Source organism: Sinorhizobium sp. B11 (assembly GCA_039725955.1).
Classification (GTDB): domain Bacteria; phylum Pseudomonadota; class Alphaproteobacteria; order Rhizobiales; family Rhizobiaceae; genus Rhizobium.
Genome location: CP091034.1, coordinates 2095106 through 2316757, shown reverse-complemented (window position 1 = coordinate 2316757; position 221652 = coordinate 2095106). Strand labels below are relative to the sequence as shown.

The following is a 221652-nucleotide window of genomic DNA, read 5'->3' as shown; positions in this document are numbered from 1 at the left end:
GGCTGATTAACCGCAGCACGCGCGGCATCAGCGCCACGGAGGCCGGGCTCGAATTCAAGGCGCGCTGCGGGCGCATTCTTGCCGAACTCGAGGAGGCGCGGGATGCGGTCGCCACCTATGCCGGCGGCGATGTTACCGGGCGCCTGAGGCTCGCCGCACCGCTTGCCTTCGGGCAGCGCTATCTCGGCCCCATCCTGACCGAGCTTGCCGGCCGCCATCCGCGCCTCGAGATCGATGTCTCCTTCTCCGAGCGCGCCGTCGACCTCATCAACGAACATTACGATGCGGCGATCCGGCTCTTCGAGCTGCGCGATCCCTCGCTGATCGCGCGCCGCATCGCGCCGGTCAGGCCCTTCATCGTCGCCAGCCCCGATTATCTCGCCCGCAACGGTCGCCCCGAGAGGCCCGAAGACCTGCTTTCGCATGACTGCATCATCTATTCCGGGCGCCATATTCCGGAATGGAAGTTCCGTGCCGGCAAGCGCATCGTGTCGATCCGCCCGAATGGACGGCTTCTGACCGATAATGCCGAGGTGCACCTGGGCTGGACGATTGCCGGGCTCGGCGTGGCGGAGCTGCCGTCCTTCATCGTCTCCGACGAGATCCGCAAGGGCACGCTCGTGCCGCTGCTGGTCGAATATTATCTGGACGAGGGCGCGATCTACGTGGTGCGTCCGCCAGGGCCGCATGTGCCGGCCAAGGTGCGGGCGCTGATCGAAATCATGCTGGAGCGGCTCGGCGGGGAGGGCAGTGCCGCCTATCCCCCGGTTCTGCAGGCGGGAGAATAGACCGCCCTCCCGTCCCGGGCGCTGCAGTTTCGGGAATTTCGTTACCGTTATAACACAAGGCGCCGACACAGGTTTTCGGCCAGTTTCATGCAAGCTCCGCTTTCCAGTTTGCGCGCATCAACACGCCAAACAGAAGGATGAGACACCGTGATCGTCGGTTCCGATAATTCAGTCCGCAGCGTTTTCAATGCCATGCCCAGGGTCGCCGTTTCCGTTTTCGGCGAGGAGAAATACGAGAAGACATCAGGGGAAGCGGCGAACGCGCTTCCTGCAAAATCGGACGACCAGTTGCTGGCCGACCTCTACGATCGTACCGCCCAGCAAACGCTCGATGACGCCGACATCGATGGTGACGGGATGATGAGCAAGGACGAATACATGGCCGCGCAAAAGCGGCTTGCCGATGCCGATAACAGGATCTTCGATATCGATGCCGCCGAAGACCGCTGGTCGACCTTCGATCCCGCCGGCAAGGGGGCAATCGACAAGGATGAGATCATCGAGGGGCTGAAGATCCTTTTGCCGCTCAAGGTCGGCCATCTCGATGCCGACATGGTCGAGCGCATCCGGACGCAGGCCCTGGAGGCTTCCAAGGAGACGCTGCAGAATTTCCAGGATGCCATCGACGTAGAAAGCAAGAAGCCGGCAATGGCGGAAACGATCAAGACGACGATCGCCGTGCAGGCCTCGCTGCTCTCGCTTTATGACGAGTTCAAATAACCTGCTGCGGCCGGGTAAGGGAGACAAAAGGGCGAGCGGTCGCTGAACCGCTCGTCCCTTGGCAACAGAAAGGTCTTCCTGCCGTGGTCGACGCCCGTCAGGCGAACAGCAAGTCGCCGGATTGGAGGACATAGGCTCCGTTCAGCATGGCAATGCCGACGGCGCCGTCTCCTCCGGTGCCGTCATCGTCCCAATAGAGCGTGCGGTCGGACGTGTTGAAGTAGAACTGGGCGTCCGTGCCGATCGCGGTCTTGCCGACATGGTAATCCAGGGTGGATGCCGTCATGCCCTGGAAGTCGCTGGACGTGAACGACAGGAAGTCGTCCGCGCCGAAATCGCCGATGAAAACGAAGTTCGATGGGCTCGGTGCGGCAAGGACGAAAGTATCGGCGCCGCCGCCGCCGGCCAGGCCGTCACTGCCGCCGCCGCTGACAATCGTGTTGGCCGCGGCATTGCCTGTTATCTGGTTGTTGCCGGCATCGCCGATCCCGGTCACGGCGCCGGCCTGAAGGATCAGGCTCTCGGCTCCCGTTCCGGCGAGCGAATAGGTCTCGGCGGTGGAATAGATGATATCGGTGAAATACGAGGGGTCGTCGCCGGTGTCGTGGACGACGTCGCCGGCGCTGTCGACCTTGTACTTGTCGTTTCCTGCTCCGCCATCCATGGTGTCGTCGCCGGTGCCACCAGCGAGTATGTCATCGCCGGAGCCGCCGTAGAGCGTGTCATTGCCGGCGCCGCCATCGAGATAGTCGTTGCCGTCGAGACCGGAAAGCGTGTCGTTACCCGCTGCGCCGCCGAGACTATTGTTGCCGCTGTTGCCCGTCATGACGTTGTCGAGCGCGTTGCCGCTTCCGTAGAGATTGCCTTCCGCGACGAAGGCGAGGTTCTCGACATTGGCCCCAAGCGAGTAGCTCACCTGGGCAAGGATCGTGTCGGTACCTTGGCTCGCCAGCTCGATCACCCTGTCGGCAGCGGTATCGACGACGTAGGTGTCGTCGCCGAGGCCGCCCGTCATCCGGTCGTGGCCGTATCCTCCGTCCAGATGGTCGTTGCCGGCAAGGCCTGTCAGCGTGTCATTGCCGGAGCTTGCGTAGATGGCGTCGTCTGCGGGGGTGCCGACCAGGTTCTTGTCGGGATAGGTGCCGTAGATGCGACTGCCGGGAATCTCCACCGCATGGGCGTCGGTATCGAAGCGGACCTGGAAGATGCCGTCATTATATCCGTTGACGTCGTTGTAATCACTGTCGGACGCCCAGCTGACGACCCAACCGCCGTCATCGAGTGCTGCCACCTGGGGCATATCCTTGTAGGTATGGGTCAGCGTGTTGAGGAGCGTCTCGTCGCCGTTTTTCGTCCCGTCGGCATTAAACGCCTGCTGATAGACGTGATAGAAGGTCTCCGAACTGCCGATCACCGTCCAGGTCACCACCCAGCCGCCATCGGAAAGAGCCGTCACCTTCTGGTTCGAGGCATACATGCCGTCGGTATCGACCTGGGTCTCGACGCCTTGTGGCGTCCCGTTCGCATTGTAGGCCTGCTGCATCATGTGGGCGTCGCCCGAGAGCCAGATCACCACCCAGCCGCCGCCGTCCAATGCGGCGGAGGTATGGTAGCCCTGGTTGCCGCCGGTTGTGGTATTGACGCGTGTCTCGGTGCCGAACCGTGTTCCATCGGCATTGTAGGCCTGCTGATAGATCCCGCCGCTCGAACCGTCCTGGCCATTGGATCCCCAGATGACGACCCAGCCGCCGTCACGTGTCACCACCGTCGGGCTGCCCTGATAGGAATCGGTGTAGGTATTGACGGGGGTTTGCCCGCCGTGCGGCGTGCCGTCGGCATTGTAGATCTGCTGGAATATGCCGGTTTGCGAACCGTCCTGCAGGGTCCCAGTAACGACCCAGCCGCCGCCATCGAGCGGCGCCATCGAACTGGCGTTTGTAAGGGTCTCTCCACCGACCTTGGAGCCGTCGGCGGCGTAGGCCTGCTGATAGGTCCCGCCCTGGCCTACCGACAGCCAGCTGACGACCCAGCCTCCGTCAGAAAGCCCCATGACCGACCGTAGCCCCTGTCCCCCGCCTTCATAGGTGTTGACCTGGGTCTCGTTGCCGCGCGGCGTACCATCAGCGTTGAATGCCTGCTGATAGACCCCAGGCGTGGAGATGCCCTGGTCTCCCCAGGTAATGACCCAACCGCCATCGGCAAGGGCGGCGATGGCCGGCATCTCCTGGTTGCCCTCGACGATGGTGTTGACGCGGGTTTCAGGACCGGAGGGGGAGCCTGTGGCGTCGAAGACCTGCTGGTAGACGCCGGTACCGCTGCCATCCTCTAGGGTGGAGGCCCATGTGATCACCCATCCGCCGCCCGGTAGCTGGGTGGTCACAGTACTGTACTGAGAATTGACCGTGAATGTGTTGACCTGAGATTCCGCAAACGGCATTTACCTTCCTCCTCAGACAGATAGTAACCGAATGAATGAATGGGGTGCTGCAGATCCGATCCGTATTGCTACCATACCGTTCTTTTTTGAAGATTACCCGACAGTCCGGATAATTTTCAAAAGAGAACGGCGGCAGCCGGGCGGCGAGCCCATCACCTCGCAACGGCACAGCGGTCTTTTCGGGGGTCTCTTCGGGAAGGCGGTCCGCGCCTAGACGGGCTGAACGCTCCTCACCACGCCCGTCCGGTCAATGACGCAGGCGAACTTGCGGCCGGAGGCATCGAGGTCAACGCTGAAGCCGCCGGCTTCGACCGGACGCGAGCCTGTCGGCAGGATTTTCGCCCTGTCGAGACCGGCCTGCTTGGCGGCGGCATCGGCGCAGAGGAGCTGCAGGTCGGCGGGTGCGGTCTCGACCGCCGTGCGCGACATCTGGTCCGGCGGCGGGGCCGACTGGCAGGCTGCCAATGCCGAGAGCGAGCAAAGGAGCAGGGCCGGAAGCGGCCGGCTCTTCAGGAAAATGCGCATGTTGATCCCCCGTTTGAAACACTCACGCTCTGATGCCATCCACCGTCAGACGCCCTTGTAGAGGGCCGCGCCCTGCATCAGGACGATGACCTTGGCGCCGACCTTGATCCGTGAGTGCAGGTCGATGATGTCGTCATTGTTCATGCGAATGCAGCCCGAGGATACGTCGAGGCCGATCGACCAGGATTCCGGCGTTCCGTGGATGCGGTAGATCGTGTCGGCGTCGCCGGCATAGAGATAGAGGGCGCGGGCGCCGAGCGGGTTGTCCGGGCCGCCTGGCTGGCCGGCCGCCCATTTGGCGGCGTTCGGATCGCGGGCCACCATTTCGGCGGGCGGGGTCCAGGTCGGCCATTCGGCTGTGCGCCCGACGCGCACGATACCGGCCCAGCCGAAGCCTTCGCGCCCGACCCCGATGCCGTAGCGGATCGCCTGGCCGCCGGGCTGCACGAGATAGAGAAAATGCTGGTTGCCGTCGATGATGATCGTGCCCGGCTCCTCCGCCGTGCGGAAGGTCACGACCTGCCGGCGGAAGGCATCCGGAACCTGCTTGTTGCGGGCGAAGTATTTACGGGCCGTGTTCTTGTCGTAATCGACCCATTGCCGGGTCTTGGGATCGTAGATCTGCGTGCCGGCAGCAAGGGCGACACAGGCGGCGAAACCGAGCGCGAGCGCGGCGAGGGCGGCTTTTTGCAATGTCCGGCTCATGGCTTTGCCCATCCCTCAATGCGGGCGGCATTGTCGGCCACCCATTTTTCCGCATAGGCGGCAGGCGGTGTGCGCTCCACCTGCAGCGCGTAGGTCATCATGGTCACTTCCTGCGGCGTCAGGTCGACCTTCTGGAGGAAGGCGGCGACATCGGCATGTTTCTGACCGAAGGATGCCGACCAGGCGATGTGGAATTCCGATGGCGGCCAGGCGACATCGGCCTTCGAATGCTCGATCCAGAGAGGATCGCTGCCGGGTGCGATCTTCCATTCTGCGGGATCATAGGCCGGTTCCTGCAGCCGTATCACCTTGTGCAGCTCGAAGACGTTGTGCGGCGCGTAGCAGGCAAAGACCATCGGCCTGCCGGTGGCGACTGCGGCATCGACGGCGGCCATGCCGACATCCTCTTCCGCTTCCACCAGCGCCAGATTTTTAGCGTAGCCGTAGCTCAGGGCGCGTACCCGCTCGATGCTTGCCGAGGTCCAGGTCGGTGCACCGATCCAAAGCTCGCCGCGGCCATCACCGTCAGTGTCGAGCAGGGCGCCCTTTTCAGGGTCCGAGAGGTCCTTGACGCTCTTGATGCCGGCCTTTTCGGCGTCCTCGGTGGCGCAGAGGCCCTGCCAGGCGGCAACGGCGCGTTTTGCCAGAACTACCGCCTTCTTGTCATCGACATATTTTTCGATCGCCGCATCGAGGTTCGGCCGCCAGACCTCCGGGTGGATGTCGAGCTCGCCGCTCTCGAGACCGGCAAAGGCATTGAGCTCGCCCATCTCGCGCAGGTCGGCCTCAAGGCCGAATGTCTTGCCGATCGCAACCTTGAGAATATTGGCGGTCGCCTGGCCGGACGGCCAGTTGGGCACAGCGATGACGAGATCGGCGGCCTGGACGGCGTGCGCCGAGCCGGAAGCGATGAAGATCGATGCCGTCACGGCAAGCATGGCTCTCGCCCGAAAGCGCTGCCGTTGCGGATTTTCCCTCTGACGATGTCTCAAAGAAACCCTCCGTTTCCGCTCCCCAGCAGGCCCGAGTCCTAAGCACATTGTGCACATGCCGGGGAAGTACGTTACGGTAAACTCCGGCGTAAATTCAGGAGTTGAACTGCGAAGCGGGGAAGGCTTCGGGTCGCCGCTGCGCTCTGCGCAGACTTTCCTCCACCACTGCGGCCTCACACGAAAAACCGGACTTGCCCCGAATCCGCGAATAAGGTTTCGTGGCCGCGTTTCAGCAGGACCCCAGCACGCCCATGTTTGTTTTCGCCAAGATTTTCTGGATCGTTTCCCAGCCGGTGACGATCTTCTTCCTCCTGATGGCGCTCAGCGTGCTTCTGATGTTCTTTTCCTTCCGGCGGTCCGCCATCGCGGCCGGGCTCCTGTCGCTGGTCCTCATCTTCGTGAGCTTTTACACCACATCAGGTGCGCTGATCGTGCAGGAGCTGGAGGATCGTTTTCCGCGGCCGGCCGCACCTGCCGATGTCGCCTGCATCGTCCTGCTTGGCGGCGGGATCGCGACAAAGGTCGACGGCGTGCGCGGCGGCTACAACCTGGATGACGCGGCCGATCGCTACATCGAAACGGTGCGCCTGGCCGGCGTCTATCCCAATGCCAAGGTCATCATGTCCGGCGGCGACGGCAGTCTCCTCGGCGGCTACGTCAAGGAAGCGGACGTCATCCGCAGGATGTTCGACGATTTCCATATCGATCCGGCCCGCGTCGAATATGACACCCAGTCGCGCGATACCTATGAGAACGCCATCAATACAAGGGCGATCCTGCAGCGGCTGAACCTCAACCACTGCCTGCTCGTGACATCGGGTTTCCACATGCCGCGGGCAGTGGCAATCTTCCGCAATCTCGGCATGGACGTCACCCCCTGGGCTGCCGATTACCGCACGACAGGTGAAGAGGGCCTGACGCTGTCCGTCGGCCATCCGATTGACAATGTCGACCTGTTGACGACGGGCATCCGGGAATGGATCGGCATCGTCGCCTATTATTTCGCCGGGCGCGTCTCTACGCTTTATCCGCAGTGAGGGTACGCGGTCTTCGACGGCAAGACTTCCGCCGAATAGCGACCCGGTACGATCGATCAGCGACGAGCTTCCTTGCAGCCGTCTGTGGCGCCGCCACTGTCACCGGCTGGTCATGACTCGCGGTATGGATTCACGGCAAGCAGCCGGACGAGAGCAGCGTTTCCTTCGCTCTCACTTGGCGGCGCCAAGTAGGTAGCCCCCGTCCCAGTGATAGATCTGCTTGTCGTCGACCGTGACCTTGACGACCGCCTGGAACCCGGCAAGCGTACCGCTGCCGGCATGGAACGCGCAGGTTCCCTGCATCGGGCTGGCAGTGTCGTAGGTGACGCAGTACCCGACCGCCGTGTCTCCGTTTCCGACGGCAATAACAGCCGTGCTGCTGCCGAAAAGGGGACTGCCGGTCACCGGCCCATAGTATAGGATCTTTGTGCCTGCCGGGATTGCCGCGAGGTTCGATTCCGTAATGGTGCAGAAGCTCGGGGTCTCGCCGGTGTACTGGCTGCATTCCTTGGAAATCTTTAGCGGTTGCATAGCCGGCGCAGCGGACGCCACGGACGTTAGTGCCAGGATGGCACTGGCTGACAGGATTAACAGTCTGCTCATTGGCCCACTCCCTATGGTCGAATTAACCTCCCGGATTCTACTCGCTATCTCTTCTCCCAGCAATTCGCCCCTTTGGATCTTAGGGGCGATGGGTTGCGGTCTGCCTCACCGCCGGCCTGCCATGAGTCCGGACCCTGGCGAATTCCGCACTTTTGCTCGCATCGGAACATGGCTATATGTTTGCGCGGGGCAGCATCGGGTGCCAGGGAGCTCTCTTGAGAATATTGATCATCAGCAGGAAGGCGGAGGAGGTTCGGCGGAGCTTCCAGATCCGGCAGATGGCCGCACTTGGCCTTTCCTACGAGTTTCTCGACGCATTCGAGGCCGCGGACCTGTCGGACGAGGAATGCCAGACGGCCGCCAGCAACTGGCCGAGCCCGACCCGGCGGCAGGACATCGCCTGCTTCCACTCCCACCGCAAGGCCTGGCAAACAGTGATCGAGCATGGTGCGAAGACACTCATCCTCGAAGACGATGCGGTGCTGTCAGACGATATCGCGGCCGTCCTTGCCAATATCGAAGCGCGCAACGAGGCATGGAACACCGTCTACGACCTCGAATTCGCCCCGCGGCGTCATATCCTCAACCGCAAGCGCGCCTGGCAGGATGAGGCCGGCGGTTTTGGCGCCACCCGCGTCTATCAGAACCGGGTAGGGCTGGCAGGCTATGTCATCGGCCCCGAGGCGGCAAAGCGCATGCTCTCCGAAACCACCACCTATTCGCTGATCGACGCGCATTTCTGGCACTGCTCCTGGCTCGCCGCCTACCAGATCGAGCCGGCGCCGGTCATCCAGCAGCGGTTTCTGGAAACCGAGGCCGAGAGCGCCGATTTCGTGCGCCCGGAAAAGGACCTGGTCTTCCTGCCGCTCAGCAAGATACGCAGGTTCGCGCGCCGGATGGAGCTCGAAGGCATCAAGGCGAGAAACCTCATTGCCGGCCTGTTGTGGGGGAAGAAGCGGGATGTTCTCGTCGATCGCTCACGGTTCAACGAGGCCGTGGTGAAATCGGCCCAGCTGGGGCTGCTGCTGGTGCCGGTGGTCGGGTAGGAGCTGATTGAACTGGTGGCGCAAATGTCCGGCGTTTTGATCGGGGCTTGCCCCGTCAATGCGGCGAGGCATCCTCCGCCAGCGTGTTGATGATCACATTCGTGGCGACGAAAGTGAAGAAGTCGTCATGCTCTTTGTCGAATGTGGGACCCGCCATATCGAGGCAGAAAACACCTTCCCCGAGAGACGGGCAAAGGCAATAGCGCCAAGAGGCGCCGGCGTCGGCCACTGCCACCGCATCGGCGGGAATGGGATCGCTTTTACGTGGGCCGAAGAGCGAAGCATAGGCAGGGGAGTTGTAAAGCTGATAGGATGTATGCTGCTTGACTGACGATGCGGGGTCGGGCTGGTAGACATACATGCCTCTTGCCGTTTCGCCGGTTCCGACTGCACGCAGGAACTCGAGATATTGTTGGGAAATGCCGGGGTGGCGTGCGGCGATTTCCGTGACAACGCTGTCGGGGACAGGATTCAGGGTAGAGAGTTGCTGTTCGGAGTCGAAGTGCAGAAGTTGCGCCAGATCTTTAATCATCGGATTCCAACAGTTTGTGCACTATTCGGCAGCGCGCGGGCTCTGCGGAATAGTGCATAAGTTACGGGATTCTTCCAGCCCGACAGATGCGCGTCGTTCGCGAGCCGGGCATTGTTTCGCCTGCGACCACCCGTGCGCCACCGTTGACACTTCTCCGCATATCCCGTATCTCCCGGCCCATGCCAGTCCTCTGGCCGTAAGCGTTTGACGTCAAGCAACGCACTTATCGATCCTCGCCGGTCGGAGTGCGTTTTTTTGTGCCCGTCGACGAGGGAACAGCCAGGAGGTTTTCATGGCTTTCCGTCTTACCGGTGATCGCGAACAGGCCAGGCTTTATCTGCTGACCGCGATCCTCTTCATCTCCTATCTCTGCGTCGCGATCGCGCTTCCCGTGGTGCCGGTCTTCGTGACGGGTGCGCTCGGCCTGAGCAATGGCTGGGCGGGTCTCGGCGTCGGCATTGCCTTTCTTGCCACCATCCTTACCCGTGGTTATGCCGGCGGGCTGGCGGATAGCAGAGGCGCCAAGGTAGCCGTGCAGCGCGGGCTCGCCTTCTATGTCGCGGGTGCGCTGATCTCGCTTGCCGCGGGGCTGTCGCTGCAGAACCCGGTTGCGGCCTTCGCCATTCTCGTTGCCGGGCGATTGTCGATCGGGCTAGGCGAAAGCCTTGTCGCCGTCGGCGTCATTGCCTGGGGTATCGGGCTTGTCGGGCCGCAGCGCTCCGGCCGGGTGCTGGCGCTCATTGGCGCGGCGATCTATGGCGCACTCGGGCTTGGCGGGCCGCTCGGCCTGCTGCTCCTCGATAATCTCGGCTTTGCCGGGACGATGGCCGTCGGCGCGGCGCTGCCCCTGCTGGGGCTTGCGGCAATCCGCAGCGTTCCGGCCGTCGCCGCCCATCCGGGCAGGGAGCGGCCGCCGCTTGCCGCCGTCATCGGCCGCATCTGGCTGCATGGGCTGATCGTCTGCCTGCAGGGCATGGGCTTTGCGGCGATCGGGTCCTTCTTCACGCTCTATTTCCGCGATCTCGGCTGGGATCATGCCGGCCTCGGGCTGACTGCCTTTGGCTGCGGCTTCGTGCTGGTACGCCTCGTCTTCGGCCATCTGCCGGATCGTTACGGCGGGCTTGCGGTGGCCGTGGTGTCGCTTGCGGTCGAGGCGATGGGGCAGTTGCTGATCTGGACGGCGGCCGATCCCACTGTGGCGCTCATCGGCGCCTTCATGACCGGCCTCGGCTGCTCGATGATCTTTCCCGCCATGGGGCGAGAGGTCGTGCATCTCGTGGCCCCACATCTGCGTGGCACAGCGCTCGGCGGCTTCTCGGCCTTTCAGGATCTCGCATACGGACTGACCGGGCCGCTCGCCGGCGTGCTGGCGGACCGGGCTGGTTATGGCAGCGTGTTTCTGGTCGGCGGAATGACGGCAATCTGCGGGTTTGTCGTCGCTGTGGTGTTGCGGCGAAGCAAGGCGGTCACTGCAGGGTGACGTGGCGGCCTCTCCGTTCATGGAGGCGAGGATGCTTCCTCGCCTCCATCATCTCTTGCCTGTTACGGCTGTTCTTTCCCTGCCGCGCTTTCCGAAGCCGTCGGGCTGCCGGCGATCCTTCGAGCGATCCCATCAAGAAAGAGGTCGATACCGGTCAGGAAGTCGGCGCGGTCGTCGTGGTCAGGCACTTTCGGGGCGATGCTCTGCACGAAGGGGAAATCCTCGGGATCGAGGGCCGATAATCTAAACGCGATCTCGCCGAGGAATGCGTCGCGCTCGAGATGCTGCATTCGCGCCATCTCGGCATTGGCCGCGTTCTGGCCCCCCACGCCGAGCACATAGTTCAGAAGTGCGGCCACAACCGTCCATTCATCGTCATGCGGCACGCCCATCGCCCGAACCTGCCGGCCGAGATGTTCGAGGATGCGGATTGTCGGCATTGATCCCGGTGCCTGCGCCAAGGCCGAGCCGAGCCATGGACGCTCGTCCAGCGCGTCGAACAGGGCGAGGGCGAGGGCGCGGATCTTATCAGCCGGTGATCCGCCGGCGGAACGCGCGGCGATCACGTTGATAACGATCGCATCGGAGGCGGCTACAAGGAGGTCGCTCTTGTTTTCGACATGCCAGTAGATCGCGCCGGCGCCTGTCTTCAGTCTTTTCGCAAGGGCCTGGAAGGTCAGCCCCTTTTCTCCACCCTCGTCGAGGATGGCGATGGACGCATCGACAACGCGCTCCCTCGTGAGTGAATCCTGTCTTCGCTTTCCATCCGGTTTTCTCATGCCTCATCTTGACATGGATGGAACGACATTCCAACTATGGAATGACATTCCATTTTAAGTAATTCCGGAGAACTGACATGCATGTTCCTGTTGCCATCATCGGTGCCGGCCTCGGCGGCCTCGTCCTTGCGCGGGTCCTTCACATCAACGGCATCCGCGCTAAGGTCTATGAAGGCGATGCCTCTCCCGAGGCAAGATCGCAGGGCGGCATGCTCGACATCCACGATTTCAACGGCCAGCTCGGCCTCAAGGATGCAGGCCTTTACGAACAGTTCCTCGACCTTATCCATCCCGGCGGACAGCAATCCCGCTTCTTCGACAAGGACGGGACGCTTCTCATGGACAACCCCGATGACGGGAAGGGCGGGCGCCCCGAAGTGCAGCGAGGCGAACTGAGGCGCATTCTCCTGGAGTCTCTGCCGGAGGATGCGGTGCACTGGGGCTGCAAGCTCTCGTCGGCACGATCCCTTGGCGATGGGCGACACGAACTCATATTCGCCGACGGGCAGCTTGCGACGACCGATCTGCTGATCGGCGCCGACGGCGCCTGGTCGAAAGTGCGGCCGCTCCTGACGGATGCGACGCCGACCTATACCGGGCTGGTTTTCTTCGAGACATGGCTCAACGACGCCGATGTCCGTCACTCCGACAGCGCGCAGGCTGTTGGCGGCGGCTCGATGTTCGCGCTCGCGCCCGGCAAGGGGATCATGGCGCATCGCGAGCCGAACGGGGTGCTGCACGCCTATATCGCCCTGCGAAGGCCGAAGGCGTGGGTCGAGAGCATCGACGTCTCCAACCGGGCAGCTGCCACAAGCCGCATTGCCGCGGAATTCGACGGTTGGGCTCCATCGCTGACGGCGCTGATCACCGGATGCGACGTGGGGCCGGTGCCACGTATCATCCACACGCTGCCGGAGACGCATCGATGGAGCCGGGTTCCCGGCGTGACCCTTCTCGGCGATGCCGCGCATCTGACGGTGCCGTCAGGAGAAGGCGCCAATCTCGCGATCTATGACGGCGCCGAACTCGGCAAGTCCATCGCGACATCGTTTGGCGATATCGAGGCGGCGCTGCTTGCATATGAAAGAGAGCTCTTTGCGCGCAGCACGACAGCGGCAGTGGAGGCTTCCAAGCTCACCATGCTTCTGTTCGGCGAAACGGCCCCCTACGGGCTGGTCGAGGCTTTCGAGCAGGAGCTTCTCGGGATCCCGAATTCCTGAGATCGACGTCCGAGCAGGTTGCCTGCGTGAAAGAGAAACGCCATCGCGGTGAAGGCCATCAATCTTGTCCTGCCGCTGCGATGACCCATCTCCCTGATGGCGACATCGGGGGACACTTCCATGCCAACACAGATCCTCTTCATCCAGGGTGCGGGCGAAACCACGCATGACCAGTGGGACAACAAGCTCGTCGACAGCCTGGCGCGTGAACTCGGCGATGCCTACGCCATCCGCTATCCCCGCATGCCCGATGAGGGCGATCCGCATTACAAAGCCTGGAAAGCGGCCGTCATCGCCGAGTTCCAGACCCTTGAGGATGGCGCCATCCTGATCGGCCATTCCTTCGGCGGCACCGTGCTTCTGCATACGCTTGCCGAGGACTGGCCGGCATTCGAGCCGGGTGCGGTCATCCTCATCGCGCCGCCCTTCATGGGCGAGGGCGGGTGGGAGAGCGATGAGATTGTCGAGTGCGACGACTTTTCCGAGAGCCTGCCGGAGGGCCTGCCCGTGCTCATCTATCACGGCAGCGAGGACGATACCGTGCCCTTTGCCCATATCGAGCTTTACGCCAGGGCGATCCCGGATGCGGTCGTCTGCGCGCTGCCGGGGCGCGACCATCAGCTCGACTGTGATCTCGCCGACGTCGCCAAGGATATAGTCTCGCTGGACGGATAGGCGGCCGCCCCATTCCATCCGACAACCATTGCCATCGCATCTTCCTGCATCGCTGAAATCAAAGCCGATGCAGGAGCTGGCGCATGATGTCTGAGCATTCCGGAACAAGGGATAAGGTGCCGGGGCACCCCGGCCGCCGTCCTCATGCCATCGGCATGATCCAGCCGCTGGCCGGCCTCTTTCTTGCCGCCGGCTTCGTGGTCCTGCTTGCCGGCCGTCATGAGCGCCAGCTCATCCATGCGGAGCGCATCCAGCAGGAGGTCGTCGTTCGATGAACACGTTCTGCCTGCGCTTCGATTTCGACGAACTCGTCATTCCCATTCTCGGCCGCAACGATAACGGCCTGCTGCTCTACGGCTCGGCAGAACTCTCGGGCGATCATGAGGGCTTCAGCGTCGAGGCCATCCATCTTGCCGAGGGCACCATGCTGCGCCCGGCCGGCAATGCCGAATCCGGCAGGCCCGCGCCCTTTGCCGACGAACTCTTCCGGCGCATCGCCGCCGTCATCGGCAATGACAGGACGGTGCTCGGCCGGCACGCGGCAATGGAATGGGCCGAACTTGTGGAACGCCACAGCGAGGCGGCCTGAGCGCTGTAATCTCGGGCGGCGGTGCGGAAGACGGACCTTGCCTTTCTCCACTTTCGCACTTTCCGGATCGCTGAAAAGTGTCCTCCGTCATGGATCGTGAACGATGATAGGAATAATTTCCTTGATTGTTGGCGGCGATGACGGGTACAACTTTATGACGACAGCGAGGTCCAGTGAGGAGAATTTTGCATGCAGGCCTGCCCGCTCCCAGGGGGCGATGATACAGTGCTCGTCCTGCTCTGCGGCGAGTTGCATGAAGCGGCGAGACTTGCGGAACGGCGCCTGGATGCCATGCCCGATTATGCCGATACGGCGCAGGAGGCGGCCGCCATCGAGGAGATCCTGCAGCCGGGAGAGGCGATTGCCGACCGGATGCTGTGTCTGCGGGCGATGACATCCGAAGGCGTCGAGGCGCGGTTACGTGCCGGGCTCTGGAAGCGGGGGGAATATATCGGTGCCTATCGTGCCGGGCGTTAATCGCGAGGAGGCGCTTCGCCATTGTGCGGCAGATTCCGCCGATGGCAGCTTTCGGGCCTTTGCGGACTGCTCCGTTTCGTGCGGCCGATGGCCGAACTGAGAGCTCACGACCCGGTAAAGTCCATTCCTGCCAGCCGGGCAGCCACGGCCGCATCCAGATTCGACTTATGGCAGCGCCCGTAGAAGGCCCGCGTTTCCGTGGGCATGCCGGAAGGAAAAGCGACGAAGTCCTCGATCCCGCAGCCGGCCTGCTCGTTCAACGCATCCTGGACCAAGAGGCCCTCCGGCAATTGTGCGACTGTGTCCCGCAATTTACCGAAATACGCGATGTTGCGCTCGACGATCGACGGGTCGGCGGTTTGGCCATGTGCAAGAATGACGTAACGTGGCTGCAGGTCCCGGATTTTCCTGAGCGACAGGCAAAGGCTGCGAAGATCTTCGGGCGATCGGCTCCAGACTTCTGGAACAGGGTATTCGACTGCATCGACGGCCAGGCAGACCTGAAGTTCCGGTATCCAGACCGCAACATGGTCTGGCGTATGTCCGGGTGTATGCAGCAGTTCCAGCGTCAGATCCCCTCCGTGCAGCGTCATGCTTTCACCTGAGAAGCTGGTCGTCGGCATTATGATTTCAACGTCGTGGAAGCGTGATTCCTGCGATCTCTTGTCGGCAAGCTCTTTCTGTGCGGATGGGTCGCACAGTCTCTCGATTGCTTTGTCGTGGGCAATGATCGGTACATCATTGCCGATGGTCAGGTTGCCCCAGAAATGGTCCCAATCCATGTGGGAATTGATCACGACAAGGGGACGATCATGAATTCGGTCGGCAAGCAGTTCCATCGCACGCGCACAAAGGCTCGGCGTGGCCAGCGTGTCTACGAGAACGTTGAACCGCTCGGTGCGTACGAACACGCAGTCGACCTCATCACCCGCCCGGACCACAACGATGCGCTCATCGAGGCCGGGATAGGTAGTCAGCTCGACATCAATAGCCATCACAATGCCCTGAAACTTGGGAACTCAGGAGAATCTCCTCACGGTCCCGTTGATAGTATCGATGACCGCAATTGACGCAAACCGACTTTTGACCTGATGGCATTTGCGACCGAATTTCCGGGGGCGCCCCCCAACCCCCTCGTCGCGCGGGGCGGCTCCTCAGCGTCAGATCGCCGGCATCATGCCGCCATCGACCCGGAGATTCACGCCCGTAATATAGGCGGCACGCGGGCTGACGAGGAAGGAGACGGCATCGGCAATCTCTTCCAGTGTTCCGACGCGGCCAAGCGGCACTTCGGCGAAAAGCGGTAACACCGCCTGTTCGATCGTCTCCCAGGCGGCATCGGCAGCCACGCCGCGTTCGGCGGCCACCTCGCGGAAGCGGGCGTCGAGGCGGGCGCTGCGGATCGTGCCCGGCGAGATCGTGTTGACGGTCACGCCTTCGGTCGCCACTGCCTTGGCCATGGAAGAGGTCATGGCGTTCATGGCGGCCTTGCAGGCGGAATAATCCGGCCTGCCGGCAGGCGGCATCAGGCCGGCGAGGCTGGAAATGTTGATGACGCGGCCGAAGCCTGCCTTGCGCATCTCGGGCAGCAGCCTTGTGGTGACCCTCACGGCTGCCAGGACATTGCGGTCGTAGGCTTCGGCCCAGGAGGCGGGACGGCTTGCCGCCCAATCCTCCGGCTGGCCGGAACCGCCGGCATTGTTGACGAGGATGTCGATGTGGCCGGCAAGCGCCCGTGCCTCGGCGATCAGTTCCTCCACCTCATCGTCCAGGGTGAGGTCGCCGGTCACCGCATAGGCGCGGCCGCCTTCGGCAATAATCTCACGGGCCACGCGCTGTGTTTCGCCCCTGTCGCGGCCGTGGACGATCACGGTGGCTTTCTCGCGGGCGAGCCCTCGGGCGATCGCTTCGCCTATGCCCTTGCTGCTGCCGGTAACAAGCGCTGTCCTGCCGTCGAGTTTCAAATCCATGGCCGTGTTCCTATCTTGGAGTGGATGCAACACAGAAGAACAGGATGATGCTCGACACAATTACGCACTTAAAAGTGCCCATGGACCAGGAAGAGCGCTCCGCCTGCCTCGGGCCTGACGGCTCCGTTGCGCATGTGGCGCGGGTCATGAAGATGATCAGCGGGCGTTGGAAACTGCCGATCCTGTTCCGGCTCTTTGCCGAGCCCTCGATACGCACCTTGCAGCTGAAGCGGGACATGCCGGGTATTTCACAGAAGATGCTGACCCAGCACCTGCGGGAACTGGAAGAGGACGGGCTGATCGAGCGGCGGGATTTCGGCGAGCAGCCGCCACGCGTGGAATACCGGCTGTCTCAGGCGGGCAGGGCGCTGATGCCGGTGCTCATGGCGGCGCGGGAGTTTTCGCGGGATTATTCTGTTGCAGGGTAGCGGATCGCATTCAGATCACGCGGCTTCATGCGGGTAGTTGAAGACCCCGCCCCAACCCCTCCCCACAAGGGGGAGGGGCTTACCTTGCCGCACCCGCTTTCCGCACGTCAGACGTTTTGGAAGGAGCGCGGCGGCGCCTCGGGTTAGTCCCTCCCCCTTGTGGGGAGGGGTTGGGGAGGGGTCTTTGGAATCCGAACCTCGAACCCGCAAACAAAAACGGCGCCCCTTGCGGAGCGCCGTCGCCTGCCGAAGCAGAAAGACCTGAATCAGATCAGAAGGCCTGGATGTTGACAGCCTTCGGGCCCTTGCCCATGCGATCCGGCTCGGTGTCGAAGGAAACCTGCTGGCCTTCGCGGAGCGACTGGATGCCAGAAGCCTGGAGAGCGGAGATGTGGACGAAAACGTCCTTCGCGCCGCCTTCCGGCGTGATGAAACCAAAACCCTTGTCCTGGTTGAAGAATTTTACGGTGCCCTTGGTGGCCATGGGGGATAGTCCTTTTCCCATTGGTAGTTAGTTTATCCGCACCCCCGGCGGTGGGGAGGCGGACGGCTTTAGCTTTCGCGTTTCGGCCTGGAAGCCGGACGCGAAGGGTCAGTCGAGACGTCACGTACGGGGAAAGAACATCTACGCACATGGGTGTCACCCATGCCGCCCAACCGGAATTGGCGCTCCAGCCAGACATTACCACTTCAGTCCAGTCACCGGCATGCGAAATGCCCGAGTGTCGCAGTTGGTGCCAGCATTTCGGGCAAAAAGCAAGCGGTAATATTGTGGCATGTCTTTCGCGGTTGCGAGAATTGATGATGATTCAAATGGTTGGCAGAGTGTTAGCCTATGCTGACGGATCTGTATCATTGCGGGACGGGGGTCGCATTTGCAACCTAAACGCGGTTCGATACTACTGCTGGCCGAGGTATGCGGCGGGTCGGCCATGGCTTTTTAGGCAGCAGCCGCACAAACTTCGCAACGAGGGGCAGGCCGTGCTGTGGGATCGAGCCTTTCTGCCGGCCACACCAAAGGGAAAACTCGTCGCATTAACCTTTCATCTGTGGGAAAATCGGCGCCGTTCCACAATTTCGTCCCGAGCTGCCGCAAATATGGCAGCGTGTTTCGGGGCTTGATGCGGCGTCTGCCAGCCGGTAGGTCTCGGAGGGACGAAGCAGTGAATGAAGGAAATGCCGGCGTGATCGATCCCTATGCCATGCTCGGACTGGAGCGCGACGCCAGTGGAGAGGCGATCAAGCTTGCCTGGCGCAAGGCCGCCAAGGGCGCGCATCCGGATGCCGGCGGCGATGTCGACAATTTCAACCGGCTGCAGATCGCCTATGAACTGCTGCAGGATCCCGTGCGCCGGCGCGTCTATGACGATACCGGCTACGATCCGCAGCTCGCCGATCCCAGGGATCTCGAAGGCGTCTTGATGCTGGAATCGCTGGTCAACGAGGTGATCCTCGACGAGCGCGAACCCGGCAGCTTCGATCCCGTGGCCGCCATGCGCCGCAAACTCTCCGACGACATCGTCAAGAGCCGCTTCCACATCCTGGAGCTCGAACGCCACCGCGCCCGTGTGCGCAAACACATAGACCGCCTCGGCCGCCGCCCTGAAACCGACGTGCTCGGCTCGATGCTGCGCGCCCGCAGCGAGGCCATCGCCGACGCCATCCGCAAGACGGAAAAGCAGATCGAGACGATCGAGCACACCTATACGATGCTCGAGGGTTACTCGTATGAAGTGGAGGTTCTGGCGCCGCTGGAAGAGGTGGCAGTGGCGGTGGTGGAGCCGCAGCAGGGGGAGGCTGCGGAGTAGGGGTTCACCTCCGCATTTAGCCATTGAACCGTCTCGCATTCGGGGCATGCGCCATGAAGACCTTGAGAATCTATGGCCCTCACGAACGAGCACTTCCTTTCGATTTGCGTGATGTCCTGCAGTGCCTTGTGCCTCGCTCCCTGAAGGCTTCATGGAAAGTGTCGGCGGTCGATGCAGGCTATCCGTGGTTCGATGCCAACGGTCCCGGCGGTGAGCTTCTGCATGCGATGGCGCAGTCTGGCAAGCCCGTGAGCGGTCGGGATCTGGCGGCAGCGGCGCAGGACACGCTTCAGGTCATATGGGGAGAGTTTACCGGATCGCTGCCGGCCGACCCCGACCGGGCCTGGGTCGTCATCCGGGCGATCGACAGTACGTTCTACGAAGTCATCACGGATGATCAGAAGGTTCTGAGGACGATTGAGCGGCGTTTCGCTGATGTGAGGCAAAATGACAGTGCCTGGAAACCGATGGCTCGCGAAGAGGGTGAAGGCTTCTGGTACCCGTGAGGGTGACATCGGCAATACTGTCATTCCTGCGCTGAATGACCACTAGCGGCGAAAGAATAAAGTCTCTCCTGCTCAAGGGCTTGGGCACGCTGGATCTCTGTGCCATCCCTCGTGCTAGCACGAGGAGGAGATGAGGGAAGAGGGCGCACTGCGCCTCTCTGCCGCATCACCTTGACCCTCGCATCACTTCATCCAAGTTGCCGCTGTGGGCTTAAGCCTGTCATCCGGAACGAGGTCATCCCGTGAAGTTCTTCCAGTTCCTCCTCTGTCTCACGGTCTCCCTTTTCATCCTTCCGCAGGCCCAAGCCGACGAACTCGTCCACTTCGACAGTGCCGTCGTGAAGCCGAGCCCGTTTCTGGAGCGCAAGGCGAAAGAGCAGGGCGAGGTGCTGCCGGCGCCGCAGGCGACGCCATTGATCGGTTATCTCACCCGCCCGCAAGGCGACGGGCCGTTTCCGGCTGTCGTGGTGATGCACGGATGCGGGGGCATCCATCCGCATGTGAGAGACGTCTGGCCGGAGCGGCTGGTCTCCTGGGGGTATGTCACGCTCGTGGTCGACAGTTTCACCACGCGCAACATCGAGAACAGCTGCAAGACCTATCTTCCCGATCGGGTTTTCGATGCCTATGGGGCGCTGGACTTCCTGACGAAGAGCGGCTTCGTCGATGGAAAGCGCGTCGCTCTCATGGGCTTCTCGGCGGGTGGGATTGCGACGCTGGAGGCGACGAAGGTCGAGGGAAACGAGCAGCTCATGGATGAGAAATTCAGGGCGGCGGTTGCCTATTATCCCGTCTGTGCGCCACATGAGAGCGATGCGACGGTGCCGACGCTGATCCTGAATGGCGACCTCGATGACTGGAGCCCGGCGGAGCGTTGCCGGCAGCGGATCGCCAATCTCAGCGGCAAGGGGCCGCCGGTCGAATTGCATATCTATCCCGGCGCGCGTCATGATTTCGATGATGAAGCCATGACCAAGCCGAAGACGGTCTTCGGGCATGTGGAGGAATATAATGCTGCCGCGGCGGAACAGTCGATCGCCAGCGTTCAAGCCTTCCTGAAGACATATCTCGGCAAATAGCGCCTGCTCATCGGCGATGACGAAGGCGAGGAGCAGGCCCGCATCGCCCGGCGCTACTGCGCGAGATAGCCGCCGTCGATGTTCAGTTCCGCCCCGGTGATATAGCTTGCCTGGTCGGAGGCGAGGAACAGGCAGCCATAGGCGATCTCTATCGGCTGACCGCCGCGTTTCATCGGGGTCGTGTCGATGACGATCCTGTTCAGGTCCGGGTTCTGGGCGTCGGTCAGCGGCGTGTGGATGAAGCCGGGATGGACGGAATTGACGCGGATTCCTTCGCCGGCATAGGTCATGGCGGCATTCTTCGACATGTTGCGCACCGCGCCCTTGGCGGCATGATAGCTATGGGCGCCCGGGACCGCGGCGCTGCCCCAGATCGAGGAAATATTGACGATCGCGCCTGCCTGCTGCTTGCGCATGACGCGCACCGCCTCGCGCATGCCGAGGAAGACGCCGGTCTGGTCGACGGCGATCATCTTCTGCCAATCCTTCATTTCCAGCTTGTCCAGCGGCTCGTAGGCGATGATGCCGGCATTGTTGATCAGCACGTCGAGACGGCCGTGCTTGCGCACGATGGCGGCGACGGCCGATGCCCATTGTTCCTCGCTGGTCACATCGAGCATGATCGTCTCGACATCGCCGGCATAGGGTTTTTGCGGCGGCTTGATATCGGCGGCGATCACGATGGCGCCTTCGCTGGCGAAGAGGCCGGCCACCGCATGGCCGATGCCGCCTGCCGCTCCCGTGATCAACGCGACCTTGCCCTCAAGTCTCATGTCGCTACTCCCTGATCCGTCGAGGATTGCATCACCGGGCGGTGACGCTGTTTCCTTGCTTGTGGTTTGCGCTATTTGCCCGCGGGTGCGAGCACTTCCATGCGCATCACCTTGACGCCGCCATCGGCGAGATCGGGCAGCTTGGCGAACCAGTCCTTCACGTAGGGCATGGCGTTGTGGGCCTCGAAATCGGCCTGGTTGGCGAAGATCTCGTAGAAGATGAAATGGCCTGGGCTTTCCCGGTTTTCCTGCAGGAAGTAGACGAGATTGGCGGGATCGCCGCGCACGAGATCGATCAGCGGCAGGGTGACGGCGCGAAGCTCGGCCTCCTTGCCGGGCTTGGCGCGCACTTCGGCGACCATCGAATAGGCGCCGTCAGAGATCTTCGCATAGCCGGCGCCCGGTCCGCCCTCGGCGGTGGCGAGGCTTGGAAAGAGGCCCGCCAGCAGCAGGGCCGATGTCTGCAGATAGGCAAGAGTTTTCATGGCATGTCTCCTTGTCCCGCGAAGGCCCGCAACGGAGCCGCGGTCTGGATGTCGAATATTGCGGGGTGGGCTCAAAGCGCGTCGCGCTCTTCCAGAGCCGCTCGCCGCGCTTCAGCTCTTTGCTTTTACGCAGTCGTTATCGCAAAACCGCTGCACAGTTTTGCGCGACATGCTTTAGTTGGCGCTGGCGAGGCGCATATGCGCGTCATGCGCATCGGCGAAGCGCTTCTTCACCGGGCCGAGCGCTTTGACGAATTCCAGCTGTTCGCCTTCCGGGCCCTTGCAGTAGATCAGTTCCCAGCCATCGGAGGGGGCGACCGTCACCTTGTTGGTGTTGGTGTCCTGGGGCGCTGCCTTGCGTTCCTCTTCCGTGGTGACGCGGATGATGCGGTTTGCGCGCACCTGCGTCATGCCGCGCCGGGCGGATTCCGCTTCGAGATCGGTGATGAACTGGTTGAAGTCGACATCATCGCGCACATAGAAGCAGATATGCATCATGCGCGGGAAGGCCGGGCTCATATGCTCCACCGGCTCGGCAAAGGCTTTCGGGCCGCCCATCGGCTGGTTGGCATCGCGATATTGCAGGAGTTCGATCACCACATTGTCGAACTGGATGAAGCGCACGTCGAGGCGCTGGGCACCGCCGCGCAGATCCGGTACGCCGATGGTGCGCGGATTGACGCCGAGCGCATTGGCGATGATCTCCTGGTCGGCCAGCAGCGTGTTCTGCACCGCATCACCCTGGAAATCGCCATGGCGGAAGACTTCCGTGCCGCCGAGAACGGCGGTGTAGAATTCATAGGCGCGCTCCATGTTCTGCACGGTGAGGCCGAAATGCTGGACGCCCTGCAGGCGGGCGCCGAGCGAACCGGGGTCGCGGGCGGCTGCCGGCGCCTGCTGCGCCGAGACCTTGGTGCTGACCGAAAGGGCTGCGGCCATGCCGCCGATCGCAACGCCGCCGGCGGCGCGCAGTACGGTGCGGCGATCCGGGTTTTCGGGCTGGGTTTGGCTCATCTGCTCGTATGACATGCTTTTCTCCTCGGGATAGCGGATGGTTTTGCTGTTCGGGCAATTGGTGGAATTCTAGATCGGCGGCGCTTGCGGCCGGGGTGAAGATCGGGGAAATTCGGTGAAGGCGCATGGGCCGTTTCACCTTTCACCGGGAGGAAGCCGGCCGCTGGGGGCTGGCGCCAGGAGGGGGATGACATGGAGAGAAGGACAGCGTGGCTCGGGCCGGCGGCGATCGTGGTCGGCTCGGGGCTCGGCATGTATTTCAGTATCGGTATCGTGCTGATCTACGGTTTCAGCGTCTTCATCCTGCCGATTGTCGAGGATACCGGCTGGGACCGGACGGCGGTCGCCGCCGTCGTGGCGCCGATCGCTATCGTCAACGGGCTGATGTCGCCCGTCGTCGGCGCGCTGACGGATCGGTTCGGGCCGCGCCGGGTGCTGATCGCATCCTCGATCCTGATGGCCCTCGGCCTGACCGCCGTCGGCATCACATCACACAGCCTGCAAGCCTTCGTCGCCGCCGTCACCATCACGAGCCTGCTCGGTGCTGCGCAGACCGGGGTGCCCTATACCTACGTGATCGTCGGCTGGTTCAGCGCAAGGCGCGGCCTTGCGCTCGGCATCATGCTCTCCTTCGTCGGGCTCGGGATCGCCACGGTCCCGCCGGCACTAGCCTTCATCATTTCGCTCTGGGGATGGCGTTTCGCCTTCGTGGCGGCCGGCATCGCGGCAATGGCGGTCACGCTGCCCGTCGCCTTCTTCGTCATCCGCGATCCGCCGGCGGCAAGCAACTGCACGCAGCGAGGGGCATGATGTGCCGCAGGCGCTGAGGACATCAAGTTTCTGGCTGATGCTGGCGGCCTTCTTCCTCAATTATTTCGCGGCGGCAGCAGGTTCGATCTCGCTACCGGTGCAGCTCGCCGATCGCGGTGCGGCGCCGGCGCAAGCGGCCTTCGTGATGAGCATGGTGGGGCTCTCCTTCATCGTCATGCGCCTCGGCTTCGGGGCGCTGCTCGACAGGTTTTCACCGGTGCCGCTGACGGCGCTCGCCTTCCTCGCGCCCGTTGCCGGCCATCTGATCCTTCTGAATTCGGAGGGGCAGGCGGCGGCTTATGTCAGTGCCGTGTTCTTCGGCCTCGCCACCGGGGCGGAGGGCGATGCGATCGGTTTCCTGCTGGCGCGGCGGTTCGGCATGCGCAGCTTCGGCAAGCTTTTCGGCATCAACTACATGGCGCTGACAATGGGGGCCGGCCTCGGCCCGGCCATGCTGCATTTCCTGGCCCATGGAGGAACGCGCTACGATGAGGCGCTGACGGTCTTTGCCTGTATCGGTGCGATTGCGCCGCTTCTGCTGATGCTCGATCGCGGCATGCGGTCACCCGAGCGCGTCGGGGCGTGACAGGCCCTGGTGCAGCTGGCCGGCAAGGCGGTGTCCGTCGCTTGCGGCCGGCAGTGCATCGAGGAGCAGGCGGGCGCGGAGGAAGTCGCTGGTCTCGCAACCGTCGGCGAAGCGCCGATGGATGGGCGCCAGCAGATCGCTTGCCCTTGCGCCGTGCCCCTGCCAGAACCATTCCTCGGCAAGCGTCGTCGCGATGCGCAATTCCCATGAGAGAGCACCTTGCCGGTGGGCGAGATCGAGCGCCTGCAGATAGAGCGCTTCGCGGTCCTCCACCGTGCGTGCGGCGCTTTCCCGGCGCAGGAGATCGGCCTTGATGCGCAAGAGCTCCGGCATGCACCAGAATTCGCCTGTCGAGGCGGCGCGCGCGATGGCCGTCTCGATGGCCGCAAGCCCGGCCGAGGCATCGCCGTGTTCGCCAAGCCCGGCGGCGTAAATGCCTGCGTAGAAGGGGCAGCGCATGCGGAAGCCCACCTCATCCAGCTCGTCGAGCGCGTCCTTCATCAGAGCAAGCCCGGTGGGATTGCCGCCCTGCAGCAGCCAGTCGGCGCGCAGGCAGCGGCCCATCGCCATCCAGATCGTCATGGCATGTTCGGCCATGTGCATCTCGATGGTGGCGAGCATGGGCTCGGCGCCCGCGAGGTCTCCGGTCCAGAGCGCGATGGGGCAGGTGGTGTGGATGAGCGCATTGCAGAGCGCCAGCGCGTGCTGGGCGGCGCGCGCCTCCTGCAGCTGGCGTTCGGCCATGGCGACGGCCTTTTCCGGATGGCCCTGCAGCCAGAGCACATTGGCAAGCGTGCCACGGGCAGCCGAGCGCGGGTCGAGCTGGAAGCGGGCGATATCCGAACGTGTCACCGGCGGCACGTAACGGGCGATCATGCGTTCGAAATGACGGCGGGCCTTGCCGAGTTCGCCGAGGTAGCGCAGCGCCGTTCCCGTCTGCCGCTCGACATTGGTGCGGGCGGCCAGATCGCCGATGCTATCGGCGAGCTTTCTGATCCTTTCGGCGGTTGAGAGCGTCGTGCGGTGGTCGCCGGTCCAGGTGGCGTAGTCGCAGAGGCCCCAGAGGCAGCTCATCTGGCTTTCGACATCGCCGAGGGCTTCGGCGCAATCGAGCGCCATCGTCCAGGCGGCCTTGACCTCCGGAAGCGGCCCGCACGTGTGAAAGAGCGCCGTGCCGAGCGCCAGATGCAGCTTCATCTCGTCGCGCAGGCTTCTGTGACCGGCAAGGGATTTGCCGAGCGCGCCCTCGACGCGGACGCGGCATTCCTCGACCAGCGACAGATGCTCCCAGAAGGGAATTGCGGCGACCGTCAGCGCCACGGCGAGCGCAGTGGTGCGGCTGCCGGAAAAGGCCCAGCCGAGCGCCAGGCGGATATCATCGACCTTGCTGCCATATTCGGCCAGCCACTGCGCCGTCGGGCGGATTTTCCACTCGGCCTCGGCGCGTTCGGCAAGCGCCAGGAGATGTTCGGCATGGCGCTGGCGCAACGCCTCGTGCTCGCCGCTCTCGGCCAGTTTCTGCAGGGCGTAGCGGCGCGTCATGTCGAGCAGACGGTATTGCGTACCGAGTTCGCCGCGCTCGATGGCGATCAGCGATTTGGCGACGAGATTTGCCACGCCATGCATGCACTGCGCCCGCGCATGGCCCTTGTCGACCGCGACGGCGCAGGCCGATTCCAGGCTGAAGGCGCCGGCGAAAACCGAGAGCCGTCGCAGGAGCATGCGTTCGGGCTCGGCCAGCAGCCCGTAGCTCCAGTCGAGCGTTGCGGCGAGCGTATGGTGGCGGCCGGGGCCGGAGCGCAGGCTGCACAGATGCGACTGTTCGGCGAGAAGATCGAGCAGCTCGCCGGCGCTGAAGGCATCGAGCCGGGGCGCGGTCAGTTCGATCGCCAGCGCCAGCCCATCCAGCTTGCGGCAGATTTCGGCAACGATAGGCGCGTCGGCATCCCTGAGTTCGAAACCGGCAAAGCTCTTGGCGGCGCGCTCGACGAAAAGCTCGACGGCCGGGAAGGCCAGCGCTTCGGCGGCGGAGAGTGCGATACCCTGCGGCGGCGTTTCGAGTGGCGGCAGGCGGTAGAGCTGTTCGGCCGAGATGCGCAGCGGCTCGCGGCTGGTCGCGAGAATGCGCAGCCTTGGTGCTGCTGCAAGCAGCATTTCGGTGCAGGCGGCGGCCGCCTCGATCACATGCTCGCAATTGTCGAGGATCAGAGTGAGTTCGCGATCGGCGGCAAAGGCGGCAAGGGCTGCCTCGATATTGGCCGAATGCACCCTGAGCCCGAGTGCCGCGGCAATAGAGGTCGGCACCAGCGCCGCCTCGCTCACCCGTGCCAGATCGACGAACCAGACGCCGTGTTCACACGCGCCTGTCAGCTCATCGGCGGCGGCAAGCGCCAACCGGGTCTTGCCGATGCCGCCGGGACCGACGATCGTCACAAGGCGGGAATGGGCGAGGACATCCAGCGCCGTCTTCACCGCATCGCTTCTGCCCACCAGCCGCGTCGTGGAAACCGGCAGGTTATGGGCACGCGGCGGCATGGCTGCGGCAGGCACCGGCTTTTCCCCGTCCCAGGAGACCTGCACCGGCGAGACGAAGCGATAGCCGCGACCGCTCACCGTCGCGATATAGCTGATATCGGTGGCGGCATCGCCGAGCGCGCGGCGAATGGCTGAGACGGTGACCTTGAGATTGCTTTCCTCGACATAGGTTTCCGGCCAGGCGCGCGAGACGAGTTCGCTCTTGCCCAGGATTTCGCCGGGGCGTTCCACCAGGGCCGCCAGAATCTCCAGCGCACGGCTGCCGAGGCGCACCGGCCGCTCGTTTTTCACCAGCGACTGCCGCTCAGGAGTGAGGATGTACGGCCCGAAGGAATAGGAACGCAAGGTCGAAGCTCCAGACACCAAGGCCCTGACGGGTCTCCAGGCCGCGATGATAACCGCCGCAAGGCGCAAAAACCATGGCCCTGGATTCTGATCCGGTTGCCTTCCGTTTCAGGCGCGTGCGCGCGGCCTCACGTGGGGTGCCGGTCCATCGCGCGGGCTATCACCCCGCCTTGTCCGCCGCCATCGTCGTGCCTTCCATGGCGCCGATCTGATGCAGATGGGTCTCCAGCGCCAGCCTGTCGATCGAGGCCAGCGGCAGGCTGATGAAGGCCATGATACGGTTTTTGAGGAAACGGGCTGCCTGGGCAAAGGCGCGGCCTTTTTCGACCTCGTCTCCCTGGATGAGACCAGGATCCTCGATGCCCCAATGGGCGCTGACCGGATGGCCGATCCAGACGGGGCAGGCCTCGCCGGCGGCGGTATCGCAGACCGTGAAGATGAAATCCATTTCCGGGGCGCCGGGCTCGGCAAATTCGTCCCAGCTTTTCGAGCGGAAGCCTGCCGTGGGATAACCGCGTGCCGCAAGCTCTTTCAGCGCCATGGGGTTGACGGCGCCGGCGGGTTGGCTTCCGGCCGAGAAGGCTCGGAAGCGGCCCTTGCCTTCGTTGTTGAGAATGGCCTCCACCAGGATCGAACGCGCGGCGTTGCGCGTGCATAAAAACAGCACGTTATAGGCACGGTCTGCAGTCATTGCAGTTCCTCCCTCCCAGGCGTCCTGCCGGCGACGGCCGTTCTCTCACGGGTCTCCCCTGCCATGTCCACGATGCCGGCGTCTCGGTGGGTATCAGCATAGCACAGAAGCGAGGATCGGGCTGGTTTCGGCGCCGTGACGTGGAGCTAGCCCGAAAGGAGTGGCCGGTCTCGACGGGAGAGACGCGATGAACGGTACCGGTGCAGCCTGCAGGCATGGAGGAGGGATGAGGGCGCGCTGCGGCAGCTGCGCCAAGAAAAAGCCCGGCGGGGTTTTCCGGGCTGGAGGTGGTTTTTGGCGGGTGCGGCGGGTCGTTTCCTCCGCGCCTCTTATGCGGCCTGTTTCCCCTCTGGCCGTTCCGAAACGATCGATCATTGGCGATTGAGATCAGAGATGGTGCTTGCTCGAAAATTGAGAAGGGGGCACGGCCCGGGCAGCATGATCAAATTCATGGGAACAATGTCTGCGATCGTCGGTTCCTTAACTACCAGCAACTGATCCCATCAGGAGAATACCGATGCGCACGAAAATTGTCGCAGTAACGCTGCTCGCCCTTGGCATGGCCACATCGGCCTTCGCCCAGTCCAACCCCGCCCCGACAGGCGCCACCATGGACAAGAACACCACTGATTCCGGCGGCGGAGCCGGCGTCAAAACCAAGAAGCCTGTCGCAACGGACAAGATGAAGACCGGCAGCACGAAAATGGGCAGCATGAAGTCGAACAAGGTTCACTGCCCCGACCCTGCAAGCAGCAGCGGTACCGGTCCCGGCAAGCTGCAGACCCAGGGCGGCACCAGCAATGCAACACCGATGGACGAGGCCTGCGCGGCGCACAACAACTGATCCCACACAGCCTGATACGGCGCGGGTCGAGAAGATGCCCGGTCATCATGAGGTGGCCGGGCGTTTTCGTGTCGGATGGGGCGATTAGGCGAGCAGCATCGCAGGCGGTTGAAGGGGCAGTTTGGGCGCCCGTGTTTAGCGCTCCTATGCCAGGCGTGCTCCGCAGAAGGAAGTGCGACGCCACACCCCAAAGCCGATGGCAACGCGCAAATATCCCGCTATGCTCCCCGAACCACCGAAGCAGGAGCATACCGCGCGTGCCGCATATCTACATCGTCACCGATTGCGAATTCGACGGCCCGATACCGGGCAGCCATTCGATGCTGTCCTTCGCCTCCGTCGCCGTTTCCGAGACCGGCCAGACGCTCGGTGAATTCGAAGCCGTGCTGCAGCCGCTGGAGGGCGCTGGACGCGACCCCGTCACCACGGCCTTCTGGCAGGCCCATTCGCAAGCGTTCGCGGCCGCGACTGAAAATGCCGAGCCTGCCGCCGAGGTCATGGCCCGCTTCACCGCCTGGGTGAAGGCCTTCCGGGCCGAGCCGATCTTTGCCGCCCATCCCGTGGCGCTCGACGCTCCCTGGCTCGATCATTACCTGAAGCGCTTCACCGGCCGGCCGCTATTCGAAGGGCCGTGGATCGCCGATCGCCTGTTTCGCCATCCGCCGCTCTGCATCATGTCGCTGGTGGCGGGCGCGACGGGGCGTAGCCCCTGGGAATGCGATATCGCCCATTATCCGCGCGAGTGGCTGGGCAGCGTACCCCACACACACCGCGCCATCGACGATGCCCGCGGCTATGCCAATCTCCTGCATTTCTTCCTGACCCGGCGCGAACCCGGCGGCGGCTACCGGCCGCTGCTGTCTTAAGCCCGGCTCTAGGTCAGCCGTATCAAGCCGGCCTCGGTCGGCCTGAAACCGCAGGCGCGGTAGAAGCCGTGAAGATGCGGCTCGAAATCGACATGCAGCCATTCCGCCCCGCGCTCCCGGGCAACCCGCACGGCCTCGACCACAAGCGCGGTCGCGATACCCTGTCGGCGCAGATCCGGATGGACCGTGGTATCGAGGAGGAAGGCATGGATGCCGCCATCCCAGGCGACATTGACGAAGCCGATCAGCCGCCCGTCATGATAAGCGCCGAGATGGGCAAGGCTGCGCGACAGGATACGGGTGAAATCCGGCGCCTCAGCACCGTCCCAGGCGGCGGGCCAGAGGGCGGCGAATTCTTCAGGCGAGGGGAAAGGGTCGATGCGGATGTCTGGCATAGGCTGTTTCCGGTTGTGGCGGTGGGAGGCGCGAGTCCCAGCATAGCGGAACGCGGCCGTAGCGTATCATCGACCGGACGGCTGGGGCCGGAAGAGGTCGCCCATGTGCGGGGCGATGCTTCCCGCCATTTTCGTGCCCTCGTGCCGATGCGAGGAGGGCATGAGGTCACTGGCGGGCACCCATCCAGGAGCCAACAGCACCCCTACTGCGTTTCACTCAGCAGCGCACTCAGGCTCCACGGCTGCTCGCCCTGCTGGTCGGCAATATCCTCCACCTTCCAGCCGCCACGCTCCTTCACCAGCGTGTAATAGAGCGTCACCTCTTGGCCGTTGCGGAACTGCACCTCCAGCTCGGCCCGGTCGTCCAGCAGGATCGGCTCGCCGATCTCGACATTGCTTGCCTTGCCATCCTGTCCGGCGATGACGGGATCGAAATCGATCGCTCCGACTTCTCCATCCGGCGTGTTGTCGATATCGGCCTGCAGCATTTCGTTCAGATGGTCGGAGAAGAAGGCCGAATAGGGCGAGGGGCCGTCATCGCCAGCTTTGTCCGTGTCGAAGCTGTAGAGGGCGTCAAGCAGCGCTTCCGGGGTCTTGTAGGTCGCGGCGAAACCCGAGGAGGCGATCAGCGCCGACAGGGCGAGGCCGAGGATAAGGGTGGACAGGCGCATGTGCGCTCCTTCTGCTGAGTGAGGATGTGTAGCAGGAGTCGCGGGTGCCGAGGGAGGGTGTTTCGTGAAAAGAAGTGCCGCCGAACGCGCCGTCACAGCGCCCGCGAAAGGCCACGGCTGGCGAGTACATTGCGGGCCGCCGTCACACCCCATTCCTCGTCGAGGTCCTGTCCCTCAAGTTCGGCTTCGGTCAAAGGGGTCACGCGGATCAGCGGCACGGCGCCGAAAGGCAGGCCTTCGATGCGGCCAACGTGATCTCGACAACAACGATCAGTCAAGCTTTCTTTGCCGAATTACTTGCCGCCTTCAAGTGAGGACTATGAATGTAGCGCAATGCTTTTCTTTCGAGATAACTCATCATCATAACTCGTCCGCGAGCATCAGCAAAAACTCGATGTCGAAAATCGGAGGGATGTTTATCTAGCGTCGCTACAAATATCTGCTGGAGATCTTTGAATACAAAATAGGTGTCCGCCACTTCTCTTCTTTGCGCTGTGAGGTTCTGAACTTCGTTTACCAATACAAAAATCGTCATCGCGCCGGCAAACAGGGTTGCCAAGATGATGATTATAATTGTTGCCGTATTAAACGGGAGGTTTTCACCTATTGCATTTCGCAAGCCTAGAGCCTCCAACGGAGCGCCGGTCGTCAGCCCAAGGGCTATTCCAAACCCAAAAATCATACCAAGTATCGATAATCTTCGGCGAGAGGTCTCGAGGCGGTCTATGGCATTGGTAAGGCGGGCGGACCAGAAATCGACCAATGTCCAGAGGCCTTCGACGTCTTCCTCATAGGCAGCTCGTAATCTATCTTTTTCCTTCGAACCGTCCCAGTCAAAGTCACTCATTTACACATTCCATCGATTAATTTTTCAAACTTTTTGAGATGCGCATTCTGGATATTATCATCATACCCAGCAGCCGTTGCAAAAATCTGATGATTATCGACAGTGCGATGATTAAAATGGCCATAACTTACCGACCATGTCTGATGTGTGAAGTTGTTGGTGCCAAGTGTAGCGCGCATCTTGGATATCGCAATCTGGTAGGGATTCTGCGTGTTCTCATAGTAAGACTTAACTGCGGCTCGCTCGGGCCACCACAGATCCTGCTTTGTCACCAATGTTAGAAATGATATTGGCGTATTAAATAGTTCTGTGTGGTCGACAATTTCTTGAAGCGCATCGATTTCAGCTTGGATCCGGTTCTCTCTATACTGACGTATATTATCTTCAGTTATTCCAGTAGCGAATTCCGGAATACTCGCGAGTTCGCTTTTAGCAGGCGAATGCATACCCCAGCAGACTACGTTGATCACTATTGGTGTTCTCTTAGATGCGATAATTTCTCGAAATAACTTCGACCATTCCTTGCGATATATTTCTTGTCCAGGAGGGACCTTAACATTGATAAAGAATCTACCCTTTAGACCATCATCCTCCATCGCAGTTGACAGATTGTAATCTCCAGTCAGTTGATGCGTCTCTATATTTCCTGATAATATTTGTCCGGTTGTTGATTTTCCAGTTCCCCCGCATCCAAATAGAACTATCAAATATTTTCCGTTTTTAACCCTCTCATAAAAATCCTTCCCCCACTGGAGTACTGCACCTCTATTTTCGTAAGCCGCATTTATGGCTACATCAGCAGCCAAGCCACCCATAGATTCTAAGAACATTTAGCCCCCCCTTGTCACGACGATAAATTAAAAGTTGTATAACTCTTTTTCTCTACAATTATCAAGAATATTGTAAGTATATGGACTTCATGTTCCCAGGCTCCAGGGCCCATCGTCTATGCCTTAATGTTTCATCGTTCAGCCTCGCTTATGCTTCTTCAGATCCCCTTAGTTCCCGATCTGGTGGGTCATCTTGTCGACACACTGTGCTACCTTCCGATCCCGCTCCTCGGTCGTATGGCCATCCCGGATCGCGCGCCGTAAGCGCAGACCGCCCAAACCTAGCTGGCCAAATATTGTTTAGGGATTCCATGACACCGTTGCCCCGCAGCACCGTGCTTCGGTGTTGGGGTCCTTGGATCTGCCGCCGTAAGTGTTGTTAATCGCGCTTGTCCACCATTCTTCGGCATCCGGTCCGCAGGCTCTGCATTTACGCCGGATCAGTTTTCGCGGGGATCGAAGAAACGGCCCCCGTCTTCAAAACACGATGTCACTTCATCGGTGCCGGAATAGCGGCCTCAAGATGGGAGACCACCTTGCGGGCGGCTTTAGGGGGTTGGTTGCCAGTACGGATCAGGGGGACGTAGCGCAGGATGATTTCGGGCGTGCTGCTTCCTTTTGGGCTCAAGGGCAGCGATGACAGGCACTGATAGGCACGAAAGGAGAAGCCTATATTACCGCCCCGGCCGCCCCGTCTTGCCCTTCGTCCGCCCCTTGCGCTTCTGCTCGCCCGGATCCTCATAACTCCCGACACCCGTCTTCCCGCGCACCAACGGCCGCGTTCCATCATCCCGCTCCGGCTGGCCCTCCAGCAGCGGCGAAAACCGGTTCGTGCCCTTGGCGGCATCCGGCTTCTCCGGCACGTGCCCGGTCACCGGCTTTTCCGTCCTGCCCACAGTCATCTCGTCCAGCGTGTTGCGGCGGAAGAGGGTCTTGTCGTCGGCGGGGACCGGGCGGGCGTTGCGGCCGCCCATTTCGTCCAGTTCGGGTTTGGCGAAGTAGGAAGGGGAGGTGGGCGTGGCCCCCTCATCCGCCCTGCCGGGCACCTTCCCCCCCGTGGGGGGAAGGGACTCGCTGGTCGCCTTGGCGTTTCGCCTGATGCCTTCCATCGCTTTGGCTTCCTCGCGGGCGAGCGGGTCGTCCATCGCGGCGAGTTCGACGGCCTTGAGGCGTTTGATTTCGTCGCGCAGGCGGGCGGCCTTTTCGAAGTCGAGGTCGGCGGCGGCGTCGCGCATGGATTTTTCCAGCGCGTTGAGATGGGCCTGAAGGTTGTTGCCGACGAGGTTGCCGCCATCGGCAAAACCCTTGCCGGAGGCGCCTGAAATGTCGGCGCGGACGTGGTCGCGCTCGTAGACCGAGTCGAGGATATCGGAGATCTTGGCCTTGACGCTTTCGGGCGTGATGCCGTGCTCTTCGTTATAGGCCACCTGCTTTTCGCGGCGGCGGGCCGTCTCGTCCATGGCGCGCTGCATGGAGCCGGTAATGTTGTCGGCATAGAGGATGACCTTGCCGTCGACGTTACGCGCGGCACGACCAATCGTCTGGATCAGCGAGGTCTCGGAGCGCAGGAAGCCTTCCTTGTCGGCATCGAGAATGGCGACGAAGCCGCATTCGGGAATATCCAGGCCCTCGCGCAGCAGGTTGATGCCGACGAGCACGTCGAATGCGCCGAGGCGCAGGTCGCGGATGATCTCGATGCGCTCCAGCGTGTCGATATCCGAGTGCATGTAGCGCACGCGCACGCCCTGTTCATGCAGGTATTCGGTCAGGTCCTCGGCCATGCGCTTGGTCAGCACGGTGCAGAGGGTACGATAGCCCTTGGCGGCTGTCTCGCGGATCTCGCCGAGCACGTCGTCCACCTGGCTGCGGGCCGAGCGCACCTCGACGGGCGGATCGATGAGGCCGGTGGGGCGGATGACCTGTTCGGCAAAGACGCCGCCGGCCTGTTCCATTTCCCAGCCGCCGGGGGTTGCCGACACGGCGACCGTATCCGGGCGCATGGCGTCCCATTCCTCGAAGCGCAGCGGGCGGTTATCCATGCAGGAGGGCAGGCGGAAGCCATATTCGGCCAGCGTCGCCTTGCGCCTGAAGTCGCCCCGGTACATGCCGCCGATCTGCGGAATGGTGACATGGCTTTCGTCGATGAAGACGATGGCATTGTCGGGCACGTATTCGAACAGCGTCGGCGGCGGGTCGCCGGGGTCGCGGCCGGTGAGGTAGCGCGAATAGTTTTCGATGCCCTGGCAGGAGCCGGTCGCCTCCAGCATCTCTATATCGTAGCGGGTGCGCTGCTCCAGGCGCTGGGCCTCCAGCAGCCGACCGGCCTTTTCCAGCTCCACCAGACGGCCCTTCAGCTCTTCCTTGATGGATTTGATCGCGGCATTCAGCGTCGGGCGCGGCGTCACATAGTGCGAATTGGCGTAGATCTTGACCGATTTCAGGTCGCCGGTCTTCTGGCCGGTGAGCGGGTCGAACTCGGTGATCGCGTCGATCTCGTCGCCGAACATGCTGATGCGCCAGGCGGCATCCTCAAGGTGGGCGGGGAAGATTTCGATCGTGTCGCCGCGCACGCGGAAGGAACCGCGCTGGAAATCCATGTCGCGGCGCTTGTATTGCTGGGCGACGAGATCGGCCAGCAGCTGGCGCTGGTCCAGCCGGTCGCCGACATTCATCTGGAAGGTCATGGCCGTATAGGTTTCGACCGAGCCGATACCGTAGATGCAGGAGACGGAGGCGACGATGATGCAATCGTCGCGTTCGAGCAGAGAGCGCGTGGCCGAGTGGCGCATACGGTCGATCTGCTCGTTGATGGAGCTTTCCTTCTCGATATAGGTGTCGGAGCGCGGCACATAGGCTTCCGGCTGGTAATAATCGTAGTAGGAAACGAAATATTCCACCGCATTGTCGGGGAAGAAATTCTTGAACTCGGAATAGAGCTGGGCGGCCAGCGTCTTGTTCGGCGCCAGGATGAGGGCCGGGCGCTGGGTTTCCTCGATCACCTTGGCCATGGTGAAGGTCTTGCCCGAGCCGGTGACGCCGAGCAGGACCTGGCTGCGCTCGCCGGTCTCCAGCCCGCCCACGAGATCGCGGATCGCCGTCGGCTGGTCGCCGGCGGGGCTGTATTCCGAGGCCATGCGGATCGAGATGCCGCCTTCGGATTTGTCCGGCCGGGCAGGGCGGTGCGGCGTCCAGATCTTGCCGTTCTTATGCAGCGGGTTGCCGCTTTCGATCAGCTTGGAGAGTGCCTCGACCGTGGCGGTGACGCCGCCATTGGCGAGACTGCCGGCATCTTCCAGCGAGATATCGAGACCGGCGACCGGGTTGAGGCCGGCCGCGGCGCGGGTCTTCGGGTCGCTCGAACCGCCGATCGAAACGCCGCGCGCCGTCTTGCTGACGGTGGCCTTCTTGTTGACGCTCACAGCCTCGGTGTGCTTGCGCGCCTCGTTCTCCACCTTCTTGCGGTGCTTGCCCGCCTTGGAGGCGATTTCGCGCTGGCTCTCGACGCCGGCCTGCTCTGCATCCGCCTCGAGCTGCTTCACCCAGTCGGCCACGGAGCCTGAGAGGGGAGCGCCTTCGAAAGACGATTGGGGGGCTTCCTCGAAACCGGTCGAGGCGGGAGATTTCTTCGGAGATTTTGCCATGCGCGGAATATGGCTGTTGTCATGCGGAAATGGAAGGGGTTGAGAGTACAAAAGGGAAACGAATGAATCGTTCGGGATTTTGGAATAGTGGGGGTGCTGCTTCGGCCGCTATCGAGTCAAAGAGATGGGCAAGGTTTGCGCCTGCAGCCCCCTCATCCGCCCTGCGGGCACCTTCTCCCCGCTGGGGAGAAGGGGTGTCTGCCGCAATGCCCGGTGCAACTTCAAGCGTCTCTTGTTGCAAGCGGTGCCGCGTGTTCCCGCCTTCTACCCATTGGGGAGAAGGTGCCCGAAGGGCGGATGAGGGGGCTCCGGGTGATGCCGCCACCCACCCATCACGCCGAGCGCTGATCCGCCGGCCCCTCGGCCCGCGCCAGGTTCAGCGCACTGTTGATCAGCCCGATATGGCTGAACGCCTGCGGAAAATTCCCCAGCATGCGCTTTGACCCCGGATCATATTCCTCCGCCAGCAGCCCGACATCGTTGCAAATCGCCAGCAGCCGCTCGAACAGCTGCAGCGCATCCTCCTGCCGCCCGATCATGTAGTAGGCGTCGACGAGCCAGAAGCTGCAGGCGAGGAAGGCGCCTTCGCCGGGTGGAAGGCCGTCATCCACTTCCTGCGTCTCGTAGCGCAGGAGCAGGCCGTCGCGCAGCAGCTTGCGCTCCACCGCCTCGACGGTCGCCACATAGCGCGGATCATCCGGCGCGATGAAGCCGACCATGCCGAGATGCAGCAGGCTCGCATCCATCGCGCTCGAGCCGTAGGCCTGGGTGAAGCAGCCGAGTTCGGCGTTGAAAGCCTTTTCGCAGACCTCGGCATGGATGCGGTCGGCGATCGCGCGCCAGCGGGCGGCTTCTTCGGGCTCGCCGTCCGCCTCGGCGATCTGGACGGCGCGGTCGAAGGCCACCCAGGCCATGACCTTGGAATAGGTGAAATGCTGGCGTTCACCGCGCACTTCCCATATGCCCTCGTCGGGCTGCACCCAGACCTTTTCCAGGAAGGGCAGGATGGCGATGGCCAGTTCGCGGCCGCGGTGATGCGGCGGCAGGCCGCCCTTGCGCGCCTGCAGCAAGGCATCTGCCACCTCGCCATAGACATCGAGCTGCACCTGCTCGGCGGCGGCATTGCCGATGCGCACCGGCGCGGAGCCTTCGTAGCCCTTCAGCCAGGGCACCTGCCATTCCAGCAGGTTGCGCTCGCCGGCGACGCCATACATGATCTGCATCTGTGCCGGCGCACCGGCAACGGCGCGCAGCAGCCAGCTGCGCCAGGCGCTCGCCTCCTCGTAGTAGCCGAGCTTCATCAGGGCGAGCAGGGTCAGCGTCGCGTCGCGCAGCCAGCAATAGCGGTAATCCCAGTTGCGCGGGCCGCCGATCTTTTCAGGCAGGGAGGTCGTGGCCGCGGCGACAATGCCACCCGTCGGCATGTAGGTGAGCGCCTTCAGCGTGATCAGCGAGCGCTTCACCTGCTCCGTCCACTTGCCTACCTTGGGGCATTTCGCGGCAAAGGACTGCCAGAATTCCTCGGTATCCGGCAGTGCATATTCCACCTGCCGCTGGGCCGGCTGCGGCAGGTGCGAGGGGGACCAGGTCAGCGTGAAGATCTGCTGTTCGCCGGTCGCGACCTCAAAAGAGCCGACCGTGCTCAGCCCGCGGCCTTCCAGCGGCACGGCGCAGTTCAGCGTGAGCCTGTCCGGGCCGGCAATGGCGGTGATGCCGCCATCCTCGCCATGCGTGACCCAGGGAACGGTGCGACCGTAATCGAAGCGGAGATTGAGCTCCATGTCGAAGGCGACGGTGCCGCTCTTGCCCTCGACAATGCGCATCAGGTCGCTGGTGCCATCGCGCAACGGCATGAAGTCGGTGACGACAGCGGTGCCGGTCTCGGTCTGGAATTCGGTTTCGAGAATGAGCGTGTCTTCGCGGTAGCGGCGCGTGGTGCTGTATTTGCCGCCCGAAGGCGAGAGCGACCAGAAACCGTTCTCCTCCGTGCCGAGCAGGGCGGCGAAACAGGCGGGAGAGTCGAAGCGCGGAAAACACAGCCAGTCGATCGAGCCGTTTCTGGAGACGAGTGCTGCGGTCTCGCAATCGCCGATAAGCGCGTAATCCTCGATAAGTGCCGTCACCATAACCTCCTCAGCATGTCAGCCGGGCTTTAGGTAGGGCTTGTACGCGGAGGTCAACCGCGACGGGTTTCCGGCCGGCGACGAGCCACGACGTTTTGATGGATGGTGAGGACAACTCCAACCTCCGGTGCCCAAAGTGAGGTGGAGCGCAGTTGGCGCGCAGCATTGTGGAACATCCGCCGCCTAGATCATCCGCCCGCCGTCATCTCCACCAGCCTCCTGTACCGCGGGTGATCGCGGATCGTGTCGAGGTCCGGATCGCTGGTCCACCAGTGGCGGTGCACGGAGGCGATCGGGAGGACCTTTTCCAGGAGGTCGAGCGCCGCATCCTGGTCTCCCATGTTCAGATAGGCGCAGGCGATATTGTACATGGCGTTGAGATCATCGGGGTCGATGGCGAGCGTGCGGGCCGCCCATTCCCTGGCGCGGTCGCATTCGCCGAGATAGGCCAGCATCAAGGCTCCGAGCTGGGCAGGGCTCGAATTCTCGGGATGCTGGCTGAGTTCGCGTTCGGCCCGCTCCAGGCCCAGCCGGCCGGCCCGCTGCATGTCGGCGTGGCGGCCGAGCTTGAGATAGATGCAGGCCAGGAGCGCGGCGGAGCGGTAGTCGTCGAACCGCAGCCGGGTGGCGCGTTCGAACAGGGTGGCAGCTCGTTCGAAATCGCCATTTTCGAAGAAGAAGCGCGCGAAGAAATAGTTTGCCTCATGCAGATCCGGATCGAGCGTGAGCGCCAGCTCGAATTCGGCGGCTGCTTCATCGCGCTGGCCGCCATATTGCAGGGCGAGGCCGCGCGAGGCATGGGCGTCGGCGAGATCGGGATCGAGTTCCAGCGCCCTGGCGCTCGTCGCGAGGATGCCCTCGATGGAGATATCGGCATATTGCCAGGAGTGGAGAACGGAATCGCAGAGCGCGATGCCGGCATAGGCGCGCGCATAATCAGGATCGATCTCGGCCGCCTTCGAGAACATGCGCCGCGCCAGCAGCATGTAGGATCTCGAGCACATGTGCAGGAATTGCCGGCCCCGGAGGTAATAGGTGTAGGCCTTGACATCCTCCGTCGGCGTGGCGTCGATCGCCGCTTTCTCATCCGGCAGCAGCCTGACCTTCAGCTGCTCGATGATGGCGTGGGCGATCTCGTCCTGTATGGCGAAGATATCGGTCAGTTCGCGGTCGTAGCGCTCCGCCCAGAGATGGCTGCCATCCCGGCCGTCGACGAGCTGCCCGGTAATGCGGACTCGGGCGCCGGCCTTGCGCACGCTGCCTTCCAGCAGGAAGCCGACGCCGAGTTCGCGGGCCACCTGCTCGATCTTCACGGCCCGGCCCTTGTAGGTGAAGCTCGTGTTGCGGGCGATGACATGCAGGCCGGAGATTTTCGCGAGGTCGGTGATGATGTCTTCGGTAATGCCGTCGGAGAAATATTCCTGCTCCGGGTCGCCGCTCATGTTGCTGAAGGGCAGGACGGCGATCGAGATCCTTTTCGGCACTCGCGGCCCGGTGCGGGAAGACATGCCCTGATCGAACTTCACGCGGTAGCAGGCGATCGGCTCGGCAATGTTCTTGACCCGCTGCTCGCCCATCGGCTCGAAGGCAAAGGCGAGCTTGCCGGAAACCTCACTCGAAACCTTGCCCGAAACACAGATGCCGCCGGGCTCGGCAAGGGCCTGCAGGCGGGCGGCGATGTTGACGCCCTCGCCATAACGATCCTCGCCCTCGACGATGACCTCGCCGAGATTGATGCCAATCCGTATTTCCAGCGGGGTGCTTTCCGCAGCACCGGCATTGCGCCTGATCATGCCGCGCTGCAGGGCGGCGGCGCATTCCACCGCATCGACGACACTGCCGAATTCGGCCAGCAACCCATCACCCATCAGCTTGAAGATGCGGCCATTATGCTGGCGGATTTCCGGCTCCAGCAGCTCCTTGTGATCTGCCCTCAGCCGCTGGAACGTACCGGCCTCATCCTGCTCCATCAGCGCCGAATAGCCGGCGACATCAGCGGCGAGAATGGCTGCGAGCTTGCGTTCCATGCCGGTCCCCTCGATGAGCATGCTCTCGAGTGGGAGTGTAGCATAGGCGCGAAAGCCAGTCTGCTTCGCTGCAGAGATCGGGGCTGGGCCGGGACATTACGCAGGGGCGGCCGACGGGTAGGGGTGCCCTAGGCAGATATCCTGCGCAATGCGCCGTCTTCCACCTACAGCAACAGCCGCTCCAGGCTGCCCTGGTCCTTCACGCCATGCTGATAGAAATGCAGGATCTGGATCGCCAGTTCCTCGCGTTCGCCGTCCGTGGCGATATGCCGTGCCGCACAGATATGGTCATAGACGCTCTGGCAAAGAGCGACATCTTCTTCCTGCATCGGCGTCTGACTCGCCGACATTTTCTCTCTTATCATCGACATTCCCTCAAACGTCCCCCCGAACGTTCTAGGGCGCAGATTGTGTTCTTCAATAAAAAGTAGATCACGTCCTCGTGCAGCCCCGTCCGCCCTGGGGATTTCTTCAATGCCTGTTCACGATGTTACGCATGTAATAGCAACAGATCCGCGCTTGCGGTAAAGGAAGGAGAAGGGCCGCCCGGTTCAACAGGTTGGGCAACCCTTCTCCACTGGGTTTGCAGCATCCAGCGTGGAACATTGTAGGCCTGAATAATGGAACCGCAATTTCACTTTTTAAATCGCGGCGAAATTATTTCAGCTGTTGCTTAATAAATACCCGGCGGAGCTTTCCGCCGGGTATTTGTTTAATTTTTGCACAGTTAAAACGGAGACTTGGCAGTCTTTTTGACTTGTCAGACCGCCACAGCCATCTGCGCCTCATCCATCTGGGCGAGGCACCTCGCCTGATCGAGTGGCCGGCCGAGTTCCTCATAGCGGGCGGCGGCCTCGGCGAAGGCGGCGACGGCGCGGATTCTGTTGGCCTGGGCTTGGCGCTGGACGCCGCGGGCCTCCCATAGAGCAGCCGCCCAGGGGCCGCCCTGCCACATGCCGGCAATGCGTTCGGCCTCGTTCAGGCGGCGATCGACCTGGTCGAGATTGCCGGCCTGGGCGAGCGCGATCGCGGACGCCGTGCGCAGGCCCATGGAGCAGGGCTGGCAGGCGCCCGGGGTCAACAGCCGGTCGCCGGTGAGGATGGCTTCGGCGACCTTTTCCTTGCTGGTGGCGGAGCGCACGGCGAGCGCCTGCAGGCGCAAGAGCAGGTGGCCTGACAGCCAGGATGCCTGCGCATCGGCAAATGCCTTCTGGATGAAGCGGGCGGCGCGCCATTTCTGGCCGCGGGCAAGCGCGATCTCGGCCAGCCGCTCCAGCACCAGCACCCGGCCGGATATGGCATTGGCTTCCACATGCAGGCGCTCGGCCTCAACAAGCAGGCGTTCGGCCTCATCGAGATTGCCGGCGCAGCGGGCGATTTCGCCGAGGATAAGGCAGGCGAGGCCGCGGCCGGCCACGGATTTCGCCTCGTCGGCGACACCAAGCAGCTCTTCGGCGCTCTCATGGATGAGGCCGTGGCCGCGGGCGTCACACAGGCAGAATTCCGCAAGGCAGAGATGGCCATCGAAGACGGCGGGCACGAAGGCGCTGCGCTTCCTTACCCATTCGGTGAATTCGCTGCGGAAAAGCTCTCGCCACTGGCCCTGCATATGGGCCGTGAGCCCAAGGATGGCGCCTGCTTCGCCGACCTCGCGGCCGAGGCCGGCATCCAGCGCCTCGGCGCGGGTCTGGCGGGCGAGATCGGCAGCTTTTGCGAATTCGCCGCTCTGCAGATGCACGAGCGCCCAGGCAAGGGCAGCGCGGATGCGCTCCACCGGCGCTGCCGGTTGCGCGCCCGATAGAGCCAGCGCCCGCTCGTAAAGCTCGATTGCCGGGCGGCTGGGGCCGACGCCGAGCTCGGCGTGCAGCTTTTCGCGCAGCTGGTCGAACTGGCGGATCGCCTCCGTGCGGTTGCCGGCATCGAGCGCTGCCTGCATGAGGGCGCATTGCGCCTCCTCGTCGGTCGGGTCGAGCGCGATCAGCCGGCGCCACAGTTTGCCAGCGCGCAGCGTCTCCACATAGAGCTGCTGCAGGCGCTGGCGGGGTGCGTCCAGCCATTCGAGGAAGCGGTCGTCCGGCAGCAGCGCGCCGCCATAGAGATCGGCCGCGGCCTCGCATTCGGCCGCGCCCCTGCTGCGCAGCGCAGCCTTTGCAGCGGTCTCGAACCTGATGACATCGGTCTCGATTTCCACGTCGGGCAGGAAGGCGACGATTTCCTTGGTTATGCCGATCGCATCAGGCGCATCCAGCGCCTTGCGGGCGAAATGCAGCGCCTTGCGCAGGTTGGCGCCGGCGGCTTCCGCATCCAGATCCGGCCAGAAGGCCTCCATCGCCTGTTCGCGGTGGATGCGATGCTCGGGCGAGAGCGCCAGCAGCTTGATGATGGCGGCGGCGCGGTCTCGCTTCCAGGCGGCGGCCGGGATTTCGGCACCATCGACGCGGACCGCAAAGCGGCCGAGCAGATCCAGAGAAATTTTCACATTATGCCCCTGTCAGATCAGGCCCGATCGCGGCCCGGAATGTCTCGAAAATGCCATGTCGAAAAAATGTCCCTGCCGGCGTTCCCGCCCGCCGCAGCGAAAGCTGGCTCGGGGAACGCTGGAGGAACGGCCGGTACGTAATGTCGCCATCGTACATCCGGCGCTGGCGATGGCAACACACCCAAGGCAGCGCAGAGAGGATCAACCCAGATTTCGCGACCCCGGCCAAGGCGGCCGGCAAACCAAGAGGACCAAGACCATGTCACTGCGCATCAACGACATCGCCCCCGATTTCACCGCCGAGACCACCGACGGCATGATCAGCTTCCACGAATGGCTGGGCAAGGACTGGGGCATCCTGTTTTCCCACCCGAAGGACTTTACGCCGGTCTGCACCACGGAGCTCGGCTACATGGCGCGCCTGAAGCCGGAATTCGACAAGCGCGGCGTCAAGATCATCGGCCTCTCGGTCGATCCGGTCGACAGGCATTCCGGCTGGGCGATGGATATTGCCGAGACGCAGGGGATGGCGCCGAACTTCCCGATGATCGGCGATCCCACGCTTGCCGTCTCCAAACTCTACGACATGCTGCCGGCTGCATCAGGCGAGACATCCGAGGGACGCACGGCTGCCGACAACCAGACGGTGCGCAATGTCTATGTCATCGGCCCGGACAAGAAGATCAAGCTCGTCATCTCCTACCCGATGACGACGGGGCGCAATTTCGACGAGATCCTGCGCGTGATCGACAGCCTGCAGCTGACAGCCAAGCATCGCCTGGCAACGCCCGTGAACTGGAAGCCGGGCGACGATGTGATCATCGCCGGGTCGGTTTCCAACGATGAGGCGAAGCAGCTCTATCCGCAGGGCTGGAAGGAGCCGAAGCCCTATATCCGCATCGTGCCGCAGCCGATCCTGACCTGAAAGGTGCTGCCTCCCGTAAGGGAATGAATAGCTTGCCCTCAGGGAAGGTCATCCGAAGAGGCGAGGGCGGTAGTGTGCATCCGTCCTCGTCCCATATTCCGCTTTTTTCCATGCAAGCGTATCATCGGCTGCAGCATCGGCCCGAAAATCGGATTCGATTTTGGGAAAGCCTGATGCGGAGATCGAAAAGACAGAGCGTCCCTTGTGCGTCCGAACGGCCGCACGGCGCCCTGGAGCCGGTATCCGTTCGCTTGGCTAGATCGAGATGAGCACATCACGGAGACGACCATGATTTTCCGACAGCTTTTCGACAGTGTTTCCGGCACCTATACCTATCTCATCGCCTCCAGGCGCGGCGGCGAGGCGCTGATCATCGACCCCGTGCTGGAAAAGGTGGATCGCTACATGCAGCTCGTGCGCGAGCTGGACCTGAAGCTGGTCAAGGCGGTCGACACACACCTCCATGCCGACCACATTACCGGCCTCGGCGCACTGCGCGACCAGACCCATTGCATCACCGTGATGGGCGAGCAGACCAAGGCGGATGTCGTCGCCATGCGCGTTGCCGAAGGCGACCGGGTGACGATCGAGGGCATGAGCCTCGACGTGCTCTATACGCCCGGCCATACGGACGATTCCTATTCCTACCTGATGGGCGACCGCATCTTCACCGGCGACACGCTGCTCATCCGCGGCACCGGCCGCACCGATTTCCAGAACGGCGACCCGCGCGCCCAATATGACTCGATCTTCAACAAGCTCCTGCGCCTGCCGGAGGAAACGCTGCTCTTTCCCGCGCATGACTACAAGGGCGACACGGTCTCCACCATCGGCGAGGAAAAACGCTTCAACCCGCGCCTGCAGGTCAAATCGATCGACGAATATGTGGACCTGATGAACAACCTGCACCTGCCCAACCCCAAGATGATGGACGTCGCCGTGCCCGCCAACATCCACATCGGGCTGCATCAGGAGGAGATTGCGCGGAAGGGCTGGGCGGTGAGCGCGAAGGACGCGCTTACGCTCCGCGGGCGCAGCGATGTCGTCATCGTCGACCTGAGGGAGAAGAACGAACGGGAACGGCATGGGGCGATCCCCGGCGCGCTGCATGCGCCCTATGCGGATCTGCAGGAGAATCTGTCAGCGGGCGGGATGCTGCATGAGCTGGCTGCCGCGACGGGGAAGAGGGTGGTGTTTTACTGCGCGTTTGGGGAGCGGTCGGCGATGGCGGTGCAGGCTGCGCAGGATGCGGGGGTGGGGACGGCGTGTCATATTGAGGGTGGGATTGATGCTTGGAAGAAGGCTGGGGGTGTGGTGGGGGTGTGAGGGGTGGCAGGGGTAAGGGCAAGGCTGCTTGAATGCCCGCGGATTGCATAAGACGAGTTGGAGCAATAGGAGATTCGGAGTGTTGAATCACGGCATTTCCGGCCACGCGCTACTTTTCATGCTGCAGTGTCCCTGCGATCCGCTATAAATCTTCTTGGCGATTGATTGTGATGCAGGGAGTTCAGAGAGTTCGTTGGTGCTCGGCTTTCCTTGGGCAATGTCAAGATCTCCATCCCACATTGATCGGCCGTGCGCCTTCATATCCAAGTTTTTGATGAGGACCGCGTACTCGCTGCCCATCTTAGTGAACCAGCGGTCGCACGTATGCGAGGATATGTCAGATCTACAACTTTTCACCGCTGTAATGTCACGAGGCTTTCTTGATGCAAGGATCCAGTTGCAGGCTAAAATGTGGTAAGATTGGCTCAAGCCAATTCGGCTAAAGGGGGTCTACAATTGTTCGGCGATGGTGCTAACATGGCATATCGATTAGCTTCATCTTATATTATGGGTTTTTATTATGGTCGAAATCGCTGTTGAGCCCCAACGCCCGGCAACGTTTCGCGATTGGACAAGAGGTCGCGCAGTTCAAGCTATAGGAACTAACTGGGGTTCTGATGAGTTGCCGTTTCAAAACTGGCGCCGTTTCAAAGAGGCGTTTGCTCCAGAATTAATTGAGCAAGCCGTAAACGAAACAGCTTACTCGCTAGGTCGTGCAGTCAAAACAATATTGGATCCGTTCGGCGGTTCAGGTACCACTGCCCTGGCGTCACAGTTTCTTGGCGTATGTCCCACCACTATTGAGGTAAACCCATTTCTCGCAGACCTCATCGAGGCGAAGGTAGCTTCGTATGACCTCGATAGGGCGGCAAAACTGTACGGTGTCGTGGTGGAAGAGGTCCTAACGGCCGGCCCCGTACGTGAAATGTGGCCGGACGCTCCATCGACGTTTGTCGAGCCGGGCAAGGACGGCAGGTACATATTTTCTCGCGATGTGGCCGAGCGGATTCAAAAATATGTAAATGCAATAAGCAAGATCTCGGATCGTTCCATATCAAGGCTTTTTCGAGTTCTCCTCGGTGGAATAATTATTCCTGTAAGCAACGTTTTGGTCAGCGGTAAGGGACGGCGCTATCGGAACAAACCAAATATGGTTTCCGCTAGCGATGTTGACGAGTTATTCAAAGAAAGAGTTCTTACCGCTCTGTACGATTTGAGGAAGTTTCAGCATCGTCCGTGCGCCGATTATACATTGATGCGAGGAGATGCACGTAAACTTGCTGGATACGGAGAAAAAGTAGACCTTTCTGTCTTTTCTCCTCCTTATCCAAATTCTTTTGACTATACCGATGTCTACAATGTGGAGCTCTGGGTTCTCGGGTACCTGAACGGGGCCGGGAGCAATCGTGCTTTACGCCAAGCAACTCTTCGAAGTCACGTGCAGATCCGCCGCGATATGACGTCAAGTCGGCCTGCTGGCTTGCTGTTGTCGGAAACCGTGGCGGCCCTCAAAGCAAAGCGCGACGATCTTTGGAATGCAAGCTTGCCGGAGATGATCGAGGGGTACGTTGATGACATGTGCACTGTGCTTGAGGGCGTGAAAAGCCGATTAAATACTGGTGGACGAGTTTACATGGTCGTTGGCGATGACCTTGCCCCCAAGTTTTATCCAGTTTTGAGTTCGCTCCAACGGTTTTGGGTTGCTGTATTCGGGGCGGTAGCGGCGGGTTGCGGTGCGGAGCCATTTCGGCTGCGCAGCACCGCATCACGTCGCGGGTTGATTGTCTGAGCGAACTCGGCAGGTGTCATCCAGCCGAGGCCGGAATGCGGTCGGTGATCGTTGTAATCGCTGCGCCAGTTTGAAAGCGCTGATCGAGCTTGGGTCAGTGACGAGAAGAGAGTTTCATTCAAGAACTCGTCTCGCAGCCGCCCATTGAAGCTTTCGATGAAGGCGTTCTGGATCGGCTTGCCCGGCGCGATGTAGTGCCATTCCACCTTGGTCCGATCCGTCCAATTCAGGATCGCATTGCTGGTGAACTCGCTGCCATTGTCGCTGACGATCATCTTTGGCTTGCCACGCCCCTCGATGATCCGGTCAAGCTCGCGTGCAACCCGCAGACCGGAAAGTGATGTATCGGCGACGAGTGCCAGGCATTCCCTGGTGCAATCGTCGACGACCGTCAGCACCCGGAACCTGCGACCGTCGGTGAGTTGATCCGATACGAAGTCCAGCGACCAACGATCATTGGCTGCCATCGGGACAAGCATCGGTGCTCGCGTGCCAATCGCTCGCTTGCGACCGCCGCGCTTGCGCACCGTCAGCTTCTCTTCCCGATAGAGCCGGAAGAGCCTCTTGTGGTTCACAATGTGGCCCTCGCGCCTGAGCAGCACGTGAATGCGTCGATATCCGAAGCGGCGACGTCCATGCGCCAACGCCTTCATTCGCTCGCGAAGGTCATGATCGTCGCTGCGGCTCGTTTCATAACGGATCGTCATCCGGCAAACGCCGATGGCTTTACACGCCCGCCGTTCACTCATCTGATGGTGGCTCATCAGATGCTTGACAGCGTTCCGCTTTGCTGCGGGCGTCACCACTTCTTTCCCAAAAGGTCTTTCAAAGCAGCATTGTCGAGCATGGCATCCGCCAGGAGCCGCTTCAGCTTCGTGTTCTCGTCCTCCAGGGTCTTCAACCGCTTGGCCTCGGACACGTCCATGCCGCCGAACTTGGCTTTCCACTTATAAATACTGGCATCGCTGACGCCGTGCTTGCGGCAAAGCTCCGCGACTGGCGTGCCCGCCTCGTGCTCCTTCAGAATGCCGATGATCTGTTCGTCTGTAAAACGCTTGCGCTTCATTCCCTGGTCCTCTCAATGGGCCAGAGCTTACTTCAAAATGGATTATTTCAACGGGGCAAGGTCAAACTGCGCGAATTGAAGTATGCCGCTTTGCCCGCGTTAAAGATGTTTATACCTACCGCTCGGTGAATGGTGCTACCGCTGTTTTGGGCCTTGGTCACCTCAGCATATGGGTGTTGCGAAGGTGTCGGTGATGCCAACGCGGCAGCCTTGGTGAGTGTCACGAGATTGAGTAGCCACCGGGCTCCGAGGTCTGCTCGGTGGCTAATTTGCTCAGGCTTGGCCCCGCACTGCCCAGGCAATACTCTCAAACCCACGCGGCCCATCCTCTGACCTGCCATCCAGATAAGCCACTCTCAGTGCCTCCCGCAGCCGCTCCCGTCTTGCCTCCGACAATGCCTCGAAGAACGCCGAAAACCGTCCCTGCCCATAGACCTTCGGCAGGTAGAAATCCTCGAAACAGGCGTAGTTCATCGTGATCGTCAGCCTTGCCTCGGTGACATCGGCAAAGCCGGCATTCGCAAAGAGCGCTCGCAGTTCGCCCTCCGCCGTCATCGGCCTCGGGCCGGAGGGGATGCCGTTGCCTTCGGCTTCGGGTTCGACGGCGCGGATCGTGTTCCAGAAGAGACGCCAGCTCGGCATGCCGTCATGGGTCCAGACGGCGGCTGCGGCGGTGGCGTCCGGTTTCAGGACGCGGCGCATTTCGGCGATGGCCTTGTCGGCGTCGGAGACGAAATGCAGGACGAGCAGGGAATAGGCGGCGTCGAAGCTCTTGTCTTCATAGGGCAGGGCGCAGACGTCGCCCTGGCGGGCCGATATCTTCGGGTCATCCGTGCGGGCGCTGAGGGCCGCGACGAAGTTTTCCTCGAAATCCAGGGCTTCGATGGCGGTCACTTCGGGATGGGTTGCGAGCGCCAGCGTCAGGCTGCCGGTGCCGCAGCCGGCGTCGAGGACGCGGCCGTGCGAGGGCACGCCGGCAAAGGCGAGGAAGGGGTCTGCTAGCTTGCGGCTCCAGCGGCCCATGCTGGCTTCATAGGCGTCGGCGCCCTTGGCGATGAAGGTGGATGGCATGGGCGCTCCCAGCAATGGTGCCTTTGCGGGGCGGATATAGGGCGGGCTGGATGCTGCGTCTATCGGAGGGCCGGGGTTTATTCGGTTGCGCCGTAGACACACGCTCTGGCCTCCTGCCATCGACCCATGACGTGGCCTCTGACGACCTTCACGCCGCCGGTTTTCATGGTGGTTCCTGCGGCAGCTGAGAAGAAACCCCTTGGCGATGTTTCCACGCAATACCGACCGCTGGTTTGCCTCTTGATTAATGCTTGCTGATTATGTTCTTATAGTTGAATTATAGGTGACTCATGCAAGCCAGACGGTATCGCGTCATCACGCTGGGCATAGTGCTTGCTGTCGTCGGGGCGGTCGCGCCGCTGGCGGTCATGGCCTATGCCTCATGGCAGATTGCCATCGGCAAGGAACTGTCGGGCCTTCTGCGACAGGCCGAAGACGCTGTCGAGCGGGCAAGTTTCACCTTTTCCGATGCGCGCACGGCACTTGCCGAAGTGAATGCCGCAAATGTCACTCCCTGCTCGCCGCAGCATATCGCGCTCATGCGTGTGCTGACCATAAATACGGCGTCTGTGGAGGAGATCGGTTATTTCGAAGATGGCAAGCTAAAGTGCACGTCATGGGGCGTCACGGAAGCCGATATTGCGAGACCGCGTGTGGATTACACCACCGCTGACGGCGTGGAGGTATCTCTTCGCATTCTGCCTATTGTAAGCCGAGGGAAACATATGACGGCGCTGCACCTGGGCAATCACAATGTCCTTGTGACGCCTTCAAGGTTTGTCGATGTCGAGCTTGGCCGCGGCATATCGCTTGCGCTTTTCAACAATAGCGGGCTGCTGATCGATGGCCGCAACGATCCGGATATTTCGTTCGTCCGGCCCGATGCCGCTTGTGCCGCCGGTGACGATTACGACTTTGTTCTCGAACTTCTTGGTCATTGCCTTGCTCCTTGTTTGCGGCCGGTTGCCGTTGAGAAGGAACATGTCAGTAGAACGCTGGTGCCAGTAGCTAGCAAATGTGTTACCCAGCGTTCTGAATGGAGAACGATGATGCGGACCGACCTGAACGATCTGGTTTATTTTGCCGAAGTCGTGGCGCATGGCGGTTTTGCCGCGGCGGGCCGCCAGCATATCGACAGTAAGGTCACGGGCATCGACGGCGAGAGGATGTTTGCGTCGGTATCCGGCGGTGGTGTCGTCGCTGTGACTTCGGAGCAGACAAGCATGGTGTACGGCCAGCTTCGCCGGGAGCTGACCTTGTTTCTTCCGGTCGGCCTTTTCATCGCCGCGTTCATCGTGGCTATGGTCGTGGTGTTTTCCAGGGGAAAGCTGTCGCCGCGGGCCGAACTGGAGTTTGCGATCCATAGACGGCAGTTCATCGTGCATTACCAGCCTATCATCGAGTTGGCGACGGGTGTCTGCGTGGGCGCCGAGGCGCTGGTGCGATGGCGGCAACGGGATGGCAGCATGGTCCGCCCCGATCTCTTCATCCCCCTTGCGGAGGAAACGGGGCTGATTATGCCGATCACCGATCAGGTGGTCGAGGCGGTCGTAAAGGATATGTCGGCGGTTCTCGCCAGCGACAGGGGGCTGCATATCGCGATCAATCTCTGCGCGGCCGATATCAAATCGGGCCGCTTCATCGACATGATCGCCGAAAAGCTTCAGAACACGGATATTCACAACGAGCAGATCTGGCTGGAGGCGACAGAGAGGGGCTTCATGGACGTCGAAGCCGCGCGGACGAATCTGGAGAGGGCACGAAAAGCCGGCCACTCGGTTGCCATCGACGATTTCGGGACGGGCTATTCCAGCCTCCAATATCTCCAGGGTCTGCCTGTGGATGCGCTGAAGATCGACAAATCCTTCATCGACATGATTGGGCGGGCCACAGCGACGAGTTCCGTAACCCTGCATATCATCGAGATGGCGCAGGAGCTTGGACTGTTCGCCGTTGCGGAAGGTGTCGAAACGGAAGAGCAGGCCGCCTATTTGCGCGAGCACGGCGTCTCGTTCGGCCAGGGCTGGCTTTTCTCAAAGGCGCTTCCGGCGCAGGACTTCCTGGATTTTCGCAAGACCTCGATCGCCAAATTCGGACCGGCGCCGGCGATCATTCGGCTCGTCAAGTCGGTTTGATCCGGAAAATCGAAATTTCCGACAACGCTATCGGGCACGTGGCCCGCCCTCCGACCTGCTATTCGTGGGGAGGATTGGGGCTCGCGTTCGGCCCCATGTGGCGCATTGCTGTAGATCGGGCTTCGAAACTGCCTCCCAGGCCCTCAAGGGAGCCCGGGAGGCATGACGCACCGGCCGCTGCGGTCAGGGGTGGACGGTCGGGGCGTTTTGGCGGGGTTTCCTGTGGTGCGGGCGTTTCCTGCTCAGTGACCGGTCGCTTCGTCCTCATCAGCTTCAGCACGAAGACGAAGAAGGCCGGGACGAAGAAGATCGCCAAAACCGTCGCCGAGATCATGCCGCCCAGCACGCCGGTGCCGATGGCGTTCTGGCTTGCCGCACTCGGGCCGGTCGCGATCGCGAGCGGCACGACGCCGAGGGTGAAGGCGAGTGAGGTCATGATGATCGGGCGGAAGCGGACGCGGGCGGCTTCGATCGCGGAATCCAGCAGGGATTTGCCTTCGGCGTAATAATCCTTGGCGAATTCCACGATCAGGATGGCGTTCTTGGCGGAGAGGCCGATGATCGCGATGAGGCCCACCTTGAAGTAGATGTCGTTGGGCATATCGCGCAGCATCACCGCCGCCACCGCGCCGATGACGCCGAGGGGCACGACCAGCATGACCGAGAGCGGGATCGACCAGCTTTCGTAGAGACCTGCCAGAAGCAGGAAGACAAAGAGGATCGACAGGCTGAAGAGGATCGGCGCCTGGCTGCCTGACGTGATTTCTTCCGCCGACTGGCCAGACCATTCGAAGCCGAAACCTTCCGGCAGCTGTGAGGCCAGACGCTCCATTTCGGCGATTGCCGCGCCCGAGGACTGGCCGGGGGCCGGCGCACCTGAGATACGCACGGTCGGATAGCCGTTATAACCGACGATCTGCGGCGCGCCCTTCTGCCATTGGGCAATGGCGAAGGAAGAGAGCGGCACCATGCCGCCGCTCGCATTGCGAACGTTGATCTTCATCACGTCGTCGATCTGCAGGCGGGCGCGGTCATCCGCCTGGACGATGACGCGCTGCATGCGGCCGGTATTCGGATAGTCGTTGATATAGGACGAGCCGAGATTGGCGGTGATGGCGTTGTTGATATCGGCAAACGAAATCCCGAAGGTGTTGGCCTTTTCGCGGTCGATCACCATCAGCACCTGGGCTGCGTCAGGCATGCCTTCGACGCGCATGCCCGTCAGGACCGGGCTCTTGCCCGCCATCTGCATCAGCTGGCCGGCCGCCTCGACAAGAGCGGTCTGGCCCTTGCCGCCGCGGTCCTGCAGACGGAAGGAGAAGCCGCCGGTGGCGCCGAAGCCTTCGATCGGCGGCGGCGAGAGCGCGAAGGTGGTGGCATCCTTCAGGGCGAAGAGCTGGCCGTTCACGCGGTTGGCGATTTCCTGCACGGTATTGCCGGGGCCGCGGTCGGCCCAGTCCTTCAGCGTCACGAAGGCGAGGGCGGCATTGGCGCCGTTGCCCGAGAAGGAGAAGCCCTGGATCGCGACGATATTTTCGACGGCGGATTCGGTGCGGAAGATCTTTTCCACCTGCTTGATGGATTCGATCGTGCGGTTGGCGCTCGCTTCCGGCGGGCCCTGGATATCGACGATCATGAAGCCCTGGTCTTCATCCGGCACGAAGGCGGTCGGCAGGTTGATGAAGAGATAGCCGAGGCCGACGACGAGGGCGAGATAGACGATCATCATGCGCCCGGCGCGGCGCGCCATGCCTGTCACCGTCGTCGAATAACCCGCGGTGATGCGCTCGAAATTGCGGTTGAACCAGCCGCCGATGCCGCGTTTGCCATGATGGCCCTGCTTGATCGGTTTCAGGAAGGTGGCGCAAAGGGCCGGCGTCAGCGACAGCGCCAGGAAGGCCGAGAACAGGATCGAGACGACCATGGTCAGCGAGAACTGGCGGTAGATGATGCCGGTCGAGCCGGGGAAGAAGGCCATGGGAATGAAGACGCAGGAGAGAACCAGCGTGATGCCGAGGATGGCGCCGGTGATCTGGCTCATCGCCTTCTGGGCGGCCGCCTTTGGCGACAGCCCTTCCTCGGCCATGATGCGCTCGACATTTTCGACGACAACGATCGCGTCATCGACGAGGATGCCGATCGCCAGGACCATGGCGAACATGGTGAGCACGTTGATGGAAAAGCCGGTCGCATACATGACCGCGCAGGTGCCGAGCAGCGCCACCGGCACGACGAGCGTCGGGATGACCGTGTAGCGGAAATTCTGCAGGAAGATGAACATGACCACGAAGACGAGGGCCACAGCCTCGATCAGCGTGTGGATGACCTTCTCGATCGAAGCCGAGACGAAGGGGCTGGTATCGTAGGGAACGGAATATTCGATGCCCGACGGGAAGAAGCGCGAGAGCTCCTTCATCTTCGCGTTGACGGCGTTGGAGACGGCAACGGCGTTACCGGTCGACGAGAGCTGGATGGCGATCGCCGCGCTCGGCTGGCCGTTCAGGCGGCTCGTAAAGTTATAGGATTCCGCACCCTGCTCGACGCGGGCGACATCCTTGAGGCGCACGGTGGAGCCATCGGGATTGGCGCGCAGGATGATTTCGCCGAATTGCTGCGGCGTCTGCAGCTGACCCTGAACGAGCACGGTTGCCGTCAGGTCCTGGGTGACCGGGTTCGGTGCGGCACCGATCTGGCCGGCGGCGACCTGGGCGTTCTGGGCGGTGATGGCGTTGTTGATGTCGTCGGTCGTCAGGTTCAGGCCGACCATCTTGTCCGGATCGATCCAGACGCGCAGCGCCCGCTGGGCGGCAAAGAGCTGGGCGCGGCCGACGCCATCGATGCGGCGCAGCTCGCCGATGATGTTGCGGGTGATGTAGTCGCCGAGCGCCACTTCATCGCGGGTGCCGTCCGTCGAGGTCAGCGCAATGAACATCAGGAAGCCGGAGCTTGCCTCTTCCACGTTGATGCCCTGCGAACGCACGGTCGCGGGCAGGCGGGCTTCGACGCGGCGGATGGCGTTCTGCACGTCGACCGAGGCCTGGTCGATATCGGTGCCGGCGCGGAAGGTGGCGTTGATGCTGACCGAGCCTGAATTATCAGAGGTCGATTCGAAATACATCAGGCCTTCGACGCCGTTCAGCTCATCCTCGATCTGGCGGGTGACGCCCTGATAGATTTCCTGCGGTGAGGCACCTGGATAGGAGGTGGAGATCGAAAGCTGCGGCGGAGCGACCTTCGGATATTGCGAGACCGGCAGGAAGGGGATTGCGATGATGCCCGCAATCGAAATGAACAATGCGAAGACCCAGGCCAGGATCGGCCTGCGGATGAAGAATTGTGCCATGAGCTCTTACTCCGCCGTCTTTGCCGGAGCAGGGGCACTCGCGGAAGCATCCGCTGGTGCGGCGGAAGTGTCCGCCGGGGCGTCCGGCTTCCAGGGTTCGGGCGCGACAGTCGCGCCGGGCTGCACCTTCTGCACGCCATCGGCAATCACGGTTTCGCCGGGCTTCAGGCCTGTCTCGACGACCCATTCGGAGCCGAGAACCTGGCCGAGCGTGACGGGGCGAAGCTCCGCCTTGTTGCCTTCGGCGAGCACATAGACCTGCGCCTGGCCGGCTTCGTTTCGCGTGACAGCCCGCTGCGGCACGGTCAGCGCATCCTGGCGCACGGCCTGTTCGATGCGCACGCGCACATACATGCCGGGCAGGAGATCGCCATGCTTGTTGGGGAATTCGGCGCGCAGCGTCACCTGTCCGGTATTGGGGTCGACATTGGCGCTGGCAAACAGCAGCCGGCCGGGCTCGGCATAGAGGCTGCCATCGTCGAAGACGAGTTCGACGCGGGCCTCACCGGGTGCCGTGCTTGCAAGCTTGCCGTCGGCCACTGCGCGCTTGAGGTTCAGGAGATCCTGGGCCGACTGGGTGAAGTCGGCATAGACGGGGTCGACCTGCTGGATGAGCGCCAGATTGGAGGTGCCGTCGGCGGTCACGAGCGCGCCCTCGGTCACCAGCGCGCCGCCGATGATGCCTGAAATCGGCGCGCGGACCTCGGTGTAATCGAGATTGATCTTGGCCTCATCGAGGCCGGCTTCGGCGCTTGCCACATCGGCATCGGCCTGGGCGACGGCGACGGCGGCCGTATCGTAATCGATGCCGGTCGCGATATTGCGCTCCTTCAGGTTCTGCTGGCGCTGCAGCTGCAGGCGCGCATTCTGCTGCGTCGCCTTGGCGCGCTGCAATGTGGCTTCAGCAGAGGCAACCCGCACGCGGAAGATGCGCGGATCGATGCGGTAGAGCACGTCGCCCTGCTTGACCAATGTGCCTTGCTCGAAGACGCGTTCCTGCAGGATGCCGGAGACGCGGGCGCGCACTTCCGAAACACGGGTGGCGGCAATGCGGCCCGGCAGCTCGTTGACCACAGGCACGGCATGGGCCTTCAGCTCGACGACGCCGACGGCCGCCGGCGGCATCTGCATGCCTTCCTGCGCGAACGTCTCGCCAGCGGTGAATGCGAGGAGGGCGGTGGCTGCCATGATCGCCTTGAGGCGCGGCAGTCTGGTCTTGCGCAACATCAGTCTTTTCCCTTTTTGGCCGCCCCCCGGGCGGCTTGTTCAGGTCATTTTTCCCAAGCAGTTCCCATCGGAAAGACCGCTCAACGGCATTCCCGGAACCGGTTTGGAGTTTAACTAGGGTCAGCTCTTCGTTTCAGGAGGCTCGCGAAACGTTGTGTAGACGTTACGGATATCCTCGAGCAGCTGCTGGCGCTCGCCACCGCTCCAGCGGTGGAAATCGAAAAGTTCGGTACAATAGAAGCCGGTCAGCGCCAGATAGGCCATCAGGGCTGCTCGCGGCTTCGGCCCGGCGGCCATGGCCGCCAGATCGCTCACCACCCATTTGCGGATGATCTGCTGCAGGTTTTCCTCGCTCGACATGGAGGCGCTGATCGCCATAGCCACGGCGCGGTCGGTATCGTCGAGCGTCTTGTCGGCAGCGGCAATGCGGCCGTAAAGCTCCGGGTGAGGGGTATCCGTCGCGGCGTCAACGCATTCCTGCATATGGGCGACATCTGCCCCGACACGGCGATCGACCAGCGCTTCCAGAAGCGCGCTCTTGGTCTTGTGGTCATAGACGACGCGCGACTTGCTGACGCCGGCTTCCTTTGCGACCGCATCGATCGAAAGCCCGGCCGCGCCAGCGCGCACGACCACGCGCTCTGCAGCATCGAGAATATCGTCAGTGGTGATCTTGCGCGTTCGCGTCACAGATATGGGCCCCGGTTTTCATGGATAAAAATACGAACGTTCGGATTTAAATGCAAGCGCTTTTGTGTTTTTGCCCGGCCGCGCCTGCGATTGCGCCTTTGTCGCCTGGTTGACCACGCCGCCGATCGCGGTGAAATTGCTGCGGAAGCTGGAGAATTCTCCGATCTGTATGCCGGCGCCGATGTCGAGCGGCTGGCCGGCGATGTTGTGGCGAAGGCAAAACTCCGTCACAAGGACCAGGGGCCGCTGTGCCGCCGGTTGAACGACGGGAAGAGTATCAATGACGTTCAGATCGAAAATCCTGGTCCTCGCTGTCGGCCCCCTGATCGTGGTTACGCTGGCGGTCACCATGCTGCTCACCTGGCAGTCGGCCAAGCTTGCACGCAGCAATTCGGCCGCGTTCGAGGAGGCGATGCTGCGCTCGAAGGAAGGGGAGATCGCCAATCTCGTCGGTGTGGCAATGTCATCCATCCAGTCGACCTATGACGGCGCGGGGGTGGATGACGACGCCGCCAAGGAGCGCGTCGCCGCGATCCTGAATTCGCTCGACTACGGCAAGGACGGATATTTCTTCGTCTACGACTATGCCGGCAACAATGTCGTCCATCCCCGGCAGGCGTTCCGCAACGGCAGGAACTGGATGACGCTGGTGGACCCTGACGGCGACCGGGTCATCCGCGAGCTTGTCGCTGCCGCCAGAAGCGGCGGCGGCTATCACCGCTACAAGTGGCAGAAACCCTCCACCGAAGCCGTCGCCGACAAGATCTCCTATGTGGTGGCACTTCCCAAATGGGGCTGGGTGCTGGGTACGGGCGCCTATCTGGACGATGTCGCGGTCCAGACCTCGGCGGCCAACGCGGCGCTGCGCGAGCGCACGCGGCAGAGTTTCATCATCGTCGCGCTATTTGCCGTTCCGGCGGTGGTGATCGTCTTTTCGACCTGTCTCTATCTGACGCTCGACGAGCGCCGGATGGCAGACGGGGCGCTGAAGCAGCTGACGCAGCGCGTGATCGACACGCAGGAATCCGAACGGGCGAGGCTAGCGCGGGAGCTGCACGACGGCATCTCGCAGGACATGCTCGGCGTACGCTTCGCGATGGAGCTTGCGGGGCGACATGCGGAAACGACGGAGCTGAAAGAGGCGATCGACGAAAGCGTCAAGGGGCTCAATGCCACGATCCGCGAGATCCGCGAAATCTCGCATGACCTGCGGCCGCGCGTCCTTGACGATATGGGGCTGGCTGCCGCCATCAAGAACCTGGCGGAGAAATTCTCGCTGCGCACCGGGCTGGCGCTGACGATGGACATGGAGAGCTTCGTGGACGATCTCTCGCCCGACGCGCGCACGGCTCTTTTTCGCGTCACCCAGGAGGCGCTGAACAATGTGGAGCGGCATTCGAAGGCCACGGCGCTGGAAATCAGGCTGTGGAGCGAGAACGGGCGCGCCAGGATGCAGATCGCCGATAACGGCCTCGGCCTGCCGTCCGGCTTCATCAGGCAGAACGAAGGGCTCGGTCTGCAGAACATCCGCGAGCGTGTTGCGCATTTCGGCGGGATGGTGATTATCGGCGGAACGGAAAAAGGCACGAAATTGCAGGTGATGCTGCCGCGATCGGCAGCACGAGCGGACGCTGCGACAAAAGCAGCATGAGATGGCCGCTTGAAGCGGTCGTGTGAAAGGGGCGGACGACGATGACGCCGATCACCGTATTCCTGGTCGACAACCATCCCGTCGTGGTCGACGGGCTGAGGAAGGTTCTCGACACCTACGACAGCGTCAGCGTCGTTGGCGGCGCAAACGACGTGGCCGAGGCGCTGCCGCTCCTGCGGGCACTGCGCCCGCGCGTCGTGCTCCTCGATATCAACATGCCGAAGACCAGCGGCATCGACGCCATAACGCTGATCAAGGCCGAGAGCCCGGAAAGCCGTATCGTCATGCTGTCGATGCACGACAGCCGCGAGTATATTTCGTCTTCGATCATGCGCGGTGCTGCGGGCTACGTGCTCAAGGAGGTACCGACGTCAGAGGTCGTGGAGGCGATCGTGACGGTGGCGGGCGGGCAGACCTATTTTTCCAGCGGCGTGAGGGATCTGCTGCTCAACACCGGTCCGCTGCCGACAGGCGAACGCCTGACCCGGCGCGAACACGAGGTGGCGCGGCTGGTGGCTGCGGGCAAGAGCAATCGCGAGATCGGCGACGAACTCGGAATCAGCGAGGCGACCGTCGAGACGCACCGCAAGCATCTCAAGCGCAAGCTCGGCGTCTCCACGACCGCTGATCTCGTGCGCTTCGTCCTGGAGCATCCCGATGCGCTGGCGGAGCTACCCACCAGTGGGTAGTCCGGCGCCAACATCCCCGCCGCGCGTCTTGAGGCGCGTGCGCTGCCTGTTCTAGCAAGGCTTGCGCACAGCGGAGGATCTGTGCCCAGGGGAGAAAAATCCGCCAGCCATACGACCCGCCGCGGCTTTGTCGCGGGGTCGGCCCAAGATCTTTCTCCGTCTGGCCGGGCAGGCGCCCGGGCGCTCAGGACGAGAGGATATCATCGTGAATCAGAAATCCACCGGGAAGGCGGCGCTCTGGCTGCTGCTCATTCCCTATATCGGCCTCCTTTGGGTGCCGTTCTACAATTTCCGCGAACCGGAACTCTTCGGCTTCCCCTTCTTCTACTGGTATCAGCTGCTCTGGGTGCCGATCACCGCAGCCCTGATCTGGGTCGCCTACAGGAGCACGCGCGATGGGGAGTGACATCAACGTAACGGCGCTCTCCGTCTTCATCTTCTTCTTCGTCCTGGTCACGATCATGGGCTTCGTCGCCGCCCGCTGGCGCAAGCCCGAAACGCTTGCCCATATCGACGAATGGGGTCTCGGCGGCCGCTCGTTCGGCACCTGGATCACCTGGTTCCTCGTCGGCGGCGATTTCTACACCGCCTACACGGTCATCGCCGTGCCGGCACTCGTCTATACGGTCGGCGCCTACGGTTTCTTCGCGCTGCCCTATACGATCATCGTCTATCCCTTCGTCTTCATGGTCATGCCGGTGCTGTGGAAGCGGGCGAAGGAGTTCGGCTATGTCACCGCTGCCGACGTCGTGCACGGCCAGTACGGTTCACGCGGGCTGGAACTGGCGGTCGCCGCCACCGGCGTCATCGCCACCATGCCCTATATCGCCCTGCAGCTCGTCGGCATGACGGCAGTGCTCAAGGCGCTCGGCCTGCATGGCGAACTGCCGCTCGCCATCGCCTTCATCGTGCTGGCGCTCTACACCTATTCCGCAGGCCTGCGCGCACCGGCGCTGATCGCCTTCGTCAAGGACATCATGATCTATATCGTGGTGATTGCCGCCGTGGCACTGATCCCCTCGAAGCTCGGCGGCTACGCCAATGTCTTCAATGCCGCCGATGCCGCCTTCCAGGCCAAGGGCTCGGGAAGCCTGCTGCTCGCCTCCAACCAGTATGTCGCCTATGCGACGCTGGCGCTGGGCTCGGCTCTCGCCGCCTTCATGTATCCGCATACGCTGACCGGCATCTTCGCCTCCAACAGCGGCAACACGATCCGCAAGAATGCGGTGCTGCTGCCGGCCTATACGCTGCTGCTCGGCCTGCTGGCGCTGCTCGGCTACATGGGCCATGCCGCGCATCTGCAGCTGGACAGCGCCAACGACGTCGTTCCCGCGCTGTTCAAGACCCTGTTCTCCAGCTGGTTTGCAGGCTTTTCCTTCGCGGCTATCGCCATCGGCGCGCTGGTGCCGGCTGCGGTCATGAGCATCGGCGCGGCCAATCTCTTCACCCGCAATTTCTGGAAGGCTTACGTCGATCCCGCCGTGTCTCCGGCGGGAGAGGCCAAGGTCGCGAAGATCACGTCGCTCATCGTCAAGATCGGTGCGCTGCTCGTGATCCTCTTCCTGCCGACACAGTTTGCCCTCGACCTGCAATTGCTTGGCGGCATCTGGATCCTGCAGACGCTGCCGGCCCTGGTCTTCGGCCTCTATACCGGCTGGTTCCGCGCACCCGGCCTGCTCGCTGGCTGGTTCGTCGGCTTCTTCGGCGGCACCTATCTCGTCTGGGACGCGGGCTGGAAGCCGCTGCATGCGGTGACCATCGGAGGCGCGAGCTTCACCGTCTATACCGGGCTTCTGGCCCTTGCGGCGAACATCGTCGTCGCGGCGGTTCTTAGCGCGGCGCTGGCGAAATCCACACGGCCACAGACCCAGCAATGATCCTTACCGGTGGCGACCGCGCGGTCGCCGCCAACGCCCGGCCGCCCCGCTTGAGGGCGGCTGGACAGTCCCGATACGGGGGAGGCATCCGCGCTCAATCCGCCTGTAAGATCCGCGCCTCCACCGGCTGCTCGAAGCCCTTCAGCGAGAGCATCCGCACCTCGCTCCCGGTCATGAGCGCCGGCGCCTGGCGGGCCGCTTCGGCCGAAACCACGATCTCGCCCGGCTGTGCCTGCGATTCCAGTCTTGCGGCCTGGTTGACCACGCCGCCGATCGCGGTGAAATCGCTGTGGAAGCTAGAGAATTCGCCGATCTGGACATCGCCCGTATGGATGCCGACACCGATGCCGAGCGGCTCGCTGATATCGATGCCGGCGAGCGCTTCGCCGCAGAGGCGCTGGATATCCCTGCCGGCCCGGATTGCGGCTGCGGCATGGTCTTCGCGCTTGATGGGAAAGTTGAAGATCGCCATCAGCCCATCGCCCATCTGCTTGTTGACGATGCCGTCGTTTGCCCAGATCGCCTCGGCCGCACGCGTCTGGAACAGGCTGACGATCTGGCTGAGTTCGACCGCGCCGATGCGCTCCGACAGGCCGGTATAGCCCCTGATATCGGCAAACAGGATCGTTGCGCCCGAGGTGATGTGGCGCTGCTTCTTCACATATTGGAAGGAGCGCTCGCAGATCGTGCAGATATCGGGGTTCATCTTGCTTCTGGTGATGCCGAAGGCGCGCAGCGGCAGCGAGAGCGGGCCACCGATCGGGATCGGCATATGCATCTGGTCCCAGCAGCCGCGGCAGATGCCGGCGCTGCCGGGTTTTGCATGATGTCCTGTGATGGCTGCTGTCGTCATGCCTGCCGTTACTCCCGTGTCATGGCAGCTTCCGCCAGTCCGGCGCATTTGGCAACAGCGTGTGTCCGGGCGCTAGGAGACCGGTAGGATATTCTGCGCGTCGGCCTGATGCAGCCGCTTTTCGGCGAGTTCGATGAAGGCGCGGACCAGCGGCGAGAGGTGCTTGCTGCTGGGATAGACGACATGCAATCCGCCCGACGCCGTCCTATAGCCGTCGAGCACGCGCTGCAGACGCCCGTCGGCGATGCAGCCGAAGGCGACGCCGTAGGGCAGCTGCGCGATGCCGTAGCCGGCGACGGCGGCTTCCTTGACCGCCTGCATTTCATTGGCGGCGAAGCGCCCCGATACCGAAACCGCTTCCTGTCCGTGCGGTCCTTCCAGAAGCCATTGGACATGGCTGGCCGATGGCCCTGCGATGACGCAGTCATGGCTAGCGAGATCGGCCGGCGTCGCCGGTATGCCTGAACGGGCGAGATAGGCGGGGCTGGCGCAGAGCAAGCGGTAGGTGGTGCCGAGCCGCCGGGCAATCAGCGTGGAATCTTCGAGCTGTCCGGTGCGGAAGGCGAGGTCTATGCCGTTGTCGATCAGGTTCAGCCGCTCGTCGGTCAGCCGCAGCTCGACGCTCGCCTTGGCATAGGTCGCCAGAAAATCGAAGATCGCCTCCTGCAGGAAGTGGCTGCTGAAGCCGACCGGCGCCGATATGCGGATCGTGCCCGCAGGCTCGGCGCGCGCTTCGGCCAGCCGCAGGTTGGCATCCTCGATCCGCCGTAGCGCCTGGCTGCTTTCCGAGTAATAGAGCCGCCCTGCATCGGTCATGTTGAGGCTGCGGGTCGTGCGCTGCAACAGCCGCACGCCAAGCTCGCGCTCCAGGGCGGCGATGCGGCGGCTCACCGTCGTCTTCGGCATGCCAAGCAGCCGGGCGGCCGCCGTGAAGCTGCCGGCCTCGATGACGCGGGCAAAGATCGCTATGTCGTTGAGATCGATCATTGGTGCCTGCGATGGGACGATGTTTTGCATTTGTAGGCCATTATGGCTCAATGCGACAATGCCTAACTTTGCTTCATCAGCAACGACAGGTGGGCACACGGGTCCCACCTCGATCAAGGAGCAAGCGATGAGCAATATCAGAACCATTCTCGTATCGGGTGCGACCGGACAACAGGGCGGCGCCGTCGCCCGCGCGCTCGCTGCACGCGGCCACCGCGTCAAGGGCCTGACCCGCAAGCCGGACAGCGATGCCGCCCGGCAACTGGCCGCGACAGGCGTCGAAGTGGTCGCAGGCAATCTCGATGACAAGGCTTCGGTCGTGCAGGCGGCAAAGGGCGTCGATACCATGTACCTGATGGGCAACAGCTATGAGGCCGGCATCGAAGCGGAGACCCGACAGGGTATCATTGCTGCCGACGCGGCAAGGGAAGCCGGTATCGGCCATCTCATTTACGGCTCCGTCGGCGATGCCGACAGGAAGACCGGCATTCCGCATTTCGACAGCAAATATCTGGTCGAGCAGCATGTGGCCGGGCTCGGCATTCCCTATACGATCTCGGCTCCGGTCGCCTTCATGGAAAATACCGTGGCGCCCTGGTCGATCGGCGGCCTGAAACAGGGCGTCTATGCCGCAGCCCTGCCGCCGGCCCGCAAGCTGCAGCAGATCGCCATCGACGATATCGGTCATTTCGTCGCCGCCCTTGCCGAGCGCCGCGAACAGGTCTTCGGAGAACGGTTCGATATTGCCGGTGACGAACTCTCCGGCGAGGAGCAGGCGAAGGTTCTGACCGAGGCAATCGGCCGGCCGATCCGCTTCCAGGAACTGCCGATTGCGGCCATGCGCCAGCAGAGCGAAGATGCGGCGCTGATGTTCGAATGGTTCCACCGCACGGGCTATTCCGCCGATATCGCGGCCTTGCGCCGGGATTTTCCCGAGGTCGGCTGGCACAGCTATGCCGACTGGGCGAAGGGCTTTGACTGGAGTGTTCTCGACGGGAAATGATCTGCAGGAGGCTATACCCCGCGAAGCGGACCGGCGCGAAGCCGGTCCGCTTCGTACCGGTTCACCCCTGCGCCGTCGGCCGTATGACGATATCGCCGACATCGACATCGTCGGGCTGCTCGATGGCAAAGGCGATGGCACGGCCGATCGCATCGGGCGAAATCGCCATCTCCTCCATGCTTTTGGTGATACCGGCTTTCACGGCCGGGCTGGTCAGGGAGTCTGCGAAATTGGTCCTGATGAAGCCCGGCGAGATATTGGTGACGCGCAGGTTCGGGCCGGCCTCCTGGCGCAGGCCCTCGGCAATGGTGCGCATCGCATTCTTCGTGCCGGCATAGACGGCCATGGTCGGCTTGATGGTGATGCCCGCCGTCGACAGCGTGTTGACGAAATGGCCGAAACCCTGGCGGCGGAAGACGGGCAGGGCGGCGGCGATGCCATAGAGCGGCCCCCTGATATTGACGTCGATCATTTCCTCCCAGTCCTCGACACGCAATTCGTCCATTGGCGAGATCGGTCCAATGCCGGCATTGTTGATCAGCACGTCGAGCTTTCCGTAGGTGTCGCAGGCAAGTGCCACGAGAGCTTCGAGATCCGTGCGCTTCCTGACATCGGTGACGCGATGGATGGCCTTGCCGCCGGCGGCGATGATGCGCTCGACCAGCGCTTCCAGCTTTTCGTTGCGCCTTGCACCGAGCACCACCCTGGCGCCGCGCTCGGCCAATATCAACGCGGTCGCTTCGCCGATGCCGCTGCTGGCGCCGGTGATGGCTATAACCTTGTCCTTGATCGGTGACATCTTCGTTCTCCTTGGTCCGTTAGCCAAGGATTGCAGCGACAGGTTGGAGAATCTATGCTGCGATCTCCGTCATTTCGTCGAGATCGTCCAGAAATCATGATCGATCCACTGTCCGATATGTTTTCGCTCGTCGATATCGAGAGCGCCCGCTGCACGCGCTTCGAGGTGGGCGGCCAATGGGCCTTCCGCTTTCCGCCGAAGCCGGCATTGAAATTCGTCGCCGTCCTCAGGGGAGGCTGCTGGATCATCCTGCAGGGCGAGCGGCCTTTTGCTCTTCGGGCCGGCGATACATTCCTGCTCGCCAATGCGCCGGCCTATGTCATCGCCAATGACCTCGCGAGCGAGCCGGAGGATGGCATTGCCTTCTTCGACTGGGAGCATTCCGACATTGCCCGGCATGGCGGCGACGAGACGGCGCTGATCGGCGGCAGTTTCACGCTCTCCGGCGGCAATGCGCAACTGCTCATCGATGCGCTGCCGCCCTTCATCCATATCCCGGCCGACGATCGTGCGGCCGGCATTCTGCGCGCCACGCTCGCAACCCTCGACGAGGAGCTCGGCGCCGGCGACATGGGCTCGACACTGATGACGCGACGCATGGGCGATATCCTGCTGGTGCAGGCGCTGCGCGCTCATGTCTCGCGCGTCGGGCCTGAAAATGCCGGCTGGATCGGCGCGCTCGGCAATCCGCAGATCGGCAAGGCGATCAGCCTTGTTCATAACGACCCCGGATATCGCTGGACGGTGGGCGAGCTTGCAAGCCGCATCGGCATGTCGCGCTCCGCCTTTGCCGAACGCTTCCGGGCGCAGGTCGGCATCGCACCACTCGATTACGTCACCCGCTGGCGGATGCATCGCGCCCGGGAAGCGCTCCGGCGTGGGCATGCGACAGTGGCGGGCCTTGCGGCCGATCTCGGCTATTCCTCCGAAAGTGCCTTCGGCAATGCTTTCAAGCGCGTCTTCGGCCGCGCGCCGAAACGCTACTGGCAGGATGCCTGACAGAGCAGACCTGCGACGCTTCCAGAGGGCAGGCGGACGGCCGGGCTTCGAATTGAGCTCATGCCTTGAAATCCAGAGCTCCCGCCTTCACCAGCGACGCATAATTCACTTCCGTCCATTCCTGCCTGGCGATGAGGTTCTGGATGCAGACTTCGTTGGCGGTGGCGATGGTCGTGCCGGGCTGCACCTTCGACAGATAGCCCCTGGTCTGCGCGATATTGCCGCTGACGACCGTCGCCACGGCATCGATCCTCAATGTCAGCTTCGGGGCGTCGGGGAATATGCCCTGGACGAACCAGACACCGCCGCCCTTGGATTTCACCGCGCTGCCGATTGCGCCGCGGCGTACGGTATAGCCGGCGCCGTTGTGGACGATCGCGCAGCCCGAATTGATCATCACGCTGACGGCGCGAACGCCGAAGACTTCAACCATGATGGCAGTCCACAAATCAGGGATGCCGGCGAGCATGCCTTCGGTGTCCGCCTGATAGGCGAAACCGCCGCCTGCATGATCGCTGCACACGTTCGAATCCGTGCCGATCGCCGCGGCAGCCGGCCCGAGGCGAGTGTCCTTGATCACCAGATCAACGTTGCGGGCCGACATGCCGCCGCCTCCCGCCACCAGCTTGCCCGAGGGGTCGTTGACTTCGGCGGTGTTTCCGAGCAGTTCGCAGCCGCTGACATTTGCCGCCGAGCCCATGGAGAAGCGCAGGCCGCCGCCGCTACTGTCGGCGGTGTTCTGCAGCACCTTGCTCTTGGAAATGTCGACCCGCGACAGGACCGAGGCATAGAGCCCGCCGCCGTCGTCCGCGCACCAGTTCTTTGACAGCGTGCTGTCGGAAATGCTGACCGCAGTCGTCTGCGCACGCTTGATTTCATCGGCGTTCCACGCGTCCCACTTGTTGAGGCTGAGCGCCGAGGTGGAGGCGAAATAGAAGAGGTGGTCCAGCGCTTCGGACCAGCGCGCGTTGATGAGGTCGAGGATCACGGCCTTGATGCCGCGCACCGGCGGGCTCGGGGCTGCGGGATTGGCCAGCCATTTGGCATAGTTGATGATGTCCCAGACGCTGATGTAGGACAGCGGCGAGCCGATGATCGCCTTCACCGCCGCCAGTTTCGAGGTCAGGAACTTCACCATGTCGATCTCCGACAGGTTGCGCGGCAGCTTGCCGGGAAGGGCCACCTCGCAGCCGACGCCGCCGCCATCGCGACGCCCCACATTTCCCGACCGGTTGCCGTCGATCACGCAGGCGTCGAGCGTCGGCCATCCATAGCCGACCACGGCGATGCCTGCGCCGCGGCCTTCGGCACTGTTGCCGCGAAACAGGCAGCGGCGGAAGGTGGGGCTTGCCCAGACGGTTGCCGCGCCGCCGCCGAAGGCCTGTCCGGCGAGCCAGTGGTTCGGCCGGCCCGATCCGAGTTTTGCGTCAAAGGCCTTGCCGACCTCCGTGAGGATCGTGGCGCGGCTGACATGCGCAAGCTTCGGATAACCGGCAAGGACGAGGGCGAAGTTGGCGGTGTCGATGAGCGTGTTGATGAAGGACTCGACCGTCGGCGTGAAGATCGCGCCCACCAGATCGACCACCGCGTCGCGAAAGGCCGTGCGGTCGGCTTCCGGCCAGGAGCCGATCGGCGCGGTCTCGGTCTGATTGTCGGTGAAGACACAACGCTCGATCGTGACATTGTCGATATCGACCACCGCTATGCCGCCGCCGGCGCCCTGTGCTGGTTCGGTGCTCGTGTGCAGGGACCGGCCGCCGCGGATACGCAACCCCTTGATCACGACCGGTCCGGCGCTCGCGCGTGTGGCGGGCGTGCCGGTAATGCGCAGGACGCGCGCACGCGTGCCCGACTTGATCGTCAGCTCAGGCAATTTCTTTGGATCGAACCCGGCCGCGGTCGGATCGGCCGAGGGATTGGCCAGAAGGAAACTGCTGACGAGAGTGAGCGGCTTGTCGATCACCAGCTCACCTTCCTTGTAGCTCTCGGCATCCTGGATCACGATCGTGTCGCCGGCGATGGCAACCTTGAGTGCGGCCGTGATGCTGCGCGCCGGGGTCAAGGCCGTGTCGAACTTGCCGCCGGTCTTGCCCGTCTTGGCATTGACATAGCGGGTCGTCACACCTGCCGTCCTGTCTTGGGATCGTATTTCACTTCCACCGGCACGACCTGGTCGGTCGGCAGGATCTCCAGCCACTGGTCGAACACTTCATAATTGCCGGTGACGTTGGCGCGGAAACCGTCCTTGAGCGGATAGAAGCCGTGCTCGTAGACGCGATCGATCGGCGTCGAGGTCACCACATTATCCTCATCGACCAGCGTCGGATCGGCGATCTCGCTTTCCTTCGGGTATTGGCCGTTTTCGACGCCTTCGGCGTGTTTGCGGCGGATCTTCTTCGCCAGGTCGAGGATCACGTCGATCACCTTCTGGCCGTTGAGCGGATTGCCGTTGATATCCTTCTCGTCGGGATTGTTGGTCTGGTAGATGTCTGCGTCGCCGATGCCGTTGAACCCTTCGACGCCCTTCAGCCAGTTGATTGCCGCTTCCTCCTTGCCGGGACGGATCGGGATGACCGCCTTGACCCAGGGGGCGTTGAGGAAGGCGTTGCGCATGTCGTCGCCGTCGAGTTGCAGCAGCCAGCCGAGGGAGCTGCCGAACCTCGCGGGCTCGGAATCCTCGGTTATGTAGTAGTTGTCGCGGAGCGGATCGTCGATGCCGCCCCAACCGATGGTGCTGGGGGCAAGCTTGGCGGACTGCTGGCTGGCGTTGAAGGAATACATGGTCTTGGCAACCGCCTTCGTAACCGTGCTGAACGCGGAGGAGACGGACGCGGAGGAGGCGAGAAAGTTGTTCGGCGCCGCCTTGGTTTCGCCGAGCTGCTGGGTGTAAACGCGCAGCCGCGGCCGCCACCATTCGGGCGCGACGAAGTACAGCATCTTGTCGATGTCGAAGATCGAGTTGATCAGCTCGGCCACGACATGCCGGGTGCGGTCGTCCGGCATGGTGATGCCGTGCATCAGCATGTCCTGGATGAGCTTGCGATAGACGACGATGCGCTCTTCCTCACGCAGGTCTTCGCTCGGCCGCGGCTTGATCTGGTGCGTGAGCTTGATGCGGTCCTTGGCGTTCTGGACGAAGGCCTTCTGATACTCGGCCTGCTCCTTGGCCTTGAAAGCCTCGACGTTTTCCTTGTTCTTCTTGACAGCCTCGTCGTTGGCGCCGTCGGTCGGCGTCCAGTGCAGCAGGAGCTTCACCTGTACGCTGTTCTGGCCCTGGAAATCGGCGCTGTCGAGATGGAGCGTGAATTTCGCCTTGTCGGCGTTGTTGACGATATCGCCCTTGCGCGAGGCCGCCACCGGCTTGCCCTGGCCGTCGAACTCGACGCCGGTCAGCGCGTAATTGCCCTTGGGGCAGATACATTCGATCGGGAAGTCGGCCTGGATCTTTTCGAGGTTGCCGAATGCCTCGGAATCGTCGACCTCGATGCCGTCCTTGTAGACCTCGCCCTCATTGTCCGCGTCGGTATCCTCTACCGAGATGAAGGGGATCGTTACCATCTTGTTCTCGCTGAAGGGCTGTAGCATCGGGATCTCGTCCGGCGCGTGCAGGCCGTCCAGCTCCGCCGGCTTGGCGATGTGCATGAGGTCGGCAATTCCTAACGATTCACCGGGGCGATCGACGTAGGTCTGCCAGCAGAGATAGGTGCCGACGTCCTGCACCTGCACGGCCACCTGGCGCATCTTCCGGCGCAGCTCGTAATTGATCAGCGCCTGCGTCGAGTTCGTGAGCAGGTAACGCTTGCTGGACGTGTCGGTTGTCTCGGTTACGGTTCGGAAGGTGGTCTTGTAGTTCTTGCGTATCTCGGTGGAGAGCTTCTCCGTCTGCTGGCGCATGCGCTTGTGCGACTCCTCGCGTGCGGTCTGCTGCGAGGTGGAATAGTCGAAGCTGGATGTGGCCGTGACGGAGGCGTATGAGGCAGTCACGCTCGCGCCGAACTTGATGTCCTGCTTGTTGTCCTCCTTGACCGCCTCGCTGATCTCGTCCTGCTCGGTCTTTTCGCTTTCCGTCTTGGTGACGGTTTCGGTAAACGTCTCCAGGCTCTTTTCGACCAGCACGCGCCGCGTCTGCACCTCGATCAGCTCGACGGTGGAACCGGGGCTCATCCAGACGTGACTGACCGGCGAGCCGAGGAAGGAATCCAGCTCGAAGAAATACTGGCGGAACAGGTGCACGACGCTGATCGGCGACAGCGCCACGCGACGAATGTCCTCCTGGTCCTGCGGGTTCAGGTTGTCGATGCTCAGATAGCCGTCGACGAGTTCGAGCGCGCCCAGGATGGCGGAGAGGTTGGCGGCCTGCAGCGCGTTGTTCTTCAGGCTGTAGAAGATCTGTTCGAGCTGGGCATGGTGATTATGCTCAGTGAGGTAGAGCAGTGCGCCCGCCTGCGAGGACTCGTTGCGCAGCTGGCTCTCGAACGCCTTCAGGTACAGCACCCGCTGACTGTCGACATCGCCCCTGTCGGCCTTCATTGCGAGACGCACCGGCGTGGTGTTGCTGCGGCAATGCTCGGTGTAGAGCCGGCTGTATTGCGGGATCACCACCTGCGTGAAGATCGATTCGATGGTGTCGCGGCTGATGATGTCGCGCCAGATGTCCGGCTTGTACTGCTCGTGCGGCGGCAGTTTCTTGGCCACGGTTTCAAGCACGACGCTGTCGAAGGTGCGCGGCTCGCCGAGCTCCAGGGCCCCAGGCTTTATGTCGATGCCGACCTGGCAGCCTTCGCGATAGTTGATGCTGACCTGCGGATTGAACTGGGTTCTCAGCCGGTTCAGCAGCGACTGCTTGTCCTGCTTGAAACCGTCGTTGAACCGGTGTTCCAGCCGCTTCGACTTCCAGCCGAGCAGCGGCTGGTAGATGCCGAACAGTTCGCTGGCATAGGGTCGGACGGTCGTGTAGTCGATGAGCTCCTGCAAGGTCTTGTTTGACGGCATATTCGCCTCCGCTGGTGAATGAAATTCGCAGTGGTATCGGCACGAGATATGGCGAGAAATTTTTGCGTGCCCCGATCTTTGGCCGGGGTTGCTCACATTGCATCTGGAAGCAGATTGGCGAATTGTAGCCTAACTCAGCGGCCTTGCGTAGGCGCTCCCGGCATCTCCAACGCGATCAGGTGAACAAATCCCTGCGGTAGTGTGCGAGTCTGGTACGCTGCTCCGTCAGTGCGAAAGCGCCTTCGGGATGAGCGTCAAGCGCGTTTGCGGTGCGCACTCCAGCGTTATTGATCGAGACGCTCAGCGAGCGGGAAACCGGCAGCCGAGCAAGACGCTCTTGACGGCGGGCCGCCGGGCGCCAGTTTCAACCGTCACTCACGCGGGGGTTCTGTTGCACCGGTTCGATCACTATCTCGTCTTCATTCTGCTCACGCTCGGCGGCGGGCTTCTCATCGGTCTCATCAATCTGCCGGATGAATGGTACCAGTCGCTCGCCAAGCCCTGGTTCACGCCGCCGGACTGGCTGTTCGGCCCGGCCTGGACGATCCTCTATATCCTCATCGGCATCGCGGGCGCCCGCACCTATGCGCGTAGCAGGCGGTCACCCGTCATGACCTGCTGGATCGCCCAGCTCGTCCTGAATTTTGCCTGGTCGCCCGCTTTCTTCGGCCTCAGATCTCCGAGCCTGGGGCTGATGATCATCATTCCGCTGCTTTTGCTGATCCTTGCCTTCATCGGCCTGTCCTGGAAGCGGGACCGGATATCGTCAGTCCTGTTCATGCCCTACGCGGTCTGGGTGGCTTATGCGACGGCGCTCAATGCCGCCATCGCTTCGATGAACTAGGCGGGAAACCGGAAAGCGCGGTCAGTGGAATTTCCCGTTCGCCTTGTCGGCAATAGCAGCGCCCGAGATCAGGCGGTTGCGGTCGGAGGCCCAGGCGGCGACGAATTCCTTGCGCACCGCATCTGGAAAAGCCGTGCCCGCAAGTGCGGACTCGCTCGGAGCGCCGGGGGCGAGCGCCAGCTCGGCCCGGGTGGTAGACGCGATCCGGCCATAGGTGAAGGCGCGGGTGATCGGATCATTTTCCGCAGATTGCGGAGCGCATTTGCCGCCTTGTGGCGGGCGTGACGTCACCGCGGCCGTCCTTACCGTGACGCCGTCGCGGAACAGAAAACAGTAAGCCCTGTCTGCCGGGCCACCAATCACGGACTGCGGCTCGATCACATAGCCGCGCACCGGAAACTGGGCATTCGAAGCCGACCATATACGCTTCTCGATGTGGCGCGCGCAGGCCCTCATGTCGGTCGCTGCTGCGTCGCGGCAGGCGGAGACTGTCCAGCGCGCCAGCTGTGCGGCGCTCGGCAAGGCGAGGGTCACCGTCGCCTCGGTGTTCAGTTCCCTGTAGGTGCAGCGCTGGAGTTCGACACCCGGCCAGTCGTCCGCCGTCGTCGGCGAGCACGATGATCTCATATACTGGCCGCCGCTGATGCGCGTCTCGAAGCGGTGTTCCATTTCGGCCGTCAGCGACGCCAGGTCGGTTTCTGCCGCCTGCGTGATACGCGTGGCGCAGGCAGCGAGCAGAATGGCAAGCCCGACGTTTCTCGAGGTCATAAGAAGCAGCCGCCGCATTTTACCGTCCTTGCGAGATTTTTGGAGGAAATACTTTCAACCTGGGGAGACAAAGTTGTTTTTATTGTCGTTAATATTGCACAATCCAAGATTAAATGAAATAGTGACTTGGGTCGTTCACGTTGCACCGAAGCCGAGCAGAGGAGCCGCAGACCATGTCTCTCTACATGCTTCAACTATCCCGCGTTTTAGTAACGCTTGGCATTGCAGTGCTTGCCTTTCACGCTTACGCCGCCGAACCGCCGACAAGCTCGGCCGACGTCCTCAAGGCCGTTGAATTCTCCGCGGCGACGCCGTTCGACGAGTCCTACCGGGGAGAGTTCGTCGGTTGCGACGGCGCGGCCGGAGCGAGCAGGAAGGACAAGTTTCTCGGTTTCAACCTGAGGCTTCCTGGTGTCGCGGAATCGAAACAGTACTATCTGTGCAGTCGCGACCCCAGCAATGTGAAGGCGTTGCTGCGCCTAAAGGACGGCGCGATCTACTGGCGCAGCAAGATGGCGCTCGACGTCGACGGATCCTGGGCGGCATGGAACGGTCTGCCCGGTGCTACCGATCTGAAGGAGACGTCGTACAAGTGGCCGGGCTCCTCCAATCCTTCCGCGCAGTCCGCACAAATCGATCCGGACCGCATTCCCTTCATCGTGATGCCGACGGCCGGCCTATCCAGGATAACCGGCAACAAGAGCGGTGAAATGGGCCGCATGTTCGCTGAGAAGACCGGGCTGCGGCTCGGCGATATGGGCGTCGTCGTCTACAAGGACCGGTGGACGCCGGTTCTGATCGCGGATGGTGGTCCTTTCATGCGGCTCGGCGAGGGATCGAGCAGGGTGTTCGAGGCAATCGGCGAAAGCCGTTGCAAGAAGTGGAACAGCGATCAAACGGCCTGCGTCGGGCCGGGACACGTTTACCCCTACAAGAATTTCGGTCTCGGCCATGACGTGATCTTTATCGTCTACCCGGGCAGCCGGGACACCGGTCTCAAGCCGGAGAACGCCGTCTCGAAAATGTGTGCCTTTGCCAAGGAGAAGCTCAACCTGACGGGCGGCGCAATGTGCCCGTGATGTTCCCACGCAAGCAGGAGAGGAGTTTGCGATGCGTTACCTTTTGCCATTGAGCATTCTGATACTTGCCGGCGCGACCGGCCAGCTCAGCGCGGCGACCTTTGGAAAATGCAAGTTCAATACAGAGACCATGGCCTTTGCGGGAAGCCCCAGCGAACAGGCATCCTGTCTGCTGCGCAAGGTGAAGATACTGGGAAATGTCGACGCCACGCCCGCGCAGCTGCCGTCCAATCTCGCAGGCTTCATCGGCCAGCCGGTCACCATCTCCAAGACGAAGCTGCGGCAGGCACTTTCCGGCCAGGGACTGACCGAGGCCGGGCTCGGAGGCAGTCTCGACGCGCCTTTGTCCCGCGGCAACACGAACAATCCGCAGGCACCGATGGCGCGCTACTTCGTCATTCACGATACGAGTTCGCCGAATTTCGGGAACGTGGCGCAGTTTCCCGCTGACATCGATACCAGCAACCAGGTCAATCGGCTCGACGGTTTCAAGAGCCCGTCGAACGCCAAGGCGCACATATTCCTCAACCGCCGGGGCGAGATCTATGTCGGCCATGATTTTGGCGTGCCGTGGCGCGCAACCAAGCTGGAGCAGCAGATCGGCACTTTGTCGCGCGGCATGTTCCTGCACATCGAGAACGTGCAGCCGCGCCGTAAGCACCCGAGCCAGCCTGATGGCAACGCGCCAACGCCCGGTTTCTCGACAACCCAGTATGACCGGCTCGCGCTGCTTTACCTCATGGCAAGCATGCGCGCCCAAACCGGGCTCGTTCCGGCATTTCATGCGGCAATAGACCAGGGCCTGAGCGACGGGCATGACGACCCGCAGAATTTCAGCCTGGAGGATTTCGACGCCGCACTTGGACGCCTTCTCGCCACTGTGAGCTAGAATATCGCTCTCGACTAAGGCGTGGCGTAAACTGAAGTCGCTGGTTCCTTTTGGGTAGCGACTTCCGTTACGGGTGCTGCTGGAAGCATCGACGGTAAACCGTTGAATATCGAGGGAAAGGCGAGCGCTCGAAGCTGAGGAACCATTCCGGCAAAACGGCACCGCGGTTTTGTGGGCGCAATTGCGTGGAAACAAGAAGAGCCGATTTGCTTGCCGCGCAGCTCGCTCAGTCCTAATGTCGAAGTGGACATTGTCCCGTTTTGAGGGAGAAGCGCGATGCCGTCGAGTTTCAATGTCGAAAGTGCCGATGGTTACGAGCAGCTGATGGGGCGCTGGAGCAAGAAGCTCGCGCCCGGGTTCGTCGATTTCGCCGGGCTTGCGGATGGGGAAAGCATTCTCGATGTCGGCTGCGGCACGGGAAGCCTCACCTTCACGCTGGCGAAAAATCCCCGCCTGAAGGCGATCTCAGCCATCGATTTTTCACCCGTCTTCGTGGAGGCGGCAAACCGGCGCAATACGGACCCGCGCATCGCTATTCGCGAGGCGGATGCCTGCGCGCTGCCCTTCGAGGATAATAGTTTCGATCGGGCGCTATCGCTGCTCGTGCTGCATTTCGTGCCGGAGGCCGGCAAGGCTGTGGCCGAGATGCGGCGCGTCGTGCGTCCTGGCGGTGTCGTTGCCGCCGCCGTCTGGGATCACTATGGCGGCATGTCCGGCATGCGCATGATGTGGGATACGGTGGCGATGATCGACGCAAATGCGCGGGCAATGCGCCATCGCTATTGCTTCCAGCCGATGACGCAGCCGGGAAAAATGAAGGCGAGCTTTGTCGGCAATGGTCTTGTCGATGTCGAGGAGACCTCGCTGACGATCCGCATGGATTACGGCTCGTTTGCCGACTTTTGGGATCCGATCGCCTCGGGCGAAGGTCCGCTCGGCAAATATGTGGCTGGCCTGGATGCGGAGATGCGCAGGCGGGTCGATGCCTCGGTGAGGGATGCCTACGAGGCTGGAGAGCCGGACGGGCCGCGGTCGTTTGCCTCGGTCGCCTGGGCGTGCCGGGGCAGGGTGCCGGGATAGCCGCGGCAACCTTTGTTTCCATACCGCCATGCACTTGTGCCGGAGCCGCTTTAGATCCCGGACCTCCGGCGATCGCGATAGAAGCCGATGCTGATCACATTCGGTCCAAGGTCCCTTTTCTGCGGCAGTATCTCGGCCGACTCAGTGGAGGCTTCGGCAGGCTGTTCCGCTCCGGCGGGCTGTTCCATTGTCTGGGGAATGTCTGCCCGTTGGGCCTCGACCAGCGCCCTCAGGTCCCGCACATTGCCGTAGAGCTGCGCCACCAGCTTGCGATAATAATCGACGACCTGCTGATGCTCCTCGCGTGAAACGTAGCGTTCCCGAAACCACTGAACCATGTCATTTCCACCTGCTTGCTTACGGCAGGGAAACTTCCCGCCATGGGAAGCGGTTCCGAAATGGTCCGGTTATAGTTAAGGTTTCGTTGTCGTGGCGGGCTGGCCGGGCAGAGAGAGGGAAGCGCCCGATCGCGTTCCCTCATTCCGCTTTCGTCACTTGCCCTGCTTGCGAAGCGCTTGGAGCAGCACGCTCGCCGTCGGGCCCGACGAGGCGGGATTCTGGCCGGTGATCAGCTGGCCGTCGACAACGGTGTGAACACCCCAGTCCTTCACCTTGGAGAAGGTGGCGCCGAGGTTCAGGAGTTCGTCCTCGACGAGGAAGGGCACGACCTTGGTCAGGCCGACGGCTTCCTCTTCGCCGTTGGTGAAGCCGGTGACCGTGCGGCCGGCGACGAACGGCGTGCCATCGGGCTTCTTCGCACGATGCAGGGTGCCCGGCGCATGGCAGACGAGGGCGATGGTCTTGCCGGCGGCGATGAAGCTCTCGATCAGCTTGACGGAATTCGGGTCTTCTGCGAGATCCCACATCGGCCCGTGACCGCCGGGATAGAAGACCGTGTCGAAATCGGCCTGATTGACACTGTCGAGGCGAACCGTCCTGGCGAGCTGCGCCTTGGCGGGTTCGTCGGCATTGAAGCGGCGCGTCAGTTCGGTCTGGAACATCGGCTCGTCGCTCTTGGGATCGAGCGGCGGCTGGCCGCCCTTGGGAGACGCGAGCGTTATCTCGGCGCCGGCTTCCTTGAAGACGTAAAAGGGTGCGGCAAGCTCTTCGAGCCAGAAACCGGTCTTCTTGCCGGTGTTGCCGAGCTGGTCATGCGAAGTCAAAACCATGAGGACTTTCATGCTGCTTCTCCCTGTTGGCGTGGTTGATTGGCATGCGCTGAAAACTGGGGATTTCGAATGCCGGGGCAAGCCCCGGCGCGTCGCAATGTCAGGCCTCTCAGGGCTGCGCCGGCATTCAGCCCAGCCTTGCCAGCACCTCGGCTGCGGCCTTCAGATCCGGCGTGTCCCTGCCTTCCGTGAAACTCTCGTAGACAGGCCGCAGCAGCGCCTTCGCATCTCCGACGCGCTCGCTACCGGCCCAGTGGGTGGCGAGGTCCGTGGCGGTGCGGATTTCCCAGGCTTTGGCGCCCTGTGTGCGGGCGAGTTGCAGCGATTGGGTGAAATATTCCTCGGCCGACATGTTGCTCAGTTCGGGAGCCGAAAGCAGGATGGCGCCGCGCAGGCGCAAGAGTTCGGGCAGGTAGGAAGTATAGCCCTTCTCCTCGATCCCCTGGCTGGTTTCCTCGGCAAGCGACCAGGCTTCGGCAAAGTCGCCGCTTTCGGCAAGCGCCGTGGCGATGACGATGTTGAAGCGGATGGAGAAGAGCTCGAAGCGGGCGGCGTGGAGTTTCTCGAGGTGGCGCTGCAAGGTGGCGACACCGGTTTCGACATCACCGCGGCGTATGGAAAGCTCGGCCTTGAAGGCGTTGCCCATATGGAGATAGGGGCCGGTCGAATGGGTTTCGGCACGCGCGACGAACCAGTCCAGATGTTCTTCGGCGAGATCGAGATCGCCGACCCAGAGAAGAGCTGCCACTGCATTGATGACGATTGCGAAAGCGACGGGATGGCGCATGGCTTCCGCTTCCCCGACGGCCTCGTCGATCGCGTCGCGCATCTGTGCCGTATGACCCTGCAGCCAGAGGGCCGTGACCCAGCCGATGCCGGCCCAGCTGTAATGGTCGAAGCCGTAATGAATCTGGCGGCTGGCAGGCGGATTGTCGGGTTCTAGAACGGTTTCCAACTCCACTCGCGCGTTGGCCAGCCCTCCCATGACGCAGAGCGAGACGCCCATCAGCGTGTGGGAAAGTGCGGTTGCCGCCGGGTCTCCAAGCGTCGCTGCAATTTCGGCACAGCGTTTTGCCTGGAGCAGGCATTGCCTCTGTTCGCCGCTGCGCAGGTGATAGAAATAGATGGGTCCGATGAGGCGCACGGCATTGAGATAATCGCCGCGCATCTGTGCGATCTCGAAGCTTCTGTTCAATGCGGCAACGGTCGATTCATGGTGGCCGCGCGTGAACATCATGGAGACGCCGAGCGAGGCCTGCAGCTGCATTTCCTCGCTGCCGCCACGCGTCGTCTCGTCCAGCGCCTGCAGCGCGCGTTCGGTCCAGCGGTGGCATTCCGGCAGCAGCCCCATGGCGCGCGAGACGGGGGCGGCCGCAGCGGCAAGGCCGATGCCGATCTGCCTGTCGCCAGTGTCGCCGAAACACCAGTCGAGAGCGGCGCGCACATTGTTGATCGCTGCAAAATGCGGGGCGCGCTCGTTGGCGGTCGACAATGTCGACCATTCGCTGCCGTTCTGTTCCAGCCAGCGTCGGAAATAGGCGGCATGGCGGCCGGAGAGCTCCGTCCATTCGGCCGTATCGGTGCAGAGGTCGATCGCATAGGCGCGGGTGGTGTCCAGCAGCCGGTAACGCATCATGGCGCCGAGCGGGCGGGCGGCCACCATGGATTTTTCCACCAGGCTGTCGATTGCGGCAAAGACGGCAGCGCGGTCGAGCGTGTCGTTCGTGACCACCTCAAGAGCGGCATCCAGCGTGAAATGGCCGACGAAGACGGCGAGCCGCCTCAGCACCGCGCGCTCGAGATCCGAGAGCAGGCTGTAGCTCCAGTCAAGCGTGGCCTGCAACGTCTGCTGGCGCGGCGGCGCCGTCCGCAGGCCATGCCACAGAAGCGTCAGGCGCTGGTCGAGAAGGGCTGCCGTCTGTTCCAGCCCATAGGCCTCGACACGGCGGGCGGCAAGCTCGATTGCGAGCGCCACGCCATCGAGCTTGCGGCAGATATCGCTGACAATGGCGGCTTCCGCATCGCTGACATCGAGATGCGCGCCGTTTGCCATGGCGCGCTCGATGAAGAGTTGCGTTGCCGGAAACTGCTCGATCGCGCTGACGGAAAAGCCGGGAGTCTCCGGCGGATAGGCCAATGCGTCCAGCCGGTAGATACGCTCGCCCTCGATGCGCAATGCCTCGCGGCTGGTGGCGAGTACGTGCACTTCGGGCGCGGCCTCCAGGATGGTCTCGACCAGGGCGGCGATCGCCTCGACGAGGTGTTCGCAGGTATCGAGCACCAGCAGGAAGCGCTTGTCTCTCAGGAAACGGATCAGATCCGGCGTCGGGTCCTCGGCCTGCACCGATAGGCCCAGCATGGAAGCGATGGTGGTGGCCGCCAGTCCGGGATCCGTGATCACGCTGAAATCGACGAAGAGCACATGGCCGGCGAAATCCTCCGCCACCTGATGGGCGGCTGATATCGCGACCGTCGTCTTGCCGACGCCGCCGGGGCCGACGATGGTGACGAAACGGGAATCCGTCAGCTGTGCCGCGAGCTTCATCACGTCGACGTCGCGGCCGATCATCCGGCCAAGGCGCGGGGGTAGATTGGCATGCGGAAAATGCGGTGTGGCAGCGGATGGGCCGTTCCGTTCTGCAGGCGCCAGCGAAACGGGCGCGACGAAGCAATAGCCGCGCCCGGGAACCGTCGTGATGTAGCGCGCTCCGGCCTGGCCGTCGCCGAGCGCCTTGCGCAGGCCGGTCATGTGAAAGCGAAGGCTGCCTTCCTCGACCAGGGCATCGGGCCAGACCTGCGCCATCAGGTCCTTCTTGGAGATGATCTCGTTGGGGGCGGTCACGAGTGCGATGAGGATGTCGAGCGCGCGTCCGCCGAGCTCTATGGGAGCGCCGTCTTTCGTCAGCAGCCGTTCGCTGACGGCCAGCCGGAACGGGCCGAAGCGAAATCCGCCGATATCCTCGTCCACCCCATTCGCCACGGCGTTTCTTCCCCGCCAGCCCCTTGCGGGGCGAACTTTAGAGCAAGTATCTGGCCTGCGCCATACGGCAATCGCCTTGTTTCGCCCTCGCGGTCCCGAGCTTTGCGACCTCTGATAAGTGCTTGCGCAATGAGTGCCCGTTTAGCGGATCTCCGCGCGCGGCTTGCAAGAGCTAACAGCCTCTAACAAGCCCTAACGGGCTATGCGCCGCCTTCTCCCGTAGGTTCCTGCCAGCACAAAAGTGCAGCCGGAACATTCCCGAATTCAAGGAGATCGCCATGCATACCGATGTCGAAGAGATCGATCAGGACCGCCGCATGCTGCTGGGCGCTGCAACGCTTGGACTTGCCGCCGCCGGTACGATGGCGCTGATGCCGTCAGCTCTGGCAGCTGCGGCCGACCCCGAGGCCATCCGTCCCTTCCATGTGAAGTTCAAGGACGAGCAGCTGAAGGATCTGCACCGGCGCGTTGCCGCGACCCGCTGGCCGGATCGTGAGACGGTCTCCGACGATACGCAGGGCGTGCGGCTCGATACGATCCAGAAAGTCGCCAAATACTGGCGAGCGCATGACTGGCGCAAGGTCGAGGCACGGCTGAACTCCTTCCCGCAGTTCATGACCGAGATCGACGGGCTGGACATTCACTTCATCCATGTGAAGTCCAAGCATGAAAAGGCGTTGCCCATCATCATCACGCATGGCTGGCCGGGTTCGATTATCGAGCAGTTGAAGATCATCAAGCCGCCGACCGACCCTACCGCCTTTGGCGGCACCGAGGCCGATGCCTTTGATGTCGTCATTCCCTCGCTGCCGGGCTACGGCTTCTCGGGCAAGCCGAAGGAAGCGGGCTGGAACCCGCCACGCATCGCCAAGGCCTGGGCCGTGCTGATGCAGCGTCTCGGTTATACCAAATACGTCGCCCAGGGCGGCGACTGGGGCAATGCGGTGACCGAGCTCATGGCGGTGCAGGAGCCTGCCGGCCTCATCGGCATCCATACCAACATGGCAGCCACCGTGCCTGCCGACATCGCCAAGCTGCTGTCAGCAGGGGCGCCGGCGCCGGCAGATCTGACGGCCGATGAAAAACGCGCCTATGAACAGCTCGACGATTTCTACAAGAACGGGCTCGGTTATGCGATCGAGATGAACAACCGGCCGCAGACGCTTTACGGCATCGTGGATTCGCCTGTTGGCCTCGCCTCCTGGATGCTCGACCACGACATCAGAAGCTACCGGATGATCGCACGATCCTTCAACGGAGAAAAGGAAGGTCTGACGCCTGACGATGTCCTCGACAATGTCACGCTTTACTGGCTGACCAACACGGCGATCTCGTCTGCGCGGCTCTATTGGGACAATGCGCATTTCCCCTCCGGCGGCTTCTTCGATCCGCGCGGCATCAAGATCCCGGTGGCCGTCAGCGCCTTCCCGGACGAGATCTACCAGGCGCCGCAGAGCTGGGCGGAAAAGGCCTATCCGAAGCTCATCCACTACAACAGGCCGGCCAAGGGCGGGCATTTCGCCGCCTGGGAACAGCCGGAGCTGTTTACCGACGAGCTGCGCGCCTCCTTCAAGTCGCTGCGCGACCAGATCTGAGAGGAGCCCGCGGCGCGGCAGCCCGCGCCGCTTTCCCGAGAGACCAACCCCGTTTTCCCAAAGGAAAGAGATCATGAGCGACAACCAGATCGTCGATTCCAGCTTTAGCGCCATCATCAATGCGCCGATCGAGAAGATCGATATTCCTCGATGGTGCTTCACGCTGCCGGAGAAGGAATACCAGTCCTGCTCGCCCGCCCATATCGCCGCCGGCTTTACGACGGGGCCGGACGGCACGCGCATGTCGATCAATGTCGAGACGATCGGCGGCAGCCTGATGGTGCAGCATTATGTCGAAACGCTTGCCGAGAAGGATCACCTGATCCTCGATTCCGACTCCGACGTCTTCACCCCGACCGGCCGCCTCACCATCCATGTAACCTGGGAACTCAGAGTCAAGGCGATCGACGGCGGCAGATGCGAGTTCACCAACCGGGTGCAGTCCTTCGCGACCGACGAAATGATGGCCTTCCTCGACCGGCAGGGCATTCCCTTCGAGGTGTTCCGCACGCAGCGCCAGCCGATGTCGATTGCCCACAACAAGGGCGAGACGCCGCTCTTTGCCGCCAGCATCGAGCGTTTCGCGCTGCGAAGCCAGCCATCCAAAGCGGCATGAGCCCAGGGAGAGCAGGATGATAGACCTTTCCTATGAGCGCGACATTACCGGCCTTCTGGTGGTCGATCCCTATAACGACTTCATCTCCGAAGGCGGCAAGATCTGGCCGCGCATCCAGGCCGTGGCCGAGGCCAACAACTGCGTGCCGCATATGCTCGAGGTGCTGACGGCAGCACGCGAGGCAAAGCTTCCGGTATTCTTCGCCATGCACCACCGCTATCGCGAGGGCGATTATGAAAACTGGAAATACATCGCCCCCATCCAGAAGCTCGCCTGGAAACGCCGCACGTTCGAATTCGGCACCTGGGGTGGCGAGTTCAAGGCTGAATTCGTGCCGGCGTCAGGTGAAGTCGTGGCCTCGGAACATTGGTGCTCCAGCGGTTTTGCCAATACCGACCTCGACAACCAGCTCCGGCGGCGAGGCATTCACCGGCTGATCGTCATCGGCCTGATCGCCCATACCTGCATCGAGGCAACGGTCCGTTTCGCCGCCGAGCTCGGCTACGACGTGACGGTCGTGAAGGACGCCATCGCCGACTATTCCGACGAGATGATGCATGCCGCACTCGTCATCAACATGCCGAACTATGCAAGCGCCATCGTGACGACGGAACAGGTGGTCGCCGCGATCAAGGCAGCGCGGAGCACCGAGCCCGCGTGAGCGGGCGGGGCGCCTTGCGCCCTTTTCGGCAGTCGCAGTTTCAATCAAACTTTCAAAGGAGCAAATCCATGGATCAGCATTCGAAGGTGCTCTACACGGCCAAGACCCATACGAGTGGCGGGCGGGAAAACGGCGTTGCGCGCAGCTCCGACGGCCGCCTCGACCTGCGCCTCTCCGTGCCCGGCTCGGCGCGGATCGGCACCAACCCCGAACAGCTCTTCGCCGCCGGCTGGTCGGCCTGCTTCGAAAGCGCAATCGGCATCATTGTGCAGAAGAGGAAGATCGCATTGTCAGGCGATGTCACGATCGATGCGGAAGTCGATCTCAATGTTTCCGATGCCGGCTATTTCCTGACGGCACGGCTCAATGTCGGCATTCCAGGCGTGGAGCGCGACGTGGGTCAGTCACTGATCGAGGAGGCGCATCAGATCTGCCCCTATTCGAAGGCGACGCGAGGGAATACCGACGTGACGATCCGGCTGGTTTGATTGGGGCAGGTCTGAAGGGAGGGTGTCTTGGCAGTGGCGCCCGTTCAACTCCAAGGCAGCCTGCCACCCGAAACCTTACCGGGGCCGCCTGATCGCCCGCACCTTGCCGCTGCCGCCTCCACCTGCGTAGAAGACATCGGCCCCATCGGATTCCAGCCCGGAAACACCGGTGCCCTCGGGCATCTCCAGCCGTTCCAGCACGTCGCCGGTCTTGGGGTCGATGCGGCGCAGGTCGCTCTTGTCGTCCTGCCAGGTGGCGTGCCAAAGCTCGCCGTCTACCCAGGTGACACCGGTGACATGGCGCTTGGATTCGATGGTGCGCAGGATCTTGCCGGTCTCCGGGTCTATCTGGTGGATGCAGTTTTCGCGGTACTGGCCGACCCAGAGGCTGCCTTCGCACCAGGCCATGCCGGAATCGGCGCCTTTGCCGGGGGCAGGGATGGTCGCGACCACTGCGCCGGTCTCCGGATCGATCTTGCGGATCTTGTCTTCGGCGATCTGGAAGATGTAGCGCCCGTCAAAGGCGGTGCCGGCATGGGCGGCGACATCGATCGCACGCAGCTCGGCGCCGCTCTCAGGGTCCAGCGCCCGCAGGTTTTCTCCCGCCGCAAACCAGACCTTGCTGCCGTCATAGGTGACGCCGCCGATGTTGCGCGTGCCCTCGAAGGGTCCGTATTCCCTGATGATCTCTGCCTGTGATGTCTTCATGGCGCTCCATCCCCTTTCTCGCCGGCTCTTTGCCTGGAGCCATTCCGGTCGCAAAACCGCTGCGCACTTTGCCGGAACTACTTTTAATCGCTGGGCAGCGGCCCCGGGAGTAACAATGTTGTCGGGAAGCCGACGACCGGCGGCATCATCCAGCGCCGCGCCCTGCCATTGCCGAAATACTGCACCTTGCCGGCGTCCTGCAGCGCTTCCAGCGCCCGCTGCACCGTGCGTGGGCTCAGGCTCAGGGCAATTGCCAGAGCCGTGCTCGACCAGGATTCTCCATCGGCGAGAAGCGCCAGCAGCGAAGCGTGCTCCTCCTCGACCGGCGGGGCAAGCACGACGACTTTGCGCCCGTCCTGCGGCAGCAGCATGAAGCCGTGGCTCGTCGCCTTGACCTCGGCAAGCTCGGCAAGTGCTGCGCGCAGCCGGCCGATCTCGACGCGCAGCCGCGCCCGGTGGGATTCATCGGCGTGGCGGGCGCGGAAGGCGCGGGCGAGAAGAACCGAGCGCAGGACATCTGACGGTGCGGCCTCGGCGAGCGTGCGGGCGAGCGCAAACAGCACAGGGCGGCTTGCGAGCGGCACGATCGCGCTGCCGGCGCGCACCACGTTGCGGCAGGCATCGATGACGAGCGTATCGGAGGCAAGCAGCGCTTCGACCTCCTGAAGCTGCAACAGGCGCTGCGTGCCGCCATCGATCAGGCGGGCGGCCGGCGCCTCCAGGGCTTTTGCGACTTCTCCCACCTCGACGACAAGCGCCGGTATGCCGGCTTTTTGCGCCGCGTCAGCCGCCTGGGCCAGCGCCTGGCGCGCGGGCTCCGTGCGTAGCCGGCGGATTGCGACACCGGCGACGGCAAGTTCATGGCCGGCGCGGGCAGCCGGCGGCAGCGGCGAGGGGTCGAGATCGGCGAGCAGCTTTTCGGCAGCATCGAGATGGCCGATCAGAAGGAGGCGGCGGATCTGCAGGTTGCGGGCGTGTGCCGCGTTGACGCGGTCGCCGCGTCTTTCGAGCGTGAGGCGCGCACCTTCCAGCGCCTTTTCCGGCCAGGCGAGATCGCGCGAGACCAGAGCGATTTCGGCTTCGGCCACGATGCAGCGGGCGCGCGCCACGGCCTCGCGCGGGCCGAAGGCATGGGCAGCGCTCTTCAGGAGTGCCTTGGCGCGGGCGAGATCGCCGAGCTGGGCCATGGCGATGCCCCGAAGGGCGAGCGCCGGCGGGTCGTCGCGCAGCGCCACGCGCTTCATCGCCCCCAGTGCATCGCCCACCGCCAGCGCCTGTGCGGCAGCTGTAATCAGCGAGTCCATTTGAATCCCGTCACACTTGTAACTCCCACCCCTCGGCAACAAGACCTAGTTTATTCCCCATCGGCAGGCAACGGCCCGCCGTCGGATACGTTTCAACGCAATGAGAGGAGAAGACCCATGATGATGCACAAGACCGGAACACGGGCGGAATGGCTGCAGGCGCGAATTGCGCTCCTGGAACAGGAAAAGGAACTGACGCGCCGCAGTGACGAGATCGCTGCAAAGCGCCAGGAACTGCCCTGGGTGAAGATCGACAAGGAATACAAGCTGGAGACCGAAGCCGGCATCGTGCCGCTTGCCGACCTCTTCAAAGGCCGCTCGCAACTGCTCGTCTATCACTTCATGTTCGGCCCAGATTACACGGCCGGCTGCCCGTCCTGCTCGTCGATCGCCGATGGCTTTAACGGCGTCACCGTTCACCTCGAAAACCACGATGTCGCCTTCAGCGCCGTTTCCCGCGCGCCGCTCGACAAGCTTCTCGGGTTCAAGAAGCGCATGGGCTGGACCTTCGACTGGGCCTCGTCATCAACAAGCGATTTCAATCGCGACTTCAATGTCTGGTTCACGCCGGAGGAACAACAGAGCGGCGGCATCGAATATAACTTCCGCCGCGAACCGCCGATCCCGGCCGTGCTGCAGCAACAGAAGCCAGGTGGTGAGCAAAGCCCGGACGACCTCATCTCCTCGATGACCGGCACCGATATCAACACCTTCGCCCGTGAGCGGCCGGGCCTCAGCGCCTTCGTAATGCAGGGCGGCGATATCTACCACACCTATTCCTCCTATGCCCGAGGGGTGGATGGCGTGTGGGCCATGTACCAGTGGCTCGATCGCGCGCCGCTGGGCCGCAACGAGGAAGGCGTCTGGTGGCGCCACCACGACCGCTACGAGGCAGCGTAATGCGCCCGTCAGTCTCCACAGGAGCCGGCAATTCCGCCGGCTCCATCCTGTTATCCGGCATTGCGCGCGGGCTAACTTTTGCGGCGGCGCCGACATTTGCGGTCATGGCCGCACTTTCGGCAAGCGAGCCGGCGGCCGACATGATCTGCTCGATGGCTGGCATGCAGATGGATGGGTCACCGCTCTTCAGCGGCATGGTGCCGATGTATCTGCTGATGGCACTGTTTCATGTCGGGCCCTGGCTCAGATGGATGGGCGGCGAGGGAAGTTTCCGCCGCCCGTGAGACGGCACGAATTCGGTTTCCTTTACGGAAACCAGGACATAACGGCGTCTCGCTCTCAGGATCTCCCTGATCGAGTTCTCTGCGACGGTGGCTGCGGTCTCGTTTTTTATTGGTGTTTTTCAAAGGCTTGACCGCCGCCAAGGCTGTCGAACCTGTTCCTGCTGTTCGGTCAAGGAGACAGGGTGTATATTAGTCGATCGTAATTTTCGGCAAGGAACAGCAAGATGCGCGGGCTCGTGGCAAGCGTGTTCATCTATCTGATCGTTCTTACGAGTTCCCATGCTGGTCCGCTTCACGACGCGGTCAGCAAGGGCGACCTGGCTGCGATCGCGGCAGCCCTTGATGCGGGGGCTGACATCGAGGAGCAGGACAAGGGAGCCACTCCGCTATTTCTAGCCGTTCGCAGCGATCATCCGCAGGCAGCAGAATTACTGATCGAGCGCGGGGCGAATGTGAACCACGAGTCGGCGATTGGCCTGCCGATCACCGGTGCCGTCCTCAAGGGCTCCCCCGACCTCATCCGGATCCTGTTGGCGCACGGTGCCGATGCCAATGCGGCAGCGCGGGGCGAGCGCATGCTGCATTTCGCAGTCGCGAGCGGGTGTCTGGACTGCGTCAAGCTCCTGGTTGAAGCCGGTGCCGACGTCAACGCCATATGGGTCCGTGGCGATCCCGCGCGCCTGCCAAGCATCATCACTGCCTATCACCTTGCAAGGCACGACGATCATGCCGATATCGCCGACTACCTGTTGGCCCACGGCGTCATCATAAAGAAGCCCGAGCCGATTTCCGCAAAGCTGGCAAATGGCGACCCGGCGAAGGGTGCAACATTCTTCGCATCCAATTGCGCCGGCTGTCATGTCAAACGTCCGCAGGATGTGCCCAACAAGGGGCCGAACCTGTGGAACGTCGTGGGACGGGACAAAGCCTCGACGAAATTCCCAGGCTATTCCCGAATCCTGTCGAGCTGGGAGGGGGTCTGGACCTACGAGGACCTCAACATCTTCATCGCCGGGCCCTCTCTCACGACGCCAGGCGTGAATATGGACGTTCGCGGCGCGCCCGAAGAAGCCGATCGCGTCAACGTCATCGCTTATCTGAGAACACTCAGCGACAATCCTGTCCCGCTGCCCTGAACACTTCAAGGGCAGGTTATGACGAACCCGTTTAATTCCCCAATCGCGCCAACGTGATGGAACCCGGTCAGCTATCCTGACGTTTCCGCCTCGCTGTCTCCCGGCAGCATGCCCACCCCGACACCCCTTCCGACGGCATCCGGAATTGCCCGCTCGCCGCCGCTTTCGGACGGAGGAAATACATATGTCCGCATTGGCAAGCCTGCGCGCGCTCACCCCGCAGCAGCGCAATACCGTGATCGCCAGCTATCTCGGCTGGATGCTTGACGCCTTCGATTTCTTCATTCTCGTTTTCGTTCTCAAATATATCGCAGAGGAGTTTCATACCGATGTTCCCGCGGTGTCCGTGGCGATCTTCCTGACCCTTGCCATGCGGGCGCTCGGCGCCCTGATCTTCGGGCTTGCGGCAGACCGTTACGGGCGGCGCATCACACTGATGGTGGATGTGATGCTCTATTCGCTCTTCGACTTCCTCACCGGTTTTTCGACGGGGCTCACCATGTTCCTGGTTTTGCGTGCCCTCTATGGCATCGCCATGGGCGGGGAGTGGGGTGTCGGTGCCTCACTCGTCATGGAGACAGTGCCGGAGGAGAGCCGCGGCATTGTTTCTGGCATCCTGCAGGCAGGTTATCCGTCCGGATATCTGCTGGCTTCGCTGCTGTTCTTCCTGCTCTTCCCGGTGATCGGCTGGCGCGGCATGTTTTTCGTCGGCGTCGCTCCGGCGCTGCTCGTGCTCTATATCCGCCGCAACGTTCAGGAGAGCCCGGCTTTCGTGAAGCGACAACAGCAGGGGCGCCGGCCGTTTCTCACCGTGCTGCGCGAAAACATTCCGCTCTTCATCTGGGCGGTGCTGCTGATGACCGCTTTCAACTTCTTCAGCCACGGCACGCAGGATATCTACCCGACCTTCCTCGAAAGCCAGCGCAACTATTCAAGCTATACGGTCGGCGCGATCGCCATCGTCTACAATATCGGCGCCATTCTTGGCGGGCTGTTCTTCGGCGCGCTGTCGCAGCGTATCGGCCGCAAGCGGGCGATCGTCATCGCCGCACTGATTGCCGTGCCCGTCGCGCCGCTCTGGGCCTATGCACCGGGGCCGGTGCTGCTCGCGCTCGGCGCCTTCCTGATGCAGTTCTTCGTCCAGGGCGCCTGGGGCATCGTGCCTGTACATCTCAACGAGCTTTCGCCAGACGAGGTACGCGGCACATTCCCCGGCTTCGCCTACCAGCTCGGCAATCTGCTGGCCTCGGGCAACGCCACGATGCAGGCGGACCTCGCCGCCCATTGGAACGGCGACTACGCTTATGCGTTGGTCATAGTGGCGGTGATCGTTGCCATCGTCGTCGCCGCGCTTTCGGGCCTGGGATACGAGAAGAAGGATGTCCGCTTCGGCACGGAGGAGGCCGAGGAGCCGCATGGCGCGATGCGAGTTTAGCGCTGCCTGTGGCTGTGAAGGCCGGCGGCCAGGGCTGCCGGCCTTTCCTTGTGAGCCAGGTCACGGGCAGGCTATGCGCCAGGCGATGCCTAGTTCTTCCAGGTATTTCTGATCCCGCCCGGTTTTTCCTTTTTTAAGATCATTGTCCTACCTTTTGCCTGCGCCGGTTCTATATTGCGTACCGCCGCGAGGGTTCATGGATAGTAATTTCGCCTTCCTGCTGCCGGTCATGATGCTGATTTTCGGCTGCACCTTTCTGATCGTCGGCCGGTTCGGGTCGCGGGAAGCGAAGTTGTGGGGGCCGGGTTATCTTTTTGCGTCGGCAGCCTTCTCCGTTCCGCTTTTCGACAGCCTGCTGCAGGAGCGCGTTGCATCCGCCATCGCCGATGCTTTGTTCCTTCTCGCGTTCGTCTTCTATTCCGGCGCCATGCTCGCCCGATTCAAGCGGCCTTCCTATCTCCAGCCGCGCCTTGCCTTTGCCGGTGTGACCTACGCGGGCATGCTCTATGCGGGGCTGGTGGCCGGCAATGTTCCGGCGGAGTTTCTGCTGAACGATCTCGCCTGTGCGGCGCTGCTCGGCTTTGCCGTCACCGTCAGCCTGCGGCACATGCGCCATACGGCCGACAAGCTGCTGCTTGTCGTCTCCAGCCTCGTCATTGCCGATACCATTATCCGCAATGTGATCTTCGTCTTCGTCGCACCATCCTATGGCGGCCACGGGGATTTCATCTCTTCGCAATATGCTTTCGCCATGCAGGCGTCGACATCCATCCTGGCGCTGATGTTTGCGCTTTCGGCCCTTGCTGCAACCACGGTCGACACCATTGCAATGCACCGCGATATCGCCGAGCGCGATCCGATGACCGGCATGCTGAATCGGCGCGGCTTCGACCGCATGGTGGCAGAGCGCGGCCGGGCCGAAGGCTCCGTCATCATCTGCGACATCGACAATTTCAAATGGGTCAACGATACGCTCGGCCACGGACCGGGCGACGAGGTGATCCGCGCCTTTGCTGAAATGCTGCTGGCGCGGATGCCGGAGGGCGGTTTCGCGGCGCGGTTCGGCGGGGAGGAATTCGTGATCTTCCTGCCGGCAATGCCGCTGGCCGCAGGCGCCGATTTCGCCAACCGGGTGCGGCTTGCCTTTGCGGCCGTCGACCGCAAGGCGAGCGGCTTCGACGGCAAGATTACCGCCAGCTTCGGTGTCGCCGGCGCCGATGCCGCCGATCATTCCCTCTACGAGCAGATCGCCCGCGCCGACAAGGCGCTCTATGCGGCCAAGGAAGCCGGGCGCAACAAGGTGATGGTCGAAGGCGAGCCGCCGCGCGACATGTCCAGCCCGCGGGTGGTGTCGGTCAACAGGGGCTGCTGAGCGACTGTTCCAACGATTTCAATAGATTACAAATCGTCCATGTCGGAAAATCGCCGCATTTACTACACCTTGCCGTCGCAATTGGCTGAGACCCTGTCACGATCTGGTGATGAGGAGGTGAATGGTCATGAGCCTGTCTTTTCCGACGATGGCAGCGATCCGGTTCGGTTACGGGCGACGACCGGGCGAGGCTCTGCCGCAGACGAAGGATGATCTGATCGGGCAGGTGACGCGCGGCGCGAACAGCGTGCCGGTCTTTCCCGTCGGCGGTATCGAGGCGCGGCATACGCAGATCCTCGATCTGCAGGACAGGCTGAAACAGATCCGGCAGGCCGATGGCGACGATCTCGACCGGCGGCAGCAGCGGCGACTATTGCAGCGCCGCGCGCAGGTGCTTTTCCAGATGGATGCCAATGCGCGGTTGATGCAGGCCGTCCTTTCTCCCGATGGTTTCAACGAGCGGCTGGCCACGTTCTGGACCAATCATTTTTCCACCAGTGCCGCCAAGAGCCTGCCGATGCGGCTGATCGTGCCGCTCTACGAGACAGAGGCGATCCGGCCCTATATGGGGGCCAGGTTTTCGACGCTGTTGCGCAGCGCAACCGAGCATCCTTCGATGCTGATCTATCTCGATCAGGCGCAGTCGCTGGGGCCGGAATCCAAGGGCGGCATGCGGCGCAACAAGTGGCTGAACGAAAATCTCGGCCGCGAGCTTCTGGAGTTGCACACGCTCGGCGCCGGCAGCGGTTATACGCAGGCCGACGTTCGCTCTGCAGCCATGGTGCTGACGGGACTCACTGTCGACCAGCAGGCGATGGAGACGGCTTTCCGGCCGCAGATATCCGAGCCCGGCGAACATCAAGTGCTCGGTGTCAGCTATGGCGGGATCAAGCGCTCGCGCGGGGATTACCTTGCCATGCTCGAGGATCTCGCGGTCCATCCGAAGACGGCTGCGCATATCAGCCGCAAGCTCGCAGTGCATTTCATCTCTGACCAGCCGCCGGAGGAGATGATCCAGGCCATGAGCGAAGCGTGGAAGAAGACGGATGGGGATCTGCCTGCCGTCTACCGCGCCATGCTCGACCATCCGGCAGCGTGGCGGGATCAAGGTGCCAAGGCGCGCCAGCCGTTCGATTATATCGTCACCGGCTTGCGGGCGCTGAATAGCGGTTCTGGCGCGGGCGATGTCGCGGCCTTCATGCAGGCCTATCAGCAGGACGATGATGACAGTGACGAGATGATGGCGATGCCCAAGAAGGATGCAGCGCCCGCCGCCCGCGACCAGGCCATGATGCAGACGCCGCCAAGCCCCGAGGACGAGGCGCTCGTCAAGCGGCGCAAGGCCTTCCAGATGGCGCGTGCGCTCGGGCAGGGCGCTCTGCGCCGCATGGGCCAGCCGACATGGCTGCCACCAAGCCCCGCCGGCTTCGAGGAGAGTTTTTCCGCCTGGATCACCGCGAGCCAGCTGTCCGAGCGTTTGTCCTGGGCGCGGCGCGCCAGTGCCCAGTTCGGCAAGGATGTCGATCCGCGCGACTTCCTGAAGGCAACCCTTGCCGATGCCGCCCGCGACGAGACGATCCGCGTCGTCTCGCAGGCGCCGAACAGGGTGAGCGGACTGACGCTGGTTCTTGCGTCCCCCGAATTCAACCGTCGATAGGAGCCCGTCATGACAGAGTTTATGCTTTCACGCCGTGGTTTTCTGACATCGGCTTGCTGCCTTGCCGCAGCCCCCATTTTTACGCCGGTGACCTTCGCGGCGATGCCCGGCGACAAGCGCTTCGTGACGATCGTGTTGCGCGGGGCGATGGACGGGCTCGATCTGGTGCAGCCCTATGGCGATGCCGGCCTTGCGGCCCTGCGGCCAACGCTGTCGCTGACGCCGGACAAGGGGCTTCTCGATCTCGACGGTCATTTCGGGCTCAATCCGGCGGCGGCCGAGCTGATGCCGCTGTGGAACAGCAAGGAGCTTGCCTTCGTGCATGCGGTTTCCACGCCCTATCGCGACCAGCGCAGCCATTTCGACGGGCAGGACATGCTGGAATCCGGCGGCGAGCATGTGGCCGAGGAAAAGACCGGCTGGCTCAATCGGGCGCTTGCCGTGATCCCGCGTTCGGATGCGCGCAAGGCGATCGACGTCAACACCTCGACCGAGCTGATCCTGACCGGGCCGAACAATGTCGATGTCTGGGCCTCGGATTCCAATCTCGGGCCGGCCAGGGACGAAATGCAGTTCCTCATGCGGCTCTATGCCGGCGACCCGGCGTTTGCGAAAGCAATGGATGAAGCGATGCGCGCCAACAGCGCTTCGATGATGGCGGAACCATCGGCCCAGCGCGGCGAGAAGATCACCGATGTGGCTGTTCTTGCCGGCAAAATGCTGAAGGGCGACTACCGCATCGCCAGCTTCTCGATTACCGGCTGGGACACGCATGTCGGCCAGCTGAACCAGTTCAAGCGGCCGGTGCAGGATCTGGCGCAGGCGATCACGACGCTGAAAGCCACGATGGGGCCGGATCTGTGGTCGAAGACGGTCGTGCTCGCCATGACCGAGTTCGGCCGCACGGTGCGTGAGAATGGTTCCGGCGGAACGGATCACGGTACGGGAGGCTGCGCGGTATTGGCGGGCGGGGCGATCGATGGTGGGCGCATACTCGGCAAGTGGCCGGGGGTTGGGGACGCTGCGCTGCTCGACGATCGCGACCTGATGCCGACGGCGGATGTGCGCGAGCTGGCGGCGGCGATGCTCTACCGACAGTTCGATGTGTCGGCTGACGATCTGACGGGGAAGATTTTTCCGGGGTTGAGTTTCGACAAGGGATCACAGTTCCTGCGGGCTTGAGGCGAGGATTTTCCTAATCTCCCTCTATCATTCCTAGATTGTCGCAGGACGGGAAGAGAGACCTCAAATCAAATCATACAGCCTGAAAATCCAGGTGATCTGATAGAGCAGGCCCGCACTTACGAATACAGCATGAAACCGCCGGTTCGCCGTCCAGGCCGCCACGATGCACAGCGCGATGAACACCGCATTCCTCGCCGGGTATTCCCAGCCGAGTGCTGCCAGATACGCCTTGCCCTTGAGCAGCGTATCGAGAAAATCCACCACATAGGTCACGGCCAGCATGCCGAAGAACCAGCGCCGCCGCGAGATGAAATATTCCTCGTAGCCGCCGTAATCCTCGATCGTCGTCGGGAAGATCAGCACGCAGAGGAAGAAGAACAGGCAGCAGAAGCTGATAAGGAAGAGGTAGACGCCGAAGGAGATGACGGCGAGCGACTGCAGGCGATATTCCCACCACCAGAAATGGATGATGAACAGGAACATCGAGGCGACCCAGCCGAGATGCACCCAGTAGACCCGGAATTTGCCGGGTGATTGCACGATGCCGCCGAGGCCGGTCAGCAGGCGGGCGAGCGAGAGGCCGATCACCATCGACATCACTGTGCGGATGTAGACATAGACCTCCGGTGTCGCGGCCGCCTGCATCATCTCACTCCTGGGGAACGACCTTGGGTTTGCCGTCCTCGTCGAGCGCCACCATGATGAAGGTGCCGGCGGTGACCTTTTCCTGCTGGTTATAACGCGAGCGATGCGCCCAAGCTTCCACCCGCAGCGTGATGGAGGTGCGCCCGACGCGCTCCACATGAGTATAGATGGAGAGCGTATCGCCGATCTTGACCGGAAGTTCGAAGGCCATTTCCTTGACTGCCGCCGTCACCACACGACCCCTTGCGCGCTCGGCGGCGCGGATGCCGCTTGCAAGGTCCATCTGCGCCATGACCCAGCCGCCGAAAATATCGCCGGCCGGATTGGCGTCTCCGGGCATGGCAAGCGTACGCAAGGTAAGTTCGCCTGTCGGCTTGGCATCGGTCATCAAGGGCTCCCATCTCGCCGGTGATTCATCTGGAATCACCCTAATGCAAAGGCCAAGTGGTGCGGAAGCCCGTAAAAATGCCGGATTCCGAAATGCCCCCTAAAAAATGGTGGCTCGTCGCGGAAAAATCATGACCATCGAAATTTCATTTTGATTCAGATACTTGAAGCTCCAATGCGTGTCGCGTCCAATTACCTCACGTAACGTTATTTCATCAAGATCTAATCAAGTTTTACCGTCCGGTAAGCGGCTCATATCAGTATCTGCTGATTGTCACACATGAGAGCTGCCGGAACCCCATGCGCAACATCAGGATTTCAACCCGCCTTTACGGACTCGTCGCCTTCGCGCTTGTCGTGCTTGCCGCGACGATGATCTTCTTCCTCAACTATTCCTATCGGGAGCTGGAAGCCGAGCGAAAAGCCGGCCTGGCACAGATGGATGCTACGGCGCTCGCCATCTTCGACAAATATTACAAGCTTGAGCAGGCCGGCACGATGACCCGCGAGCAGGCGCAGGAGGCCGCCAAGGAAGTGATCGCTTCCATGCGCTACGGCGGCGGCACCGGCTATTTCTGGATCAACGACATTCATCCGACGATGGTGATGCATCCGGTCAAGCCCGAGCTCAACGGCACGGATCTGACGCAGAACAAGGATCCGAACGGCAAATTCCTGTTCGTCGAATTCGTCAATACGGTGAAGGCAAGCGGGCAGGGCTTCGTGGATTACTACTGGCCGAAGCCGGGTGCCGATCAGCCGGTCCTCAAATATTCGCATGTGGCGGGCTTCCAGCCCTGGGGCTGGGTCGTCGGCACCGGCGTCTATGCGGACGACCTTGCAGCGCTCTATCGCCAGAACGCCACCTGGACGGCGGTAGTCGGCCTTATCGGCGCCCTCGTTACCCTTGCCTTCGCCTATGCGATCGTGCGCAGCGTGACGGCCCCGGTCGCCCGCCTGAAAGAGGCGATGAACGCGATTGCCGATGAAAATGCGAGCGTCGACATCACTGATGCCGATCGTCGCGACGAGATCGGCCAGATGGCGAAATCGCTGATCGTGCTGCGCGACTCCGTTGCCGAGCGCGCCGAACTGCGCGTTCGCGAAGATGAGCGCCAGCGGGAGATCGAAGGCGAGCGGCGCGGCAACGAGGCGAGCCTGCGTTCGTCCTCCGAGCGCCAGACGGCGGCGATGCGCGCGCTCGGCGCCGGGCTGGAGCGGCTTGCGGCCGGCGACCTGACGGTTTCGATCGACGATATCGGCCAGGATTATGCGAAGCTCCGTTCCGACTTCAACGCAGCAGTCGACGCACTGAACAGTGTCATCAACGCGATCGCGGAATCGAGCCACATCGTCAATGACAGCGCCCGCGATATCAGCGACGCGACCAACAACCTCTCCAAGCGCACCGAGCAGCAAGCCGCGGCGCTGGAAGAAACGGCAGCGGCGCTCGACGAGATCACCGCGACGGTCCGCACGGCTTCCGAGCGCGCCAACGAGGCACGCAGCATGGTGGCGGAAACGAAGACGAGCGCCGGCAAATCCGGCGAGATCGTCCGCAATGCGGTCTCGGCCATGAGCCGCATCGAGGATAGTTCGAGCCGCATCAACCAGATCATCGGCGTCATCGACGAGATCGCCTTCCAGACCAACCTCCTGGCGCTGAACGCCGGCGTGGAAGCAGCGCGTGCGGGCGAAGCTGGTCGCGGCTTTGCTGTCGTGGCGCAGGAAGTGCGCGAACTGGCGCAGCGCTCGGCCAATGCGGCCAAGGAGATCAAGGCGCTGATCTCAAGCTCGGCAACCGAGGTCGAAGGCGGCGTGGCGCTGGTGCGCTCCACCGGTGACGCGCTGGTCGAGATCGAGGCGCTCGTCAACCGGGTCAACGCCCATGTCGACTCGATTGCGACCGCCGCCCGCGAACAGGCGACCGGGTTGCAGGAGATCAACACATCGGTCAACCACATGGACCAGATGACCCAGCAGAATGCGGCGATGGTCGAAGAAACCACGGCCGCCAGCCAGACCCTGGCGGAGGAAAGCCAGCAGCTGCGGTCGCTGTTGTCGAAGTTCCAGCTGCGCGGTCAGGCGGGGCAGGGCGCGCGATACGGCCGGGCTGCCTGATAGCGGGTGGCGATCTGACGAGAACGGGCCGCGGCATTGCGCGGCCCTTTCTTTTATTCCAAGGCAGATCAAAGGAAGGCGTCAGCCGATACCGTGCTGTTTCAGGAGTGCCTGCTCGTCGCCCGAAACCCAGCCGAAGACTTTCGCTTCTCCATCCAGAACCTGCACGAGATAGTGGACATCGAAGTCGATTATCGTGTCCGGTTGGCTCCCACGGACATAAGTCGCCCTCCAGGCGACATGCGCCACACAATGGCTCTCATCGATCGATGAGAGATGGACATGGCGAAGCATCATATCCTTGGTGCCAATGGCGCGATAACGCTCATACCCCTTCGCCATCATGCGCTTGAGCTCATCGTCGTTCTTGCCGGACATGACCCCGGAAGGCGAGGCGGCGATGACATCCGAGGCATAGAGGGAGGCGACCTCACCCATATCGGCTTTGCCCGCGAGCCCCTGGCGGAACAGGTGTTCATACCGCTCGAACAGTTTCCTTACTGCTGCTTCCATAGGCTGGTTTCCTGATGGACCGGGCTCATGATGCAGTAGCTATGGTGCTGGCCGGGAATACCAATAGGGCTCGAAGCAGGATCAGCATTGGCCGGGTCGGCCCGCCCTTGGTGCAGGAGCACATGATCCCACGGTGCGGAGATACCTCTCTAGCGAGTGCAAGCGCTCGGGATCAGCCAATCTCCACACGTAAAGCTTTCATTCACCGTTTTTAACTAAATTTGAATCGAGGTTTTCAGATCACAGGCCGCATGCGGAAGCGATAAGTATGGCGTTTCTTTCCCTTCTCCAGCGTACCGCCTTGCCACTCCTGCTTTCTGCGGCATTGACGACCTGTTCGATCAGCGACGGGCTGGTGCCGCCCGAGAATGTCGATAGCAGCACGCGCGTCAGTTCCATCACGCCGCCGCGGGGTGGGGCCTTGCGCATGGCGCCGGTCCAGAGCCAGCAACCTTATCCCGCAGCCAGCGCGCCGGTCGGCAATACGCAGGGTCAAATCGATTATCTCGATACGCCGAACCTCGCCGGCACGAGCCAACAGATGCGCGCCCCCGGACAACAGTCGGCCCCGATGGCCGCGCCGCAACAGGGGCAGCGGCGCCTGCCCATGATCGATAGCGACGAGGCGCTCGCGCAGCAGGGCCAGCCGCAACAGGCGCCGAATGGCAACTGGGGCGGCGTGAAGCCGCTCGCCATCCCCCAGGGTGGCGTCAACATGGATTCGGAACTTGGTGCCGGGCAGGGCAATGAGCAGGTCGTCGGGCTGGCGCAGGACGAGCAGCAGCAGATCGCCGAGGGCAATGCCACCGAACCTGTTGTCGACGGTATCGGCACCGATAACCCGACACAGCTCAACCAGGGTCGCCTGCCGCAGCCGGTTGCCGCCGCGCAGATGAGCCGCGCGCCGATGCGCGCTGCCGGCAATCGCGCCCAGACCTGGAGCGACGGCAGCCCGGTGCTGGCGCCGACGCGCGTGCCGGAAGAGGATGAGCCGGAGGAGGTCGCCATGCTGCGGCCGAACAATCCGATGATGAGCGAACCTGCCGCACCGATCGACCCCGGCGTCATGCCGGCCTCGGAGCTTTCCTGCCGGCGCGAATTGAAGCGCATGGGTGTGATCTTCGATGACCGCCCGCCGATTTCCAACGGGCCGGCCTGCCAGGTGCCCTATCCTGTGTCGCTGAAGGGCCTTTCAGGCAATATCGGCGTCAAGCCGGCGGTAACGCTGAATTGCCAGGTGACGCTTGCCTTCGCCAAATGGGTGAAGAACGAACTCGCGCCTTCGGCCCGCTTTCGTTACTGGACCGGCATTCAGACGATCGTCCCGCTTGGCGGCTATTCCTGCCGGCGCATGAACAACAGCCGCCAGCGATACAATCCGATTTCGGAACATGCGAAGGGCAACGCCATCGATGTCGGCAAGTTCGTACTGAAGAACGGTCATGAGATCGACGTGCGCAAGAAGGGCCTGTTCTCCTTCCGCGAAGGGCGGCTTCTGAAAGCCGTGCGCACCGACAGCTGCAATTACTTCACGACGGTGCTCGGCCCCGGCTACAATCCCGAACACTACAACCATTTCCACTTCGATCTCATGTCGCGCAGGGGCGGAAGATCCGTCTGCAAGTAGGTTGATATCACGGGAAGGTCTGCGTCACCTCGATCACGCCGACGATGGCTGCGTTGAAGCTGTCCATTTCCTCGGCGGGTATCCAGTATTCGAGATGTGCCCGACCGCCGGCTTCCTGTACCGCGTACCCGTCGAGATAGTCCTTTCGGACCTCGAATCTCGTAACGAATCCTGCGCCGCTACGAGGCACGTTCCAGTCACGGGCGATCTTGACGGCATAGTCCTGAGAAAGCACCGGATAGAAGATCGGCTGGTCGGGCAGGCGGGGCGGAAATCCGCGCATGCCAAGATCGCGGATGAGCGCTAGTTCCTCTGGACCAACCGGACGCCAGAGGGTGATTGTTTCGATGGCGTCGCTCATGTCCTGTCCTCGTTGGTCGTCTCTTCGGTCAAGGTCTTTGCCGGCAATGCTGCGGTGTCGCAGATCGCCTTTTCGAGGGTCGAGATCAATACGGTGCCGAGATCGCTGACCGACTGGATGATCTGTGCATTTTCATAGTAACCGGTCGTATCGTGGCCGATGCCGAGCCCGTAAAGCCTGATGTCGTCGGCGGCTTCTACGCGTCCGATTACCTCGCGCAGGTGACGGTCGAGAATGGTGTCCTCGTTGTGGAAGAGCGTTGCATCATCGACAGGTGCACCATCAGAGAGGACAATCAGCGCCTTTCTCTTCTTCTTGATTGCTGCCAGCCGATCCACCGCCCATTCGAGCGCTTCACCGTCGATATTCTCTTTGAGCAGATCCGGGCGAAGCATGGGTTCCAACGCACGACCTCCGCCTGACCAGTGGGGTGCGGCCGCGGATTTATAAATGATATGCAGAGTATCGTTCAAGCGTCCAGGCAATCGCGGCCTGCCCCTGCTTCGCCAGAGTTGGCGAGATTTGCCGCCCTTCCACCGGACGGTCGTAAAGCCGAGCAGTTCAGTAGCGATGCCCAGATTCTTGAGGAAATCCAGCGCAATGTCGCAGGCTGCTACCGTGAGCAATATGTTCTGTCCCTTCATCGAACCCGATTGATCGACGAGAAGGGTGATTGCCATCTCCGACAACTCCTCAGCGGTCTTTGCCGCACGAATGCGGTCCGATGCCGCCAGTGCCTTGACGGTCGCGCCGGTTCGCCAGTCCGTCAGCGCATAATTGAACGTTCGGCAGGCACCCAGATATTGGATCTGGTCGGCGCCTTCCAATTTGCCGAGAACCGTATGCAGCTTGTCTGCATCGATGACGATATCGAATTGCCGGGTGTAGATGCGATAGGCGTCCGCGTCGGGGTGCCCTTCGGGCGCCGCGACGGAACTGGCTCTGGTCATTTTCGTCTGGCTTTTAAAACAGGATTTAAGGCGTTGCAGAGCGCGAAACATGGATAAAACTTTTGGAGCGGCGGTACGACCGCTAGATGGCATGGAGAATTTGCCGAAGTCTACAACTTACTGTCGTGACAGCGGCATGTCGCATACTTCTGCCGTGCCGGCAGGCGGGTCCCGGATATCCTCGCATCCAGCCGGAAACCATTAAGGCACTTCGCAGTTAGGAATACTCGGCCTGATCCCGGGGGATGAGGCGACTGCGGGGAAGGATGGAGATCGGCGATCTCGGGCTCATGGCGGGAAAGCATCTGCTCATTGTCGAGAGCGGCGATCTGGTCGCCGACGAAGTGCGGCTTGCGCTGACGCAGGCCGGCGTCGTCATCGTTGGGCCTGCCGCCTCCGTCGAAATCGGCCTTGCGCTGCTCGACATCGTCAGGATCGATGGCGCCATCCTGGATATACGCATCGAAGGCGAAACCGCATTCCCGCTCGCCGAGCGTCTGCAGGACGCAAGAATATCTTTTGTTTTCGCGATGTTTCATGCCGATGCGGATATTGCACCAGAATATGGCGGCTACCGGCTCAACGAGAGCCCCGCCGCACTTGCCGAGATCGGCGAGGCTCTCTTTGCGCCGCGCGCAAACTGCGGCTGAAATCCGGCCAGGCTCGCAGCGGCATCCCATTGTGCGGTAGCGTACAAAGTGGCCCGCTGGCGGAACGAACAGCAGGTTGCCTCCCTTCTCCAGAATAAGAGCCCGCGGGTTCACATCCGGGGCCAGGGAGCCAGGACATGCAAGATTCCCACGAAATGCTTCAACAAGAGATGGTCGCCCATATTCCGGCGCTGAGAGCATTTGCCCGCACCTTTTACCGATCGTCCGGGGATGCCGACGATCTCGTACAGGAAACGCTCGTCAGGGCGCTTGGCAGCATCGGCCAGTTCAAACAGGGCACCAAGATGAAATCCTGGCTGTTCACGATCATGCGCAACGCCTTCTGCACGCGCTTTCGCGTCAGGCAGCGCGAGACGCTGGGCTCGGAAGAATGCGCCTCCTCGCAAGGCAGCGTGCCGGCCGACCAGGAATGGCACCTGCGTGGCCACGAACTGGAGGCTGCCTGTGGACACCTGCCGGAGCCTTATCGCGCCGCCTTCGCCTTCGTCTTCGTGGACGGGCGCTCCTATGAAGAAGCCGCGGACCATTTCCATTGCCCGATCGGTACTATCAAGAGCCGGGTGAACCGCGCCCGCCGACGCATTGCGCATGATATCGGCTATTATCAATAGGCCTGATTATCGCCGGCCCGGACTTTCGCGAGAGCCTGCGGCTGTCTGAGTTCGCCGATCAGCCGGCGATATTCCTGCTCGGCGCGGCCGTAGGAATCGCCGGCGAACTCCTCGAGACCCGTCCGGTCGCGGACGGTAACCAAGCTGCGCTCCGACCAGATCAGCTGCCTGCCTTCCAGATCATGCAGGGCGGTGGTTATGCTGGCGCGCCTGACGGACAGCATGAGAGCCAGGAATTCGTGCGTGAGGCCGATGTGGTCGCCGTCGATACGGTCGTGGCACATCAGTATCCAGCGCGCCAACCGCGCCTCGATGGAATGATTGGCGTTGGCAAGCGAAGTGAAAGCCGCCTGTACAATGAATGTCTGGACATAACGGTTCAGGAGCCTGCGCAGCGATGGCACAGCCCTCAGGGCCTCCTGCAGCGGCTCCACGGCGATGCGCGAACCATGGCCTTCCACCTGCACGAAAATGTCGAAGGTCGCGTGCGTGCTGTCGAGGATCGGCGCCAGCGGCACGATGCCTTCGCGCCCGACGATGCCGACCTCGCTTGATCGTTCGGCCACTGATCGCGCGACGATCGACGCGATGCCGTCCTCGATGAAATAGCAATGTTTCAGCTGATGGCCCGAAGTCGAAAGCGCATAGCCACGCGGCAGGGCAAGCGGTTCCAGGTAAGGGGTGAGATGCCGTGTCGCCTCCTCGTCCATTCTTCCGCGCAATATATTATCGCCGGCTGCATAGATGGCCCTGTCCATGATCTTCCCCTTCGTCGTGCACCAGACTCGATACGACGGCCGAAGTTCCCGATTAGCGCCGATTTTTGCAGGAGTTGTGTCGGCAGTCGAGCTCCATGCAGCCTATGCGCACCGATGTTTCAGGCTTGTCACCAAATGGTGATCTTTCCTGGAATGCCGGGGCGGGAACTTTATTCGGGTCGCCGTGTTGGGCGCGAACGATCGATCCGGGGCAGCGCCGCTATTCACATGTCAGACTGGACCACACCCCTTTATGTCCGGCTTCCGGACCAGGAGAGCCTTATCACCGTTCGCGGCACGGGCCATGCGGCAGCGCTTCTTGCCGACAAATGGCCTGTCACCCACGGTCCGGCCTTCGAGCACGCGCTGGCCTCCTTCGCGGCGGTCTCGGAAGGCCATCTGTTGCCCGACGAGGCGCGGGAAGCCTTCGTCGAAGCGGCGGATGCTGCCGGCGTCGGCTGGCTGAACTATGACGAAGCCTGATATCACGTGTCGCGACGCAAGCGTTGTGGCAAGAGCAGGGCTGCTGAGACAAAGAGAAAGCCAAAAGCCTTCAGCGCCGCCACCACCATATGACCGATTTCCCAGCGATGACGCACCGCTTCGAAATCCGCCGGCAGCGGCCCGGCCGCCCAGAGCGCCAGGACGGCATTCATGGGCGCAACGAGGATGAACCACGCCGCAAGCGCGGCAATGAAAAGAGCCGCCCCGACGAGAGCGAGTGCGACGGACGGCCGTCTGCCGTGCAGAAGGAAGGCAAGCAGGACGGTACAGACAATCGCCGCGAGATCGACCGGCGCACCGACGACGGCGAAATACTCGAACTGGCCGTTGAAGACAGTTGTTTCCCGCCAGAGTTCGGGCGACCAGATGGCGAGCCGCGGGCCTGCCTCAAGAACGTGGGCGTAGGACGGGCCGAGGCTGAGGGCGGCGAGAAAGAGCGTCGCAACGCCGAGACCGGGGATGAACCGTTCCACACCGCGTCCGCGTGTGCGAGTTTGTTGTCGAGATTCATGTAAGCGCATGGACGACCAGCCCGAGCAGGACGCAGCCGGCGAGGCCGGCGATGAAGATCACGCGCCTCGTTTTCGTGCGCAGGATGATTTCTCCGCCCCGCGCATCCTCGGCGGAAAAGATTCTCGCCTTGGCACCGTCATCGACAGATCCGGATTCTTTCGCTGTCATGGTCATGCCTTTCCTTTCCTGACGTTTGCCGAACATCCGAGCCAGCAACAGGTTCCCGTCCGCCGCGTCCATCCGTCGCCCGGGCCGGAACTGCGGCGCCGATTGACTTGTTCCCGCGAAGGATTAAGCTTTGAGGCATCGCAACCACCATCCGCGCGAATGCCAGCGGAGGGTGCGAGTGGCGGGGCAACCTTGAGGAGGATGAGGTTTGCCGTGGATTACCGTGTTATTCTGCTGATCTGTGCATCCGTGATTGCCCTTTCGCCCGGCAGCGCCGGGGCGCAGGAGGGCGATGCGACAGCGGGTGCCGTTGTTTTCAAGAAATGCGCGACCTGTCATATCGTCGATTCCGATACGAACAAGGTCGGCCCGTCGCTCAACAAATTGTTCGGCCGACCGGCCGGAACGCATCCCAATTTCGCCTATTCGCCTTCGATGAAGGCCGCCGGTGAGGGCGGTCTCGTCTGGGACGAGGCGACCCTGCGCGACTACCTGCACAATCCGAAAGCAAAGGTGAAGGGCACGAAAATGGCCTTTGTCGGCGTCAAGGACGACCAGGAGATCACCAATCTCATCGCTTATCTCAAGCAATATTCCCAGTGACGGATCATAATCCAATTGCCGGGTGGTGGCTGACGGCACATGCCTAAATTGCCGTAATTGCAGATATTTTCCAGTTATGCGATAATAAATACGGACTTTTGCGGAATACGGTTTCACGGTCGACTGCTCAGGGAGGAGCGGAAATGGCTGTTGTGCTGATCCTTGTCCTTGTTGTCGTCGGCTCCGTGCTGTTCCATGTGCTGAGCCCGTGGTGGTGGACGCCGATCGCGTCCAACTGGAGCTATATCGACAGCACGCTCGTCATCACCTTCTGGATCACCGGCATCGTCTTCGTCGCGGTCATTTCGTTCATGGCCTATTGCGTCTTCCGCTTCCGGCACAAGCCGGGCAACCGGGCGCATTACGAGCCCGAGAACCGCAGGCTGGAAGTACTGCTTGCCTCGGGAACGGCTGTCGGGGTCGCCGCGATGCTGGCGCCCGGCCTGATCGTCTGGAAACAGTTCATCACCGTGCCGCCCGATGCCGCATCGGTGGAAGTGGTCAGCCAGCAATGGCTGTGGAGCTTCCGGCTGCCTGGCGCGGACGGGAAGCTCGGCCGCGCCGAGACGCGTGACGTGACCCCCGAAAACCCGCTCGGCCTCGACAAGAACGATGCAAGCGGCCTCGACGACATCATCATCGAGGGCGGCGAGCTGCATCTGCCCATCGGCAAGCCGGTGCACATATTGCTGCGCTCGGTCGATGTGCTCCACGATTTCTATGTGCCGGAATTCCGCGCCAAGATGGACATGATCCCCGGCATGGTCACCTATTTCTGGCTCACGCCAACGCGCACGGGAACCTTCGAGATTCTCTGTGCCGAACTCTGCGGCGTCGGCCATCCGCAGATGCGCGGAACCGTCATCGTCGACAGTGACGCGGACTACCAGACCTGGCTTGGGCAGCAGCAGACGTTCACCCAGCTTACCGCATCGTCGGGAGAACCGCCGCCATCAAACTGAGGCGGCGGATGACGGCCGGAGGCCGCATCGGGAAAGGAAGGGAAGAGAGATCATGGTCGAGATTCCATCCGGCAGCATCCCATCCGCCGAAGTCGAGGATGTCGAGCTTTATCATCCGCACAGCTGGTGGACGAAATATGTGTTCAGCCAGGATGCGAAGATCATAGCCGTGCAATATTCGGTGACCGCCATCTCGATCGGCATGGTGGCGCTGGTGCTCTCCTGGCTGATGCGGATCCAGCTCGCCTTTCCCGGCGCTCTCTCCTTCATCGATGCCGATCATTATTACCAGTTCATCACCATGCACGGTATGATCATGGTGATCTATCTGCTCACTGCGCTCTTCCTCGGCGGCTTCGGCAATTACCTCATTCCGCTGATGGTCGGCGCGCGCGACATGGTATTTCCATACGCGAACATGCTGAGCTACTGGATCTATCTGCTTGCGGTGCTGATCCTGGTCGCCGGTTTCTTCGCACCCGGCGGCCCGACGGGGGCGGGCTGGACGCTTTATCCGCCGCAATCCGTCCTGTCGGGCACGCCCGGCGGCAAGGACTGGGGCATCCTCTTGATGCTCAGCTCGCTGATCGTCTTCATCATCGGCTTCACCATGGGTGGCCTGAACTATGTGGTGACGGTGCTGCAGGGGCGGGCACGCGGCATGACGCTGATGCGCATGCCGCTCACCGTCTGGGGCATCTTCACCGCGACGGTGATGGCGCTCCTGGCCTTTCCGGCCCTCTTCGTCGCCTGCGTGATGATGATGTTCGACCGCGTGCTCGGCACCAGCTTCTTCATGCCCGCCATCGTCGAGATGGGCGAGCAGCTGAAGCATGGCGGCGGAAGCCCGATCCTGTTCCAGCACCTGTTCTGGTTCTTCGGGCATCCGGAGGTCTATATCGTCGCGCTGCCGGCCTTCGGCATCGTTTCGGACCTGATCAGCACGCATGCGCGCAAGAACATATTCGGCTACCGCATGATGGTCTGGGCGATCGTCATCATCGGAGCCTTGAGCTTCGTCGTCTGGGCGCACCACATGTATGTCAGCGGCATGAACCCGGCCTTTGGCTTCTTCTTCGCCACGACGACGCTGATCATCGCCGTTCCGACGGCGATCAAGGTCTATAACTGGGTGCTGACGCTCTGGCGCGGCGACATTCACCTGACGCTGCCGATGCTCTTTGCGCTCGCCTTCATCGTTACCTTCGTCAATGGCGGCCTGACGGGCCTTTTCCTCGGCAATGTCGTCGTCGACGTACCGCTGTCGGATACGATGTTCGTCGTCGCGCATTTCCACATGGTCATGGGTGTTGCGCCGATCCTCGTCATCTTCGGGGCGATCTATCACTGGTATCCGAAGGTGACGGGACGCATGCTGGACGAGACGCTCGGCCGGATCCATTTCTGGATCACCTTCCTCGGCACCTATGCGATCTTTTTCCCGATGCATTATCTCGGCCTGCTCGGCGTGCCGCGCCGCTATTTCGAAATGGGGGAGACGGCCTTCGTTCCACCCTCGGCCCATACGCTGAACGTCTTCATAACGGTGATGGCGCTGATCGTCGGGGCGGCACAGATCGTCTTCCTGTTCAACCTGGTCTGGAGCCTTTTCCGGGGCAGGGAGGCGGGTGGCAATCCGTGGCGGGCGACGACGCTCGAATGGCAGACGCCGCAGACCCCGCCGGCGCATGGCAACTGGGGCAAGGAACTGCCTGTCGTCTATCGCTGGGCCTATGATTACAGCGTGCCGGGAGCGGCGGAGGATTTCATTCCGCAGAATGTGCCGGCAAGCGGCGGCGTCACACGGGAGGTTCCGGCATGAACGTCATGCTGATCTTCCTTGCCGCGGTGGCCGTCATCATCATCTGGTGGCTCTCCGGGCAGCGGCTGACCTCGAAGCCATGGCTCGAAACGGGGTCTGTGCAGCTGCCGGCGCATGACGATACCGTCAGGCAGCAGTCACCGGTGCCGGCGGTCAAGCTCGGCCTCTTCGTGTTCCTCGGCGTCGTCGGCGCGCTCTTCAGTCTCGCCGTCAGCGCCTATTTCATGCGCATGGCGTCGGCCGACTGGTGGGGAATGCCGGTTCCGCGGCTGCTCTGGATCAATACCGCAGCGCTCGCGCTCAGCAGTGCGGCGCTCCAATGGGCCAGACGCGAAGCGCAGCATGGGCGCATGGAAAGCCTGCGGCCGGCGCTCGTGACCGGGCTTGCGCTTGCCGTCTTCTTTCTGATCGGGCAGATCCAGGCTTGGCGGGAGCTGACCGAAGCCGGCTATGTGCTGGCCGACAATCCCGCCAACAGCTTCTTCTACATGCTGACCGGCCTGCACGGCCTGCATATTCTCGGCGGGCTTGCCGTGCTCGCACATACGACGGTCAGGGCATTTTCGGCCAACGTTCAACCCGACAGGCTGCAGCTCAGCGTCGATCTCTCGGCCATCTATTCGCATTTCATGCTCGCCGTCTGGCTTTTGCTTTTCGCGCTCTTTGCCGGCTGGGCGAATGACTTCGTCGATCTCTGCCGCACATTGCTTAACTAGAACCAGGGGCTGCTCAGGAGGCGCAGATGGCACAGACTATCGGGACACACGACGAAACAAGCCTCAGGCCAGCAGGCCTGCGGGGCGTCGCGGCCGATTTCAGCTCGGACCAGCGCGCCTTCAAGACCGCCTCCTGGGGCAAGGCGATGATGTGGATCTTTCTGCTCAGCGACACCTTCGTCTTCGGCTGTTTCCTGATCGCCTATATGACCGCCCGCATGTCGACGCCGGTCCCGTGGCCCAATCCAAGCGAGGTCTTCGCGCTGCATATCGGCGGCGAGGACGTTCCGCTGATCCTGATCGCGATCATGACCTTCGTGCTGATCTCGAGCAGCGGCACCATGGCGATGGCGGTCAATTTCGGCTACCGCCGCGAACGCGGGAGGACGGCGGCGCTGATGCTGCTGACGGCGCTTCTCGGGGCAACCTTCGTCGGCATGCAGGCCTTCGAATGGACGAAGCTGATCACCGAAGGTGTGCGCCCCTGGGAAAACCCATGGGGGGCGGCGCAGTTCGGCTCGACCTTCTTCATGATTACGGGCTTTCACGGCACCCATGTCACCATCGGCGTCATCTTCCTCCTCATCATTGCCCGCAAGGTCTGGCGGGGTGATTTCGATGTGGAGCGGCGCGGTTTCTTCACCAGCCGGAAAGGCCGCTACGAGGCCGTCGAGATCATGGGCCTCTACTGGCACTTCGTCGACCTGGTCTGGGTCTTCATCTTCGCGTTTTTCTATCTGTGGTGAGGTCGTCATGAGCGAGACAACGGCACATGCGCAAAGCCCGACGGTACAGGCACAGGAACACGGACAGCAGCACCCGATCCGGCTCTATCTGGTGGTCTGGGGCCTGCTTTTCGTGCTCAGCGCCTTTTCCTACATGGTCGATTATCTCGGCATCCAGGGCCATCTCAGGTGGACGCTGATCCTGCTCTTCATGATGCTGAAGGCGGGGCTCATCGTCGCCGTCTTCATGCACATGGCCTGGGAACGGTTGGCTCTGGTCTACGCCATCCTGCTGCCGCCGCTGCTGGTGCTTGTCTTCGTGGCGCTGATGGTTTCGGAAGCGGACTATACGATCTTCACCCGGCTCGCCTTCTTTGGCGCCGGGCCGTAGAGGGCCAGGGAAAGGAAAACGCAGAAAGTTTCAAGGCGTTTGTTTTTCCTTCCGAGGCGCCTGCGGGCTGGCTTGCAGGCCGTGATTCCGGCCCTGCGGAGCGGTCTCGAGGAATATTTTTGCGTCCTGTTTTTTGTGTGGAACTCTCTGCCACCTCGTGCGTTTGGCAGCATCTTTATGGAGCGATCGGGAGGAGATCATGCAACCGAAGATCGGAACGGATGCCCCTGCGGACCGCTGGATCGGTGCCGTGGAGCTTGCGATCGTGCAGAAGGCTTTCGACAGACTTTGCGCGGAACGCGGCTTGTCGCGCGACTGCACAGAGGCACGTGAACTCGCGCGTGTGACAATCGACCTTTACCGGCAGGGTGCCGACAGCGAATACAAGCTGCACACCTCGCTGTCAGGCTCCGATTTCAAGACACCGGCCCTGTGAGCGGCCGATGAGCAATGTCGTGACATTCCCGCGCCGGAACCTCAGGTCGCACCACCCATACTATGTCGGCTCGGCGAGGCAGGTGGAAGGGCGGATCGCGATATTGGAGACGATCGCGAAGATCACCGTGCGCGACAGCGCGTTCACGCCCTATGAACAGGCGGCCCTGCTGGCGAAGCTGAGGACCGCCATCCGCGCGGAATGCGTCGCGCACAAGCTGTCGCCGGACGAGCAGTTCGAAACGATGCGTTATGCCGAGCGTCTTCTCGACGATATCCTCGACAGCATCCACGACTGAGGCATCTGCCGTCACGTTTTCTTGTTCCGCCGCAGCCCTGCAGGCACCATGCCGCAGTTGCGGAGCATCATCTGCTCATGCCAACATCCGGCCATGTTGATCCGACCTGCCAGAGCGGAAGACCGCAGCGCTATATGGACGATCCTGGAACCTGTCATCCGGGCAGGCGAAACCTATACGCTCGACCGCGACATGAGCGAGGCCGATGCGCTCGACTACTGGCTCGACCCCGGCAAGGAAACCTTCGTCGCCGATGACGGCGGCAGCATTATCGGCACCTATTACATCAGGGCCAATCAAGCGGGCGGCGGCAACCATGTCTGTAACTGCGGATATATGACGGCACCCGCGGCGGCGGGGCAGGGTGTGGCGCGCATCATGCACCAGCATTCGCTTGCCCATGCGCGCCAGCGCGGCTTCCGGGCCATGCAGTTCAATTTCGTCGTCAGTTCCAACGAGCGGGCGGTGCGGCTGTGGCAGTCGCTCGACTTTCAGGTGGTCGGCCGGCTGCCCGGGGCGTTCCGGCATCCGACCCTTGGCTTTGTCGACGCGCTCGTCATGTACCGGGATCTTTGACGACGCGAGCCTCACGCAGGAATGCCGTAGACCGGTATTTCGCCGCTGAGCCCCCGTAGAAAAGCGGTTGTGCCGTGCAGGCTGCGACCACGCGCGGCAAGCAACGTGCGCGCTTCCTCATCCTCGACCACAGGTGTCGTTGCAAAGATCATGTCCGGGGTGGCGATCGTCTGGAGGCGCGAGGCAAGATTGACCGTCTGACCGAAATAATCCTGCCGCTCGTTCATCAGCACGGCAAGGCATGGGCCGCTGTGCAGGCCGACCTTCAGGAACAGGTCGTCGCGACTGTCGCGCCGGTTGAGTTCATCGATCACCTTGCGGATGTCGAGTGCGGCGGCCACGCCCTGCGCCGGGGTCGGAAAGGTTGCCATGATCGCATCGCCGATGGTCTTGACCACCGCGCCGCCATGGGCGGAGACGACCTGATGCATGAGCTGGAAATGCGAGCGTACCAGATCGAAAGCGGCAAGGTCGCCGATCCGCTCATAGAGTTCGGTCGATCCCTTCAGGTCGGTGAACAGGAAGGTCAGGCTGGTGATCCTGAAGCGCTGGTTGAGATCGAGAACATTGGTACGGTAGATATCCCGGAAAGTCTGGTGCGTGAGCAGCCGCTTGGCGGTCAGGACTGGCACACGCCGCGTCAGGATCGCTTCCAGCGTCTTGCCGGCGATCCAGAGGATCGGCATTGTCCTCCGGTTCGTCCGGTTTTCGAGATCGAGCATCAGAAGGCCCGGTGCCACATGCAGCGTTTCGCCGGCCTGGTGCGCATCGTCGAGCTCGATCGACAGGCGCTGGCCCTCGTCCGGTTCGCCGCTCACTTCCAGGAATCGCGAGCTGTGCGTCACGGGATCGAAGAGGATCGCCACGCCCTCGCGCATCTGAAGCTGGCGGCCCATGCGCGCACCCGGCGCAATCTCGAACGCGTCTAGGACGACCTCGCTGACGATGGGCGCAAGATGCTCGGGCAGATCGCTGCCTGAACTCCAGAAAATCTGCCGCGTATAGTCCCAGAGCGGCAGGCTGTCGGGATCGTGGGCGGCGATGTGGCGGATGCGCGGGTCGACCGTGAAGGTGATCTCCACGGTTTCGTCGAGCGTCGGTTCGCAATCGAGCGCACAGAAGGAACAATTATAGTGATGCTGGTCGATGCCCTGCAGCGACTCCGCCTGATAAAGCACGCCGCCGCAGCTTTGGCAGACGACGTTCCAGGAGAGTTCGAAAAGGCCGTGCTGGGTGGCATGCAGGAAGGCGGCGATGCTCTCCTGCTCGTCGAGCCCGTTCGTGCGCGCAAAGGCCAACGGATTGACGCGGTTCAGGCCAAAATCCGGCGCTTCCTCAATAAGACGCGCCATCGCGGCGGCAACGGTTTCGTCGACATGCTGGCGCACGGCCATGACGCGGTTGGCTATATCAGGCATCGCTCATCCTATCAGAATGCGGCCCGAAAAGCGGGGCCGAGAAGAACAACAATAGGTCGGCAATGGCAGGCAGGCGACCCGTTTATTTTTCGCCTTAAAGTAACCTTTCGTGCGCCGGAGCGAAACAACGTGGGCCGGAGACATTGTTTCTCGTCTGCTGAAAAAAAAGAAAGCCGGCCTAAGGCCGGCTTAGACGAACGCGGCTAAACAGGGGATACTGAGCCGGTTCCTTGCATTTCGTGACTGACAATAAATTTCACTGCAATGCCGAGGGCAGCAGAAGGCGTAACGAGATCGCCATGAGGGCGGCTCCGCAAAGGGGTGGGCGGCGGGCGGAGACCGGTGCTGTCCTCGGGCTTCCTTATGAAGGACGAACATCACCGCTTGATGACATGGGCATCCGGCAGACGATTTTCTTTTCTTCGTGCGATCTGCGCTGTGGATGGGCGTCCCGGCATTGTCGGCGGATAGGCTGATGGTGTGAATTCAGTGTTCGGCCCGCCCGGGATGTCAAACTTTCACAAAGGGGCTATATAGCGGCCGAAATCGCACGAAATCCGCAAAGAGCCCCGATGGCACCGATCATTTCCGTCCAAAATCTCACCAAAACCTATGCAAATGGCTTCCAGGCGCTAAAGGGCATCAATCTCGAAATCGAGCGCGGAGAAATCCTGGCGCTGCTTGGGCCGAATGGGGCGGGCAAGACGACGCTGATCTCGATCATCTGCGGCATCGCCAATCCGAGCGGCGGCACGGTCGTGGTCGACGGACATGATGTGGTCAAGGATTTCCGCGCCACGCGCACCCTGATCGGCCTGGTGCCGCAGGAGCTGACCACCGACCAGTTCGAGACGGTGTGGAATACGGTCAGCTTTTCGCGCGGGCTGCACGGCAAGAAGGCCAATCCGGCCCATATCGAGAAGGTGCTGCGCGACCTGTCCCTCTGGGACAAGAAGGACAATACGCTGCGCCAGCTCTCGGGTGGCATGAAGCGGCGCGTGCTGATCGCCAAGGCGCTGTCGCACGAGCCCTCCATCCTCTTCCTCGACGAGCCAACGGCGGGCGTCGACGTGACGCTGCGCAAGGACATGTGGCATGTCGTCGAGCAGTTGCGCGCCTCGGGCGTCACCATCATCCTCACGACCCACTATATCGAAGAGGCCGAGGAGATTGCCGATCGCGTCGGCGTCATCAATGGCGGCGAGTTGCTGCTCGTGGAAGACAAGCAGGCGCTGATGGCCAAGCTTGGCCGCAAGCAGCTCATCCTCGAACTCAACGACCCGCTTGAGAAACTCCCCGATTGCTTTGCCGGCAACGGCTTGTCGATCGAGGCCGAGGGCAATCGCCTCGTCTACGAGTTCGACACCCGCAACGAGCACGAGAGCGTGGCGTCGCTTCTGACGCGGCTTGGCCAGAACAACATCCATTTCCGGGATCTCTCGACGCGGCAAAGCTCGCTCGAAGACATATTCGTATCGCTGGTAGGAGCCGCAAAATGAACTTCGAGGCGATCAAGTCGATCTATTATTTCGAGATGTCGCGCACGCGGCGCACGCTGCTGCAGAGCGTCATTTCGCCCGTCATTTCCACCTCGCTCTATTTCATCGTCTTCGGCGCTGCCGTGGGTTCGCGCATCCAGGAGGTTGAGGGCGTCTCCTACGGTGCCTTCATCACGCCCGGCCTCATCATGCTGACGCTGCTCGGCCAGTGCATCGGCAACGGCTCATTCGGCATCTATTTCCCGAAATTCACCGGTACGATCTACGAGATTCTCTCGGCGCCCGTCGCAATGACGGAAATATTGATCGGCTATGTCGGGGCGGCGGCGACCAAGGGCCTGATCATCGGCGTCATCATCCTCTTGACCGCCAATCTCTTCGTCGATGTCCGCATCGAGCACCCGTTCATGATGGTGCTGTTCTTCCTACTGACGGCAATCAGTTTCAGCCTGTTCGGCTTCATGATCGGCATCTGGGCGACGAATTTCGAGCAGCTTAACCTCATCCCCATGCTGGTCGTGCCACCGCTGACCTTCCTCGGCGGCAGCTTCTACTCGATCAACATGCTGCCGCCCTTCTGGCAGGCGGTGAGCCATTTCAACCCGGTGCTCTACCTGGTCAGTGGCTTCAGATGGAGTTTTTACGGGATTGCGGATGTGAACCCGCTGGTCAGCCTCGGGATGATCTCGCTGTTTCTGGTGGTTTGCCTGAGCACGCTCGGGTGGATCTTCAAGACCGGGTACAGGCTGCGGAACTGACGGGGGACCGCCACCGGCAAAATCCGTACAGGCGGCACAAAGTTGTTCACATTTTGTTCGCGACTGTTAGTCTGACCCCGCTGTTACAGGCGGAGGAGGAGAGTCGTGGCGGAGCAACAGACGAAGTTCGAGCGGTTCAAGGCGCTGCATCATCGGGATGAGACATTTGTCATTCCGAACCCATGGGATGCCGGCTCGGCGCGGATCCTGGCAGGCCTTGGTTTCGAGGCCCTGGCGACGACCAGCGCTGGCTATGCCTTTTCGAAGGGCAAGCGGGATTCCTTTGCGAGCCTGACACGCGGCGAGATCCTCGACAATGCCGCAGAGATCGTCGGGGCGAGCGATCTTCCCGTATCCGCCGATCTCGAGGACGGGTTCGGCGCAGAACCTGAGATCTGCGCCGAAACGATCCGGCTGGCCGCTGCGGCGGGGCTGGTCGGTGGGTCTATCGAAGATGCGACAGGCGATCCGGCAAGGCCGATCTACGATCTCTCGCACGCCGTCGAGCGGGTCCAGGCGGCGGCAGAAGCGGCGCGGAAACTGCCTTTCCTGCTGACGGCGAGGGCAGAGAATTTTCTATGGGAGCGGCCCGATCTCGACGACACGATCAAGCGGCTGCAGGCCTTTTCGGCAGCCGGCGCCGATGTGCTCTATGCACCCGGCCTGCCTGATATCGACGCCATCCGAACCGTCTGCGCTGCCGTGGACAAGCCCGTCAATGTGGTCATGGGGCTGAAGGGGCCGCGCTATAGCGTTGCCGAACTCTCGGCGGCGGGCGTGCGCCGCGTGAGCGTGGGCGGATCCTTTGCTCGCGCGGCGCTCGGCGCACTGCTGCGGGCGGCCGAGGAGGTGAGATCATCCGGGACCTTTGGCTATGCGGCCGATGCAATCCCGGCGGCCACGCTCAGCCGGCTCATGTCGCAGGAAAAGCGGGGCGACCGTGAGTAGGGCTGGATCGGTGGCATCTCATTGCGGATCGATAAGGGCTGACAAAATCCCGATGTCTGCCAGTCAGCCCTTCTTCTTGCCGTACCGCGGGCGGAAATCGACAAGCAAAGACTTCAGTTCGAGTTCGCGCACGCGTCGGGCCGCTTCATCCGGGCTCACCCAGTCCAGCACGCGCTGGCCGACCTCGCGGAACTGCCCCTGCGTGCGGTCTACCTCGATCTGGAAGATATCGACGATGCAGGGAACAACGTCGCCGTCGTCCAGTTCCTTGAGATAGGTGTAGCGGCCGACCGGCTTTTTGCTGACCGTCCCGCGGACGCCGGCTTCCTCCCAGGCCTCGATGGCGGCCGCCTCATGCGGCTTCTTCTTTTTCATCGGCCAGCCCTTGGGAATGATCCAGCGGCCGCTGTCGCGGGTGGTGACCACGAGGACTTCGATTTCGCGATGATCGCTTTCGGGATCGTTGTTTCGATAACGGAAGCAGAGAGCGCCATATTGCTGGCGAAAGGCGCCGGAGAAAAGCTTCTCGGGCCTTTCGGCAAGTTGCTTCAGTAGCGGCTTTGGGGTGGCGGCGCGAGGTTTTGCGCCTTTTTTGCTGGATTTCATGACATCAAGCATTGTCAATTTCTGCATTTTCGATCAATTGCCTGCGACGTTTTATGACAGATTTGTGACAGTCTCTTGTGACTGCCGTATCCGCTTCAGGAAGGATCGCCCGAGATGATGAGCGTGTTTCGCAAGATGATGCCGCGGGAGGACCGCTTCTTCGAGATGTTCTGCCGGCATTCGGAAACGGTCGTCGCTGCCGCCCATGCGATGGAAAGGCTGCTGAAAGGCGAGGCGGTTCAGGAAAATTGCGATCGGATCATCGCGCTCGAGGACCAGGCCGACGACATCACCCGCGAAGTGCTTGTGGCCGTCAGGCGCAGCTTCATCACACCCTTCGATCGCGGCGATATCAAGGACCTGATCCAGTCGATGGACGATGCGATCGACATGATGCACAAGACGGTGAAGATAATTCGCCTGTTCGAGCGGACGAGTTTCGACCCGCTGATGCAGGACATGGGCGGGGAGATCGTCAAGGCGGCGGCCCTGATGGCGGAGGCGATCCCGCTTCTCAACAAGATGGGCGCCAATGCGCAGCGGCTTGCCGTCATCGCCGAGGAGATCACTCGGGTCGAGGGGCGTTCCGACGAGTTGCATGACGAGGGGCTGAAAGACCTCTATCGCCGGCATGGGGCCAGCGGCAATGCCATGGCCTACATGATCGGCAGCGAGATCTATTCCAATCTGGAAAAGATCGTGGACCGGTTCGAGGACGTGGCCAATGAAATCAGCGGCGTCGTTATCGAGAACGTCTGATGGAAGCCTCTCTCTCCCTTCCGCTGCTGATCGGGTTGATCGGTGTCGCGCTGTTCTTCGATTTCCTGAACGGGTTGCATGATGCGGCAAACTCGATTGCGACCATCGTCTCCACCCGGGTCCTCAGGCCGCAATATGCCGTCGGCTGGGCGGCTTTCTTCAATTTCATCGCCTTCCTGTTCTTCGGCCTTCATGTCGCCGAAACGCTGGGCACCGGCATCATCGATCCGGCCATCGTTTCCCCTCAAGTGATCTTTGCGGCGCTGATGGGGGCGATCGTCTGGAACATCGTCACCTGGCTGTTCGGCATTCCCTCTTCCTCCTCGCATGCGCTGGTCGGCGGGCTCGTCGGGGCAGGGTGGGCGAAGGTCGGCTTCAGCTCCATCGTCTGGAGCGGCCTGCTGAAGACGGTTGGCGCGATCTTCATGTCGCCGGCGATCGGCTTCCTGCTGGCGCTGTTCTTCGTCCTCGTCGTCTCCTGGCTCTTCGTGCGCCAGACACCGTTTGCCGTCGATCGCACTTTCCGCTTCATGCAGTTTGTCTCGGCATCGCTCTATTCGCTCGGCCATGGCGGCAACGATGCGCAGAAGACGATGGGCATCATCGCCGTTCTTCTCTTCAGCCAAGGTCAGCTTGGCCCGAGCTTTCATGTGCCGCTCTGGGTCGTCATTTCCTGCCAGTCGGCGATGGCGCTCGGCACGCTCTTCGGCGGCTGGCGGATCGTGCATACGATGGGCTCGAAGATCACGAGGCTCAATCCGATGCAGGGTTTCTGCGCCGAGACCGGCGGCGCGCTGACGCTGTTTGCGGCGACCTGGCTCGGGATTCCCGTGTCGACGACGCATACGATCACCGGCGCGATCATCGGAGTGGGAGCAGCGCGGCGCCTTTCGGCCGTGCGCTGGGGTGTGGCCGGCAATATCGTCATCGCCTGGGTCATCACAATGCCGGCTGCCGCTGCCATCGCCGCCGCCTGCTATGGAATTGCAAGCCTGTTTGCCTGAGGTCAACGGCCGCCGGATGCACCGGATACCTTAATTTTAGGGGCTGCTATTTTCGATCCGATGTTGCGCTCTATTCTCCATGCAAGGAGAAGGCGACGACGAGCGAAAGATGCATCCATACAGGCATTTATCGGAATTGAATGTGGAAACTCCGGCAAGGACAGGCCGCCGCGGGGTCGACCAGTGCGGTGTCATCTGCTGCCGCGTGGAAAGGGGCGGGAGGCTGAGCGTCCTGCTCATCACCAGCCGCGATACCGGACGATGGGTGATCCCGAAAGGCTATCTCCAGAAGAAGGAAAAGCCCTATCGCTGCGCCCAGCGCGAAGCATCCGAAGAGGCCGGCGTCAGGGGCAAGGTCAGGAAGAAGCCGCTCGGCTATTACAGCTATCTGAAGGACCAGGAGCAGCCGCTGACGGTTTCGGTGCATCTGCTGCGACTGGAGAGCGAAACCACGCATTTCCGCGAATATGGGGAGAGGCAGAAGATCTGGATTTCGCCGGCGGACGCGGCCTCTCTCGTCGATGAGCCCGAACTGCAGGAGATCTTCCGCGCAATCGATGCGGACAATCCGCTGACGTCGCAGGACCGGCTGAAACCCCATCGCATCCATGGACGGCGACCGCGGGCCGATGCAGCCGTGTCGCTCGCCGCATTGCCCGGATTGACCTGATTGCCGCCGCCCTGGCGGGCAGGCACAGTTGCAAAGGCCCGCCATTGCGGGCCTTTGCGTTAAGAGACTAGCGGGGACTGCCGGTTGCAAGAGGTCCCCAAGAGAGCTCACGGTCAGGGACGGCTGAAAGGTCGACCATCACCTCGACGCCGGTCCTGATGCGGCGCCGCAAGAGGCCGGCGCGATCCGGATGCGCCCGGAGCAGGCCTTTCTCGTGGAGCGCCTGCAGCCGCGTGCGCGACATCTCCAGCCCGGAGGCCAGCAGGCGGTCGAGGCGTATGCCGTCAGGCAACGGCACAGCCAACTCGATCTCCAGTCGCGTCCAGCCGGCAGTCTCGCGCAGCACCTCCCTGACGAGGTCGAATTCCGGGAATTCGTCGATGCGCTCGGTCTTGCGTTTCAGGGCTTCGATGTTGAAGCTCTCCGTCCGGATCCAATCCGGATCGTTGGACTGCAGCGCGTGCAGAACGGCCGGATCGATATCGCGGACATTCTGACGCTCGAAGAGCGGCCGGTTCCAGGTCTTGTCGCAGGCCAGGCATTTGTAGATGAGCCAGGCATCCAGCCGGCGGCCATTGGCATTGAGCCGGATCTTGTCGCTGGATCGAAAGGCTCTCAATCCGCCGCATCCGCCACAGGCAATCCAGGGCTGGGGAGCGGTTTTCGGCGTTACGGTCCATCGGACCCGTAGGGTATCGCACATAAGTCTTGGTCTTCCGTTCGGAAGTTCACCAAGATGGCGCGAGAGAAAGCCCTGTCGGGCGCGGCGTGGCGATGCTTTCGGGTGGCTGAAGAGCAGAGACAGCGGGGCTGTTACTGGCGATCGGAACAATGCCAAACCGGTCTCTTGCCGCCACCCGATGAACGTATTCATACGCCGGCAGCCATCGCCGCCAGGCCGTACGGGTGAAACTGGGTTGAGACCGGTTCTTACTTAGGCAAAGTCTACCTCGATGCGCCAATGCTCTTCGAGCGGATCAATAGCAAACAATCGCCGGGAGAGGGAGACTTACGACGCATGGCAGAGACGAAGGCTGCCCCATGCGGCATTTCTGCAACTTCCCGCTGAAGCTCTATCAAAGCTCCTGCGCCGTCGGGCGGAAGAGGATTTCGTTGATATCCACCTCCTCGGGCTGCGAGATCGCGAAGGCGACGACCCGCGCGAAACTGTCGGCCGGGATGGCATAGCGTTCATAGAAATCGGCGATGCCGGCCGCGACATCGGCCTCGGTAATGCTCTGCGGCAGTTCCGACTCTACCGCACCGGGCGAGACGATCGTCGTGCGGATATTATAGGGCTTCACCTCCTGGCGCAGGCCCTCGGAGATGACACGCACGGCTGTCTTGGTCGCCGCATAGACCGCGCTTCCGGGGCGGACCTTGTGTCCCGCGACCGACGAGACGTTGATGATATGGCCGCTCTTCTGCGCCGTCATGTGCGGAAGGGCGGCGGCAATGCCATAGAGCACGCCCTTGAGGTTCACGTCGATCATCCGGTCCCAATCGTCGATCTTGCCGCGCTCCAGAGGCGAGTGCGGCATCAGGCCGGCATTGTTGACGATCACGTCTATCCGCCCGTGCAGCCGCACGGCCTGATCGACGAGATGTTTGACCTGCCCGGCCTCGGTCACGTCGGTTTCGATGGCGGAGCCTTCGGGGAGGCCGAGTTCACTGGAGAGCGCCTTCAGGCGGTCGATCCGGCGGGCGCCGAGCACCACCTTGGCGCCGGCATTGGCGAGGTGACGGGCGGTCGCTTCGCCGAGGCCGCTGCTGGCGCCGGTGATGACGACCGTCTTTCCCTTGATATTGTCAGTCATGGTAATTCCTTTCAGTGCTGGCAGCCTATCGGCCGATGCGGGCCTGCAGGTGGGCCGGGTAGCGATCTCCCTGCACGGTGACACCAGACAATGCGGTCTCTATTTCCTGCAGATCCTGTGGCGTGAGTTTGATCGCTGCGCCGCCGATATTCTCCTCCAGCCGGTGCAGCTTGGTGGTGCCGGGGATCGGCACGATCCATGGCTTACGGGCGAGCAGCCAGGCGAGCGCGATCTGCGCCGGTGTCGCCTGCCTGGCGGCGGCGATCCCACTCAGCACCGCAACGAGGCCCTGATTGGCCTTGCGGTTCTCTTCCGAAAAGCGCGGCACGACATTACGGAAATCCGTCTTGTCGAAACTGGTGCTCTCGCTGATTGCGCCCGTAAGAAAACCCTTGCCGAGGGGGCTGAAGGGCACGAAACCGATGCCGAGTTCTTCGAGCAGCGGCAGGATCTCCTTTTCGGGCAAGCGCCACCAGAGAGAATATTCGCTCTGCAGGGCGGCGACCGGCTGGACGGCATGGGCCCGGCGGATCGAATCCACCCCCGCTTCCGACATGCCGAAATGCTTGACCTTGCCGGCAGCGATCAGCTCCTTCACCGCGCCGGCAACCTCTTCCATCGGCACTTCGGGATCGACGCGATGCTGGTAGAAGAGATCGATCCTGTCAGTACGCAATCGCTTCAGGGCGGCATCCGCCACCTGCCGAATGCGCTCGGGGCGGCTGTCCTGACCCTTGCTGGAATCGCCGTCCCGAAAGCCGAATTTCGTGGCGATCACCACCTCTCCGCGGAACGGTTCGAGTGCTTCGCCGAGCAATTCTTCATTGGCTCCCTGGGCATAGGCTTCCGCCGTATCGAAAAAGGTGACGCCATGCTCGAAGGCAGTGCGTATCAGAGCAATCGCCGCATGCCTTTCCGTTGCCGGGCCGTAACCGAAGCTCAGGCCCATGCAACCAAGGCCGAGGGCCGAGACTTCGGGACCATGCGTTCCGAGTTTGCGTTTCTGCATCATCGTGTCTCCATCCGGTGATATTCGTCGTCCGTGACCTTTTCCATCCAGTCGACCGGACTGCCGTTGAGCTTTTCGGCAATGGCGATATGGCTCATGGCCGTTGTTGCAGTGGCGCCGTGCCAATGCTTTTCGCCTGGTGCGAACCAGACGATGTCGCCCGGCCGGATTTCTTCGATCGGGCCGCCGTCACGCTGTGCCCAGCCGAGGCCGGAGACGACGATCAGCGTCTGGCCGAGCGGATGGGTGTGCCAGGCGGTGCGTGCGCCCGGCTCGAAGGTCACGGTGGCACCGCCGACCCGGTCGGGATCGTCGCTGTCGAAACGGGCGTCGAGACGCACAGTGCCGGTGAAAAAGGCTTCCGGACCCGGAACCGAGGGTGCGAAGCCGCTGCGCTTGATCTGCATGGGCGTATCCTTTCCTGCCGATCTTCATTTAGCGGCTACGCAGTTCTGCGATTAGAAGCTAAAATCCGCATGAACCTATTAGGGCAGCTTATGAATGACCCGGACCAATCTCGACGATATCTCCGCTTTCCTGACCGTCGCGCGCGAGGGCAGCTTCACGCGAGCCGCCGCCTTGCTCGGCGTTTCGCAATCGGCTCTCAGCCAGACGGTGCGCGCGCTTGAAGAGCGCATGGGTCTGCGGCTGCTCACTCGCACGACGCGCAAGGTGTCGCCGACGGATGCCGGCGAGCGTCTGATCCAATCTGTCGGGCCTCGGCTTGAGGAGATCAGTGCGGAACTCGCGCAGCTATCGGCGCTACGTGAAAAACCCTCGGGTAGCGTCCGCATTTCGGCGGGCGAACAGGCAGCCGAATTGTTCCTCATGCCGGCCGTGCAGAAGCTGTTGCCGCAATATCCCGATATCGCGATCGAAATCGTTGTCGATAACGGCCTCACGGATATCGTCGCCGAGCGTCTCGATGCCGGCGTGCGGCTCGGCGAACAGGTTGCGAAGGACATGGTGGCCGTGCGGATCGGCCCGGATGTCAGAATGGCCGTCGTCGGCTCCCCCGACTATTTCGAGAAGCGAAGCCGCCCGCGCACACCTCATGAGCTCACGGAGCACAATTGCATCAATCTGCGGCTGCCGACGGCCGGTGGTTTCTATGCCTGGGAATTCGAGCAGGGCGGGCGCGAGTTACGCGTGCGGGTGGAGGGCCAGCTTGCGGTCAACAGCGGCACGTTGGCCGTCAAGGCGGCCATTGCCGGTGCCGGTCTCGCCTTCGTGCTGGAGGACCGCGTCCGCGACGATCTCGAGGCGGGGCGCCTGACCCGCGTGCTCGCAGACTGGTGCCCACCCTTTTCCGGCTTCCACCTCTACTATCCCAGCCGGCGCCATCAGACGCCGGCCTTCGCCATAGTGGTGGATTCCTTGCGCTATCGCGGCTGATAGCTGAAACGTCAACAGTCACGAGAAAGCCGGGGGCCGGCAACTGACGGATAACGGCCCCCGCGATGATTTAGGCTATGTGCTGAAGCTGGACTTCCCGGTTGTGCAGGAAGCAGGCCTTGGTGAAGAGCCCGAGGTCGAGCTGGTTCGGCAGACGCACATCCCCAAGATCCGGCAAGCCCTTGCCGCCGGCCTCGAAGGACCGGTCGATCTGAGAGATGAAGGCCAGCACAACCCCTGTATCCCGGGCGAAGCTTTGAAGGGCCGAAACCTGCTCCGACAGGGCCGGCTTGCTGCGCTGCTGGTCGAGAAGCTGCAGATAGTCGATGACGGCGACTGTTCCCCGCGGCGCGCCCGCGAGATGCCGGATGATATAATCGGCACTGATCTCATCCGAGGTGACGATCTCGATCCTGTCCCCGATCGCTTCGCCTTCCGGCAGGGCATGGATGCGGTTCATGCTCTGTTGATGGGTATATTCGAGCGTGAAGAAGGTTGCCCTTCGTGCCTGGCTGACGGCATCGAGCAGAAGCTGCAGGCCGAGCAGGGTCTTGCCGTGGCCCGGACGGGCAGCGATCAGAAGCAGATCGCCATCTGCCAGTTGCGACAGCATGGATGATGCAGATGGCTCATGCTGGGAGGAAAGCAGGCTCCAGGCGGTAAAACCTTCCTCCTGCGCGATACGATCGAGCGCCTGATGAAGCGGGATCGTATCCGTACGCGCCAGCAATTTCGCCCGGCGCTTCAGCTGATAGATGGGTGCAGACAGTTTCATTCAAACCTCCATTGCGAGCCGGAAACGCAACCCCTCCTTATGCGGTGCTCGAACAGATGGTTCGATGGTGGATTGCCCCGCATGGACGATGCTTTCCCGGATGGAGGGAGGAGGCTTGGGTCGAGCCTTGCCCAAGAGGTAGCGAGCGGCGCGATTCGCGGCAAGCTGGAAAATTCAGCGGTGTTTCGGGCGCTTGCTTCCTTCGCGCTCGCATCGTCCTCCTGAGTGAACTTGAACCGCATCGCGCCTGTGCACGGGCAAGCGGCCCGCTCGTCGGCTCGATCCCCTCCAACTACCGGCCGCGCTTGCCGGAATTCCCTCAGATCCGTTGGCGTGTCCATGGCAGGTATCCGCTCGTGAACTATATGTGACGGGGGAGGAATGTCCTTGATGTCGAGCATGCCAGTCACCTGCGAGGTGCGTTACCGCCTCGACCCGAAGAAACGTATGGAATTCGAAGCCTATGCCGAGGTCTGGGTTCGGCTGATCGAGCGTTACGGCGGAACACATCACGGCTATTTCATGCCGCGCGAAAAGCCGGAAGGCGCGGGTTTGAGCTTTCCGGGTGCAGGGGCGGATGGGGCAGGCAATATCGCGATCGCTCTTTTCACCTTTCCGGACGAGCCGACCTATCTCGGCTACCGCGCCAGCGTCGCCGCCGATCCGGACAGTATCGCGGCCAATGCGCGCTTCGGGGCCGATCCTCCGTTCAAGAGCTACGAGCGCCTGTTTCTGCGACCGTTGCCGCGCGGCGAATAGACGGCGAGGGCAGCTGTCGGCGGCAGGAACTCGTCTTCCTGCCCCGACAGCAAACAGACAGCTTCGCCGCGCTACCCGTTTGCCGTCGCCCGCAAGGGGCTTCTGCAAAAGGGTAAAATCATGAAGCTGAAACTGGTCGCCGCTCTCACAATCCTGTCGCTCTCGCCCGCCTTGGCGCTTGCAAGCCCGAGCTGCACGAAGGAGCCGAAATCCAGATGGATGCCGGAGGCCGCCATGAAGGCGAAGATCGAGGCCATGGGCTACAAGGTCAAGACTTTCGAAATCACCGGCAATTGCTACGAGATCTACGGCAAGGACAAGAACGGCGAACGCGCCGAGGTCTATTTCAATCCGGTTTCCGGCGATATCGTCCAGAAGGGCGATTGAGCGATGACAGCCATCTCGTTGAAGAAGGAGGGCCAGGTGCCCTCCGATGCCGCCGGGCAGACGATCAGGGTGTGGGACCCGGTCGTCAGGCTGTTCCACTGGACCATCGTCGCGGCCTGCACGCTCAACCTCTTCATTCTCGAAGAAGGCAAATACTGGCACCGCATCACGGGTTATGTCGTCGCTACGGCAATCGTCATTCGCATCCTCTGGGGGTTCGTCGGTACAAAACATGCTCGCTTTTCCGATTTCCTGCCGACGCCGCGCAGGGTGATGGAGCAGATCTTTGATATGATCGACGGCAGTGAAAGACGTTATCTTGGTCACAATCCGCTGGCATCGGTCATGATGCTGCTGCTGATGGCATTGCTGGCGGCAACGGTGCTGACCGGCTGGATGACGACGCTCGATGCCTTCTGGGGCGAGAAATGGCTGGAGAAACTGCACGGCACGATCGCAAACGGCATCATGGTGCTTGCCTTCGTCCACGCGGGCGCAGCCATCATCGAAAGCTGGAGGCACAGGGAGAATCTCGTCTGGTCGATGGTCACGGGTCGAAAGAGGGCATGAGGATACTGCTGATCGAGGACAGTTCCCGGCTTCGCGAACTGCTTTGCGAAGCCATCCACGACGCCGGCTGGAAGATCGATGCCTTCGCCCTGGCGCAGGAGGGGCGGCTTGCATTGCAGGAAGCGGATTATGACCTGCTGCTTCTCGACCTCGGCCTGCCTGATGAGGACGGGATCGCATTTCTGAAATCGCTCCGGGCCGCGAGGGTCCAGATGCCGGTCCTGGTGCTGACGGCGCGGGGCGCAGTCGACGAGCGCATCGCCGGGCTCGATGCCGGCGCGGATGATTACCTCGTAAAACCCTTTCACAATGGAGAATTGATCGCCCGCATCCGCGCGCTGACGCGCCGCGCGCCGTCAACCGTCATGCCGGTCCTGGAATTCGCCGCCCTTCAATATGATCTCGCCACGCGCCAGGTGATCTGTGCCGGCGACGAGATTGCGCTCGCGCCTTCCGAAAAGGGCCTTCTGGAACTGTTGATGCGCAACGGCGGGCAAGTGGTACCCAAGCCGAAGATCGAGCATGCCTTCTCGGAATTCGGCGATGAGCGCAGCAGCAATGCCGTCGAACTTGCCGTTTTCCCGGCTGCGCAGAAAGCTCGAAGGGCATCCGACACAGGTGCTGATCGAGACCGTCAGGGGTGTCGGATACATGATGCGGGAGGTGCGCGCATGAGGCTCTCATCGCCGACACTGGGCGCGATCCTGACCCGGCGTATTGCCTTCTTTGCGGTGCTGGCCATGGTGTTGCAGCTCGCCGTGATCTTTTCCGCCTATTACTGGAATGTCGGGGAGCTTTCGCGGCTCTTCGTGGAGCAGGAGACCGAGCGGCTAGCCTCCGGCATTGCGGTGGAGGACGGCGCCATCCGCTACCGGCTTCCCGATTCTGTCGAGGGGCGTTACGGGCAGGCGCAGACAGGCTATGTGGCCCGCATCCGCGAGGCCGGCGGCGGGTTCGTCTTCCAGTCCTGCGACGCTGCCTGCGAGAGCCGCTTCCTGCCGCCTGATGTCAACCCGCCGGATTTCTGGCTGCGGTCGCTCGAGCCCGGCAAACCGCTGACGCTGGTGGGCGGGCGGGCCTTCATGGTGGGCGAGCGGCGCTTCGTCGTCGATGTCGCGACGATGGGCGATCCGCAGGATGTGGTGTCGGATGTCCTGTGGAACGAGGTGATCGAGCATATGATCGTGCCGATGAGCATCCTGCTGGTGCTCGTGCTCGGCGCCACCCTGCTTTCCGTGCGGCAGGCGCTGAAGCCGGTGCGGACTGCGGCCGAGGCGGCCGAACGGATCGACCCGATGGATTCACGCTCGCATCTGCAATTCCAGGATATGCCGCGCGAAGTCGCCCATCTTGCCGAGGCCGTCAACCGGGCCTTCGAGCGTGTCGGCGAGCTGATGAAATCCCAGAAGATACTGACATCGGGCATCGCGCACGAAGTGCGCACGCCGCTTGCGGCAATCAAGCTGGAGCTCGGTCATATCGACCATCCGCGGGCGCGCAAGGCTGAGGCGGATCTCGACGATCTCGTGCGTTTCGTCAGCCAGATCACCGCGCTCGCGCGGCTCGATACATTCGATCACGGCATGTTCGAGGAGGTCGACCTTGTCGAGCTTTCGTCCAGCGTGGTGGAACAGCTGGCGCCCTGGGTCTACGAAAACAATCACTCGCTGGAATTCTCCGCGCAGGTCGATGCCGCCATCGTGCAGGGTGTGCCGGCCCTGCTGAAGGACGCCGTTCGCAACCTGATCGACAATGCCGTTCGCCACACGCCTGCCCATACCGGCATCGTCGTGCGGGTCAGCAATGATCTGATCCGCGTCGAGGACCGGCATCCGGCAGGCGTGAGGCAGGGCGCCGATGTCGCCCCACGCGCCGACGGGATGGGCATCGGGCTTGATATCGTGGCGCGCATCGCTGCGATACACAGGGGTTCGCTTCGCTGCTCGGCCGGCAGGCAGGGTCATGTCTTCGACCTGGAGATCGGCACATAGCCGCGTCTGCGCGCCGCGCTTCTTTTCTCATCATCCGTTCATCGGAGAGTTTCATGATCAAATGCGTTGTTATTTCCGGCTGCTCGGGCGGCGGGAAATCCACATTGCTCGAAGAGCTCTCCCGGCGCGGTTACGCGACCGTCGAGGAGCCGGGACGCCGGATCGTGAGGGAGGAACTGGCCGGGCAGGGTGCTGCCTTGCCCTGGGTCGACCCGGCGGCCTTTGCCCGGCGGGCGATCGCGATGGCGCTCGAGGATCGGAAGCTCGCTGAAGTCCAGCCCGGATGGACGTTTTTCGATCGCGGCCTGATCGACGCCGCTTCTGCGCTGCAGGCCACGACCGGGAAGGCGATGCTGGAGACGCTGCGGGATCAACGCCCTTATCACCACATGGTGTTTCTGACGCCGCCCTGGCCGGAAATCTATGTCCACGACCCCGAGCGGCGGCATGGTTTCGAAGAGGCGGTTGCCGAATATGACCGGTTGACCACGGCCTATCCCGAGATGGGCTACGAGGTCGTCATCCTGCCGAAGGTCGATGTCCCGGCGCGAGCGGACTTTCTGTTGAGCCAGCTGCCGGAGCTGTGACTTTTTAAGGAACCAAGTTCGACACGGCTCGTTTCTTATCCAACGCGGCAGCCTTGTCCCCCACTCGAAGGCTCATCGTTCCCAGCGATCGCTGCGTTCACTCCTGCAAATGAAAACCCTCGGTTCCACTCCCGGACCGAGGGTTCTTTTTGCCGACCGAAATCAGGGTCCGGAATTATCTGCCTTCCGAGGAGGCTCTGAGATAGCCGATCACGGCGCGTCTGACGCGCAGCGCCAGCCCGTCCCGGTCTTCTTCCCCATGCTCGCCGGCGGCATCGATCATGCCCTTGATGATTGCCACTGCATCGCGTGCCGCGATATCGATATCGGGCTGCGGCGGCATGTCCGGGCGCGCCAGCGTATTGCGGGTGAGTTCCAGGAAGCGGTGCTTGATGCGATCGGTTTGCGCATCGAGCGGCAGGCGGGCCTCCTCGTAATCGAGCAGGCGGGCAAGGGCAGGGCGTTCGAGCTGCTGGCGGACGCAGGGGTCTATCAGGGCGGAGAGCGCCGCTTCGCCCGTCGGCTCGCCGGCAGCACTTTCTGCATCTCCAATCAGTGACATGGTCTGCCGCAGGATCAGCGCGCCGATCAGCGCATCCTTGCGTGGGAAATACTGGTAGAGCGAGCCGATGCTGACGCCGGCCTTTTCTGCCACCGCATTGGTGGAAAAACCTTCGTGGCCGCGCTCCTCCAGAATGCGAGCCGCGGCCTCGACGATCACGCTGACCGTCGCAAGCGAGCGGGCCTGTCTGGGCGCTTTTCTGGGCGAGGATCGGCTCTTGTAGGGGCTTTCGGACATTGCTGGAACGGGCCTTGAAATGCGAGTAGCGGGAAGGCGAGTTATCGCTCACATTAGATCCGTCAGATCAAGCGCACAAGCGGTCGCTCAGCAAAGGGATTTGGAAACTTGAACGCATCACCGGGAGCGGTGACGCGCATATCCCTTGCCGTGCCTGCGATCGACCGCGCCGGAACAGAACGGAGAATTGTCCATGTCAAACGAGATCAAAACCGCCATCGTCACCGGCGCATCCAGAGGGATCGGCGCGGCGATTGCCAGACGGCTCGCAGCCGATGGTTTCCAGACCGTCGTCAATTATGCGGCAGGCGCTGCGCAGGCAGAGGAAGTAGTCGCCGCCATCACGGCAGCCGGCGGCCGGGCGCTGGCGCTTGGCGCCGATGTCTCCAGCCCGCAGGCACTTGCCGAGCTCTTCGAGCACACCGAAGCAGAATTCGGAACCGTCGACGTGCTCGTCAACAATGCCGGCGTCACCACCTTTGGCCCGCTTTCTGAGGTGAGTGATGAAGACTACCAGCGCCTCGTCGCCGTCAACCTGACCGGCACCTTCAACGGCATGCGCGAGGCCGCAAGACGCCTTCGCGAGGGCGGCCGCATCATCAACCTGTCGACCAGCATCATCGGCCATTATTCGCCGGGGAATGCCGTCTACACAGCCACCAAGGCGGCGGTTGAAGCGATGACGCATATCCTCGCAAAGGAGCTCGGCCCCCGCCACATCACGGTCAATGCCGTGGCGCCCGGCCCGGTCGCGACCGAACTGCTGCTTGCAGGCCGATCCCCGGAGCTGATCCAGCGCCTGACGAATGAAATCCCGCTCGGCCGGCTTGGGCAGCCAGAGGATATTGCGCAGATCGTGTCGTTTCTGGCGAGTAGCGAGAGCGCCTGGGTCAATGGGCAGGTGATCAGGGCGAATGGCGGGCGGAATTGATAGGCGCTAGGCCTTTCCGGAGCGCGCGATCTCCGCGCGCATCCAGCTCGAATCGCCCCAGGTCGACAGCCAGATCATCAGATCGGTGAGCGCGCCAATGACGGGCAGTAGCAGCTTGTGGGCGAGCCCGCGCCCTGTCTGCTTTTCCTCGGCCTCGCGCAGATGCGCGAGTTCCTCGTCCTGGATCGAGGCAATGAGCGCATGGAGCTCAGGATCTCGGTTCTTCACGAAGGCCAGTTGATCTTCGAGATGGCGATGAACGGTACTTTCCACCGCCTCGGTGCAGATCCAGACCATGTTGCGCCCACCAAGGGCCGTGAGAAAGCCCAGGACGAAACCACCGAGGCTCCAGAAGGCCATCACACGGCAAGGCCTGGCGCTCCTTGGCGGCATGGCCTCGCGAAACAGGCGGCAATGCCTGATCTCGTCTTCCCGCATGTCCTGAAGCGCCGGGACGATATCCGGAAACAGCCGGCGCGCCATCCAGATCTGTGCCCCATAGATGCGGATGGCGCCGAACTCGCCGGCATGATTGACCTTGAGGATACGCCTGACGGTGATCGCCGGATCGCGCTTGCTGACGATATCAGGCAGATTGTCCATGATCCATGCGCGCCCCAGCTTCGGTGTCAGTAGTAGGCAATACGACCACCGCGATCGTCAATGGCTGGGCACAGCCTATGAGGCGTATTGTCGACCAGGCCCCCGTTTAATGACCTCGCAAGAGGGTCTGACGGACCGGGCGGCATTCCCTCCCGAAGCTTGACACGAAAAACGGCGGCGCGCATAAAAATCATATGGGGTTGCGATCACCCCACGAGGCGACATGCCGAAGAATCGCGTCCATGAAACCGAACACCGGAGGACGCGTCATGCCATCATTTCTCGAAATATCTTCAGACAAACTCACCCGTATCGTCGGCACACCCAATGCGCCTGTCATCGTCGACGTGCGCGTCGAGGAGGATTTCGCCCGCGATCCGCGGCTTGTGCCGGGTTCGATCCGGAAATCTCACACCGATGTCAGCGAATGGGCGGCAGGCTTTGCCGCGCCGGTGATTGTCGTCTGCCAGGCGGGCGGCAAGCTCAGCCATGGGGTCGCCGCCCATATCAGGCATGCCGGAGGCACTGCGGAAGTGCTGGAAGGCGGCTTCGAGGCCTGGATAAGGGCCGGCGGCTCGGCCGTGCCCGTCGACAGGTTGCCGCCGCGCGACCGGGAAGGGCGGACCGTATGGGTCACGCGTGCGCGTCCGAAGATCGACCGCATTGCCTGTCCCTGGCTCATCCGGCGCTTCGTCGATCCCTCGGCGGTCTTTCTCTTCGTGCCGACATCGGACGTCGCCCTGGTTGCCGATCGCTTCGGCGCCGTGCCGTTCGATATCGAGGAGGTCTTCTGGAGCCATCGCGGCGAGCTCTGCACCTTCGATGTGATGATCGAGGAATTCGGCCTTGCCTCAGAGCCGATGTTGAGGCTCGCGAGGATCGTTCGCGGCGCCGATACCGCCCGGCCGGACCTTGCTCCTGAAGTGGCCGGGCTGCTCGCCGCCTCGCTCGGCCTGTCGCGCATGTTCGTCGACGATCTCAAGCAGCTCGATGCCGGCATGCTGCTCTATGATGCCTTCTACCGCTGGTGCCGCGACGCCACGGATGAAACGCACAACTGGCCTTCCGCGAAAAAGGGAGGCTGACATGAGCAGTGCCGTTACCCATGCGACGCCCGATGCCGGGGCGTCGCCGAACCCGCATGGCGTCACCTTTGGCGAGGCCTTTCGCGTCTGGCTGCGCGTTGCAGCACTCAGCTTCGGCGGACCGGCCGGGCAGATCGCCGTGATGCACCGCATCGTCGTCGATGAGAAGAGGTGGATCGGCGAGCAGCGTTTCCTGCATGCCTTGAATTACTGCATGCTGCTTCCGGGACCTGAGGCGCAGCAGCTTGCCATCTATATCGGCTGGCTGATGCACCGGACCGCCGGTGGTCTGGTCGCGGGCATCCTGTTCGTGCTTCCGGGCTTCCTCTCCATCCTGGCGCTCAGCTATCTCTACGTGAGCCTCGGCAGTGTCGATGCCGTCGAGGGCCTGTTCTTCGGCCTGAAGGCGGCGGTGCTTGCCGTCGTCATTCAGGCAGTCGTCAGGGTCGGCGGCCGCGCCCTGAAGAACAGGGCAATGATCGGGATCGCGGCAGCCGCTTTCCTGGCGATTTTCGTGTTCCATGTGCCTTTTCCCGTCATCATCCTCACCGCTGCCATCGTCGGCTTCCTGGGATCGAAGTCGGGTTCCCGGCTGTTCCAGGGTGGCGGCGGGCACAAGGCGGCCGGCGGCGCGGCTCTGTTCGACGCCGACGCGCTGCTTGGGGAGGAGATACCTCTGCATGCGCGACCGAACCTGCGCTCGTCGCTGAAGATATCGGCGGTGCTCCTGGCACTCTGGCTGCTGCCGATACTGTTGCTCTATCTCTTTCTTGGACCCGACGACATCTTCACGCAGATCGGCGTGTTCTTCAGCAAGATGGCGATGGTGACTTTCGGCGGCGCCTATGCCGTACTCGCTTACGTGGCGCAGGAAGCCGTCCAGCACTACGGATGGCTGAAGCCCAACGAAATGCTGGATGGTCTGGGCATGGCGGAAACGACGCCAGGTCCGCTGATCACGGTCCTCCAGTTCGTCGGTTTCATGGGCGCCTATCGTGATCCCGGCAGCCTCAATCCGATGACGGCCGCCACGTTCGCCGCCATCCTGACGACATGGGTGACCTTCGTTCCCTGCTTTCTCTGGATCTTCCTCGGCGCTCCCTTCATCGAGAAACTGCGCGGAAATGCAGCCCTGGCCGGTGCGATGTCGGCCATCACCGCGGCCGTGGTCGGCGTCATCCTCAATCTCGCGATCTGGTTCGGCCTCCACTTCCTGTTCCGGAGCGCCGAAGTCCACAGCCTCGGACCCTTCTCGATCGAGCTGCCCGTCTGGGCGTCGCTGTCGCTGCCATCGCTGCTGTTGAGCCTTGCGGCAGCGATCGCGATCTTCCGGTTCAGGCTGGCGGTCATTCCGGTGCTGCTCGGCTGTGCCGTCGCCGGGATGTTCTGGCCGACTTGAAGCATCGACGGCTTGCCGGAATCCGCATCATCGGAAAAAACCGATGGCGTCATCGGTTTCTTCCGTTTTTCTTGCCGCCCAGTGCGCGGCATCTGCTCTTCCAGACAAGAAGGAGACGCAGATGACTGATATCAATTTGGAAGGCGCCGGGATCATCATCGTGGGCGGCAGTTCCGGCATGGGGCTGGCGCTGGCGCGACGGCTGCTGGCCGAAGGGGCGCGGGTGACGATTGCCGGGCGCAGTGCGGCGAGGCTTGAAGCGGCGAGGCTTGAAGCGGCGAGGCAGACGCTCGGCGACCCTGCTGATCTGAACACCGCGGCCCTCGATCTCACCCGTGAAGAGGAGATCGCGGCCTTCTTCCGCGATTGCGGGCCGGTCGACCATATCGTCAGCACGGCGGCCGATATCGAGGGGGCCTATCAGTTGCTGCCGGATCTGCAGCTTGCGGCGGCGCAGCGGGTCGTCGAGAGCAAATTCTACGGGCCGCTGCTGCTTGCCAAATACGGCGCGCCGTGCCTGCCGCCGTCTGGCTCGATCACCTTTACGTCGGGGGTTGCCGCCTATCGGCCGGCGGCGCGCGGTTCCGTCGTTGCGGCCGTCAATGCGGCGCTGGAGGGACTGGTGCGGGCGCTCGCGGTCGAGCTTGCGCCTCTGCGCGTCAACGCCGTGTCACCGGGCTGGGTGGATACGCCGATCTGGAATTTCGTTGCCGGCGATGCCAAGCAGGCAACGCTGGAGGCCATGGCGAAGCGGCTGCCTGCGGGTCGCGTCGGTCGGCCTGATGATATTGCCGACGCGATCCGCTTCCTCATCGGCAACGGCTTTGCGACAGGCACTATCCTGCATGTCGAAGGCGGGCATCGGCTGGTCTGACCGGCCGCAGGTCCTCGCTTGCCATGGCAATCAATGAAGAAAGCGCCGGCGGCTGCACCCGCCGGCGCCGCCACAGCATGATCAGCGACGCAGCAGGTGTATCACCTGGCCAGGGCAGTTCCACGACATCGCCGCGCTCTGCGGCCGGAGTGACGGCCAGACGCGGGACAAGACCGTAACCGGCGCCGGATGCGACGAAGCGGATGATCGTCTGGACGCTGTCCGCCTGGGTGACGATATCAGGTGCGGCAATATCTGCCTCGGCAAAGGCAGCATCGAAGAGCCGGCGATAGACGCAGCCGGTTTCGGTGGCGATGAAGGGCAGGCGGCTCAGGTCAGCGAGGTTTCCGGGCGGCATCGCCCGGGTATTGCGGCCTGCTATCAGGGTCAGCGGCTCGCGCGAGACGAGGCGCGTCTGGAACCGTCGATCCTGCTCTCCGCGGTCGAAGGTGAAGGCGATGTCGATCGAGCCGTCTTCCAGCCGCCGCTGCAATTCACCGCTGCCGCCGATCTTCAGCGTCAGACCGATAGCGGGATGCGTCCCGCGAAAACGCGACAGGAAGGCGGCGAGCTTTTCCGCTGCGATGGTTTCGAGCGTACCGATCGTCAGGGCCTGTTTCTCAAGACCGGCAGCTGCGCGGATTGCGGTCTTTGCTTCGTCGTTCAGGGCAAGGATTTCTTCGGCATAGGATTTCAGCACGTCACCGGCCGGTGTCAGGGTCACGCCCTGCCGGGAACGCTCGAAAAGCGGGACGCCCAATTCCTCTTCGAGCGCCTGCATCTGGTCGCTGAGGCTCGACTGGGCGAGATTGGCCTCGCTTGCGGCACGGGTGATATTGCCGTGCTTTGCGACGGCAAGGAAGGTCTTCAGTTGGCGTGGGTTCATAGCGAGCTCCGTGCGCTCCGTGGCAAGGATGGGCACTCCTATATCAGGCGGCCATGCTCCGAGGGAGTCTCCGGTTGGCTGGAATCCTTACGTCGAGCCTCGCAATGTTGACGGCAGACGCATGCTTGGCCAAACTTAAAACCGTCTTCGCAAGCGACGGGAGCCTTGCCGATGCCATCTGAGACATCCGTGATCGATTGGCTGCTCGCCTCTGACCCCGCCATCCGCTGGCAGGTGCTGCGCGATCTTCTGGACGCGCCTGAACCCGTCTGGTCCGCCGAACGGCAGAAGGTCGAGCGGGAGGGGTGGGGCGCCAAGCTATTGTCCTTTCAGGATGCCGATGGGCAATGGGCGGGCGGTTCCTTCCTGCCCAGCGATTTCACGCGCGAGGAATGGCAGGCAACCGGCCAGCCCTGGACGGCAACGAATTTCTCGCTGACGCAGCTTCGCGAATTCGGCCTCGACCCGCGCTCCGAAAGCGCACGGAGAACTGTCGCACTCATCGGCGCCAATTGCCGCTGGGACGAGGGCGGACAGCCTTTCTGGGAAGGAGAGGTGGAGGAATGCATCAATGGCCGCACCGTTGGCGACGGCGCCTATTTCGGCGTCGATATCTCGCCCGTCGTGAAAAGATTGCTCGGCGAGCAACAGTCGGATGGCGGCTGGAACTGCGAGCGGGCGAATGGCTCGTTGCGCTCCTCTTTCCATACGACGATCAATGTGCTGGAAGGACTTCTCGAATACGAGCGGAGTACCGGCGGCACCGAGCAATCGCGCGAGGCAAGACGGTCGGGCGAGGATTATCTGCTGGCGCGGCACCTGATGCGGCGTCTCAGTACCGGTGAGCCGGTCGACGATAAATTCATGCAGTTCCTGCATCCGAACCGCTGGCGCTTCGATGTGCTGCGGGCGCTCGATTACTTTCGCGCCTCAAGCCTGCAGACAGGGGCTGCTCCCGACATGCGGTTGAAAGAGGCAATTGAATACCTCCGGCTGCGGCGACTGGAAGATGGTCGCTGGCCGCTCGACTGGCGCGTGTCCGGCAGAGCCTGGTTCGTCATGGATGACGGTGAGGGAGAGCCCTCCCGCTGGGTAACGCTCAGGGCGCTCAGGGTGCTGAAATGGTGGGACGGCCGACAGGCTGAACATGCCCTTGCGTGAGTCTGCCGCGACAGCCGGCATTATCCCGATAGATCAGTGATTTATGCCGGCGTGCTGAAGGCTGACAGTCTGGCATCGAACTCTTCCATCGTATCGAGAAACCAGCAGGTCGTGCCGCGATTGGCTTCAAGAACGAAGCTCTGCAGCGCGTTGCTTGCGGCAAGCTCCGCGTCGATCCTGCCGATGATGGCGACACGAACCCGGTAGTTGACGAATTTCTGGATCGCAGCACCGGCAATGCCCGAGCGGAGCGTCAGGAAACCCTCGGGCAGGCGGGGTACCGGCAGCACGACCCAATCGACGGCTTCGCCGAGAGCGTGGCCGATCAGATCGTTAATGCCGCTTTCAGCCGATAACGGCTTGCCATCGGGATTGCGCAGGAGCACGCGAAAGCCGTGCAGGAGCTTGATATCATTGCTCACGGAATGTCTTCCTTCTGATCAGCGGAGCGCCTTCAGATAAGCGTCCAGGCTGTTCAACAGTTCCGCCGTGTCCGACGGTGTACCGATCAGAATGAATTTCTGGAGTTGCCGTTCGGCGTCATAGACGGCATTGAACTGCAGGGCGTGCGGACGGCGGTGCCGCGAAATCAGCATGGCCTGCATCAGCACGGTCAGGCGGTTCGACATGTCGGCGGAGAGATCGGGCACTTCGACGATGCTGGTGACATAGACCTCCGCCTGCCGGGCCGGGGCGCTGTTGCTGACACCAGCGAAGGCTTCGAGGTCGGAGCGCAGAATCCGGTAGGATTTGCCGATGCGCGTGGCGCGCAGGCGCTCTTCGCGGATGAGCCGCAGCACGGTCTTCGGGTGCAGTTTCAGCCGCTCGGCCGCCTGTTCAGCGGTGTAGAACTCTTCCGACATGGTCCGTATTATTCTCTATACTGGTCATATTTTGTAATAATACGGAATATTTGGAATTAATCCAGATCCATATTCGCCTTGACACGGATCAATGCGGAATGCCGAGCAGCAAACCATGCTTCAGCCAGCAAACTGAACGGAGCGAGCCATGGACGAGGCGATCAGGAAGACGATCCAGGCGATCCTGGATGGGCAACGGATCATGAGCGTTGCGACGCTCCGGCCAGACGGCTGGCCGCAGACGACGACGGTGGGCTACGTCAATGACGGGCTGACGCTCTATTTTCTCTGCAGCCCGGACAGCCAGAAAGCCGCCAATCTGGCGCGGGACAACAGGATGTCGCTGACGATCAACCCGGATGCAGGCCAGCTGATGCAGATCACCGGCCTGTCGATGGCGGCCTTTGCCGAAAAGGTGGAAGACCCTGACGAGGCCGACAGGGTGCTCCGCATGATGCCGGCGAAATATCCCGTCCAGCAGGATCTGGCGGTCGCCATGCCGACGCGGGATCAGATCTGCATCTTCCGTGTCATGCCGAAGGTGATCTCCGTGCTCGATTATTCCAAAGGGTTCGGGCACGCGGATCTCGTCACGCTCTGATGCAGCGTAAGAGTCAGCCGCCCTTGGTGACCTTGGCAGCGCCCCAGAGCGAGCCGGGATTAGCACGGTTGGGATGGAGCGCCAGCATGGCGTCGAACAGTTCACGCGCTGTCGTCGTTTCCAGGTCAAGCCTGTTGAAATCACGCAAGTATTGCTGCGTCTGGTCGATGATATCGGGGTTGTCGTCATTTTCGGGGATCTTGTGGCCGGCGACGACGGCCTTCGGCTTTAGCTCTTTCAACCGGTCCAGCGTTTCGATCCATTGTTGCCTGCTCGCGCGCGTGGTTTCGCCGAGGTAACAGTGAATGCCGTTATAAACGACGTCGCCGCCGACGATGAGCCCGATCGAGGGAACGTTGAGGGCGGTCGAGTGCGACATGTCGGTATGACCCGCATCGATCGGGATCAGCTTGTGGCCTTCGAGTTCCAGGTCCGGCGCCTCGAGGACATCGGCGACGGCCATGGTCTCGGCGATCTCGCCGGGGAAGAGTTTGCGCCAGAAACCATCGAGCATGTCCGGCTCGCTCTGGCGGCGCATCGCCTCCACCACATCTGAGATGGCATAAGCCTTCGCATCGGGGAAGCGCTTCAACAGGGCGCCGATGCCGAAGAAATGGTCGCCATGGCCGTGGGTGATGTAGATCGCCTTCAGGTCCTTGCCGCTCGCTTCCACCCAGTCGGCGAGCGTCTTTGTTTGCGGTTCGGTCAGGAAGGTGTCGACGAGCACGGCATCACGTTCGCCCGAGATCAGCGTGGCGGAATTGGCGACCCATCGAAGCGCGGGATCGCCAGCCGGCACATCGCGGCTGAGGCCTGGGCGGCGGATTGTCAGGACATCGTAGCGCAGGCTGGGGGTGGGGTTCGAGGTCATGGCGGTAATTCCTTGAACAGTTGAGTTTTGGCGGCAGGGTGAGGGATCGAGCTTGATTTTTTGCTGTGAAGCGATAAATATATGACCGGTCGTCTATAATTGTTCAAGAGGGAAAAATGGACGCAGACACGCCGGCTCGACGCGGCCCCAAGCCGAACATGCACATGCGGGAGAAGCTTATCGAGGCGGGTCTGAAGGAGATCCATGCTCATGGGTTTGCCGCGACCGGGATCCAGAAGATCGTCGACGACATCAAGGTACCGAAGGGCTCTTTCTACAATTACTTCGAGAGCAAGGAGGCCTTCGGGGCGGAGGTTTCCGATCGCTACTCCGAGCAGGCGCTTGCCCGGCTCACGAGTTTCCTTGCCGATCACGACAAACCGCCGCTTCGCCGCCTCAAGGCCTTTTTCGACGATCGCACCGCGTCCTTTGCCTTGAGAGGTCATACGCAGGGATGCGTGCTCGGCAATTTCAGTGCCGAGACGGTCGATCATAGCGATTTGATCCGCCAGCATGTGGCAGCGCATTTCGGCCGCTGGAGCCAGGTGATTGAGGCATGTCTGTCCGAAGCGCAGACAGACGGCACATTGACTGGCGAGCTGCCGGCCGGCGCACTTGCCGATTTCATCCTGAACAGTTGGGAAGGGGCGCTTCTGCGCATGCGCGCGGACCGTAGCGGAGCGCCGCTCGAGACATTCAAGCAGATGGTCTTTGACGTGCTGCTGCACGGCAAGGGGCATTGACGAGGGAATAGTGGCTTATTTCGGCCAAGACGCTGAAGGACGGTGTGCCGTGTCGCACCCCCCTCTGGCCTGCCGGCCATCTCCCCCACAGGTGGGGAGATCGGCTGGGAGCGCTGGTTTCCCCAAACAACCATCGTTGCGAACTGCTCAACGTTAGCGATGTGCGAAGGTCATGCCGTTTGTCGATCTCCACCCTTGTGGGGGAGATGTCCGGCAGGACAGAGGGGGGTGCGACACGGTACAACGCTGCCTACGCCTTGCTGACAAGAATGGCGCCGCCGATGATAAGCAGGGTGCCGGCAGAGAGTTTGATGATATCAACCTCAGCAGCCTCTCCCAGAAACAGCGCGCCGACGGCGAGCGTCACCAGGACGTTGCAGCTCCAGATCGGCGCGAGCTTGGAGACCGGCACGCCGTAGGCAAAGAGCGCGAAGCTGATGAGGCCGGTGCCGAGGGCGAAACAGAGGCCGGCGATGGCGGCAAAGCCGATGCCTTCTGCCGTCCAGGGCGCGGGGCGCCAGATCAAGGCGGAGATCCCGCCCGCTACAGCGAGCGTCAGGCCGAAGGCGATGAGATAGGCCGAAGAGCCGACGCCCGATATGGCGCTCTGCTTCTGGAAAATAGCGGTGATGCCCCAGAGAATGGCGGGGACCACGCCGCCGACGAACAAGGGCCAGAATCCAGTCATGATGTAACTCCTGTCGCACCGGACACGCTGAGACCTTCAGGGAAGGCGATCGGGATGTGGTGCCACCAGACTAGGAGTTTCTTCTTGTTCTTTGTGGTCTTGTTGTTTTGCTGAAAGTTGGCAGATTCACGCGCCGTCAGCAAGCAGCCGGATGAGTGTCACGCCCGCTTTTCTGCCTGGGCGGTGGCCATGGCGATGTCGCCGATTTCCGCCAGTGTCACCTTCTGGAATTCCCGCTCCAGCGTCTGTTCGGCGCTTTCGAAGGCGCGCTGCAGCTTGCCATTTGCGGCGCGCTCGACGGGGCAGGACGGGTGATCGTTGGAGAGCGGCGCATCAAGGATCGTTTCGCCCTGCAGGGCGCGTTGCACATCCAGAATGGTAATCTCTGCCAACGGCCTTGTCAGCGACCAGCCGCCACCGCGGCCGCCCTCCGATTCGACGATGCCGTATTGGCGCAGCGAGCCCATGGTGCGGCGGACGACGACAGGGTTGGTGTTGAGCATCTGGGCGATGCGCTCGCTCGTTTCCCGGCCGCCCAGCAATCCCATATGGACGAGAACATGGATCATTCGCGCCAGTCTTCCGTCTTGCCGCATCTGCGCCTCTCCATAGCGTAACAAATAGTGTTACGGTCTATTGACTCCCATTTTCTGTAACGTAAAAAGATACGGAATTAAAGATTCGATGTCGCCCGGATGCGATTTTTCCGAGGGCGACGGGCTTATTGTCGAGGAGGCAGCGATGCAGCAGCGCATGATCGAAACCGCAACCTTGAGGATGAACATTGCCGAAGCGGGCGAGGGGCCGCTGGTGCTGCTGTGCCACGGGTTTCCCGAGACATCGCATGCGTGGCGTCATCAGATCACCGCACTTGCAGGGGCGGGCTTTCATGCCGTGGCGCCCGACATGCGCGGTTATGGCCGAACGGAAAGCCCTGATGAGGCCGGCGCCTATACGGTCGTCGATCTCGTGGCCGACATGGTGGCGCTTGTCGATGCGCTTGGTGCGGAACAGGCTGTCATCGTTGGCAATGACTGGGGTGCGACGGTTGCCTGGCAGGCCGCGCTGATGCGTCCGGACAGGTTCCGGGGTGTTGTCGCGATGAGCGTGCCTCTCATGGGTCAGCCGCCGATACCGCCGACGAAGATCTTTCCGGCAACGTCAGATCATCTGCTGTATGTGCTCTACTTCCAGGAGCCGGGATCGGCGGAGGCCGAGTTCGAGCGGAATGTGGAGGTCACGCTTCGCAAGATCTATGGCGCCGCAAGCGGCGAGGCGGGCCCGCGGCTGCCGGGCGACGGAACGCCCAATCCCTTCGGCATGGTCTCACGCGCATCCGGTTTGCTCGCCGATCTGCCGGAATGCGATACACTTCCCGCCTGGCTTCCGAAATCCGATCTCGATACGTTCGTCGACGCATTCAAGGCATCGGGCTTTCGCGGCGGCCTGAACTACTATCGCAACCTCGACCGGAACTGGGAATTGCAGAAGGCTTTTGCGGGGCTGAAGATCGAGATCCCCGCGCTGTTCATGGCCGGCGAACGCGATACGGGCCTTGCCATCCCCGGAATGCGGGAGATTATCGGCGCGATGCCACAACTCGCGCCCGACCTCAAGGCCACGCAGTTCGTGCCCGGTGCCGGCCACTGGCTGCCGCAGGAGCGGCCCGACATTGTCAGCCGCGCGATCATCGATTTCGTGCAGGGCCTGTGACCGACTTAATCGCCGTCTTCGAGCATCCGCTCGAGGGCGGCGATCAGTTCCCTGCTGCCGGTGCGGTCATCGGCGATTGTTTGGAACACGCCGGCCATGCCCTTGAAGATGAGGGCGGCGGGATCGTCTTCGCCCAGGAACTCGGCAATCTCTTCCATTTCCGCCACCCAGCGATAGGCCTTCGGAAACATGTCCGGAATGGACTGCCGCAGCCGCTTCAGATGCTCGCTCTGGCTTTCGGCCAGTTCCACCTTCAATGCGTCGCTGGCACCAGAGCGTGCGGCCGCAAGCAACATGGCGGCGGAGAGCCCGGTGATGCCTTTGTTGATGCCGGCGTAACACATCTTCAATGCGGAGGCGGCTCCAACGGGGCCTTTCACGCGGCGGATCTTCAGGCCGAAGCGGGAGAGCAGATCGGGTTCGCCGGCGAGATCACCGCTGAGGCAGACGACCGGGCCGGCCTTGCCGGGAACCGGCGGGCCGCCGATGATCGAGCCGTCGATGACCTTGGCGCCAGAGGAAGCGAGGCCTGCGGCCAGCGTTTCCATGGTCTTCGGGCTAATGGCATTGAGATCGACAAAGGGTGGTTTGTTGCCGCTGTCGCGCAGCACCGGAGCTACGAGATCCGCAACCTTCTGCGCCTCTGCCGGGGGAACGATGGAGAGGATGATATGGGCCTCGGTGAATGCCGAAAGCGGAGCGGCGATGAGGCCAGCGGCTCGGGCGCGCTCGATTGTCGCTTCACTGCGGCCCTCCAGAAACGTGATGACGCTCGCGCCTGACTCGGCGAGGCGGCGGCCGACGGCACTGCCCATGGCGCCGGCACCGAACAATGCGATTGTGGTGGACATTGGCGGATGAGACCTCATTGGCGGGATAGACTGAGATTAGGGCGGGACGGCCGATGCCGCAAGGCGGGTGCGGCCTTCGGTCCGCGTCTCAAAGGCTCGTGATCTCCTCGGCCTTCCCATTGGTCCGGTTTAAGCCGGATTTTGAACGCGCAGCATCCCGACAGGCCCTCGGCGAGCTGCCCGTCACGCGCTTGAAGGCATTGCTGAAGGCACTCTCGGACGTATAGCCGAGCGAGCGGGCGATAACGGCGACAGGGGTGGTTTCCTCCCTGAGCGCCCGTTCGGCAAGGTGCATACGCCATCCTGCGAGATAGGTCAGAGGGGCCGCACCCGAGATCGTGCGGAAATGAAAAGCAAAGGTCGTGCGCGACATGGCGCAGGCACTGGCAAGCTCATCCAGATGCCAGGAACGGGTCGGGTCACCATGCATGAGGCGCAGTGCGGGTGCGAGGCGGGGATGCGACAACGCCCGTAGCCAGCCGGGAGGCATGAGCGCCGCCGTTTTCAGATGGGCGCGAAGGATCTGGATGAAGAGAAGCTGGGCAAGTTGCTCGCAGGCAAGATGAGCGCCGGGCTCTGCGGAAGCGCGTTCGTTGACGAGCTGGTCGAGAATCCATCTGATAGTCGAAGCCTGCCGGGACGCTGCGCCGATGTGTATCCAGGGCGGCAGAACATCGGCCAGCAAGCGGCCGCTGACGGGATCGAGCAGCACATGGCCGCCGATATGGGCAAAGTCGTCGCCATCGCCAAGCTGCGCGGTCGTGCGGCCGGCACCTGAAAACAGGCTCATCGCATCGACCGCCGGAACATCGAGTGCGCTCGACAGCACGAAGGAGCGCCGCGCCGAAAGTAGGCCGACATCGCCGGCTTCGAACAGCATCGGCTTCGGCTCACCATCGATATCAACCCAGCAGCTGCCTTTAACCACGGCAAAGAACTTGATCGTCTTCGGCACCGGAAAACGGATTGCCCAGGGACCTCCAGCCGTGAACCCACCCGTGACAAGCGTTTCGGCATTGGTGAATTTCAGGATATCGGAGAAGGGATCGGAAGGCATTCTCGCACTATCGCGCAAGTATTCCACACGTTCAAGCATTCATAATCCGACCTGACGGTTCTAACTTTGATCCATGCCGCCGCACCGGCGGTATTGGACAGAGAGAATCTTCATGACATTGAGCAGACGAAAACTTGGCAGTCAGGGACTGGAAGTCGGAGCAATCGGCCTCGGTTGCATGGGCATGAGCCAGTCCTACGGGCCAGCCGACGAGGCGGAATCGATCGCGACCCTGCACCGCGCCATCGAGCTGGGTTGCGATTTCTTCGACACGGCCGAAAATTACGGCCCATTCAAGAACGAGACTCTACTTGGCAAGGCGTTCACGGATCGGCGCGAAAAGGTGGTGATCGCGACCAAATTCGGCTCACGCTTCGACGGTGACAGGATCGTCGGCACAGATAGCAGGCCGGAGAACATCATCCGGGTTGTCGAGGGTTGCCTCAGCCGGCTGCAGACCGATCATATTGACCTGCTTTACCAGCACCGCCTCGACAGGAGCGTCCCGATCGAGGACGTGGCCGGCACTGTCAGGGATCTGGTCATTGCAGGCAAGGTGCGCTTCTTCGGGCTTTCGGAGGTCGGTATCGCCAATCTTCGGCGCGCCCATGCTGTCCATCCTGTTTCTGCGCTGCAAAGCGAATATTCGCTCTGGGAGCGGAACCTGGAACCTGAGATCATTCCGGTTCTGCGCGAGCTTGGGATCGGTCTTGTACCGTTCTGCCCTCTGGGACGCGGCTTCCTCGCCGGTGGCGTGACGCGGGCCGAGGACTATCCGGAAGGCGACACGCGGCGGATCGACCCGCGATATCAGGGCGCAAATTACGATTCCAACATGCAGGCGGCGCAGATCGTCTTCGACATAGCCGCGAACAAGGGCGTGAAGCCCGGTCAGATCGCGCTCGCCTGGCTGCTGCACAAGGGCGACGATATCGTGCCGATCCCCGGCACCAAGCGCAGATCCTATCTGGAAGAGAATGTTGCTGCTGCCTCTATCCACCTGGACGCTGAGGAGATGCGGAGGCTCGATGCAGCGCTTGTGACCGGGACGATATGCGGGAACCGTTATGCGGACTGGATCATGGCCACCATTGACCGTTAGTCCCGCATCCTCAGCTCATCCGTCTGCATCTGCAGGGAGCCCAGCGTTTCGAGGAAACTCATGCCGAGCAGGCTCTGGTCGAGCCTGCCATCTTCGGCGACAGTGGCGGCAACATTGTGACGCACGATGGGGCCGATCGCCACCTGATCGAGGGTGATGGGCGCGGCGCGAGCGCGGCCGTTCGCAGTCATCACGGTCATGGAGTAGGTGAGCTGCTTCGGATCGATGCCGATGCGCAACGCATCGGCGTGCGAGAGCGCCACCATGCTGGCGCCGGTATCGACCAGCATCGGGACCGACTGGCCGTTGACCGAGACCTCGGCCTCGAAATGGCCGTTCAGCATCTTGTGCACGATGACTTCCTGCCCGCCTTCGCTCGTTGTGACGACGACAGCACGGCCGGGCACGAGGCCGGCAAGCAGGCGGTTGCCGACACCGAGCGCATCCTGCCGGTAGAGATAGGCAGTGGCGAGCGCAAGAATGATGACCAGCCAGATCATCAACTGCCGCATGGTCTGGCCTATGTTTCGACGGCTGCCCAAGATACCGGCAGCCAGCATCAGGGCGATCGGCAGCAGGTAGACGAAGCGGCCGAAATCGTTGCTTGCCAGTCCAAAAATACGAGTCTGATCACTGTTGAAGAGCAGGACCGCAAGGCCGACGCCGATGACGGCAAGCAGGAGGATGAGGCGCATCAGGCCGTCGCCTCCAGAGTTTTCGCCGATTCGGGAACAAGTGCTGCGAGCCTGGCGGGCAGGCTGTTCATGATGGCTTCGCGGTCCTCGTCGGAAAAGCACATCCAGCCGACGATTTCATCCGTTGTGCGGCCACATCCGGCGCAGAGACCGGTGAGAGGATCCAGGGAGCATATGCGGATGCAGGGTGTTCGCATGAGCGTCATATCGTGATTTCAGAGGGCCATGGCAAGAGCGCAGAAAGCCGCGACCTCGCAAATCTGCTGGGTGGCGCCAAGCGTGTCGCCGGTATGGCCGCCGAGCCTGCGGCGGATAAACCAGGTGAAGACAAGCGTCGAGAGGCCGGCGGCGAGGAGAGCCGAGACGAAGGGAAGCAGACCGAGCGCGGGCCAGACGAGCATGGCAGTGATAAAGCCTGCCACGACGAGCGCGATCTGCATCGTCGCCTCGACGGGGCTGCCAGCCGAAGCTGCAAGGCCATCCGGCTTTGCAGCGGGAAGGCGCTGCCAGTGCCAGGCAATTGCACCGCGACTGAGCGCGGCAACGGCCGGAATGGCAAGAGCAGCGGCAAAGGGTGCTGCCTCGCGGGCAATGGCGGCAAGTGCGGAGGCCCGGAGAGCGAAGGAGAGGATCAGGGCGATCGCCCCATAGCTGCCGATGCGGCTGTCCTTCATGATGATCAGGCTCTGCTCGCGCGACTTGCCGCCGCCGATGCCGTCGGCCGTATCGGCAAGCCCGTCTTCATGCAGCGCTCCGGTGAGGATCGTCAGCACGGCGAGGGCGACGAGCGCCGCCATCAGGCGGTCGGCGCGGAAGGCCAGCATCAGCAGGAAGACGAGCGCGGGCAAGGCACCGATGAGGAGACCGGCGAGCGGGAAGACGCGCACCAGCCGGCCAAGCTTGCCGTCATAGCCGGCAAAGAGCCATGGCGGCATCGGAATACGGCTCAGGAAAGCTACGGCACGCGCGGCATCGACCACGATGGCTTTTATCATTTCCGGATCATTCCTGCGGTCCCCTGTCTCTCCCGGCGTCTTTGTCTTGCTGCGGCTTTTGAGGTTGTTCCTCTTGGCCCGTCGCTTTAAGAGAGTCGCCACGCAAAGAACCCGATTTGCCGGGAAAAGACAAGAATACAAGGAAAGCCATCCAGATGAGCGTTTCAGGCCTGCCGTTCGACGATTTTCGCGCCCTAATCCGCGACCTGCCGGGACCGGATGCCCGTGCACTGGTCGCCGCCCGCGAACGCGACGCGCAACTGACGAAGCCGCCGGGCGCTCTTGGACGACTTGAAGAAATCGCCTTCTGGCTCGCGGCCTGGACGGGCAGGGCGCCCGCCGTCAACCGGCCGCTGGTGGCGATCTTTGCCGGCAATCACGGTGTGGTGCGGCAGGGCATCACGCCTTTCCCGCCTGAGGTGACGCAGCAGATGGTGGAGAATTTCGCAGCCGGCGGGGCGGCGATCAACCAGATCTGTGTGGCCAACGATCTCGGCCTCAAGGTTTTCGACCTGGCGCTCGATTATCCGACCGGCGACATCACCGAGGAAGCCGCTCTTTCCGAGCGCGACTGTGCGGCCACCATGGCCTTCGGCATGGAAGCGATTGCCGGCGGCACGGACCTGCTCTGCATCGGCGAAATGGGCATCGGCAATACGACGATCGCGGCCGCGATCAACTATGCGCTTTACGGCGGCACCGCACGCGATTGGGTCGGCCCCGGAACGGGCTCGGAAGGCGAGATGCTGGAACGCAAGATCGATGCCGTCGAGCGTGCAGTGGAGCTGCACAGCGATCACCTCGACGATCCCCTGGAAATCATGCGCCGGCTCGGCGGCCGCGAGATCGCAGCGATGGCAGGTGCAATTCTTGCGGCGCGCATGGAGCGCATTCCGGTGCTGATCGACGGTTATACGGCGACAGCGGCCGGCGCGATCCTCCGGGCGGCCAACCCGTCGGCGCTCGACCATTGCCTGATCGGGCATGTCTCGGCCGAACCGGGGCATCTGCGCGCCATCGAGCAGCTCGGCAAGACGCCGCTTCTGGCGCTCGGCATGCGGCTCGGCGAAGGTACGGGAGCAGCCCTCGCCGCCGGCATCGTCAAGGCGGCCGCCGCCTGCCATTCCGGCATGGCGACCTTCGCCCAGGCCGGTGTCTCCGGAAAACACTAGGGCTGGAACCGCCAAGGCGGCTTGCACATTGCTTGCACGCGAGCCAGCGACACGGTATCTGCGTATTCGCTTAAAAACAGAGCGCCGGTTCGGGGATCGGCGCGGGGAAAACGAGGGGCCGTTGACCAAACCTGCGGTGACCAAGGAGACAGGATTTCGCCATTTCCTGGCAGCGGCCGGTTATTCACTGGCCGGCTTGCAGCGGGTGCTGAAGGAATCGGCTTTCCGGCAGGAGATCGGCTTTTTCGTCGCGGCACTGATCCTGCTTTTCCTGATCGGTGCGGATGCCGCAGAGTTCGTCATCACGACGGTGCTATTCCTCGGACTCTTTTCAATCGAGGCGATGAATACAGCGGTCGAGGAAGTGATCGACCGGATATCACCTGAGATCTCCATCGTCGGCAAACATGCCAAGGATCTCGGCTCTTTTGCCGTGAGCTGCATGATCGCCGCCTGTTGCCTCTATCTCGGCTTCGTCGTGATCAAGCATCTATTCTTCTAAAAGAATGAGATGACTAGGCGAAGCTCTTGCGCTTCTTGGTGACGGGCTGCGCTTCTTCCACGGCCGGGATGCTCTGCAGCACGCGCTTGGCCGGCAGGATGGCGATGACTTCGGTGCCTTCGCGCAGCCTGGATTTCAGGATGAACTGGCCGTCATGCTTGGCAAGGATCGCCTGGACAATCGGCAGGCCCAGGCCGGTGCCCTGTTCGGCGCTCTTGATGGCAATCGATCCCTGGCCGAAAGCCGACAGCACGACCGGGATTTCTTCTTCGGGGATGCCGGGGCCGTTATCCTTGATCGAGATGTATTGACCACCGCCGGCAGTCCAGCCGACCTTGACGTTGATTTCTCCACCCTGAGGCGTGAATTTCACGGCATTGGAAAGAAGATTGAGCACTACCTGGCGCATGGATTTCTCATCTGCCCAGATCGACGGGAGCTGGCGCTCGACCTGATCGTGGATCGTGATGTTCTTGGCGCGGGCGCGAAGTTGCACCATGCCGATGCAGTCTTCGGTGATATCGAGCAGCGAGATCGCCTCTTCGCTGAGCTCGTATCGGCCGGCTTCGATACGGGAAAGGTCGAGGATCTCGTTGATCAAATCGAGCAGATGCTGGCCGGAGCGATGGATGTCTCCGGCATATTCCTTGTAGGTCGGATTGGCGAGCGGCCCCATGACCTCCGCCGACATGACCTCGGAGAAACCGAGAATGGCATTCAGCGGCGTGCGCAGTTCATGCGACATGGAGGCAAGGAAGCGCGACTTGGCGAGGTTTGCCTCCTCCGCACGGCGGCGAGCCTCGTCGGACATGGATTTGGCCACTTCCAGCTCGGCGATCAGATCATCCTTTTCCGACTGGAAGGAAAGGATCTTCAGGCTGGACTGGAAGAGCCGGTCGCTGATGTAATTGAAGAAGACGACCGTCGTGGTGAAGACGCCGGTCAGGCAGAGTTCGAGAATATCGCGCGAAATGCCACTTTTTGCCGCGAGTGCTACGACAGCAGGCGCAAAACCGACGAGAACAGCGGGCGTCAGCATGAAATTCGACATGGTCGCGACCGACAGCGCGATCAGCAGGGTAGCGCCCTTATAGAGGGTGAAGCTCGAAGGTTCGCAGGCTGAACACTCCTGCAAGGCAAACACCGCCCAGCAGCAACCGATCAGGAACTGGCCCGCCAGCAACAGGTTGCGCCAGCGGCGTACCGTGTCGGCAGTGATCTCCTGCTTTCTGGCACGGCGGGCCAGGAGGATATTGGCAGCATGGCAGGTCAGCGTCAGCAGCGCCCAGAAGAACAAGCTCGCATCCTCGGCGAAATAGGTGCCGAGTGCTGCAACGATAATGACGAAGGGCGGCATTATCGCCGCGCCCTGCAGGACAGCAGCAACATACATCTGCAGCACGTCGCGATCGAAGGCGGAGTTGGAGGCATGGCCGGACTGCAAGCGTTCGCGCGTCTGCCGGACGGCCTTGGAAACCGCCTTGTTGCGGTGGCCGCGCGATTTGTCGACAATGATCTTGTCGGTTGATGTGCTGACGCCGGTACTCATGTGCACGTTGAAACTTGTCCCACAGATGAATAAGAGCTTAACCGGAAATTCTTAAGAAGATGTTTGCCATCTTTGCCAAGGGTTTGTTTTTCAAGGAGGCAAAAGCGTGGCACGGCTTCTGGTCTTGACCCGGGACGGTGCAACCGCTCTGGCTTTTCTTGTTCTCGTTGCATTAATCGCGGCCAAGCTCAACGATAGGCCCGACATCCGGCACCAGGGCGCCTTTCGCGCCGCCGACGGTGACAGCCTCGTTCTCGATGGCGAACGCATGCGGCTTGATGGTATCGACGCGCCGGAACTGTCGCAGACTTGCGAGCGGCAGGGGCAGGACTGGGCCTGTGGCAGGCAGGCGCAACATGCGCTGCAGCAACTGGTTGCTGACGAGGCCACGCAATGCGGCGGAAACGAGCGCGATCGCTACGACAGGCTGCTTGTCACTTGCCGCAACAAGGCCGGCAATATCAATGCACGCATGGTTGCTAGCGGGATGGCGGTTTCCTATGGCGGTTATCAGCAGGAGGAAGGTAAGGCGAGGGGCCAAAAGCTTGGGCTCTGGGCCGGTCATTTCGAGATGCCGCGCGATGTCAGGGATCAGGCCCGACATGAGAGTTCAGGGCTCCGGCGGCTGATCGGCGGATGGACGGGATGGTAATCAAGAGTGCATTGAACGAGGAGCAATTGGACGGGCTGCGGGCCGAGATCGCTGCCTGCCGGATCTGTCGCGATGCGCCGCTGCGCGGGATCGAGGACCGGCTGCCGCACGAGCCGCGTCCGGTTGCCGTGCTTTCTTCCCGCGCCCGTGTGCTGATCGCGGGCCAGGCGCCTGGGCTGCGCGTGCATGAAAGCGGACTGCCATTCGACGACGCCTCCGGTGACCGGTTGCGGCAATGGCTGGAGGTGGATCGGCCGACCTTCTACGACCGGGATCGATTCGCGATCGTGCCGATGGGTTTCTGTTTTCCAGGTTATGATGCTGCGGGCAGCGACCTGCCGCCGCGGCGCGAATGCGCGCCGGTCTGGCGGGATCGCGTGCTCTCGGCCATGCCGCAGATCGAACTGGTGCTTGCCGTCGGCGGTTATGCGCAGACCTGGCATATGGGGGCTTTCAGACGCGAGAACATGACCGAGACGGTGCGGGCCTGGCGTGACAGCCTCGGCGCGCCGGGAAAGCCTTTGATTCTTCCTCTGCCGCATCCAAGCTGGCGCAACACGGGCTGGATCAAGCGCCACCCATGGTTTGAGGAGGAACTGCTTCCTGAGCTGCGCCGGCGAATCAAAATGCTGGCATTCTGAAACAAAATTCTTTTCGCCGGCCGGAATCGCGCTATACAAAGAAAATAATTCGAAAGGGACTTGTTTTCGCATGGATCGCCTCGACCGAAAGATACTGCGCCTGCTCCAGGAAGATTCGACGCTCGCCGTGGCCGACCTCGCCAAGAAGGTCGGGCTTTCGACGACGCCGTGCTGGAGGCGTATCCAGAAAATGGAGGAAGACGGCGTCATCAAGCGCCGGGTGGCGATTCTCGATCCGGAAAAGGTCAACACCAAGGTTACGGTCTTCGTGTCGATCCGCACGGCGACCCACTCCATCGAATGGCTGCGTCGCTTCTCCGAGGTCGTGGCGGAATTCCCGGAAGTGGTCGAGTTCTACCGCATGAGCGGCGACGTGGATTATCTGCTGCGCGTCGTCGTGCCCGATATCGCTGCCTATGACGCCTTCTACAAGCGAATGATCGCCAAGATCGAGATTCGCGACGTCTCCTCTGCTTTCGCGATGGAGCAGATCAAATATTCGACGCAACTGCCGCTCGACTACATGCTTCTGGAAAACGCGAAGTCCAACGAGGACTGAGCAGGGCAGGCGCTTCGCGACAGCGCATATGACTTAAGGCAGGCGCGAGCGAATCGCGCCCACCCGGCGAGGAGATACAAGCTCCTCCGGAGACAGGCTGCACAGAGAGAATCAGAGTTCATCAGTGACTTCTGACAGTGATCCCGAAGCGGGAGCCACTTGACGGCAGCGCGAAACCTTTCCAAATTGTAATCTTCCTGTCATGGAACCATGCGAATTCACGCGGGTCATGAATCAGCTCAGCCGTTGGGAGGCACGGGAGCAGGTTCAGGAGGTGGTCCGGGGGCATCTGGAGCACTTATTATAATGTCCGTGCAGTGCAGTATCGCACTGTACACGATTTTTTGTGCGGTTGGCGAAACGCTTGAGTGGCGCCAAAACTCTTACTTTTGGTTGTTTTCGCAACGAAAAGTAGGCTTCAAATCGACTAGTGGTCGTTATCTGCACCATTAGGTTCGATTTCAGGACACTATGTCCTAATCTCCGACCTTTATATAGTCGTTAGCCGGCGCTAGTGTTTGGCTGCATCGCAAAAAAGCGTTCGAGCTCTGCTCCCTTTTCGCGATGCCTTGGGAGGATTATTTTTGCCGCTTGCGATAGCCACTGGCTACCGCGGCGGCATTTCTGCGTTAACTATTTATCTCCTTGAAATTGTTGTATAAAAACCACGCCTGAAGCAGAAAGCATGCTCCGGCTGTGAGTTGGCGCCCTTCACGAATTGCTACACTCAGATGTCTGTGGGATGAACGTTCGGCGGTTCGATCGATCCGCACGCCGTGAGGCTGTTCAAACGGGTCGGCTTTGGATCTTCGGAGACAGGGTAAAGCCCCGATCGACAAAGGAGTGGAATTCTACAATGAACATCAAGATGGTATTGCTTGCGTCGGCAGCAGCATTTGCTGCATCGACCCCGGTACTCGCAGCAGACGCAATCGTTGCTGCCGAGCCGGAGCCGGTTGAGTACGTTCGCGTCTGCGACGCTTACGGCACCGGCTACTTCTACATCCCGGGCACGGAAACCTGCCTTAAGATCGAAGGTTACATTCGTTTCCAGGTTAACGTCGGCCCGAACGCCGGCGGCGACAGCTCCACCAACGACTCGAGCTGGGATGCTGTAACCCGTGGTCAGGTTCAGTTCACGGCTAAGAGCGACACCGAATACGGTCCGCTCACCGGCGTTATCGTTCTCCAGGCCAATGCCGACAACGCATCCAGCCAGGAAACGATCCTTGACTCCGCTTACCTCGACGTTGCTGGCTTCCGCGCTGGTCTCTTCTACTCCTGGTGGGACGATGGTCTCTCCGGCGAAACGGACGATATCGGTTCTGTCGTAACGCTGCATAACTCCATCCGTTATCAGTACGAAACCGGTTCCTTCTACGCTGGCATCAGCGTCGACGAACTGGAAGACGGCGTCTTCAAGGGTACCGTTGATCCCGCCACCGGCGTCTTCACGGCTGACGAAGCTCCGAACAACGTCGGCGTTGCCTTCGGCATCGGCGGCACGGCTGGCGCATTCAGCTACCAGGTTACCGGCGGCTGGGACTTCGACAACGAAGACGGCGCAATCCGCGCAATGGGTACGGCTGAAATTGGTCCGGGCACGCTCGGCCTCGCTGCTGTCTACTCCAGCGGCCCGAACTCCTACTACTCGTCTGCTGAATGGGCAATTGCTGCCGAATACGCCATCAAGGCAACGGACAAGCTGAAGATCACCCCTGGTGTTCAGTACTACGGCAACTACTTCGGTGGCAGCAAGGATGTTCCGGATGACTTCGACGGTCTCGGCGATGCTTGGAAGGCTGGTCTGACGGTTGACTACCAGATCGTTGACAACTTCTACGCCAAGGCTTCCGTCCAGTACCTGGATCCGGAAGATGGCGACGACGTAACCACCGGTTACTTCCGTCTGCAGCGCTCGTTCTAATTTGAACGACGGAACCCCCGGCTTCGTGCCGGGGGTCTCCTAACCCACGAGTTTCTGATCAGAATGACCTCCGATCAGTAACGAGGGACTGGTCCGGTTTTCCCTGCTGGGCCAGTCCTTTGCAGTTGAAAGCGGTCATGAAGCCAGGAGCGCCGCCACGCTTACCGGTTTCACCTTGTCGGCAGGCTTTCCTCCGGTTTCCCAACGTCGCGTACCTTTTTAAATTATGGCCGTATTCGTTGGCCTCGGTAAATCGCGCCCTATCTTGTTGCGCGATGTGCATCTTTTCGTGATGCAATTTCATCGGGCGAGTTTGCTCATCGGGACAGGTTTCATCCGTCGGGATTCGATGCCGACAATGTGACTGTAACGTAACAGGTGAGACGCTATAAGCATTTCAGAGGCTGGCATTCATTACTACTCTCGGGTAGGTTTCGATAATGGACGATCTTAATGACTACTTCTATTTTGCCGCCGTCGTCTCCAGCGGTGGCTTTGCTTCCGCAAGCCGAACTCTAAAAATACCCCGATCCAAGCTGAGCAGGCGCGTCAGTCGCCTGGAGGATGGTCTCGGCGCGAGGCTGATCGAGCGTTCCACACGTCACTTCCGGGTGACGGAGATCGGGCAGGCTTTTTATGAGCAATGCCAGACGATTCTCAGGGAAGCGGATCGCGCCAAGTCGATCATTACGGAGGCCCAGTCCGATCCGCAGGGAATTGTGCGCATGGGCTGCCCGCTCGGCCTCATCGATATTTCCCTTGGAGCCGTGCTGCCGGAATTCCTGGAGCGCTACCCCAAGATCAAGCTGCAGGTCGTCGGTTCCGAGCGGCGCACGGATCTCATCAACGAGCGCATCGATGTCGAGGTCCGCGCGGCGAGCGAGCCGGAAACACAGGCGAGCCTGACAATGCGCAAGCTCGACCGTGCGCGGCGCATCCTCGTCGCCAGCCCTTCGCTGATCGAACGCCTGGGTGAACTCACCAGCGTCGACGATCTCGGTAATGCTCCGACGCTCGCAATGACCGCCTGGATGTCCTTCCATACCTGGGAACTGGTCGGACCGGATGGCGAGAAGAAAGTGGTGCGGCATCAGCCTCGGCTCACCTGCCGCAGCATGACGGCTATCCTCGATGCCGCACGCGCCGGTGTGGGCTACGGGCTCATCCTCGAGCATGCCTGCGCGCCGGACCTCCAGTCCGGTCGGCTGGTTCGCGTGTTGCCGGAGTGGCAGACGGTGGAGAGCCAGTTTTATCTCGTCTTCACGACGACCAAGGGCATGCCGCCGGCAGTGCGGGCGCTCATCGATTTCCTGGTCGAAAAATCCAAGCAGCATCAGATCGTTACGACCAGCGCTGCACTTGCCGCGGAATGAGGATTACCTTAGGCGAGCCAGTATTTTTTCACTCGTCAATTCCCTGACGGCATCCTTGCCGATCCAGCGCGCGGTCTTGTTGGCGCTGGCAGCAAGGCGTTCGGCCAGCATCAGGGCAGGGGCGTGACAGGCACGGCTGCGTTTGCCGATGTTGCGAAGCGCCCAGTTGACGGCCTTGCGGACGAAGTTTCTGTCATCTGTGGAATGCGCTTCGATCAGCGACAGGTAGGCCAGCAGGCTTTCATCCGTGTCCTTCTTGCGATGCACGGCGGCGCCGGCGATCATGGCAAAGGCGGTTCGCCTAACGAATTCTCTGCTGTCGGCGGCGAATTCCGGAATTAGCGCGTCGAGATCGGCCTCGACGAAGACATCGGCGGCGCAGTCGACGATTTCCCAGGAGTTGAAGTCCGCCACCAGGATGCGCGCCTCCGCATACGTCAGCCTTTTCGGCTCGAACGTGTAGAACGCCAGCATTCGCGCTTCACGGATACCACTTGCCCAAAGCTCTTTTGCCCTGACGTGGTTCTTCTTTGCGAGCCGGGCGATCCTCTGCAGATCGGGATTGGAAATGCCGATCGCGGTTTCGGTAACGATGCCGAAACGCGCCATGCCGGCTATATTGTCTTCCGAGCGCAGCGTTAGAAGATGCGCGATCAACTCTGCTGCGCTCGAAGACGGGCCGATCATTTTTCGAGACGGGCGAGCAGCGAAGACGTATCCCATCTGTTGCCACCGAGCGCCTGAACATCGCCATAGAACTGGTCGACGAGGGCAGTCAGCGGCAATCTGGCGCCGCTGCGCTGTGCTTCCGACAGGACGATGCCGAGATCCTTGCGCATCCAGTCGACGGCAAAGCCGAAATCATACTTGCCCTGATTCATGGTCTTGTGGCGGTTTTCCATCTGCCAGGAGCCGGCCGCCCCCTTGGAGATGACGTCAACCACTTTCTCGATGTCGAGGCCGGCGCGCTTGCCGAAATGCACGGCTTCGGCAAGACCCTGGACGATGCCGGCGATACAGATCTGGTTCATCATCTTGGTCAGCTGGCCGGAACCGGCTGGCCCCATCAGGCCGACCATGCGGGCATAAGCGTCAACGACCGGTTTTGCCTTTTCGAAGACGGCCTCGTCACCGCCGCACATGACGGTGAGCACACCATTCTCGGCGCCTGCCTGGCCGCCGGAAACGGGGGCATCGATGAAATCCACACCCTTTGCCTTGGCCGCCTCGTAGAGTTCGCGGGCGACTTCGGCGCTTGCCGTGGTGTTGTCGATGAGAACGGAGCCGCGCTTCATGCTCTTCAGCACGCCGCTTTCGCCCGATGTCACCTGACGGAGATCGTCGTCATTGCCGACGCAGACGAAGACGAAATCACAGCCCTCGGCAGCTTCAGCCGGCGTCGGGGCGGACTTTCCGGAGAATTTCTCCGCCCAGGCGGCGGCCTTCTCGGACGTGCGGTTATAGACGGTGACATCGTGGCCGCCTTTTGTCTTCAGATGTCCCGCCATCGGGAAACCCATGACACCGAGACCGATGAAAGCGACTTTCGCCATATGCTGTCCTCCATAACCGCTTGCAAACAGGGTCAGAGGATTAGCGGAAACGGCGGGCAGCGGAAAGCCACTCGACGGAGAGAAGCGACCTCCGTTGGAACAAAATTTCTGCGAGCCCGACAAAACGGGGTCTGGAAAGTTTCAGATATCGTGAATATGACAAAATTAGTTGTCGATCTAATTTATAGACTAAATCATCATCTCCCCATCGAAACACGCAGCGAGCGCAGCAGGAACACCAGCTCGCCGGAAAAAGGGGATAGAGATGATCACACGTCGACAGACGCTCGGGCTTTTCGGAGCCGCAGCCGCCACCGCCATTCTGCCAGCCGTCCGCTCGGCGCAGGCTGCGGCAACGGAGTTCCGCATCGGCTGGCAGAAGAATGGCGTGCTGGCGCTCGCCAAGCGCCGCGGGGCGCTCGAGAAGCGGCTTGCCGATCAGGGCGTCACCGTCAGCTGGTCGGAATTCACGTCGGGCCCGCCGCTGCTTGAAGCGCTCGGCGCTGGTGCGCTCGACTTCGGGGCTACGGGCGACGTGCCGCCGCTCTTTGCACAGGCGGCAGGCGGGGCGCTCTATTATGTCGGCATTTATCGCGGCAGCCCGGCGGGGTCGGCGATCCTCGTGCGCAAGGATTCGCCGATCAAGACGCTGGAGGATCTGAAAGGCAAGAAGGTTGCCTTCAAGCGCGGTTCCAGCGCTCATAACGTAACCGTCAAGGCCTTGCGCAAGGCGGGGCTGAAGCCGGAGGATGTGCAGCAGGTCGATCTTGCGCCGCCGGATGCCGCTGCTGCCTTCAAGAACGGCAGCATCGATGCCTGGTCGATCTGGGATCCCTATCTCGCCATCGCAGAAGCCGATCCAGATGCACGCATCCTGACGACGGCCGAAGGCATCGTCGATTCCTACAGCTTCTTCCTCGCCAACAAGGATTTCACCGACGCGAACGGTACAGTTATTGTCAACGTGCTCGATGAGCTCGCCAAGGTCGGCCGCTCGGCGCAAGACAATCTCGAACAGACGGTCAAGGAGCTCTCGGAAATAACGGGCGTTCCCGCTGATGTTACGCGGGTAACGCTCCAGCGTCCCGGCGCCGATCTCGGCAGCGTGACAACGGTAAGCGATGCGGCGGCCGCCTATCAGCAGGCGCTGGCCGACGAATTCTACAATCTCGGCATCGTACCGAAGAAGCTCACTACCGGCGACATCGTCTGGCGTCCGAAGGCGAGCTGACCAAGTCAGCCGCCGAGGTAGCTGATTTCGTCAGCCCCTGGGCGAACTGGCAGCCTCCGGCAAGCCAGCCAGGTCAGCTGCCGAGGTAGCTGACGTCGCCCGCATCTGAGCAAGCTCGTCTCTCCTGCGGATTGGGGTGGCGCTGGGGCAGGGCCGGGCAACCGCGGCATGGGAGCATACCCATGCCACGGAACCGGGCAAAATTATTCTCCAGACCGAGTTAGAATAGCAAATTGATATTGTCGATCTAATTGGTCGTCTATGCCAGTATCTCCGCATGACCAAAGGCGACCGGTTCGCGACTTTGGTTCGCAAAAAAGCAGGGCCGAAAGCCACGAGGACGGAGAAGAGATTTCATGTTTACACGCAGACAGACGCTCGGGCTTTTCGGTGCTGCGGCCGCAACGACCATTCTGCCGCAAGTTCGCTCCGCACAGGCTGCGGCCACGACGCTGCGGGTCGGCTGGCAGAAGTTCGGCGTGTTGCCGCTTGCCAAGGCTGCAGGTGCACTCGAAAAACGGCTTGAGGCCAAGGGTGTAAGCGTCGAGTGGAACGAATTCACTTCCGGCCCGCCGCTGCTCGAAGCCGTCGGCGCCGGCGCACTCGATTTCGGCGTCTCCGGCGATGTGCCGCCGCTCTTTGCTCAGGCCGCCGGTGGTGATCTTCTTTATGTCGGCGCCTATCGCGGCCCGGCTGCCTTCCACGGCCTGCTGGTACAGAAGGATTCGCCGATCCAGAAGCTGGAAGATCTCAAGGGCAAGAAAGTCGCCTACAAGCGCGGTTCCAGCGCCCATAATTTCGCCCTCAAGGTTCTCGCGAAGGCAGGACTTTCGCTGTCGGATATTACCGAAGTCGATCTGCCGCCGCCGGATGCAGGTGCCGCTTTCAAGACCAGCAGCATCGATGCCTGGGCGATCTGGGATCCCTTCTTCGCTGTTGCCGAGGCCGATCCGCAAACAAGGGTGCTGACGACTTCGGAAGGCCTGCTCGACAACTGGGGGTATTTCCTCGGAAACAGCACCTTCACCAACGCCAATCCCGAAGTGATCGTCGATGTCATCGACGAGCTTGCCAAGGTAGGCGCGGCCGCACAGGCCAATCTCGACGACACGGTGAAGGCGCTCGCCCAGATTACCGGCGTACCGGCCGATATCACCCGCGTTACGCTCACCCGCAGCCAGGCCGACCTCGGCAAAGTTTCGCTCGTTCCGGATGCGGCGCTCACCTACCAGCAGGCGCTCGCCGACGATTTCTACAAACTCAAGATCGTGCCGAAGCAGCTCACGATCAGCGATATCGTGTGGCATCCGAAAGCCAGTTGATCGGGTAACCGGACCGATTTCAGACATTTATAAGAAAGGAATGCGCTCATGACCGCTTCATCCGACCCGATCAATTTCCTCTGGTTCATCCCGACCTCCGGCGACGGCACCTATCTCGGCTCCACCGACCTCAACCGCGCGCCTGAGATCGGTTACCTCACGCAGATTGCCCAGGCGGTGGACCGTCTTGGTTATTCCGGTGTGCTGCTGCCGACGGGTGTTGCCTGCGAGGAATCCTTCGTCATGGCTTCGGCGCTCGCCGCGCGGACCGAGAAGCTGCAGTTCCTGGTGGCGATCCGCCCCGGCACGGCATCTCCGGCCTATTATGCCCGCCTTGCCACGACACTCGACCGTATCTCCAACGGTCGCCTGCTGCTCAATATCGTCGTTGGCGGCAGCCCAGCCGAGCTTGCCGGTGACGGCATCCATCTGGAGCATGACGAGCGTTACGCCCATGCCGACGAGTTCTTTCATGTCTTCGAAGAACTGCTGGAAAAGGGTGTCGCGAGCTATGACGGCAAGTATATCAAGGCGACCGATGCGCGCCTCGGATTCCCCTCGGTGCAGTCTCCGCGCCCACCGCTCTATTTCGGCGGCTCCTCGGATGCCGGCATCGATTTCGCCGTCGGCCGTGTCGACAAGTACCTGACCTGGGGCGAGCCGCCTGCACAGGTTGCCGAAAAAGTGCAGAAGGTGCGCGCTGCCGCCGTCGGCAAGGGCCGCGACGTCTCCTTCGGCATCCGCCTGCATTTCATCGTCCGTGAGACGGACGAGGAGGCATGGGAAGCCGCTGACCGCCTGATCCGCCATCTCGATGACGAGACGATCGCCGAAGCGCAGGAGCGTTTCGTCAAGGAATCCGACTCCGTCGGCCAGAAGCGCATGGCAGCGCTGCACGGCGGCCGCCGCGACAAGCTCGAAGTGTCGCCGAACCTCTGGGCCGGCATCGGCCTGGTGCGCGCCGGCGCGGGCACGGCCCTCGTCGGTTCGCCGAAGACGGTTGCCGCGCGCCTGCGCGAATATCAGGAGGTCGGCATCGATACGGTGATCGGCTCGGGCTATCCGCATCTGGAAGAGGCCTATCGCGTTGCCGAACTACTCTTCCCCGAACTCGGCATCGAGAGGGACGAACAGCGTCTGAGCTTCAACAACGAGTTCGGCCGCAAGAAGGTTTTCGCCGGTGGCAGCCATGGCGGCAACCTGAAGGTCGTCTCCGGCTCCTGATTGGGGGCCAGTCACCAACGCAATTCCGGAGACTAAACTCCGCACGGTTTCCCGGAATTGCACTGAAGCAAAGCGCGAGGAAGATATACATGTCGACTTTCGATACGCCGTTTGCGCGGGTTGCCGCCGATACCGACAAGGGCAGGGCGGGCTTTCGCCTGCCGCTGCCCGGCCGTGACAGGCTGCTGCCCTATCTGGTGCCGGTTGCAATCATCGCACTCTGGCAGCTCGGCTGTTCCGTCGGCTGGATTTCCTCGCGCATCATGCCGTCTCCGGCCGATGTCGCCAGTGCCTTCTGGACGACGACGATCTCGGGGCAACTGCCCGAGGATGTGCTGGTCAGCGCCGCACGCGCCTTTGCCGGCCTGCTTGTCGGCGGCTCTATCGGCTTCCTGCTCGGCATTGCCAATGGTGTGTCGAAACTCTCGGAGCAACTGACGGATACGACGCTGCAGATGCTGCGCACCATCCCGCATCTGGCAATGATCCCGCTCGTCATCCTGTGGTTCGGCATCGGTGAGGAATCGAAGCTCTTCCTCACCTCGCTCGGCGTGCTTTTTCCCGTCTATCTCAACACCTACCACGGCGTGCGCAATGTCGATCGCGACCTGATCGAGATGGGCAAGGTCTATGGCATGAGTGGCTGGACGCTGTTCCGCAAGGTGATCTTCCCCGGCGCGCTGCCGTCGATCTTCGTTGGGCTGCGATATGCACTCGGCATCATGTGGCTGACGCTCATCGTCTCGGAATCGATCGCCGCTTCCTCCGGCATCGGCCACATGGCCAACAATGCCCGCGAATTCATGATGACCGATGTCGTGGTGCTGGCGCTCGTCATCTATGCGGTTCTGGGCAAGCTCGCCGATGTCGTCGCTCGTGCCGTTGAGCGCCGGACGCTCAAGTGGAACCCGGCTTACGCGAAATAGGAGTTAGTGCGATGACCGTCATCTCGCGTGAGCGTTTCCATCCCGTCGATACAGCCGAATATGTCGAGCATCAGCCGATCGCCGCCGGCGAGGGCGCTGCCTCCATCACACTCTCGGGCCTCGAAAAGAGCTTTGGTGCCAACCGGGTATTGCGTGGCATCAACCTGCATATTCCCGCCGGCCAGTTTGTCGCGGTCATCGGCAAGAGCGGCTGCGGCAAGAGCACGCTGCTGCGCATCCTGATGGGCCTCGATGAGCCAACTGATGGTGAGTTGCGCTTCGAAGGAGCCGATGGCAGCGATACGCAGCCCAATGCCCGCATCGTCTTCCAGGAGCCCCGGCTTCTTCCCTGGCTCAGTGTCGCAGACAATGTCGTCGTCGGTCTCGGCGAAGGTATCGAAAAGAAGCGGGCGCTGGAAGAAGCTAAGGCTGTGCTGGCCGAAGTTCAGCTCGCCGAAAAAGCCGGCGAATGGCCGGCGCGTCTTTCCGGCGGCCAGCGCCAGCGTGTGGCGCTGGCCCGCGCGCTTGTCAGCAAACCCGGCATTCTGGCCCTCGACGAACCGCTCGGTGCACTCGATGCACTGACCCGCATCAGCATGCAGCAATTGCTGAACCGCGTCTGGCGCGAACTCGGCTGCACCACCGTACTCGTCACCCACGATGTCAGCGAGGCGGTGCATCTGGCCGACCGGGTCATCGTATTGGAAGAAGGCCGCATCGCGCTCGATCTCGCCATTCCCTATCCGCATCCGCGTCGTCACGGCAATCCCGCGCTCGCGGAGCTGGAAGGGCGGTTGCTTTCGGCCATTCTCGGCAGTGATGGCGGGCATTAGGTCCGCCAGTCATCCTCTTTCAGAGCAAGGCGCTTGAGTGTCGACGAAGTGACATTGCGTCGCTGCGATCGCGCGAGGCGAGACACGTGGGTAGGTCATCCGCTAGATTAGGCAGGTTCGCATCATTGCGAAACTTGGCACTCATTACAGTGGATCACTCCCATGACCATTCAACTCTACGGCTTCTGGCGCTCCAACGCCGCTTTCCGCGTCCGCGTCGCGCTTGCCTTGAAGAAACTGGCGTTCGAGGAAATCGAGATCGATATCCTCTCCGGGCGTCAGTTCGATGCCGCCTATGCGAAAGTGAACGCCGAGCATGTCGTGCCGACGCTGGTTCACGATGGTCATCAGTTCTTCCAGTCGCTGGCGATCATGGAATATCTGGACGATATCCATCCCGAGCCAAGGCTGATGCCGGTTGACGCAAAAGAGAGAGCCTATGCCCGGTCGCTGGCGCTTGTTGCCATCGCCGATGCCCATCCGCTGATCGTGCCGCGTGTGCGCAAACATCTCGGCGAGGCCCTCGGCGCCGATGCATCCGCGATCGAGGCATGGGGCCGGCATTGGACGACGGAGGGAATTGCGACCTACGAGCGCCTGCTCAAGCGGCGCCCGCCCGCGCCCTTCGCGCTGGGCGAGACCCCCGGCATTGCCGATATCTGCATCGCCGGCCAGATCGTCCTGGCCGAATTCAACAAGATTGACCTCGCGGCCTTTCCGGCCGTGGCGGCGCTTGGGAAGCGCTGTTTCGACATGCCGGAGTTTGCGCAGGCGCATCCGTCCAAGCAGCCCGGTTACTCGAACGCTCACTAGGATGGCGGGCGCAAGCTATTCCTGGGGCCGAAACTCGTCCGGCAGGTTTTCCTTATAGGGGTAGAACTTGAAATAGGGCATCGCCTCCTTCAGCGCCCGGGCGAAGGAGGGGCGCTCCAGCAGGCGGCGATAATAGGCTTCCAGCCCCGGCCGCTTCTCCGTGAAAGGCACCAGCGTCCGGGCATAGAAGAGGGCAGGTGCTGCGGCGCAATCGGCCATGGTGAAGGCATCGCCGGTGATCCAGGCTTTGCCGTCGATCTGTTTTTCCACCATGTCATAGGCAAGCGACAGCATGCCCCGCGCTTCGTTGACGCCATGCGGATCGGCCGAACCTTCCGGGCGCAGCCGGTCGATGACGATCTTCTGCATCGGCACCTGTACATAGAGATCGAAGAAGCGGTCCCAGAGGCGGACCTGCAGGCCGGCATTGGTTTCCTCGGGCACGAGCTGAACCGGGCCGGAATAGTGTCGGTCCAGATATTCGACGATGATGCTGGTTTCGGGAACCGTGCTGTCGCGCGTCTCGTCGCGCAGGATCGGAATCTTGCCGACTGGCCAGAAACGCAGAAGATCGGCGCTCGACTGTTCGTCGGCGAGATCGACGAAGCGGTTTTCGAAGGGCGTCGCATTCTCGTAAAGCGCGATCAGCACCTTGTGGCAGAAGGAGGCAAGCGGATGCTGGTAGAGAACGAGCGCCATGCTTTGACCTTTCCTGAGAAATTCAGCTCAGGACATAAGCAAGGCGCCTGCAAAATGCCAGATGGCAGACTCAGCCGTTAGAACGTGCCGTGACCAGATGGCCGGGGCTCGGCTGGCCTTCCTGCATGCGCACGTTGATTTCGAGCATCTCGAGGAGCTCGAAGCCGGTGGCGGAGAGGCGCTCGCGAATATAGGTCTCCGTATGGATGAACCGCTGGTGCGGGCCGACCATGTAGGGGCGGCCGTCCGCCAGCCTTTCGGGCAGGGTTTCCGAGGAGAAGACGAAAACGCCACCGGGCTTCATATTCTCGGCGGCGCCGAAGAAGAGCGGTTCCAGCGCGCCGAGATAGGGCAGCACATCGGTCGCGGTGATGAGATCGAAGGGGTCTTCGTCATTATCATCGAGGAAATCCTCGGCCTCGGCGACGAAGAGCGTCTCGTAGACTTCCTTCTCGTCGGCGATGACGACCATGTTCTCGGAAATGTCGATTCCGATCATCTCTTCGCAGAGGTCATTGAGCGCGCTGCCCGTCAGACCCGTGCCACAGCCGAGATCGAGCATGCGCTTGAAGGGGCCGAGCTTCAGATCCTGCAGGCGCTGACGCACGAGCATCGGCACGTGATAGCCGAGCTGCTCCACCAGCACATCCTCGAAGACTTCGGCATGCTGGTTGAAGAGGGTTTCGACATAGGCGTCCGGCGCACGGACTGGCGTTTCGCCGCGGCCCATGGAGGCAATACGGACGGCCGCGCCGCCGTGATCGTCGGGGTCGATTGCCAGGACCTCCTGGTAAGCCTCGACGGCCGCATCGACATCACCGGCTTTCTCAAGCGCAAGAGCGCGGTTATAGGCTTCCGCGAGAGCCTCTTCGTCGACTTTCTTTTTGTTCATGCGGGCGTTTTAGAGCCCGCAGCCTACCATCGCAACTGCATTTTCAGTGCAATATGAATTCACCCTTAAGAGAGCGCCATTCGGTTGCCGAAATGAGCCTGCGGTGAATGTAACGTACCGAATGCAGCGGCCCGTCCAGTTTCTCCTGCCAGAATTTCAGAAAACCGCGCATTTCCGGAAAGTCCGGGGCGAGGTCGTAGTCCTGCCAGATATAGGTCTGGAGAAAGGCCGGATGATCCGGCATGTGGTAGAGGATCTGCGCTGTCGTCAGCCCATAACCATTGAGCTGTTTTTCCATGTCTTTGTGCATTTTGTCTCGCTTCTTCTTGTTCCCACTTCGCGCTTATTAGCGCCACACGATATGAGATCATGCGGTGGTTAACCGAAGCTTGACAGATAGCACGTAAAAGAGCTATTTATTTTTGATTTCAAAGTCTTAGCAGCACTCATCGGGGAGTGCTGCTAAGTCTTTTCAGCGCTTCAGATGACGCGTCAGGCGGCGTTCGATCCAGTTCCAGAGGTGGCGAAGCGCCTCGACGATGGCGAGGTAGAAGATCGCCGCCCACAGGTAGGTCTGGTAATCAAAAGTGCGCGAGAAGGCGTAGCGCGTCTCGCCCATGAGGTCGAGCACGGTAATGATTGCGACGACCGCCGAGCCCTTAATGAGCAGGATGATCTCGTTGCCATAGGGGCGCAGCGCCACGATGAAGGCCTGCGGCAGGATGATCTTGCGGAAGGCGATGGCCTTGTGGATGCCGAGGGCGGCAGCGGCCTCATGCTGGCCGTGCGGCACACTCTGGATCGCGCCACGCAGGATCTCAGCCTGATAGGCGGCCGTATTGATGGTCATGGCAAAGACGCCGCAATACCAGGCGTCGCGGAAGAACCACCAGAGGCCGATTGCTTCCATCTGCGGGCGGAAGATGCCGAGGCCGTAATAGACGAGGAAGAGCTGGGCCAGCAGCGGCGTGCCGCGGAAGAAATAAATATAGCCGTAGGCGAGCCAGTTCAGCACCCGGTTGCCGGACATGCGGGCCATGGCGAGCGGCAATGACAGCACGGCGCCGAAGACGACCGAGAGGGCGACGATGGAAAGCGTGATCCAGAGGCCGTGCAGGTAGCGCGGCCCGTAACGGGTAAACTTATCCGGATCCCAGCCCTTGATGACGGTCAGGATCAGGAAGGCTGCGAGCAGTGCCCAGAAAGCGACGAGGATGTAGCCGGTGAGGCGGGCGGCCGTCATCGGCTTTGCCACCGCGCGCGGTGCAGCCTGTGGCGCGATCAATTTTTCAGCGTAGCTCAACGGCGGACCTCCGAACGCTTGGCCCAGCGGTCGATATAGACAAGCAGGAAGGAGGAGAGGATGGCGAGCACCAGATAGAGACAGCAGGCGATGCCATAGAAGAAGAAGGGTTCCTTGGTGACGCGTACGGCCACATTCGTCTGGCGCAGAATATCGGAGAGGCTGATGATCGAGACGTAGGACGTGTCCTTCAAGAGCACCATCCAGAGGTTCGTCAGGCCGGGCAGGGCGATACGCACAAGTTGCGGCAGGACGATGAGGCGCAGTGTGCGGCCGCGATGCAGGCCGAGCGCATCTCCGGCCTCATACTGGCCCTTGGGAATGGCGCGAAAGGCAGACAGCAGCACTTCCGAACAATAGGCGGAAAAGACCACCGACAGCGCAATGACGCCGGCGACGAAAGCGTTGATCTCGACCGGCGGCCCTTCATAGCCGGCAATGTCGAGCAGATACTGGATCAGGATCTGCATGCCGTAATAGATGATGAAGAGCGTCAGAAGTTCCGGCAGTCCGCGGAAGATCGTGGTGTAGATGCCGGCCGCCAGCCGCAGCGACTTCTCTTCCGACTGCTGGCCGAGCGCCACGAGAAAGCCGATGACGAGCCCGATCGGCAGGGTGACGATCGCCACCGAAACCGTGACCTGCAGGCCAAGCGCAATCTCGTCGCCCCAGCCGGTGTCGCCACAGGCAAGGATGGTCGACGGGGCCAACCAGGTGAAAATACCGACGGGTCCGCACAGCGGATCGAAGATGTGCACAAGCAGGCTCCAGAAGGAGCCGAGCGCGGAAAACAATCCGCCCATGCCAGAAATCCCCTCACGGCTTTTGCCGTTTTGATATTGCCACCTTTGTCAAACAAAAATGGCGGAAGAGCAAGCCTTCCGCCATTTCCTTCATCGGCCAGATAGCGAATTTATCATTCGCCGTAAACGTCGAAATCGAAGTACTTGTCCTGGATCTTCTTGTACTCACCGCTGGCGCGGATCGCGGCGATCGCCGTGTTGAGCTTTTCCTTCAGCGGATCGCCCTTGCGGACAGCGATACCGGCGCCATTGCCGCTGATTTCCTTGTCGACCGGCAGGGCCGTCAGGATCTTGCAGCAGGTGCCGTCACCGGATTTGATCCATTCCGAGAGGACGACGATGTCATCGATGACGGCATCGACACGGCCAGCCGCAACATCGAGCTTGTACTCGTCAGCCGTCGGGTAAAGCTTCAGCTCGCTGTCAGCGAAGTGCTTCTCGACATAGGTGACGTTTGTCGTGGAGATTTGCACGCCGATCGCCTTGCCCTTGAGGCCGGCGACATCAGTCACGGTCGAATCCTTCGGCAAAGCAACGGCCGGCGGGGTTCTGTAAAAATGATCGGAGAAGTCGACGAGCTTCAAGCGCTCCGGGGTGATCGCCATCGACGAGACGATCATGTCGAACTTCTTGGCGTTGAGCGCCGGGATGATGCCGTCCCAGTCGGTCGAAACGAAGGAACAGTCGGCCTTCATCTGAGCGCACAGGGCCTTGGCGATATCGATATCGAAGCCCTGGATGGTGCCGCTGGCATCGACGAATTCGAACGGCGGGTAGGTCGAATCGGTGCCAATGACGTATTTTTCGCCGTCGGCGAGAGCCGAACCGGCAAAGAGAGACAATGCCGCAACCGAGGCTGCAGCAAGGAGCTTCGTGGAAATACGCATGAGAATTCCTCTCACGGCTTTTGCCGTTTTGACATCGCCGTGTTGCCGAACAAAAAATGGCGGAAGAGCAAGTCTTCCGCCATCACCTTCATCGGCCAGATACCGAATTTATCATTCGCCGTAAACGTCGAAATCGAAGTACTTGTCCTGGATCTTCTTGTACTCGCCGCTGGCGCGGATCGCGGCGATCGCCGTGTTGAGCTTTTCCTTCAGCGGATCGCCCTTGCGGATGGCGATGCCTGCGCCGTTGCCGTTGATTTCCTTGTCGACCGGCAGGGTCGTCAGGATCTTGCAGCAGGAGCCGGCGTCGGACTTGACCCACTCGGAGAGAACGACGACGTCGTCGATGACGGCATCGACGCGGCCGCTGGAAACGTCGAGCTTGTACTCGTCAGCCGTCGGATAGAGCTTCAGCTCGGTGTCGGCGAGGTGCTTCTCGGCGTAGTTGGCATGGGTCGTGGAAGTCTGTGCACCGATCACCTTGCCCTTGAGGCCGGCAACGTCAGTGATGGTGGAGTCCTTCGGCACGGCGATTGCCGGCGGGGTGTTGTAATACTTGTTGGAGAAGTCGACGAGCTTCAGGCGCTCCGGGGTGATCGACATCGACGAGACGATCATGTCGAACTTCTTGGCGTTGAGCGCCGGGATGATGCCGTCCCAGTCGGTGCTGACGAACGAGCATTCAGCCTTCATTTCGGCGCAGAGTGCCTTGGCGATATCAATGTCGAAGCCCTGAATGGTGCCACTGGCGTCGACGAATTCGAACGGCGGGTAGGTCGAGTCCGTGCCGATCACGTATTTTTCGCCGTCAGCAAGTGCTGCGCCGGCAAAAAGGGACATTGCCGCTAGCGAAGCTGCAGCAAGGAGCTTGGTGGAAATGCGCATGAGGATCCTCTCTGTTGGTGGCGCCGGGTCTTGTTGTTGTTCGCCGGCGGCCGCACACTTCGACGGTGCCACCACCGTCTTGCGGCGATAATCAAACCTTTTTTCGCAAAATTGCAACAGGAATCCCCGCGCAGTTGTGCGTTGCAACCGGCAGCCGAGATGAACAGGGCCCGACCGTGGTGTTCAGGCAAGGTTAATCCCGTCCTTCTTAGCGTCAGGAACAAATCTGCATTTTAACGATTTGTGCTTCGCTTAGTGCACAAAAAGCCGTGATTGCGGGGCAGTCAGCCCCGGTTGAAGTCAAAATAAGGACGAGGAAACCCCTGATGGGCATGAAATCCAGACTGTTTGCCAGTGCGGCCTTTCCGCTGCTTTCCCTTACCCTGGTGGTGCCGCCGGTAGGCGCTTACGCCGCAGTGGGCGGGGTTGAGCACGGCGCTGTCGGCACCGTCGCCAATCCCCTTATCGGGGGCAGCTACGAGGTGGCACAGGACGCACCTTCCGAAGAGGAGCTTCTGAAAAGGAAGAAGCAGGCGGAAGAGCAGCAACAGCAGCAGGAGGCGCCTGCAGAAAAGCCGCAGAAGCGCGAGGCCCCCGCCGAAAGCGCTCCGGAACCGGAACAGAAGCCCAGGCGTCAGCGCGAACCCGCACCGCAGGCAGAGCCCCAAGCGCAGGCACCTGCGGCTGAGGAGCCCGCACGTCCACGCCGCCAGCGGGAAGCCCAGCCCGAACAGGCAGCACCCGACCAGCAGGCGCCTGCCGCCGAAGAGCCGCAGAAGCCGCGGCGCCAGCGTCAGGCGCAGCCGGAACAGCGGGCCGAACCGCAAGCCGAACAGCCGCCCGCAGAGCAGCCGAAGCGCCAGCGCGACCGCAAGCAGAATGCCGAGCAGGCCGCCCCTGAGGCGCAGCAGCCGGCTGCCGAAGCCCCGGCCGCAGGCGAGGCGAATCAGCCCGCTGAAAAACCGCGCCAGCGCCCGCAGCGCCAGAAGAACGAGACAACAGAGCAGCCCGCCGAGCAGAGCACGGAACAGCCTGCAGAGCAGCAGGGTGGCAAGCGCTCGGCCGGCGGCAAGCGTCCCGCTGCCACCGAGCAGCAGGCAGCACCGGCCGGAGAAGCACCGGCTCCCGCTGAAAAGCCCGCAACGGCCGAGAAGCCTGCGACCGCAGAACAGCCTGCCGCCGAGCAGCCCGTTCCGACCAAGAAGCCGGCGACTGCTGAAAAGCCCGCCACAGCCGAACAGCCGGCCGCTGGCCAGGCTGAACAACCTGCAGCAGGTCAAGCCCAGCAACCGGCCGAGCAGCCCGCCGCCGGCCAGGTTCAGCCGGAACAGCCTGCCGCAAACGCTCCGCAGCCCGGCCAGCCGCCGGCAGCCACTGCACCGCAGCAGGCCGAACAGGCCATTCCGGCGCCCGAAAAGGTCACACCGCAGGAACTGGAGCGCCGCAAGGAGATCGCCCAGGACCCTGCCAAGAGCAACGAGACCATCGTGTTGCCGGTTCAGAACGGTGCCGCCGTTCTCGACAGCGACAAGGATGCCGATCGCAGCCAGGGCCGGCAGGGTCGCCGCGACCGGGATCGCCAGCGCGCCGACAGCCAGGATTTCAAGCTGCCGACCTCCGATGCCGAAGCTCAGTCGCTGAGCGGCACCCGGCAGCGTGCGCCGGTACAGATCGAGGCCATCACCCGCGAGGAAGGCCGGCGCATCGACCGCCGTCCCCAGTTCGCCCAACCTGACGGCGCGCGCTACGGCGAGCGCACCGACGACAGCCGCGTCATCATCCAGTTCGGCAACCGCACCGTGGTGCGCAGCGACGACGATCGCCGCTTCCTGCGCGACGGTGAACGGCCGAGCTATGAGGAGCTTTCGGGCGACCGGTACCGCGAGACGATCATGCGGCCTGAGGGCTATCGCATCGTGACGCTCCGCAACCGCTACGGCGACATCATCCAGCGCTCACGCGTCGATGCACGCGGCCGGGAAGAGGTGCTCTATTATTCGCCTGAGCTTTATGAGGATCCGGACCGCGATTACTTCGAGGATCCGGGTGCCGACCTGCCGCCGATGCGTCTGCGCGTGCCGCTCAATGACTATATCATCGACACCAGCACCGATCCGGACCGTGACTATTACGAGTTCCTGAGCGAGCCGCCCGTCGAGCCGGTCGAACGCGTCTATTCGCTGAACGAGGTGAAATATTCCGCCCGTATCCGGGACAAGGTGCGCCGTATCGACCTGGATACTGTGACCTTTGCGACCGGCAGCGCGGAAATTCCGATGAGCCAGGCCCGCACGCTGCGCAAGGTGGCGGATGCGATGAACGAAGTGCTCGACAAGAACAAGAGCGAGACCTTCCTGATCGAAGGCCATACGGATGCTGTCGGTTCGGACCAGAGCAACCTGATCCTCTCCGACCAGCGCGCGGAATCGGTCGCCAACGTGCTGACGGATGTCTATGGCATTCCGCCGGAGAACCTTGCGACGCAGGGTTATGGCGAGCGCTATCTGAAGGTGAATACGGATGGGCCTAACCAGGAGAACCGGCGTGTGACCATTCGCCGTGTCACGCCGCTGGTGCGGCCGGTGGCACAGAACAGATAAGAGGGCGCCGGACTGTTATGAGGAGGGCGAGGTCGCGAGGCCTCGCCCTTTCTTTTTGGATTTTCTGGGAAGAGCGAGGGCGCGTGCCGTGTGGCACCCCCCTCTGGCCTGCCGGCCATCTCCCCCACAAGGGTGGAGATTGGCTGGGCGCACCGGCGTCCCCAAACTGTTAGCGTTGCAGCCCGGCAAAGCGGTAGAGAGACGCAAAGGTCAGCCCGCTTGTCGATCTCCACCCTTGTGGGGGAGATGGCCGGCAGGCCAGAGGGGGGCGTCCCACGGCACGCCGTGAGCAGAAAACAACACACCCGATTCCGGAGGCCGCCGTCTCATACCTTTCCTCAAACGCCAACCGGAGCCCCAAGCCCAACTGTTTGCGCCACGAAATCGGCAATCGCGACGGTATCATCGAGATCAAACACCACCAGACCCGCCGCGTCGTCCACCACATGATCGGCCGCAATCGCCACGATATGCGGGTCCTCGGGCGCCAGCGGGTCACGCCTTGCCGATTCGAGCCGCCGCGCCTCGATCTTCGGGATCGGCTCGCGCTTGTAGCCCTCGATGAGTACCAGATCGCAGGGCGCCAACCGCGCCAGGATCTCCTCGAAGCTCGGCTCCGCCGCACCACGCAGCTCGTGCATGATGGCGTAGCGGGTGCCGGAGACGATCGTCACCTCGTGGGCGCCAGCCTGGCGGTGGCGGTAGCTGTCAGCGCCGACCTTGTCGATGTCGAAATCGTGGTGGGCATGTTTGATCGTTGAAATGCGATAGCCGCGGCGGGTGAATTCCTCGACGAGGCGCACCGCAAGACCTGTCTTGCCGGAGTTCTTCCAGCCGGCGATGCCGAAGATTTTCTGCGTCATTGCCCCACCTTCCTTCATCCCTCCATCTAGCTTCATCCCCCCAGCGCCTCCAGCCAGCGTTCGCCTTCGATTAGATCATCGGGCGTGTTGATGTTGAAGAAGGGATCGAGCAGGCTGGCGCGGGTCGGATGCAGCGGGAATGGCACTTCCGTTACGTCATGACGCAAGAGGAAGTCGCGCACGCGGCGCTTCTCGTCAACCTTGACCCATTCTTCCAGATCGGCGGCGAGCGCGGTCGGCCAGAGGCCGAAGACCGGGTGGCTGCGGCCCTCGGAGGCAGCAATGGCGATCTGTTCGGGATGGCTTATCGCATTCATAAGCCGGCTAACGAGGTCAGCCGGAAAGAAGGGGCAATCGACAGAGACAGTCACGACATGCGTGGCGGGCAGGCCGGCGCCATAGACCATGGCCGCGTGGATTCCGGCCATTGGCCCCGCCTTGCCGCGAATACGATCGGAGACGACGGGCAGGTCGTGTCCGACGGCTGTGTCGGCATTGACGGCGATCTCCGCCGTCTGCGGCGAGAGGCGAGCCAGGACATGCGAAAGCAGGCTGCGGCCGCCGAGCATGACGCCCGCCTTGTCGCGGCCCATGCGCGATGAGCGGCCGCCGGCCAGCACGACACCTGGAATGGTCGATTGGTCGAGCACGAAGTCGGTCATGGCGGTACCTCTGACGATCACACGGGCGAACGGGGCGCCGATTCCTGGGCGACCGGCGGCACGTGACGCTTAGCCTCACGATAGAACGTATAGAGGCCTGATGCGATAACGATGGCGGCGCCCACGAGCGTCCAGAAATCCGGCAGTTCGGCAAAGAATACGAAGCCGAGCAGGGACGAGAAGATCAGGCTCGTATAGCGGAAGGGCGCCACGAAGGAGATTTCGCCAGTACGCATGGCGAGGATGACCGACTGGTAGCCGACCAGCACCAGCACAGAGGCGAGCAGCAGATGCGAAAGCGAGGTGACGCTGACCGGTTCCCAGCCGCCGAGGAAAGGGATCATCAGCGCACCGAAGATCGCGACCGAGACCGCCGTGACCGTCGTGATCATCAGCGAGGGAATATCCCTGCTGATGCCGCGGGTGGCGAGGTCGCGCCCGGCGGTGGAGGCAACACTGGCGACACAGAGGAGGGCGGCCGCGGTAAAACCTTCCGGGCCGGGGCGGATGATGATCATGACGCCGGCAAGGCCGACGAGGATCGCCAGCCAGCGCCGCCAGCCGACCGGTTCCTTGAAGAAAAGTGCCGCACCGAAGGTGACGACCAGCGGCAGCGACTGGAGGATTGCCGAGGCATTGGCGATCGGCATCATGCCGAGGGCGGTAATGTAGGTGACGGCAGCGATGATCTCGCAGGCGATGCGCAGCGCGATGACAGGCTTGAGCATGACGCGCCAGGGCCGTAGCGCGCCCAGCTTCCAGGCGATCAGATAGACGAGGATGCTGGTGAAGAGGCCACGCAGAAACATGATCTCGCCGGCATTCATGTAGGCTATGACGGATTTGGAGAGTGCGTCGCTTGCGGAAAAGCCCGCCATCGCCATGCTCATGCAGATGGCGCCTTCGGTATTGCGTGATCGCGGCATGCTGGAGATTCCCTTACCTTACAAGCCCTTTTAGAAGGGAACGGCGGACAAGGGTATCGGAGGAATGCCACACTTCCGATAATTCGATGCTGCACTGCAGTACAACCTGCAGCAAGGTAAAGCAAATCCTTGTGCAGTTGCGGCAAATATTAGAAATATAAGGATAATTCCCAAATCTTCCGGTTGCCGATTAAGGTTGTATCAACCGATTCAGCGAAATATGCGACCACTCTCCATGATGGAGGATGCCGCCGAACCATCCGGAATGATTGCGGACTGGACGGTACCATCAGCTTCAAGGCGCCGCATCCATGCACTTCATCGACCGACTTCTGCAAAGCCGTCGCATCGTCACCAAGGTCCTGCTGTTCGTCATCCCGCTCGTCGTGCTGATCGCAGGCGTCGGCATCCTCGGCTACCACACGGCCAACATCCTGAACGGTCACATGACGGTGACGCGCGCCACGATCGAAAACATTTCCGATTTCGAGAACCTGCAGGCGGCACTGCAGGAGTTCGTCTCCGATCCGTCGGATGCGAGCAAAACCGGCTTCGGCAAGGCGATCGATGCACAGGAGAGCGGCGTGCTGCGCCTCAACGGGCTGCTAAAGACGGACGACCAGCGCAGCCAGCTGACCGAAGTCAGCGGCCTGGCCTCCGCCATGCGCAAGCAGCAGGAGACGCTGTGGAGCCTGCGTCAGGCAGAGGATGCAAGCGTTGCGGCCATCGACACGACGGTGCAGGCGATTTCGGCTGCTGCGGATGAAGCCGGCGGCCAGACCGATCTGGTGCGCAAGGACTTCACCGACAAGGAAATCTTCGCCAAGGCGCTGCTCTACGATTCTGCCGCCTTCAAGTCGCTTACAGATATCATGGGCGCGATGCGCGTCGACATCCAGATGGGCTTTACGCCCGAGGAGCAGATCGAAGCCGCCCAGCAGCATATTGCCGAGATCCTGAAGCAGCTCGCTGTCGCCAAGGAAATGGTCTCCAAGGATGGCCAGCCGCTGATCGCACAGGTCGCCGAAACGGCCGGCAAGCTCGATGCGCTCTTGAAGGGCAACGGCACACCGGATGAGAAGGCCTCCGGCATGGCGCCGCTCCTGACCGGCTTCGTCAACACCGAGGGGCAGATGACGCTGCAATCGGCCAAGAACAGCGATACGGCGTCCGCCCGCTTCGTCAGCCTCGACAAGAGTATTGCCGAACAGCGCGAGCTTCTGACCTCTGTCGACCAGGTGCGCGACGGTGCCGACCGGTTGCAGGTGCATGTGAGCCAGATGCTGAGCGCGCGTGATGCCGCCGCGCGGGACGTGGTTCTTGCCGACCTCAAGGCTCTGACCGAAACCGCCGGAAAGATCTCGGCGCTCGGTGCAAATGATGCAGTGATGAAGGCTTTTGCGGACAAGATTGCCCCGGCTGCGGCTTCGCTGACCTCTCGTTCGGCCGACATGCTGAAGGCTGCGGCGGACTGGAAGGCGGCCCGCCAGCAATCCTCCGAAATCCTTTCCGGCGCCATGGCCGCTCTTCGCCAGTTCGTCAGCCAGGCACAGGAACTCGGCAAGGAGGACAGCGAGCGTTCGGCCAATGTTTCCGTCTTTGCCATGATCCTCGGCACGCTGCTTGCCATTGTCGGCGGCCTGATGCTGGTTGAGACGCTGCGCGGCCCGCTGAAGCGCGTCTCCGAGGTGATGACGCGGCTTGCAAATGGCGATCTCGAAGTTGCCATCGAAGGCCGCAACCGGGGCGACGAGATTGGCGACATGGTGCGCTCGGTTGCCGTCTTCCGCGATGCGGCGGTCGAAAATGTCCGGCTCGAGAGGGAGGCCGAAAGTGCCCGTGCGCTCTCTGCCGATGAGGCAAGCCGCCGCGCCGCCGAACGCGCTCGCATCGAGGCCGAGCAGAAGCAGGCGCTGCATGCGCTCTCCGACGTACTGAATGCGCTGGCCGAGGGCAATCTCGAGATCGGCATGCGCCGCGATCTCGCCGCCGATTTCGTCGATATGGCCGATACCTACAATCATGCCGTCGAGGCACTGCGCCAGACGCTTGCCGATGTGCGTGGCGCCACCGTCGAGATCAAGGGCGGCACGGGCAATCTCGCGTCCTCGGCTGACGACCTTGCCCGCCGCACCGAACAGCAGGCGGCCGCCCTTGAGGAAAGTTCGCGGGCGCTGCGACACCTGAGCGACGTCGTGCGCTCCACCGCCGACCGCGCCAAGCAGACCGCGCATTCGGTCAACGAGACGCAGGTTTTCGCAACTCGTTCCGGCGAAGTGGTCGCCAAGGCCGTCGACGCCATGAGCGAAATCAACCGCTCGTCCGAGAAGATCGCCACCATCATCGGCGTCATCGACGAGATCGCCTTCCAAACCAATCTGCTGGCACTGAACGCCGGCGTGGAAGCCGCGCGGGCAGGCGAGGCGGGACGTGGCTTTGCCGTGGTGGCGCAGGAAGTACGCGAACTCGCCCAGCGCTGCGCCAAGGCCGCCCGCGAGATCAAGGAACTGATCTCGGCAAGTTCCGGCCAGGTGCAGAGCGGCGTGCAACTCGTCGAGGAAACCGGCCAGGCGCTTGCCGAAATCATCGCCCATGTCGGCGGCGTGCAGCGCCTCGTCTCCGAGATTTCGGCAGCCACCGGCGAGCAATCGACCGGCATTCACGAGGTCAGCAAGGCGGTGCATGACGTCGAGCTGATTACCCAGCAGAATGCGGCGATGGTGGAAGAGAACAATGCCGAGATCCAGGGCTTGCGCCAGCGCGTCGACATGCTCTCGGACAAGGTCAACCGCTTCCGCACCGGCGAGGAGGGTGAGGTGCATGGATATGGCCGCGCCGAAGGGCGTTGGACGGGCCGCGCTGCCTAAGTCAGTGCATCGGCAATGAGATCACAAAGAGCCCGCGGTTTTCCAACCGCGGGTTTTTCTTTTGAACAATTAGCCGACCCGGTCGTTTTCCAACCATGTCCAACAAAGGAGAACCGCGATGGATTGGAACCGTGTTGAAGGCAACTGGAAGCAGATGAAGGGCAAGGTTAGGGAACAGTGGGGCAAGCTCACTGACGACGACCTCGACCAGATCAACGGCCGCCGCGAACAGCTCGAAGGCAAGCTGCAGGAACGCTACGGCTACGAAAAGGACCGTATCCGCAAAGATGTCGATACCTGGTACGACAGCCAGACCTGGCACTGATAACAATCCGATATCATAGTCTTCCACTCACATAGACTTGGCCCCGCTCGCGCGGGGCTTTTTTTGTGCCGGCTATCAGCCGCGGCACGCCGTGTTGATGCTATGGCCGAATCCTGTTCTCCGTTAGATATCTTGGAACCGAGCACAGCGGATATACGAACCATGAGCACTGCGGAAAAACCAGATAAGTCAAACCCGGAGCTCCCGATGGGATATTCTGCGGTTCCCCGGGGCAAGCTTGCCAACGCCGTCACCTGCCTGGAAATGACCGAGAAGCCGCTGCCGAGGGAGGCAAGGAATATCGCGGGGCTTTCCTTGGAGAGAATGCCGGCGCCCGATCCGCAGACATACCGGCAGCTCTTCCGGGCGATCGGCGAGGACTGGCTGTGGGTTTCCCGACTGGTCATGAGCGATGAAGCGCTGAAGGCCATTATCGGCGACCCCCTGGTGGAGATCTACGTGCTGCTCTCGGACGGCCGGCAAGTCGGTATGCTGGAACTTGATTTTCGCCAGCCCGGCCAATGTGAACTGGTCTTCTTCGGCGTGGGCAAAAACGCCATTGGCACCGGGGCGGGGCGCTATCTCATGAATCACGCTTTATCCATCGCCTGGGCGCATCCGATCGAGCGGCTCTGGGTGCACACCTGCCACTTCGACCATCCGAATGCACTGCCGTTCTATCAGCGGTCCGGTTTCAAACCCTACGCATTCATGATCGAGGTCGCGGACGATCCGCGGCTGACCGGGGTTTTGCCCCGGTCGGCGGCGCCGCATGTGCCGATCCTCGAATAGGGCCGCGCCAGGCGCAAGACGCTCATCCGGAGCTCGGGGATAGAAGGCTGTAAAAGTTCGTTGGCGCACCGTGGAGCGTGAGTTCGCGCTCGAAGCCGAAGCCGCATTTCTCGAGAACGCGGCGGGATGCTGGATTGGCCGGCCGTACCAGGCCGATAATCCGCCGGGCACCCAGTTCGTCGAAGGCAAAGGCCAGAATGCCGGAAACGAGTTCGGTTGCGTAACCGTGTCCCCAGCTTCGCGGATCGAGGTGATAGGAAAGGTTGAGAGCGTCGAACTCGTTCGACACGGTCACTCCGCCAAAGCCGATCAGCTCACCATCGGCGACGACTGCAAAGCGGCCAAAGCCATGCTGCTTCCAATGCGCCATGTCCCTTGCCAGTCGTGCAGCACTTTCCTCGGCGCTATCCGGCTGGGGCACGGGTCGATGCGCCACCAGTTCAGGCCTTGCGAACAGTTCCGTCAGAAAAGGAAGATCCTCCAACGTCGGCGGGCGCAGCAACAGCCTGTCGGTGCGGCGGGCCTCCATCGTCGGGGCGTGGCTGTCGATCACAGCCGGCACCGGCCTTTGCCGACCCTTCGCATGGCTGCCGGCGTTCGGTCCTGCAATCGATTCACGGGATCGATTACTGCCGCTGGGCGGCACCGGCCTTTGCCGGCCCTTCGCATGGCTTCGGGCGTTCGGTCCGGCAATCGATTCACTGGATCGATTGCTGCCGCTGCGCGGCACCGGACCTCACCCACCCGTAACGCTCATGTGCCGGGCGACAGCCGGGCGTTTATGGGTACGGTCGATGATGAAATCATGGCCTTTGGGCTTGCGGGTGATGGCCTCGTCGATTGCCGCATGGAGCAGGCCGTCATCTTCGGTGGCACGCAGGGCGGAGCGCAGGTCGGCAGCGTCATTCTGGCCGAGGCACATGTAGAGCGTGCCGGTGCAGGTGAGGCGCACGCGATTGCAGCTTTCGCAGAAATTATGGGTCAGCGGGGTGATGAAGCCGAGGCGGCCGCCGGTCTCCGCGACCCTGGTATAGCGGGCAGGGCCGCCGGTCTGGTAATCGATATCTTCAAGCGTAAACTGCTGTTCGAGATCGGCGCGCAGCTTGGAGAGCGGCAGGTACTGGTCGGTACGGTCTTCTTCGATCTCACCCATCGGCATGGTTTCGATGACGGTGAGATCCATGCCGCGGCCATGCGCGAAGCGCAGCATGTCCGGCATCTCCGCCTCGTTGAAATCCTTCAGCGCCACGGCATTGAGCTTGATCTTCAGGCCGGCTTTCTGGGCTGCATCGATGCCTTCCATCACCCTGGCGAAATCGCCCCAGCGGGTGATCTTGCGGAATTTATCCGGATCGAGCGTGTCGAGCGAAACGTTGATGCGGCGCACGCCGCACTCAAAGAGTTCCTGCGCATGGCGTGCGAGCTGCGAACCGTTGGTGGTAACCGTCAGCTCGTCGAGGCCGAAGCCGATCTGTTTTCCAAGCTGGCGGACCAGATGCATGATGTTCTTGCGCACCAGCGGCTCGCCGCCGGTCAGCCTGATCTTGCGCACACCCTTGGCGATGAAGGCGGAACAGAGCCGGTCGAGCTCTTCCAGCGTGAGCAGATCCTTCTTGGGCAGGAAGGTCATGTTTTCCGCCATGCAGTAAGTGCAGCGGAAATCACAGCGGTCCGTGACGGAGACACGCAGATAGGTGACCGCACGACCGAAGGGGTCGATCATCGGTCCTGCACCAGCTACCAGCGGGGAGGCATTGCCAATCGTTCCGACACTGCTGTTCACGTCTGTCTCCGTACTCGTTTCAATGTGGGCATATGCTATTGTGGCGTCAAGGGAAACAGGCCGCGGCATCAAGCGAATTTGCGCTTGCGCCGAAAAAGATCAGCGCCTACTCCTCGCATCAGAAGAGGACATTGAGATGAGCGATATCTGGCCGACCGAAATCAGGATCTCGAAGGACCGCCAGAGGCTGGTGATAAGCTTCAATGACGGCCAGAGCTTCGATCTCTCGGCCGAGCTGCTGCGCGTACTGTCGCCCTCGGCCGAGGTGCAGGGGCACGGGCCAGGGCAGAAGGTCACGGTGCCGGGCAAGCGCAATGTCGCCATCGTGTCCGTCATCCCGACGGGCAACTATGCCGTGCGCATCGGCTTCGACGACATGCATGATACCGGCATATTTACCTGGACCTATCTGCGCGAACTCGGCGAACGCGGCTTCGAACTCTTTTCCGCCTATGAAGAAGAGCTCAAGGAAAAGGGGATGAGCCGCGACGTGACCGAACGGCCGCGATAGAGCTATACACTTTTGCTGGAATTGCTTTGAATTTCACCAGCTGCCGGGGGGCACATGACGCAAACGCATAACAAGAGCTGGCTGCGGGCCCATGGGCATACCGGCAGCAGGGTCACATTCCTGGAACTTTTCTTCGATCTCGTTTTCGTCTTTTCCGTCTCCCAGCTCTCGCATGCGCTCTTTGCGCATTATACGCTGCTCGGTGCTGCCGAAGCCGCACTCATGATGTTTGCCGTCTGGTGGGTGTGGATCTTCACGGCATGGGCCACGAACTGGCTGGACCCGGAGCGCATGCCGGTACGATCGATGCTGGTCGTGCTGATGCTGCTCGGCCTCGTGCTCTCGGCTTCCATTCCCGAGGCCTTCGGCGAGAAGGGCCTGCTCTTCGCCTCGGCCTATGTGTTGATGCAGGTCGGCCGCTCGCTCTTCACCACCTATGCGATGCGGGCTGCAGGCCGCTCGGCCGTCATCAATTTCGTGCGCATCACCATCTACTTTGCGGCAGCCGGTGTCTTCTGGATTGCAGGCGGTCTGCTGGAGCATGAAGCGCGGCTGATCTGCTGGGTGATCGCGTTGCTGATCGAATATACAGGACCGGCACTTGCCTTTGCCGTACCCGGTCTCGGCCGGTCGAAGACGGAGGAATGGGACGTTTCCGGCGCGCATATGGCGGAGCGTTGTGCGCTCTTCATCATCATCTGCCTCGGCGAGGCAATCCTCGTTTCCGGCCGCACCTTCTCGGAGATGGAATTTTCCGCCATCACCGGCGTCGTCTTCCTGATCGGCTTCATCGGCACGGTCGCCATGTGGTGGCTCTATTTCCGCTTCGGCCATGAACGGGCGGCGCACCGTATCGAACATGCCGATACGCCCGGCAGTCTCGCGCGGCAGGCCTTCACCTATGCGCATATCCCTGTTCTTGCCGGCATCATCGTGCATGCGGTGGCGGTGGAATGGATGTTCGAGCACCCATATGACACGGGCAGCCTCGCCATCGCTGCTTCCGTGCTCGGCGGCTCCGGCCTGTTCCTGGTCGGCAATCTCTGGTTCAAGGGCGCCACCAGCGGCCGCTTGCCGCTATCCCATCTCGCCGGCATCGTCATCCTGATCCTCTGCACATTCTTCGCGCCCTTCATGGAAGTCTATGTGTTGGGCATCCTGGCGGCACTGGTGCTGATTGTCGTGGCGGCCTGGGAGTACAAGTCGCTGACGAAAGCGCCGGCCGGGCCGGCGCTGCACTGAGGCGGCTGGACAGTATTCCGATCCTGTGAGAAAACCGGCGCATGGAACAGCTTTGCGCCAACCGCCTGCTGATTGTTCGCACCATCTTGTGAATGGTGGGTTTGCGCGCATAAAGCTTCCAGAATGCGACCCGCCGGCGAGGCGGGTTTTCTTTTGTCCGTCGCCCGGCCCTACAGGAGACGGATATGGCATTTCACGAACTAAAGACCGTTATCGATGCAGCCGACCGCGCTATCATGGCCGAGGATTTCGATGCGCTGATGGATCTTTACGACGAGCAGGCAACACTCGTCATCCGGCCGGGGCTGGAGGTCTCGGGCAAGGAGAAGATCGGCAAGGCCTTCGTGGCGATCGCCGATTATTTCAACCATTCACTCAAGATCACGCAGGACAGGATGCAGGTCGTCGAGGGTGGCGATACCGCGCTCGTTCTTGCTGAGGCGGTGCTGGAGACGACGGGAGCCGATGGCGTGGTGAGTACGATCACCCGCCGCGCGACCTATGTGTTCCGTAGGCTTGATGGCAAATGGCTTTGTGTGATCGATAATTCCTATGGGACCGATCTGCTTGACGAGGGCCGGACCACGGAGACATGAAGCAACGAGAACAAAAGCTGGCTCGTCTCTGCGGAAGTCATTTGGGATGAAAGTTATGGAAAACGAACCATCTCCGCGCGTGCTCGATCAGCGAGTCCGCAACAGGATCATCGAGGTAATCGGTATTCTGGCGGATGGCGTCGATGGTTTGCGCCTCTTCGGTGTCAGCGGCTACTTCAATTTCTTTTTCGATTGGGTTGCCGACGAAGGCGATATCGCTCCGAATTCAGCGATGTCTATCGAAGAGCGCGAGCAGTTAATGGTGCTGCGCCGGTTGGTCGTCGCGGCGTGCGACGATACTCCGGCTACCATTACAGAGCACGCTCTCATCGAAACGGGTTGGCTCGACCGCATCGTCCCCGAAGCGCAGCGGGCATTGGAGGTTTTCCTAAAGCGCGGCCGGTTCGATGAAGAAAAAGAAGAACTGGAGCCTTCCGCCTAGAAAGGCCTATTCCTCGTCCCGCAGATCCTGCAGCAGCACGCCGATGATGCGCTCCATCGAATCGGCCGTTGCCATGCATTGCTCGATCGGTTCTGCCGAGAGCGTGCGCTCGATCAGAGCGGTCTGAATGGCCATGGCCTCTTCGGTCAACTTGCGTCCCTCGGGCGTCAGGTGCAGGCGCAGCACGCGCTTGTCGCGCTCGTCGTCGCGGCGCAGGATCAGGCCGCGTTTTTCCATCTGCGGCAGAAGCATGCTCATATTGGAGCGGCCGACCAGGAGCTTGCGGGCAAGTTCCTGCTGCGAAATGCCTTCGAAGCGGTAGAGATTGACGAGAATATCGAGGTGCGGCGGCTTGATATCGAGATCGGAGAGTGAGCGGGTGAGGGACTGCTGCATGAGCTGGCAGGCGCGAGCCACCGCGATCCAGCTGCGAAAACGCGGATGATCCCAGGGCAGGGATTGATTTTTGTTCATCGTTGTACTTTATTGTTCAGTGTTGAACATTATTGGAATCCCATCATGGCAAAATTTGCGCTGGAGGTCACGCGCCTCGGATTTTCGCTCATGCAAGCCGTTTCCCCACGCCTTGCCGGTGAGGCGGCCTTCCGGCTGTTCTGCCGAACGCCATCCGCCAAGCCGAAAGGCGAGAAAGCCAGGGCAGCGTATGCGGCAGGTGTCGCCAGGCTGGCCGGCGCGGAGCAGTTCACGTTGCCCGTCGAAGGCCGGCGCGCGCATGCGTACCGACTGAATGGCGGGGCGCTCGGGCGGCGCAAGCGCTACCTCGTTACCCATGGATGGGGCTCCGGCATGGCCTATATGGCCGATCTGGTGACGATGCTTGCCGGGACGGGCGCCGAAGTGATCGCGCTCGATTTCCCCGGTCATGGCCGCGCCGGCGGGCGCTTCCTGCATATGGGGCTGGCGGTCAAGGCGATTGCGGCGGCGGAAGCGCGTTTCGGACGGTTCGATGCGGTCATCGGCCATTCCTTCGGCGGGGCCGCGCTGATGGTCTCGGCCTCCGCTATTCTGCCGGACATAAAGCCCGTCTCGTGCGAACGCATGGTGCTGATCGGCTCGCCGAGCGAAATGCAATGGCTGTTTACCGATTTCGGAAGGATCCTGCGGCTGAAATCGCCCGCACAGGCCGCGCTCGAGGATGCCGTGCAGCGTATCACCGGCCGGAGACTAGAGGATTTCGACGCGGGAAAAACGGCAGCAGGCATCGGCAAGCCGGTGCTCGTCATTCATGCCGAGGACGACAAGGAAGTCAGTGCCGCCCACGCGCGGCGTTATGCGGCTTCGGGCAGTCACGTGCGGCTTTCCTGGGCGAATGGCTTCGGCCACCGGCGCATCATGTCGGCAGGGCCGGTTCTCGGCGAAGTCGTGGCTTTCCTTGCCGACGAAGACATCAAAAAAGATGCTGAGATCATTCCGATATCAGAGCTTCCGGCGCGGCGCGCATCGGTGTAGCGTCCGGCCGGCCGCAAGTCAGGCGGCCGATACCATGGCGGGACACAGATGAAGATCATCAGCACGATCGAAGAGCTCAATGCGATCTATGGAGGCGGACTGTCGCAGGCTTCGGTCGACAAGGTGACGAAAGCGCTGACGCCGCTCTACCGGGGCATGATCGAGATCTCGCCCTTCGTGGCGCTGGCAAACTATCGGGCCTGAGGGGCTGGATTGTTCGCCGCGCGGCGATATCGGCGGTTGTGGTGCGTATCGTCGACGATACCACGTTGCATCTGCCGGACTGGCGCGGCAACAAACCGCGTCGATTCGCTTTCCAACATCGTGCGCGACCCGCGCCTCTCGCTGATGTTCCTCATTCCCGGCTCGAACACGGTGATGCGCATCAACGGGCGCGGGGTAGTGTCCAATGACGAGGCGCTGCTCGAAAGCTTCGAGATGGACGGCAAGCATCCTCGTACGGTCATCGTCATCAGCATCGTCGAGGTCTATTTCCAGTGCGCCCGGGCGGTAATGCGCGCCGAGCTCTGGAATGCCGAACATTTCGTCGACCCCGCCAATCTGCCGACGCCCGGTCAGATGCTGAAGGATGCTGTTGGGGATTTCGACCACGAAACCTACGATCGCGAATGGCCGGCACGGGCTGCGAAGACGATGTGGTGAGGTTAGGGGTTGCTGCGCAAGGCTCGTTTTAGAGGCGACAAGGAACCCGGCCCAAACCCTCCCCACAGGGGAGGGCTTAATTTGCGGCTCCCGCTCTCTAGACTTTCGAGGTTTGAGAGGAAGTAAGGCGGTGCCCCGGAGTTAGCCCCTTCCACCTGTGGGGAGGGGTTGGGCAGGGGCCTTGCCGTGGTGTCGTGAGGCTGCTTCCCTCCTCGGAAACAGCACAGCATCCGACGCCGTCTTTACTCCATCAATCACAAGCGGCGCCCCGTATACTTCAGGCAATGCAATTCCCAATCTTCCATGCAATGCCACGGCGGAGCGCGGCAGAAACGGCAGGAGGCAACGCGCCACCACCGCCAACCCATAGACCTGCTCGGCAATGCAGGCACCGAGGCGGTCGCCGGTCGTTTTCCTCTCCGCCGTCGTCAGATCCCCCGAAAGTGCCTTTGCATCTACCCACGGTGCACCCTTGGCGAAGCGCCGGTTCGCCTCACCGACGAAGGCGAAGATATCCGCAAGGCCGACATGCAGCTCATAGGCGTCGAAGGCCTCAGCCACTTTCGCTGGAAGCCGTGCCGCCTCCTGCGTGAAATCACTCTCCTGCAACGGCGGAACGACCCCTTCGAAAGCCGAAGAGACCAGTGCCAGGACCCGGTTGGCGAGATTGCCGAGCTGGCCGCCGAGCTCTCCTGTCCAGGCGGCTTCCAGACGCTCGGCCGAGAAGTCACCATCATCGCCCGAGCGAATATGCCGGAGCAGGTAATGGCGCAGCGCATCCGGCGTGCCATAGGCATCGACTATGCTATTGGGGTCGATGCCATTGCCGGCGGATTTGCCGATCTTTCTGCCGTCGACCGTCACATAGCCATGCACCAGGATCGACGACGGTGGCGGCAGACCGGCCGAGAGCAGGATAGCCGGCCAGTAGATGGCATGGAATTTCGAGATGCCCTTGCCGACAACGTGGATGCGCTCACCGCTGGCAGTCCAGTAGCGATTGAAGAGCTCCTCATCGGCGCCATGGCCGAGCCCGGTCAGGTAATTCGCCAGCGCATCGAACCAGACGTAGACGACCTCATCGCTCAGAGGCACGGGAACACCCCAACCGCGTGCCCGTTCGGCGCTACGCGAGACGCTGATATCCTCAAGGCCGCGGCGCAGCAGCGCCAGCACTTCGTTGCGCCGGTGGGCCGGCACGATCTTCAGTCCGTCGCTCTCGATGAGGTGCAGCAGCCGGTCGCCATAACGTGAGAGGCGGAAGAACCAGTTCTCCTCCCGCACCAGTTCGAGCGGAATACGGTGCTCGGGGCAGCGCCCATCGATGAGTTCGGATGGTTCATAAAACTGCTCGCAGCCGACGCAGTAGAGACCTTCATAGGCCTTGCGGTAGAGGTCGCCATTGTCAGCACAGGCATTCCACAGGGCATGCACGCAGGCGACATGCCGCGGGTCGCGCGAAGTGCGGACGAACTCGTCGTTGGAGATATCGAGCCGTATCCCCAGCTGCTCGAAGCGGTCGGCATTGGCATTGACGAAATCCGCCACAGGCAGGCCGGCAGCTTCCGCCGAGCGGACGTTCTTCAGGCTGTTGTCATCGGTACCGCACTGGAACCGGACATCGCGGCCGAGCAGTCGGAAGTGGCGCGCATAGGCATCGGCCTGCACGAGTTCGAGCGCAAAGCCCACATGCGGGGCAGCGTTCACATAGGGGATCGAAGTGGTGATATAGATCTTGTTCATCTGTTGATCCTTTCGAGGGCTAGTTGCCCCGCGAGACGGATCGACACATGAAAAGACCGCCTCGAGGGCGGTCGCTGGTGCATTATGGACGCACGAAACCCGCCACGCTATGAGCGCGGCATCATCATCACCGACGTGCTGATCACGGTTCTGTCCATGCGGAATTGGTAACACCTGGAGCCGCATCCGACAAGCGGGCTGCTTTCGACGCATTGTCAGCTATTCTGCGGTACCTTGATGCGTGGAGGAAGCGATGGCGACGGAAAGCGTGAGGATGGGTGGCTGTATGTGCGGCGCGGTGCGCTACGAAGTCGAGGGCGAGCCATATCAGTCCGGGCTCTGCCACTGCACCAAATGCCGGAAGCTGACGGGCTCGATCTTTTCGGCCACAGCGAACTGGCGGCACTCGAAGTTCAAGATGGACGGTGAGATCAGCACCTACGACAAACGATCGTTCTGCCCGATCTGCGGCTCTCGGCTGTTCTTCATGCTCGACGACGCTGTGGAAGTCTTCATCGGCACCCTGGATCAGGCACCGAACGACATCCACCCGATGGTCGAAGTCTGGACTATCAGGCGCGAACCCTGGCTGCCCGCTGTACCCGATGTCCGGCTCTATGACGAAAACGAGCATGCGCCGTCAGATCAGCAGTTACGCTAGTCGTTAGTAGAAGGTTGATTTGAAGGGGACGATGGCCGAGCCCATGCCAGCGGCGTCTCCTGCTATGTCCGACACAATGAGTTTGGGGTGCGGGCGAGGCACGCCGTAGCGCGGGCGTCCGAAAAGTTCGGTGCGTTCGCTCAGCATCTGCGCCAATCCCGGCGGCACCTGGCCGCCGAAGACGATCGCCTGCGGGTCGTAGATCGCCCAGATGGCATTGACGAGACGGTTATAGGCGGGGGTGATCTCCCCGACCCATTCCGCGACGCCTGGCCATTTCGGATCGAAATTCCGGCGCAGATAGGGTATCGACGGCACATCGACATTGTGGCGCTTCAGCTTCTCCAGGAGCAGCTGCAGAGCGGGGCGGCGGGTGGTCTCTTCATCGTCAAACATGCCCGAGAATTCGCCGGCATTGCCGTTACCGCCGGCCAGGAGTTCGCCGTCGTTGATCAGGCCGCCGCCGAAGCCGTAGTTGAAGCTGAGATAGGCGAAATGCTTGATGAAACGCCCGACGCCGAACATCGCCTCGGCGACTGCGCCGGCGCTGCCGCCATTCAGGAGCCAGACGGGCTTCTTGAAGAGATCGCTCAGAAGCGGCCCAAGCTCGATCAACGACCATTCATGCAGCGGCATCGAGGCATTATATTTTGTCCCTGATATCAGAGCGCCGGCAATGCCGAAGCCGATGCCGAAGAAGGTCTCGTCATCGAGGCCGTTCAACTGCTGCAGTTCGGCGATGCGGTTGCGCACGCGATCCAGCGCCTGGTTCATGCTGAGCTCCCTCAGCGAGATATCGCTTTCGCCGAGCACATTGCCCGACAGGTCTACCAGGCAGATATCGACCACGTCGGAATTGACGGAAATGCCGACCGAATAGGCGTGGCGGCCGTTGAGGCTGAGCATGGGACTCGGCTGACCGCGGCCGAGCCCGGGCTTGGGAGACCCCAGCGAAACGATACCGCGCTCGACGAGCTGGTCGATGATGCGATGGACCGACTGCTGCGTCAGGTCGGTGTGGCCGGTGATCTCGGATCGCGACAGGCCGGGATTGCGCCAGATGAGTTTCAGCAGGCTGCGCTCATTCGCGGAGACGACGATTTCTTCTCCCGGACGGCGGAAGCGGGCAGCAATCAATGGTTCAGGAGAATAAGGCATCACGCACCCCGAATATACTACAAAAGTGTAAATGCAACATAGATGGCAACCGCAGGTGCCTAGATATCTGGCCCTGCGCAACCGATCAAGCCAAATCTCGTCATCCAGTTGTTACACATAAAGTGTACTAAGCCGCCGTTCACGATCCGGACATAGGTCCGGCGGGTCTCACATTTCAGGCGAGGGTATTATGAAGATCTCCATTCTGGTGGCTGCTGCCGCCCTGATGACGGCTGCGTGTAGTTCCGCGCAGGCTGCAAATTTCGAATTCTGGTACGGCAATACAGGAAGCGTCGAAAAGGCGATCCTGGCGCAATGCGACGCCTTCAATGCGTCGCAGTCGAAAGACCATGTGAGCTGCGTCGGGCAGGGCAGCTATGAAGTCTCCATGCAGAAGGCGATTGCCGCCTACCGCTCCAACAAGCATCCGGTGCTTATCCAGTTCTTCGATGCCGGCACGCTCGACCTGCTTCTGTCGGACGCCGTCGTTCCGGTTCAGGATGTACTGCCCGATGTCAACTGGAACAATTACATCAAGGGCGCGCGCTCCTATTACGAAACGTCAGGCGGCAAGCTCTATTCGCAGCCCTATAATGCTTCGACGCTGCTCTTCTACGTCAACAAGACGGAGCTCGAGAAGGCCGGCGTCACAGAGATGCCGAAGACCTGGGAAGAGATTATCGAGGCTGCACGCAAGCTGAAGGCATCAGGCCATGAATGCCCCTATGTCACCAATGGCGAGCCCTGGTCGATGTTCGAGCAGTTCTCCGCCCGTCACGGCCTGCCGATCGCCTCCAAGCATAATGGCTATGATGGTCTCGATGCCGAATATGTCTTCAACACAACCTTCTTTGCAAAGCACCTGCAGAACCTGATCGACTGGCGCAAGGAAGGCCTGGTCAAGATCGCCAGCGACACCAAGGCCGGCAACTACACCGCCGCCTTCAATTCCGGCGAATGCGCCATGATGGAAAATTCCTCCGGTTCCTACACGGACTCTTCAAAGGCCTTTGCCGGCAAGTATGAGCTCTCCGTCGGCCTGACGCCAATGTACAAGGGCTACGAGCGCCACAACACTTTCGTCGGCGGCGCGTCCATCTACATCATGAAGGGTCACGACCAGGCCGAGATCGATGGCGCCAAGGTCTTCCTCGACTTCCTGCGCAAGCCGGAACAGCAGATGTTCATGACGGCTTCGACCGGTTACGTGCCTGTCACCAATGATGTGCTCGACGCCATCGCCAAAAGCCCGGATGCCGGTACGACCAAATATGCGACGGCCGGTGTCGGCATCGAATCCATGAACGAGCCGGGCACGCCCGATACACGCGGCATTCGCCTCGGCTTCTACGTGCAGTTCCGCTCGATCCTCATAGAAGAAACGCAGAAGGCATTTGCGGGCACACAGACCGCGCAGGTCTCGCTCGACAATGCCAAGAAGCGTGGCGACGAGCTGCTGCGCCGCTTCGAGCAGACCTACAAGACGGCAAAGCTGCCCTGATCCCTGGCCGGTGCGGCGCTCCCCGTCGCCGCACCGGGCTTCCTCGAAATGGACATGCGTGATGACGTCGGAATCCTCGCTTTTCAGCCATCGCTGGCTGCCGGCTTTGCTAGCCGCACCCTTGCTGCTGTTGATCCTCATCTTCTTCTATGCGCCGATCGTGCAGGCCTTCTATTGGTCGTTCTTTCTGGAAAGGCCATTCGGCGGCGGGTCGGAATTCGTCGGCTGGGATAATTTCCGCCGCGTGCTTGCCGACCCGGAATTCTGGAATGCCGGCTGGCGCACAATTATCTTCATGGTCTTTGCCTCGTCGCTCGCAGTCGCTCTGCCGCTGATCCTGGCGGTTGCCGCCGACCGAAAGATCCGTCTGTCGCTGTCAGCGCGCAACGTGCTTGTCTGGCCGAAGGGGGTGGCGGGAGCTTCGATCGGCGTCGTCTTCGCCTTCATCTTCAACCCGTTCGTCGGTATTCTGGCGCCAATCAACCATTTCTTTCCGGGCGCGTGGGCGCCCGGCCTCGATGGCACTGACGCATTCATCACGCTCATCGTAGCCCATGTCTGGGGCGGCATTCCCTTCAATTTCGTCATCCTGCTTGCCGGCCTGCAATCCATCCCGCGGACCATGTTTCAGGCGGCGGCCATGGATGGGGCAGGGCCGTGGCGGCGCATTTTCGACGTGCAGCTGCCGCTGATCATGCCTCAGCTCTTCCTGACGCTGGTGCTGGAGTTCACCGAAAGCGTCACCTCGGCCTTCGCGCTGATCGACACGATCACCAAGGGCGGTCCGGGCGGCGCCACCAACCTGCTGGTCTACAAGATCTATACCGATGGCTTCAGCGGCTACGATCTCTCCGGCGCCTCCACGCAGACGGCCATCCTGATGGTCTTCGTCGTCATCCTGACCGCCGCGCAGTTCCTGCTTCTCGGCCGTAGCGTCAATTATGAACGGTAGGAGAGAGCCATGATCGAAAATGCCCGCTCGCTCAATTTCGTCGCCAGCGCCATCCTGCTTATCGGCATCGTCTTCATTCTCGGGCCTCTCTATCTGACGCTTGCCAATGCATCACAGTCCTATGAGTTTCTGCTTCGCAACGGGCTTGCCTGGTATCCGGGTGATCAGTTCGTCGCCAACGTCACGCGTGTCTTCAACGAGACCCGCATTCCAATCCAGATGCTGAACAGCATGCTGGTTGCGCTTTACGATGCTTTCTTTACCTGCGCGCTGTCCTTCCTTGCGGCCTATGCGCTGGTCTATTTCCGCATCCGCTGGGCAGGTATTGCCTTCGCGGTGATCCTGGCGACGATCATGCTACCGATCGATATTCGCGTGATCACCACCTATCAGGTGGCGGCCAATATCTTCTCGCCACTGAATGGATTGCTCGATCTGACCGGGGCGAACGCCTTGATCGAAAGCCTGTTCGGCGCGCCACTCCACCTCGAACTCAGCGTGCTCGACACGCATTTCGGACTCGTGGCGCCGCTTGTCGCGCATGGAACCGGCACCTTCCTGTTCCGGCAGTTCTTCCGCACGCTGCCGTCCGATCTCTTCAAGGCAGCGCGCATGGATGGGGCAGGGCCGATCCGCTTCCTCTTCCACATTCTGCTGCCGATTTCACGGAGCAGCTTTGCGGCACTTTTCGTGCTGACTTTCCTCAGCGGCTGGACGCAATATCTCTGGCCGCTCGTTGCCGCCTCGAAACCCGAGATGACCACCGCCGTCGTCGGTCTTGCACGGCTCGCGCCCGATATGGAGGGCGAGATTCCCGACTTTCCGATGATCATGGCGGGTGTCGTGGTCGTCTCGATCATTCCCCTTGCGATGATTGCGCTCCTGCAGCGCTACCTCGTGCAAGGCCTTGTTCTTTCGGAGAAATGACGTGAACGCCATCGATACCGCTATCCGCAGCGCGGCCACCAACATCACGCTCGCAGGCGTCACCAAGGCATATGACGCGAAATCGACCGTCATCCCGCCACTCGATGTCGAGTTACGCGCCGGCGAATTCACCGTCGTTCTCGGCCCGTCCGGCTGCGGAAAATCCACGCTGCTGCAGATGATCGCAGGCCTCGAGGCCGTCAGCGGCGGCAAGATCCTGTTCGGCAACCGCGAGGTGCAGGGCCTGGAGCCGAAGCAGCGCGGCTGCGCCATGGTCTTCCAGAACTACGCGCTCTATCCTCATATGACCGTTTTCGACAACATGGCCTACAGCCTGCGTGTCGCCGGCCTGCCGAAAACTGAACGCAGGGAACGTGTTGGCGCCGTTGCCGAGATGCTGGGACTGGCCGCCTATCTCGATCGCAAACCGGGACAGCTTTCAGGTGGCCAGCGCCAGCGTGTGGCGATCGGCCGGGCGATCGTACGCGAGCCCGGCGTGCTTCTCTTCGACGAGCCGCTGTCCAATCTTGATGCGCAGCTGCGCCACGACATGCGCGTCGAGCTTGCCGACCTGCATCGACGCATCGGAGCAACGACCGTTTTCGTTACCCACGACCAGGTGGAGGCGATGACACTTGCCGACCGGATCCTCATCCTCAACAAGGGCAATGTCGAACAGTTCGATACGCCGAAGGCGATCTATCATCGCCCGGCCTCGGTCTTCGTCGCCAAGTTCATCGGCGCGCCGCCGATGAATATCCTGCCGGTGACATCAGACGGGTCGGTGCTGCGGCTGGCAGACGGGCAGGTGGTCGCCGAGTACCACAGGCCGGGCAATTTCCAGCTCGGCATCCGCCCGGAAGATATCGCCATTAGCGCCGACGGTAGGATCAAGGGACGCCTCAGGCATTTCGAGGATCTCGGCTCGCATTCGGTGCTGGCCGTCGATCTCGCGGGCACTTCCATCCGTATCGCCACGCCCTTCGGCGCGCAGATCGATGCCGCCACGGAACTTTCCTTTTCCTTACCACGATCCCGCCTGCACCTGTTTGACGGCGAAACGGGGCGCGCCATTGCGGATGCATTCGCCGGCCATTGAAAGACCTCTCCATGAACTACACTGACTATGTGCGCAGCCCGAACAGGGACTGCGCAGTCGTGGCGCATCGCGGCATCTGGCGCGACGCTCCCGAAAACAGCCTGCCCGCCATCGAAGCGGCGATCCGCGCCGGTGCCGATATCGTCGAAATCGACGTGCGCCGGAGCGCGGACGGCGGCCTCTTCCTGCTGCATGACGAGACGCTGCTGCGCATGGCAGGCATCGACGAGGCGCCGGAGGCGCTGAGCTCGGCGCGGCTCGCAGGTTTCACGCTCAGAAACCGCGACGGTGGCGAGAATAGCGCCATGACCGGCGAGAGGCTGCCGAGCCTGCAGCAGCTCTTCGACCTGACGCGCGATCGCATCTTCCTGCATCTCGATGTCAAGGATCGTGCCATCGTCCCCGACGTCATCGCCTGCGCGCGCGATCTCGATGTCGAATCCCAGGTGGATTTCTGGGGCAATCTTCGAACGCCCGAAGATCTTGCCTGGGTGCGCGAGACTGTTAGCCCGTACGGCGTGCTGTTCATGGCCAAGTCACGGATCGGCGCTACGCATACCGAGGCGGAGCTCGATCTGTTGTTCCGGCTTGCGCCTGCCGTTTGTGAAGTCTGCTTCGACCGCGTCGAGGATATCGCCGCGCTCCACGCTCGCCAGACGGGCATGGCGCTCTGGGCCAATACGCTCGATTCCGTGGCCTTTGCCGGCTTTACCGATACGGCTGCCATGCAGGATCCCGATGCCATCTGGGGCCGGCTCCTCGAGGCCGGCATCTCCCTGATCCAGACCGACGAACCGGTCGCCCTCAAATCATACCTCGCCAGCCGCCGCGGCTGACACATAAGGAAAGACCATGAGCTACAAAGACTTCATCGCCGACGCGAACCGTTCCTGCGCTATCGTCGCTCATCGCGGCGCCTGGCACGGTGCGCCGGAAAACAGCCTGGCAGCGATCGAGAAGGCCATTGCCGTCGGCGCCGATATTGTCGAGATCGACGTGCGCAAGAGCGCCGATGGTGAGCTTTTCCTGATGCATGACGACACGCTCCTGCGCATGGCCGGCATCGATCGCGATGCCGAGACTTTCACCATGGCCGAACTCCAGGCGATTGCGCTGCGCGAAGACAATGGCGGCGAGGGCCGCGCTCTCACCGATCAGCGCATTCCGACGCTGAAGCAGGTGTTCGAGACCATTCGCGGACGCATCTTCGCTGATCTCGACCTGAAGGATCGCAGGTTGTTCTCGGAGGTGGCAGCCTGTGCCCGTGACATGGGCGTCGCGTCATCCGTCGATCTGAAGACGACCGTCATGACGCGACAGGATCTCGACTGGGTGCGCGCCCAGAAAATCGAAGGCGTGCCCTTCATGGCGATGGCCTATTTCACCGCCGGCGATGTCAGCGAAAGGCTTTCGCTGCTCTCCGAAATCAAGCCTTTCATGTGCGAACTGCGTTTCGATCGTCTCGACACGATCGCCGGCAACCGCCAGCTCTTCGAAGACGCCGGTATGGCAATCTGGTTCAATACGCTGGATATGGCGGCGAGCGGCGAATGGACCGATCCCCGGGCGCTGACCGAACCCGACGCCATCTGGGGCCGCCTGATGGACGCCGGAATCAGCACGATCCAGACGGACGAACCGGCTGCGCTTCGGGCCTATATCGAGGTGCGGAGAGCGGCGCAAAATCCGGTGACAACCCGCGCTGCGGGCTGAGCCTCTGCCGATCTGCCGGCCACCCGCCAGCCAGCGCGGTGGCCTTCATCTTCCGCATTCGGGCGGTCCCAAGCAGCAGGTCTGGAGTCCGCCCTGAAATTCAAATCTGCTGGCCACGTATCCTTTCGGCGTGATCGTCCGTCTTGGTTATTGTTGGCGGTCGTCCTCGACGTCGCCCCTTAACGAATTGGAGCGTGACAATGGATAGCAAGCAGAGTTTGGCAAACAAGATATACTACGAAACGAACGCAGAGGCTTGGCGCAACGGTCGGGAATTGCCACCGGAAGTTTCCGAGTGGTCGGTTCTGACGGCGGAACCGGGCGGCGTCGACTACATCGAGACAAACCTCGGCGGCAAGACCGCGCTGTGGGTGCAACCCAAACTGGCGGCCAGGGATCGCGTCATGCTTTACGTACACGGCGGCGGTTATGTTGGCGGGTCGATCTGGACCCATCGCAAGATGGTCGGACACATCGCCAAGGCGGTAGGCTGCCACGCTTTGATCGTGAGTTACGACTACTCGTTTCAGAGCAAGTTCCCACGGCAGATAGAGCAGGTCGTGGCCGCGTTGGAGTGGCTGGCCGAGCAGGGCATAGGGCCGGAGCACACTATAGGTGCAGGCGATTCCGCTGGCGCGGGCCTGATCGTTGCAGCCGCGATGAAACTCCGCGATACGGGACGGCCGCTGCCGGCCGCGCTCTTCAGCATCTCTGGCTGGCACGATCTGTCGGCGAGCGGCCTGTCTTACGAGGCTAACCGCGAAAAGGACGCTTTCTTCCAGAAGGCGACCGTGGATATGTTGGCATCACAGGTGCTCGGAGGGGCCGATGCTCGAAATCCACTCGCCAGTCCAATCTTTGCCGATCTCAAGGGCTTGCCGCCGATCTGTCTGGAAGCTGGCGAAGACGAAACCCTGCTTGACGACAGCCGAGTGCTCGCAGACCGTGCGAAGGCGGCGGGCGTCGAGGTGCGCCTAGAGGTATTTCCGGAGATGCTGCACTCGTTCCAGATGATGGCTGGCCGCGCTCCCGAAGCCGATGACGCGATAGAGCGGTTTGCACAGTGGGTTCGCCCCAAGCTCGGCCTGACCGGAGCCGCGGCAGCACGCCTTGAAAGTCGCGAAGTCGCATGACTCGTATCTATTTCCTCAAAAACGTTAGGATGTGACAGGTGAAGGACATGCGGGAGCGACCGATCGGTCTATTCGACGTGCGATATCGAGCCTTCCTCGAGACGGTGTCAGACATTCGTGCCCAACTGCATCGCTACTGCGCCCGCATGACCGGCTCACGGCTCGACGGTGAGGATCTCATGCAGGAAACGCTATTCGAGGCTTACATGAAGATCGAGACCCTTGATGAGGCCCACAGGCTGAAGTCCTGGCTGTTTCGCATCGCTCACAATCGCTGCATAGACTTTCTGAGGCGACGCGATGCGCGCGAGCGTGCGGAGAGCACCTATTCAGATGACATCGGAGTCGTCGCTGCGGAGCCGGCTGCGAGTGATGCACGTCGCGCCATCGAACGGCTGGTCGGCAGCCTGCCGCCCAAAGAGCGCGCCTGCGTCCTCCTGAAGGATGTGTTCGACTATTCGCTGGAGGAGACCGCAGAACTCGTGGATTCGACGGTTGGCGGCGTCAAAGCCGCGCTCTCCCGTGGACGGGCGAAGCTCGCCGGCTTGCCCGCTGAACCGACCGGCGAACCGAGCCGCCCGCTTGATCCCGACACGGCGCTGCTCCTGCAGCGCTATGTTGACCTCTTCAACCGCCATGATTGGGATGGTGTGCGGGGTCTCACCAGCGCCGATGCCCGATTGCGGGTCGCCGACTGCTTCGACGGTCTGCTCAGAAACTCTCCCTATTTCGTCGAATACGAGAAAAACACGGAACCGTGGACCATGGAGTTTGGGGCGATCGACGGGGAGCCTGTCCTGCTCGTGCTCTTCCAGCAAGGAGATCTGTGGCGGGTCGCATGGCCGGTTCGCGTCCATGTCGTCGGCGGCATTATCGACCGCATTGAAGATTATTATGCCTGCCCGTGGGTCATTGGAAACGCCTCGGAAACCGATCTGGAGCTCATGGCCGGGTCCGTCGTCTCGCAAGGAGGATGACGGAGGCGCAGAGCAAGTCTCGGCGGTTGCGAGTCCTTGCGGAGGCCACGGTTTCGGCTGATCCAGGCGAACCGGGCCGGGCGCCCGCCATGGGCGCCGACCTGCATCTGGCACCAGGCTATTTCACCGGCACGACGAGCGGCGAGCCCTTCGTGACGATATAGGTTGCGAGTTCGGAGGCCTTGCCGTCGCCGACATTCCTGGCGGAATGGGCAACGCCCGAGGGGATGAACAGCGACTGGCCGGCTTTCAGCGTCACCGGCTTCTGTCCGTCCAGCTCATATTCCAGCGTGCCTTCGACCACATAGGCGATTTCCTCGCCCGGATGGTGATGCTTCACGGCGAAGGCGCCGGGGGCGAAGTCGACGCGAACCTGCACCGCCTCGTGACCGGGCACGTCGATGTCGTTCTGAACGAGATCGGTACGCTGGATGGGCTGCTCGGCGTTGGCCTTGGTCAGCTGCATTGCACCCGCAATGAGGAGTGCGCCTGCTGCCATGATCATGATGGTCCTCATCTGTCTGTCCTTCCGTCAGATGGCTAAGGCCCGCAACCGGGCGACGGGTTCATATGACAGACGGATGAATTGGAAATGTTTCAGCGGATGACGTTTTTTGTATCGCCGTGTATCTGCGAGCTGCTCTCGTCACTGATGTTCTTGAAGTGCTTCGAGGTGCTGATCCAGCGTCGTCCTGCCCCAATGGCGACGGGTGGGCATTTCAAAGCCGGTGTCGATGGTGACCTCTGCCATCTTTGCGTAGCAACGGGCGGCAGCCCAGGAGAAGCCAAGTCCGAGATAATATTCCTCGAACCTTTCGCGAGGGATCGTCTCGGCTGTAACCGGGCGGCCGAGACGCGATGAAAACGCCTTGGCGACATCGGCGAAGGAATAACGCTCCGGACCTTCGACATGGTCTATCCCGATATCCTCGCTCGGGCTCCTGAGGCGTGCAGCGGCGGCTTCCCCCAGATCCCTTGGCGCCACCATCGGTATCTTCATGTCCTCGGGGAAGGGAGTGAGCAGGCGCCCGGTCTCTTTCGCAGGCTGCAGAAGCATGTCGAGATTGGTGAAGTAATATGCACCGCGATTGATCGCCACCGGAATGCCGGTTGCCTTCACGAGGCGTTCGAATTCGTACAGCACCGAGAGATCGCCGATGCCGGCGCCATCAAGCGCTCCATAGGTGGACACCAGGACGAGCTTCTCCAGCCCGGATCCTTCAAGTGCGGCGGCAATAGTGCTGGCGGTCTTCAGTTCCCCGGCGTTGGTGTCGCCCTTGATATCGGCCGGCGGGTTCAAGAGAAAAGCGCGACGCCCTTTTTGCAGGATCGATCGAAGCTGCCCAGTATCGGTGACATCGGCGACGACAGGTTCGATACCGTCGCGTGCGATGGCGGCGGCCTTGTCTGCACTGTGAGCGACAGCGATGACTTTCTCGCCCGACGCCCGCAATGCGTCGATAACGACAGAGCCTATATGTCCGGACGCGCCAAGGATGACATACATGGGTGAAACTCGCAGACAATCATCAGGATAACTGCGCACACCGCTTCGAGGTTCCGTCGCTGATGTCGCCGGAGCTGTGAAGTTTGACTTTCGGGTAGGGACGCCGCCTACGCACGCCAGAAGGGTCGGTGGCTCTGCTCGAAGGCGGCTTCACGGGTCATGCCGAAATCCCTGAGCGTTTCGTCAGGCAAAGTATCCAGCTCGCGTGCGAAGAGGCGACGTTCGGTCCAGCGTTCGCGCCACATGCGGAGCGTGTCGGTCACATGCATGATGGAATTTCCTTTCTCTGTTGGCAAAACTCACCTATGATTGACGAAGGTGGAGGCGAAGATTTCCACTCGCTTTGCTCTTGTGTCATGGTTTTATGCCCATATCTGAATTCGAAAAAGCGCGTTATCTTCACGTCATCCGTTAGAAAAACTCACACAAGAGAAGACCATGGCCCGCTCCGGGCCTTCGAGGCCACTGCACGTCTCGGTTCGGTGACACGGGCAGCCGATGAGCTGGGGCGCACGCACGGTGCCGTCTCGAAGCAGCTGCAGCTTTTGCAGGAGCAGCTTGGGCTTCCCGTGTTCGAGAAGTCGGGCACCGGCCTTCGGCTGAATGAGGATGGGGCGGCCTTCTTCACCACGGTGTCGCGGGCCTTCGATCTTCTGGAGGAGCGCTATCAGGAGCTGAAGTCGAGCCGGAACGAAGCGAGCGTGCATCTTTCCTGCAGCGCTACTTTCGCCATGGTCTGGCTGGTGCCGCGTCTGGCGGAATTCTACAGCCTCTATCCGAATTGCCGCGTGCAGCTGACCATGTCATCGAGCGCCCGTGACGCCGGCCCGAACCGGGCGAGGGACGGGGTGGATATCATGCTGAGCTGGGATCGGCTGTCACGGCCGCAGTTCAGGCGTGAGCATATCCCGCTCGCCTCCGTTTCCTTTGGCCTCGTGTCGGCACCGGATTATCCATTCAGCGCGAATGGCGATGATTTCAGCTTCCCAGCCCGCATTTCGCCCGACAGTTTGAGCGAACAATGGACCAACTGGCAGGCGGCGACCGGGCACAGGATCTCGGCGCAGTCGGAGCTCTACTTCCCGCATATGTATCTTTGTGTCAGCGCCGCCGTCAGCGGGCTTGGCGTGGCCTTGGTGGAGCGGCGTTTTGCGCTGAACGAGCTGAAAAGCGGCAAGCTGGTGGAACGGTCGGAATTCCTGACTTACGAGAACGGTTTCGTGGCCGTCATTCAGCCTGGCCGCGCGCTCTCGCCGGCAGCGGGCCATTTCCTCGACTGGCTGCGCAGCGCCTTCGTGCGGGAATAGGCCGGGTAAACTCGCTTTCGCTCAGCGACGAAACAGGTCCCGCGCAAGCCAGAGGCAGAGGGCGGCTGCGAGCAGCCAGACGATCACGACCGCAACAAGCCCCAAACGGCTGACCGGGCGCTGCGTGCGCTCGGTGGCCATGTCCCTGAATTCCGACATCAGCGGCGCGGGAATAAGGCGGATCGCGATGAGGATGCCGAGCGGCACGATGATGAGATCATCGAGATAGCCGAGCACCGGCACGAAATCGGGTATGAGGTCAACAGGGGAAAGGGCGTAGGCAGCAACCGCGCCGGCGACGATCTTGGCCATCAGGGGCGTGCGATCGTCGCGCGCGGCAATCCAGAGCGCGACGACATCGCGCTTCACGCTCCGCGCCCATCGTTTTGCCGCCGTCAACCATTCACCCATCATTGCGCCGCCTGTCGGTTCGAGGATTGGGATGATCGCACATGCAGTTTAACATTTGATCGATTGGACGAAGGGCAAATTGAAGCCCGGATGTTTTCCGTTTGTTCTTTTTCGCCGTTCAGCTACATTGCATGCGTGCGTGGCGTTTATTTTCGCGAAGAGAGAGTTGAATGAAGACGGTTTTGTTTGGGATTTTCTTGCTGACGGCCGGGAGCGCGTCTGCATCGTGCGAGCTGGTTTCGGCTCCGTGTTCCACCGACAGTTCAGGCAATACCTATATCAGGGAGCAGAATCTCGGCGGCGGCTATAACACCTATCGAAACGGCGATCTCTATTCGCAGACGCATCAGCAGCTCAACGGCACCTATCGAGAGACCTATTCGAGCGGCGGCTACCGGACTTATTACAGCGACCCCAACCGCAGCAGCCCATATCAGGATGATTCGAAGGGTACGGTTGGCCGCTGAGGCGAAAGCGATCTGCCGTACACTTGAGGCGTTGTCGGCAACAACGGCGCTATCGCTGGTGCTCGGTACTCTCGCCGGAATTGCTCTAGTGATGCTTGAAGTACTGCACCTCGCGTTCATGCTTCTCAGCCGCTTCCCGGGTCTTGAAGGTGCCAAGGTTCTTGCGTTTGTTCGTCTTGGCGTCGGGTTTGCGGGAATAGAGACGATATTCGCCTGATTTCAGTTTGCGGATCATCGGAACCTCCTCTGCTGAGGGATAAATCCCCTCAGCCTCGTCCGGTTCCGTTTTGCCGGAACAACTCTCCCTGAAGTCACCGTTCGGCGACAACAGGCCTCAGTGCGTCGACAAGTTCGGTGGAGCCTTTTCGGATATCGCGCGCATTCGGCTCGACCTCGATGAGGCCGCCCCTGCTGTGAACCTCGTAGAGCTCGGTCAGAAGATCTGCAGCGCTGGCGCTCATCACCCGGCCCAGGCTTTCCCGCCATTGCGAGCGGGGCAGGGCTTCAGCGGTAATCGTGCGCCCCAGCAGCTGGCTCAGCGCTGCAGCCACGTCGCTGGCGCTATAGCGGCGCGGGCCTTCCGCATGAACGATCTGTTCGCGCGTCTCGATGTCGGGCCGAAGCAGGAGATCGGCGGCGATGCGGCCGACATCCTGTGCCGAGACGTTGGGGATCTGCTTTTCGACCGGGTCATGAAAGCTCGGCAGGATGCCGGTTGCGATCGCTATCGGCGCGACGCGGCCCCAGCCTTCCATATGCTCGGCCGACCGCAGAAAGATCCGGCGCATATCGAGCTGGCGAAGGCGCTGTTCGAACTGGTAGAACATGCTCGGCATGGCGAAGCCTTCGCCGAGATGGGCGCCGTAATCGGAAATGGCAAGCACGAGGGCAGGGCGCGCCTCTTCCAATGCCCCGGCAATGCTTTCGATCGAGCGGCGCATATCGCCTTTTATGTCCTCGGCCCGAGGGTCGGCCGGCAGAATGACCTGAACGCTGTCGGCATCCGATATCGCTGCGGCAAGCGCCCTGGCGTCCTGCAGATCGGCAAATGCGACTTCGCAGCCGATGGCGCGCAGGCGGTCAGCCTTTGCCGGATCGCGCAGGATGGCGCGCACCGGCACCCCTGCCTCGCGCAGCGTCCTGGCGGTCGAATAGCCGATCTTTCCGGCGGCTCCGAGGATTGCAATCATGTCTTTCTCCTTGCTGGTGACGCGCAAGGACTAGGGGGCAGCACCGAAGGCGTCGCACAAATTCAGGCCGGTCTTTGCAATTTCGGGCGGAATTCGCCCACTTCGCGCAAGATCTCTCCGGGTGTCTGGCCGATGAGCCGGCGCATGGTCGTCGCCATATGGCTTTGATGGGCAAAGCCTGCGGCAAGGGCAATCTCGCTTGCGGCCATATCCGTCGTCGTCATCAGGGCACGGGCATATTCGACGCGGCGGCGGATGACATATTGGTGCACGGAAAGGCCGGTGCTGTTGCGAAACAGGCTCTTCAGCCTTGTGACGCTGACGCCGGCAACGACAGCCAGATCCGCCAGATGCAGCTTCCGGTCCAGATGGGTCTCGATGAATTCCGTCAACATCCGCAATTGCCGGGCCGAGAGTTTTTGTTCACGACCAATTCCTGGCCGGGGAGCGCCATCGCTCGACGTCTCGATCAGCCGGATGGCAAGCGCGTTGGCGAGAAGATCGATATAGAGCGGGTCGGACGGGATATCGGCCTCCAGATCCGCCTTGATCGCCCGGCAGATCGCCTCGATGCCGGCATCGCGCAGCTGGAATCTTGGCTGCAGCTCGATCTCGCTGAAATCCCGCCCGAGATCTTCCGCGACCTGCTGCAGCCGCGAGGGATCGAGACTTACGCGCAGAATCCGGCAATCGGCATCATCCTCCCAGGACCCGTCGAGGCCGGCCGGGACGACGTCGATATCGCCCGGCTTCTGGACGCGGCGCATGCGCCTGCCGCCGCAGTGGCAATCGGCATTGACGGGCGGACCGAAGTGGATGCCGAGACGATGCATGTCACCACCCGGAACGCGGGAGATTCCGCGCGGGATATGCAGGAATTCGGCCGCGAGCCCATTCCACGCCCGTCCGGCGCTGGTCAGCAGGATCTGCGGCGAGGTCTGCAAGGATGAAGCTGTCATGATCTGTCTTTGCTTTTGGCAGGGAGCTTTCGGCTGGGGGCTTTCGGCTTGAGGCGGAGATGCTATGTCGCAATCGCCGCCTTGCCAACCGGGGTCGCCTGAACGCTCAAATGATCGCCTCGATGAGAAATGGCCCACGGCGCCTGAGCGCGCTTTCGAAGAGATCGGCAAATTGTTCGCAGCTATGGGCGCCTGCGGCATCGACGCCCATGCCCTTGGCGATCGACACCCAGTCCCAGGCCGGGTGATCGAGGTTCATCATCCGCCGGGCGTTCTCGCCGATGCCGTTGACGCCGACATTGCGCATCTCGGCATGCAGCACGGCATAGGCGCGGTTGGCGAAGATGATCGTGATCACGTCGAGATTTTCACGCGCCTGCGTCCACAGGCCCTGGACCGTATACATGCCGCTGCCATCCGCCTGCAGGTTGATGACCTTGCGGTCGGGACAGGCAACCGCTGCACCCGTTGCCAGCGGAATGCCGCAGCCAATCGAGCCGCCCGTGTTCATCAGGTAGTCATGGGGCGCCGCGCCGGACGAAAGTTCGAAGAAACGGCGGGCGGAGGTGACACCTTCGTCGCAGACGATGGCATTGTCGGGAAGTCGCGCCGCCACCATCACGGCGATCGCATCTTCGGTCAGATGTCCGAACGGAACGATATCGTCGGAAAGCACCGGCGATCGCGATTGAGGCAGCGACTGCCTCACGTCGAGTTCATCCCGCAGCGCCTCCAGCGCGCCTTTCAGATCCTCGCCATGCCTGGCAAGGGTCAAAACCTTGCAGCCTTTGCGCACCAGCCGTCCGGGCTTTCCCGGATAGGCAAAGAAGGCGACAGGCTCCGGCGCGCCCGCGAGCACCAGCACATCGATATCGGCCAGCAGATCCAGCGCAGCGTCGATCGGGTAGGGGATGCGGGTGAGGGCGACACGGCCGCGGCCGCGCTCGACCCTTGGCAGTTGCATCTCACAGAAGAGACGCACATCCCTGGCGGCCGCAATTGCACCCGCGATCTCCAGGGAGTCTGCGCGGGCTGCCGCACCGCTAAGAAGAATGCCGACCTCGCCGGGCGCATCTCTGATGGCGTCGGCAACCCCGCGCACGCTGTCCATGTTTACGGCATGAGGCTCCGGCCGGGGCAGCCTGATCGGCTGATCCACTTCGACATTGCCCCAGGCGGCATCTGCCGGCAGGATGAGCGTTGCCACACCGGGCGGTGACAAGGAGGCGCGATAGGCAGCCTCCGTCGCGCCGACAATATCTTCCGGGCTGCGGATGCGGTGCACCCAGTTGGACATCGTACCTGCCAGGCCCTCGATGTCGGATGTCAGCGGCGCATCGAGGGGCAGATGATAGGACGCATGGTCGCCGACAATGTTGATGACAGGTATCCGCGCGCGCCGCGCATTGTGGAGATTGGCAAGGCCATTGGCGAGGCCCGGCCCGGTATGCAGCAAGGTCGCGGCCGGGCGATCGGTCATGCGCGCGTAGCCGTCGGCTGCGCCCGTCACCACGCCCTCTGAAAGACCGAGGATGCAACGCATCTCGGGCTTGCGGTCGAGCGCCGCCACGAAATGCATTTCCGATGTACCGGGATTGGCAAAACATACGCTGACATCGTTTGCCAGAAGCGTATCACACAGGCTGTCTGCACCGTTCATGACAGTTACCTCCCGCTTTCAACAGCCTTGCACGGGAAGAGCATGAGCACAACCTCCAATAATGTCTCAGGTAAGCGCGTTTTCGTGACAGGGTCGAAAGCCGCCACTATAGTCATTGCGATCGCTGCGGCGGCAGCCATTGGTGGAGTTGGCGATGAGCATGCTGTTCAGGAACGAGTTGCATGAGGATTTCGGCAGCTGGCCGATTGCCTATATTCCCTATGGCGGGGCGGATTTCGGCGAGATCCGGGCTGTGGCGGAAACCGTCGGGGATGGCGATGACGGCGCATTTTACCAGGCGTGGATTTCGGCCGGCGACCGGCTGAAAGAAGAGGCCGAGGCAGCGCTCTCCAGGGGCCATAAGGTCAGCGCGCGCGAGCTTTATCTGAGAGCGAGCGTCTTTTATGCGGCTTCCTATCATCCGCTCTATGGTGCGCCCGTCGATCCGCGCCTGCTTTCCGCCTTCCGCAAGCAGACGGACGCACTGGAAAGAGGGCTTGCGCTCTCGGCGCCGACGATCGAGCCGCTCGCCATTCCGTTCGGCAAGACGCCGATGCCCGGATATTTCGTCCCGGCACAGGGTCTCGAGCATGAGGTGCGGCCGATCGTCATCTTCAACAACGGCTATGACTGCACCATCACTGACACCTATTTCGCCTGCGCCGTCGCGGCTTCGCGGCGGGGCTATCACAGCCTGCTTTTCGACGGTCCCGGCCAGGGCGCCATGCTCTACGAGCACGGCATTCCGCTGCGGCCGGACTGGGACGTGGTCATCAGGGCGGTGGTGGATTTTGCGGTCAACCATTCGCTCGTCGACCCTGATCGGATCGCGCTCAGCGGCTGGAGTCTCGGCGGGCTCCTGGCGCCGCGCGGGGCGGCGGGAGAACCGCGCATTGCCGCGCTCATTGCCGATCCCGGCACATGGAGCATTGCCGACGGTTTTCGCCGGGTCATCATCCAGAAATTCGGCGTCCCGGCGGAAGCGGCGGCCGATCTCGGCGCTCTCGACCAGAAACTGCTGGATACGATGGACGCTTTCCTGCGCGCCAACCCGGTGCTGAACTGGAAGGTGGTGCAGCGCGGTTTCTGGGTGCATGGAGTGGATAATCTCAGGGCCTTCCTCGCCTCGGCCGAACTTTTCACCATGCGGGGACATGCCGAGCGCATTCAATGCCCGACATTGATCACCCAGGCCGAGAATGACGGGCTTGCTGCCGACGCCGGCTTCTTCTTCGATGCATTGCGCGGCCCGAAGACGCTGATGCGGTTCACCGCCGCAGAGGGCGCGGATGGCCATTGCGAGATGAAGAACCGGTCACTGCTCAACAGGCGCGTTCTGGACTGGCTCGACGAGCAATTCAGGGCCTGATCGTCGGACACCCAGACATTGCTCAGGCCGATGTCAGATGGTCCAGAAGGTTGCGGGCGTGAACCGGCAGGTCCGCGCCTTGCGCCGTGCAGACCACCAGCCGTCGGGTTGCCCAATCGTCCGCCAGACCGATCACGACAATTCCGCATGACCGCTTCGCGCGGCGGGCGGCCGTATCCGGCACGATGCCGATGCCGGTGCCTGCACCGGCCAGCCGGCAGATGGCCTCGAAATCGCGCAGCCGCACGCGGATCTTTAGCCTGACGCCGATGCGGCTCGCCTGGGTATCGATGTGATCCTGAAGGGCGCCGCCGGCAAGCGCGATGAAATGTTCTCCGGCAAGGTCGGCGAAACGGACGCTGCTTTCCCGCGCCAGAGGATGGCCGCTGCCTGCGACGACGACAAGCCGATCGGTCGCGAAAGGTCTCGCCGTCAGGCCGGCCATGTCAGCCGCGGCAGAGAGGATGCCGATCTCGGCATGGCCGGCTGCGACACTTCTCGCAATCTCGACGCTCTGGCGCTCCTTCAATTGCAGATCCACCTGCGGGTTGGCGGCCATCCAGTGAGCCAGCTTTTCTGGCAGATGTTCCGATATGGCGGCCGTGTTGGCGAGAATGCTGATCGTCGAGCGCAGCCCGCGTGCATATTCGCCGAGTTCGCCGTGCATCTGCCTGATCTGGCCGAGGATCAGGCGGGCATGATGAGCAAGTGCCTCGCCGGCCTCAGTCGGCGAGACGCCGCGCCGGCCGCGCTCCAGCAGGGCGACTTCGCCAAGCGCCTCCATGTCGCGCAGGCGTTCGCTCGCAGCTGCAAGCGACAAGCCAGCATCCGCCGCCCCATGGGTGATGCTGCCGGCATCGACGACGGCCAGGAACAGGCGAAGGTCGGTCAGATCGAAACGCATTTTTCAAGGATAGGTTATTTTCAGCCTTCGGACCAGCCGAAGGCTGAGTGAAGGACTTCCGCATTGTGCCGCTACTGGAAGCTGCTACCGATGCGGCATGTCCGATCTTTCCATTACCTTTCTCGCAGCAGTCACCGCCACGTTCTTTGTCGCCGGCATCGTCAAGGGTGTCACCGGCATGGGACTTCCGACGGTCGCAATGGGTGTCCTGGGTGTTTTGACCTCGCCGCTGACGGCGGCAAGCCTGCTGATTGCGCCGTCGTCAGTGACCAATATCTGGCAGTTGTTCGCGGGGCCAAGCTTGCTTCCGCTTCTGCGACGGTTCTGGCCGATGATGGCGGCAGTTGTTGCGGGAACGCTTCTCGGATCGGCATTGCTGACCACAGGCGATACCAGCCTGACGACCAGAGCTCTCGGCGCCGCGCTGATGCTCTATGCCGCCTATGCGCTGTTCGGCCGCCAGATCCGCGTGCCACCGGCGATGGAACCTTGGCTTTCGCCCGTCATGGGTGCTGCCACCGGACTGGTGACCGGCGGTACCGGCGTCTTCGTTATTCCCGCCGTACCCTATCTGCAGGCGCTCGCGCTTGAGAAGGATGATCTGGTCCAGGCGCTCGGCCTGTCCTTTACCGTCTCGACGTTCGCCCTTGCGGCGTCGCTCGGGCTGCGTGGCGCCTTCGAAGCGGGCAATCTTGCGATCTCCTGCCTCGCCATCCTTCCGGCGCTGGCCGGCATGTGGGCGGGGCAGGTGCTGCGAGGGCGAATTGCGCCCGACACGTTCCGCCGAGGCTTCCTCTTCTGCCTGCTGCTGCTCGGGGCGGAGATGTGTCTGGTACCACGTTGACGCCGCTTGTCAGCGGCTTGGGCGGCCGGTCGCGGCAATCGCTTCGATTTCGATCATCGCCTTGGGGTCATAGAGCGCCGTGATTTCGGCGATCGTGTCGGCGGGGTAGGGCTCGGAGAAATATTTGCGGCGCAGTTCCACCACATCGGGGAAATGGCCCATATCCGTGACGAAGATCGTCACCTTGACAACGTCCTTCAGGCTCGAGCCGCCGGCTTCGAGCGCGCGGCGCAGATTGGCGAAGGCCTGCTCGCCCTGTGCGCGAAAACCGCCGTCGACGATCCGGCCTTCGTCATCGGCGCCGGCTTGGCCGGAGATGAACAGGAGATTGCCGAACCTGATGCCCTGCGACAGTAGGAAAGGTTCATAATTGTCCGGTTGGGTGACGATACGTTCAAACATTGATTGCTCCTTGCGCGGCGATGATCAAGATGAGATCATCTTGATGACTTCGGCGTTGTCGGGATAGTGATCTGGAAATCCTGTGTTCGACAAATTCCAAATCATCAGCTGTCAGGTGAATTGAATTCATCCGTCATGGTCGTGCGCAAACTTCCACCCCTGTCGTCGCTGCGTGCGTTTGAGGCAGCCGCCCGCTTGCTGAGTTTCAAGCGGGCGGCGGAGGAACTCGGCGTGACGCCGACGGCCATCAGCCACCAGATCCGGTCCCTGGAAGATCACACCGGCCTTGTTCTGTTCAACCGGCAGGTCCGCAAGGTGGTGCTGACGGAGGCGGGTGTGCAGCTCTATCCCGTCCTGCGGGACGGATTCGATGCCGTCGAGGCCGTGCTCGACCGTCTTGTTCAGGTCCGCAGACGCGCCGGGGTGACGATTTCGGCCACCAGCGCGTTCACGTCCAAATGGCTCGTTCCGCGCGTGGCGCGTTTTCACGCCCTGTATCCGGATATCGACCTTCAGCTTCACGCTTCCGACGATGCGGTCAGTCTCACCGAGACCGGTGTCGATATCGCGATCCGCTACGGGAGAGGGCCCTATCCCGGCCTGAGTGCCGAGGTAATGTTTGCCGATGACTTCGCCCCCGTCGTCAATCCCCGGCTCGGTCCGCTGGGGATCGGCGACCTGGATAAGGTTCCGCTCATCCATTTTCAGTGGCGGCGACAACACCCGCTCAATCCGACCTGGGAGCGCTGGTACTCGGCAGCCGGTCTTGTCCCATCTTCGCCCCGTGGACAGTTGCATTTTTCGGATGAAAGCCATGCCATTCAGGCCGCCGTCGCCGGCCAGGGTATAGCGTTGCTGAGCCTTGCGCTTGTGCGGGAGGAGCTGGCGGCCGGTCATCTGGTCCAGCCGTTCGGCCCTGCCGTTGCCGGCCATACCTACCATATGGTCACGAGCAGTGATCAGCCGCCCGGTGCCGGCGTTCGCGCGGCGGTCGACTGGTTACGGGCGGAGGTAGCGTCAGGCTGATCGCCGGACGTCGTACCGTATGATGCCCACCGCCTTGTTTTGGCCCCGCTCGCCTATCACTAAGCAGGTCCCACGCGATGGGCGATTCTACCGTTCAACAAGGGTTTGAAAATGATCAAGATAATGACGATTGCGGCAACCGCGATGCTGGTATCGGCCCAGTTTGCCGCTGCCTCCAGTGATGCCGCGTGGAATGCGCTTTTTGCCAAGGTGAACGGCACCTGCATCGGCCAGTCGGGCATGGATACGCCAGAGGCGACCGCTCCCATCGTCTTCGACGACGCGACGGGCAAGGTTGCCGTGCTGCTGCGCGGCTCGATGGGCAAGGGCAAGAGCAAGGTCAAGAACGTCAACCTGATCTGCCTCTACGACAAGAAGACCGGCAAGGCCTCTATCCAGGAATATCGCTGGCTCGGCCGGTAATGCCATGCGGCCATCATGCGCGCGCATGATGGCCCGCTGCCGGAACAATATGCCGGCCCGATCGGATGACGCTTTTGCAGCGGCAGACTGAACAGGGTCGGGTCTAGAAGGAGGTGCCGTGCGGTATCAGCCTGATGGCGATCGCACCAGCCAGCAGGAGAAACAGAACGACCGCAGTCGTAAGGCTCGCCAGAAAGTGCCGATAGGTCTTTCGGTTTCGGGCGCTGCCGGCAATGATTTCGCGTTCACGCGCCAGGTAGATTACGCCGTTGCGGCCGAACATAGGTTTCTTCCTCGAGGTATTCGACTGGATTGCCGAGGGATTTTGCCCGAAAAGCCCATAGGAAATCGATATTGCCGCGGGGCAGGGCAGATAAGATTTGCATAAGTGCCAAAGCGCGCTCGCTGCCACCGTCAGCGTGAAAACTCGCAGGCCCGGGTGTTCAAGCCCGGTAGCGGTCAATCGCGGTACCGAAGACCAGGGCGACGATATCCATCATGCCGTCGGGATTGGCCGGGCGCCGGTCCGGATCGAAGGCGACGCCGATGACGGCACTTTGGCCGCAGGCGTTTGCGACGGGCCAGAAGTCGAAGCGGGATTCGTCATAGGGGTAGACGCCGCCAGTGACGGCAAGGCGCGAATCCCACGCGGATCTTGCAGCCTCGATCTCGATGGCCGACAGTTGTTCTGCGCCCGTCACCTGCGGTTTGCCATCCGCCGCTTCTCGGAAGATGACGACGGCCGGCGACTGGAAAAAGCCCGTGACGGCAGCAAGCGTCAGCGTCGTCGAGTCCTCCAGCGAGCGGCTTGTCGTCATCTTTCCCGCATAGATCTTCAGAGCAGCCTGCATGCGGCGTGTTCTCTCGAGATCGATGCTCTTGTGACGTCCCCAGGCGGTGATGGCGCTGATGATGCAGGCGACGACGAAGAGCAAGACGATCGCCCAGATATTGGCGGTATCAGCCACAGCAAGCGAAAAGCGCGGCTCGGTGAAGAAGAAGTTATAGGCGAGCGCGCCGAGGACGCCTGAAAACAGCGCCGGCCCAAAGCCAAAGAACACGCTGCCGATGACGACGGGAATGACATAGATGAGCGACAGGTTGGGAATGGCCTCATAGCGGTCGAAGCCCGCGGCAATGGCTGTCGCCATCACGGTCATGAGGAGGCAGATGACATAACGGACGGACGGCGGCACCTCCGAGAAATCCAGGCCTTCTTCGATATCAATGTCGGCAATCGAGGCTTCGGCCGGCGACGCAGTGAAATTCTTCTCAAGAGACATGACCACAATCCTTCTGAGAGGAAATTGGATCGCCTCGTATTTGAATTCCATGCGGAAAAAGGCGGCGTTTCATAAAGGCCGCATAAAGCCTCTGCCGGACGAACGCGTCTTGGCGTCCTTATGCGACGCTTATGCCGCTGCCCGTCTGCTCCAATCGAAAACATATGCGCGAACCGATAGCTTTGCATCGTCCGTTCGGACAAGTGCATTTTGATCGGAAGGAAATAGCTATGTACGGTCGCTGGTGGGCTTATTACATGCAGGCGCGCATGCGCGATGTGACCTTGTCTCATCCGTCCAGGAATACGCAGAACAGAACCGGGGTCGCGTTCGATCACGCAGACGATCTCTGGATATTCGTCAGGCTCGCTCTGGTTCTGGCCGTCTTCTTTGCTGGCGTCGCCTGCATCCTGTGGGTGGCGAACTGACAGGAATGATGAAGTAACTGCAATGCCGTTGCACCTCGGCGGATCGATACCCGCCGATCTGCGCGGTCGACGCAAAGAATCCTCTCCGAAGGTGGACTTTTGCGTTTGATATTTGCAGCAAGATTTAACGAGCGATCTCAGTTCTGCTTATTTCCGACGAAAATCAGGAATTTCGCGAGGGAGCCACATGGGCCTGGAAAGCATCTGGTCGATCGGCGAGATGCTCGGCTACGAAATCCACAAAGGCCCGAACCTTCGGTGATAACTGGCGATTTGACGGCCAGACGAGAGACAGTGAACCAAACGCGACCATGTATGAGGTCAGGGCGGGAACGAGCAATCCTCCGCGAATATGCGCCGCCGCCACATAGACTGGCAAATGGGCAACGCCCAAACCATCCAGCGCGGCTTGCAAGCCCGCGTCCGTATTGTTGAACGTCAGGCTCCTCGGCAAGATCAGTTTTTCGTTCGGAGGAGCAAAAGCCCAGGGCGCCAGGCGACCGCTGGTTGGATATTTGAAATGTATGCAGGCATGCCCGGCAAGATCGGCTGGCGTTGTCGGCAGCGTATGGCGAGCGAAGTAGCCGGGACTTCCACAAACGACAAAATGCTGCTCACCGAGACGACGGGCGATCAGACCGGTATCGGCGAGTTCTCCGCTGCGAATGACAACATCCAGTCCTTCTGTCACCAGATCGGCGACGCGATCCTCAAAGTCGATATCCAGCTCAATGTCCGGATATCGTTCGACAAACGCCGGCAGGATCGGCATCAGGAGGTGATGACCGACGATATGCGGAACGCTGACGCGCAGGCGCCCCTTCGGGCGTTTCCGGCTTTCGATAATGCTCGTCTCCGCATCTTCGAGATCATCGATAATGCGCTTGCAGCGTTCGTAGAAGGCTGAACCTTCCTCCGTCAGGCTGATATTGCGCGTCGTCCTGTTGAACAACCGGACGCCAAGCCGCGCTTCCAGGCGAGCGATGGCCTTTCCGATGGCCGATGGAGAGACCCCGGCGACGCGGGCCGCCGCCACGTAGCTGTGTCGCTCGGCGGCATGAACGAAGGCGGTAAGGCTGCTGAGACTATCCATGGTTACATCATAGAGGACATTTTGTCCTTTATGTAAGTCCATTCCCGGCGATTGATCCATATTGAAGACATAATATCGTTTCCTCCGACAAGAAGCCAATTCGGCTTCTGCTTTCCTTTAGCCGGAGAAAAAGATGAAGTTGACACAAAAGGAACGACAGAGGGCAGGAGCCAATTCATCACTCGCGGTGCTGCTGGCCGGAAATTTCGTCACCATCCTCGACCTTTTCATAGTCAATGTGGCCTTGCCGAACATCCAACGGGACCTGCACGCGTCGAATGCCGAATTGCAGATGATCATGGTGGCTTACAGCGTTTCTTACGGCGCAATGCTGCTCAATGGCGCACGGCTCGGCGACTTCTATGGTCGTCGACGGATGTTCCTCTCCGGCATGGCAATCTTTGCGCTGGCGTCCCTGCTGTGTGGCATCGCTTTATCTCCCTGGAGCCTTATTGCCTCCCGAGCCCTGCAGGGCATCGGCGCAGCCCTGATGATGCCGCAGGTCTATGCGTCGCTGCGATTGTTGTTCGATGGTGACGAGCGTCGGCGGGCTTTTGCCGTGATGGGCGCGGTGCAAGGTATCGCAGGTGCGGCCTCGCAACTGCTCGGCGGCGGCTTGATGGCACTCGACATTGGCAGCCTCGACTGGCGCCTGATCTTCTTCGTCAACCTTCCCATCGCCGCCTACGCCCTCATTGCCGGGAAATGGTTCATTGTCGAAACCAGAGACGCTACATCGGCAAGGCTCGATCTCATGGGCGCACTACTTGGCGCCTCGCACTCACGGCGATCCTCCTGCCAGCAATGGTCGGACAGGAACAACATTGGCCATGGTGGACGGTCCTCGGCCTACTGCTATCCGTGCCTTTGTTCGCGGCCTTTATTGCCTACGAAAACCGCGTGAGGCGGCTCGGCGGCATCCCAATCATTGATCCCTCGCTGTTCAAGAAAAACGGTGTGGCCCTCGGCATGTTGGCATCGTTTCTATTTTTCTCCGCGATCAGTTCGTTCTCGCTGTCTCTGACGATCTTCTTGCAGATCGGCCTCGGCCAGAGCCCTCTTCAGGCGGCCATGCTGTTCTTGCCTTCCACTGTCGCATTCTTTGCCGGTTCCGTGGTTTCGGCCTGGTTTGCGAAACGGCTGCAGCATGGGGCGCCGACATTTGGCATGGGCGTCTTCAGCTTAGGCTTGGTGATCGCGGTTATCGACGGCTTTGTCGGCGGAGATAGATCGGCATTGACTGTCTCAGTGATCCTCCAGGGGTTTGGTCAGGGAATCATCATTCCGCTTCTGCTCAACATGGTTCTAAGCACTGTTGCAGATACTGAAGCCGGGATGGCGTCAGGCGTTTTCAGCACCATCCAAACCGCAGGCTCGGCTTTTGGCGTGACGATCGTCGGTATGATCCTGTTCGGCATCAGTAACGGGAGCGGCACAGAACCAGCTTCCGCTGTTCGAACCGCCAGTGCCTATGGGACGGCATTCGCGGTCGCGACGCTCTATAATTTGGTCGCCGTTGCTCTGGGCCTCATTCTGTTCCGCGCATTGCAAAAAGGGCCAGTAATAGATCACGCATACAGGTGAGGCCTGCGTTTGACGCTATATTCCCAAGTCATTCTCCGCCGTCACAGGCTGACGGCGGATTTCACCTACAATCAGATGTCTGAGCCTCAGGTGCGTGTTTCGCCCATTTGCCTTCGTGGTCCGAAATAGGGCTGACGCTCCGTCTCGGTTGCCTTCAGCGAATGGCGCAGGCGCAGCAGGTCCTTGCGGGCGACGAGGCCGCGCAGCTCTCCGTTTTCGGGATCGACGATCGGGATGCGACCGGCGTCCGTCGCCAGCATCAGGTCGGCGACATAGCCGACCGTATCGTCCGGGTGGGCGAGCGGCAGGGAGGTGTCGGAGACGAGATCGCCGAGCGTCTGGTCGGCAAGCGTCCCATCCTGTTGCCAGCGCAGCGCATCGCCGCGCGAGACCAGGCCTTTGACGATGCCCCTGCCATCGACGACCGGATAGACGCGGTGGGTCTTCGCGGTCGCCGTGAAGAAATGGGTCGCGTCGCCCACCGTCATATCCGCCGGGAACGTATCGACCTCCCTGATCATGATGTCACGGGCGCGGGAGAACTCGAACGGGTCAATGCCATATTCACGGGTGATGTGCTGGCCGCGGCGGGCAATCTTTTCCGTCAGGATCGACCGGCGCAGCAGAAGTACCGTCACCGCGTAGGCGGAAACGGTTGCCGCCAGAAGCGGCAGCAGCGAGGAGACGTCGCCCGTCAGTTCCACGGCAAAGAAGGTGCCGGTGAGCGGCGCACGCATGGTGCCGCCCATCATGGCAGCCATACCGAGCAACGCCCAGAAACCGGGATCGCCGGGAAGGAAAAGGCCGACCAGCCAGCCGAGCGCTCCACCGAAGATCAGCAGCGGCGCCAGCACGCCGCCTGACGTGCCCGACGAGAGGGCGACAAGCCAGATCGCGGCTTTCACCAGGAGGATCGTCAGCACCGCCGCCGGCAGGATGGAGCTGTTCAGCAGGCCGTCGATGATGTCGTAGCCGACGCCGAGCACCCGAGGCTCGATCAGGCCGCCAAGGCCGATGAATAGGCCGCCGAGGGCAGGGCACCACATCCAGTGGATCGGTAGCGCCTCGAAAAGATCCTCGACCTTGTAGAGCAGCGTGGTCAGGATACCGGATTGCAGCCCGGCGATAATGCCCATTGCGGCGCAGAGCAGGATGCCCCACCACGGCAGATCCATATGGAACTGCTTGGGAAAGAGCGGACCGGCCTGAAACAGGAAGGGGCGCCAGCAGATCGAGACGCAGGCAGCGACCGCAACGGGAATGAAGCTGCGCGGCTTCCATTCGAACAGCAGCAGTTCTACGGCAAGCATGATTGCGGCGATCGGCGAACCGAAGATCGCGGTCATGCCGGCGGCGGCACCGGCGACCAGCAGCGTCTTGCGTTCGGCCGAGCTCAGATGAAAGCACTGGGCAAAGAGCGAGCCGATTGCGCCGCCCGTCATGATGATCGGGCCTTCCGCGCCGAAGGGGCCGCCGGTGCCGATCGAGATGGCCGAAGAGAGGGGTTTCAGGACCGCCACCTTCGGCGACATGCGGCTGCCGCCGATCAGGATCGCCTCGATCGCTTCGGGAATGCCATGACCGCGGATCTTTTCGGAGCCGTAGCGGGCCATCAGGCCGATGACGAGGCCGCCGATGACGGGAATGAGCACCATCCAGACGGAGCGCGGCGCCTGCGCCATCGATACGGCGGCGATGCTGAAACGGTGGAACCAGACGAGGTTCGTCACCAGCGAGATGAGGCTGACCAGAACCCAGGCGGCAAAGGCGCCGCCCGTGCCGACGATCAAGGCCATGCCGACCAGGGCCAGAACGCGCTTGTCGGTGGTGAAATCCCCGGCCTCGCGCCGGGAGAGGCCACCCATGAAATCATGGGGGCGATGAGCATTTTTTTGGGGAGGCATTGCTGGTCCTGTTGACGGCTTCGTTCTCGTCGCAAATATATCGTAGTACGATATAAATCAACAGCCAAAATCAGGAGCTGGAACCATGCCGAACGTAGACCGCGCCTTATCGGAAACCGAATATGAGGCGCTCGCCAATCTGAGATACAGGATCCGCAAATTTCGCCAGTTCAGCGGGAAAGCGGCCGAAAAGCTCGGCTTGACGCGGCAGCAGCATCAGGCGCTGCTTACGATCAAGGGGCTCGGCGCCGGCGGGCGCATGAGCCTGTCTGCGCTTGCTGACAGGCTCTTCCTCTCGCCGCCCGAGGCCGCAGAGCTTGCCGCCTCGCTGCAGGAGGCCGGCCATATCACCATCGAGGCGAAGCAGAAACGCCGGCCGGTCGTGCTGTTGACAGCACAGGCAGAAGAGCTATTGCGTCGGCTGACATCGGCCCATCTCTACGAGATCCGCGAGATGGCGCCGGAACTTATGCAGGCGCTGCGCATGCTGCAGGATCACCGGCAGATGGAAGTGGCAGCATGGATGCAATGATCGCAGGGGAGGCATGGTGAAGAAGCCCAGGAACGATCTGACGGATGCCGATTACGAGGCCCTCTCCAACCTGCGCTACACGCTGCGCCGCTTCATGGATTTCAGCGCATCCGCCGCGCAGGAGGAGGGCTTGCCGACCCAACAGCATCAGGCGCTGCTTGCGATCCGCGGCCATCGCAGCGAAGACGCCATGACGATCGGCCTGCTTTCCGAGCGGCTGCTGATCGCCCCGCATTCGGCAACCGAACTGGTCGGGAGGCTGGTGGCCGCGGGCTACGTCTCCCGCAAGACCGACCCAGCCGACAAACGGCGCCAGACGCTGGAGCTGACCGCAAAGGCAGACGATGTGCTGAAGCGGCTGACAGCCATTCATATGACCGAAATCAGGGACATGGCGCCGAAACTCATCGATATCCTGCAAGGTCTGCAGACGGACGGCGAGATCAAGACCGACCCCTGGTCGCGCTGACGCCCAAGTCCGCCGGTTGTTTGCCTGTTTCAGGTGATGGCAAATGTCGCGGTCCGCAAACGGCTCGTCGCAAGGCGGCCGATGACATGCAGATGGGCGTGCTGGACGGTCTGTCCCGCGCCTTGCCGACATTCCAGCCGACATTGTAGCCATGCAACGCTCAAGAACGTGACGGATGTATCGATGCCGGAGGCAAGGCAGTTGCTGCCATCTGTCAACGGCTTTCGGAGCCACTAGACCTGCAGAAGCGCCCGGCAGCAACTGGATCCAGACCGTTCCGGGCCGCAACTTCATCGCCGCTCTGCGCCTCGATGGCACCGGCGCAGGGGATGACGTCATGAAGCTCAAGTGCCGTTCGGCTCAGCGTAAGTTTACGGCCGATGTTTACCGTAACGTACTTCCGCGATCACGGAAATTGGCAAAGCATTCCCGTGCAGGTTTCATCTCAAGGAGAAAATTCGATGAACGACGTCGATATTCAGAAGCAGGATGACCCGATCGTTCCCGTCAGCCGCCGTGATCTTCTGCTGGGCGGAACGTCGCTGGCGCTCACGGCTCTTGCCGTTTCAGCTGCGAGCGGGCCGGCGGTCGCCCAGACGCAACAGAACACGGCCAGCCAGACCGGCGGCTCCACGAAGCCGCCGAATATTCTCGTCATCTTCGGTGACGACATCGGCATTCCGCAGATCAGCGCCTATACGATGGGATTGATGGGTTATCGCACGCCGAATATCGACCGTATTGCCCGGGAAGGGGCGATCTTTACCGATTCCTACGGCCAGCAGAGCTGCACGGCCGGGCGCGCCTCCTTCATTCTCGGTCAGGAGCCGTTCCGCACCGGTCTTCTCACCATTGGTATGCCGGGCGACCCACATGGCATTCAGGACTGGATGCCGACCATTGCCGATGTAATGAAGACGAAGGGTTATGCCACCGGCCAGTTCGGCAAGAACCATCTGGGCGACCAGGACCAGCATCTGCCGACCAAGCACGGTTTCGACGAATTCTTCGGCAATCTCTATCACCTCAATGCCGAGGAAGAGCCGGAGGGCTATTTCTATCCCAAGGACCCGGCCTTCCGTCGGCAGTTCGGCCCGCGCGGCGTGATCAAATCGACGGCGGACGGCAAGATCGAGGATACCGGCGCGCTCAATACCAAGCGTATGGAGACGGTGGATGAAGAATTCCTCGCCGCCGCCAAGGATTTCATCGGCCGGCAGGCCAAGGCCGAAAAGCCCTTCTTCTGCTGGTTCAACTCGACCCGCATGCATGTCTTCACCCACCTGAAGGCAGACTCCCTCGGCAAGACCGGCAAGGGCATCCACGCCGACGGCATGGTGGAGCATGACGGCCATGTCGGCCAGCTGCTCGACCAGCTCGACGAACTCGGGATCGCCGAGAACACGATCGTTCTCTATACGACCGATAATGGCGCGGAGATCGCGCTTTGGCCCGATGGCGCCATGACCATGTTCCATGGCGAAAAAGGCACGACATGGGAAGGCGGTTTCCGCATTCCGATGATGGTGCGCTGGCCGGGCGTCGTGAAGCCCGGAACCGAGGTCAACGACATCGTCACGCTGATGGACTGGATGCCAACATTCGCAGCGGCGGCCGGCATGGACGATCTCAAGGAGCAGATGAAGGTCGGCTTCGCCTCGGGCGCCAAGAACTTCAAGGTGCATCTCGATGGCTACAATCTGCTGCCGATGCTGAAAGGCGAAGTCAAATCCGGCCCGCGCGATTCCGTCTATTATTTCGATCAGGGCGGCAATCTCAACGCCATCAGGTGGAACGACTGGAAGCTCAGCTTCGCGGTCAATAGCGAAGGCAACATCGCCACGGCAACGCGCGAGGTGCCCGCCTGGGCCAGCATCGCCAATCTGCGCATGGACCCTTATGAGCGCGGATTGAAGGAGGGTGGCGGCGCCATCGAATTCCTTGCCCGCAACATGTGGCTGATCGTGCCGGTGCAGGGCAAGATCAAGGAATTCTTCTCCGACTTCAACCAATACCCCTATCAGGAGGGCAGTTCGCTGAATGCGAGCGGCATCAACTACAGCCTTCTGCGGCAGGAAGCGGCGCTGAAACGGCTGAATGATCTGGAGCGGCTCACGCCGCAGTAAGTCCGTCAAGAACCCGCCGCGGGAGCATAGCCTGAGCTTCCGCGGCGGAAGAGACCCATCAAAAAAATTGAGATAACCGCCGCTGGAGATGCCTGTGCGTCAGGCGATTTCCGTGCAGGCGAAATGGCTGAATTGCTCCGCCGGATAGGCTGCAGAGAACGCCGTGCTGATGATATCCGTTTCCGCCGCGGGCGCGTCGAGGAAGATCAACCCTGCCATCTCCGCCTCGGCAAAGGGCAGGCGTCCGGCCGCCAGCTCGTCGGCTGCCGCCTGCGATATCACCATGATGCAGTCCCGGTCGCCGTTCTCATCCGGCTCCAGCCTCGGTGTCCCGGGACTGGCCTTCACGTCGAAGCCCGACAGCGTCGGCTGGAAATAGCCCCAGGTCCGGCTCTCGATCATCAGCACGAAGAAATTCGGCAGCGCCAGCAGCCGCGATGCCGGCAACACCTGTTCCAGCCGCTGCTGCACCGTGGTCAGAAGGCCGATCGCCTGATGGCGCGAGCGCGCCATATCGGTCTCTTCAGCCGGCAGTTCGGGAAGGAGGCCCGTATCGATCGCCTGCCGGGTCGCGACCGCAACAGCAAGCGCCAGCGGATGCTCGACGGCAAACTCGATCGTCAGTGAGCAGATGGTGCACATGCGACAGGCCTCCTTGTTTTTTCAAGCCGTGACGATGTTGAACCAGAACTCGAAATTATCGAGAAGCCCGACGAACTCCGAAAGTTTCTTCGGGTCGCCGGTCAGCTTGGCCTTGCCTTCCACAACCTGCTTTTCCATCGTGGACGTACCGAGCATCACGTCGTTCAACGCCTCGCGCGTCGTGACAATCGAAACATCGGCATTCGGCGCGCTCTTGTCCTTGGAATAGTGGATGGCGGCATTCTGCACGCCGACGGCATATTTCTGGTTCGTGTCCGTCAGTTCCATGTTGATCGTGATCTTCTTGCCTGCGGCGCGGTCGCCATTCAGGCGCACGCCGAGGAAGTCGAAGAACATTTCGATCGGCATGGCCTTGATCGTGTCGGGGCTTGCCGTGTTCGGCGTCGGCAGTTCTGTGACGCCCTGGCGAAGCTCGCGAGCGCCCGTCAGGTAGAAATTGCGCCACGGTCCCGATTCTGCCTGATAGCCAAGCTGCTCATAGGTATCGGCAAGCAGTTGCTTGGCGGCGACGTTGTTCGCATCGGCGAAGACGACGTGGTTGACCACTTCGGCAACCCATCGGTAATCGCCTTGGTCGAAGCTTTCGCGCGCCTGCCGCAGCACATTGTCCGCCCCACCCATGAAGTTCACATAGCGCGCGCCGGCATCGGTCGGTGGCAGCTGGTGAAGCGTGGCGGGAACGCCGTCGAAGAAGCCGAGGCGAAGGTTATATTGCGCCACCGCATCGTGATAGACCGTGCCATAATAGCTTCTGCAGGCCCATGTCGTCGCAAGCTCTTGCGGCAGGCGGATCACCTCGCCGATTTCCTTCGGCGTCATGCCGCCATTTGCCATCCGCATGACTTGGTCATGAATGAAACGGAACATGTCGCGCTGTTTCTCGATATGGCCGACAACCTTGTCGTTGCCCCATGTGGGCCAATGGTGCGAGGTGAAAAGCACTTCCATTTCGCCGCCGAACATGTCGAGCGACTGCTGCAGATACTTTGACCACAGCAGACCGTCGCGCACCTTTGCACCGCGCAGCGTATAGAGATTGTGCAGCGTATGGCAGGCGTCTTCCGCCGCGCAGAACGCTTTATATTTCGGGATGTAGAACATGAATTCGGCGGGCGCTTCCGAATTGGGTGCCATCAGGACCTGCAGCTCCACCCCGTCGATAAGGATTTTCTGCCCGGTTTCCGTTGCCCAGTCGGTTGGCAGCGCCAGCCCGATTTCACCCGACGACGTGGATTTTCCGAGACCGCCATCAACTTGGCCGGTGGCACCACGCGGCAGGAGGTTGCCGTACATGTAGCTTGCGCGGCGGCTCATGGCATTGCCGGCAATGATGTTTTCGCCGACGGCCGCCTCGGTGAAATCCTCCGGTGCCAGAATCTTGACCTTGCCGGCATCGATATCGGCCTGGCTCACCAACCCGCGCACGCCGCCATAGTGGTCCACATGGCTATGTGTGTAGATGACGGCGACGATCGGCTTGTCACCAAGCTTCGGAATGACGAGCTGCTTCCAGACCGCACCGGCCGTTTCGGAGCTGACGAGCGGGTCGATCACGATATAACCGGTATCGGTGCGAATGATGCTCATGACGGAAAGGTCATAACCGCGGGCCTGATAGACGCCGTCGACGACTTCAAACAGGCCGTGGATCATATTGAGCTTGGCCATGCGCCACAGGCTCGGATTGACCGTATCGGGCGCATCGTCGGCATCGGATGTGCCAAGAAAGGAATAGGTGCTGAGATCCCAGACGGGCACGCCATCGGCGTTGTTGATGATGGCCGGGTCTGGAAGTGCTGCGAGTAGCCCGCGGTGGGCATCCTCGAAATCTTGCACGTCATCGAACGGCAGGCCGTTGCGATAAAGCGTATTGTATTCGACAGTCGCCTTGGTGGCCGGCTTGGCGGCGTTGCCGCTCGGAGAGACCGGAGGGGCATCCTGGGCATTGGCCTGTCCGGCTTGCCCGATGAAGCTGACGGCAAGACCAGCAGATGCCATGCCGCGAAGAAATTCCGCTCTGCTGATGCCATTCGTGTCCGAAATGCTCATAACGTCCTCCAGGTTCCGATGTGCGGTCATTCGGCGGGGACGGTAGGGAAGAGGGGCGTAAACGAGAAGTAATTTACAGTAAGTACTAATATTATAGTAAAATCATTGAGTTTTCGCCTTGCCTCGCAGGGGATTTGATCTAGTTCGCTTGTGTTTGCCTTCCGGCTCTCCTTGTAGCAACGAGCCAGCCTCCGTTTACATCAGCATTTACGGTAACGTACTTACCGGGCTGCAGGGGAGGTGATGTAGTCAGCCAATCGAGCGTTTGTCTGCTGTTTTCCGAAGCCGCTTCGCCCGTCATTGCTTCGTTTTACGACAAGGTTGCACAGGGCTGGGGAGGTGCAGGATGAGGCGGTCGTTCTGGGCGTATATGCTGGCGCTCACTGCGCTGGGCGCGCAATTCCCGGGCGCAGACCCCGCTCTGGCCGAGACCCCGGCACCGCTTGAGAAACCGGCCCTCATCGACAAGCATGTGATCGATCTCGACGCGATGAAGGAGCGCCGGATCGTGCGTGTGCTCGTGCCCTACAGCAAGACGATCTATTTCGTCGACAAGGGTCGCCAGTACGGCACGGCGGTGCAATTCGGGCTGGAGCTTGAAAAGGTCCTGAACAAGGACCGCAAGAAGCAGATCGACCACATCACCATCGTCTTCGTGCCGATGCCGCGCGACAGGTTGCTCGACGCGTTGAACGAAGGCTATGGCGATATCGTCATGGCCAATCTGACGATTACCGACGAGCGGCTGACGCAGGTGGATTTTGCCGATCCGCTCTATGAAAATGCCGAGGAAGTGCTGGTGAGCGCCCCGAACAGCCCGGCGATTGCCAGCCTTGACGATCTCTCCGGCCAGCATATCGCGGTGCGCGCCTCGAGCAGCTATTACGAACATCTTCTGGCGCGCAACAAGGCGCTGGCCGCGGCGGGCAAGCCCGAGATCATCATCGATCTGATGGATGAGAGCCTCGAAGACGAGGACCTGATGGAGATGGTCAATGCCGACCTTTTGCCCTTCACGACGGTCGATGCCTACAAGGCCGATATCTGGACGCACGTCTTTGGCGACATGAAGGTGCGCCACGACATCGTCCTGTCATCGCAGGGCAGGATAGCCTGGGCGATCCGCAAGAACAGCCCGAAGCTGAAGGCGGACCTCAACGCCTTCGTCGCCACCCACAAAGTTGGCACGACCTTCGGCAACATCCTGCGCAACACCTTCTACAAGCAGGACAAGATCGTCAAACGCGCCTACTCGCCCTCCGATGTCGCACGTTTCCAGACGCTCACCGAAATCTTCCGCAAATATGGCGGCAGCTATTCGTTCGACTATCTGATGCTGATGGCGCAAGGCTATCAGGAATCGCAGCTCGACCAGTCGCGTCGCTCGCCGCGCGGCGCCGTCGGCATCATGCAGATGCTGCCTTCGACGGCGAAGGACAAGGTGATCGGCATCAGCGGCATCGACAAGGACCCTGATCGCAATGTCGAGGCAGGCGCCAAATATCTGCGCCACCTGATCGATACCTATATCGATGATGAGGGGCTCACGCCCAAGGACCGGCAACTTTTCGCCTTTGCGGCCTATAATGCCGGGCCTGGCAATCTGCACAAGTTCCGGGAGAAGGCCAAGGCCATGGGCCTCGATCCCAATGTCTGGTTCGGCAATGTGGAGAATGCCGCTTCCGAGATCGTCGGCCGAGAGACGGTTCAATATGTCAGCAATATCTACAAATATTACGTGGCATATTCGCTGCTTGTCGCCCGCATGGAAGAACGTACGGCGGGCAGCGGCCAGCCGGCGCAGAAATAGCAACGTCAGCAGGTTGGCATCACCCATGTGCCAGCGACGGCGTTGCTGAGGTCGCGCTCACGGAGCCCGGCACGAGATGCAGGCGTGGCGACAGTGATGTCGGCAGCAATATCATCGCCGACAGATGCTGAGCGACCTTTCGCTAGTTCGGTTCGGCCGGCAGCATGCTAATGCTTGAGAAGCTTTGGCGCGTCCATTCATAGACAGCGATGTTGGTGCGGAAATTGCCGACCCGTGGTGAGGCGAGGTCCAAAATGCTGACGACGATCGCCGTCCAGACCACTGTCAACAGAACGGCGAGTATGCGGACGGGCCGGCCTCTGAGGCCGAACTGATAGCCAAGCGCAGCCATGCTGAGCAGCATGACGCCAGCAAGAAGCCAGAAGATCTGTGGGGGCAGGCGCATGCCCAGAGCGAAACGCTCCGTGGTTCCGGCATCGAAGGCTTCATTGACCGCCGCCATCAGCGAAGCTGAAACCGGGTCCGGACGCTCGCGCACGATAGCGCTAACGCCCGTCCAGATCGATTGCTGTAAGCGAGATGTATCCTGGTTTGCCTTGTCAATGACATCGCTATTGCGGCTTGCCCCGGCGAATGCTTCCCGCGCAGTCAGATAGTCCTCCAGCTGCCGGGCGACCTCGACAGCCTGCGGCGTGCCGATCGCCGCCGCCCTCAGCCATGCCGTACCGATCGCGTTTGCTTCAGCCAGAGTTCCCAGCCGCCGCTCGTTGAACCGGCCGGTCGAATAGGAGAGTGTCAGCGCCAGAACGAAGGCCAGAAGGCCGAGCATTCCGGTCACCACGACGCCGACATTTTCCATCTGACCGGCAGCATGCGCCTTGCGCCAGACGCCGAGGCGGTAACCGGCCTCGTGGGCCAGAAACTGCACGGCGAGCAAGAGGACGGCGACTGCCAGCGGACTCCATTCTGCAAGGGCGAGCAGGACATTCATGATCGCCGCCCCGGTTCGCTTCAGGGCTTCTTCGTGAAGACGCCGAGATTGTAGAGCTGGACGCGCCTGTTGTTGGCGCCTTCCGATTTCGAGCCGTCGATCGGGAAATATTCGCCGACGCCGACCGCATAGAGACGGCCGGGATCGACGGCGAATGTGGTCGACAGGATCTCCTTGATCGCATCGGCACGCTGCTGGCTGAGATCGAGATTGTGCTGGTCGGTTCCGGTCGAGCTCGTATGGCCAACGACGAGGAACTTGTAAGCCCAGAGGTTCGGGTGGTGCAGCGCATCGGCGATCATGCCGAGCGTGCGGTAGGATTCCGGTTCGATGGCAACGGAGTCGTTGGCGAAGGCGATCTCGACCACCATCTGCGGCAGGCGCGCGACCTTGCTCCAGTTCGGCAGGCCGGACATCTGCTTGCCGGAGCCGTTCATGGCCTCCTGCCGCAGAATCTCGACATCGACGATCGGGGCAGCACCCTGCAACTTGCCGAGGCCGGTGATGATGCGCTGCTCGGAAACCTGCTGAGCCAGTGCAAGGGCGGGTAGAAGGAAGGCCGCGGCAAAGCCGGCGAGGGCGGTTTTTCTCATGGTCATGATCTTACCTCCAGCCCGCATCGGTGATCGTCTGGCTGCATTGCTTGCTGATCGTTTTCGTCTTGCCGGCAAGGCAGGCGAGAATGTAGCCGTCGCCTTTGACGCCGTTGCAGCGCCGCGCCATATCGGTTGCGCAGACCTGCTTGTAGCTCGTCTGCGCCTGCTCGCGCTGCTGGATCGACGCTGCAACGCTTGCCAGCGTCGATGTGCAGGTCGGCGAGACCTTGGCGGAATTCTGCGCCAGGCAATCGGCAATGCGGTTATTGCCGAGGTTCAGCCCCTTGCAGAGTTTCTTGATATCGCTGCCGCAATCCTTCGCCAGTACAGTGATCGCATCGGCATAGCTGACCGTGTCGGCCTTGGCGGCACACGTCCCGGCGATGACGGCAATCGCCACCGCACCTGCCAGTCTCCATACTCCAGGCATGTATGAGCCCTCCTGTTACGGCCGCCGAAATGGCGTCCCCTCAGGGCCATTGAATGCAGATCGGGAGAGCTCGGATAAGTACGTTACCGTAAACTCGCTGTAAATCGGCAGGCAGTCAGGTGGTCGCCCGCCGATAGAGCGCCAGCGAGCCGGCAAGCGTCAGCAGGGCACCGCCGCAGATCCGGTCAAGCCAGAGCGCGCCCGATTTCCTGAGCAGCCGGACGGCCTGCGAGCCAAGCAACGCGTAACCGAACATGACCATGAAATCGATGGCAGCGAAGACGAGGGCGAGCACGGCATATTGCTCGATCTGCGGACCCGCGGGGTCGATAAACTGCGGCAGAAAGGCCGAGAAGAAGAGATAGCCCTTGGGATTGGTGACGGCGACAAGGAAGCTCTTGAGGAAGATCGTCACCGGCGAAGCGGACGTGTTGCCGCTTTCAGAGCGCATCGAGACGTCAAGCGTTCCCTTCGAGCGCAACAGCATGACGCCGAGGAAGGCGAGGTAGCCGACACCGATCCATTTGACGACAGTGAACCAGAATTCCGAGGCAGCCAGCAGTGCACCGAGGCCGAGGGCAACGGCACCGATCAGCACGAAGTCGGACAGGACTGCGCCAACCATGCCCGATATCGCCCGGCGGACCCCGAATTTCGAGCCGTTCGTCAGGGCGAGAAGCACGGTCGGGCCGGGCGTGGCGATGCCGATGAATGCCACAAGCGCAAATGCAAGAACCGTCATTTCAGTCATGTCG

The 221652-nt window shown here is 61.8% G+C and carries 227 protein-coding genes and 5 pseudogenes (1 of these 232 running past the window's edge); 124 read left to right on the top strand and 108 right to left on the bottom strand.

What is annotated here, in order from left to right:
• Nucleotides 1–788, top strand: partial view of a LysR family transcriptional regulator gene (locus LVY75_21330; protein XAZ25663.1) — the 3' portion only. Its footprint begins 139 nt before the window's first position; only the last 788 of its 927 coding nucleotides appear in the window; its start codon lies beyond the left edge, outside the window; it ends in the stop codon at nt 786–788.
• Nucleotides 789–935: 147 nt separating this feature from the next.
• On the top strand, nt 936–1508 hold the full coding sequence (locus LVY75_21325; protein XAZ25662.1) for an EF-hand domain-containing protein: 573 nt from the start codon (nt 936–938) through the stop codon (nt 1506–1508).
• Nucleotides 1509–1605: 97 nt separating this feature from the next.
• Here LVY75_21325 and LVY75_21320 read toward each other — a convergent pair whose 3' ends face one another.
• The 4 genes from LVY75_21320 to LVY75_21305 all read right to left on the bottom strand — a co-directional run bounded on the left by LVY75_21320 (nt 1606) and on the right by LVY75_21305 (nt 6113).
• Nucleotides 1606–3945 (bottom strand): hypothetical protein, encoded by a 2340-nt coding sequence (locus LVY75_21320; protein ID XAZ25661.1) that lies wholly within the window; start codon nt 3943–3945, stop codon nt 1606–1608.
• Nucleotides 3946–4155: 210 nt separating this feature from the next.
• Nucleotides 4156–4470, bottom strand: a complete 315-nt coding sequence (locus LVY75_21315) for a hypothetical protein (protein ID XAZ25660.1) — start codon at nt 4468–4470, stop codon at nt 4156–4158.
• Nucleotides 4471–4515: 45 nt separating this feature from the next.
• Entirely contained in the window at nt 4516–5175 is a 660-nt protein-coding gene (locus tag LVY75_21310; protein XAZ25659.1) for a L,D-transpeptidase, read from the bottom strand.
• Nucleotides 5172–6113 (bottom strand): amino acid-binding protein, encoded by a 942-nt coding sequence (locus LVY75_21305; protein ID XAZ25658.1) that lies wholly within the window; start codon nt 6111–6113, stop codon nt 5172–5174. The genes LVY75_21310 and LVY75_21305 overlap by 4 nt, the downstream gene beginning before the upstream one ends.
• A gap of 305 nt (nt 6114–6418) precedes the next feature.
• Between LVY75_21305 and LVY75_21300 the strand changes: the two genes are divergently transcribed.
• Both LVY75_21300 and LVY75_21295 read left to right on the top strand, forming a co-directional pair.
• Nucleotides 6419–7204, top strand: a complete 786-nt coding sequence (locus LVY75_21300; protein ID XAZ25657.1) for a YdcF family protein — start codon at nt 6419–6421, stop codon at nt 7202–7204.
• A gap of 14 nt (nt 7205–7218) precedes the next feature.
• A pseudogene (locus LVY75_21295) lies at nt 7219–7320 on the top strand (IS5/IS1182 family transposase).
• A gap of 55 nt (nt 7321–7375) precedes the next feature.
• On the opposite strand, the gene LVY75_21290 reads toward LVY75_21295, so the two are convergent.
• Nucleotides 7376–7807 (bottom strand): hypothetical protein, encoded by a 432-nt coding sequence (locus tag LVY75_21290; GenBank protein XAZ25656.1) that lies wholly within the window; start codon nt 7805–7807, stop codon nt 7376–7378.
• 215 nt (nt 7808–8022) lie between these two features.
• Here LVY75_21290 and LVY75_21285 point away from each other — a divergent pair, with 215 nt between their 5' ends.
• Nucleotides 8023–8853 carry a glycosyltransferase family 25 protein gene (locus LVY75_21285; GenBank protein XAZ25655.1) on the top strand — a complete coding sequence of 277 codons (831 nt, stop codon included), beginning with the start codon at nt 8023–8025 and terminating at the stop codon, nt 8851–8853.
• A 55-nt stretch (nt 8854–8908) separates the two neighbouring features.
• Here the strand turns inward: LVY75_21285 and LVY75_21280 are convergent, their stop codons facing one another.
• Nucleotides 8909–9385: a hypothetical protein gene (locus tag LVY75_21280; protein ID XAZ25654.1), complete on the bottom strand. Its 477-nt coding sequence runs from the start codon at nt 9383–9385 to the stop codon at nt 8909–8911.
• A 292-nt stretch (nt 9386–9677) separates the two neighbouring features.
• Here LVY75_21280 and LVY75_21275 point away from each other — a divergent pair, with 292 nt between their 5' ends.
• Nucleotides 9678–10865, top strand: coding sequence for an arabinose transporter (locus LVY75_21275; protein XAZ25653.1), 1188 nt, complete (start codon nt 9678–9680; stop codon nt 10863–10865).
• A 62-nt stretch (nt 10866–10927) separates the two neighbouring features.
• On the opposite strand, the gene LVY75_21270 is transcribed toward LVY75_21275, so the two are convergent.
• The gene (locus tag LVY75_21270; protein ID XAZ25652.1) at nt 10928–11644 is read right to left on the bottom strand and encodes a TetR family transcriptional regulator; all 717 of its coding nucleotides are present in this window, start codon (nt 11642–11644) and stop codon (nt 10928–10930) included.
• 77 nt (nt 11645–11721) lie between these two features.
• Here LVY75_21270 and LVY75_21265 point away from each other — a divergent pair, with 77 nt between their 5' ends.
• The 5 genes from LVY75_21265 to LVY75_21245 all read left to right on the top strand — a co-directional run bounded on the left by LVY75_21265 (nt 11722) and on the right by LVY75_21245 (nt 14605).
• On the top strand, nt 11722–12864 hold the full coding sequence (locus LVY75_21265) for an FAD-dependent monooxygenase (GenBank protein ID XAZ25651.1): 1143 nt from the start codon (nt 11722–11724) through the stop codon (nt 12862–12864).
• Between the two features lie 120 nt (nt 12865–12984).
• Nucleotides 12985–13539 carry an alpha/beta fold hydrolase gene (locus LVY75_21260; protein XAZ25650.1) on the top strand — a complete coding sequence of 185 codons (555 nt, stop codon included), beginning with the start codon at nt 12985–12987 and terminating at the stop codon, nt 13537–13539.
• Nucleotides 13540–13622: 83 nt separating this feature from the next.
• Nucleotides 13623–13814 (top strand): hypothetical protein, encoded by a 192-nt coding sequence (locus LVY75_21255; protein ID XAZ25649.1) that lies wholly within the window; start codon nt 13623–13625, stop codon nt 13812–13814.
• Complete coding sequence (locus LVY75_21250; GenBank protein XAZ25648.1) at nt 13811–14128, top strand: hypothetical protein; 318 nt, start codon at nt 13811–13813, stop codon at nt 14126–14128. The genes LVY75_21255 and LVY75_21250 overlap by 4 nt, the downstream gene beginning before the upstream one ends.
• A 189-nt stretch (nt 14129–14317) precedes the next feature.
• Complete coding sequence (locus tag LVY75_21245; protein ID XAZ25647.1) at nt 14318–14605, top strand: hypothetical protein; 288 nt, start codon at nt 14318–14320, stop codon at nt 14603–14605.
• 104 nt (nt 14606–14709) lie between these two features.
• Here LVY75_21245 and LVY75_21240 read toward each other — a convergent pair whose 3' ends face one another.
• Nucleotides 14710–15600 carry an MBL fold metallo-hydrolase gene (locus LVY75_21240; protein XAZ25646.1) on the bottom strand — a complete coding sequence of 297 codons (891 nt, stop codon included), beginning with the start codon at nt 15598–15600 and terminating at the stop codon, nt 14710–14712.
• A gap of 165 nt (nt 15601–15765) precedes the next feature.
• The gene (locus LVY75_21235) at nt 15766–16575 is read right to left on the bottom strand and encodes an SDR family NAD(P)-dependent oxidoreductase (GenBank protein ID XAZ25645.1); all 810 of its coding nucleotides are present in this window, start codon (nt 16573–16575) and stop codon (nt 15766–15768) included.
• A gap of 47 nt (nt 16576–16622) precedes the next feature.
• On the opposite strand from LVY75_21235, the gene LVY75_21230 reads away from it, so the two are divergent.
• Nucleotides 16623–17003 carry a helix-turn-helix transcriptional regulator gene (locus tag LVY75_21230; GenBank protein XAZ25789.1) on the top strand — a complete coding sequence of 127 codons (381 nt, stop codon included), beginning with the start codon at nt 16623–16625 and terminating at the stop codon, nt 17001–17003.
• Nucleotides 17004–17274: 271 nt separating this feature from the next.
• Here the strand turns inward: LVY75_21230 and LVY75_21225 are convergent, their stop codons facing one another.
• On the bottom strand, nt 17275–17487 hold the full coding sequence (locus LVY75_21225; GenBank protein XAZ25644.1) for a cold-shock protein: 213 nt from the start codon (nt 17485–17487) through the stop codon (nt 17275–17277).
• A gap of 718 nt (nt 17488–18205) precedes the next feature.
• Here LVY75_21225 and LVY75_21220 point away from each other — a divergent pair.
• From LVY75_21220 to LVY75_21210, 3 genes are all read left to right on the top strand, one after another.
• The gene (locus tag LVY75_21220) at nt 18206–18811 is read left to right on the top strand and encodes a DnaJ domain-containing protein (GenBank protein ID XAZ25788.1); all 606 of its coding nucleotides are present in this window, start codon (nt 18206–18208) and stop codon (nt 18809–18811) included.
• A gap of 53 nt (nt 18812–18864) precedes the next feature.
• Nucleotides 18865–19317 carry a hypothetical protein gene (locus tag LVY75_21215; protein ID XAZ25643.1) on the top strand — a complete coding sequence of 151 codons (453 nt, stop codon included), beginning with the start codon at nt 18865–18867 and terminating at the stop codon, nt 19315–19317.
• 242 nt (nt 19318–19559) lie between these two features.
• Complete coding sequence (locus LVY75_21210) at nt 19560–20396, top strand: dienelactone hydrolase family protein (protein XAZ25642.1); 837 nt, start codon at nt 19560–19562, stop codon at nt 20394–20396.
• Nucleotides 20397–20449: 53 nt separating this feature from the next.
• Here the strand turns inward: LVY75_21210 and LVY75_21205 are convergent, their stop codons facing one another.
• From LVY75_21205 to LVY75_21195, 3 genes are all read right to left on the bottom strand, one after another.
• Nucleotides 20450–21169, bottom strand: coding sequence for an SDR family oxidoreductase (locus LVY75_21205; GenBank protein ID XAZ25641.1), 720 nt, complete (start codon nt 21167–21169; stop codon nt 20450–20452).
• A 71-nt stretch (nt 21170–21240) separates the two neighbouring features.
• Nucleotides 21241–21654 carry an antibiotic biosynthesis monooxygenase gene (locus LVY75_21200; GenBank protein ID XAZ25640.1) on the bottom strand — a complete coding sequence of 138 codons (414 nt, stop codon included), beginning with the start codon at nt 21652–21654 and terminating at the stop codon, nt 21241–21243.
• A gap of 174 nt (nt 21655–21828) precedes the next feature.
• The gene (locus LVY75_21195; protein ID XAZ25639.1) at nt 21829–22683 is read right to left on the bottom strand and encodes a VOC family protein; all 855 of its coding nucleotides are present in this window, start codon (nt 22681–22683) and stop codon (nt 21829–21831) included.
• 177 nt (nt 22684–22860) lie between these two features.
• Between LVY75_21195 and LVY75_21190 the strand changes: the two genes are divergently transcribed.
• Both LVY75_21190 and LVY75_21185 read left to right on the top strand, forming a co-directional pair.
• Complete coding sequence (locus LVY75_21190) at nt 22861–23478, top strand: MFS transporter (GenBank protein XAZ25638.1); 618 nt, start codon at nt 22861–22863, stop codon at nt 23476–23478.
• A 1-nt stretch (nt 23479) separates the two neighbouring features.
• Entirely contained in the window at nt 23480–24064 is a 585-nt protein-coding gene (locus LVY75_21185) for an MFS transporter (protein XAZ25637.1), read from the top strand.
• Here LVY75_21185 and LVY75_21180 read toward each other — a convergent pair.
• On the bottom strand, nt 24041–26944 hold the full coding sequence (locus tag LVY75_21180) for a helix-turn-helix transcriptional regulator (GenBank protein ID XAZ25636.1): 2904 nt from the start codon (nt 26942–26944) through the stop codon (nt 24041–24043). The genes LVY75_21185 and LVY75_21180 overlap by 24 nt on opposite strands.
• Nucleotides 26945–27104: 160 nt before the next feature.
• The gene (locus tag LVY75_21175) at nt 27105–27635 is read right to left on the bottom strand and encodes an arsenate reductase ArsC (GenBank protein ID XAZ25635.1); all 531 of its coding nucleotides are present in this window, start codon (nt 27633–27635) and stop codon (nt 27105–27107) included.
• A 517-nt stretch (nt 27636–28152) separates the two neighbouring features.
• On the opposite strand from LVY75_21175, the gene LVY75_21170 reads away from it, so the two are divergent.
• Entirely contained in the window at nt 28153–28479 is a 327-nt protein-coding gene (locus LVY75_21170; GenBank protein XAZ25634.1) for a hypothetical protein, read from the top strand.
• Between the two features lie 257 nt (nt 28480–28736).
• Nucleotides 28737–29345 (top strand): 3'-5' exoribonuclease, encoded by a 609-nt coding sequence (locus LVY75_21165; protein XAZ25633.1) that lies wholly within the window; start codon nt 28737–28739, stop codon nt 29343–29345.
• Between the two features lie 8 nt (nt 29346–29353).
• On the opposite strand, the gene LVY75_21160 is transcribed toward LVY75_21165, so the two are convergent.
• The 10 genes from LVY75_21160 to LVY75_21115 form a co-directional block, all read right to left on the bottom strand.
• A complete protein-coding gene (locus tag LVY75_21160; GenBank protein XAZ25632.1) occupies nt 29354–29740 on the bottom strand; it encodes a GNAT family N-acetyltransferase in 387 nt (128 codons plus the stop codon).
• A 203-nt stretch (nt 29741–29943) separates the two neighbouring features.
• Nucleotides 29944–30411, bottom strand: a complete 468-nt coding sequence (locus LVY75_21155) for a YbjP/YqhG family protein (GenBank protein XAZ25631.1) — start codon at nt 30409–30411, stop codon at nt 29944–29946.
• 92 nt (nt 30412–30503) lie between these two features.
• The gene (locus tag LVY75_21150) at nt 30504–30689 is read right to left on the bottom strand and encodes a hypothetical protein (GenBank protein XAZ25891.1); all 186 of its coding nucleotides are present in this window, start codon (nt 30687–30689) and stop codon (nt 30504–30506) included.
• On the bottom strand, nt 30686–31258 hold the full coding sequence (locus LVY75_21145) for a hypothetical protein (protein XAZ25630.1): 573 nt from the start codon (nt 31256–31258) through the stop codon (nt 30686–30688). Before LVY75_21145 ends, LVY75_21150 begins: the two co-directional genes overlap by 4 nt.
• Nucleotides 31255–32088, bottom strand: coding sequence for a hypothetical protein (locus LVY75_21140; GenBank protein ID XAZ25629.1), 834 nt, complete (start codon nt 32086–32088; stop codon nt 31255–31257). Before LVY75_21140 ends, LVY75_21145 begins: the two co-directional genes overlap by 4 nt.
• Nucleotides 32089–32762: 674 nt before the next feature.
• Complete coding sequence (gene uvrB / locus LVY75_21135) at nt 32763–35729, bottom strand: excinuclease ABC subunit UvrB (protein XAZ25628.1); 2967 nt, start codon at nt 35727–35729, stop codon at nt 32763–32765.
• 332 nt (nt 35730–36061) lie between these two features.
• Nucleotides 36062–37852, bottom strand: coding sequence for a glycoside hydrolase family 15 protein (locus LVY75_21130; GenBank protein ID XAZ25787.1), 1791 nt, complete (start codon nt 37850–37852; stop codon nt 36062–36064).
• 188 nt (nt 37853–38040) lie between these two features.
• On the bottom strand, nt 38041–39879 hold the full coding sequence (locus tag LVY75_21125) for a tetratricopeptide repeat protein (GenBank protein ID XAZ25627.1): 1839 nt from the start codon (nt 39877–39879) through the stop codon (nt 38041–38043).
• Between the two features lie 164 nt (nt 39880–40043).
• Nucleotides 40044–40229 (bottom strand): hypothetical protein, encoded by a 186-nt coding sequence (locus LVY75_21120; GenBank protein ID XAZ25626.1) that lies wholly within the window; start codon nt 40227–40229, stop codon nt 40044–40046.
• A gap of 410 nt (nt 40230–40639) precedes the next feature.
• On the bottom strand, nt 40640–42358 hold the full coding sequence (locus LVY75_21115; GenBank protein ID XAZ25625.1) for a hypothetical protein: 1719 nt from the start codon (nt 42356–42358) through the stop codon (nt 40640–40642).
• A 259-nt stretch (nt 42359–42617) separates the two neighbouring features.
• On the opposite strand from LVY75_21115, the gene LVY75_21110 reads away from it, so the two are divergent.
• Both LVY75_21110 and LVY75_21105 read left to right on the top strand, forming a co-directional pair.
• On the top strand, nt 42618–43283 hold the full coding sequence (locus tag LVY75_21110; protein ID XAZ25624.1) for a peroxiredoxin: 666 nt from the start codon (nt 42618–42620) through the stop codon (nt 43281–43283).
• 288 nt (nt 43284–43571) lie between these two features.
• On the top strand, nt 43572–44609 hold the full coding sequence (locus tag LVY75_21105) for an MBL fold metallo-hydrolase (protein XAZ25623.1): 1038 nt from the start codon (nt 43572–43574) through the stop codon (nt 44607–44609).
• 1665 nt (nt 44610–46274) lie between these two features.
• Here LVY75_21105 and LVY75_21100 read toward each other — a convergent pair.
• Both LVY75_21100 and LVY75_21095 read right to left on the bottom strand, forming a co-directional pair.
• Nucleotides 46275–47464 (bottom strand): IS3 family transposase gene (locus LVY75_21100; protein ID XAZ25622.1). Its coding sequence is split into 2 segments (ribosomal slippage): nt 46275–47215 and nt 47215–47464, totalling 1191 coding nucleotides; the frame shifts between segments, so codons are not numbered across the junction.
• A gap of 273 nt (nt 47465–47737) precedes the next feature.
• Nucleotides 47738–48535: a class I SAM-dependent methyltransferase gene (locus tag LVY75_21095; protein XAZ25621.1), complete on the bottom strand. Its 798-nt coding sequence runs from the start codon at nt 48533–48535 to the stop codon at nt 47738–47740.
• Between the two features lie 290 nt (nt 48536–48825).
• Between LVY75_21095 and LVY75_21090 the strand changes: the two genes are divergently transcribed.
• Entirely contained in the window at nt 48826–50670 is a 1845-nt protein-coding gene (locus tag LVY75_21090) for an EAL domain-containing protein (GenBank protein XAZ25620.1), read from the top strand.
• A 256-nt stretch (nt 50671–50926) separates the two neighbouring features.
• Here LVY75_21090 and LVY75_21085 read toward each other — a convergent pair.
• The 4 genes and pseudogenes from LVY75_21085 to LVY75_21070 form a co-directional block, all read right to left on the bottom strand.
• Nucleotides 50927–54013 (bottom strand): annotated as a pseudogene (locus LVY75_21085) (multidrug efflux RND transporter permease subunit).
• 6 nt (nt 54014–54019) lie between these two features.
• On the bottom strand, nt 54020–55201 hold the full coding sequence (locus LVY75_21080) for an efflux RND transporter periplasmic adaptor subunit (protein ID XAZ25786.1): 1182 nt from the start codon (nt 55199–55201) through the stop codon (nt 54020–54022).
• A gap of 159 nt (nt 55202–55360) precedes the next feature.
• A complete protein-coding gene (locus tag LVY75_21075) occupies nt 55361–55930 on the bottom strand; it encodes a TetR/AcrR family transcriptional regulator (protein ID XAZ25619.1) in 570 nt (189 codons plus the stop codon).
• 69 nt (nt 55931–55999) lie between these two features.
• A pseudogene (locus tag LVY75_21070) lies at nt 56000–56098 on the bottom strand (adenylate/guanylate cyclase domain-containing protein).
• Nucleotides 56099–56210: 112 nt separating this feature from the next.
• On the opposite strand from LVY75_21070, the gene LVY75_21065 reads away from it, so the two are divergent.
• From LVY75_21065 to LVY75_21050, 4 genes are all read left to right on the top strand, one after another.
• Nucleotides 56211–57581, top strand: coding sequence for a cache domain-containing protein (locus LVY75_21065; GenBank protein ID XAZ25618.1), 1371 nt, complete (start codon nt 56211–56213; stop codon nt 57579–57581).
• Between the two features lie 41 nt (nt 57582–57622).
• Complete coding sequence (locus LVY75_21060) at nt 57623–58270, top strand: response regulator transcription factor (protein ID XAZ25617.1); 648 nt, start codon at nt 57623–57625, stop codon at nt 58268–58270.
• A gap of 205 nt (nt 58271–58475) precedes the next feature.
• Nucleotides 58476–58676 (top strand): DUF3311 domain-containing protein, encoded by a 201-nt coding sequence (locus LVY75_21055; protein XAZ25616.1) that lies wholly within the window; start codon nt 58476–58478, stop codon nt 58674–58676.
• Nucleotides 58666–60147, top strand: a complete 1482-nt coding sequence (locus LVY75_21050; GenBank protein XAZ25615.1) for a sodium:solute symporter family protein — start codon at nt 58666–58668, stop codon at nt 60145–60147. Before LVY75_21055 ends, LVY75_21050 begins: the two co-directional genes overlap by 11 nt.
• 94 nt (nt 60148–60241) lie before the next feature.
• Here the strand turns inward: LVY75_21050 and LVY75_21045 are convergent, their stop codons facing one another.
• Together LVY75_21045 and LVY75_21040 are read right to left on the bottom strand one after the other, a co-directional pair.
• Nucleotides 60242–61000, bottom strand: coding sequence for an adenylate/guanylate cyclase domain-containing protein (locus LVY75_21045; protein ID XAZ25614.1), 759 nt, complete (start codon nt 60998–61000; stop codon nt 60242–60244).
• 72 nt (nt 61001–61072) lie between these two features.
• A complete protein-coding gene (locus LVY75_21040; GenBank protein ID XAZ25613.1) occupies nt 61073–61987 on the bottom strand; it encodes a LysR family transcriptional regulator in 915 nt (304 codons plus the stop codon).
• Nucleotides 61988–62114: 127 nt separating this feature from the next.
• Here LVY75_21040 and LVY75_21035 point away from each other — a divergent pair, with 127 nt between their 5' ends.
• Nucleotides 62115–62990, top strand: coding sequence for an NmrA/HSCARG family protein (locus LVY75_21035; GenBank protein XAZ25612.1), 876 nt, complete (start codon nt 62115–62117; stop codon nt 62988–62990).
• 61 nt (nt 62991–63051) lie between these two features.
• On the opposite strand, the gene LVY75_21030 is transcribed toward LVY75_21035, so the two are convergent.
• Nucleotides 63052–63789: an SDR family oxidoreductase gene (locus LVY75_21030; GenBank protein ID XAZ25611.1), complete on the bottom strand. Its 738-nt coding sequence runs from the start codon at nt 63787–63789 to the stop codon at nt 63052–63054.
• Nucleotides 63790–63885: 96 nt separating this feature from the next.
• On the opposite strand from LVY75_21030, the gene LVY75_21025 reads away from it, so the two are divergent.
• Nucleotides 63886–64788 carry an AraC family transcriptional regulator gene (locus LVY75_21025; GenBank protein XAZ25610.1) on the top strand — a complete coding sequence of 301 codons (903 nt, stop codon included), beginning with the start codon at nt 63886–63888 and terminating at the stop codon, nt 64786–64788.
• A gap of 58 nt (nt 64789–64846) precedes the next feature.
• On the opposite strand, the gene LVY75_21020 is transcribed toward LVY75_21025, so the two are convergent.
• The gene (locus tag LVY75_21020; protein XAZ25609.1) at nt 64847–66910 is read right to left on the bottom strand and encodes a hypothetical protein; all 2064 of its coding nucleotides are present in this window, start codon (nt 66908–66910) and stop codon (nt 64847–64849) included.
• The gene (locus tag LVY75_21015; protein XAZ25608.1) at nt 66907–69780 is read right to left on the bottom strand and encodes a hypothetical protein; all 2874 of its coding nucleotides are present in this window, start codon (nt 69778–69780) and stop codon (nt 66907–66909) included. The genes LVY75_21020 and LVY75_21015 overlap by 4 nt, the downstream gene beginning before the upstream one ends.
• Nucleotides 69781–70171: 391 nt before the next feature.
• Between LVY75_21015 and LVY75_21010 the strand changes: the two genes are divergently transcribed.
• Nucleotides 70172–70624: a tryptophan-rich sensory protein gene (locus LVY75_21010; protein XAZ25607.1), complete on the top strand. Its 453-nt coding sequence runs from the start codon at nt 70172–70174 to the stop codon at nt 70622–70624.
• Nucleotides 70625–70645: 21 nt separating this feature from the next.
• Here the strand turns inward: LVY75_21010 and LVY75_21005 are convergent, their stop codons facing one another.
• The gene (locus tag LVY75_21005) at nt 70646–71392 is read right to left on the bottom strand and encodes a hypothetical protein (protein ID XAZ25606.1); all 747 of its coding nucleotides are present in this window, start codon (nt 71390–71392) and stop codon (nt 70646–70648) included.
• Between the two features lie 173 nt (nt 71393–71565).
• Between LVY75_21005 and LVY75_21000 the strand changes: the two genes are divergently transcribed.
• The 3 genes from LVY75_21000 (at nt 71566) to LVY75_20990 (ending at nt 74440) form a co-directional block, all read left to right on the top strand.
• Nucleotides 71566–72471, top strand: a complete 906-nt coding sequence (locus tag LVY75_21000; GenBank protein XAZ25605.1) for a glycoside hydrolase family 75 protein — start codon at nt 71566–71568, stop codon at nt 72469–72471.
• A 31-nt stretch (nt 72472–72502) separates the two neighbouring features.
• Nucleotides 72503–73360, top strand: coding sequence for an N-acetylmuramoyl-L-alanine amidase (locus LVY75_20995; protein ID XAZ25604.1), 858 nt, complete (start codon nt 72503–72505; stop codon nt 73358–73360).
• A gap of 276 nt (nt 73361–73636) precedes the next feature.
• On the top strand, nt 73637–74440 hold the full coding sequence (locus tag LVY75_20990) for a class I SAM-dependent methyltransferase (GenBank protein ID XAZ25603.1): 804 nt from the start codon (nt 73637–73639) through the stop codon (nt 74438–74440).
• 50 nt (nt 74441–74490) lie between these two features.
• Here the strand turns inward: LVY75_20990 and LVY75_20985 are convergent, their stop codons facing one another.
• From LVY75_20985 to LVY75_20975, 3 genes are all read right to left on the bottom strand, one after another.
• Nucleotides 74491–74778, bottom strand: coding sequence for a hypothetical protein (locus tag LVY75_20985; protein XAZ25602.1), 288 nt, complete (start codon nt 74776–74778; stop codon nt 74491–74493).
• Nucleotides 74779–74931: 153 nt separating this feature from the next.
• Nucleotides 74932–75621, bottom strand: coding sequence for a type 1 glutamine amidotransferase domain-containing protein (locus LVY75_20980; GenBank protein ID XAZ25601.1), 690 nt, complete (start codon nt 75619–75621; stop codon nt 74932–74934).
• A 115-nt stretch (nt 75622–75736) separates the two neighbouring features.
• Complete coding sequence (locus tag LVY75_20975; GenBank protein ID XAZ25600.1) at nt 75737–78589, bottom strand: winged helix-turn-helix domain-containing protein; 2853 nt, start codon at nt 78587–78589, stop codon at nt 75737–75739.
• A gap of 317 nt (nt 78590–78906) precedes the next feature.
• Here LVY75_20975 and LVY75_20970 point away from each other — a divergent pair, with 317 nt between their 5' ends.
• The 4 genes from LVY75_20970 to LVY75_20955 all read left to right on the top strand — a co-directional run bounded on the left by LVY75_20970 (nt 78907) and on the right by LVY75_20955 (nt 81949).
• Nucleotides 78907–80184, top strand: a complete 1278-nt coding sequence (locus LVY75_20970; protein XAZ25785.1) for an epoxide hydrolase — start codon at nt 78907–78909, stop codon at nt 80182–80184.
• 73 nt (nt 80185–80257) lie between these two features.
• Entirely contained in the window at nt 80258–80800 is a 543-nt protein-coding gene (locus tag LVY75_20965; GenBank protein ID XAZ25599.1) for a hypothetical protein, read from the top strand.
• Between the two features lie 16 nt (nt 80801–80816).
• Nucleotides 80817–81461, top strand: coding sequence for a cysteine hydrolase (locus LVY75_20960; GenBank protein ID XAZ25598.1), 645 nt, complete (start codon nt 80817–80819; stop codon nt 81459–81461).
• 68 nt (nt 81462–81529) lie between these two features.
• Nucleotides 81530–81949 carry an organic hydroperoxide resistance protein gene (locus tag LVY75_20955; protein XAZ25597.1) on the top strand — a complete coding sequence of 140 codons (420 nt, stop codon included), beginning with the start codon at nt 81530–81532 and terminating at the stop codon, nt 81947–81949.
• 75 nt (nt 81950–82024) lie between these two features.
• Here the strand turns inward: LVY75_20955 and LVY75_20950 are convergent, their stop codons facing one another.
• Both LVY75_20950 and LVY75_20945 read right to left on the bottom strand, forming a co-directional pair.
• Nucleotides 82025–82657: a PQQ-binding-like beta-propeller repeat protein gene (locus LVY75_20950; GenBank protein XAZ25596.1), complete on the bottom strand. Its 633-nt coding sequence runs from the start codon at nt 82655–82657 to the stop codon at nt 82025–82027.
• Between the two features lie 83 nt (nt 82658–82740).
• Nucleotides 82741–83961, bottom strand: coding sequence for a helix-turn-helix domain-containing protein (locus LVY75_20945; protein XAZ25595.1), 1221 nt, complete (start codon nt 83959–83961; stop codon nt 82741–82743).
• A 117-nt stretch (nt 83962–84078) separates the two neighbouring features.
• Here LVY75_20945 and LVY75_20940 point away from each other — a divergent pair, with 117 nt between their 5' ends.
• From LVY75_20940 to LVY75_20910, 7 genes are all read left to right on the top strand, one after another.
• Entirely contained in the window at nt 84079–84861 is a 783-nt protein-coding gene (locus LVY75_20940; GenBank protein XAZ25594.1) for a DUF899 domain-containing protein, read from the top strand.
• Nucleotides 84861–85145 carry a hypothetical protein gene (locus tag LVY75_20935; protein XAZ25593.1) on the top strand — a complete coding sequence of 95 codons (285 nt, stop codon included), beginning with the start codon at nt 84861–84863 and terminating at the stop codon, nt 85143–85145. The genes LVY75_20940 and LVY75_20935 overlap by 1 nt, the downstream gene beginning before the upstream one ends.
• 224 nt (nt 85146–85369) lie before the next feature.
• Nucleotides 85370–86281 carry an ankyrin repeat domain-containing protein gene (locus LVY75_20930; GenBank protein XAZ25592.1) on the top strand — a complete coding sequence of 304 codons (912 nt, stop codon included), beginning with the start codon at nt 85370–85372 and terminating at the stop codon, nt 86279–86281.
• A gap of 184 nt (nt 86282–86465) precedes the next feature.
• Nucleotides 86466–87716 (top strand): MFS transporter, encoded by a 1251-nt coding sequence (locus LVY75_20925; protein ID XAZ25591.1) that lies wholly within the window; start codon nt 86466–86468, stop codon nt 87714–87716.
• A gap of 196 nt (nt 87717–87912) precedes the next feature.
• The gene (locus tag LVY75_20920; GenBank protein ID XAZ25590.1) at nt 87913–89088 is read left to right on the top strand and encodes a GGDEF domain-containing protein; all 1176 of its coding nucleotides are present in this window, start codon (nt 87913–87915) and stop codon (nt 89086–89088) included.
• Between the two features lie 127 nt (nt 89089–89215).
• A complete protein-coding gene (locus LVY75_20915; GenBank protein ID XAZ25589.1) occupies nt 89216–90745 on the top strand; it encodes a DUF1800 domain-containing protein in 1530 nt (509 codons plus the stop codon).
• A gap of 9 nt (nt 90746–90754) precedes the next feature.
• Nucleotides 90755–91927 (top strand): DUF1501 domain-containing protein, encoded by a 1173-nt coding sequence (locus LVY75_20910; GenBank protein ID XAZ25588.1) that lies wholly within the window; start codon nt 90755–90757, stop codon nt 91925–91927.
• Between the two features lie 63 nt (nt 91928–91990).
• Here LVY75_20910 and LVY75_20905 read toward each other — a convergent pair whose 3' ends face one another.
• Both LVY75_20905 and LVY75_20900 read right to left on the bottom strand, forming a co-directional pair.
• Entirely contained in the window at nt 91991–92575 is a 585-nt protein-coding gene (locus LVY75_20905; protein ID XAZ25784.1) for a hypothetical protein, read from the bottom strand.
• 4 nt (nt 92576–92579) lie between these two features.
• Nucleotides 92580–92963: an acyl-CoA thioesterase gene (locus LVY75_20900; GenBank protein XAZ25587.1), complete on the bottom strand. Its 384-nt coding sequence runs from the start codon at nt 92961–92963 to the stop codon at nt 92580–92582.
• Between the two features lie 299 nt (nt 92964–93262).
• Between LVY75_20900 and LVY75_20895 the strand changes: the two genes are divergently transcribed.
• On the top strand, nt 93263–95083 hold the full coding sequence (locus LVY75_20895) for a methyl-accepting chemotaxis protein (protein ID XAZ25586.1): 1821 nt from the start codon (nt 93263–93265) through the stop codon (nt 95081–95083).
• Between the two features lie 81 nt (nt 95084–95164).
• On the opposite strand, the gene LVY75_20890 is transcribed toward LVY75_20895, so the two are convergent.
• On the bottom strand, nt 95165–95596 hold the full coding sequence (locus LVY75_20890) for a nuclear transport factor 2 family protein (protein XAZ25585.1): 432 nt from the start codon (nt 95594–95596) through the stop codon (nt 95165–95167).
• A gap of 268 nt (nt 95597–95864) precedes the next feature.
• On the opposite strand from LVY75_20890, the gene LVY75_20885 reads away from it, so the two are divergent.
• Nucleotides 95865–97223, top strand: coding sequence for an extensin family protein (locus LVY75_20885; protein XAZ25584.1), 1359 nt, complete (start codon nt 95865–95867; stop codon nt 97221–97223).
• A gap of 7 nt (nt 97224–97230) precedes the next feature.
• Here the strand turns inward: LVY75_20885 and LVY75_20880 are convergent, their stop codons facing one another.
• Both LVY75_20880 and LVY75_20875 read right to left on the bottom strand, forming a co-directional pair.
• Nucleotides 97231–97584 (bottom strand): ADP-ribosylation/crystallin J1, encoded by a 354-nt coding sequence (locus LVY75_20880; protein XAZ25583.1) that lies wholly within the window; start codon nt 97582–97584, stop codon nt 97231–97233.
• Nucleotides 97581–98534, bottom strand: coding sequence for a cobalamin biosynthesis protein CobT (locus LVY75_20875; protein XAZ25582.1), 954 nt, complete (start codon nt 98532–98534; stop codon nt 97581–97583). Before LVY75_20875 ends, LVY75_20880 begins: the two co-directional genes overlap by 4 nt.
• A 266-nt stretch (nt 98535–98800) precedes the next feature.
• On the opposite strand from LVY75_20875, the gene LVY75_20870 reads away from it, so the two are divergent.
• Nucleotides 98801–99184 (top strand): response regulator, encoded by a 384-nt coding sequence (locus tag LVY75_20870; protein ID XAZ25581.1) that lies wholly within the window; start codon nt 98801–98803, stop codon nt 99182–99184.
• Nucleotides 99185–99321: 137 nt separating this feature from the next.
• Nucleotides 99322–99816, top strand: coding sequence for a sigma-70 family RNA polymerase sigma factor (locus tag LVY75_20865; protein ID XAZ25580.1), 495 nt, complete (start codon nt 99322–99324; stop codon nt 99814–99816).
• Here the strand turns inward: LVY75_20865 and LVY75_20860 are convergent.
• Entirely contained in the window at nt 99810–100574 is a 765-nt protein-coding gene (locus LVY75_20860) for a Crp/Fnr family transcriptional regulator (protein ID XAZ25579.1), read from the bottom strand. The genes LVY75_20865 and LVY75_20860 overlap by 7 nt on opposite strands.
• 228 nt (nt 100575–100802) lie before the next feature.
• Between LVY75_20860 and LVY75_20855 the strand changes: the two genes are divergently transcribed.
• Nucleotides 100803–101057 (top strand): DUF982 domain-containing protein, encoded by a 255-nt coding sequence (locus LVY75_20855; protein XAZ25578.1) that lies wholly within the window; start codon nt 100803–100805, stop codon nt 101055–101057.
• Between the two features lie 2 nt (nt 101058–101059).
• Here the strand turns inward: LVY75_20855 and LVY75_20850 are convergent, their stop codons facing one another.
• The gene (locus LVY75_20850) at nt 101060–101551 is read right to left on the bottom strand and encodes a DUF1772 domain-containing protein (protein XAZ25577.1); all 492 of its coding nucleotides are present in this window, start codon (nt 101549–101551) and stop codon (nt 101060–101062) included.
• Nucleotides 101552–101585: 34 nt separating this feature from the next.
• Nucleotides 101586–101831, bottom strand: coding sequence for a hypothetical protein (locus tag LVY75_20845; GenBank protein XAZ25576.1), 246 nt, complete (start codon nt 101829–101831; stop codon nt 101586–101588).
• A gap of 141 nt (nt 101832–101972) precedes the next feature.
• Here LVY75_20845 and LVY75_20840 point away from each other — a divergent pair, with 141 nt between their 5' ends.
• The 9 genes from LVY75_20840 (at nt 101973) to LVY75_20800 (ending at nt 108288) form a co-directional block, all read left to right on the top strand.
• Nucleotides 101973–102362, top strand: coding sequence for a cytochrome c family protein (locus LVY75_20840; GenBank protein XAZ25575.1), 390 nt, complete (start codon nt 101973–101975; stop codon nt 102360–102362).
• A 143-nt stretch (nt 102363–102505) separates the two neighbouring features.
• The gene (locus LVY75_20835) at nt 102506–103324 is read left to right on the top strand and encodes a cytochrome c oxidase subunit II (protein ID XAZ25574.1); all 819 of its coding nucleotides are present in this window, start codon (nt 102506–102508) and stop codon (nt 103322–103324) included.
• Nucleotides 103325–103376: 52 nt separating this feature from the next.
• A complete protein-coding gene (gene ctaD, locus LVY75_20830) occupies nt 103377–105146 on the top strand; it encodes a cytochrome c oxidase subunit I (protein ID XAZ25573.1) in 1770 nt (589 codons plus the stop codon).
• Complete coding sequence (locus LVY75_20825; protein ID XAZ25572.1) at nt 105143–105862, top strand: cytochrome c oxidase subunit 3; 720 nt, start codon at nt 105143–105145, stop codon at nt 105860–105862. The genes ctaD and LVY75_20825 overlap by 4 nt, the downstream gene beginning before the upstream one ends.
• A gap of 26 nt (nt 105863–105888) precedes the next feature.
• Nucleotides 105889–106608, top strand: a complete 720-nt coding sequence (locus tag LVY75_20820) for a heme-copper oxidase subunit III family protein (GenBank protein XAZ25571.1) — start codon at nt 105889–105891, stop codon at nt 106606–106608.
• A 7-nt stretch (nt 106609–106615) separates the two neighbouring features.
• The gene (locus LVY75_20815; protein XAZ25570.1) at nt 106616–106978 is read left to right on the top strand and encodes a cytochrome C oxidase subunit IV family protein; all 363 of its coding nucleotides are present in this window, start codon (nt 106616–106618) and stop codon (nt 106976–106978) included.
• A gap of 199 nt (nt 106979–107177) precedes the next feature.
• Entirely contained in the window at nt 107178–107414 is a 237-nt protein-coding gene (locus LVY75_20810; protein XAZ25569.1) for a hypothetical protein, read from the top strand.
• A gap of 7 nt (nt 107415–107421) precedes the next feature.
• Nucleotides 107422–107712 carry a hypothetical protein gene (locus LVY75_20805; protein ID XAZ25568.1) on the top strand — a complete coding sequence of 97 codons (291 nt, stop codon included), beginning with the start codon at nt 107422–107424 and terminating at the stop codon, nt 107710–107712.
• A gap of 93 nt (nt 107713–107805) precedes the next feature.
• On the top strand, nt 107806–108288 hold the full coding sequence (locus LVY75_20800; GenBank protein XAZ25567.1) for a GNAT family N-acetyltransferase: 483 nt from the start codon (nt 107806–107808) through the stop codon (nt 108286–108288).
• 11 nt (nt 108289–108299) lie between these two features.
• On the opposite strand, the gene LVY75_20795 is transcribed toward LVY75_20800, so the two are convergent.
• Nucleotides 108300–109706 carry a DUF5939 domain-containing protein gene (locus LVY75_20795; protein ID XAZ25566.1) on the bottom strand — a complete coding sequence of 469 codons (1407 nt, stop codon included), beginning with the start codon at nt 109704–109706 and terminating at the stop codon, nt 108300–108302.
• Between the two features lie 572 nt (nt 109707–110278).
• On the opposite strand from LVY75_20795, the gene LVY75_20790 reads away from it, so the two are divergent.
• The 3 genes from LVY75_20790 to LVY75_20780 all read left to right on the top strand — a co-directional run bounded on the left by LVY75_20790 (nt 110279) and on the right by LVY75_20780 (nt 112911).
• Complete coding sequence (locus tag LVY75_20790; protein ID XAZ25565.1) at nt 110279–111205, top strand: ABC transporter ATP-binding protein; 927 nt, start codon at nt 110279–110281, stop codon at nt 111203–111205.
• Nucleotides 111202–111963 carry an ABC transporter permease gene (locus LVY75_20785; protein ID XAZ25564.1) on the top strand — a complete coding sequence of 254 codons (762 nt, stop codon included), beginning with the start codon at nt 111202–111204 and terminating at the stop codon, nt 111961–111963. The genes LVY75_20790 and LVY75_20785 overlap by 4 nt, the downstream gene beginning before the upstream one ends.
• A 105-nt stretch (nt 111964–112068) precedes the next feature.
• Nucleotides 112069–112911: an isocitrate lyase/phosphoenolpyruvate mutase family protein gene (locus LVY75_20780; protein XAZ25563.1), complete on the top strand. Its 843-nt coding sequence runs from the start codon at nt 112069–112071 to the stop codon at nt 112909–112911.
• Between the two features lie 63 nt (nt 112912–112974).
• Here the strand turns inward: LVY75_20780 and LVY75_20775 are convergent, their stop codons facing one another.
• Nucleotides 112975–113517, bottom strand: coding sequence for an NUDIX hydrolase (locus tag LVY75_20775; GenBank protein XAZ25783.1), 543 nt, complete (start codon nt 113515–113517; stop codon nt 112975–112977).
• 114 nt (nt 113518–113631) lie between these two features.
• On the opposite strand from LVY75_20775, the gene LVY75_20770 reads away from it, so the two are divergent.
• The 3 genes from LVY75_20770 to LVY75_20760 all read left to right on the top strand — a co-directional run bounded on the left by LVY75_20770 (nt 113632) and on the right by LVY75_20760 (nt 115950).
• Nucleotides 113632–114276, top strand: coding sequence for a DUF47 domain-containing protein (locus tag LVY75_20770; GenBank protein XAZ25562.1), 645 nt, complete (start codon nt 113632–113634; stop codon nt 114274–114276).
• Nucleotides 114276–115280 (top strand): inorganic phosphate transporter, encoded by a 1005-nt coding sequence (locus LVY75_20765; protein XAZ25561.1) that lies wholly within the window; start codon nt 114276–114278, stop codon nt 115278–115280. The genes LVY75_20770 and LVY75_20765 overlap by 1 nt, the downstream gene beginning before the upstream one ends.
• A gap of 142 nt (nt 115281–115422) precedes the next feature.
• Nucleotides 115423–115950 carry an NUDIX hydrolase gene (locus LVY75_20760; protein ID XAZ25560.1) on the top strand — a complete coding sequence of 176 codons (528 nt, stop codon included), beginning with the start codon at nt 115423–115425 and terminating at the stop codon, nt 115948–115950.
• A 67-nt stretch (nt 115951–116017) separates the two neighbouring features.
• Here the strand turns inward: LVY75_20760 and LVY75_20755 are convergent, their stop codons facing one another.
• The 4 genes from LVY75_20755 to LVY75_20740 form a co-directional block, all read right to left on the bottom strand.
• Entirely contained in the window at nt 116018–116569 is a 552-nt protein-coding gene (locus LVY75_20755; protein XAZ25559.1) for a DUF1062 domain-containing protein, read from the bottom strand.
• A 457-nt stretch (nt 116570–117026) separates the two neighbouring features.
• A complete protein-coding gene (locus tag LVY75_20750) occupies nt 117027–117767 on the bottom strand; it encodes an SDR family oxidoreductase (protein XAZ25558.1) in 741 nt (246 codons plus the stop codon).
• Nucleotides 117768–117792: 25 nt separating this feature from the next.
• Complete coding sequence (locus tag LVY75_20745; GenBank protein XAZ25782.1) at nt 117793–118776, bottom strand: aldo/keto reductase; 984 nt, start codon at nt 118774–118776, stop codon at nt 117793–117795.
• A complete protein-coding gene (locus LVY75_20740) occupies nt 118776–119183 on the bottom strand; it encodes a cupin domain-containing protein (protein XAZ25557.1) in 408 nt (135 codons plus the stop codon). Before LVY75_20740 ends, LVY75_20745 begins: the two co-directional genes overlap by 1 nt.
• Before the next feature lie 94 nt (nt 119184–119277).
• On the opposite strand from LVY75_20740, the gene LVY75_20735 reads away from it, so the two are divergent.
• The gene (locus LVY75_20735; protein XAZ25556.1) at nt 119278–120171 is read left to right on the top strand and encodes a LysR family transcriptional regulator; all 894 of its coding nucleotides are present in this window, start codon (nt 119278–119280) and stop codon (nt 120169–120171) included.
• Between the two features lie 70 nt (nt 120172–120241).
• On the opposite strand, the gene LVY75_20730 is transcribed toward LVY75_20735, so the two are convergent.
• Nucleotides 120242–120946, bottom strand: coding sequence for a DNA helicase (locus LVY75_20730; protein ID XAZ25555.1), 705 nt, complete (start codon nt 120944–120946; stop codon nt 120242–120244).
• A 390-nt stretch (nt 120947–121336) separates the two neighbouring features.
• Between LVY75_20730 and LVY75_20725 the strand changes: the two genes are divergently transcribed.
• The 6 genes and pseudogenes from LVY75_20725 to LVY75_20700 all read left to right on the top strand — a co-directional run bounded on the left by LVY75_20725 (nt 121337) and on the right by LVY75_20700 (nt 125240).
• Nucleotides 121337–121705, top strand: coding sequence for an NIPSNAP family protein (locus LVY75_20725; GenBank protein XAZ25554.1), 369 nt, complete (start codon nt 121337–121339; stop codon nt 121703–121705).
• A 120-nt stretch (nt 121706–121825) separates the two neighbouring features.
• Complete coding sequence (locus tag LVY75_20720; GenBank protein ID XAZ25553.1) at nt 121826–122092, top strand: PepSY domain-containing protein; 267 nt, start codon at nt 121826–121828, stop codon at nt 122090–122092.
• 3 nt (nt 122093–122095) lie between these two features.
• Nucleotides 122096–122662, top strand: a complete 567-nt coding sequence (locus tag LVY75_20715) for a cytochrome b/b6 domain-containing protein (protein XAZ25552.1) — start codon at nt 122096–122098, stop codon at nt 122660–122662.
• Nucleotides 122659–123337, top strand: a pseudogene (locus LVY75_20710) (response regulator transcription factor). Before LVY75_20715 ends, LVY75_20710 begins: the two are co-directional and overlap by 4 nt.
• Nucleotides 123334–124653 (top strand): two-component sensor histidine kinase, encoded by a 1320-nt coding sequence (locus tag LVY75_20705; protein ID XAZ25551.1) that lies wholly within the window; start codon nt 123334–123336, stop codon nt 124651–124653. The pseudogene LVY75_20710 and the gene LVY75_20705 overlap by 4 nt, the downstream one beginning before the upstream one ends.
• A 53-nt stretch (nt 124654–124706) precedes the next feature.
• The gene (locus tag LVY75_20700) at nt 124707–125240 is read left to right on the top strand and encodes an AAA family ATPase (protein XAZ25550.1); all 534 of its coding nucleotides are present in this window, start codon (nt 124707–124709) and stop codon (nt 125238–125240) included.
• Between the two features lie 175 nt (nt 125241–125415).
• Here LVY75_20700 and LVY75_20695 read toward each other — a convergent pair whose 3' ends face one another.
• The gene (locus LVY75_20695) at nt 125416–126039 is read right to left on the bottom strand and encodes a TetR/AcrR family transcriptional regulator (protein XAZ25549.1); all 624 of its coding nucleotides are present in this window, start codon (nt 126037–126039) and stop codon (nt 125416–125418) included.
• A 193-nt stretch (nt 126040–126232) separates the two neighbouring features.
• Between LVY75_20695 and LVY75_20690 the strand changes: the two genes are divergently transcribed.
• Entirely contained in the window at nt 126233–126970 is a 738-nt protein-coding gene (locus LVY75_20690; GenBank protein ID XAZ25548.1) for an SDR family oxidoreductase, read from the top strand.
• A gap of 6 nt (nt 126971–126976) precedes the next feature.
• Here LVY75_20690 and LVY75_20685 read toward each other — a convergent pair whose 3' ends face one another.
• Nucleotides 126977–127573 (bottom strand): demethoxyubiquinone hydroxylase family protein, encoded by a 597-nt coding sequence (locus LVY75_20685; GenBank protein XAZ25547.1) that lies wholly within the window; start codon nt 127571–127573, stop codon nt 126977–126979.
• Nucleotides 127574–127842: 269 nt separating this feature from the next.
• Here LVY75_20685 and LVY75_20680 point away from each other — a divergent pair, with 269 nt between their 5' ends.
• The 3 genes from LVY75_20680 (at nt 127843) to LVY75_20670 (ending at nt 130931) form a co-directional block, all read left to right on the top strand.
• Nucleotides 127843–128658: a sulfurtransferase/chromate resistance protein gene (locus tag LVY75_20680; protein XAZ25546.1), complete on the top strand. Its 816-nt coding sequence runs from the start codon at nt 127843–127845 to the stop codon at nt 128656–128658.
• A gap of 1 nt (nt 128659) precedes the next feature.
• Nucleotides 128660–130057: a chromate efflux transporter gene (gene chrA, locus LVY75_20675; protein ID XAZ25545.1), complete on the top strand. Its 1398-nt coding sequence runs from the start codon at nt 128660–128662 to the stop codon at nt 130055–130057.
• 121 nt (nt 130058–130178) lie between these two features.
• Nucleotides 130179–130931: an SDR family oxidoreductase gene (locus tag LVY75_20670; GenBank protein XAZ25544.1), complete on the top strand. Its 753-nt coding sequence runs from the start codon at nt 130179–130181 to the stop codon at nt 130929–130931.
• On the opposite strand, the gene LVY75_20665 is transcribed toward LVY75_20670, so the two are convergent.
• Nucleotides 130894–131817 carry a LysR family transcriptional regulator gene (locus LVY75_20665; GenBank protein XAZ25543.1) on the bottom strand — a complete coding sequence of 308 codons (924 nt, stop codon included), beginning with the start codon at nt 131815–131817 and terminating at the stop codon, nt 130894–130896. The genes LVY75_20670 and LVY75_20665 overlap by 38 nt on opposite strands.
• Nucleotides 131818–131988: 171 nt before the next feature.
• Here LVY75_20665 and LVY75_20660 point away from each other — a divergent pair, with 171 nt between their 5' ends.
• Nucleotides 131989–132978 carry a squalene cyclase gene (locus LVY75_20660; GenBank protein ID XAZ25542.1) on the top strand — a complete coding sequence of 330 codons (990 nt, stop codon included), beginning with the start codon at nt 131989–131991 and terminating at the stop codon, nt 132976–132978.
• Nucleotides 132979–133019: 41 nt separating this feature from the next.
• On the opposite strand, the gene LVY75_20655 is transcribed toward LVY75_20660, so the two are convergent.
• Together LVY75_20655 and LVY75_20650 are read right to left on the bottom strand one after the other, a co-directional pair.
• Nucleotides 133020–133400 (bottom strand): DUF4180 domain-containing protein, encoded by a 381-nt coding sequence (locus tag LVY75_20655; protein ID XAZ25541.1) that lies wholly within the window; start codon nt 133398–133400, stop codon nt 133020–133022.
• An 18-nt stretch (nt 133401–133418) separates the two neighbouring features.
• Nucleotides 133419–133841: a helix-turn-helix domain-containing protein gene (locus LVY75_20650; GenBank protein XAZ25540.1), complete on the bottom strand. Its 423-nt coding sequence runs from the start codon at nt 133839–133841 to the stop codon at nt 133419–133421.
• A 148-nt stretch (nt 133842–133989) separates the two neighbouring features.
• Between LVY75_20650 and LVY75_20645 the strand changes: the two genes are divergently transcribed.
• Nucleotides 133990–134442: a pyridoxamine 5'-phosphate oxidase family protein gene (locus LVY75_20645; GenBank protein ID XAZ25539.1), complete on the top strand. Its 453-nt coding sequence runs from the start codon at nt 133990–133992 to the stop codon at nt 134440–134442.
• 13 nt (nt 134443–134455) lie between these two features.
• Here the strand turns inward: LVY75_20645 and LVY75_20640 are convergent, their stop codons facing one another.
• Nucleotides 134456–135313 carry an MBL fold metallo-hydrolase gene (locus tag LVY75_20640; GenBank protein XAZ25538.1) on the bottom strand — a complete coding sequence of 286 codons (858 nt, stop codon included), beginning with the start codon at nt 135311–135313 and terminating at the stop codon, nt 134456–134458.
• Between the two features lie 116 nt (nt 135314–135429).
• Here LVY75_20640 and LVY75_20635 point away from each other — a divergent pair, with 116 nt between their 5' ends.
• Nucleotides 135430–136056: a TetR/AcrR family transcriptional regulator gene (locus LVY75_20635; GenBank protein XAZ25537.1), complete on the top strand. Its 627-nt coding sequence runs from the start codon at nt 135430–135432 to the stop codon at nt 136054–136056.
• 250 nt (nt 136057–136306) lie between these two features.
• On the opposite strand, the gene LVY75_20630 is transcribed toward LVY75_20635, so the two are convergent.
• Together LVY75_20630 and LVY75_20625 are read right to left on the bottom strand one after the other, a co-directional pair.
• The gene (locus LVY75_20630; protein XAZ25536.1) at nt 136307–136744 is read right to left on the bottom strand and encodes a hypothetical protein; all 438 of its coding nucleotides are present in this window, start codon (nt 136742–136744) and stop codon (nt 136307–136309) included.
• A 158-nt stretch (nt 136745–136902) separates the two neighbouring features.
• The gene (locus LVY75_20625; GenBank protein ID XAZ25535.1) at nt 136903–137340 is read right to left on the bottom strand and encodes an Rrf2 family transcriptional regulator; all 438 of its coding nucleotides are present in this window, start codon (nt 137338–137340) and stop codon (nt 136903–136905) included.
• A 145-nt stretch (nt 137341–137485) separates the two neighbouring features.
• On the opposite strand from LVY75_20625, the gene LVY75_20620 reads away from it, so the two are divergent.
• Nucleotides 137486–138457 carry an alpha/beta hydrolase gene (locus LVY75_20620; protein ID XAZ25534.1) on the top strand — a complete coding sequence of 324 codons (972 nt, stop codon included), beginning with the start codon at nt 137486–137488 and terminating at the stop codon, nt 138455–138457.
• A 5-nt stretch (nt 138458–138462) separates the two neighbouring features.
• Here LVY75_20620 and LVY75_20615 read toward each other — a convergent pair whose 3' ends face one another.
• Nucleotides 138463–139308, bottom strand: a complete 846-nt coding sequence (locus LVY75_20615) for a DUF1932 domain-containing protein (GenBank protein XAZ25533.1) — start codon at nt 139306–139308, stop codon at nt 138463–138465.
• Between the two features lie 88 nt (nt 139309–139396).
• Nucleotides 139397–140365, bottom strand: coding sequence for an AraC family transcriptional regulator (locus tag LVY75_20610; GenBank protein ID XAZ25781.1), 969 nt, complete (start codon nt 140363–140365; stop codon nt 139397–139399).
• A gap of 112 nt (nt 140366–140477) precedes the next feature.
• Between LVY75_20610 and LVY75_20605 the strand changes: the two genes are divergently transcribed.
• Nucleotides 140478–141467 carry an aldo/keto reductase gene (locus LVY75_20605; GenBank protein XAZ25532.1) on the top strand — a complete coding sequence of 330 codons (990 nt, stop codon included), beginning with the start codon at nt 140478–140480 and terminating at the stop codon, nt 141465–141467.
• On the opposite strand, the gene LVY75_20600 is transcribed toward LVY75_20605, so the two are convergent.
• Genes LVY75_20600 through LVY75_20590 form a run of 3 tightly spaced genes read right to left on the bottom strand, consistent with a single transcriptional unit; the run spans nt 141464 to nt 143157 of the window.
• Nucleotides 141464–142165 (bottom strand): TIGR02281 family clan AA aspartic protease, encoded by a 702-nt coding sequence (locus LVY75_20600; GenBank protein ID XAZ25780.1) that lies wholly within the window; start codon nt 142163–142165, stop codon nt 141464–141466. The genes LVY75_20605 and LVY75_20600 overlap by 4 nt on opposite strands.
• The gene (locus tag LVY75_20595; protein XAZ25779.1) at nt 142162–142359 is read right to left on the bottom strand and encodes a DUF1289 domain-containing protein; all 198 of its coding nucleotides are present in this window, start codon (nt 142357–142359) and stop codon (nt 142162–142164) included. Before LVY75_20595 ends, LVY75_20600 begins: the two co-directional genes overlap by 4 nt.
• Nucleotides 142360–142377: 18 nt before the next feature.
• Nucleotides 142378–143157 carry an adenosylcobinamide-GDP ribazoletransferase gene (locus LVY75_20590; GenBank protein XAZ25531.1) on the bottom strand — a complete coding sequence of 260 codons (780 nt, stop codon included), beginning with the start codon at nt 143155–143157 and terminating at the stop codon, nt 142378–142380.
• Nucleotides 143158–143312: 155 nt separating this feature from the next.
• Between LVY75_20590 and cobT the strand changes: the two genes are divergently transcribed.
• Together cobT and LVY75_20580 are read left to right on the top strand one after the other, a co-directional pair.
• Nucleotides 143313–144329 carry a nicotinate-nucleotide--dimethylbenzimidazole phosphoribosyltransferase gene (cobT, locus tag LVY75_20585; GenBank protein XAZ25530.1) on the top strand — a complete coding sequence of 339 codons (1017 nt, stop codon included), beginning with the start codon at nt 143313–143315 and terminating at the stop codon, nt 144327–144329.
• 121 nt (nt 144330–144450) lie between these two features.
• A complete protein-coding gene (locus LVY75_20580; protein ID XAZ25529.1) occupies nt 144451–144831 on the top strand; it encodes a diacylglycerol kinase in 381 nt (126 codons plus the stop codon).
• 13 nt (nt 144832–144844) lie between these two features.
• Here LVY75_20580 and LVY75_20575 read toward each other — a convergent pair whose 3' ends face one another.
• Nucleotides 144845–146380 carry a HAMP domain-containing histidine kinase gene (locus LVY75_20575; protein XAZ25778.1) on the bottom strand — a complete coding sequence of 512 codons (1536 nt, stop codon included), beginning with the start codon at nt 146378–146380 and terminating at the stop codon, nt 144845–144847.
• Nucleotides 146381–146486: 106 nt separating this feature from the next.
• Between LVY75_20575 and LVY75_20570 the strand changes: the two genes are divergently transcribed.
• From LVY75_20570 to LVY75_20550, 5 genes are all read left to right on the top strand, one after another.
• Nucleotides 146487–147032 (top strand): thermonuclease family protein, encoded by a 546-nt coding sequence (locus LVY75_20570; GenBank protein ID XAZ25528.1) that lies wholly within the window; start codon nt 146487–146489, stop codon nt 147030–147032.
• On the top strand, nt 147026–147673 hold the full coding sequence (locus tag LVY75_20565) for a uracil-DNA glycosylase family protein (GenBank protein ID XAZ25527.1): 648 nt from the start codon (nt 147026–147028) through the stop codon (nt 147671–147673). The genes LVY75_20570 and LVY75_20565 overlap by 7 nt, the downstream gene beginning before the upstream one ends.
• Before the next feature lie 70 nt (nt 147674–147743).
• A complete protein-coding gene (locus LVY75_20560; GenBank protein ID XAZ25526.1) occupies nt 147744–148232 on the top strand; it encodes an Lrp/AsnC family transcriptional regulator in 489 nt (162 codons plus the stop codon).
• Nucleotides 148233–149088: 856 nt separating this feature from the next.
• On the top strand, nt 149089–150159 hold the full coding sequence (locus tag LVY75_20555) for a porin (GenBank protein XAZ25525.1): 1071 nt from the start codon (nt 149089–149091) through the stop codon (nt 150157–150159).
• A 440-nt stretch (nt 150160–150599) separates the two neighbouring features.
• Nucleotides 150600–151532 carry a LysR substrate-binding domain-containing protein gene (locus LVY75_20550; GenBank protein XAZ25524.1) on the top strand — a complete coding sequence of 311 codons (933 nt, stop codon included), beginning with the start codon at nt 150600–150602 and terminating at the stop codon, nt 151530–151532.
• Nucleotides 151533–151535: 3 nt separating this feature from the next.
• Here LVY75_20550 and LVY75_20545 read toward each other — a convergent pair whose 3' ends face one another.
• Nucleotides 151536–152219 (bottom strand): DNA alkylation repair protein, encoded by a 684-nt coding sequence (locus LVY75_20545; protein XAZ25777.1) that lies wholly within the window; start codon nt 152217–152219, stop codon nt 151536–151538.
• Nucleotides 152216–153085, bottom strand: coding sequence for an NAD(P)-dependent oxidoreductase (locus LVY75_20540; protein ID XAZ25523.1), 870 nt, complete (start codon nt 153083–153085; stop codon nt 152216–152218). Before LVY75_20540 ends, LVY75_20545 begins: the two co-directional genes overlap by 4 nt.
• A gap of 265 nt (nt 153086–153350) precedes the next feature.
• On the opposite strand from LVY75_20540, the gene LVY75_20535 reads away from it, so the two are divergent.
• From LVY75_20535 to maiA, 6 genes are all read left to right on the top strand, one after another.
• Nucleotides 153351–154316, top strand: a complete 966-nt coding sequence (locus LVY75_20535) for an aliphatic sulfonate ABC transporter substrate-binding protein (GenBank protein XAZ25522.1) — start codon at nt 153351–153353, stop codon at nt 154314–154316.
• A 356-nt stretch (nt 154317–154672) separates the two neighbouring features.
• On the top strand, nt 154673–155638 hold the full coding sequence (locus tag LVY75_20530) for an aliphatic sulfonate ABC transporter substrate-binding protein (GenBank protein ID XAZ25521.1): 966 nt from the start codon (nt 154673–154675) through the stop codon (nt 155636–155638).
• Nucleotides 155639–155686: 48 nt separating this feature from the next.
• The gene (ssuD, locus tag LVY75_20525) at nt 155687–156862 is read left to right on the top strand and encodes an FMNH2-dependent alkanesulfonate monooxygenase (GenBank protein ID XAZ25520.1); all 1176 of its coding nucleotides are present in this window, start codon (nt 155687–155689) and stop codon (nt 156860–156862) included.
• Nucleotides 156863–156951: 89 nt separating this feature from the next.
• Nucleotides 156952–157788: an aliphatic sulfonate ABC transporter permease SsuC gene (ssuC, locus tag LVY75_20520; protein ID XAZ25519.1), complete on the top strand. Its 837-nt coding sequence runs from the start codon at nt 156952–156954 to the stop codon at nt 157786–157788.
• Nucleotides 157789–157799: 11 nt separating this feature from the next.
• Nucleotides 157800–158621: an ATP-binding cassette domain-containing protein gene (locus LVY75_20515; protein ID XAZ25518.1), complete on the top strand. Its 822-nt coding sequence runs from the start codon at nt 157800–157802 to the stop codon at nt 158619–158621.
• 162 nt (nt 158622–158783) lie between these two features.
• Entirely contained in the window at nt 158784–159434 is a 651-nt protein-coding gene (gene maiA / locus LVY75_20510; GenBank protein XAZ25517.1) for a maleylacetoacetate isomerase, read from the top strand.
• A gap of 15 nt (nt 159435–159449) precedes the next feature.
• Here the strand turns inward: maiA and LVY75_20505 are convergent, their stop codons facing one another.
• The 7 genes from LVY75_20505 to LVY75_20475 all read right to left on the bottom strand — a co-directional run bounded on the left by LVY75_20505 (nt 159450) and on the right by LVY75_20475 (nt 164903).
• A complete protein-coding gene (locus LVY75_20505; protein ID XAZ25516.1) occupies nt 159450–160133 on the bottom strand; it encodes a glutathione S-transferase family protein in 684 nt (227 codons plus the stop codon).
• 70 nt (nt 160134–160203) lie between these two features.
• The gene (locus LVY75_20500; GenBank protein ID XAZ25515.1) at nt 160204–161025 is read right to left on the bottom strand and encodes a class I SAM-dependent methyltransferase; all 822 of its coding nucleotides are present in this window, start codon (nt 161023–161025) and stop codon (nt 160204–160206) included.
• 43 nt (nt 161026–161068) lie between these two features.
• Nucleotides 161069–161335 carry an usg protein gene (locus LVY75_20495; GenBank protein XAZ25514.1) on the bottom strand — a complete coding sequence of 89 codons (267 nt, stop codon included), beginning with the start codon at nt 161333–161335 and terminating at the stop codon, nt 161069–161071.
• Between the two features lie 162 nt (nt 161336–161497).
• Nucleotides 161498–162328 carry an ABC transporter permease gene (locus LVY75_20490; protein ID XAZ25513.1) on the bottom strand — a complete coding sequence of 277 codons (831 nt, stop codon included), beginning with the start codon at nt 162326–162328 and terminating at the stop codon, nt 161498–161500.
• Complete coding sequence (locus LVY75_20485; GenBank protein ID XAZ25512.1) at nt 162325–163131, bottom strand: ABC transporter permease; 807 nt, start codon at nt 163129–163131, stop codon at nt 162325–162327. Before LVY75_20485 ends, LVY75_20490 begins: the two co-directional genes overlap by 4 nt.
• Nucleotides 163132–163244: 113 nt before the next feature.
• Entirely contained in the window at nt 163245–164018 is a 774-nt protein-coding gene (locus LVY75_20480; protein ID XAZ25511.1) for a transporter substrate-binding domain-containing protein, read from the bottom strand.
• A gap of 111 nt (nt 164019–164129) precedes the next feature.
• Nucleotides 164130–164903 (bottom strand): transporter substrate-binding domain-containing protein, encoded by a 774-nt coding sequence (locus tag LVY75_20475; protein XAZ25510.1) that lies wholly within the window; start codon nt 164901–164903, stop codon nt 164130–164132.
• Nucleotides 164904–165229: 326 nt separating this feature from the next.
• Between LVY75_20475 and LVY75_20470 the strand changes: the two genes are divergently transcribed.
• On the top strand, nt 165230–167503 hold the full coding sequence (locus LVY75_20470) for an OmpA family protein (protein XAZ25509.1): 2274 nt from the start codon (nt 165230–165232) through the stop codon (nt 167501–167503).
• Between the two features lie 338 nt (nt 167504–167841).
• Here LVY75_20470 and mobB read toward each other — a convergent pair whose 3' ends face one another.
• Genes mobB through LVY75_20455 form a run of 3 tightly spaced genes read right to left on the bottom strand, consistent with a single transcriptional unit; the run spans nt 167842 to nt 169954 of the window.
• Nucleotides 167842–168366: a molybdopterin-guanine dinucleotide biosynthesis protein B gene (gene mobB / locus LVY75_20465; GenBank protein XAZ25508.1), complete on the bottom strand. Its 525-nt coding sequence runs from the start codon at nt 168364–168366 to the stop codon at nt 167842–167844.
• Nucleotides 168367–168398: 32 nt separating this feature from the next.
• Complete coding sequence (gene mobA / locus LVY75_20460; protein XAZ25507.1) at nt 168399–169028, bottom strand: molybdenum cofactor guanylyltransferase MobA; 630 nt, start codon at nt 169026–169028, stop codon at nt 168399–168401.
• Nucleotides 169029–169045: 17 nt separating this feature from the next.
• On the bottom strand, nt 169046–169954 hold the full coding sequence (locus tag LVY75_20455; protein XAZ25506.1) for a DMT family transporter: 909 nt from the start codon (nt 169952–169954) through the stop codon (nt 169046–169048).
• Nucleotides 169955–170265: 311 nt separating this feature from the next.
• On the opposite strand from LVY75_20455, the gene LVY75_20450 reads away from it, so the two are divergent.
• The 3 genes from LVY75_20450 (at nt 170266) to LVY75_20440 (ending at nt 173938) form a co-directional block, all read left to right on the top strand.
• Nucleotides 170266–172821, top strand: a complete 2556-nt coding sequence (locus LVY75_20450) for a methyl-accepting chemotaxis protein (GenBank protein XAZ25505.1) — start codon at nt 170266–170268, stop codon at nt 172819–172821.
• A 118-nt stretch (nt 172822–172939) separates the two neighbouring features.
• Entirely contained in the window at nt 172940–173146 is a 207-nt protein-coding gene (locus LVY75_20445) for a CsbD family protein (protein XAZ25504.1), read from the top strand.
• A gap of 162 nt (nt 173147–173308) precedes the next feature.
• Nucleotides 173309–173938 carry a GNAT family N-acetyltransferase gene (locus tag LVY75_20440; protein ID XAZ25503.1) on the top strand — a complete coding sequence of 210 codons (630 nt, stop codon included), beginning with the start codon at nt 173309–173311 and terminating at the stop codon, nt 173936–173938.
• 22 nt (nt 173939–173960) lie between these two features.
• Here the strand turns inward: LVY75_20440 and LVY75_20435 are convergent, their stop codons facing one another.
• A complete protein-coding gene (locus tag LVY75_20435) occupies nt 173961–174467 on the bottom strand; it encodes a GNAT family N-acetyltransferase (protein ID XAZ25776.1) in 507 nt (168 codons plus the stop codon).
• 207 nt (nt 174468–174674) lie between these two features.
• On the bottom strand, nt 174675–175721 hold the full coding sequence (gene moaA / locus LVY75_20430) for a GTP 3',8-cyclase MoaA (protein XAZ25502.1): 1047 nt from the start codon (nt 175719–175721) through the stop codon (nt 174675–174677).
• Between the two features lie 136 nt (nt 175722–175857).
• Between moaA and LVY75_20425 the strand changes: the two genes are divergently transcribed.
• The 4 genes from LVY75_20425 to LVY75_20410 all read left to right on the top strand — a co-directional run bounded on the left by LVY75_20425 (nt 175858) and on the right by LVY75_20410 (nt 178512).
• A complete protein-coding gene (locus LVY75_20425) occupies nt 175858–176232 on the top strand; it encodes a DUF971 domain-containing protein (protein XAZ25501.1) in 375 nt (124 codons plus the stop codon).
• Nucleotides 176233–176286: 54 nt separating this feature from the next.
• Nucleotides 176287–177474, top strand: coding sequence for a low temperature requirement protein A (locus LVY75_20420; GenBank protein XAZ25500.1), 1188 nt, complete (start codon nt 176287–176289; stop codon nt 177472–177474).
• Between the two features lie 185 nt (nt 177475–177659).
• Nucleotides 177660–178070, top strand: a complete 411-nt coding sequence (locus LVY75_20415; GenBank protein ID XAZ25499.1) for an SgcJ/EcaC family oxidoreductase — start codon at nt 177660–177662, stop codon at nt 178068–178070.
• 55 nt (nt 178071–178125) lie between these two features.
• Nucleotides 178126–178512, top strand: coding sequence for a hypothetical protein (locus tag LVY75_20410; protein ID XAZ25498.1), 387 nt, complete (start codon nt 178126–178128; stop codon nt 178510–178512).
• Between the two features lie 6 nt (nt 178513–178518).
• Here LVY75_20410 and LVY75_20405 read toward each other — a convergent pair whose 3' ends face one another.
• A complete protein-coding gene (locus LVY75_20405; GenBank protein ID XAZ25497.1) occupies nt 178519–178986 on the bottom strand; it encodes a MarR family transcriptional regulator in 468 nt (155 codons plus the stop codon).
• Nucleotides 178987–179031: 45 nt separating this feature from the next.
• On the opposite strand from LVY75_20405, the gene LVY75_20400 reads away from it, so the two are divergent.
• Together LVY75_20400 and LVY75_20395 are read left to right on the top strand one after the other, a co-directional pair.
• Nucleotides 179032–179982 carry a lysophospholipase gene (locus LVY75_20400; GenBank protein ID XAZ25496.1) on the top strand — a complete coding sequence of 317 codons (951 nt, stop codon included), beginning with the start codon at nt 179032–179034 and terminating at the stop codon, nt 179980–179982.
• Between the two features lie 48 nt (nt 179983–180030).
• Nucleotides 180031–180645 (top strand): annotated as a pseudogene (locus LVY75_20395) (pyridoxamine 5'-phosphate oxidase family protein).
• Between the two features lie 141 nt (nt 180646–180786).
• Here LVY75_20395 and LVY75_20390 read toward each other — a convergent pair.
• Nucleotides 180787–182388, bottom strand: a complete 1602-nt coding sequence (locus LVY75_20390) for a methionine--tRNA ligase (GenBank protein XAZ25495.1) — start codon at nt 182386–182388, stop codon at nt 180787–180789.
• A gap of 253 nt (nt 182389–182641) precedes the next feature.
• On the opposite strand from LVY75_20390, the gene LVY75_20385 reads away from it, so the two are divergent.
• Complete coding sequence (locus LVY75_20385) at nt 182642–183049, top strand: GFA family protein (GenBank protein ID XAZ25494.1); 408 nt, start codon at nt 182642–182644, stop codon at nt 183047–183049.
• Between the two features lie 3 nt (nt 183050–183052).
• Here LVY75_20385 and LVY75_20380 read toward each other — a convergent pair whose 3' ends face one another.
• The gene (locus tag LVY75_20380) at nt 183053–184207 is read right to left on the bottom strand and encodes an ROK family transcriptional regulator (GenBank protein XAZ25493.1); all 1155 of its coding nucleotides are present in this window, start codon (nt 184205–184207) and stop codon (nt 183053–183055) included.
• Nucleotides 184208–184397: 190 nt separating this feature from the next.
• On the opposite strand from LVY75_20380, the gene LVY75_20375 reads away from it, so the two are divergent.
• From LVY75_20375 to LVY75_20340, 8 genes are all read left to right on the top strand, one after another.
• Nucleotides 184398–185708, top strand: a complete 1311-nt coding sequence (locus tag LVY75_20375; protein XAZ25492.1) for an extracellular solute-binding protein — start codon at nt 184398–184400, stop codon at nt 185706–185708.
• Nucleotides 185709–185769: 61 nt separating this feature from the next.
• Nucleotides 185770–186660 (top strand): sugar ABC transporter permease, encoded by an 891-nt coding sequence (locus LVY75_20370; GenBank protein XAZ25491.1) that lies wholly within the window; start codon nt 185770–185772, stop codon nt 186658–186660.
• A gap of 9 nt (nt 186661–186669) precedes the next feature.
• Nucleotides 186670–187587, top strand: coding sequence for an ABC transporter permease subunit (locus LVY75_20365; protein ID XAZ25490.1), 918 nt, complete (start codon nt 186670–186672; stop codon nt 187585–187587).
• 43 nt (nt 187588–187630) lie between these two features.
• Complete coding sequence (gene ugpC / locus LVY75_20360) at nt 187631–188686, top strand: sn-glycerol-3-phosphate ABC transporter ATP-binding protein UgpC (protein ID XAZ25775.1); 1056 nt, start codon at nt 187631–187633, stop codon at nt 188684–188686.
• A gap of 11 nt (nt 188687–188697) precedes the next feature.
• Nucleotides 188698–189522: a glycerophosphodiester phosphodiesterase family protein gene (locus LVY75_20355; GenBank protein XAZ25489.1), complete on the top strand. Its 825-nt coding sequence runs from the start codon at nt 188698–188700 to the stop codon at nt 189520–189522.
• A 16-nt stretch (nt 189523–189538) separates the two neighbouring features.
• On the top strand, nt 189539–190399 hold the full coding sequence (locus tag LVY75_20350; GenBank protein ID XAZ25488.1) for a glycerophosphodiester phosphodiesterase family protein: 861 nt from the start codon (nt 189539–189541) through the stop codon (nt 190397–190399).
• A gap of 200 nt (nt 190400–190599) precedes the next feature.
• Nucleotides 190600–191532, top strand: a complete 933-nt coding sequence (locus LVY75_20345) for an alpha/beta hydrolase (GenBank protein XAZ25487.1) — start codon at nt 190600–190602, stop codon at nt 191530–191532.
• Between the two features lie 47 nt (nt 191533–191579).
• Entirely contained in the window at nt 191580–192509 is a 930-nt protein-coding gene (locus LVY75_20340; protein ID XAZ25774.1) for a sigma-70 family RNA polymerase sigma factor, read from the top strand.
• Nucleotides 192510–192627: 118 nt separating this feature from the next.
• Here the strand turns inward: LVY75_20340 and LVY75_20335 are convergent, their stop codons facing one another.
• The 3 genes from LVY75_20335 to LVY75_20325 all read right to left on the bottom strand — a co-directional run bounded on the left by LVY75_20335 (nt 192628) and on the right by LVY75_20325 (nt 194285).
• The gene (locus LVY75_20335; GenBank protein XAZ25486.1) at nt 192628–193026 is read right to left on the bottom strand and encodes a cupin domain-containing protein; all 399 of its coding nucleotides are present in this window, start codon (nt 193024–193026) and stop codon (nt 192628–192630) included.
• 129 nt (nt 193027–193155) lie between these two features.
• Nucleotides 193156–194016 carry an NmrA family NAD(P)-binding protein gene (locus LVY75_20330; protein XAZ25485.1) on the bottom strand — a complete coding sequence of 287 codons (861 nt, stop codon included), beginning with the start codon at nt 194014–194016 and terminating at the stop codon, nt 193156–193158.
• 107 nt (nt 194017–194123) lie between these two features.
• Nucleotides 194124–194285 (bottom strand): DUF1127 domain-containing protein, encoded by a 162-nt coding sequence (locus LVY75_20325; GenBank protein ID XAZ25484.1) that lies wholly within the window; start codon nt 194283–194285, stop codon nt 194124–194126.
• Nucleotides 194286–194498: 213 nt separating this feature from the next.
• Here LVY75_20325 and LVY75_20320 point away from each other — a divergent pair, with 213 nt between their 5' ends.
• Nucleotides 194499–195323, top strand: coding sequence for a LysR substrate-binding domain-containing protein (locus LVY75_20320; protein XAZ25483.1), 825 nt, complete (start codon nt 194499–194501; stop codon nt 195321–195323).
• Between the two features lie 21 nt (nt 195324–195344).
• Here LVY75_20320 and LVY75_20315 read toward each other — a convergent pair whose 3' ends face one another.
• A complete protein-coding gene (locus LVY75_20315; protein ID XAZ25773.1) occupies nt 195345–195734 on the bottom strand; it encodes a DUF1232 domain-containing protein in 390 nt (129 codons plus the stop codon).
• A 170-nt stretch (nt 195735–195904) separates the two neighbouring features.
• Here LVY75_20315 and LVY75_20310 point away from each other — a divergent pair, with 170 nt between their 5' ends.
• The gene (locus LVY75_20310) at nt 195905–196201 is read left to right on the top strand and encodes a hypothetical protein (protein ID XAZ25482.1); all 297 of its coding nucleotides are present in this window, start codon (nt 195905–195907) and stop codon (nt 196199–196201) included.
• Between the two features lie 85 nt (nt 196202–196286).
• Here the strand turns inward: LVY75_20310 and LVY75_20305 are convergent, their stop codons facing one another.
• The 4 genes from LVY75_20305 to LVY75_20290 form a co-directional block, all read right to left on the bottom strand.
• Nucleotides 196287–196436 (bottom strand): hypothetical protein, encoded by a 150-nt coding sequence (locus LVY75_20305; GenBank protein XAZ25481.1) that lies wholly within the window; start codon nt 196434–196436, stop codon nt 196287–196289.
• Nucleotides 196437–196512: 76 nt separating this feature from the next.
• A complete protein-coding gene (locus tag LVY75_20300; protein ID XAZ25480.1) occupies nt 196513–197391 on the bottom strand; it encodes an NAD(P)H-binding protein in 879 nt (292 codons plus the stop codon).
• Between the two features lie 62 nt (nt 197392–197453).
• Nucleotides 197454–198350 (bottom strand): AraC family transcriptional regulator, encoded by an 897-nt coding sequence (locus LVY75_20295; GenBank protein XAZ25479.1) that lies wholly within the window; start codon nt 198348–198350, stop codon nt 197454–197456.
• 106 nt (nt 198351–198456) lie between these two features.
• Complete coding sequence (locus LVY75_20290; protein XAZ25478.1) at nt 198457–200010, bottom strand: acetolactate synthase large subunit; 1554 nt, start codon at nt 200008–200010, stop codon at nt 198457–198459.
• A gap of 154 nt (nt 200011–200164) precedes the next feature.
• On the opposite strand from LVY75_20290, the gene LVY75_20285 reads away from it, so the two are divergent.
• A complete protein-coding gene (locus LVY75_20285; protein XAZ25477.1) occupies nt 200165–201379 on the top strand; it encodes an alpha/beta hydrolase in 1215 nt (404 codons plus the stop codon).
• Nucleotides 201380–201401: 22 nt separating this feature from the next.
• Here the strand turns inward: LVY75_20285 and LVY75_20280 are convergent, their stop codons facing one another.
• Nucleotides 201402–202283, bottom strand: coding sequence for a LysR family transcriptional regulator (locus LVY75_20280; GenBank protein ID XAZ25476.1), 882 nt, complete (start codon nt 202281–202283; stop codon nt 201402–201404).
• A gap of 97 nt (nt 202284–202380) precedes the next feature.
• On the opposite strand from LVY75_20280, the gene LVY75_20275 reads away from it, so the two are divergent.
• A complete protein-coding gene (locus LVY75_20275; GenBank protein ID XAZ25475.1) occupies nt 202381–203127 on the top strand; it encodes a sulfite exporter TauE/SafE family protein in 747 nt (248 codons plus the stop codon).
• A 9-nt stretch (nt 203128–203136) separates the two neighbouring features.
• Here LVY75_20275 and LVY75_20270 read toward each other — a convergent pair whose 3' ends face one another.
• Entirely contained in the window at nt 203137–203529 is a 393-nt protein-coding gene (locus LVY75_20270; GenBank protein XAZ25474.1) for a RidA family protein, read from the bottom strand.
• A 135-nt stretch (nt 203530–203664) separates the two neighbouring features.
• Here LVY75_20270 and LVY75_20265 point away from each other — a divergent pair, with 135 nt between their 5' ends.
• Nucleotides 203665–204555, top strand: a complete 891-nt coding sequence (locus tag LVY75_20265; protein XAZ25473.1) for a LysR substrate-binding domain-containing protein — start codon at nt 203665–203667, stop codon at nt 204553–204555.
• Nucleotides 204556–204666: 111 nt separating this feature from the next.
• On the top strand, nt 204667–204978 hold the full coding sequence (locus tag LVY75_20260; protein ID XAZ25472.1) for a hypothetical protein: 312 nt from the start codon (nt 204667–204669) through the stop codon (nt 204976–204978).
• A 103-nt stretch (nt 204979–205081) separates the two neighbouring features.
• On the opposite strand, the gene LVY75_20255 is transcribed toward LVY75_20260, so the two are convergent.
• Together LVY75_20255 and LVY75_20250 are read right to left on the bottom strand one after the other, a co-directional pair.
• Nucleotides 205082–205261, bottom strand: coding sequence for a hypothetical protein (locus LVY75_20255; GenBank protein XAZ25471.1), 180 nt, complete (start codon nt 205259–205261; stop codon nt 205082–205084).
• A 160-nt stretch (nt 205262–205421) separates the two neighbouring features.
• A complete protein-coding gene (locus tag LVY75_20250; GenBank protein ID XAZ25470.1) occupies nt 205422–206261 on the bottom strand; it encodes a DUF4118 domain-containing protein in 840 nt (279 codons plus the stop codon).
• 230 nt (nt 206262–206491) lie between these two features.
• On the opposite strand from LVY75_20250, the gene LVY75_20245 reads away from it, so the two are divergent.
• Nucleotides 206492–206689: a hypothetical protein gene (locus LVY75_20245; GenBank protein ID XAZ25469.1), complete on the top strand. Its 198-nt coding sequence runs from the start codon at nt 206492–206494 to the stop codon at nt 206687–206689.
• Between the two features lie 163 nt (nt 206690–206852).
• Here the strand turns inward: LVY75_20245 and LVY75_20240 are convergent, their stop codons facing one another.
• Entirely contained in the window at nt 206853–207782 is a 930-nt protein-coding gene (locus LVY75_20240) for a LysR family transcriptional regulator (GenBank protein ID XAZ25772.1), read from the bottom strand.
• Between the two features lie 139 nt (nt 207783–207921).
• On the opposite strand from LVY75_20240, the gene LVY75_20235 reads away from it, so the two are divergent.
• Entirely contained in the window at nt 207922–208686 is a 765-nt protein-coding gene (locus tag LVY75_20235) for an MFS transporter (GenBank protein XAZ25468.1), read from the top strand.
• Nucleotides 208587–209366 (top strand): MFS transporter, encoded by a 780-nt coding sequence (locus tag LVY75_20230; protein ID XAZ25467.1) that lies wholly within the window; start codon nt 208587–208589, stop codon nt 209364–209366. Before LVY75_20235 ends, LVY75_20230 begins: the two co-directional genes overlap by 100 nt.
• Before the next feature lie 86 nt (nt 209367–209452).
• On the opposite strand, the gene LVY75_20225 is transcribed toward LVY75_20230, so the two are convergent.
• Nucleotides 209453–211270: a chloride channel protein gene (locus LVY75_20225; GenBank protein ID XAZ25466.1), complete on the bottom strand. Its 1818-nt coding sequence runs from the start codon at nt 211268–211270 to the stop codon at nt 209453–209455.
• An 85-nt stretch (nt 211271–211355) separates the two neighbouring features.
• Here LVY75_20225 and LVY75_20220 point away from each other — a divergent pair, with 85 nt between their 5' ends.
• From LVY75_20220 to LVY75_20210, 3 genes are all read left to right on the top strand, one after another.
• Entirely contained in the window at nt 211356–211802 is a 447-nt protein-coding gene (locus LVY75_20220) for a MarR family transcriptional regulator (protein XAZ25465.1), read from the top strand.
• A 13-nt stretch (nt 211803–211815) separates the two neighbouring features.
• Nucleotides 211816–212271, top strand: a complete 456-nt coding sequence (locus tag LVY75_20215) for a MarR family transcriptional regulator (GenBank protein XAZ25464.1) — start codon at nt 211816–211818, stop codon at nt 212269–212271.
• A 461-nt stretch (nt 212272–212732) separates the two neighbouring features.
• Entirely contained in the window at nt 212733–214397 is a 1665-nt protein-coding gene (locus tag LVY75_20210; GenBank protein XAZ25463.1) for an arylsulfatase, read from the top strand.
• A 99-nt stretch (nt 214398–214496) separates the two neighbouring features.
• Here the strand turns inward: LVY75_20210 and LVY75_20205 are convergent, their stop codons facing one another.
• Complete coding sequence (locus tag LVY75_20205; GenBank protein XAZ25462.1) at nt 214497–215039, bottom strand: hypothetical protein; 543 nt, start codon at nt 215037–215039, stop codon at nt 214497–214499.
• Between the two features lie 21 nt (nt 215040–215060).
• Nucleotides 215061–217109 (bottom strand): MBL fold metallo-hydrolase, encoded by a 2049-nt coding sequence (locus tag LVY75_20200; protein XAZ25461.1) that lies wholly within the window; start codon nt 217107–217109, stop codon nt 215061–215063.
• A gap of 346 nt (nt 217110–217455) precedes the next feature.
• Here LVY75_20200 and LVY75_20195 point away from each other — a divergent pair, with 346 nt between their 5' ends.
• On the top strand, nt 217456–218919 hold the full coding sequence (locus tag LVY75_20195) for a transporter substrate-binding domain-containing protein (protein ID XAZ25460.1): 1464 nt from the start codon (nt 217456–217458) through the stop codon (nt 218917–218919).
• Between the two features lie 142 nt (nt 218920–219061).
• On the opposite strand, the gene LVY75_20190 is transcribed toward LVY75_20195, so the two are convergent.
• The 4 genes from LVY75_20190 to LVY75_20175 form a co-directional block, all read right to left on the bottom strand.
• Nucleotides 219062–219871 (bottom strand): hypothetical protein, encoded by an 810-nt coding sequence (locus LVY75_20190; protein ID XAZ25459.1) that lies wholly within the window; start codon nt 219869–219871, stop codon nt 219062–219064.
• Nucleotides 219872–219891: 20 nt separating this feature from the next.
• On the bottom strand, nt 219892–220464 hold the full coding sequence (locus LVY75_20185) for an OmpA family protein (protein ID XAZ25771.1): 573 nt from the start codon (nt 220462–220464) through the stop codon (nt 219892–219894).
• A gap of 10 nt (nt 220465–220474) precedes the next feature.
• A complete protein-coding gene (locus LVY75_20180; GenBank protein ID XAZ25458.1) occupies nt 220475–220897 on the bottom strand; it encodes a hypothetical protein in 423 nt (140 codons plus the stop codon).
• Nucleotides 220898–221012: 115 nt separating this feature from the next.
• Nucleotides 221013–221648 carry a LysE family translocator gene (locus LVY75_20175; protein ID XAZ25457.1) on the bottom strand — a complete coding sequence of 212 codons (636 nt, stop codon included), beginning with the start codon at nt 221646–221648 and terminating at the stop codon, nt 221013–221015.
• Nucleotides 221649–221652 lie beyond the last annotated feature (4 nt).

What these genes read in the sequence shown, in the direction of transcription:
- LVY75_21320 (XAZ25661.1), bottom strand. Translation starts at nt 3,945, where the DNA reads ATGCCGTTTGCGGAATCTCAGGTCAACACATTCACGGTCAATTCTCAG.
- LVY75_21315 (XAZ25660.1), bottom strand. Translation starts at nt 4,470, where the DNA reads ATGCGCATTTTCCTGAAGAGCCGGCCGCTTCCGGCCCTGCTCCTTTGC.
- LVY75_21310 (XAZ25659.1), bottom strand. Translation starts at nt 5,175, where the DNA reads ATGAGCCGGACATTGCAAAAAGCCGCCCTCGCCGCGCTCGCGCTCGGT.
- LVY75_21305 (XAZ25658.1), bottom strand. Translation starts at nt 6,113, where the DNA reads ATGCTTGCCGTGACGGCATCGATCTTCATCGCTTCCGGCTCGGCGCAC.
- LVY75_21300 (XAZ25657.1), top strand. Translation starts at nt 6,419, where the DNA reads ATGTTTGTTTTCGCCAAGATTTTCTGGATCGTTTCCCAGCCGGTGACG.
- LVY75_21290 (XAZ25656.1), bottom strand. Translation starts at nt 7,807, where the DNA reads ATGAGCAGACTGTTAATCCTGTCAGCCAGTGCCATCCTGGCACTAACG.
- LVY75_21280 (XAZ25654.1), bottom strand. Translation starts at nt 9,385, where the DNA reads ATGATTAAAGATCTGGCGCAACTTCTGCACTTCGACTCCGAACAGCAA.
- LVY75_21275 (XAZ25653.1), top strand. Translation starts at nt 9,678, where the DNA reads ATGGCTTTCCGTCTTACCGGTGATCGCGAACAGGCCAGGCTTTATCTG.
- LVY75_21270 (XAZ25652.1), bottom strand. Translation starts at nt 11,644, where the DNA reads ATGAGAAAACCGGATGGAAAGCGAAGACAGGATTCACTCACGAGGGAG.
- LVY75_21265 (XAZ25651.1), top strand. Translation starts at nt 11,722, where the DNA reads ATGCATGTTCCTGTTGCCATCATCGGTGCCGGCCTCGGCGGCCTCGTC.
- LVY75_21260 (XAZ25650.1), top strand. Translation starts at nt 12,985, where the DNA reads ATGCCAACACAGATCCTCTTCATCCAGGGTGCGGGCGAAACCACGCAT.
- LVY75_21255 (XAZ25649.1), top strand. Translation starts at nt 13,623, where the DNA reads ATGATGTCTGAGCATTCCGGAACAAGGGATAAGGTGCCGGGGCACCCC.
- LVY75_21250 (XAZ25648.1), top strand. Translation starts at nt 13,811, where the DNA reads ATGAACACGTTCTGCCTGCGCTTCGATTTCGACGAACTCGTCATTCCC.
- LVY75_21245 (XAZ25647.1), top strand. Translation starts at nt 14,318, where the DNA reads ATGCAGGCCTGCCCGCTCCCAGGGGGCGATGATACAGTGCTCGTCCTG.
- LVY75_21240 (XAZ25646.1), bottom strand. Translation starts at nt 15,600, where the DNA reads ATGGCTATTGATGTCGAGCTGACTACCTATCCCGGCCTCGATGAGCGC.
- LVY75_21235 (XAZ25645.1), bottom strand. Translation starts at nt 16,575, where the DNA reads ATGGATTTGAAACTCGACGGCAGGACAGCGCTTGTTACCGGCAGCAGC.
- LVY75_21230 (XAZ25789.1), top strand. Translation starts at nt 16,623, where the DNA reads ATGCTCGACACAATTACGCACTTAAAAGTGCCCATGGACCAGGAAGAG.
- LVY75_21225 (XAZ25644.1), bottom strand. Translation starts at nt 17,487, where the DNA reads ATGGCCACCAAGGGCACCGTAAAATTCTTCAACCAGGACAAGGGTTTT.
- LVY75_21220 (XAZ25788.1), top strand. Translation starts at nt 18,206, where the DNA reads ATGCTCGGACTGGAGCGCGACGCCAGTGGAGAGGCGATCAAGCTTGCC.
- LVY75_21215 (XAZ25643.1), top strand. Translation starts at nt 18,865, where the DNA reads ATGAAGACCTTGAGAATCTATGGCCCTCACGAACGAGCACTTCCTTTC.
- LVY75_21205 (XAZ25641.1), bottom strand. Translation starts at nt 21,169, where the DNA reads ATGAGACTTGAGGGCAAGGTCGCGTTGATCACGGGAGCGGCAGGCGGC.
- LVY75_21200 (XAZ25640.1), bottom strand. Translation starts at nt 21,654, where the DNA reads ATGAAAACTCTTGCCTATCTGCAGACATCGGCCCTGCTGCTGGCGGGC.
- LVY75_21195 (XAZ25639.1), bottom strand. Translation starts at nt 22,683, where the DNA reads ATGTCATACGAGCAGATGAGCCAAACCCAGCCCGAAAACCCGGATCGC.
- LVY75_21190 (XAZ25638.1), top strand. Translation starts at nt 22,861, where the DNA reads ATGGAGAGAAGGACAGCGTGGCTCGGGCCGGCGGCGATCGTGGTCGGC.
- LVY75_21175 (XAZ25635.1), bottom strand. Translation starts at nt 27,635, where the DNA reads ATGACTGCAGACCGTGCCTATAACGTGCTGTTTTTATGCACGCGCAAC.
- LVY75_21170 (XAZ25634.1), top strand. Translation starts at nt 28,153, where the DNA reads ATGCGCACGAAAATTGTCGCAGTAACGCTGCTCGCCCTTGGCATGGCC.
- LVY75_21160 (XAZ25632.1), bottom strand. Translation starts at nt 29,740, where the DNA reads ATGCCAGACATCCGCATCGACCCTTTCCCCTCGCCTGAAGAATTCGCC.
- LVY75_21155 (XAZ25631.1), bottom strand. Translation starts at nt 30,411, where the DNA reads ATGCGCCTGTCCACCCTTATCCTCGGCCTCGCCCTGTCGGCGCTGATC.
- LVY75_21145 (XAZ25630.1), bottom strand. Translation starts at nt 31,258, where the DNA reads ATGAGTGACTTTGACTGGGACGGTTCGAAGGAAAAAGATAGATTACGA.
- LVY75_21140 (XAZ25629.1), bottom strand. Translation starts at nt 32,088, where the DNA reads ATGTTCTTAGAATCTATGGGTGGCTTGGCTGCTGATGTAGCCATAAAT.
- uvrB (XAZ25628.1), bottom strand. Translation starts at nt 35,729, where the DNA reads ATGGCAAAATCTCCGAAGAAATCTCCCGCCTCGACCGGTTTCGAGGAA.
- LVY75_21125 (XAZ25627.1), bottom strand. Translation starts at nt 39,879, where the DNA reads ATGGAACGCAAGCTCGCAGCCATTCTCGCCGCTGATGTCGCCGGCTAT.
- LVY75_21120 (XAZ25626.1), bottom strand. Translation starts at nt 40,229, where the DNA reads ATGTCGGCGAGTCAGACGCCGATGCAGGAAGAAGATGTCGCTCTTTGC.
- LVY75_21110 (XAZ25624.1), top strand. Translation starts at nt 42,618, where the DNA reads ATGTCACTGCGCATCAACGACATCGCCCCCGATTTCACCGCCGAGACC.
- LVY75_21105 (XAZ25623.1), top strand. Translation starts at nt 43,572, where the DNA reads ATGATTTTCCGACAGCTTTTCGACAGTGTTTCCGGCACCTATACCTAT.
- LVY75_21095 (XAZ25621.1), bottom strand. Translation starts at nt 48,535, where the DNA reads ATGCCATCCACCTTCATCGCCAAGGGCGCCGACGCCTATGAAGCCAGC.
- LVY75_21090 (XAZ25620.1), top strand. Translation starts at nt 48,826, where the DNA reads ATGCAAGCCAGACGGTATCGCGTCATCACGCTGGGCATAGTGCTTGCT.
- LVY75_21080 (XAZ25786.1), bottom strand. Translation starts at nt 55,201, where the DNA reads ATGGCAGCCACCGCCCTCCTCGCATTCACCGCTGGCGAGACGTTCGCG.
- LVY75_21065 (XAZ25618.1), top strand. Translation starts at nt 56,211, where the DNA reads ATGACGTTCAGATCGAAAATCCTGGTCCTCGCTGTCGGCCCCCTGATC.
- LVY75_21060 (XAZ25617.1), top strand. Translation starts at nt 57,623, where the DNA reads ATGACGCCGATCACCGTATTCCTGGTCGACAACCATCCCGTCGTGGTC.
- LVY75_21050 (XAZ25615.1), top strand. Translation starts at nt 58,666, where the DNA reads ATGGGGAGTGACATCAACGTAACGGCGCTCTCCGTCTTCATCTTCTTC.
- LVY75_21045 (XAZ25614.1), bottom strand. Translation starts at nt 61,000, where the DNA reads ATGACGACAGCAGCCATCACAGGACATCATGCAAAACCCGGCAGCGCC.
- LVY75_21040 (XAZ25613.1), bottom strand. Translation starts at nt 61,987, where the DNA reads ATGATCGATCTCAACGACATAGCGATCTTTGCCCGCGTCATCGAGGCC.
- LVY75_21035 (XAZ25612.1), top strand. Translation starts at nt 62,115, where the DNA reads ATGAGCAATATCAGAACCATTCTCGTATCGGGTGCGACCGGACAACAG.
- LVY75_21030 (XAZ25611.1), bottom strand. Translation starts at nt 63,789, where the DNA reads ATGTCACCGATCAAGGACAAGGTTATAGCCATCACCGGCGCCAGCAGC.
- LVY75_21025 (XAZ25610.1), top strand. Translation starts at nt 63,886, where the DNA reads ATGATCGATCCACTGTCCGATATGTTTTCGCTCGTCGATATCGAGAGC.
- LVY75_21015 (XAZ25608.1), bottom strand. Translation starts at nt 69,780, where the DNA reads ATGCCGTCAAACAAGACCTTGCAGGAGCTCATCGACTACACGACCGTC.
- LVY75_21005 (XAZ25606.1), bottom strand. Translation starts at nt 71,392, where the DNA reads ATGACCTCGAGAAACGTCGGGCTTGCCATTCTGCTCGCTGCCTGCGCC.
- LVY75_21000 (XAZ25605.1), top strand. Translation starts at nt 71,566, where the DNA reads ATGTCTCTCTACATGCTTCAACTATCCCGCGTTTTAGTAACGCTTGGC.
- LVY75_20995 (XAZ25604.1), top strand. Translation starts at nt 72,503, where the DNA reads ATGCGTTACCTTTTGCCATTGAGCATTCTGATACTTGCCGGCGCGACC.
- LVY75_20990 (XAZ25603.1), top strand. Translation starts at nt 73,637, where the DNA reads ATGCCGTCGAGTTTCAATGTCGAAAGTGCCGATGGTTACGAGCAGCTG.
- LVY75_20985 (XAZ25602.1), bottom strand. Translation starts at nt 74,778, where the DNA reads ATGGTTCAGTGGTTTCGGGAACGCTACGTTTCACGCGAGGAGCATCAG.
- LVY75_20980 (XAZ25601.1), bottom strand. Translation starts at nt 75,621, where the DNA reads ATGAAAGTCCTCATGGTTTTGACTTCGCATGACCAGCTCGGCAACACC.
- LVY75_20970 (XAZ25785.1), top strand. Translation starts at nt 78,907, where the DNA reads ATGCTGCTGGGCGCTGCAACGCTTGGACTTGCCGCCGCCGGTACGATG.
- LVY75_20965 (XAZ25599.1), top strand. Translation starts at nt 80,258, where the DNA reads ATGAGCGACAACCAGATCGTCGATTCCAGCTTTAGCGCCATCATCAAT.
- LVY75_20960 (XAZ25598.1), top strand. Translation starts at nt 80,817, where the DNA reads ATGATAGACCTTTCCTATGAGCGCGACATTACCGGCCTTCTGGTGGTC.
- LVY75_20955 (XAZ25597.1), top strand. Translation starts at nt 81,530, where the DNA reads ATGGATCAGCATTCGAAGGTGCTCTACACGGCCAAGACCCATACGAGT.
- LVY75_20950 (XAZ25596.1), bottom strand. Translation starts at nt 82,657, where the DNA reads ATGAAGACATCACAGGCAGAGATCATCAGGGAATACGGACCCTTCGAG.
- LVY75_20945 (XAZ25595.1), bottom strand. Translation starts at nt 83,961, where the DNA reads ATGGACTCGCTGATTACAGCTGCCGCACAGGCGCTGGCGGTGGGCGAT.
- LVY75_20940 (XAZ25594.1), top strand. Translation starts at nt 84,079, where the DNA reads ATGATGATGCACAAGACCGGAACACGGGCGGAATGGCTGCAGGCGCGA.
- LVY75_20935 (XAZ25593.1), top strand. Translation starts at nt 84,861, where the DNA reads ATGCGCCCGTCAGTCTCCACAGGAGCCGGCAATTCCGCCGGCTCCATC.
- LVY75_20930 (XAZ25592.1), top strand. Translation starts at nt 85,370, where the DNA reads ATGCGCGGGCTCGTGGCAAGCGTGTTCATCTATCTGATCGTTCTTACG.
- LVY75_20925 (XAZ25591.1), top strand. Translation starts at nt 86,466, where the DNA reads ATGTCCGCATTGGCAAGCCTGCGCGCGCTCACCCCGCAGCAGCGCAAT.
- LVY75_20920 (XAZ25590.1), top strand. Translation starts at nt 87,913, where the DNA reads ATGGATAGTAATTTCGCCTTCCTGCTGCCGGTCATGATGCTGATTTTC.
- LVY75_20915 (XAZ25589.1), top strand. Translation starts at nt 89,216, where the DNA reads ATGAGCCTGTCTTTTCCGACGATGGCAGCGATCCGGTTCGGTTACGGG.
- LVY75_20910 (XAZ25588.1), top strand. Translation starts at nt 90,755, where the DNA reads ATGACAGAGTTTATGCTTTCACGCCGTGGTTTTCTGACATCGGCTTGC.
- LVY75_20905 (XAZ25784.1), bottom strand. Translation starts at nt 92,575, where the DNA reads ATGCAGGCGGCCGCGACACCGGAGGTCTATGTCTACATCCGCACAGTG.
- LVY75_20900 (XAZ25587.1), bottom strand. Translation starts at nt 92,963, where the DNA reads ATGACCGATGCCAAGCCGACAGGCGAACTTACCTTGCGTACGCTTGCC.
- LVY75_20895 (XAZ25586.1), top strand. Translation starts at nt 93,263, where the DNA reads ATGCGCAACATCAGGATTTCAACCCGCCTTTACGGACTCGTCGCCTTC.
- LVY75_20890 (XAZ25585.1), bottom strand. Translation starts at nt 95,596, where the DNA reads ATGGAAGCAGCAGTAAGGAAACTGTTCGAGCGGTATGAACACCTGTTC.
- LVY75_20885 (XAZ25584.1), top strand. Translation starts at nt 95,865, where the DNA reads ATGGCGTTTCTTTCCCTTCTCCAGCGTACCGCCTTGCCACTCCTGCTT.
- LVY75_20880 (XAZ25583.1), bottom strand. Translation starts at nt 97,584, where the DNA reads ATGAGCGACGCCATCGAAACAATCACCCTCTGGCGTCCGGTTGGTCCA.
- LVY75_20875 (XAZ25582.1), bottom strand. Translation starts at nt 98,534, where the DNA reads ATGACCAGAGCCAGTTCCGTCGCGGCGCCCGAAGGGCACCCCGACGCG.
- LVY75_20870 (XAZ25581.1), top strand. Translation starts at nt 98,801, where the DNA reads ATGGAGATCGGCGATCTCGGGCTCATGGCGGGAAAGCATCTGCTCATT.
- LVY75_20865 (XAZ25580.1), top strand. Translation starts at nt 99,322, where the DNA reads ATGCAAGATTCCCACGAAATGCTTCAACAAGAGATGGTCGCCCATATT.
- LVY75_20860 (XAZ25579.1), bottom strand. Translation starts at nt 100,574, where the DNA reads ATGGACAGGGCCATCTATGCAGCCGGCGATAATATATTGCGCGGAAGA.
- LVY75_20855 (XAZ25578.1), top strand. Translation starts at nt 100,803, where the DNA reads ATGTCAGACTGGACCACACCCCTTTATGTCCGGCTTCCGGACCAGGAG.
- LVY75_20845 (XAZ25576.1), bottom strand. Translation starts at nt 101,831, where the DNA reads ATGGACGCGGCGGACGGGAACCTGTTGCTGGCTCGGATGTTCGGCAAA.
- LVY75_20835 (XAZ25574.1), top strand. Translation starts at nt 102,506, where the DNA reads ATGGCTGTTGTGCTGATCCTTGTCCTTGTTGTCGTCGGCTCCGTGCTG.
- ctaD (XAZ25573.1), top strand. Translation starts at nt 103,377, where the DNA reads ATGGTCGAGATTCCATCCGGCAGCATCCCATCCGCCGAAGTCGAGGAT.
- LVY75_20825 (XAZ25572.1), top strand. Translation starts at nt 105,143, where the DNA reads ATGAACGTCATGCTGATCTTCCTTGCCGCGGTGGCCGTCATCATCATC.
- LVY75_20820 (XAZ25571.1), top strand. Translation starts at nt 105,889, where the DNA reads ATGGCACAGACTATCGGGACACACGACGAAACAAGCCTCAGGCCAGCA.
- LVY75_20815 (XAZ25570.1), top strand. Translation starts at nt 106,616, where the DNA reads ATGAGCGAGACAACGGCACATGCGCAAAGCCCGACGGTACAGGCACAG.
- LVY75_20810 (XAZ25569.1), top strand. Translation starts at nt 107,178, where the DNA reads ATGCAACCGAAGATCGGAACGGATGCCCCTGCGGACCGCTGGATCGGT.
- LVY75_20805 (XAZ25568.1), top strand. Translation starts at nt 107,422, where the DNA reads ATGAGCAATGTCGTGACATTCCCGCGCCGGAACCTCAGGTCGCACCAC.
- LVY75_20800 (XAZ25567.1), top strand. Translation starts at nt 107,806, where the DNA reads ATGTTGATCCGACCTGCCAGAGCGGAAGACCGCAGCGCTATATGGACG.
- LVY75_20795 (XAZ25566.1), bottom strand. Translation starts at nt 109,706, where the DNA reads ATGCCTGATATAGCCAACCGCGTCATGGCCGTGCGCCAGCATGTCGAC.
- LVY75_20790 (XAZ25565.1), top strand. Translation starts at nt 110,279, where the DNA reads ATGGCACCGATCATTTCCGTCCAAAATCTCACCAAAACCTATGCAAAT.
- LVY75_20785 (XAZ25564.1), top strand. Translation starts at nt 111,202, where the DNA reads ATGAACTTCGAGGCGATCAAGTCGATCTATTATTTCGAGATGTCGCGC.
- LVY75_20775 (XAZ25783.1), bottom strand. Translation starts at nt 113,517, where the DNA reads ATGAAATCCAGCAAAAAAGGCGCAAAACCTCGCGCCGCCACCCCAAAG.
- LVY75_20770 (XAZ25562.1), top strand. Translation starts at nt 113,632, where the DNA reads ATGATGAGCGTGTTTCGCAAGATGATGCCGCGGGAGGACCGCTTCTTC.
- LVY75_20765 (XAZ25561.1), top strand. Translation starts at nt 114,276, where the DNA reads ATGGAAGCCTCTCTCTCCCTTCCGCTGCTGATCGGGTTGATCGGTGTC.
- LVY75_20750 (XAZ25558.1), bottom strand. Translation starts at nt 117,767, where the DNA reads ATGACTGACAATATCAAGGGAAAGACGGTCGTCATCACCGGCGCCAGC.
- LVY75_20745 (XAZ25782.1), bottom strand. Translation starts at nt 118,776, where the DNA reads ATGCAGAAACGCAAACTCGGAACGCATGGTCCCGAAGTCTCGGCCCTC.
- LVY75_20740 (XAZ25557.1), bottom strand. Translation starts at nt 119,183, where the DNA reads ATGCAGATCAAGCGCAGCGGCTTCGCACCCTCGGTTCCGGGTCCGGAA.
- LVY75_20735 (XAZ25556.1), top strand. Translation starts at nt 119,278, where the DNA reads ATGACCCGGACCAATCTCGACGATATCTCCGCTTTCCTGACCGTCGCG.
- LVY75_20730 (XAZ25555.1), bottom strand. Translation starts at nt 120,946, where the DNA reads ATGAAACTGTCTGCACCCATCTATCAGCTGAAGCGCCGGGCGAAATTG.
- LVY75_20725 (XAZ25554.1), top strand. Translation starts at nt 121,337, where the DNA reads ATGTCGAGCATGCCAGTCACCTGCGAGGTGCGTTACCGCCTCGACCCG.
- LVY75_20720 (XAZ25553.1), top strand. Translation starts at nt 121,826, where the DNA reads ATGAAGCTGAAACTGGTCGCCGCTCTCACAATCCTGTCGCTCTCGCCC.
- LVY75_20715 (XAZ25552.1), top strand. Translation starts at nt 122,096, where the DNA reads ATGACAGCCATCTCGTTGAAGAAGGAGGGCCAGGTGCCCTCCGATGCC.
- LVY75_20705 (XAZ25551.1), top strand. Translation starts at nt 123,334, where the DNA reads ATGAGGCTCTCATCGCCGACACTGGGCGCGATCCTGACCCGGCGTATT.
- LVY75_20700 (XAZ25550.1), top strand. Translation starts at nt 124,707, where the DNA reads ATGATCAAATGCGTTGTTATTTCCGGCTGCTCGGGCGGCGGGAAATCC.
- LVY75_20695 (XAZ25549.1), bottom strand. Translation starts at nt 126,039, where the DNA reads ATGTCCGAAAGCCCCTACAAGAGCCGATCCTCGCCCAGAAAAGCGCCC.
- LVY75_20690 (XAZ25548.1), top strand. Translation starts at nt 126,233, where the DNA reads ATGTCAAACGAGATCAAAACCGCCATCGTCACCGGCGCATCCAGAGGG.
- LVY75_20685 (XAZ25547.1), bottom strand. Translation starts at nt 127,573, where the DNA reads ATGGACAATCTGCCTGATATCGTCAGCAAGCGCGATCCGGCGATCACC.
- LVY75_20680 (XAZ25546.1), top strand. Translation starts at nt 127,843, where the DNA reads ATGCCATCATTTCTCGAAATATCTTCAGACAAACTCACCCGTATCGTC.
- chrA (XAZ25545.1), top strand. Translation starts at nt 128,660, where the DNA reads ATGAGCAGTGCCGTTACCCATGCGACGCCCGATGCCGGGGCGTCGCCG.
- LVY75_20670 (XAZ25544.1), top strand. Translation starts at nt 130,179, where the DNA reads ATGACTGATATCAATTTGGAAGGCGCCGGGATCATCATCGTGGGCGGC.
- LVY75_20665 (XAZ25543.1), bottom strand. Translation starts at nt 131,817, where the DNA reads ATGAACCCACGCCAACTGAAGACCTTCCTTGCCGTCGCAAAGCACGGC.
- LVY75_20660 (XAZ25542.1), top strand. Translation starts at nt 131,989, where the DNA reads ATGCCATCTGAGACATCCGTGATCGATTGGCTGCTCGCCTCTGACCCC.
- LVY75_20650 (XAZ25540.1), bottom strand. Translation starts at nt 133,841, where the DNA reads ATGTCGGAAGAGTTCTACACCGCTGAACAGGCGGCCGAGCGGCTGAAA.
- LVY75_20645 (XAZ25539.1), top strand. Translation starts at nt 133,990, where the DNA reads ATGGACGAGGCGATCAGGAAGACGATCCAGGCGATCCTGGATGGGCAA.
- LVY75_20640 (XAZ25538.1), bottom strand. Translation starts at nt 135,313, where the DNA reads ATGACCTCGAACCCCACCCCCAGCCTGCGCTACGATGTCCTGACAATC.
- LVY75_20635 (XAZ25537.1), top strand. Translation starts at nt 135,430, where the DNA reads ATGGACGCAGACACGCCGGCTCGACGCGGCCCCAAGCCGAACATGCAC.
- LVY75_20630 (XAZ25536.1), bottom strand. Translation starts at nt 136,744, where the DNA reads ATGACTGGATTCTGGCCCTTGTTCGTCGGCGGCGTGGTCCCCGCCATT.
- LVY75_20625 (XAZ25535.1), bottom strand. Translation starts at nt 137,340, where the DNA reads ATGCGGCAAGACGGAAGACTGGCGCGAATGATCCATGTTCTCGTCCAT.
- LVY75_20620 (XAZ25534.1), top strand. Translation starts at nt 137,486, where the DNA reads ATGCAGCAGCGCATGATCGAAACCGCAACCTTGAGGATGAACATTGCC.
- LVY75_20615 (XAZ25533.1), bottom strand. Translation starts at nt 139,308, where the DNA reads ATGTCCACCACAATCGCATTGTTCGGTGCCGGCGCCATGGGCAGTGCC.
- LVY75_20610 (XAZ25781.1), bottom strand. Translation starts at nt 140,365, where the DNA reads ATGCCTTCCGATCCCTTCTCCGATATCCTGAAATTCACCAATGCCGAA.
- LVY75_20605 (XAZ25532.1), top strand. Translation starts at nt 140,478, where the DNA reads ATGACATTGAGCAGACGAAAACTTGGCAGTCAGGGACTGGAAGTCGGA.
- LVY75_20595 (XAZ25779.1), bottom strand. Translation starts at nt 142,359, where the DNA reads ATGCGAACACCCTGCATCCGCATATGCTCCCTGGATCCTCTCACCGGT.
- LVY75_20590 (XAZ25531.1), bottom strand. Translation starts at nt 143,157, where the DNA reads ATGATAAAAGCCATCGTGGTCGATGCCGCGCGTGCCGTAGCTTTCCTG.
- cobT (XAZ25530.1), top strand. Translation starts at nt 143,313, where the DNA reads ATGAGCGTTTCAGGCCTGCCGTTCGACGATTTTCGCGCCCTAATCCGC.
- LVY75_20575 (XAZ25778.1), bottom strand. Translation starts at nt 146,380, where the DNA reads ATGAGTACCGGCGTCAGCACATCAACCGACAAGATCATTGTCGACAAA.
- LVY75_20565 (XAZ25527.1), top strand. Translation starts at nt 147,026, where the DNA reads ATGGTAATCAAGAGTGCATTGAACGAGGAGCAATTGGACGGGCTGCGG.
- LVY75_20560 (XAZ25526.1), top strand. Translation starts at nt 147,744, where the DNA reads ATGGATCGCCTCGACCGAAAGATACTGCGCCTGCTCCAGGAAGATTCG.
- LVY75_20555 (XAZ25525.1), top strand. Translation starts at nt 149,089, where the DNA reads ATGAACATCAAGATGGTATTGCTTGCGTCGGCAGCAGCATTTGCTGCA.
- LVY75_20550 (XAZ25524.1), top strand. Translation starts at nt 150,600, where the DNA reads ATGGACGATCTTAATGACTACTTCTATTTTGCCGCCGTCGTCTCCAGC.
- LVY75_20545 (XAZ25777.1), bottom strand. Translation starts at nt 152,219, where the DNA reads ATGATCGGCCCGTCTTCGAGCGCAGCAGAGTTGATCGCGCATCTTCTA.
- LVY75_20540 (XAZ25523.1), bottom strand. Translation starts at nt 153,085, where the DNA reads ATGGCGAAAGTCGCTTTCATCGGTCTCGGTGTCATGGGTTTCCCGATG.
- LVY75_20535 (XAZ25522.1), top strand. Translation starts at nt 153,351, where the DNA reads ATGATCACACGTCGACAGACGCTCGGGCTTTTCGGAGCCGCAGCCGCC.
- LVY75_20530 (XAZ25521.1), top strand. Translation starts at nt 154,673, where the DNA reads ATGTTTACACGCAGACAGACGCTCGGGCTTTTCGGTGCTGCGGCCGCA.
- ssuD (XAZ25520.1), top strand. Translation starts at nt 155,687, where the DNA reads ATGACCGCTTCATCCGACCCGATCAATTTCCTCTGGTTCATCCCGACC.
- ssuC (XAZ25519.1), top strand. Translation starts at nt 156,952, where the DNA reads ATGTCGACTTTCGATACGCCGTTTGCGCGGGTTGCCGCCGATACCGAC.
- LVY75_20515 (XAZ25518.1), top strand. Translation starts at nt 157,800, where the DNA reads ATGACCGTCATCTCGCGTGAGCGTTTCCATCCCGTCGATACAGCCGAA.
- maiA (XAZ25517.1), top strand. Translation starts at nt 158,784, where the DNA reads ATGACCATTCAACTCTACGGCTTCTGGCGCTCCAACGCCGCTTTCCGC.
- LVY75_20505 (XAZ25516.1), bottom strand. Translation starts at nt 160,133, where the DNA reads ATGGCGCTCGTTCTCTACCAGCATCCGCTTGCCTCCTTCTGCCACAAG.
- LVY75_20500 (XAZ25515.1), bottom strand. Translation starts at nt 161,025, where the DNA reads ATGAACAAAAAGAAAGTCGACGAAGAGGCTCTCGCGGAAGCCTATAAC.
- LVY75_20495 (XAZ25514.1), bottom strand. Translation starts at nt 161,335, where the DNA reads ATGCACAAAGACATGGAAAAACAGCTCAATGGTTATGGGCTGACGACA.
- LVY75_20485 (XAZ25512.1), bottom strand. Translation starts at nt 163,131, where the DNA reads ATGGGCGGATTGTTTTCCGCGCTCGGCTCCTTCTGGAGCCTGCTTGTG.
- LVY75_20480 (XAZ25511.1), bottom strand. Translation starts at nt 164,018, where the DNA reads ATGCGTATTTCCACGAAGCTCCTTGCTGCAGCCTCGGTTGCGGCATTG.
- LVY75_20475 (XAZ25510.1), bottom strand. Translation starts at nt 164,903, where the DNA reads ATGCGCATTTCCACCAAGCTCCTTGCTGCAGCTTCGCTAGCGGCAATG.
- LVY75_20470 (XAZ25509.1), top strand. Translation starts at nt 165,230, where the DNA reads ATGGGCATGAAATCCAGACTGTTTGCCAGTGCGGCCTTTCCGCTGCTT.
- mobB (XAZ25508.1), bottom strand. Translation starts at nt 168,366, where the DNA reads ATGACGCAGAAAATCTTCGGCATCGCCGGCTGGAAGAACTCCGGCAAG.
- mobA (XAZ25507.1), bottom strand. Translation starts at nt 169,028, where the DNA reads ATGACCGACTTCGTGCTCGACCAATCGACCATTCCAGGTGTCGTGCTG.
- LVY75_20455 (XAZ25506.1), bottom strand. Translation starts at nt 169,954, where the DNA reads ATGCCGCGATCACGCAATACCGAAGGCGCCATCTGCATGAGCATGGCG.
- LVY75_20450 (XAZ25505.1), top strand. Translation starts at nt 170,266, where the DNA reads ATGCACTTCATCGACCGACTTCTGCAAAGCCGTCGCATCGTCACCAAG.
- LVY75_20445 (XAZ25504.1), top strand. Translation starts at nt 172,940, where the DNA reads ATGGATTGGAACCGTGTTGAAGGCAACTGGAAGCAGATGAAGGGCAAG.
- LVY75_20440 (XAZ25503.1), top strand. Translation starts at nt 173,309, where the DNA reads ATGAGCACTGCGGAAAAACCAGATAAGTCAAACCCGGAGCTCCCGATG.
- LVY75_20435 (XAZ25776.1), bottom strand. Translation starts at nt 174,467, where the DNA reads ATGGAGGCCCGCCGCACCGACAGGCTGTTGCTGCGCCCGCCGACGTTG.
- LVY75_20425 (XAZ25501.1), top strand. Translation starts at nt 175,858, where the DNA reads ATGAGCGATATCTGGCCGACCGAAATCAGGATCTCGAAGGACCGCCAG.
- LVY75_20420 (XAZ25500.1), top strand. Translation starts at nt 176,287, where the DNA reads ATGACGCAAACGCATAACAAGAGCTGGCTGCGGGCCCATGGGCATACC.
- LVY75_20415 (XAZ25499.1), top strand. Translation starts at nt 177,660, where the DNA reads ATGGCATTTCACGAACTAAAGACCGTTATCGATGCAGCCGACCGCGCT.
- LVY75_20410 (XAZ25498.1), top strand. Translation starts at nt 178,126, where the DNA reads ATGGAAAACGAACCATCTCCGCGCGTGCTCGATCAGCGAGTCCGCAAC.
- LVY75_20405 (XAZ25497.1), bottom strand. Translation starts at nt 178,986, where the DNA reads ATGAACAAAAATCAATCCCTGCCCTGGGATCATCCGCGTTTTCGCAGC.
- LVY75_20400 (XAZ25496.1), top strand. Translation starts at nt 179,032, where the DNA reads ATGGCAAAATTTGCGCTGGAGGTCACGCGCCTCGGATTTTCGCTCATG.
- LVY75_20390 (XAZ25495.1), bottom strand. Translation starts at nt 182,388, where the DNA reads ATGAACAAGATCTATATCACCACTTCGATCCCCTATGTGAACGCTGCC.
- LVY75_20385 (XAZ25494.1), top strand. Translation starts at nt 182,642, where the DNA reads ATGGCGACGGAAAGCGTGAGGATGGGTGGCTGTATGTGCGGCGCGGTG.
- LVY75_20380 (XAZ25493.1), bottom strand. Translation starts at nt 184,207, where the DNA reads ATGCCTTATTCTCCTGAACCATTGATTGCTGCCCGCTTCCGCCGTCCG.
- LVY75_20375 (XAZ25492.1), top strand. Translation starts at nt 184,398, where the DNA reads ATGAAGATCTCCATTCTGGTGGCTGCTGCCGCCCTGATGACGGCTGCG.
- LVY75_20370 (XAZ25491.1), top strand. Translation starts at nt 185,770, where the DNA reads ATGACGTCGGAATCCTCGCTTTTCAGCCATCGCTGGCTGCCGGCTTTG.
- LVY75_20365 (XAZ25490.1), top strand. Translation starts at nt 186,670, where the DNA reads ATGATCGAAAATGCCCGCTCGCTCAATTTCGTCGCCAGCGCCATCCTG.
- LVY75_20355 (XAZ25489.1), top strand. Translation starts at nt 188,698, where the DNA reads ATGAACTACACTGACTATGTGCGCAGCCCGAACAGGGACTGCGCAGTC.
- LVY75_20350 (XAZ25488.1), top strand. Translation starts at nt 189,539, where the DNA reads ATGAGCTACAAAGACTTCATCGCCGACGCGAACCGTTCCTGCGCTATC.
- LVY75_20345 (XAZ25487.1), top strand. Translation starts at nt 190,600, where the DNA reads ATGGATAGCAAGCAGAGTTTGGCAAACAAGATATACTACGAAACGAAC.
- LVY75_20340 (XAZ25774.1), top strand. Translation starts at nt 191,580, where the DNA reads ATGCGGGAGCGACCGATCGGTCTATTCGACGTGCGATATCGAGCCTTC.
- LVY75_20335 (XAZ25486.1), bottom strand. Translation starts at nt 193,026, where the DNA reads ATGAGGACCATCATGATCATGGCAGCAGGCGCACTCCTCATTGCGGGT.
- LVY75_20330 (XAZ25485.1), bottom strand. Translation starts at nt 194,016, where the DNA reads ATGTATGTCATCCTTGGCGCGTCCGGACATATAGGCTCTGTCGTTATC.
- LVY75_20325 (XAZ25484.1), bottom strand. Translation starts at nt 194,285, where the DNA reads ATGCATGTGACCGACACGCTCCGCATGTGGCGCGAACGCTGGACCGAA.
- LVY75_20315 (XAZ25773.1), bottom strand. Translation starts at nt 195,734, where the DNA reads ATGGGTGAATGGTTGACGGCGGCAAAACGATGGGCGCGGAGCGTGAAG.
- LVY75_20310 (XAZ25482.1), top strand. Translation starts at nt 195,905, where the DNA reads ATGAAGACGGTTTTGTTTGGGATTTTCTTGCTGACGGCCGGGAGCGCG.
- LVY75_20305 (XAZ25481.1), bottom strand. Translation starts at nt 196,436, where the DNA reads ATGATCCGCAAACTGAAATCAGGCGAATATCGTCTCTATTCCCGCAAA.
- LVY75_20300 (XAZ25480.1), bottom strand. Translation starts at nt 197,391, where the DNA reads ATGATTGCAATCCTCGGAGCCGCCGGAAAGATCGGCTATTCGACCGCC.
- LVY75_20295 (XAZ25479.1), bottom strand. Translation starts at nt 198,350, where the DNA reads ATGACAGCTTCATCCTTGCAGACCTCGCCGCAGATCCTGCTGACCAGC.
- LVY75_20290 (XAZ25478.1), bottom strand. Translation starts at nt 200,010, where the DNA reads ATGAACGGTGCAGACAGCCTGTGTGATACGCTTCTGGCAAACGATGTC.
- LVY75_20285 (XAZ25477.1), top strand. Translation starts at nt 200,165, where the DNA reads ATGAGCATGCTGTTCAGGAACGAGTTGCATGAGGATTTCGGCAGCTGG.
- LVY75_20280 (XAZ25476.1), bottom strand. Translation starts at nt 202,283, where the DNA reads ATGCGTTTCGATCTGACCGACCTTCGCCTGTTCCTGGCCGTCGTCGAT.
- LVY75_20275 (XAZ25475.1), top strand. Translation starts at nt 202,381, where the DNA reads ATGTCCGATCTTTCCATTACCTTTCTCGCAGCAGTCACCGCCACGTTC.
- LVY75_20270 (XAZ25474.1), bottom strand. Translation starts at nt 203,529, where the DNA reads ATGTTTGAACGTATCGTCACCCAACCGGACAATTATGAACCTTTCCTA.
- LVY75_20265 (XAZ25473.1), top strand. Translation starts at nt 203,665, where the DNA reads ATGGTCGTGCGCAAACTTCCACCCCTGTCGTCGCTGCGTGCGTTTGAG.
- LVY75_20260 (XAZ25472.1), top strand. Translation starts at nt 204,667, where the DNA reads ATGATCAAGATAATGACGATTGCGGCAACCGCGATGCTGGTATCGGCC.
- LVY75_20255 (XAZ25471.1), bottom strand. Translation starts at nt 205,261, where the DNA reads ATGTTCGGCCGCAACGGCGTAATCTACCTGGCGCGTGAACGCGAAATC.
- LVY75_20250 (XAZ25470.1), bottom strand. Translation starts at nt 206,261, where the DNA reads ATGTCTCTTGAGAAGAATTTCACTGCGTCGCCGGCCGAAGCCTCGATT.
- LVY75_20245 (XAZ25469.1), top strand. Translation starts at nt 206,492, where the DNA reads ATGTACGGTCGCTGGTGGGCTTATTACATGCAGGCGCGCATGCGCGAT.
- LVY75_20240 (XAZ25772.1), bottom strand. Translation starts at nt 207,782, where the DNA reads ATGGATAGTCTCAGCAGCCTTACCGCCTTCGTTCATGCCGCCGAGCGA.
- LVY75_20230 (XAZ25467.1), top strand. Translation starts at nt 208,587, where the DNA reads ATGGTCGGACAGGAACAACATTGGCCATGGTGGACGGTCCTCGGCCTA.
- LVY75_20225 (XAZ25466.1), bottom strand. Translation starts at nt 211,270, where the DNA reads ATGCCTCCCCAAAAAAATGCTCATCGCCCCCATGATTTCATGGGTGGC.
- LVY75_20220 (XAZ25465.1), top strand. Translation starts at nt 211,356, where the DNA reads ATGCCGAACGTAGACCGCGCCTTATCGGAAACCGAATATGAGGCGCTC.
- LVY75_20215 (XAZ25464.1), top strand. Translation starts at nt 211,816, where the DNA reads ATGGTGAAGAAGCCCAGGAACGATCTGACGGATGCCGATTACGAGGCC.
- LVY75_20210 (XAZ25463.1), top strand. Translation starts at nt 212,733, where the DNA reads ATGAACGACGTCGATATTCAGAAGCAGGATGACCCGATCGTTCCCGTC.
- LVY75_20205 (XAZ25462.1), bottom strand. Translation starts at nt 215,039, where the DNA reads ATGTGCACCATCTGCTCACTGACGATCGAGTTTGCCGTCGAGCATCCG.
- LVY75_20200 (XAZ25461.1), bottom strand. Translation starts at nt 217,109, where the DNA reads ATGAGCATTTCGGACACGAATGGCATCAGCAGAGCGGAATTTCTTCGC.
- LVY75_20195 (XAZ25460.1), top strand. Translation starts at nt 217,456, where the DNA reads ATGAGGCGGTCGTTCTGGGCGTATATGCTGGCGCTCACTGCGCTGGGC.
- LVY75_20190 (XAZ25459.1), bottom strand. Translation starts at nt 219,871, where the DNA reads ATGAATGTCCTGCTCGCCCTTGCAGAATGGAGTCCGCTGGCAGTCGCC.
- LVY75_20185 (XAZ25771.1), bottom strand. Translation starts at nt 220,464, where the DNA reads ATGAGAAAAACCGCCCTCGCCGGCTTTGCCGCGGCCTTCCTTCTACCC.
- LVY75_20180 (XAZ25458.1), bottom strand. Translation starts at nt 220,897, where the DNA reads ATGCCTGGAGTATGGAGACTGGCAGGTGCGGTGGCGATTGCCGTCATC.
- LVY75_20175 (XAZ25457.1), bottom strand. Translation starts at nt 221,648, where the DNA reads ATGACTGAAATGACGGTTCTTGCATTTGCGCTTGTGGCATTCATCGGC.